General features: G+C 43.5%; 147 protein-coding genes and 3 pseudogenes (1 of these 150 cut by a window edge). 59 read left to right on the top strand and 91 right to left on the bottom strand.

Annotated features, from left to right (window positions below):
• The coding region (locus ACTRWF_RS09265; RefSeq protein WP_272688434.1) for a Tn3 family transposase at nt 1–240 on the top strand (240 nt) is incomplete at its 5' end.
• Nucleotides 241–409: 169 nt separating this feature from the next.
• Here the strand turns inward: ACTRWF_RS09265 and ACTRWF_RS09260 are convergent.
• The 4 genes and pseudogenes from ACTRWF_RS09260 to ACTRWF_RS09245 form a co-directional block, all read right to left on the bottom strand.
• On the bottom strand, nt 410–847 hold the full coding sequence (locus tag ACTRWF_RS09260; RefSeq protein ID WP_008110853.1) for a MerR family transcriptional regulator: 438 nt from the start codon (nt 845–847) through the stop codon (nt 410–412).
• Nucleotides 848–960: 113 nt separating this feature from the next.
• Nucleotides 961–2,400 (bottom strand): mercury(II) reductase, encoded by a 1,440-nt coding sequence (gene merA / locus ACTRWF_RS09255; RefSeq protein WP_008467329.1) that lies wholly within the window; start codon nt 2,398–2,400, stop codon nt 961–963.
• Between the two features lie 20 nt (nt 2,401–2,420).
• A complete protein-coding gene (merC, locus tag ACTRWF_RS09250) occupies nt 2,421–2,840 on the bottom strand; it encodes an organomercurial transporter MerC (RefSeq protein ID WP_012517596.1) in 420 nt (139 codons plus the stop codon).
• Nucleotides 2,840–2,959, bottom strand: a pseudogene (locus ACTRWF_RS09245) (mercury resistance system periplasmic binding protein MerP); the annotation flags it as partial. The gene merC and the pseudogene ACTRWF_RS09245, both read right to left, overlap by 1 nt.
• Nucleotides 2,960–3,051: 92 nt before the next feature.
• On the opposite strand from ACTRWF_RS09245, the gene ACTRWF_RS09240 reads away from it, so the two are divergent.
• The gene (locus ACTRWF_RS09240; protein ID WP_012518755.1) at nt 3,052–4,461 is read left to right on the top strand and encodes an IS66-like element ISAma4 family transposase; all 1,410 of its coding nucleotides are present in this window, start codon (nt 3,052–3,054) and stop codon (nt 4,459–4,461) included.
• A gap of 20 nt (nt 4,462–4,481) precedes the next feature.
• Here ACTRWF_RS09240 and ACTRWF_RS09235 read toward each other — a convergent pair.
• The 4 genes and pseudogenes from ACTRWF_RS09235 to ACTRWF_RS09220 all read right to left on the bottom strand — a co-directional run.
• Nucleotides 4,482–4,661: pseudogene (locus ACTRWF_RS09235) on the bottom strand (cation transporter); the annotation flags it as partial.
• 46 nt (nt 4,662–4,707) lie between these two features.
• A complete protein-coding gene (locus tag ACTRWF_RS09230) occupies nt 4,708–5,055 on the bottom strand; it encodes a mercuric transporter MerT family protein (RefSeq protein WP_012517597.1) in 348 nt (115 codons plus the stop codon).
• Nucleotides 5,056–5,245: 190 nt separating this feature from the next.
• Nucleotides 5,246–5,617, bottom strand: coding sequence for an Hg(II)-responsive transcriptional regulator (gene merR / locus ACTRWF_RS09225; protein ID WP_033011277.1), 372 nt, complete (start codon nt 5,615–5,617; stop codon nt 5,246–5,248).
• 199 nt (nt 5,618–5,816) lie between these two features.
• A protein-coding gene (locus ACTRWF_RS09220) for an IS3 family transposase (RefSeq protein WP_085929716.1) occupies nt 5,817–6,991 on the bottom strand; the annotation gives its coding sequence in 2 pieces (ribosomal slippage) (nt 5,817–6,721 and nt 6,721–6,991; 1,176 coding nt in all).
• A 252-nt stretch (nt 6,992–7,243) separates the two neighbouring features.
• On the opposite strand from ACTRWF_RS09220, the gene ACTRWF_RS09215 reads away from it, so the two are divergent.
• Nucleotides 7,244–7,867 carry a recombinase family protein gene (locus tag ACTRWF_RS09215; protein WP_008467336.1) on the top strand — a complete coding sequence of 208 codons (624 nt, stop codon included), beginning with the start codon at nt 7,244–7,246 and terminating at the stop codon, nt 7,865–7,867.
• 122 nt (nt 7,868–7,989) lie between these two features.
• On the opposite strand, the gene ACTRWF_RS09210 is transcribed toward ACTRWF_RS09215, so the two are convergent.
• The 6 genes from ACTRWF_RS09210 to ACTRWF_RS09185 all read right to left on the bottom strand — a co-directional run bounded on the left by ACTRWF_RS09210 (nt 7,990) and on the right by ACTRWF_RS09185 (nt 17,884).
• Complete coding sequence (locus tag ACTRWF_RS09210; protein WP_061094524.1) at nt 7,990–8,526, bottom strand: hypothetical protein; 537 nt, start codon at nt 8,524–8,526, stop codon at nt 7,990–7,992.
• Nucleotides 8,527–8,529: 3 nt separating this feature from the next.
• A complete protein-coding gene (locus ACTRWF_RS09205; protein WP_061094525.1) occupies nt 8,530–10,719 on the bottom strand; it encodes a hypothetical protein in 2,190 nt (729 codons plus the stop codon).
• An 11-nt stretch (nt 10,720–10,730) separates the two neighbouring features.
• Entirely contained in the window at nt 10,731–13,199 is a 2,469-nt protein-coding gene (locus ACTRWF_RS09200; RefSeq protein ID WP_150140950.1) for a hypothetical protein, read from the bottom strand.
• Between the two features lie 4 nt (nt 13,200–13,203).
• Nucleotides 13,204–14,613 (bottom strand): tyrosine-type recombinase/integrase, encoded by a 1,410-nt coding sequence (locus ACTRWF_RS09195; RefSeq protein WP_061094527.1) that lies wholly within the window; start codon nt 14,611–14,613, stop codon nt 13,204–13,206.
• A 539-nt stretch (nt 14,614–15,152) separates the two neighbouring features.
• Nucleotides 15,153–17,192 carry a RecQ family ATP-dependent DNA helicase gene (locus ACTRWF_RS09190; protein ID WP_462835449.1) on the bottom strand — a complete coding sequence of 680 codons (2,040 nt, stop codon included), beginning with the start codon at nt 17,190–17,192 and terminating at the stop codon, nt 15,153–15,155.
• A gap of 146 nt (nt 17,193–17,338) precedes the next feature.
• A complete protein-coding gene (locus tag ACTRWF_RS09185) occupies nt 17,339–17,884 on the bottom strand; it encodes a hypothetical protein (RefSeq protein WP_012519268.1) in 546 nt (181 codons plus the stop codon).
• A gap of 224 nt (nt 17,885–18,108) precedes the next feature.
• On the opposite strand from ACTRWF_RS09185, the gene ACTRWF_RS09180 reads away from it, so the two are divergent.
• Nucleotides 18,109–19,233, top strand: coding sequence for a zinc-binding dehydrogenase (locus ACTRWF_RS09180; protein WP_012519267.1), 1,125 nt, complete (start codon nt 18,109–18,111; stop codon nt 19,231–19,233).
• 188 nt (nt 19,234–19,421) lie between these two features.
• Here the strand turns inward: ACTRWF_RS09180 and ACTRWF_RS09175 are convergent, their stop codons facing one another.
• The 3 genes from ACTRWF_RS09175 to ACTRWF_RS09165 form a co-directional block, all read right to left on the bottom strand.
• On the bottom strand, nt 19,422–20,591 hold the full coding sequence (locus tag ACTRWF_RS09175) for a sugar efflux transporter (RefSeq protein WP_020746380.1): 1,170 nt from the start codon (nt 20,589–20,591) through the stop codon (nt 19,422–19,424).
• Between the two features lie 177 nt (nt 20,592–20,768).
• On the bottom strand, nt 20,769–21,443 hold the full coding sequence (locus tag ACTRWF_RS09170; protein WP_462835448.1) for a nitroreductase family protein: 675 nt from the start codon (nt 21,441–21,443) through the stop codon (nt 20,769–20,771).
• 171 nt (nt 21,444–21,614) lie between these two features.
• Entirely contained in the window at nt 21,615–21,983 is a 369-nt protein-coding gene (locus ACTRWF_RS09165; RefSeq protein ID WP_015067738.1) for a hypothetical protein, read from the bottom strand.
• Between the two features lie 319 nt (nt 21,984–22,302).
• Between ACTRWF_RS09165 and ACTRWF_RS09160 the strand changes: the two genes are divergently transcribed.
• Entirely contained in the window at nt 22,303–22,773 is a 471-nt protein-coding gene (locus ACTRWF_RS09160) for an aspartyl protease family protein (protein WP_462835447.1), read from the top strand.
• An 82-nt stretch (nt 22,774–22,855) separates the two neighbouring features.
• On the opposite strand, the gene ACTRWF_RS09155 is transcribed toward ACTRWF_RS09160, so the two are convergent.
• From ACTRWF_RS09155 to ACTRWF_RS09135, 5 genes are all read right to left on the bottom strand, one after another.
• Entirely contained in the window at nt 22,856–23,299 is a 444-nt protein-coding gene (locus tag ACTRWF_RS09155) for a hypothetical protein (RefSeq protein ID WP_462835446.1), read from the bottom strand.
• A gap of 198 nt (nt 23,300–23,497) precedes the next feature.
• Nucleotides 23,498–23,806 (bottom strand): hypothetical protein, encoded by a 309-nt coding sequence (locus tag ACTRWF_RS09150; protein WP_020744053.1) that lies wholly within the window; start codon nt 23,804–23,806, stop codon nt 23,498–23,500.
• The gene (locus tag ACTRWF_RS09145; protein ID WP_012519260.1) at nt 23,806–24,354 is read right to left on the bottom strand and encodes a YaeQ family protein; all 549 of its coding nucleotides are present in this window, start codon (nt 24,352–24,354) and stop codon (nt 23,806–23,808) included. The genes ACTRWF_RS09150 and ACTRWF_RS09145 overlap by 1 nt, the downstream gene beginning before the upstream one ends.
• A 291-nt stretch (nt 24,355–24,645) precedes the next feature.
• On the bottom strand, nt 24,646–24,849 hold the full coding sequence (locus tag ACTRWF_RS09140; RefSeq protein WP_071952324.1) for a hypothetical protein: 204 nt from the start codon (nt 24,847–24,849) through the stop codon (nt 24,646–24,648).
• A 150-nt stretch (nt 24,850–24,999) separates the two neighbouring features.
• Nucleotides 25,000–25,953: a YihY/virulence factor BrkB family protein gene (locus tag ACTRWF_RS09135; RefSeq protein ID WP_462835445.1), complete on the bottom strand. Its 954-nt coding sequence runs from the start codon at nt 25,951–25,953 to the stop codon at nt 25,000–25,002.
• Nucleotides 25,954–26,323: 370 nt separating this feature from the next.
• Here ACTRWF_RS09135 and ACTRWF_RS09130 point away from each other — a divergent pair, with 370 nt between their 5' ends.
• The 5 genes from ACTRWF_RS09130 (at nt 26,324) to ACTRWF_RS09110 (ending at nt 34,638) form a co-directional block, all read left to right on the top strand.
• Nucleotides 26,324–26,875: a DJ-1/PfpI/YhbO family deglycase/protease gene (locus ACTRWF_RS09130; RefSeq protein WP_462835444.1), complete on the top strand. Its 552-nt coding sequence runs from the start codon at nt 26,324–26,326 to the stop codon at nt 26,873–26,875.
• Nucleotides 26,876–27,031: 156 nt separating this feature from the next.
• Nucleotides 27,032–27,724 (top strand): SDR family NAD(P)-dependent oxidoreductase, encoded by a 693-nt coding sequence (locus tag ACTRWF_RS09125; RefSeq protein WP_462835443.1) that lies wholly within the window; start codon nt 27,032–27,034, stop codon nt 27,722–27,724.
• A gap of 318 nt (nt 27,725–28,042) precedes the next feature.
• Nucleotides 28,043–28,930 carry an SDR family NAD(P)-dependent oxidoreductase gene (locus ACTRWF_RS09120; RefSeq protein WP_462835442.1) on the top strand — a complete coding sequence of 296 codons (888 nt, stop codon included), beginning with the start codon at nt 28,043–28,045 and terminating at the stop codon, nt 28,928–28,930.
• Nucleotides 28,931–29,191: 261 nt separating this feature from the next.
• Nucleotides 29,192–32,446 (top strand): WD40/YVTN/BNR-like repeat-containing protein, encoded by a 3,255-nt coding sequence (locus tag ACTRWF_RS09115; protein ID WP_278383229.1) that lies wholly within the window; start codon nt 29,192–29,194, stop codon nt 32,444–32,446.
• A 158-nt stretch (nt 32,447–32,604) separates the two neighbouring features.
• The gene (locus ACTRWF_RS09110) at nt 32,605–34,638 is read left to right on the top strand and encodes a TonB-dependent receptor domain-containing protein (protein ID WP_462835450.1); all 2,034 of its coding nucleotides are present in this window, start codon (nt 32,605–32,607) and stop codon (nt 34,636–34,638) included.
• A gap of 3 nt (nt 34,639–34,641) precedes the next feature.
• Here ACTRWF_RS09110 and ACTRWF_RS09105 read toward each other — a convergent pair whose 3' ends face one another.
• The 4 genes from ACTRWF_RS09105 to ACTRWF_RS09090 all read right to left on the bottom strand — a co-directional run bounded on the left by ACTRWF_RS09105 (nt 34,642) and on the right by ACTRWF_RS09090 (nt 39,070).
• Nucleotides 34,642–35,181 (bottom strand): PepSY domain-containing protein, encoded by a 540-nt coding sequence (locus ACTRWF_RS09105; RefSeq protein WP_015067727.1) that lies wholly within the window; start codon nt 35,179–35,181, stop codon nt 34,642–34,644.
• A 154-nt stretch (nt 35,182–35,335) separates the two neighbouring features.
• Entirely contained in the window at nt 35,336–37,561 is a 2,226-nt protein-coding gene (locus ACTRWF_RS09100) for a molybdopterin cofactor-binding domain-containing protein (RefSeq protein WP_462835441.1), read from the bottom strand.
• Nucleotides 37,548–38,573 (bottom strand): FAD binding domain-containing protein, encoded by a 1,026-nt coding sequence (locus tag ACTRWF_RS09095; protein WP_012519250.1) that lies wholly within the window; start codon nt 38,571–38,573, stop codon nt 37,548–37,550. The genes ACTRWF_RS09100 and ACTRWF_RS09095 overlap by 14 nt, the downstream gene beginning before the upstream one ends.
• Nucleotides 38,573–39,070 carry a (2Fe-2S)-binding protein gene (locus tag ACTRWF_RS09090; RefSeq protein ID WP_012519249.1) on the bottom strand — a complete coding sequence of 166 codons (498 nt, stop codon included), beginning with the start codon at nt 39,068–39,070 and terminating at the stop codon, nt 38,573–38,575. The genes ACTRWF_RS09095 and ACTRWF_RS09090 overlap by 1 nt, the downstream gene beginning before the upstream one ends.
• A 233-nt stretch (nt 39,071–39,303) precedes the next feature.
• On the opposite strand from ACTRWF_RS09090, the gene ACTRWF_RS09085 reads away from it, so the two are divergent.
• Both ACTRWF_RS09085 and gloA read left to right on the top strand, forming a co-directional pair.
• Entirely contained in the window at nt 39,304–39,984 is a 681-nt protein-coding gene (locus ACTRWF_RS09085) for a DUF1456 family protein (RefSeq protein ID WP_462835440.1), read from the top strand.
• Between the two features lie 155 nt (nt 39,985–40,139).
• Complete coding sequence (gloA, locus tag ACTRWF_RS09080; protein WP_012519246.1) at nt 40,140–40,688, top strand: lactoylglutathione lyase; 549 nt, start codon at nt 40,140–40,142, stop codon at nt 40,686–40,688.
• 171 nt (nt 40,689–40,859) lie between these two features.
• Here the strand turns inward: gloA and ACTRWF_RS09075 are convergent, their stop codons facing one another.
• From ACTRWF_RS09075 to ACTRWF_RS09045, 7 genes are all read right to left on the bottom strand, one after another.
• Nucleotides 40,860–44,348: a DUF748 domain-containing protein gene (locus ACTRWF_RS09075; RefSeq protein ID WP_462835439.1), complete on the bottom strand. Its 3,489-nt coding sequence runs from the start codon at nt 44,346–44,348 to the stop codon at nt 40,860–40,862.
• 94 nt (nt 44,349–44,442) lie between these two features.
• Nucleotides 44,443–45,036 (bottom strand): DUF2780 domain-containing protein, encoded by a 594-nt coding sequence (locus ACTRWF_RS09070; protein WP_462835438.1) that lies wholly within the window; start codon nt 45,034–45,036, stop codon nt 44,443–44,445.
• A gap of 340 nt (nt 45,037–45,376) precedes the next feature.
• Nucleotides 45,377–46,534: a TonB family protein gene (locus tag ACTRWF_RS09065; RefSeq protein ID WP_462835437.1), complete on the bottom strand. Its 1,158-nt coding sequence runs from the start codon at nt 46,532–46,534 to the stop codon at nt 45,377–45,379.
• Nucleotides 46,527–46,919 (bottom strand): BlaI/MecI/CopY family transcriptional regulator, encoded by a 393-nt coding sequence (locus ACTRWF_RS09060; protein ID WP_012519241.1) that lies wholly within the window; start codon nt 46,917–46,919, stop codon nt 46,527–46,529. The genes ACTRWF_RS09065 and ACTRWF_RS09060 overlap by 8 nt, the downstream gene beginning before the upstream one ends.
• Before the next feature lie 122 nt (nt 46,920–47,041).
• Nucleotides 47,042–49,027 (bottom strand): class I adenylate cyclase, encoded by a 1,986-nt coding sequence (locus ACTRWF_RS09055; RefSeq protein ID WP_012519240.1) that lies wholly within the window; start codon nt 49,025–49,027, stop codon nt 47,042–47,044.
• A gap of 86 nt (nt 49,028–49,113) precedes the next feature.
• Nucleotides 49,114–50,490 (bottom strand): ATP-binding protein, encoded by a 1,377-nt coding sequence (locus ACTRWF_RS09050; RefSeq protein ID WP_462835436.1) that lies wholly within the window; start codon nt 50,488–50,490, stop codon nt 49,114–49,116.
• A gap of 13 nt (nt 50,491–50,503) precedes the next feature.
• Nucleotides 50,504–51,214, bottom strand: coding sequence for a response regulator transcription factor (locus tag ACTRWF_RS09045; protein WP_012519238.1), 711 nt, complete (start codon nt 51,212–51,214; stop codon nt 50,504–50,506).
• Between the two features lie 166 nt (nt 51,215–51,380).
• Between ACTRWF_RS09045 and ACTRWF_RS09040 the strand changes: the two genes are divergently transcribed.
• Nucleotides 51,381–51,830 carry a Spy/CpxP family protein refolding chaperone gene (locus ACTRWF_RS09040; protein WP_012519237.1) on the top strand — a complete coding sequence of 150 codons (450 nt, stop codon included), beginning with the start codon at nt 51,381–51,383 and terminating at the stop codon, nt 51,828–51,830.
• A gap of 156 nt (nt 51,831–51,986) precedes the next feature.
• On the opposite strand, the gene ACTRWF_RS09035 is transcribed toward ACTRWF_RS09040, so the two are convergent.
• Complete coding sequence (locus ACTRWF_RS09035) at nt 51,987–52,589, bottom strand: DUF4136 domain-containing protein (RefSeq protein WP_012519236.1); 603 nt, start codon at nt 52,587–52,589, stop codon at nt 51,987–51,989.
• A gap of 172 nt (nt 52,590–52,761) precedes the next feature.
• Here ACTRWF_RS09035 and ACTRWF_RS09030 point away from each other — a divergent pair, with 172 nt between their 5' ends.
• A complete protein-coding gene (locus ACTRWF_RS09030) occupies nt 52,762–52,920 on the top strand; it encodes a DsrE family protein (protein WP_287149825.1) in 159 nt (52 codons plus the stop codon).
• A gap of 145 nt (nt 52,921–53,065) precedes the next feature.
• On the opposite strand, the gene ACTRWF_RS09025 is transcribed toward ACTRWF_RS09030, so the two are convergent.
• From ACTRWF_RS09025 to ACTRWF_RS09015, 3 genes are all read right to left on the bottom strand, one after another.
• On the bottom strand, nt 53,066–53,749 hold the full coding sequence (locus tag ACTRWF_RS09025) for an RES domain-containing protein (RefSeq protein ID WP_462835435.1): 684 nt from the start codon (nt 53,747–53,749) through the stop codon (nt 53,066–53,068).
• Complete coding sequence (locus ACTRWF_RS09020; RefSeq protein ID WP_023559818.1) at nt 53,749–54,141, bottom strand: MbcA/ParS/Xre antitoxin family protein; 393 nt, start codon at nt 54,139–54,141, stop codon at nt 53,749–53,751. The genes ACTRWF_RS09025 and ACTRWF_RS09020 overlap by 1 nt, the downstream gene beginning before the upstream one ends.
• 231 nt (nt 54,142–54,372) lie before the next feature.
• Complete coding sequence (locus ACTRWF_RS09015) at nt 54,373–56,055, bottom strand: isovaleryl-CoA dehydrogenase (protein WP_024016703.1); 1,683 nt, start codon at nt 56,053–56,055, stop codon at nt 54,373–54,375.
• Between the two features lie 162 nt (nt 56,056–56,217).
• Here ACTRWF_RS09015 and ACTRWF_RS09010 point away from each other — a divergent pair, with 162 nt between their 5' ends.
• From ACTRWF_RS09010 to ACTRWF_RS09000, 3 genes are all read left to right on the top strand, one after another.
• The gene (locus ACTRWF_RS09010; protein WP_015067708.1) at nt 56,218–57,018 is read left to right on the top strand and encodes a PaaX-like protein; all 801 of its coding nucleotides are present in this window, start codon (nt 56,218–56,220) and stop codon (nt 57,016–57,018) included.
• A gap of 49 nt (nt 57,019–57,067) precedes the next feature.
• Nucleotides 57,068–58,180: a hypothetical protein gene (locus ACTRWF_RS09005; RefSeq protein WP_043960117.1), complete on the top strand. Its 1,113-nt coding sequence runs from the start codon at nt 57,068–57,070 to the stop codon at nt 58,178–58,180.
• A gap of 357 nt (nt 58,181–58,537) precedes the next feature.
• Nucleotides 58,538–59,005, top strand: a complete 468-nt coding sequence (locus tag ACTRWF_RS09000) for a hypothetical protein (RefSeq protein WP_020744028.1) — start codon at nt 58,538–58,540, stop codon at nt 59,003–59,005.
• A gap of 180 nt (nt 59,006–59,185) precedes the next feature.
• On the opposite strand, the gene ACTRWF_RS08995 is transcribed toward ACTRWF_RS09000, so the two are convergent.
• Nucleotides 59,186–60,523, bottom strand: coding sequence for a M24 family metallopeptidase (locus tag ACTRWF_RS08995; protein ID WP_411918791.1), 1,338 nt, complete (start codon nt 60,521–60,523; stop codon nt 59,186–59,188).
• Nucleotides 60,524–60,644: 121 nt separating this feature from the next.
• On the opposite strand from ACTRWF_RS08995, the pseudogene ACTRWF_RS08990 reads away from it, so the two are divergent.
• Together ACTRWF_RS08990 and rlmF are read left to right on the top strand one after the other, a co-directional pair.
• A pseudogene (locus tag ACTRWF_RS08990) lies at nt 60,645–60,833 on the top strand (redox-sensitive transcriptional activator SoxR); the annotation flags it as partial.
• Nucleotides 60,834–60,839: 6 nt separating this feature from the next.
• A complete protein-coding gene (gene rlmF, locus ACTRWF_RS08985; RefSeq protein ID WP_043960517.1) occupies nt 60,840–61,814 on the top strand; it encodes a 23S rRNA (adenine(1618)-N(6))-methyltransferase RlmF in 975 nt (324 codons plus the stop codon).
• Between the two features lie 131 nt (nt 61,815–61,945).
• On the opposite strand, the gene ACTRWF_RS08980 is transcribed toward rlmF, so the two are convergent.
• The 5 genes from ACTRWF_RS08980 to ACTRWF_RS08960 form a co-directional block, all read right to left on the bottom strand.
• Complete coding sequence (locus ACTRWF_RS08980) at nt 61,946–62,668, bottom strand: TorF family putative porin (protein WP_462835434.1); 723 nt, start codon at nt 62,666–62,668, stop codon at nt 61,946–61,948.
• Nucleotides 62,669–62,810: 142 nt separating this feature from the next.
• Nucleotides 62,811–64,028 (bottom strand): quaternary ammonium permease, encoded by a 1,218-nt coding sequence (locus ACTRWF_RS08975; protein WP_020744022.1) that lies wholly within the window; start codon nt 64,026–64,028, stop codon nt 62,811–62,813.
• A 165-nt stretch (nt 64,029–64,193) separates the two neighbouring features.
• Complete coding sequence (betA, locus tag ACTRWF_RS08970; RefSeq protein ID WP_024016698.1) at nt 64,194–65,846, bottom strand: choline dehydrogenase; 1,653 nt, start codon at nt 65,844–65,846, stop codon at nt 64,194–64,196.
• A 21-nt stretch (nt 65,847–65,867) separates the two neighbouring features.
• Nucleotides 65,868–67,334, bottom strand: a complete 1,467-nt coding sequence (betB, locus tag ACTRWF_RS08965) for a betaine-aldehyde dehydrogenase (protein ID WP_462835433.1) — start codon at nt 67,332–67,334, stop codon at nt 65,868–65,870.
• A 663-nt stretch (nt 67,335–67,997) separates the two neighbouring features.
• On the bottom strand, nt 67,998–68,822 hold the full coding sequence (locus tag ACTRWF_RS08960) for an META domain-containing protein (RefSeq protein WP_462835432.1): 825 nt from the start codon (nt 68,820–68,822) through the stop codon (nt 67,998–68,000).
• A gap of 151 nt (nt 68,823–68,973) precedes the next feature.
• On the opposite strand from ACTRWF_RS08960, the gene ACTRWF_RS08955 reads away from it, so the two are divergent.
• A complete protein-coding gene (locus ACTRWF_RS08955; protein WP_462835431.1) occupies nt 68,974–69,489 on the top strand; it encodes an Mpo1-like protein in 516 nt (171 codons plus the stop codon).
• A 124-nt stretch (nt 69,490–69,613) separates the two neighbouring features.
• On the opposite strand, the gene ACTRWF_RS08950 is transcribed toward ACTRWF_RS08955, so the two are convergent.
• Nucleotides 69,614–70,270 carry a crotonase/enoyl-CoA hydratase family protein gene (locus ACTRWF_RS08950; protein WP_024016694.1) on the bottom strand — a complete coding sequence of 219 codons (657 nt, stop codon included), beginning with the start codon at nt 70,268–70,270 and terminating at the stop codon, nt 69,614–69,616.
• A gap of 290 nt (nt 70,271–70,560) precedes the next feature.
• Here ACTRWF_RS08950 and ACTRWF_RS08945 point away from each other — a divergent pair, with 290 nt between their 5' ends.
• The 9 genes from ACTRWF_RS08945 to ACTRWF_RS08905 all read left to right on the top strand — a co-directional run bounded on the left by ACTRWF_RS08945 (nt 70,561) and on the right by ACTRWF_RS08905 (nt 78,644).
• Nucleotides 70,561–71,346 (top strand): TrmH family RNA methyltransferase, encoded by a 786-nt coding sequence (locus ACTRWF_RS08945; protein ID WP_462835430.1) that lies wholly within the window; start codon nt 70,561–70,563, stop codon nt 71,344–71,346.
• A gap of 38 nt (nt 71,347–71,384) precedes the next feature.
• The gene (ylqF, locus tag ACTRWF_RS08940) at nt 71,385–72,383 is read left to right on the top strand and encodes a ribosome biogenesis GTPase YlqF (protein WP_020746356.1); all 999 of its coding nucleotides are present in this window, start codon (nt 71,385–71,387) and stop codon (nt 72,381–72,383) included.
• 130 nt (nt 72,384–72,513) lie between these two features.
• Nucleotides 72,514–72,972, top strand: a complete 459-nt coding sequence (locus ACTRWF_RS08935; protein ID WP_462835429.1) for a hypothetical protein — start codon at nt 72,514–72,516, stop codon at nt 72,970–72,972.
• 62 nt (nt 72,973–73,034) lie between these two features.
• Nucleotides 73,035–74,516: a galactose oxidase-like domain-containing protein gene (locus ACTRWF_RS08930; RefSeq protein ID WP_462835428.1), complete on the top strand. Its 1,482-nt coding sequence runs from the start codon at nt 73,035–73,037 to the stop codon at nt 74,514–74,516.
• An 11-nt stretch (nt 74,517–74,527) separates the two neighbouring features.
• Nucleotides 74,528–75,433 (top strand): hypothetical protein, encoded by a 906-nt coding sequence (locus ACTRWF_RS08925; RefSeq protein ID WP_333972382.1) that lies wholly within the window; start codon nt 74,528–74,530, stop codon nt 75,431–75,433.
• A 109-nt stretch (nt 75,434–75,542) separates the two neighbouring features.
• On the top strand, nt 75,543–76,085 hold the full coding sequence (locus ACTRWF_RS08920; protein ID WP_023559811.1) for a WbuC family cupin fold metalloprotein: 543 nt from the start codon (nt 75,543–75,545) through the stop codon (nt 76,083–76,085).
• Between the two features lie 390 nt (nt 76,086–76,475).
• Nucleotides 76,476–76,697 carry a helix-turn-helix domain-containing protein gene (locus tag ACTRWF_RS08915; protein ID WP_014950268.1) on the top strand — a complete coding sequence of 74 codons (222 nt, stop codon included), beginning with the start codon at nt 76,476–76,478 and terminating at the stop codon, nt 76,695–76,697.
• Between the two features lie 111 nt (nt 76,698–76,808).
• A complete protein-coding gene (upp, locus tag ACTRWF_RS08910) occupies nt 76,809–77,438 on the top strand; it encodes a uracil phosphoribosyltransferase (RefSeq protein WP_015067689.1) in 630 nt (209 codons plus the stop codon).
• Nucleotides 77,439–77,618: 180 nt separating this feature from the next.
• A complete protein-coding gene (locus ACTRWF_RS08905; protein WP_462835427.1) occupies nt 77,619–78,644 on the top strand; it encodes a substrate-binding domain-containing protein in 1,026 nt (341 codons plus the stop codon).
• A 233-nt stretch (nt 78,645–78,877) separates the two neighbouring features.
• Here the strand turns inward: ACTRWF_RS08905 and ACTRWF_RS08900 are convergent, their stop codons facing one another.
• The 3 genes from ACTRWF_RS08900 to ACTRWF_RS08890 form a co-directional block, all read right to left on the bottom strand.
• Complete coding sequence (locus ACTRWF_RS08900) at nt 78,878–81,781, bottom strand: TonB-dependent receptor (RefSeq protein ID WP_462835426.1); 2,904 nt, start codon at nt 81,779–81,781, stop codon at nt 78,878–78,880.
• A 302-nt stretch (nt 81,782–82,083) separates the two neighbouring features.
• Nucleotides 82,084–82,665 (bottom strand): thymidine kinase, encoded by a 582-nt coding sequence (locus tag ACTRWF_RS08895; RefSeq protein ID WP_015067686.1) that lies wholly within the window; start codon nt 82,663–82,665, stop codon nt 82,084–82,086.
• A 5-nt stretch (nt 82,666–82,670) separates the two neighbouring features.
• Entirely contained in the window at nt 82,671–84,725 is a 2,055-nt protein-coding gene (locus ACTRWF_RS08890) for a putative bifunctional diguanylate cyclase/phosphodiesterase (protein WP_024016690.1), read from the bottom strand.
• Nucleotides 84,726–85,148: 423 nt separating this feature from the next.
• Between ACTRWF_RS08890 and ACTRWF_RS08885 the strand changes: the two genes are divergently transcribed.
• Nucleotides 85,149–87,659 carry a TonB-dependent receptor gene (locus ACTRWF_RS08885; RefSeq protein WP_015067684.1) on the top strand — a complete coding sequence of 837 codons (2,511 nt, stop codon included), beginning with the start codon at nt 85,149–85,151 and terminating at the stop codon, nt 87,657–87,659.
• An 88-nt stretch (nt 87,660–87,747) separates the two neighbouring features.
• Here ACTRWF_RS08885 and ACTRWF_RS08880 read toward each other — a convergent pair whose 3' ends face one another.
• Both ACTRWF_RS08880 and ACTRWF_RS08875 read right to left on the bottom strand, forming a co-directional pair.
• Nucleotides 87,748–88,479, bottom strand: coding sequence for a hypothetical protein (locus tag ACTRWF_RS08880; protein WP_015067683.1), 732 nt, complete (start codon nt 88,477–88,479; stop codon nt 87,748–87,750).
• 150 nt (nt 88,480–88,629) lie between these two features.
• Nucleotides 88,630–90,879, bottom strand: a complete 2,250-nt coding sequence (locus tag ACTRWF_RS08875) for an acyl-CoA dehydrogenase (protein WP_462835425.1) — start codon at nt 90,877–90,879, stop codon at nt 88,630–88,632.
• A 315-nt stretch (nt 90,880–91,194) separates the two neighbouring features.
• Here ACTRWF_RS08875 and ACTRWF_RS08870 point away from each other — a divergent pair, with 315 nt between their 5' ends.
• From ACTRWF_RS08870 to ACTRWF_RS08855, 4 genes are all read left to right on the top strand, one after another.
• A complete protein-coding gene (locus ACTRWF_RS08870; RefSeq protein WP_462835424.1) occupies nt 91,195–91,755 on the top strand; it encodes an outer membrane beta-barrel protein in 561 nt (186 codons plus the stop codon).
• A 217-nt stretch (nt 91,756–91,972) separates the two neighbouring features.
• Nucleotides 91,973–92,230, top strand: a complete 258-nt coding sequence (locus ACTRWF_RS08865; protein WP_020744006.1) for a DUF3081 family protein — start codon at nt 91,973–91,975, stop codon at nt 92,228–92,230.
• Nucleotides 92,231–92,412: 182 nt separating this feature from the next.
• The gene (gene lpxL / locus ACTRWF_RS08860; RefSeq protein ID WP_020744005.1) at nt 92,413–93,348 is read left to right on the top strand and encodes an LpxL/LpxP family Kdo(2)-lipid IV(A) lauroyl/palmitoleoyl acyltransferase; all 936 of its coding nucleotides are present in this window, start codon (nt 92,413–92,415) and stop codon (nt 93,346–93,348) included.
• Between the two features lie 178 nt (nt 93,349–93,526).
• Nucleotides 93,527–94,144, top strand: coding sequence for a TcpQ domain-containing protein (locus ACTRWF_RS08855; RefSeq protein ID WP_012517963.1), 618 nt, complete (start codon nt 93,527–93,529; stop codon nt 94,142–94,144).
• A gap of 155 nt (nt 94,145–94,299) precedes the next feature.
• Here the strand turns inward: ACTRWF_RS08855 and glnE are convergent, their stop codons facing one another.
• A complete protein-coding gene (glnE, locus tag ACTRWF_RS08850) occupies nt 94,300–97,260 on the bottom strand; it encodes a bifunctional [glutamate--ammonia ligase]-adenylyl-L-tyrosine phosphorylase/[glutamate--ammonia-ligase] adenylyltransferase (RefSeq protein ID WP_462835423.1) in 2,961 nt (986 codons plus the stop codon).
• A gap of 291 nt (nt 97,261–97,551) precedes the next feature.
• Between glnE and ACTRWF_RS08845 the strand changes: the two genes are divergently transcribed.
• The gene (locus ACTRWF_RS08845) at nt 97,552–98,457 is read left to right on the top strand and encodes a DUF350 domain-containing protein (protein ID WP_462835422.1); all 906 of its coding nucleotides are present in this window, start codon (nt 97,552–97,554) and stop codon (nt 98,455–98,457) included.
• A gap of 4 nt (nt 98,458–98,461) precedes the next feature.
• Here the strand turns inward: ACTRWF_RS08845 and ACTRWF_RS08840 are convergent, their stop codons facing one another.
• Complete coding sequence (locus tag ACTRWF_RS08840) at nt 98,462–98,809, bottom strand: GIY-YIG nuclease family protein (RefSeq protein WP_015067677.1); 348 nt, start codon at nt 98,807–98,809, stop codon at nt 98,462–98,464.
• Nucleotides 98,810–98,840: 31 nt separating this feature from the next.
• Between ACTRWF_RS08840 and hldE the strand changes: the two genes are divergently transcribed.
• Both hldE and ACTRWF_RS08830 read left to right on the top strand, forming a co-directional pair.
• On the top strand, nt 98,841–100,271 hold the full coding sequence (gene hldE, locus ACTRWF_RS08835; RefSeq protein WP_287149078.1) for a bifunctional D-glycero-beta-D-manno-heptose-7-phosphate kinase/D-glycero-beta-D-manno-heptose 1-phosphate adenylyltransferase HldE: 1,431 nt from the start codon (nt 98,841–98,843) through the stop codon (nt 100,269–100,271).
• Nucleotides 100,272–100,431: 160 nt separating this feature from the next.
• On the top strand, nt 100,432–101,496 hold the full coding sequence (locus ACTRWF_RS08830; protein WP_462835421.1) for an XrtA/PEP-CTERM system-associated ATPase: 1,065 nt from the start codon (nt 100,432–100,434) through the stop codon (nt 101,494–101,496).
• Between the two features lie 153 nt (nt 101,497–101,649).
• Here the strand turns inward: ACTRWF_RS08830 and ACTRWF_RS08825 are convergent, their stop codons facing one another.
• From ACTRWF_RS08825 to ACTRWF_RS08810, 4 genes are read right to left on the bottom strand one after another with little or no spacing between them, the layout of a single operon-like run.
• Nucleotides 101,650–103,323, bottom strand: a complete 1,674-nt coding sequence (locus ACTRWF_RS08825) for a porin family protein (RefSeq protein ID WP_462835420.1) — start codon at nt 103,321–103,323, stop codon at nt 101,650–101,652.
• Nucleotides 103,292–104,242, bottom strand: a complete 951-nt coding sequence (locus ACTRWF_RS08820; RefSeq protein WP_462835419.1) for an XrtA-associated tyrosine autokinase — start codon at nt 104,240–104,242, stop codon at nt 103,292–103,294. The genes ACTRWF_RS08825 and ACTRWF_RS08820 overlap by 32 nt, the downstream gene beginning before the upstream one ends.
• Nucleotides 104,242–105,810: an XrtA system polysaccharide chain length determinant gene (locus tag ACTRWF_RS08815; protein WP_071952236.1), complete on the bottom strand. Its 1,569-nt coding sequence runs from the start codon at nt 105,808–105,810 to the stop codon at nt 104,242–104,244. The genes ACTRWF_RS08820 and ACTRWF_RS08815 overlap by 1 nt, the downstream gene beginning before the upstream one ends.
• 31 nt (nt 105,811–105,841) lie before the next feature.
• Nucleotides 105,842–106,474: an XrtA/PEP-CTERM system exopolysaccharide export protein gene (locus ACTRWF_RS08810; protein ID WP_462835418.1), complete on the bottom strand. Its 633-nt coding sequence runs from the start codon at nt 106,472–106,474 to the stop codon at nt 105,842–105,844.
• Between the two features lie 149 nt (nt 106,475–106,623).
• On the opposite strand from ACTRWF_RS08810, the gene ACTRWF_RS08805 reads away from it, so the two are divergent.
• The 3 genes from ACTRWF_RS08805 to xrtA are packed head-to-tail and all read left to right on the top strand — an operon-like array spanning nt 106,624 to nt 110,393.
• On the top strand, nt 106,624–108,036 hold the full coding sequence (locus ACTRWF_RS08805; protein WP_071952234.1) for a TIGR03013 family XrtA/PEP-CTERM system glycosyltransferase: 1,413 nt from the start codon (nt 106,624–106,626) through the stop codon (nt 108,034–108,036).
• Between the two features lie 2 nt (nt 108,037–108,038).
• Nucleotides 108,039–108,878, top strand: coding sequence for an XrtA system polysaccharide deacetylase (locus tag ACTRWF_RS08800; protein WP_462835417.1), 840 nt, complete (start codon nt 108,039–108,041; stop codon nt 108,876–108,878).
• A gap of 39 nt (nt 108,879–108,917) precedes the next feature.
• Nucleotides 108,918–110,393 (top strand): exosortase A, encoded by a 1,476-nt coding sequence (gene xrtA, locus ACTRWF_RS08795; protein ID WP_462835416.1) that lies wholly within the window; start codon nt 108,918–108,920, stop codon nt 110,391–110,393.
• An 18-nt stretch (nt 110,394–110,411) separates the two neighbouring features.
• Here the strand turns inward: xrtA and ACTRWF_RS08790 are convergent, their stop codons facing one another.
• Nucleotides 110,412–111,407 carry a right-handed parallel beta-helix repeat-containing protein gene (locus ACTRWF_RS08790; protein WP_462835415.1) on the bottom strand — a complete coding sequence of 332 codons (996 nt, stop codon included), beginning with the start codon at nt 111,405–111,407 and terminating at the stop codon, nt 110,412–110,414.
• A gap of 441 nt (nt 111,408–111,848) precedes the next feature.
• On the opposite strand from ACTRWF_RS08790, the gene ACTRWF_RS08785 reads away from it, so the two are divergent.
• The 5 genes from ACTRWF_RS08785 to ACTRWF_RS08765 all read left to right on the top strand — a co-directional run bounded on the left by ACTRWF_RS08785 (nt 111,849) and on the right by ACTRWF_RS08765 (nt 118,002).
• Nucleotides 111,849–113,114 carry a putative O-glycosylation ligase, exosortase A system-associated gene (locus ACTRWF_RS08785; protein ID WP_462835414.1) on the top strand — a complete coding sequence of 422 codons (1,266 nt, stop codon included), beginning with the start codon at nt 111,849–111,851 and terminating at the stop codon, nt 113,112–113,114.
• A complete protein-coding gene (locus ACTRWF_RS08780; RefSeq protein WP_462835413.1) occupies nt 113,115–114,176 on the top strand; it encodes an acyltransferase family protein in 1,062 nt (353 codons plus the stop codon).
• Nucleotides 114,177–115,367 (top strand): glycosyltransferase, encoded by a 1,191-nt coding sequence (locus tag ACTRWF_RS08775; protein WP_462835412.1) that lies wholly within the window; start codon nt 114,177–114,179, stop codon nt 115,365–115,367.
• Nucleotides 115,364–116,455: a polysaccharide pyruvyl transferase family protein gene (locus ACTRWF_RS08770; protein WP_462835411.1), complete on the top strand. Its 1,092-nt coding sequence runs from the start codon at nt 115,364–115,366 to the stop codon at nt 116,453–116,455. The genes ACTRWF_RS08775 and ACTRWF_RS08770 overlap by 4 nt, the downstream gene beginning before the upstream one ends.
• Nucleotides 116,456–116,553: 98 nt before the next feature.
• On the top strand, nt 116,554–118,002 hold the full coding sequence (locus tag ACTRWF_RS08765) for an oligosaccharide flippase family protein (RefSeq protein ID WP_462835410.1): 1,449 nt from the start codon (nt 116,554–116,556) through the stop codon (nt 118,000–118,002).
• Between the two features lie 106 nt (nt 118,003–118,108).
• Here the strand turns inward: ACTRWF_RS08765 and ACTRWF_RS08760 are convergent, their stop codons facing one another.
• The 12 genes from ACTRWF_RS08760 to ACTRWF_RS08705 are packed head-to-tail and all read right to left on the bottom strand — an operon-like array spanning nt 118,109 to nt 133,380.
• Nucleotides 118,109–119,032, bottom strand: a complete 924-nt coding sequence (locus tag ACTRWF_RS08760) for a polysaccharide pyruvyl transferase family protein (protein WP_462835409.1) — start codon at nt 119,030–119,032, stop codon at nt 118,109–118,111.
• A complete protein-coding gene (locus tag ACTRWF_RS08755; RefSeq protein WP_462835408.1) occupies nt 119,029–120,324 on the bottom strand; it encodes a glycosyltransferase in 1,296 nt (431 codons plus the stop codon). Before ACTRWF_RS08755 ends, ACTRWF_RS08760 begins: the two co-directional genes overlap by 4 nt.
• Before the next feature lie 32 nt (nt 120,325–120,356).
• A complete protein-coding gene (locus ACTRWF_RS08750) occupies nt 120,357–121,253 on the bottom strand; it encodes a glycosyltransferase (RefSeq protein ID WP_462835407.1) in 897 nt (298 codons plus the stop codon).
• The gene (locus tag ACTRWF_RS08745; RefSeq protein WP_462835406.1) at nt 121,240–122,631 is read right to left on the bottom strand and encodes a hypothetical protein; all 1,392 of its coding nucleotides are present in this window, start codon (nt 122,629–122,631) and stop codon (nt 121,240–121,242) included. Before ACTRWF_RS08745 ends, ACTRWF_RS08750 begins: the two co-directional genes overlap by 14 nt.
• 2 nt (nt 122,632–122,633) lie before the next feature.
• Complete coding sequence (locus ACTRWF_RS08740) at nt 122,634–123,743, bottom strand: glycosyltransferase (protein WP_462835405.1); 1,110 nt, start codon at nt 123,741–123,743, stop codon at nt 122,634–122,636.
• On the bottom strand, nt 123,740–124,804 hold the full coding sequence (locus ACTRWF_RS08735) for an acyltransferase family protein (RefSeq protein ID WP_071952210.1): 1,065 nt from the start codon (nt 124,802–124,804) through the stop codon (nt 123,740–123,742). Before ACTRWF_RS08735 ends, ACTRWF_RS08740 begins: the two co-directional genes overlap by 4 nt.
• Nucleotides 124,794–126,674, bottom strand: coding sequence for an asparagine synthase (glutamine-hydrolyzing) (gene asnB / locus ACTRWF_RS08730; RefSeq protein ID WP_462835404.1), 1,881 nt, complete (start codon nt 126,672–126,674; stop codon nt 124,794–124,796). Before asnB ends, ACTRWF_RS08735 begins: the two co-directional genes overlap by 11 nt.
• A 12-nt stretch (nt 126,675–126,686) precedes the next feature.
• Nucleotides 126,687–127,760, bottom strand: coding sequence for a GNAT family N-acetyltransferase (locus tag ACTRWF_RS08725; RefSeq protein WP_462835403.1), 1,074 nt, complete (start codon nt 127,758–127,760; stop codon nt 126,687–126,689).
• Nucleotides 127,760–128,776: a polysaccharide deacetylase family protein gene (locus ACTRWF_RS08720; protein ID WP_071952205.1), complete on the bottom strand. Its 1,017-nt coding sequence runs from the start codon at nt 128,774–128,776 to the stop codon at nt 127,760–127,762. The genes ACTRWF_RS08725 and ACTRWF_RS08720 overlap by 1 nt, the downstream gene beginning before the upstream one ends.
• Nucleotides 128,769–129,878 (bottom strand): glycosyltransferase, encoded by a 1,110-nt coding sequence (locus tag ACTRWF_RS08715; RefSeq protein ID WP_462835402.1) that lies wholly within the window; start codon nt 129,876–129,878, stop codon nt 128,769–128,771. Before ACTRWF_RS08715 ends, ACTRWF_RS08720 begins: the two co-directional genes overlap by 8 nt.
• A 2-nt stretch (nt 129,879–129,880) precedes the next feature.
• Nucleotides 129,881–130,846, bottom strand: a complete 966-nt coding sequence (locus ACTRWF_RS08710; protein WP_462835401.1) for a glycosyltransferase — start codon at nt 130,844–130,846, stop codon at nt 129,881–129,883.
• Nucleotides 130,843–133,380, bottom strand: a complete 2,538-nt coding sequence (locus ACTRWF_RS08705; protein ID WP_462835400.1) for a hypothetical protein — start codon at nt 133,378–133,380, stop codon at nt 130,843–130,845. The genes ACTRWF_RS08710 and ACTRWF_RS08705 overlap by 4 nt, the downstream gene beginning before the upstream one ends.
• 188 nt (nt 133,381–133,568) lie before the next feature.
• Between ACTRWF_RS08705 and ACTRWF_RS08700 the strand changes: the two genes are divergently transcribed.
• Both ACTRWF_RS08700 and ACTRWF_RS08695 read left to right on the top strand, forming a co-directional pair.
• Entirely contained in the window at nt 133,569–134,780 is a 1,212-nt protein-coding gene (locus tag ACTRWF_RS08700; RefSeq protein ID WP_462835399.1) for a TIGR03087 family PEP-CTERM/XrtA system glycosyltransferase, read from the top strand.
• The gene (locus ACTRWF_RS08695; protein WP_462835398.1) at nt 134,777–135,361 is read left to right on the top strand and encodes an acyltransferase; all 585 of its coding nucleotides are present in this window, start codon (nt 134,777–134,779) and stop codon (nt 135,359–135,361) included. The genes ACTRWF_RS08700 and ACTRWF_RS08695 overlap by 4 nt, the downstream gene beginning before the upstream one ends.
• Here ACTRWF_RS08695 and ACTRWF_RS08690 read toward each other — a convergent pair.
• The 6 genes from ACTRWF_RS08690 to ACTRWF_RS08665 all read right to left on the bottom strand — a co-directional run bounded on the left by ACTRWF_RS08690 (nt 135,312) and on the right by ACTRWF_RS08665 (nt 143,796).
• Nucleotides 135,312–136,424 (bottom strand): GNAT family N-acetyltransferase, encoded by a 1,113-nt coding sequence (locus ACTRWF_RS08690; protein WP_462835397.1) that lies wholly within the window; start codon nt 136,422–136,424, stop codon nt 135,312–135,314. The two genes, ACTRWF_RS08695 and ACTRWF_RS08690, sit on opposite strands and share 50 nt — an antisense overlap.
• Before the next feature lie 3 nt (nt 136,425–136,427).
• Nucleotides 136,428–139,118 carry a tetratricopeptide repeat protein gene (locus tag ACTRWF_RS08685; RefSeq protein WP_462835396.1) on the bottom strand — a complete coding sequence of 897 codons (2,691 nt, stop codon included), beginning with the start codon at nt 139,116–139,118 and terminating at the stop codon, nt 136,428–136,430.
• Between the two features lie 131 nt (nt 139,119–139,249).
• A complete protein-coding gene (locus tag ACTRWF_RS08680) occupies nt 139,250–140,212 on the bottom strand; it encodes an EDSAP-1 family PEP-CTERM protein (RefSeq protein ID WP_462835395.1) in 963 nt (320 codons plus the stop codon).
• Nucleotides 140,213–140,311: 99 nt separating this feature from the next.
• Nucleotides 140,312–142,033, bottom strand: a complete 1,722-nt coding sequence (locus ACTRWF_RS08675; protein WP_462835394.1) for an FAD-binding protein — start codon at nt 142,031–142,033, stop codon at nt 140,312–140,314.
• Between the two features lie 107 nt (nt 142,034–142,140).
• On the bottom strand, nt 142,141–142,980 hold the full coding sequence (locus tag ACTRWF_RS08670) for a PEP-CTERM/exosortase system-associated acyltransferase (RefSeq protein WP_462835393.1): 840 nt from the start codon (nt 142,978–142,980) through the stop codon (nt 142,141–142,143).
• A 63-nt stretch (nt 142,981–143,043) separates the two neighbouring features.
• Entirely contained in the window at nt 143,044–143,796 is a 753-nt protein-coding gene (locus ACTRWF_RS08665) for a YdcF family protein (RefSeq protein ID WP_231129126.1), read from the bottom strand.
• A gap of 62 nt (nt 143,797–143,858) precedes the next feature.
• Here ACTRWF_RS08665 and ACTRWF_RS08660 point away from each other — a divergent pair, with 62 nt between their 5' ends.
• Together ACTRWF_RS08660 and ACTRWF_RS08655 are read left to right on the top strand one after the other, a co-directional pair.
• Nucleotides 143,859–144,629, top strand: a complete 771-nt coding sequence (locus ACTRWF_RS08660) for a trypsin-like peptidase domain-containing protein (protein WP_462835392.1) — start codon at nt 143,859–143,861, stop codon at nt 144,627–144,629.
• Nucleotides 144,630–144,880: 251 nt separating this feature from the next.
• Nucleotides 144,881–145,897, top strand: coding sequence for an NAD-dependent epimerase/dehydratase family protein (locus ACTRWF_RS08655; protein ID WP_462835391.1), 1,017 nt, complete (start codon nt 144,881–144,883; stop codon nt 145,895–145,897).
• Nucleotides 145,898–145,919: 22 nt separating this feature from the next.
• On the opposite strand, the gene ACTRWF_RS08650 is transcribed toward ACTRWF_RS08655, so the two are convergent.
• From ACTRWF_RS08650 to ACTRWF_RS08635, 4 genes are all read right to left on the bottom strand, one after another.
• Nucleotides 145,920–146,813 (bottom strand): patatin-like phospholipase family protein, encoded by an 894-nt coding sequence (locus tag ACTRWF_RS08650; protein WP_462835390.1) that lies wholly within the window; start codon nt 146,811–146,813, stop codon nt 145,920–145,922.
• Between the two features lie 311 nt (nt 146,814–147,124).
• Entirely contained in the window at nt 147,125–149,320 is a 2,196-nt protein-coding gene (locus tag ACTRWF_RS08645; RefSeq protein WP_462835389.1) for a malate synthase G, read from the bottom strand.
• Between the two features lie 98 nt (nt 149,321–149,418).
• Nucleotides 149,419–150,363: a LysR family transcriptional regulator gene (locus ACTRWF_RS08640; RefSeq protein WP_012519038.1), complete on the bottom strand. Its 945-nt coding sequence runs from the start codon at nt 150,361–150,363 to the stop codon at nt 149,419–149,421.
• 282 nt (nt 150,364–150,645) lie between these two features.
• A complete protein-coding gene (locus ACTRWF_RS08635; RefSeq protein ID WP_462835388.1) occupies nt 150,646–152,241 on the bottom strand; it encodes an isocitrate lyase in 1,596 nt (531 codons plus the stop codon).
• A 352-nt stretch (nt 152,242–152,593) separates the two neighbouring features.
• Between ACTRWF_RS08635 and ACTRWF_RS08630 the strand changes: the two genes are divergently transcribed.
• The 3 genes from ACTRWF_RS08630 (at nt 152,594) to glsB (ending at nt 156,313) form a co-directional block, all read left to right on the top strand.
• Nucleotides 152,594–153,553, top strand: a complete 960-nt coding sequence (locus tag ACTRWF_RS08630; protein ID WP_462835387.1) for a chemotaxis protein CheW — start codon at nt 152,594–152,596, stop codon at nt 153,551–153,553.
• A gap of 224 nt (nt 153,554–153,777) precedes the next feature.
• Nucleotides 153,778–155,244, top strand: a complete 1,467-nt coding sequence (locus tag ACTRWF_RS08625; protein ID WP_462835386.1) for an alkaline phosphatase — start codon at nt 153,778–153,780, stop codon at nt 155,242–155,244.
• Nucleotides 155,245–155,404: 160 nt separating this feature from the next.
• Entirely contained in the window at nt 155,405–156,313 is a 909-nt protein-coding gene (glsB, locus tag ACTRWF_RS08620; RefSeq protein ID WP_015067632.1) for a glutaminase B, read from the top strand.
• Nucleotides 156,314–156,361: 48 nt separating this feature from the next.
• Here the strand turns inward: glsB and ACTRWF_RS08615 are convergent, their stop codons facing one another.
• From ACTRWF_RS08615 to ACTRWF_RS08560, 12 genes are all read right to left on the bottom strand, one after another.
• Complete coding sequence (locus tag ACTRWF_RS08615) at nt 156,362–157,714, bottom strand: lipocalin-like domain-containing protein (protein WP_462835385.1); 1,353 nt, start codon at nt 157,712–157,714, stop codon at nt 156,362–156,364.
• Nucleotides 157,711–160,500, bottom strand: coding sequence for an FtsX-like permease family protein (locus ACTRWF_RS08610; protein WP_462835384.1), 2,790 nt, complete (start codon nt 160,498–160,500; stop codon nt 157,711–157,713). Before ACTRWF_RS08610 ends, ACTRWF_RS08615 begins: the two co-directional genes overlap by 4 nt.
• Before the next feature lie 55 nt (nt 160,501–160,555).
• Nucleotides 160,556–161,248, bottom strand: coding sequence for an ABC transporter ATP-binding protein (locus ACTRWF_RS08605; protein ID WP_043960661.1), 693 nt, complete (start codon nt 161,246–161,248; stop codon nt 160,556–160,558).
• Between the two features lie 175 nt (nt 161,249–161,423).
• Nucleotides 161,424–162,125: a VC0807 family protein gene (locus ACTRWF_RS08600; RefSeq protein WP_024016632.1), complete on the bottom strand. Its 702-nt coding sequence runs from the start codon at nt 162,123–162,125 to the stop codon at nt 161,424–161,426.
• A 46-nt stretch (nt 162,126–162,171) separates the two neighbouring features.
• Nucleotides 162,172–162,711: a rhomboid family intramembrane serine protease gene (locus ACTRWF_RS08595; RefSeq protein ID WP_012519029.1), complete on the bottom strand. Its 540-nt coding sequence runs from the start codon at nt 162,709–162,711 to the stop codon at nt 162,172–162,174.
• Between the two features lie 20 nt (nt 162,712–162,731).
• Complete coding sequence (locus ACTRWF_RS08590) at nt 162,732–163,898, bottom strand: glutathionylspermidine synthase family protein (protein WP_462835383.1); 1,167 nt, start codon at nt 163,896–163,898, stop codon at nt 162,732–162,734.
• A gap of 2 nt (nt 163,899–163,900) precedes the next feature.
• Nucleotides 163,901–164,569, bottom strand: coding sequence for a DUF1190 family protein (locus tag ACTRWF_RS08585; protein ID WP_012519027.1), 669 nt, complete (start codon nt 164,567–164,569; stop codon nt 163,901–163,903).
• Nucleotides 164,570–164,579: 10 nt separating this feature from the next.
• Entirely contained in the window at nt 164,580–164,996 is a 417-nt protein-coding gene (locus ACTRWF_RS08580) for a DUF350 domain-containing protein (RefSeq protein WP_012519026.1), read from the bottom strand.
• Nucleotides 164,997–165,012: 16 nt separating this feature from the next.
• Complete coding sequence (locus tag ACTRWF_RS08575; protein WP_012519025.1) at nt 165,013–165,657, bottom strand: YjfK family protein; 645 nt, start codon at nt 165,655–165,657, stop codon at nt 165,013–165,015.
• Nucleotides 165,658–165,669: 12 nt separating this feature from the next.
• Nucleotides 165,670–166,725 (bottom strand): potassium channel family protein, encoded by a 1,056-nt coding sequence (locus tag ACTRWF_RS08570; protein ID WP_012519024.1) that lies wholly within the window; start codon nt 166,723–166,725, stop codon nt 165,670–165,672.
• A gap of 147 nt (nt 166,726–166,872) precedes the next feature.
• Nucleotides 166,873–167,553 carry a PspA/IM30 family protein gene (locus ACTRWF_RS08565; RefSeq protein ID WP_278383973.1) on the bottom strand — a complete coding sequence of 227 codons (681 nt, stop codon included), beginning with the start codon at nt 167,551–167,553 and terminating at the stop codon, nt 166,873–166,875.
• A gap of 23 nt (nt 167,554–167,576) precedes the next feature.
• Complete coding sequence (locus ACTRWF_RS08560; protein ID WP_012519022.1) at nt 167,577–167,966, bottom strand: DUF2170 family protein; 390 nt, start codon at nt 167,964–167,966, stop codon at nt 167,577–167,579.
• Between the two features lie 327 nt (nt 167,967–168,293).
• On the opposite strand from ACTRWF_RS08560, the gene ACTRWF_RS08555 reads away from it, so the two are divergent.
• The 6 genes from ACTRWF_RS08555 to secF all read left to right on the top strand — a co-directional run bounded on the left by ACTRWF_RS08555 (nt 168,294) and on the right by secF (nt 174,591).
• A complete protein-coding gene (locus ACTRWF_RS08555) occupies nt 168,294–168,506 on the top strand; it encodes a DUF6471 domain-containing protein (RefSeq protein WP_231125189.1) in 213 nt (70 codons plus the stop codon).
• Between the two features lie 411 nt (nt 168,507–168,917).
• Entirely contained in the window at nt 168,918–169,964 is a 1,047-nt protein-coding gene (gene queA, locus ACTRWF_RS08550) for a tRNA preQ1(34) S-adenosylmethionine ribosyltransferase-isomerase QueA (RefSeq protein ID WP_462835382.1), read from the top strand.
• Between the two features lie 299 nt (nt 169,965–170,263).
• Entirely contained in the window at nt 170,264–171,376 is a 1,113-nt protein-coding gene (gene tgt, locus ACTRWF_RS08545) for a tRNA guanosine(34) transglycosylase Tgt (RefSeq protein ID WP_014950189.1), read from the top strand.
• Nucleotides 171,377–171,400: 24 nt separating this feature from the next.
• Nucleotides 171,401–171,739, top strand: coding sequence for a preprotein translocase subunit YajC (yajC, locus tag ACTRWF_RS08540; RefSeq protein WP_012519018.1), 339 nt, complete (start codon nt 171,401–171,403; stop codon nt 171,737–171,739).
• A 55-nt stretch (nt 171,740–171,794) separates the two neighbouring features.
• The gene (secD, locus tag ACTRWF_RS08535; RefSeq protein WP_462835381.1) at nt 171,795–173,639 is read left to right on the top strand and encodes a protein translocase subunit SecD; all 1,845 of its coding nucleotides are present in this window, start codon (nt 171,795–171,797) and stop codon (nt 173,637–173,639) included.
• A gap of 10 nt (nt 173,640–173,649) precedes the next feature.
• Nucleotides 173,650–174,591: a protein translocase subunit SecF gene (secF, locus tag ACTRWF_RS08530; RefSeq protein ID WP_015067621.1), complete on the top strand. Its 942-nt coding sequence runs from the start codon at nt 173,650–173,652 to the stop codon at nt 174,589–174,591.
• 111 nt (nt 174,592–174,702) lie between these two features.
• Here the strand turns inward: secF and ACTRWF_RS08525 are convergent, their stop codons facing one another.
• Complete coding sequence (locus ACTRWF_RS08525) at nt 174,703–175,587, bottom strand: LytTR family transcriptional regulator DNA-binding domain-containing protein (RefSeq protein WP_462835380.1); 885 nt, start codon at nt 175,585–175,587, stop codon at nt 174,703–174,705.
• Nucleotides 175,588–175,722: 135 nt separating this feature from the next.
• Between ACTRWF_RS08525 and ACTRWF_RS08520 the strand changes: the two genes are divergently transcribed.
• Nucleotides 175,723–176,289 carry the 5' end (the start) of an acyltransferase family protein gene (locus tag ACTRWF_RS08520; RefSeq protein WP_462835379.1) on the top strand. 651 nt of this gene lie beyond the right edge of the window, so the window shows 567 of its 1,218 coding nt (coding positions 1–567); its start codon is at nt 175,723–175,725; its stop codon lies off the right edge, out of view.

Raw genomic sequence — 176,289 nt, 5'->3', positions numbered from 1 at the left:
CAATGGAACGATTGTGCTCGACTCATTTCAAATTGCATTATTTATTATAATTCCGCGTTACTATCGGCATTTTTACAAATCCAAGAGAGGAACGGTAGGCAAGATGTGGTTGATGTTATTTCTCGGCTTTCACCTGTTGCTTGGCAACACATTAATCTAAATGGGGAATATGCCTTTAATAAAGACCGCAAAGAAATCGACTTAGCTGGTTTACTTAGTGATGTAGAATCAATAAGTTAAAGAATGCCATCTGTTTGTATTTCTAATTCAAAAGGTACTGCGCATCAAAGTGCCATTAAAAATTGGAGGTGTTGATATTCTATATGCTTGATATATACAAGCTAACATTGATAGAAAACAGATAAGCTAACAAGTTTTTAGTCGAGCCATGAACTGTTCTATAATTGTTCTAATTGCAAAACTCTTCAATTTGGTTTGTTACTAGATTTAAAAATACTTTTCTATGCTCGATTTTAGTAAGTAGCAGCTTTTGGATGTCTTCAGGAACTTTTCTTTCTCCTGCATCTATTGCCATTAGTAATGGCTTGATATCAACTACAAGAAGACCTGCCGCCCTTGCTGCTCGAATGAACTTTAATCTCTTTAATGCACATAAGCCGTAAAGTGAATGGCCTGACTTAGTTTTTTCTTCGCAGTGTACTAAGTTCTCAAGAACATAATTTCTTACCGTATGGACAGATGTTTGTGCAGCTAGTGCCAGTTGAGAAATACTCAAAGGAAAATCCAACGCATCATCATCACTACTAATGAACTTATTGATGTCAGGTATCTCTGTCAAAAAACTGACTTCACCAACAGGAATGTTTTCAACCTTAGATTTAATCATGATTTAGCATGCTTCCAATTTGTGTTGTTAATGGAATGCCTTAAGATATCTTGATTACATTCAATCAATTGGCACTCCATTAACATTTCTGTAAGTACATTACCGTTAAATGATTACCCTGCGCAGCAAGATAGCTCTTTAACGTCTTTGCTAAAGGTTTGAGCGCATAACTTCAATCCTTCAACCATCGTCAAATACGGAAATAGTTGACCTGCCAATTCTTCGACTGTCATTTTATTATGAATAGCAAGAGCCGCACTTTGAATCAGTTCTCCGCCTTCATGGGCTAAAATTTGTGCGCCTATCAGTTTTCCCGTGGATTCTTCAGCTACCAACTTGATAAAACCATCCGTTTCAAAATTTGCTAAAGCTCTTGGTACGTTTTCCATATCAAGTACACGACTTATCGTATTTATTCCTACCGCTGAAGCTTGTACTTCGGTTAGACCTACCGTAGCAACTTGTGGGTCGGTGAATATAACAGCAGGCATGGTAGATAAGTCGAGTTGCGCATTTCCACCTGTCATATTAATTCCAGCCCTACTTCCGGCAGCAGCAGCAACATAAACAAATTGTGGCATATTGGAGCAATCTCCAGCGGCATAAATGTTAGCTGTTGATGTTTCCATCATACTATTAACAACAATGGCACCACTTTTATCTGTTTCAACACCAACATTTTCTAAACCAAGCTTTCCAGTATTTGCATGGCGACCCGTAGAGATAAGCAATTTTTCAGCGATTAATGTTCCTTCGTTAGTTTCCAATGAAAAACCATTGCTATCATAAGAAACATGACTTGCTTGCGTATTATTAAGTACCCTAATACCTTCTTTTTCAAAGCACTCTGCCAGTTTTTCACCTAATAACGGATCTTCAGCATATAAAAGGGTATGTCTGGCTAGAATTGTCACACGGCTACCTAAACGGGCATAAGCTTGCGCAATTTCCAGAGCAACAACGGAGGAGCCGATGACAACTAGACTACTCGGTAACTCTTCTGCAAATAAGGCTTCTGTTGATGTCCAATAAGGTGTATCAACTAAACCCTTAATTGGCGGAATGCTTGGTGTAGAGCCTGTTGCAATTAAAATGCGATCTGCAACCAGCTCTTCTTCACTACCATCAGACTTGTGAACTAGCAAGGTATTTTGATTTTTAAAACGTGCATAACCTTTAAGTAAAGATAGCGCGGGATTACTCTCTAAAATACGTTGATATTTAGCATCGCGTAGTTCTTCGACGCGAGCGTTTTGCTGATGTGCTAATAAGGAGCGGCTAAGTTGTGGCTGAATATTTTCTAAACCATCAAACGGGTTAGTACGTTGCTGATGCGCTAATTGCGCAGCACGGATCAATATTTTTGAAGGAACACAGCCGACATTTACACAGCAACCTCCGATTACATCGGCTCCTTCAATGATAGTAACTCTTGCTCCGCCTTCTGCTGCTTTAATCGCACTGGCAAAGGCCCCTGAACCACTACCAATAATGGCTACATGTAATTGTTCTGGCTGGATGTCATTTGACGAGCAACAACTATTCGTTGACATATTTTATTCCTCTAAAAAAGTTAAGCGGTACAAGTTTCATCATCACAGCGTTTATTCGCAGGAGAAACCATGTCCCAAATTGATACAGCAACCATTAGTCCTAGCCCCGTATAAGTAACGTATGAACTCCACCCGTACTGGAACCAAGGGTATAAAGAGAGTAAAACCAAAATGGGGCCAATTGAACCGATAAAACTACGGTACCATTGACGATGGCTAAACCAGCCTAAGATATTCATTGCCAGCGCTAATACTGCAAACAGTGGTAACAACGTATTGATAAATACCCCTTCCCACTGACTAAGAAATCCCATCCCAATTGCCGCACCAAGACTAGCTATCGCGGGAAAACACATGGCGCATCCCATTGCCGAAACAAGTGCACCTATAGAGCCTGCTTTATCTCCGATACGCGTAACTAGTTCTAAGGGGCTAAACATTACTTATTTTCACTTTTTAAATTTGAAGGGTAGCCAGCGTTGGTAGTCGCTGCAATTAATGCATTGATGTTGGTTTTAGTGTCATCAAAAGAAACAACAGCTAGCTTAGGCGTAACCGTTCACCAGGGCCCTATTGACAGTTAGTAATATTTATTTTCAATGATCGTGGGGATCCTATTGATTGATCCCGCCAGTCTGTCAGAGTGGTTTCATGCCACGTAAAAAGCAGCCCACAAAGCCACCTGTCGCTACTAATCTCGATGATGCCAATGAGCTCATTAGTACACTCTGGGACAGGCTAAATGACCTCGAAGACCGACTGAATCAAAACAGTCGTAATTCATCGCGCCCGCCATCGTCTAATGGGCCGGGGGCGTCCTCTTCTGCGCCAGCTAAAAAGCCGACAGGCCGTAAGCGCGGTGCGCAATCCGGCCATAAAGGCAGTAAGCGGATGCTGGCCGATACCGTTGATGAGACGCGCACCTATTATCCCGACGATACTTGTGCTTGCGGTGGTACTATTACTATCAGTGATTCACCGTATCGCCGCCATCAGGTTTTTGATATTCCTTCTCAGGCTTTCTCTGTGGTTGAACATCAGTTACATCAGGGTCAGTGTTGTCAGTGCAGCAAAACGGTAAAAGCAACGCTACCTGACAACGTGAATCAGGGACAGATGGGCAATAACCTGCTGGCATATGTGGCAATGCAGTCCGGTCAGTTTCACCAGAGTATCAGTAAAATCCAGCAACAGCTCGAACAGAACTTCGGCTTATCGTTCAGTCGCGGTGCTATCTCTGAAGCGCAGGGCCGGGTTAGTTCAGTACTGACGCCAGCGTATCAGGATATCAAAGAGATGATGCGCACTGAGGCGGTGGTACACTGCGATGAAACCCGTCATCAGCGTGGTAACGAAAACCGCTGGATGTGGCAGGTATGCACAGCAGAATTATCATGCTTTATGACGCACTTCTCACGTGGCGCCTGGGCGGCAAAGAAACTACTCGGCGATAATCCGGAAAACATTGTTGTTACTGACCAGTATGCCGGTTATCACTACATCGATTCAGACCACCGTCAATTGTGCTGGGCGCATATCTTAAGAAACATGAATGCGCTGGCGGAAAGCTGGGGTACGAACAAGACTTATGGAACGACGTTAGTCAGGCTCATTCGCATACTGTTCCGGCTGCAACACCGGTATGAGAGTAACGCACTAAGTGAAAAGCGATACCTGGACCGGATGGAAAAACTACGCATCGCCTGGCGAGAGCAACTTGAACTGGCATCAAGACGCTGTGTGACTCCCCGCTATCAGAACCGGTGTAAGCTACTGCTAAAACACGATGACATGTGCTGGGTATTCCTCAGTCACGATGGCGTCCCTCTCACTAACAATGAAGCCGAGCGTTCATTGCGAAGCTATGTGCTGTGGCGAAAAGGCAGCTATGGTGTGTGGTCTCACCGAGGGGAACTGTTCAGACAACGTATACTCACCATCGTCGAAACCTGCCGGAAACAAAAGCTGAATCCACTGAATTGGCTCCGCGCCATTCTCGAAGCGACGCTGAACAAAACGTCCTATCCTCTGCTCGACGACTTCAAAGCTGCCTGTCAATAGGGCCTTGGTGAACGGTTACGCTTAGGCTTGTAGGTAACTTTCGCATTTTCAACGCCATCAACATTTTCTAATGACTTTTTAACTGTGATTGGACATGTCGCACAGTTCATCGTTGGCACTTCCAGTGTAACTGTTTTTACTTCAGCAAAAGCACCAAAACTAGAAAGTGAAAGCAGTGCGGTTAATAATAATTTTTTCATAATTAGCTCCAAATTTTAAAATGTTATAAATTTCTTGATCTGTATATTAAGCAAACAAAAGTATCCAATAATTACTGGTCACTAAAATTGTCGCAACTATAGCGCTCAGCCAGAAAATGACTTTTCGTTGTTGCTGTTTCTTAGGAATTGCACAGGCCGTTCCCGGCTCACACTCTTCTACAGGACGGTAAATTTTCCAACCTGAGTAGCCAAACAACAACACTACAAATGCGATAAATAATGGCCTATAGGGTTCAAATGCAGTTAAATTACCAATCCATGAGCCACTTACCCCAAGTAATAACAGGAGCAAAGGACCTACACAGCATACGCCTGCGCCTAATGCTGCTATGATGCCTCCTATCATTGGAAGGTTTGATTTTTTTTGATTCATATAGATACCTCATTAAGTGATAATGCAAGTGTATTGCATGTACCTAAGTACGGAGTCAAGGGTGATTTATAAAAAATTTATCTTTGATAATCTGCTACGACAGATACGGGGAATAAGCTAACTTGAATTAAGGCGCAGAAGTAAAATTGGATATGCTGTTTTAGTGGGAAATGGTAGTTAAGTGAATCATTTACTTCGGTTGCAACGAATCAATTATTGGGCAGTGGCTATCGTCATCATTATTTTGGCATTGTCCTAAATGTTCTTCCAAAGCGTGTTCTAACAACAACAAGTCAGCCATCTTTTTTTGTACTGCGATCAGTTTTTTATTAGCTAATTCTTGTACTTTACTACATGGACTATCGTTTAACGCAAGTAACCCTTCAATCTCATTTAGCGTAAAACCTAATTCTTGAGAACGCTTGATAAAATGTATTCTATTTACCGTTTCTTTCGGGTAATGTCTATAGCCCTGCATAGGCTTTGGTGGTTGTTTAATTAAGCCTTTGCGTTCATAAAAGCGAATTGTTTCGACATTTACACTCAGTTCTTTAGCCAACATACTTATGGTTCGTTTAGACACGTTATCAATTACCTTACTGACTTTTTGTTTACTTACTTTATATCTAATTAAAGTGACCATCAATGAATACCAGTTTAAACATCGCTAATTGATTTTGTTTTTTCTTCTATTAAATAAGTAAAGTTACCGTTGTTACAACAATATTAATGACGTGGTCAACCAAAATTGACCAACCCAGTTAAGCTACTTTTTTCAATTTCTTCATGTCCGCCTCATATTGATTTGGACTTCTGTAATCTAGATACGAATGCAACCGTTCAGGATTATAAAATGTTGTGATGTATCGCAGCATATCTTGCTGTGCTTCATAACGAGTTTGGTATTGCTTCCAATGCACCAGTTCTTGCTTCAAGCTACCGAAGAAACTCTCAACAACACTATTATCCCAACAATCACCTTTTCGACTCATACTGCCAACAAATTGGTGTCCTTTAAGCAAGCGCCGATAGTCTGCACTCGCATATTGGCTGCCGCGATCTGAATGGACAACCAATCCGGCTTTTGGATTCCGCTGCCATATCGCCATCGTTAGCGCATCACATACTAATTTAGCTTTCATTCTTGAACCCATACTCCAGCCAACGACTTTCCTTGAGTAAAGATCAATAACAACGGCCAAATATAACCAGCCTTCTTGTGTCCAGATATAAGTAATATCCTGCACATAAGCTAGATTGGGTGCATCAACATCAAATTGTCTGTCGAGCACATTGTCAAATATTGGTAACGTGTGGTTGCTGTTTGTCGTGACCTTATATTTTTTCTTGTAGCGAACTTGCACGCCTGCTTCTTTCATCAGTCGGCGTGTAAGACGCCTACCAATAGGATAGCCCAAACAATTCAGTGCTTTTTGCATCCGTCGACTGCCATAACTATGCTCACTGGCTTTGGCAATCTTGTGCATCCATTCTACTATTTCTTTTCGCTTGTCATCATCCGTTGTAGGTTGATGTTGAGTTTTCATATATCTATAAAACCCATTGCGCTTTACGCCTAGTAACCGGCACAACCGATCAACAGGATAGGTATTCTTTCGCTCGGCGATAAACGCGTATTTCACTTCATTTCTTTGGCGAAGAATACAGATGCTTCCTTTAGGATGCGTTTGTCCATTTCAAGCTGTTTCACCTGTGCTTTCAGCTTTCTGATTTCTGCCTGCTCTGGCGTCAGTTTACCGTTTCCTCTGAACGCATGGCCGTCATCATCTTGTTGAAACTCTTTGACCCAGCGGCCAATGATTTGCTGACTCACATCCAACATTTTTGCGACTTCAGAGCGCGTGTGACCTTGGTCTAGCACCAGGCTCACAGCATCCAGTTTAAATTCTTTCGTATACCGCTTTCTTCCGGCCATTTACTTTCTCCAGCTAAGGTTCAATTATATCCTTAACTGGACTGGTCAACTCAATTAAACCACCTCATAAACCACAACAATGTATGGTTTATCCTTTTTCATTATCAAAGTCCAAATTAGTGTTATTACATGCAGTTCTACATGAGTACACCCTAAAGATACTGTTAATATATCACAGGCAATTACGTAATGACACCACTTAAATAAACCTATATGATATGACACCATCTAAATAGACCTAATTAGGCAAAAATGTTCATAAGAGCATATTTACGAGCATCAACTTCTGAGCAAGATGCAAATAGAGCAAAAAGCTCATTAAAAAAATTCGTTTCTGGCTTCAGCAAACGAATTGCTTCTTTTTATATAGAAAATAAATCTGGTAATTCTTTAGATAGACCAGAGCTAATTCGTTTATTGGATGAATCAGAGTCCGGTGATGTTTTGTTAGTTGAATCAATCGATCGTTTAACAAGGCTAAGCCCTGATGATTGGAAAACTCTTGTAGCCTCAATAAATGAAAAAGGAATTAGTGTTGTTAGTTTAGATCTACCAACCAGTCATTTAACATTTGGCAGTTTTCCAAGTGATGATTTTATGAGATCAATACTTAGTGCTATTAATAATATGCTGTTAGAAATATTAGCGGCCAGTGCATATAAAGAATATCGAGAACGTGAACGTAAGCAAAAAGAAGGTATTGTAAAAGCACAGCAAAAGGGACTTTATCACGGTCGTCAGCCTGATTTAGAGGCTCATGATAGGATTGCCTCGTTTACTGAAGCTGGATTTAGTATTAATAAAACGGCTGAAGCAGTTGGAGTTAGTCGAAGTACGGTAATTAGAGTTAGAAAAAAGCTTAAAAACTTAGACTAAGGTTAATTTCGAGGGGATGGGCGCAAAACCCCTTAGAGCAACCTGTCGGACCTAATTGCATCGTGATTTGAATTTGACAGGTTGAGTCCAGACTAATCCAGCTAAGAACATAAGTCTCGGAGCTAATCTAGCTTCTCTCGCTTTTTGAATTCTAGAACGTTGCCTGTTGCCCCCGTTGTTTCCACATCGATCATTAACTCAATATGCTTGCATTCTTCAGGCATATGTTCCCACATAGCAACGGTCATTTGGTGCATTCTCACGGCTTGAGACTTTAAGCGTTTTTTATAATCTCCAAGCTTTTCTTCTTTCTTCTCAATTTCTCTCTTAAGCTTTTTGATTTCTTTTTTAGCTTTGTCTAAGTCTTCCTTAGCCTTTATGTGGAGAGGGTGGCCGCGAACCACAGTATCGGACACATTGCTTACTCCATGAACACGATTTGCTTCAGCGCTTTCGATCAGCGCTTTTGTTTCTGGATAGCGCCTGGCCGATCCATTCGATAACCCCGCTTCTTTCTCAACATTAGAAACAACAATTTTAAGCTTGTTGGCTTTAAGCTTTTGTTTCAACTCTCTGTTAATCGGCTTTTGATGAACAAGCCGCGCCAATGCGTCTCTTAGCTGTCTTTCTGTTGAGCTTAACTCCGCCTTGTCTGTCATGCCTTACGCCTTCCTTGTCGTTTCGATAACCAAATTCAGCACATCTTCTGCAAATTCATACTTTTCATATTTAAATCCTAGATCATCCATGATCGCTTCCGCAGCTTTTACCTGCATAAAGTATTTGGTTGCAGAACTGGAGTTTAATTCATTGTTTTCTTTTAAAAACTCAACGTTTCTCATTGCGTCCATACGGGAGGATTCGGCATAAACAGCATTTTCAATAAAATCATATTCGCAGTCTACACATTCACTTAAATCAATATTGATACGCATTGAACATTGAGTATTAGTGCAATACATCCCAGGAGCAATAGCATGTAAATGTTCTTTACCGTTGGTCAACCGATCTATCCAGTAGTCAACCGATAGCTTGCGTTTGCTTACTCCATCTTCAAAATAACTTTCACCTTCGCGACTAATCTCAGCCGCTGCTGCTTGACCTTTACCTCCTGCGATACGCTTACCATTCGCCATTTTTTGATATATGCGAGCAAATATCTCAGCCTGTTGTGTGACTCGTTCTTTTTGTATTTCGCTGTAAAGTTTTTCAAATGAATAGGCATTTCGGGCATACCATCGCGTCATTGCCATCGACAAATGCGAAAATTGCTGCTTCAAGGCGGGGAAAGAACACAGCTCATAACCAATTAGGTAGTACGCGAGGGAGCGCCGTGTCTGGTGTGGCGAAAAGTGAAATTTATCACCCTGATTAAAAGATGTTTGGGTTGGGTCGGAGGTCTGTAAATGCCCCATATCTTCTGCTGTAAGTGTAAAATCAAATTTATCGCTGTTAAACCCCGTATTAATTTTAGTGTGTAATGCGCTCTTCCCTATAGGTTGGGGAAAAGCGATGTCCTTCAAGTTTGCAAACATTCGATGATTATTTTTCTTTGCAAATCTGTCGCGATAAGGCGTATTAATAGCATTTAATATATGGAAGGCTTTCCAACCCGTTTCCGTGGTTACAAACGTGTCATTTTTGGTTTGACTACTGATCGTAATTTTTGATTGGCGTGTAGTTAGAAAGTAAATGGTTTCCTTGCCAGTTTCGGACTCACATCCATTTTTATCGAAAGTCGTTCTTTGCGCACCGTAAACAGGACTCATTTTGTACAACTCGTCTACGCGCATTCCTGACAATGCCAAGCAAAGCCATGAGGCTTTTGTGTTCAAGCTTCTCAAATACTGTCTAAAACCAGCCCAGCCATAATAAGTGTTGCCAATGCGTGCTCTGAAGATACTAAGACATTCTCGTCGTATTTGAATGCGGGGTTGAATAGATGTGAATATTTGCATCCACCGTGGATCTTCACCTTTATCCGCTAAGGTTATTCCATTGTTGTCGAGCGCCTGGGTAAATCGTTCCCATGATTCTGCATAACCGCCATGAGGTTTATGGCTATAGCCGCTTCTAACCCTCAGAATTTTTCTTTTTACTTCATCGGAATAAAAGGAAATCATCTGCTCAACTGCTTGTTCGATTTCATCTCTTAATCCGTAGGCTTTTACGATATCTTCACTGTACCCTTTTAATGCCGCAAAATAGATTCGGGGGGGAATCACCACTTTTCCGTTTTGCGCATCAGAACTCATGTTGTACATCTTATGGGATTGATGTGAAAAATTGACCTTGAAAGGTAGCAGCCCTTTCAAGTGGACAAGACTATTCAACCCTATAAAACAATAGCTCCTAGAAATATCATACCATCCCTCAGTAACCAAAATTTCTAGATGCTCTTGATTCAATTCCTCAAATGAATTGATGCCACGTTTGATTAGTTGGGCAATATCCTTTCGAAGAGAGTTTTTTTTATTATTTATTGAAGCCAGTTCTATATGTTTAACAGAAAACCACATATCCGCTAATGCTACGCACTTCATTTGATTAAGCATGTGACGCTCTTTTTGATGAAGTACAATGACATTTTCTTCTTGCTCTGGCTCAATGTTAAAAATCAAGTTCGTGACCCCACTCCCTTTGTAGTCAGAATTTCTAAACGCCCATATATCCTCGCCAAACAAGATGGTCTTTTTTTGATCTTGATAGACCACCATTTTGTCTAACTCTTCCCAATCGCCTCGCAGTAGCGCAGGGAGAAGTTCCTGTTGCAAATAGTCGCCTCTATCACCAATTAAACGCATGGTATCTAAGGTTGAATCCATATCTTGTGAGTTTTCAAAAGACAGCATAGATATAGCCCTTATAAAAATTGGGTAATGGAAGATAACGAGTCGAAAAGTGGATAACGCCCTTTTTCTTCAAGCAAATCCTCAGCTTGTTCAACGGTCTCTAATGGGAGGCCGTCAAGGTTAGCTTGAAAGCGATTTATCTTTAATTGAATTACCGAAGCGCGTTCTGGGTATTGGTCAATGGCTTCACTTAACGCATCGAGAAAGCTCAATAGTTTATAAATAGCGTAGGGGTCATCAACGAGTTTGGCGCTTTTGCAAAAGACGCAAAGATCGTATTGATAGCAGGTAATATCTTGACCCTCTTCAATAATCCCTTTTTTTTCTGCGAACTTGCGTGCTGCATAATGCCAATCTTTCTCTGACAGCAAATCAATTTCCCCGCCGCAGCTAATGCCATTGGGGTTTGTAGGAGCATTACGTTGTTTCCAAACATCGTATTCTAAGACGGGAATTTCCAATTCTTTCTTAACCGATTCTATAGCTTCACTGCGGCTCTTGCCCTGGGCTATGTAGACTAACCCCATCATCCCTTGTGACATTTGCTTGTTGTTTGAGACAGGGTGGCCGTTGGGGTAATGTCTTTCAGTTGTTTCAATATTGTGCTGCAAAATTTTTCGGGCTGTCCACCCTTTTTCTTCAGCTTTATACTCTAAGTTAGAATGAGTAGTGCGAATCCTACTGGCGGTAATATTTATAAAGTAATCACCGCGACCAATGCCACACAATTTTAACAGAACTTCGCGAATCGGAACCTCACCTTCTGACCACTGATAAGTAACATATTTACCACCCAGCGGTAGTAAGAATGGATGCTTGGTTGTTGAACTCCCCCCACCAAAACCATAATTTTTTCTGGGTAAAGGGTTTCTGCTCGCAGCATAACGCTCAACCAATTGAAGAAAAGGTTTGTATTTAGCTGCAACAATAAACTCACCTTTAGAGCCATCAGCATATTTGAAAGAAACTGTCATCGCTCCATCGGAATCTTTCTCTGAATAATTAAGCGGTATAAGCGCGTTCCGCAATGAAACATCAGTCATACATGAAAGAGCAGCGTAAGCAATAGGCATTGCTCTTATTGTTACAACTTGCTTTTTAAGAACGGTGACTTTTGCTTCCATCGTGTATACACCATCATCTCGTTTAATCTTGTTAAACGTGGTCATCTTTTGATCTTTAACAATGTCGGCGTAGGTTTTTACTAGATGGTCGGTCAACTCAGCTCTGCTATCAGAAAGCAAATTTAGGTTCTTTGATAATTGGAATGAAGCTCCAGACACATCAACCTTGCCTTTATCACCTTCGCTATTGAGGAAATATATCAGAGTGTCATAAGGGTCTTCGCTGTAGGTTTTCGAGAGGAGTTCGAGTGCTCGAAGAAAGGTAATTCCGTCAGTTTCTCCAACAGTGTCGCGCTTATTGATGTCAGCGACAATAAACCCAGCTTCCTCATCTTTGGCTTCGGGGTGGGAGCTTTCTTCTAAGCCTGAAAATAACGCTTTTACGTCCTTTGATGCACGACCTTTGTAAGCGCGAACTTGAGCAACTTTTGATGTCCGACCATCTTTATTTGACGTAACCATTTTAATGGGGTGGCGAACCTGTCTAATCACTGTGTCGTTAAATGCAGTGTAATAGGCAAACAAAGTGTAAGCTGCCGACATGCATTGATTAAAAGGACTCGCTAAGCCTTCTGAAGCTGAACCATTTTTTCTCCCAAGTGTAATCGTGATGTCACGATTATCTATTCTTTCAACCACAATGTTTTCTAGGTATTGAGGTGGGGGCGATTCGGGGTTTTCTTCTTTAAACGCAATAAGTTGAGTTACCAAAGAGAAAAAGAGAAGCTGAGTGCGTCTAACTAGTGCATACCATTCGCTTGATGTATAAGGTAGTGTAGCAAAATCTGTTATCTCACCAGTAAAGCTCTTAAGCGTGGCTTGCATGTCTGACACATCAAAATCAAGCACTGGAAGCATCGAGTCGAGATTCATCTTTTTTTGAAGAGCTGAGGATTCCAACAAACCAAACTCTTCACCATTATGATACTGAAATTGGTATTTTTTAGGCTCACTAGCAATGTCAACTAAGCGCCGTAACTCACCTGAGTTACCAGCGTAATAAAGATATCCAGCCTGACTAAAAGGGTCGAACTTCTTAATGTCGCAAAATGCAATGTAAGTCTTTAAGGCGCTTAATTTAACTACTAGAGACCATGCATTGGTTTCATTTTTCTTCTCTTGATCAACCCATCTTTTTAGCTTTTGCATTCTTTCCAGTCGAGAGGGTTTAGCTAATGGTTTTTTGGGATCACACTGTTCATGACACCAATAAATAAAATTGTGTCTTGTGCTGTTTAGCACCCCTTCTGGCCGTATATCAACGATCAAATCTAATGAAGTAACATTTTTCTTAGTAATCGGCGGAGCGGGTGATTTATTTTGATTTCTCGATGCTGCTAATCGACTTTTTGCCATATCATCACCTCAGCGATTGTTGTGCGAATTGATTTTTACGCTGAGCGAATTCCAACCATGTTTTATTGTCATTCATGTAGTTAACGTATTTTTGAGTGGTAGAGGTGCTTTCATGCCCCATCAAATCAGCCAGCTCCTGTAACAAAGCCTCGAAGGGCTTACCTGTTTCCATATGTTTGCTGTACAGCCAGTCGGTTGCGAAAGTGGCTCGTAAGTCATGAGGGGCAAAATAAATATCAAGCCCACAGTGTGTCAAATCATTGCGGATAGTTTCCACATACTTTTGAATGGTGTTTGGAGCGTAGATATTGCCATTCGATTTAACGAATAAGTGGTTATGGCGAAGTAATCCTTTTTCAATAGCCTTCTTCCTCGCCTTACTTAACTTGTACTCGTACAACAGATCCATGACACTGGCTGGGATTTCAATTGTTCTGTTTTTTTTGAACTTGGTTAAGCAACCGTTAATATTCTCACCAATTTGCACCTTAACTACTTTAGCTTTTGGCTTGTCCACGACAGAGGCAGGAAATGTTATTAATTCCTCCAATCTCAATCCCGTTTCAGTTTTTAAGTACACCATTAGGGCTTTAGTGTCAGATGAATTTTCAATATCAAGGTGTTTATAAAGCTCTTGTTTTTCATCTTCACGAAGTGGGTTAAGCTCTCGAATATCAGCATCTTGAGGTTTTTTTATGTTCTTAAATGGTCTAGTGAGACCTGTGGTGTATACAATAATTTCCTTACTGTGACTGCGATTGAGATGTGAGAGCATTTCATGTTGTGCTCTGTTTCCTTTGTTGCTTATGCGAACAGTCTTTGCCTTAAACTCAAATGGTCGAAAGGTTTTGCTGATTGAAATGATCCGCTGGCGATGAAGGAAGATGAAGTAATTGACAACTTTCAAAACATAGTTAGAGGCTGTACTTGGAGAACCACCGACTTTTCCAGTTTCATCCTTGGTATAAAGGTTTTCCAATAAATAGTCTCGATATCTCACGATTGGACTTTCCTCTACCTTCTCGGTGCAGTCATATATTGTTAACGGAGGTTTTTCATCAACCAGAAGGCCAGTCCTTGGGTGTGTATGTTCGGGGATTTCCGTGCTCAACCACCGATAGAAGCTCAATAACGCAACTGCATGGGATTGAATCGTCTTATCGGAGGATATATCTGGATCTGCCAACAAAGAGTGAAGATATAGATTCACTGGCACCACATTGATACCATCGGGGTCTATTAAAATTGGAAGTTTATGAGCAAATGGTTTTGAGTTGTCCCTAACGTCATGGATGATCTCGCCACTGTCAGGGTGTGGCCTACTTATAAATGAGGGATATTTCTCCGTACTAATCCACATAAGACAATAGTCAAAGCCGAAGTCATCTGGAAACGACCTATTTTGTTCAATCACATTAACACCTAAATCATCCGTTATTCACACTGCTAAGCCTTCCCCCAGGGGGTTACGCGTTCATACATCTACTTTTTCAAGATATTTCTTAACCAATAGTAAAAATTGTAACCACCCCTCATCTCGACGTCTAATTTATACAACCTGAAACATTACAACATGTGATGTCTAAAGTATTTCCCAACTGTAAACCATCAATTAGGTGAGATTACGCTTAAAGACAAAGATGGGAAAACACACGTTACCTGGCGCTCGCAAGGGCACATTACCATTTTTCTTTTGGGAAGCCTTTACTTCGATAAGCAGATTCAGAGCGTAGGAAGCCGTGCTTTTGGCAGTATCTTAAAGCAAATTGATAATTTGGCGTGATCAGGCGTTAGGCTTATGAAACAGTTTGCTAAACGGGCGATAAACATAGTTCATACAACCGGCAGACAGTAAGCCAGATAGCTAGCGCAATCTGACCTCTTTTAACAAAAAGGCGCTAGCTCAATTCAATACTGGCTCGTTATCGACGAGTCAACAGTCAGTCCTGCCAGTCATTGGCATAAAACTGCGTTCACTTCTTGTAAAACATCTGCATACCGGCAGTGTTCCAAGCTACCAAACCCTTTAACTTGTCTTATTTTTAAGCGACTAAACAAAGGCATAGTCATGCCAGTTAGGAAGCGACAATAAATAGAAGGGGTGATTGGGCCTTCAAACTTACCGCTTAAATGCGCTTCTAGCGCTGTCATAGCTTCAGATATCTGCTCTCTATCCGGTATTGGGATTGGTGATGAATAGTTAAGCTTGGCCACTTTACCTTGGCACACACTGCAATGCCCACACGCTTTCGGTGCTTGAGTATCATCAAAATACGCTGACAAGTTGTGGCTTAAGCAAGTGTCTTGTTCGAAAAAGCTGACAAGTGCGGCGATGCGCTCGACTTCTTTACGCTCGTTTTCAGAAAAATAGTGCGCTAGCTTGTTTGCCAAATCGCCGTCTTGCAGTAATTCGTTGTTAACACGGTATACATCGGTAATTAAACGTGATGCAAGCTCTATATGATTGTGCTCGTGCAAGTATTCTAAGGCTGCCACTACTCTAGAGCGTTCTGCGCCATAGTGCTGATAAATACTGTCGAAATCGACAACACCCCATACTTTCTTCATGTTTGAATGAGAGAATACCGCATCTAAAAAGCGCGCTCGCTCTTCTGAAAACAAGCCGAGTATGGTGGCTTTGTCTGAAAGAAAGCGGAATTTGTATTCTGCAAAATAGGCAAATAGCGGGCGAATAACATTGGCGAGTTCGAGCTGAACAAGTAAGGTTTTAAGAGGAAGCTGGCGAATATTACTGGCGCTCGATAAGCTATTTATTTGGGTTTCCCATTGGTAAACCTTGTTTTCTGCATTGATGAGCGAGTCATTTTGATTAGTTGTATATTGCTGTGCTCTATCTTGCTTTGGTGTAACTTGCTTGGCTCTATTTTGTTCAGCTGGGGCTTGCAGCTTGATGTCGTCGATAACCCGTTCTATTGCGCTTTTATCGGGTGTGTCGCCGTAAACGAAGTTTTCTATGGTGACTAATCCGTCGAGGTTCGCTAATACGGTGCAATTTGCCGCTTCGCCATCGCGCCCACCTCTGCCGATTTCTTGGCTGTAGTTTTCAATAGATTTAGGTAGATCGTAATGGATAACAAAGCGGATATCAGATTTATCTATACCCATGCCAAAGGCAATAGTAGCTACAACGACTTGAATCTTGTAGCTCATGAAATCTTGTTGGATACCTTGCCTTACCTCACTGTTAAGGCCTGCATGGTAGGCCTTCGCAGCAAACCCTTGCTGCTGCAAAAAGCGCGCTACATCCTCTGCGCTATTTTGTAATGTAACGTAAACAATCCCAGCACCTTGTTGTTTTTGAATTTCGTCTATCAGCGCTTGATTTTTGTTAGGTTCAAGTACGGGGCGAACAAATAAATTCAGGTTGGGGCGATAAAATCCCGTTTGAATAATGCTAGTTGGCGCAATAGCAAAGCGTGCCGCCATATCTTCTTTTACTTTTTTAGTGGCCGTTGCTGTAAGTAGTAATACAAGTGGGATATTCAACTCTTTTTGGTAGGCAGGAAGCTTAAGATAATCAGGGCGGAAATTATGGCCCCACTCAGAGATACAGTGCGCTTCATCGACCACCAACATACTTACCTGAACGGACTCGATGAATTGTCGGAACCGTTCGTTTTTAAAACGCTCCACTGACACCATTAAAATTTTACACTGCCCTGAACGCACGTCGTTCATCACCTGCTTGTTTTGCTCAGGTGTTAAGGTGGAATCGATGCTAGCCGCCGCAATGCCTTTGCTATGCAAAAATTCTAGCTGATCTTTCATCAGCGCCAGTAATGGAGAAACCACCAGAGTTAAATGTGGCAGCTGCGTAGCAACGAACTGGTAACACAAAGATTTGCCCGAACCAGTCGGAAAGATCGCTAACGTTGAATGCCCACTAAGTAGAGAATCCACCGCCTCTTTTTGCCCCTCGCGAAACGCTGAGAAACCAAAAAGCTGTTGTAAAATATTGGGGGCAGAAGACATTCTTTTTATCCAAGTAGGTGATGATTTAAGTCTAACTATTTCTATCTAGTCGTATGTTGGGACAAGATATATTAGGCAATTTAAAACTTGTTATATAGTGTTGTGGTAATAAACGCAACGATACCTGTGTCCAGTTTCAGCCTCAATTAATCTTTGTAGCCCCAGGGCGTACTGGGAACTGGGAATGTGTTATCTAGATCGAAATCAACTTGTACTTCGCGCGCAGGGCGAATCAATCGATAGCTAAAGCGGTTGGGGTAAATCATCATTTGCCACACGTTATCGGTGGATGCTGCAATCCCAGATTCTATAAATAATGCTTTCGAGTAGGCGTCCGCGGGGAATGACTGAACTTGGGCATATCCTTCATCTACAGTATGCCCGCCGTACATGGTAGAGGAGTGAAAACTGCCGTCTTTATTTCTGTGGTCGTGTTTTAACATAAGACCAGCGCCAGTCTTTGTTAATATCCAAGTGCGGGATGCGTCGTCACCCACGTGAAAAGGTATCTGAATTTCTGAGTCTGTGCACTTTCGTATGTGCATAACAAGTTCTGCATCACCGAAGGTATTACCTACATTATCTTTACTCACCTTCCCTTGAAACGCTTTACCGCAGTACGCTTTTATAGAATTAAAAAACGCGTCGTGGGTAGGAATTGAGACCAAAGGTGCAGCTTTACCAAACGCCATATTGCTTATTCCGATGAGTCCTAGAAAGAGGTAGATACCATGTCTTTTCATTTTTTATTCGCTATTACAAGTCGATACACGCTTTGTAGTGTAACTCATCTAAATAATCGGGTGTATAAACCATCGAAACGCATATGTATTCGAAATATAAATACTGCTGATAGTGGGGGCGTGTTAGCTTAACAGTACGTAGAGCGTTTAATTTTTAGGGCACAAGAGTAGATATGAATAAATCTAAACAACTATTTACGCTAATTACATCAGAAGGTGAGCTTCAGGTATCGCTAAAAGAGGTAGATGTTCCAGAGCCGAAGGCCCATGAGGTGATTGTGCGCATGGAAGCCTCTCCAATAAACCCGTCAGATATGTGGCCTATGTTTGGTCCAGCAAGCCTTGATAAAGCCACTTTCGATGCTGATAAAAATGCATTGGTTGCACCGGTACACAAGCCTTTGTTGAGCCGTATTAAGTCTCGTCTTGACCAAACTTTACCTATTGGGAATGAAGGCGCCGGTACCGTGGTTGCCGCAGGCGACAGCCCTGAAGCGCAAGCTTTAATGGGAAAAACCGTGTCTATTCTTACCGGCGCAGCTTATACAGAGTTCGCGTGCGTGCCCGTGCAGGCGTGTTTACCTCATATGGATAGCACTACACCTCAGCAGGCGGCGTCTTCGTTTGTTAACCCGCTAACAGCATTGGGTATGGTTGAAACCATGCGTATGGAAGGGCATAAAGCCTTGGTTCACACTGCAGCTGCGTCTAACCTTGGGCAAATGCTAAATAAAATTTGTTTAGAGCAAGGCGTAGAACTAGTAAATATCGTTCGTAGTCAAGAGCAGGTAGACCTACTTAAAGGTATTGGTGCGAAAATTGTGCTTAATTCCAGTAGCGATAATTTCAAAGCTGAACTTTACCAGGCCATAGACAGCACTGGCGCTACACTTGCGTTCGACGCCATTGGTGGCGGTGAGCTAGTTAGCGATATCCTTACCATGATGGAAGCGTCGGGTAGTAAAGATGCAACAGGCTTCAACACCTATGGTTCTGACAGCAATAAACAAGTGTATATCTATGGTGGTTTAGATTTCTCACCGACTATTTTAAACCGCGCTTACGGCATGACGTGGGGTATTGGCGGTTGGTTGTTAATGCGCTTCTTAGGCAAGCTTGATAAGAAACGCGTGGGCGAGCTTTATCAAAAAGTGGCTACGGAGATTAACACTACCTTTGCGTCATCCTACAGCAAAGAGTTAAGCCTTGAAGAAGCGCTACAGCCTGAAAACGTAGCGCTATACAATGCGAAAAAGACGGGTACTAAATATCTGATTGTGCCCAATAAAGGCGACTAACGACTCAACTTTGAAGCTTCATACTTCAATTAAAAGAATTAAAGAAGAAGGGCTCGTTGATCTTTGATGTACAAACTGCGGTTTAAAGGTACATTAAAGGCCACCGGGCCCTTTTTGTATTAAGCAGTATCGCATTTTGATTGGGTTTTGCGTGTAACCCAATCAATGAGGCGAGGCTACGCTACGCTTCAGCTCGCCCTTCGCTTTAAAAACATAAACACTAACAATACACTCAAACCAAATATGGCAATACATAGCGAGCCTATTGTGGCAGCTCTAAAGCTATAAAATTGCGCCACTGTGCCTGCGCCAATAGTGCCAAGCATCATACCCACGCGGGTGGCGTTCGAATAAAAAGCTGAGGTGAAGCCCGTTAAATTAGGTGCCTGTTGCTGCAGAAGCGTTAAGCCTATGCCAGCGTATAAACCGTAAAAAAGTGCATTTAATATTTGAAGCGATAATAATTCCCAGCTTGATTGAGAGAAATACACGCCAATATAAAAGCAGCAGCCAAATAGAAAGGCAACAGCCATAACACCAGCAGGTGGAAAGCGTCGTGCGAGCTTAGCGGCAATTAGCATAGTAGGAATTTCAAGCGCTGCGACCACGCCCATCATAAGGCCGGGTAAATTTTCAGGCAAACCTAGCTCTTGCATTACGTATAATGGCATTGAGGATAAATACATAACATTACCGGCCATTCCAGCAAGCACTGCCAGCCCTACAAGCCAAAAAGGCAGTGAAAGCGACCCCTTTAGTGTGGTGTTTTGCGAATGTTGGCAGGCTTGTTGAGGCGGTACCACCTTAACCACGAAAAGCGTAGCGGTGACTACGCACGCAATAGCCACAGAGAATGAGGCGGCAAAGCCAAAACTAGCCACTAATGTAAACGCCATTGGCGGGCCTACTACCCAAGCTAAGGATATGGCCGCGCGTACTTTTGAGTTAAATGCTGCTAAATCTATATCTTGGTTTTTGGCCCATAGCCCTGAAACCGTTAGCATTTGCGAAACCGCCCCCGCGCCCACAGACATAAACAACACGCCGGCAAGAAATACGTGCCAAAACTGGTTGCTAAAGATAAACGCTACCATGGCTATGCCAACGCAAATCATGGTGAGTCCGTAGAGGCGATTAGCGTTAAAACCTTTGTCGGCCAAGTGTCCCAAATATTGGCTTATCACCAGCCCTGAAAGCGTAACCGACACCATGTATACACTGATGTAAATGGGTTCAACGTTAATCTCGTCAATTAAAAAGTAGCTCATGAGCGGCGTGACGAACGATGATGTTAAGCCAGTAAGTAAACTCAGCAACAAGAAAGGTAGCTGTGGCGAAAAGGCGTGGCGGGATGACATGAAAATACGAACTCCTAAAAACGAGGGCGCATTATAAGTGCTGCGTATTTCATGTCTATGATGATAGCGAACTAACCTTGCTTATTTAACAAATGTTGTGGTGTTGTATTAATCATGCCCGTAAAGTCTGCGATGCTAGGACGAACAAAAAGCTACGCCTATAAGCGTTTATAAAAATCAAAGAAAACTAGCTATTTCGTTGAGTGACTTCTTTTGTTTCGCATGATTAGGAACGGTGGCATCGTGAGCGGGGTAACCGGCAACAATTAGCATATAGGCTCGCTCATTGTCAGGGCGCTGGCACACTTCGGTTAAAAAGTTCATTGGCTTTGGCGTATGCGTCAGGGTGGCTAGACCTGCGTTGTGCAACGAGGTGATAAGCATGCCCACTGCAATACCGACTGATTCATGGACATAGTAGTTTTGACTTCTATCTCCTGCTTCTGTTTGCCCGAATTTCTGGCTGAAAACAGCAATTAGCCAAGGCGCAGTTTCCAGATAAGGTTTGCTGGCATCGGTGCCCAAAGGTTTGAGATCGTCTAACCACTGCTGCCCAGCGCGCCCATCATAAAACCCCCGTTCATGAGCTTCAGCTTGTTCACGTATTTGTTTTTTTACAGGAGCTGAATGGATGGCAGAAAAATGCCAAGGCTGGTGGTTGGCACCACTAGGCGCAGTGCCCGCCGTTAAAATACAGTTTTCGATAATGGCTTTATCAACCGGTCTGTCACTGAAAAGACGAATGCTATGTCGGCGCTGCATAGCGTTTAAAAACTCAGCGCTTCGAGCAAGCATGCTTTGTTCAGAGTATTCGATAAAGTCGTTAAGCGGTGAGTGGTCGTGAGGCTGCATCTATTTTCTCTTTTTTCTGCCGTTTTAGGTCACTTTATCGTTTGTAGGGCTGTATTCAAAATAAAAGCGCGCAAAACGAAGGAGTTTGGACTATATCGCGTAAACTAAAAAGCGACCCATTCAGGCAAAATGGATCGCTTTGGTGCAGTTTATCGATACAGGTAACGCCTATTAGTTGCGTTTAAATGGGGGGCGAGTACCACGCTTTTGTTTTTCGTTTTGTTCTTCTAGTACTTCAAGTTGAGCAATGTCATAGACAGGCATCATAGTCGTTACTCTGCGATAAGGTGGTTTACCGCGCATAATGACTTCCTTAACCTCAACATACTCAATGGCTTCTTCACCCACCGATTCAAGCTGCGCGACATCGTTAACACTCATGCTGACAACTTTGCGTTTAAAAGGCGGTTTTCCTGAATAATCCACGACTTGCACTTCGATAGTATCGCCGGTCGAAGCTGGCATAGCCTGTGCCGCGTTGGCAGTAAAGCTAAGTGTAACCGCGGTAAATAAAGAACTCACTAAATAGCGTAATTTCATATCGTGTCCTCATATTGATATTACTACTTTTGTCTATTGTATGAACGAAATCGTTTCAAACAATAGAGATTGGCGATAGTTATTTGCTATCAGGTAACGGGTGATATAGGAAATGTGTAATCAGGCGTGTTAAGAGTAAGTGCGTCAAATAGTCTCGCTGCGATCACCTTTGGTGCGAAGTGGGCTTAGGTTTTGCACTATTTAAGTGCTTTTGACTTGTGACGTGTACAGAGCGCTAAATAAATCAAGCAATTAGCGATTGGTCTTCATCTTGCTGTTCTATTTCAATCAGTAAAAGCTAATGCGTGGTGCATGTAAGATGAAAAGAATAGTAAAAAAAGCGGCGAAGGCGTCACTTTTAACATCGCTATCTTGCCTTTTAGGGCTCGCTGCACCGGCATCAGCAATCGAGCAAAACATCCCGCTATCTCAAAGCAAAGGCGGCACTTTGTATTTAGAAGCAACCCTTGAGTCGCAAGTTAACGCTTCCTTTCTACTTGATACCGGTTCGAGTTTATTAACGCTCAATCAAGCCACGTTTGACGCACTTACCCGAAATCATACGCTACTCGCTACCCGAGCTTCGGCGGCAAGAATGGCAAATGGAAAAATCTTAAAGGTATCACAATACCAACTGAACTCTGTTCGTATAGGTAATACTTGTGAAGTCGGCCCAGTGGAAGTCGCCGTGCTTCCTAAAGGCAATAATATTTTAGGTATTAATACGCTATTACGCGTTGCACCGTTGACCATCACCTCTAGTTCGGTGATATTGGCTGGGTGTGAGTAGGTTATAGCAACTTTTTAACCAAGCTACAAAAAAGCGAACCCTAAGGTTCGCTTTGACGCTTTATGAGCAATAACAGACGTTATTAATTTTCACACTCGCTCACATCGCCGCCCATTTGTTCTTTCATTTTTACGCATGCTTCATAGGCTTTTTTCGCTGCGGCGTCTTTAAATTCGCCCGCCTTTTCGGCACTCGCGTCATAGGCGTCAGATGCCATTTCTTTACCATCTTCGTAGGCGTCAGATGCCATTTCTTTGCCATCTTCGTAGGCGTCAGAAGCCATCTCTTTGCCATCTTCGTAGGCGTCAGAAGCCATCTCTTTGCCATCTTCATAAGCGTCAGAGGTTGCGTCTTTGGTTTCATCCCAAGAATCGGCTGCGCTTTCTTTTGTGTCTTCATAAGCGTCAGATGTCGCTTCGCCTGCCTTTTCCATCTCTTTACTTACTTCGCTTTTCGTTTCTTCGCTAGATTCAGTACAGCCCATTAAAGACAGTAGTAGTGCTAACGCCATTGCTTGTGTTTTCATTGTGAAGCTCCTTTTGCTGGGATAGTGGCTTGTTTAAAGCCGATCAACATGGGTAATTCAAATATTCGGCGCAATAGTGCGCACTGCTTGCCGTTGTTATTAATATTAGACTAGCCAAATATTCGACGTTTCCAGTCTAGCCTAATTACTATACAAAATGTAACTAGACTTTGTGTGCAAAAAAAGGGGTGAGGGTGGCTAATCTTTAGGTCCTTCAATTGTAAAGATTAAATGCCTTCGCCTGTCTTTTAACACTACGCCTTTTTTAAGTAACGCTGCGCTTAGCTGTTGCTGCCATTTTTTTAGCTCGGGCTCTGCTAATGCTAACGCTTCTTCGTTTTTAAACTGGAAGCGCAACAATAAAGACCCAGGAAACTGATGGTATTGAACGTCAAACCAGCACTGCTGCATACCTTCAAGCTCATCTCTTGCTTGTGCTTCTAGACGGTTAGCAATATCAAACACCAGTGCTTGCTGTTTAAGTTGTACGGCAGAGAGCTTTTTCATTACATCCTTTTCTCAATGGCAACTTCAACACTTTCAGTAACATCAGCCCCTTCAATGGTAAGCCACATTTGTCCGTCTTGAATGGTAACCTGAATTTGCATCGAGCGCTGTACGGCGTTAGCCAGAGTAATGGATAACGATTCAGGTAAAGTAAACACCGACAAGTTTTTTCTTGTTTGTAATTTGTTTTGCTCTTTACTCCACCAAGCTTCAAAGCTGTTGTCCGCGTATGAATAAATCATCATTTGCTGACTTTGGTTACAGCCTTTTTTAATGCGTTGTTCAGAAGGTTGACCTAGTTCTATCCACAGCTCTATTTCGTCGCTAAAGTTTTTCTGCCAAAGGTCAGGCACATCATCGTCAGATAAACCTTTAGTAAACTGCAAACGCTCATGGGCATTTACAATAAAAGCAATAATGCGCAGCATCATGCGCGCATCGTTTTCAGACGGGTGGCGCGCAATCGTCAGGTTGTGGTCGCTGTAATAGTTGCGGTCCATATCGGTTATCGATATGTCTGCTTTGAAAATGGTTGCTTTGAGAGCCATGGTGTTCCTGCTTCGTTTTGATAAGGCCTGTTATTAGCCTTGAGTTGCTATGGCAACAGTGGCATAGCAATACTTTGCGGTATAGTACCAGTAAAAAACGATTTTCGCTGTAGGTGAGTGCGGTGCTTTTTGGCAGGTATGTTGATTGCGCATACGGCAATCTTCTATTTTATGTGCTTTCCCCTGTGCTTCGGTTTAACTTGTTCGTCGCCTTTACAAGCTTTCACAATGCTAAATAATGGTGATAAAAACTCAAAGCCTTTTTTGCTGGAACAGAAATACAAAGGGCTTTTAACTAGGGAAGACATTAAGCTTTTTCGCACAGCAGGTGCAAATAAATGTCACTAAGAAAACCACCGATGCCGTCAACACAATTTCAGTGTATCTATCTAGTTTGAAAACAGACGAAAGTGTATTTTGAATACATACAATGGCTACGATAATAGTAAGCATATAAGCAAGATACTTCGCTATCTGTATAAATGCATTTTGCATTGTATAATTCCTTTTATTGGGTTACCCGACATTGGGTAATATAAAGGTATACAAATCAAGAATGATGGGTAACTGAATATAGGTATAGTTTTATACTAGTTACAAATGGCACGCTCGTTCTAAGCCTTTAAAACCTATGAGTTGATAGCGTCAATGTTTTACGTCATCGGGGGTATGGTCGGCTACGAAGGCATTTCTTTCACCCATAGGTTTGTCTTCACCTTTAGTACTGTCTGCCGTAGTTTGAAGCTCTATTGCCGAGTTAACCTCGGCACCAATAAGAATAATGTAGGCACTTAGGTAAAGCCACATTAGCAAAATAATAATTCCACCTACAGAACCATAGGTTTTGTTATAGCTTCCAAACTCGTTTAGGTATATCGAAAAACCATAGGATGCGACCACCCATAGTACAGTGGCAAAAATGGAACCGGGCGTTACCCATCGCCATTGCGCTTCGCGGCGATGTGGCGCATATCGATAAAGTGCCGACAAGGCTATGTTAAATAAGCCTAGCATAACAGGCCAAGTAACCCACATAGCCTCTTTCGCGCTAACGGTATTTCCCGACAGCCACTGAATAGACTCGGGTAAAATTGTAATGCAAGCTAGGGCGACGATAACGGTCAAAATCATGAAAACAGTGCAGGTAACGCGAGCCAGTATGTCTTTAAAAAAGCCCCTGCCTTCCGATTCACTATAGGTAATGTTACACGCTTTAATAAGCGCATTGGCCCCTTTACTGCTACTCCATAGAGATAGCACAAGGGTGAATAAAAAGCCCCACCCCAAGGTGGAGTTAGACTTCTCGATCAAGTTGGTCAATTGCTCTTCAATAATATATCGGCTGTCAGTGGGCACTACATTTACAAGGAACGTCATATGACTTTGCAATTCTTGTGGCGATACCATCAGCCCATAAAGGGCTATCGTGGCACCTAACAAGGGAAAGATAGCTAATAGGCAATAAAACGCGACACCAGCAGCAATAAGGGGAATGTTGTCCTTTTGAACGCTACTAAAAATGCGCTTTAAAATACTCCACCAACTTTTCAGCGAAATCTCAAATGCTGATTTTGCGTGGTTAAATCTTTCCTTGCTCATAAATCCTCTAATCGTTCTTTTACGCTTCGCAGCCCTTGTAGTTCTTCATACATAAAATCGTACTAGTCGGCTTACTTCGCCCTGTAAATCATTCATGTTTATCTGCAAATGTGAGTGCTTAATAGGGTTAGGTGATAACGCGGTTTCTTGAAATGGGTAATCTAATCATAGGGTTATGTTGTTTATTGCGCGCTGGTTTGTAATTTGCAACTTAGTTTTGCAACTTAGTTTCGACGCAGGATTAGTAGCTACGTAGGATTAGTTAACACGTAGAAACGACGAGGTACAAAGTGGTATACCACTATAAAGCCTTTGGTTAAATAGCGTGTTTGCCTGTGTAATTTAATGCTTTAAAAAAGGAGTGATATAGATGAGCAATACGCAAAATCTCCAGGGTAAGAAGATAGCCATTTTAGCAACAAACGGTTTTGAGCAAAGTGAGGTTGTTGAACCTAAAACCTTGTTCACTGAGCAAGGCGCTAAGGTAGACATTCTTTCCATTGAGGACCAAACGACGATTAAAGCCTGGGATGAAGACAATTGGGGTAAAGAGGTAGATGTCGATTTACAAGTATCGTCAGCTAACCTTGAAGACTACGATGCCCTTGTACTACCAGGCGGGCAGATTAACCCTGATGTGCTTCGAACTAACGACGATGCGGTAGCCTTTATCAGCAAAGCCAATGACACCGACAGTATTAAAGCTATTGGCGCAATTTGTCATGGCCCATGGCTATTGGTTGAGTCGGGACTAGCCGACGGCGCCACGCTTACATCGTTTCCAAGTATTAAAACCGATTTACAGAATGCAGGGGCGACCTGGGTAGATGAAGAAGTGGTAAATCACGAAAAACTGGTGACAAGCCGTAACCCCAACGATATCCCCGCATTTGTTGCCAAAATTAGCGAGTTAGTTGCCTAACAGGGTAAACGCCAGCCTGTTTCAATTTTAATGGGCAGGTAGAAACGTATCTGTCTTAGGTAGGTATAAACGAATTTATTGCATCTTGTTTTGACGTTACACGTCATCAAGGGGCAATCAACTAAATAGCAACGACTTACGAGTGAAGGAGAAGGTATGACGAGTTCAACGTCAGGTCAGAAAGTTATCGTGATCACAGGGGCATCTAGCGGAATAGGCAAGGCAACGGCAAGACAGCTCGTTGATGAAGGTTTCAAGGTTGCGCTAATGGCTAGAAGTGAAGATAAGTTAGCGACGCTTGTGGACGAGTTAGGCAAAGACAATGCCTATGCCGTTAAAACAGACGTAAGCATTTTTAGTGAATTAGAAGACGCCTTTAAAAAGGTGAACAGTCACTACGGCCAAGTTGACGGTATCTTCGCCAACGCAGGGCGCGGCGCCAAAGCAGCCGGTATTGAAAAAGGCGAAGTAGATGATTGGGATGGAATGTTAGGCGCGAATGTTAATGGCTTGCTCTATACCGCTAAGGCAGGTTTACCCTATCTTCGCAACAGCAAAGGCCATTTCATCATTACCAGTTCAGTGGCTGGCCGTATCGCGCTTAAAGGCTCGGTTTACGGCGCTAGCAAATGGTTCGCTTACGGATTTGGTCAAAACTTGGCAGAAGAAATGCGGGAGTGGGGCGGTAGGTGTACGACAATTTGCCCGGGCATGGTAAATACCCCATTCTTCGACGAGCCTAAAGAAGACAAGCTGCAGCCTGAAGATATTGCCAATACTGTGCTATTTGCTTTAAACGCTAATAGCTCGGCGTGTGTACGAGAAATGTATGTTATGCCAGCGAACTAACATGCCGGTTCGCCCGTTGTTTTAACTTTTACTGTAACCAACAAAGACAGTTTTTACATACGTTAGATCGTTAAAGGGGCTTACACTTGCCCCTTGCCCCTTGCAGCCCCCCTCACTATGCCCGCCATCAATTTCGTGAAGTCATAGAAATTAGCTAAATAAAGTATATTCCCCGTTTGAACCCTCCTAATCTGTTTATTACAAATAGTCCGCTTTTTTCACTGTGCGGGATGCGACGAATAGTCGTGTGTCGCGCAAGGTATGCCTTTAGAACACAGAACGGTGAACACTGCGGCACAACAATAACAGGAGAATAACATGTCGAACGAGTTCAATGATAAAGCGGCAATTATATCGGGCGCGGCTGGCGGCATCGGTTTGGCTTTGGCAGAGGCGTTAGCCGAACAGGGCATGAATATAGTGATGGGGGATATCGACAACGCTGCGCTAACGCAGTCGGGAAGTGCCCTGCGTGAAAAAGGCTATAATATTCTTACCTGCGCGTTGGACGTGACAGACTACTCCCAGTGGGAAGACATTGTTGCTAATGCGAAAGATAAGTTCGGCAAAGTTCACATGGTCATAAATAATGCAGGTGTGGGCGGCACCCCGGGGAAAGTCGAAGACTCAGAGCACGAAACGTGGCGCTGGGTAATGGATGTTAACGTAATGGGTGTGCTTTACGGTGCGCAGGCTAGCGTTCCAGCCATTAAAGAGCATGGTGAAGGCGGTTGGGTGTTAAATGTGGCTTCAATGGCGGGAATGATGGGAATGCCCTACGCAGGGGCGTATTGCGCATCTAAAGCCGCTGTGGTTTCAATGACAGAAAGCTGGATTGCTGAGCTTAAACCTTTCAATATTCACACCTCTGTACTGTGCCCAGCCTTTGTGAAAACGCGAATCCATGAGTCTTATCGAAATCGTCAACAAAAGTACGCCGTCGCTCAAGAAAATCGCATTGATAAAGAAAAGCTTAAAGCGGGGGCGCAAGCGGCTACCATGGCGGTTGAGTCTGGGATCCCGGCAGCTATGCTAGCCGAACGCGTAATCGAAGCCCTTAAATCAAAGCAAACCTATATTTTTACGCACCCAAATTACCGCAAAGTAACAACAGAGCGCTTCAACGCTATTGATAACGGGTTTATCGATGCTGAAAATAGCGCTGTTGTCGGGCACCTTATTGATGACGACATGGTAACGTTTTAAAGCCGCCAGGTTATTTAAAAATAGCCAACTCTTTTAGTGCCCAGAATAAACGGCGCGCTCAAGCACAGTGATTTGATTGCGCCCTTTGGATTTTACGCATCAATAATACGCTAATACCATCTGGAAGATTTTTTAACCTTCATAATCGTAGTTTGGTCGTGGAGTGCATTGAATTATCCAGTGTTTATAAGTAATGCTATAAAGTTGTTAACAACAAACTTGTAAGGGCGTGATGCCCTTTAAACACACTGGATAATAATAATGAAAAAGCTTCTTAAAGCGGCAGTTGCTGTATCAATAGCACTGTCGTGCTCGCCCACCTACGCAGATAAAAACGACAAAGACGAAATATTTAGCAGCTCAACGTTTAAAGCAATGGAGCTCAGAAACATTGGGCCTGCGTATATGTCGGGGCGTATTGCTGATATTGCAATCGATCAGAATAACCCATCCACATGGTATACCGCCGTTGGTTCGGGCGGCGTATGGAAAACGACTAACGCAGGTACAACCTGGACGCCTATTTTTGACGACCAGCCGGTCTATTCCATTGGTGACGTTACTATTGCGCCAAGCAATTCAAATATCATTTGGGTTGGTACCGGCGAAAATAACGGTGGCCGGCATATCAGCTTCGGTGACGGCGTTTACAAGTCAGTAGACGGCGGTCAAACCTGGAAAAATATGGGGCTGTCTAAATCCGAGCACGTTTCAGACATTATTATTCATCCTACCAATCCCGATATCGTTTGGGTATCAGCCCAAGGCCCTCTATGGAGTGGTGGTGGCGAGCGCGGCCTATACAAAACTACCGACGGTGGCGAAACATGGAAGCAGGTCCTTACCCCTGCTGATAAGTGGACAGGCGTAACCTCACTGCTTATCGACCCTCGCAACCCTGATAAGCTTTACGCAGCAACCTGGGCGCGTCAGCGCTCTATTGGTGCTTATGTGGGGACAAACGAAGGGGCAGGTATTCATACGTCAAACGATGGTGGCGAAACCTGGACCGAACTTAAAACCGGCTTGCCAGAAGGCAATATGGGAAAAATCGGAATGGCAATATCGCCTATGAACCCCGATGTTATCTATGCCACTATTGAAACCGACAACCGCGGTGGAGGTTTTTATCGCTCTGCCGACCAAGGTGCCAGCTGGACCAAGATGTCGGATGAAGTAGGTGGGGGAACCGGTCCGCACTACTACCAAGAGATTTTCGCAGACCAACACCAGTTTGATCGGGTGTATATAGCGAGTAACTACAGCAAAGTGTCAGACGACGGCGGTAAAACTTGGACACCCATTAACACCAAGCGCAAGCACGTTGACGATCATGCCATGGCATTTCACCCCACCGACCCAGACTTCGTGTTAATGGGTTCTGATGGGGGAATTTATATGTCGCACGACAGAATGGCGAACTGGCGCTTTATGGCTAACTTACCGTTAACGCAGTTCTATAAAGTGGCGCCCGATGATTCTACGCCTTTTTATAAAATTTATGCCGGTGCGCAAGATAACTCTACCCAAGGTGGCCCTTCGCGAACAATGCGAGAAGAGGGGATTAAGAACAAAGATTGGTTCCTTACGCTTGGTGGTGACGGTCACGGACCGGCAACAGAACCAGGCAACCCGGATATTGTGTACTCGCAGTGGCAACAAGGTAACTTGACCCGTGTAGACATGAAAACCCGCGAAGGGGTTTACATTAAACCGCAGCCGCTACCTGGCGATCCCGCAGAGCGTTATAACTGGGACGCGCCTATTAATGTTTCGGCCCACGACCCTGCGCGTATTTACTTTGCGTCTCAGCGAGTATGGCGAAGCGATGATCGCGGAGACAGCTGGACGGCGGTATCAGGCGATTTAACGAAAAACGGCAATCGCATGCATTCGCCATTAATGGGACGTACGTGGTCAGTGGAAGCTGGCTGGGACCTGTACGCAATGACGGAATTTCATACCATCGCTAACTTCGCAGAAAGCCCGGTAGATGAAAATATATTGTGGGCAGGGACTGACGACGGCATTATTCAAGTGACCACTAACGGCGGTAAATCTTGGAAAAAGATTGAGTTAGACGATATTCGAGGGATTCCTGCGAACTCGTACGTCAATGATATCCGTGCCGATTTATACGACCCTAATACGGTTTACGTCGCATTAGATAATCATAAATATGGTGACTACAAGCCGTACCTGATTAAGTCGACAAACCTTGGTAAAAGCTGGACATCGCTTGCTGAAGACTTGCCTGAAAAGCATTTGGTTTGGCGCATTGTGCAAGACCACGTAAACAAAGATCTGTTATTTATTGGCACCGAATTTGGCGTGTTCTTCTCGGTGAATGGCGGCAAGAAATGGGTTGAGCTTGATGGCGGTATGCCAACAATTTCAACACGAGACGTTAAAATTCAGCGTCGTGAAAATGACCTGGTTGCTGGTACCTTCGGTCGCGGGATCTACATTCTTGATGACTACGCACCGCTTCGTTCATTAACCGAAAAGTCGATGCAGCAAGACGCGATTTTGTTCGGGCCAAGCCGCTCAGTAAAATGGTTCCAGCTAGATGATAATCACACCGACTCTGACGGCGACGATCGCTTTGTAGCGAAGAACCCAGAGCACGGTGCAACCTTCACTTATTACCTTAAAGACAGTTTGCTAACAGCCAAAGAAAAGCGCCAAGAAGCAGATAAAAAAGCAGTAGAAGATAAAAAGTACCCTAAATACCCGAGTTGGGAAGCGGTTGAAGCGGAAAATCAAGAAGCGGAACCTGCGGTTTATATTGAAGTGCGTGATAGCGAAGGCGACATTATTAAACGCGTTGATGGCAAGACCAAAAAAGGGCTACATCGCCTAACGTGGGATATGAAGTATGCATCTACTAACCCGTTAACGGAAAAAGACAGTAAAAATAATGGCCTGATGGCACTGCCAGGCAGCTATACCGCTACCTTGTTTAAACGCGTGGGTACTAAGGTAACGCCGCTTTCTGAGCCGGTTTCATTCGAATTGGCTGCTATTGTTGAAGGTGCACTTGAAGGTGCAACACCACAAGAAATGGAAGCCTATGGAAGTGCGGTAAGTGATGCACAAAAACGTGCGATTTCAGCCACAACAGTGCTAAAACAGCTGAAAGATACAATGGCGTTGCTGCGCACAGCCATTGATCGTACCCCAAGCGATATTGCAAAGCTTGAGGCGCAGTTTGCTGCAATTCAAGAAGAGATACATGCCGTAAACAGACAATTCTACGGCCTTAAGTCTCGCGATAGAATGGGTATAAAGCCCGCTAATATCATGAGCCGTTTACGATATGCTCGTTCGGCACTAGGCTCTTCCTACGGTCCTACAGCGCAGCATAAAGATCAGCTGGGTTACGCAAACGATAGCTTAGACAGTGCGGTAGCGCGTATTGGCACATTGCAAAGCACCGCCGTGCCTGCACTCCAACAAGCCGTAGTTGAAGCTGGCGGTCCGTGGACTTCTGGTCTACCTGTTATTAATAAATAGCGAAACGGTCAAAGCGCATGGGGTTACCTCATGCGCAATGTCATCTTACCTTTTTATAAGCCAGCGAAAGGCGCGGCGGTAATGAAATTGTCGTGCCCTGGCTTTTACATTTTAATTTTAAGTCTTAGTTTTATCCCTAACTTGTCTGTTTAATGAGTGTGCTTTTGTCTTCTTATTCCTCGCCTTTTTTTCTTTTTCTGTGTTTCTACTTTATCTCTACACGAGGTAAAAACGCTAAAAACACCGTGACGTCTTCAGGGCTATGTGCGGGTTTATTCTTTTCTTTTGTTTCGCCTTTAAGCCTCGCGCAACATGCAGATATCAGTCAGTTAGAGCGTTACACCGTAACCGCAACGCGGCCTTATTACGATGAAACCTTATCCCGTATATTTCCTCAGTATCAATTTGATAAAAGTCACCTGGTGACGCCGCTACACACCAACGAACTTTTGTTGCAAGCGCCTTCCGTATCCCTCAACGGGCAGGGCGGTCAGATACAAAGTATTAGTATTAGGGGGTACTCTCGTTGGCGTATTCAAACGCTGCTTGATGGTGTGCCTATTGTCAGCGATAGGCGAGCAGGTTCTAGCATTGGCTTTGTTCCACCTGAATTTATAACGTCGGTTTCTGTATTGCCTGGCGCAGCTTCTACGTATTTGGGGTCAGGTTCACTAGGAGGCGCGGTTAATTTGCAGCTAGATGCCACCGAGAACCCTTATCTTAATGTGGGGTACAGTAGCAACCAGCAAATGAAAACCCTTAGCTACAAAGACAGTGTCGGCAATACAGATTGGAATATAGCCTATCGCAATGCTAATAAGGGAGAAGATGCTAACGGCGCTCTGTTATTTGATCAATTTGAACAGGCCGGGCTTTTCTTGCGACATCGCCCTGAAAGCGGGTTTATAAAAGAAGCGTGGACCCTCTATTCTGACAACAATAATATTGGTAAATCGAGCAGCGATTACCCTTTAAATCGAATTTCTACTTATCCAGATAACACGCACTGGCTAGGCAAGTTGACGGTTGGAGCGGATAACTACACAGGAAGCATTTGGTGGCATCAGTCTTATTTAGAGACGTCGGTGTTGCGCCCGCAAAGCCGTATTAACGATAGCGAAAACAAGGCGCTTGATTATGGCTTTGATATTAAGACCAAGGGCAATTGGCAAGATTGGTGGTTTAACTGGCAGTTACAGGTGTCAGGGCGCGACGGCGTAGAAGCAGACGAAAAAGAATTTAGCTTAACCGCTATCTCGGTTGAACAGGGCCATGGGCCTGATTCTATTGCCCTTTTAGAGGAAAGGGCGCCTGCACTTGCTTATGAAGTAAGTACACTGAATGCAAATGAAATAAATGCTGCCGGTATTGTAGATGCCTCACGTCAATGGAATAGCACCTCATTGGCGCTAGGTGCGCGGGTGGATTGGCAGCGACAATCTGATAATACCGGTACCAATGAAAACGTCACCGCCACAAATTTAAGCGGTTATATCGGAGTAAACTATCAATTAGCAAAGCGTTGGGCAACAAGTTTGTATGTATCTAGCGCATTTAGAAACCCGTCATTAACCGAGCGCTTTTTCGCGGGGGAAACGCCCCGTGGCACAGTAATAGGCAGTACAAAGCTGCAAACCGAGAGCGCCCTAAACTCACAAGCTACTTTTGCTTACAACAGCGAACAGCTGCAGGGCGCTATCGACGTATTTTATCAGCAAATTGATAATTACATAGAAAGGCAAGCGATAGCTGACGACGTTTTACAATATGCGAATTTGGATAGTGCCACCATTAAAGGGCTAAGCTATCAGCTTAGTTGGCAGTCGAAAGTTAACAACATTGATGCGACATTAAGTGGCGCATGGGTAAATGGGCGCGATGAGTTAGGTAATGCTATTGCTGATATACCTGCCGATAATCATCGGTTAAATGTTGGTATGACATTGGGCAGTGCGCGCTTTTTTACCATGGTGGTTTATCGCGCTAGTAAATCAGATGTCGCTGAGGGAGAGCGACCCCTTGATGACGTTATTACGTTGAATGTGGGCGGTAGCTGGCGTATGAACGAGCGTATTGTGTTACAGGCCAGTTGGGAAAATTTAACCGATCAGCTGTACTATACCAGTACCGACGATAAAGCCCCTTTTGCCCAAGGTAAAAGCATACAGCTTGCATTAACCTATTTGCTTTAACGACTAACGTCGTTGGCGATTTTTTTGCTGATATTTTTGCTTTCGGTATTTGCTTTTCAACGTTGTTATCAGCATAACCAACCCGGTTACCCAGAGTACAAACAGTAAAATGGCCGCGGGTAGAAAAACCCAAAGCTTAGCGCCTTCAAAAAACCAGCTGCCGTCGTGAATAGCTTCTATGGTATCTGTCCGGCGATAGGCCACTTGAAGCACTTCCCCCGTTTGCGCGTTTAACTGCACTTCCCAGTGGTTCTTTCCTCTTACCTTGATAATGCCTTTGCCGGGGCGTACGTCTAAACGGTCAATATCCTCCCATGTCTTCAAGTTTGTTTGGGGGACTTGTTTAACTGTTGCTAATACGTCATCGAATGCTAGGGTTGGCGCGCTATTTTGAGCCTTTTGTGTGGGTGGTTGGAGCCAGTCGAACTCTTTTTTTACTTGCAGCAATAGGCCGCTGGCGATAACGATGATCACCGGAATAAAAATAACAAGCGACAGCCATAAATGAATACTTCGACTGTATTTACGAAGGGTAACCGACATTAAACAACACTTAAAACGAATAGGTAAAAACACTCGATACTATACGGTATTCGGCGGGTGCAGTAAAAACACCCTAACGCGCCGTTTACGAGATTGGTCGGTTTGGTAATGATGAGCGAAGAGACGGCCTTTAGAAAGCCGCCTCTATTTATCATTACTGTTGAGGGTCGCTGATGCCCAGCATCACCTTATCCATGGTTATAGGGAAGTCCCTAACTCGCACTTTGCAGGCATCATAGATTGCATTGGCAATGGCGGCGCCTGCACCGGTTATGCCAAGCTCTCCGATACCTTTAGCCCCAACGGGGGACGCGGCATAGTCAGGCTCTTCAAGAAAGTCTAAGTTGACTTCTGCAATGTCGCGGTTCACGGCAATATGGTATTCGCCAAAGTCTGGATTAACGAAACTTGCCGAATCGGTGTGGTGGTGAATACCTTCAGTCAGTGCATAGCCTGCGCCCCACACCATTCCTCCTTTAATTTGAGAAGACGCGGTTTTAAGATTCAAGATTTGTCCCGCGCTGAACATGCCGTACTGTCTAAGCAAGCGCACTTCACCGGTAAGTGTGTCTACTTCTACCTCTGCGAAATGTGCGCCGCATGAGTACTGCTCTTTCTCGCTTGTGTCGTCTTGCGAAACGCTTCCTGTTGCAGAGAGAGGGAAGGCGCTTTTATCAACAACATCCAACAGCAAGGCCGATTTAGCTGAAGAAGCTGTACTATTATCTGGCGCATTAGTAACAATAAATTCGCCTTGTTCCATGCGCAGCCGCGCGTTTTTATATTCGCCCGGTAAAGTCGCCATAATTTTTTGCGTTAGCGCTTCGCAGGCTTTTTTCACCGCAGAGCCTGTGCTGGCCGCGCCAAATGAACCGCCCGAGCCACAAGATGCAGGAAAGCGGCTGTCTCCTAACTTTACAATAACGTTTTCCACCGGTGTAGAGAGCATTTCTGCAGCGATTTGAGCCAAAATGGTGTAGGTGCCGGTGCCAATGTCAGTCATGTCTGAGCGAACGATCACTTGCCCTTCGGCGTTAATTTCAACGTCGGCAGAGCTTTCTACTAGCACGTTCATTCGCATAGCACTTGCTACGCCGTGCCCAATGACTTTGCCTTCAGACGGTGAGGGTTTATGCTGCCAACCAAATTTTTCCGCGCCTTGGCGTAGGCATTCCCCTAAATTATGTGTAGTAAAGGGGCTGCCTTTCATTGGGTGCACAACGGGTAAGTTCTTTATACGAAAAGTAAGGGGGTCAATATTTGCTTTATGGGCTAACTCATCGATAGCGGATTCAAACGCAAGCGAGCCTATGGCATCGCCAGGAGAGCGGGTTGAATCGATAAGCGGCAAGTCAACATCCTTTACTCTATGTGTGCTTTCGATGTATTGCGATTTGTAAGTCACCCGCGCGCCTGCACCTGTTGCTTCAGCGAATTCATACCCTTTCGCTTTCGGCATAGCGCTTTTGTGAGTGATATTGGTAAGCTCGCGGTTTGCGTTTGAAGACAGCGAAATATGCTGGATGCTATGGCCTCGATGAGGGGTATTGTAAAATACCTGGCGTCTACTCAACGCAACTTTAACGGGCTGTTTCACGTGTCGAGAGCCAATACACGCCAGTATGGCATCGTAGTGTAAACCTAGTTTTGAGCCAAAGCCGCCCCCCACATAAGGGCTTTGCACCACGATATCCTCCGGCGCCATTTCTAGAGTAATGGCTAACGCTTCTACGGCTGACGCGATAATTTGCACACTGCAATAAACTTCTAATTTCCCATCTTTAAAATCGGCGACCGTGGCATGAGGCTCCATGGCTGCGGAGATTTGCGAGGGCGTGGTGTAAACACTCTCTATTTCACTGCGAATATCATCATCGTGGGGCTTTTCACCGCTGGTAACATCGGGCTCAAAACCGCCATCAAGAGACGCTGGCTTTTGTTGTGCATCATCAAACGATGTCAGTAAATCGGGGGCGTTCCCTTTAACGGTAAATGTAACTAAGCTTGCTGCATAGCGCGCTTGTTCTAGCGTATTGGCAATAACCAGTGCCACAGGAGCACCAAAATGACGGATGTGTGGCTCGTGTAGCACCGCTCGACTTTGCGTAAACCGGCTTTCGTCGGCGGGCTTACTGAAAGGCTTAAGCGGCCCTGCATTTTTATAGGTAATTACCGCACTCACACCGTCTGCACGTTCGGCTTCAGTGGTATCGATATTCGTTATTTCCCCTACCGCGGTATCACTTGACACAGGCCAGCCTATCAACGGATTACGCTCACTCATGTGTTCAGCCGCATAACGAGCTCTGCCGGTGACCTTCAAAGGCCCATCTACGCGATTAACAGCTTTACCGATAACAGGTTGATTATGCGTGGTCATATAACGCTCCTTCGTGTTTTGGGTGTTTCTCCTGATGAGCTGCTATTGAAGTCAGTACGCGTACCAAGGTATTGCGTAGTAACGTGGTTTTAAAGTTATTGCTGCCGTAAACTTTCGCATGAGACAGCTCTGCTTCTGCGGCTTGCGCAATAACTTCTTGAGAAAGCTCTGCGCCTTCGAGTACACGAATGGCGCTTTGTGGGTACCATGGCTTAGTACCTACGCCGCCAAAGGCAAGAGAAAGTGTGTCAACACGCCCTTCTTTCAAGGTTAAGCCTGCAGCCACTGACACCAGCGCAAATGCATAGGAAGAGCGGTCGCGCACCTTATGATAATACTGGGTGCCGTGGCGAGACTTTGGAATAGAGATATGAGTAATTAACTCATCGTTCGCTAACACGGTTTCTATCTGCGGGGTGTCGCCAGGCTCTCGGTAAAACTCACGTAACGCTATTTGACGGGTATCATTATTTGCATTTTTTACGTTCACTTTGGCATCAAGAGCTATCATCGCAACCGCCATATCTGAAGGGTGTGTTGCGATGCAGTGCTCGCTTGTACCAAAAATAGCGTGAATACGGTTCATACTATTAAGTGCGCTGCACCCAGACCCCGGCTCTCTTTTGTTACACGCTTTAGTGGTGTCGTAGAAGTAATAACAGCGCGTACGTTGCAGCAAGTTGCCTGCGGTGGTGGCACGGTTTCGAAGTTGAACGGTTGCGCCACTTAAAAGCGCTTGGGCTAGCAAAGACAATGAAGGCTCGTCGTGGGAAAATTTTGCCAGTGCAGAATTACTTACCATAGCACCAATATGATAGTGCGCTTCATCTTGCGTAATGGCGTTTGCTTCTTTCCATTTCGCTAGGCTAATTAGCGTGTTGGGTGTCTCAACCTGAAGCTTCATTAAGTCGATGAGATTGGTCCCACCGGCTAAAAAACGCGTCGTGTCAGTAAGTGGAAGCGAGTTCAGTGGCGTAGAGTGGTCATAATGATGTAGGTCAAAAGGCTGCATTATTGACGCTCCAAAGCAATCACATCAGTGATTGCATCTACGATATTTGGGTAGGCGCCACAGCGGCATAAGTTACCGCTCATGCGCTCACTAATGTCTTCTTTGAGTGAGGCGCGGTTGCTGTAGGTGACCGCGCTAGGGTCACCACTTTTTAGCTCATTGAGTAATGATACGCCCGAACAAAGCTGCCCAGATGTACAGTAGCCGCATTGAAAAGCGTCGCGTTCAATAAATGCCTGTTGAAGAGGATGAAGCGCGTCGTCATTTGCAATGCCTTCAATGGTGGTTACCTCGCAATCTTCAAGCTGGAAAGCGAAGACTAAGCAGGCGTTTACCCGCTCGCCGTCAACGATAACTGTGCAGGCTCCACACTGGCCGTGATCGCAGCCTTTCTTGGTGCCAAAAAGTGATAGGTGTTGATGAAGAAAATCAAGAAGCGTAGTTCTGGGGTCTTCGGGAAGAGAAACGTCTTTCCCGTTAAGTCTGAGTGTAGCCATGGATATGTCCTTCTACCATTGAGCTCAATTTCGGTACTCCTTTGAAATGAGCTTAACAAGAGATTTATCATCACTACGGGGGGAAAGTGGTTTCGGTTTAGGCTGTGAAAATTAAGTCTTCTGAAACCCGCTTGCGCGCTAATAGATGCTAGCGTGTAAGTGGTGTAAAATAGTGAAATTGAGTATTTTGCTCTACGCTTTTAAGCGCCACTTCATATTTCAGGCCTACTTACATGATTCACAACGATGTTTTACGTCGCCTTCGTTATGCACTTGCCATCAACGATACCGCCGCTATCAGTATTTTCAAATTAGCTAACTACGACATGGAAATAGACTATTTGCATGCCGTTATGAAGCGAGAAGGTGAAGAAGGCTACTTGCCGTGTCGCGACAAAATTATTGGGCTGTTCTTAGACGGTTTAATTATTAAGAATCGCGGTCGCCAAGAAGGGCAGGAGCCGAAAGTCTTGGGGCCAAAAGAACGGTTAAGCAACAACGAAGTCATGCGTAAAATTCGTATTGCGATGAGCTACAAAGACGAAGATATGATTCACGCACTACAACTCGCTGACTTTAGAATAAGCAAAAGTGAGTTATCTGCATTTTTTAGAAAGCCTGACCATCGTAACTTTAAACCTGCTGGCGATCAGGTTGTAAGAAACCTCCTTCAAGGCATGGTGAAGAAACATCGCCCAGATTCAACCGTCTCGCACCGAAACACTAAGTCTGATGATAGAAAGCCATCTAGCGGTAAACCGAATGAGATAAAACCTGCTAAGAAGAAGGGAACAACCCATTCGCCAAAAACTGAGAAAGGCGAGTTGAATAGCAGTCATACCAACGCAGTACGAGAAAGCAGCAAACAAGCAAATACCTCTGTATGGGGAACGCTGCCCTCTAAAAAGCGGTGAACGAAGCGCTGCGTTAGGCGGTCTTCATTTAGTAAAGGGGAAACGGCATAGTAAACCCATTTTTGACACCGATGAGTACGTGACAAAAGTGGTGGATTTTGTGAAAAACATCAAGCGTAAAAGTGAGTAAATTGAACTTAAGTAAAGGAGAGAATATGAGTCGCCATTTTGAACAAGCAGACGGTTTGTGTGAAGAGATAGACACCGCTACCCAAGGGTTCGTGTTTAATCAAACTATGCTGCGTATAGCTGACCCTAAACGCTCGCTAGACTTTTACACACGAGTTATGGGCATGACGCTTATCAAGCGCCTAGATTTTGAGGAAATGAAGTTCAGCTTGTATTTTCTTGCGGCAGGTGATGACTTTTCTGATATTTCTGATGACGTTGAAAAGCGCACGCAACAAACATTTGGCCGCCCGGCAATGCTGGAATTAACCCATAACTGGGGCGATACGCCAGAAACAGTTAGCTACCACAACGGTAATTCTGAGCCAAAAGGCTTTGGGCACATTGGTTTTCACGTACCTGATGCCGACGCAGCGTGCGCCCGCTTCGAAGCGCTCGACGTGCCTTTTCAAAAAGGGCTCAACGAGGGGTCTATGAAAGGCATTGCCTTTATTAAAGATCCCGACGGCTACTGGATTGAAATATTTGATGCATCAAAAGTGGCACAAACGTGTGCGCCGCATTTGAAGAAATAAAAGCCGGACAGATAAATACAGAAACGTTTAGCGCGCATTCAGGGCTGGCTAAACTTCTGTTAAAAAACTACCAAACACAACGAAAACAGGCAGCATAGTAATATGCTGCCTGTTTTGTTTTATCGATGGTAATGGTTTACACCTTACACGAAGGTGGTAATGACGCGATGGCTACTTTGCCTCTAAGGATAACTCCACACCGCTAAATTCAGTATGTAAGTCGTGCTGAGTATTAAGCAAGAACAAGCGATTCGCTTCAATTTCAGCGTCGTTGGCCAAGTAACTTTTTACCGCTTTACTGCGCGCATCGGCCAGCAGAATGAGTTCACTTTCTGGGATATCGATGCTATTGCGTAGTTTGTTGTAACGCGCGATGCTTAACGCGCGTTTTACGTCATCTCCTTTGATTACACTTTGATTATCTTTAGTGCTTACCTGACTTGGCTCTTGGCTTTCGCTTGCCAATTCTGGGTATAGTTGTACCACCATGTTGGTGTACTCTTGGTTAAGGTCTGGCGTAAAAACGTCGACATAATAAGCTAATAGCGCGTCGGCTAATGGGCCATCCAGCGGAATGCTGCTGCCGGTTATGGGGCTAGCCTGCGAACTATTAACAGCACCGTTCGCGGGCATATCTGCAGTGCTCGAAGTGCTGGATGGATCAACGAGCCCGCTTCTTATCAACAGTGTATTGTTTAACTGGCGTTGTGCCAGCGCGCTTGCATCAGATACGGCATTGACCGTACCTTCAATGTTTACGCGCAGGCCAGGGCGCTTGTTAAGCGCTTTAGCAAGGGTATCAAGTTTTTCTTTCACTGCTGGAGAAAGGGTTGAGGCGCCAAACGCAAACTCCGCACTGTCTAATTCATCATCGCTACCCACAAGGTTAGCAAGTAGTGAGAAGGGGGCGGTTATCGCTTTAGTAATAATATTGCCAATTGCGTTTAGTATGATAGAACCAAAGCTAAAGTCTGGGCTGTCTACATCCCCTGAAACATCCAAACCTAAATCGATAACGCCGTTTCTGTCTTCTAACAGCGCGATAGCAAGGCCTAATGGCAGACTTAATGCTTGATCTGAATTAGACTTTTTCCCCAATGTAAGCTGGTCGATAATCACATGATTTTGGCCATCTAGCTGGTCACCGTTGAGCTTGTATTGCACTGCTAACGATAATAGCCCCTTGTCAATGTAGTAGCCCATGTAGGTACCAGAGTAGGGGTTAACCGATGTGAGTTCAGCCCCTTTTACTGAAAAATTCAGGTCAAGGTCCAAATCCTGCTTCAATGGGTGAATTGTGCCAGCAAGTTTCACTGGCGCATAGTTGTCTATTTTACCGGTAATAACAACGCTGGCGGGTTCGTTCGAGCGAGAATCTATGCCCGATATTTTACCGTTCAGGCTTTCTATTGCCGACGCAAATTTAGGGGTTAATGAGTAATCGGCAAAATACGCCCTACCGTTTTCGATGGAAACACCGCCAACTGCAATAGCCAATTCAGAGGAAGCGGCTTCGCTTGTCGACGATGTGGCACTTTTACTTTCTGCTTCACTATTACCGTTGCCATCACCATTACTATTTGCAGCGTCTTGAGCCGCTAAATTATCGTTTCCTTCCCTATTAGTGCTTTCATTCTTAACAACGTCCTGTTCACTTGCAGCAAAAAGTTTGCTTATGTTGGTCTGCTTCGCTTCATCAATGATTAATCTAGCAAAAGGGGCTGTAAGATGAACTGTCTCTACGCGCAATTGATTGGCGTTACGGTCAAACTTGATGTCTTCTACGCTCAGTGCTTCCCATTGCAATAAGGGCGTTTGAGCGGTGTCGAGTATGCTTAAACCTTCCACCCGTGTGCTCGCATTTACATTAAGGTCGCCAGCGGCAGAGCCTTCAAACGTTACGTCGAGATTAACAGCGCCACTTTCTAGCGTGACTTTGGCGTACGGCGAGACGTATTGCTGAAACTGACTAAGTACTAGCGCGTCAAGGGCTGCGCTGCCCTTTATAGCTTGCTTGGCGATCGTTACACTGCCAGCGCTTGAAAACGCGCCCTGTGGGACTGAGCTGAAACGCTCGGGATCAGCAGAAACCTGAAAATTCGTGCTATAGGAAATGGGCGCCGTAAAGTCTGTCGTAATGCTTCCGGTTTCAATATTGATATTACTGACTCTAAGAAACGTACCGGCACTTACACCGCGTTCTTCAATATCCAGGGTGCCACCGTTAAATACAAACTGCTGTAGTACTACCTGCCACTCATTTCGCTCGCTTGTATTTTGAGCCGTGCTTTCAGCATCTACTTCAGCGCTGGGTGCGCTTTTTGCCGCTTGCGCTAATGGCTCATCGGCTGTTTGAACACCACTGTCTTCCTTTGCCGATAGGCTTGCGGGCTGGCTAGCGGTAAGCGATGAATTATCTGCTGCGGTATTCGTGTTGGCGTTTACACCTGGTACGTTTTCCGGTGTAAATAACCGTTGTAAATCAATGCCTGACTTATCGTATACCGCTGAAATATGCGGTGCATCAAGCGACACGCGTTCAATATTTACCTGTTGCTGCAGCGCATCTACATTGATGTTATGAACGGCAAAAGAAGGTATGGAAAGAATGTCTTTGCCACCTTTGCTGTTACTAATAGGGGAGCGCTTAAACAGCAGGTTATTAATTTCGAATTCGCCATGTTGCAGTAGAAACTGGAAAGCGTCTTTTTCTTCAAAAATTTCAGCATGTAGGCTAACGCTCACCGTGCCATCGGCTAAATTAGCAGCTATTAGGTGTTTACCGAGGGACCAGAGCGGTACAAGGGCAATATCATCGATATCCACTGAGGTGGTCAATTTTAAGGGAGATAACTGAAATTCGCCATCAATGGATATTTTACCTTTTTCGGCCGTTACCAATGTAAATTGATACTGATTAAAAGCAGATGTCGACCCTTTCGAGGCTGCATCATTCGCGCTTTGCAAAGACGTAGATTGAGCTGTGTCTTTAAGTACCGCATGGGTGTCTAAATCTTGCAATGCAACTTCAAGTTCTGGGTAATTAAGTAGGGTGTCCGTTACCCTATCTTCGATAATCACGTGGCCATGAGTCAGTGAAAATTCACCTAATGTGATATGCGGAATTTGGCCATTTTCGCTTTCGGATGGCGCGCCGTCGGTTTCAGGTGTCTGTTGTGCTACGTGCTCGAGGATATCGGAAAAGTTGAATGTTTGGGTATTATTGGTGTTATTGAGGCGAGCAACAGTAACAAATGGCGCATCAATGGAGAGCTTCTCAACTGCTGGCGTTAGCGTAAATACTGAATGCCAAAAACCTACGTCTAATGACATATGCCCCACGCTGAAAAAACGGTTATCGGGCAGTGTATTGGTAGTTTTTTTCTCAATCTGGCTTTCAGAGAGAGCCCCACTGTGAGCTGAGGCGTAAATAGTGAAGTTGCGAACGTCTACTTTTAGTAAAAACGGGTTAATAGCAATATCTGCTACGCTGGCTTTTCTCCCTGTTTGTTCCTCAACTATTTGGGGAAGTTTGGTTTTCAATATAGCAGGGGCTAGAACGCCTAACAGCAGCGCGTAAGTGAAGTAAACAAGCACAAGGTAAGTAGACACTCGAAACCATTTAGGCTTAGCAGCAAACCAAGATATTGCATTTTGCATAGGCGTTTATATTGCTTTATTGGGTTAATAAGAGAGGCAAAGGCTAGTCTCAACAACGGAGAAAAGCCTCATCTGCAAAACAAGAATGGTTAGATTACAGAGCCGTTAGCAAATTATCTAGGCCAGACTTAAATAAGGCTTGGGTTTCACTATCGGCGTTTACATTTAGGTAAGTACTTATTTGTGAAACAAAGCTCGCAATCATATCAGTTGATAAACCAAGGGCTTCAAACTGCTGTTTTAAGTCATTGACCGACTTAACGGTAGAGCTATACTCCGAGGCTTTGTTTAGTAACCCAGATAGCGAAGAGCTTGAGTTTGGCGCCGAACTGTCAGACAGCGCGGGTACGTCATCAAGCAAGCCGTCTAAGCCAGGGATGTTTTTCGCTAGCTGCGAGTATTCACCGTTAGATAAGTTGCTTTGTACGTAGTTCATTACCGACGCAATGCCGCCCTGCGATTGCTCGTTAGATACATTCAGATTACCAGAAACAGCGCTGACTAAGCCGGCTAAGTCGATGTTAGATGCCGCACTTGTTGCCATTTGTGTAAGGCTGCTGGTGGTAACAGTTGTATCAGCTTTTTTATCGCCTAGAAGGCCCTTTAGCTCACTGATATTGGCGTGGGCTGAATGAGTAAAGCAAGTCAATGTAATAAGCAGAGCAGGGGCTAAAATAAAGCGTTTCATATTGAATATCCTTTTTGAGGCTGCGGGAATAGCGAAATGTAAATTAACCTCGAACAAATTTGAATCAAGGCTATTCAGGCATTCCATTAATTAATAGCTAGAGCGTATGTAAATACTTACATTCTAACGCAGTAGTACCGCAAATACTGTAGAGAAAATGTAAAGGTGCTTTACATTTTCGCGAAAAGAAATGATGTGGGCCGAGTGGATAAGTCAATTAGACAAAACACTAAAAGGAGCGATTGCTCCTTTTAGTATTCTACTTTGTAACACGGCATAAAAGTGGCTGTTTTAGCTAACGTTACCTATTGCTACTCACCTCTTTTGTACCTTTTATATCCTAGGGCGTATCGCTAAGTTTGTAGTCTAGCTGAACAAGCAGCCCGGTTTGTCTTACGCCTTTGCCGCCCTGAATGCGGGGTTTGTATACCCATTGGTCAAGGGCGACTTGAGCACTCTTATCAAATACACCTGTGGGGGCTGATTTCACCACTTTGATATTATCTGTGGCGCCCGTCTCGGTAATATCGAAAGATAAAACCACAAAGCCTTCAACGTTATTCTTTGCCGCTTTGGTCGGGTAGGTTGGTGAGACGTGCTTAACCGGAGCAGCTTCGTTAATTTTCGTCTCAGCCTTTGCGGGCGGAGGCGGCACCTTGGCAAGGGCTGTGTTAATTGTGACTAAAGCAGCAATCGACAGTATTCCTGCTGCAAATACTTTACTGTTGCGCGTAGGTTGTTTTATGGCATTTAATCGTTTGATCATGGTCCTTTTTTCTCCAAAGGTTGGATAAAGCGTGATTGCGTTAGAACAATGCTCAGCACACTGCACAAGTGCTTTTGCATAAGTGAGTTTTTCGTTTTCGGTTTTGTTTTTCAGCACCGCGTTATCGCAGGCTAGCTCTTGGTTTATTCTGAACGACTTAAGGGCAAACCAGACAAGCGGGTTAAACCAAAATAAAATTGCGACTGTTAGCGCTATCGTGTTCCATAGGTGGTCGTAGTGTTTGCGATGCACATTTTCGTGCTCTAACACGAGTGCTTGCTGCGCGCTTGAAAATGTACTTTTAAATGAAAAGGGAAGGAGTATTTTGGGCGCGATAAAGCCGAAAAGCATAGGCGTGGTGGCTTTACTAGAATAATACGCGTTAGTGTGTACAGCACGACGCTTGCCAATAGACGCCCATGTCGTTAGGTGGTGCACCAAAATATACGCCGTGATAACGCATACACCTATCCCCCAGGTTATGAACAAAGGCGCGGCGTCGCGAGTGGTCAAAGTAGGGGTGATCCCTACCACATATCGGCTGAAGTCATTCGATGGAATTGCTACTATCGACATAGGGATGTTGTTAAGCAGCAAGCAAACGGGGACCAATATCCATAATTTATACGTAAGTGATGCGCCGAGCTTCTGTGTAAAAAAATGCTCTGTAATTATAAGCAGTGTAAGTGTTACAGAAAGCATGCCCTGTTGAGCAATAATCCAATCAATCATTGTTCTGTTCCCACTTTTTTATTAGGGCCTTGAGCTCGTCCACATCTTGCTGTGAAAGTGAGTTTTGGTTGGCGAAGCCCGCTACCATTGGGGCTATTTTTCCTTTGAAAAGTCGACTAACGAAGCTTGTGGTTTCTTTCTTCGTGTAATCTTCTCGCGCTATTAAGGGGTGGTATAGATATTGGCGGTGTTGCTTTTCAAACCCCAGTACCTCTTTTTTAACCAGCCTTCCTAACAGTGTTTTTACGGTTTTTTCATGCCAGCTTTTTTTATTGTTAAGGCGTGCGATAACTTCATTCGATGTGGCAGGATGGTCTTCCCATAACACGTCGAGTACTTCAAATTCCGCATTAGAAATTTCAGGTTTGTCCGTCGATTTATTCATAATAATAATGTCTAATTAATGGATTACATTTGTAGTCTATGACTTTAGATTACACTTGTAATTCTAAAGTGCAAGTTTTATTGCGTATTTTTTAGACGGGATATACAGAAAGTGGGAGAGGGCTAGTATAAAACGGTGAAGTTAAGTTCATGGGCCTCTAAAAATTCACCTAAAATACGAGCCTGTTGATTACCTCTTGGCACCATAACGTAGCAAGGTGGGGCTGGCGAGACTTCTTGCAAGTCGTACCATAGTGTATCAAGTACTTCACTGCCGCTTTTTAGAAATGTTTCGCCCCAAGACGTGCTGTAGATAACAGATACGTCCTCTACTGTGGCTTTTTGCCGTAGTGTAGGAAAGTTTACAATTGCAAAGCAGGCGGTGATCCGTTCTGGAGCGAGCAGGTTATTTCGCGGAAGTGCTGAAACCTTTACCGGTGGAAAATACTTGCATAAGTGCTTAAGTAAGTCGTTTAAATCAAGTTCGCTGACTTCGCCGTAGTTGTAGTCGAGGTAAACTTTACTGTGTGTATCGATGATTTTGCTTGATACACACCACACCATGAGTGCAATAGCGCTTGATGCTTGCGTAATTTTTTGCGACTCGTCGATGATACCCGACTTACTCAATAAATCTCCTGCATAGGCCGACCATACTTCCTCACCGTTTTTGAGCTGGCGCATGGCAATAGTGACCTTTTCACAATAAAGGCTTTCGTCAAACGCACGGCGAAGGAATTCAATTTTATCGGCTTTTTTCGCATAGTACGTGCTTAAACGTCTGCCCAATACCGTCATGTCTTTTTCATCCATGACTTGCTGGTGGTGACTAAGCTCTTTGGAAATACGACGGTAGCATTTCAATAAGAAACGATGAATGCGACGACTTAATTGCACTCGCTCGCTGAAATTCCATTCTTGCTGATTATCAAAATGACTAAGCTGCTTTCGATTCCATCCCCATTGTCTGGCATAAGACGCCATAATTCTGCGTTTGAAGTTGGGTTTCTCATCTTCCATCAGCGGTTGACTAAGGGCACAGCCGCATTTCAAATACAAACACTCTCTTAGTACGGCAATGTCTTCGGCTTGCCCATGCTCACTGTAGTGGGTAATTAGCTCATCAAACATAAGCGAGTAGGGGTCGATGTCTGCCACATGCCCCGGTGCTTCAGCGCCTCGGTGTACATGCTTTTTAAGCAGGTTGCACAGTGGTTGTCCCTCGGCGATATTAGCAAGGTAAACCTCTAACTTTGCCATTTTTAGCACCGACTTAAACGGCGAGTCCATCGCTTTTCCTAACTGCCAGATAGCTGCCCCAAAAAGCTCGCTGGCATCTAACTTTTCTAAATGGCCTAAATCCATAAACCAATCTAGATCTGGTGAACCACCTTTTTCAAGGCTGTTGTATATGGCTTGATACTGTTTTTCTGATGTTTTTTCTGGGGTTAGCCACCAAAAGGGGGCTTTACCTGCCACCACGATATTGGTGTTATAAAACTCGGCTTTGAGAAATAACGCTTGGGCGGAACCCGCACTTTCTCCTTCGGCAACGCCAAAGTCGTTTTGTTTTACTTTGTCTATTTCAGACAAAAAGAAATGCACTTCTATACCAAAGGTTTGGTCGGCCCACTTTTCTATAGCGGTAAGCTTTTGTTGCAATAGCGAAAGTGCGGTGGAAGTGAATTGTTTTCCGTCTATGCATACCCAGAAATCAAAATCGGAATCATCGGTTTGAGCGATAGTGCCTACACTGCCCATAAGTACCAAAGCATCGACGGCGCGTTGTCGCGGCCATATCTGTTTTATGTCTGCAAACAAATGGCTTTCTGAAGGGAAGCATCGTAAAAGGGCTTTTTCTATATCAGTCCTAAAGGAATAATTACTGATCCCAAAAGGTACACTTTCGCCCGTTGAGAGGGGCGCGACAAAGCCGGGAAGCGACTCGTGATTGACGTGCACCAGAAAAGGAAGCACGTGAAAAAGAGGTCTGTGCTTTTCAGGCATGAGTGTAAGGGCACGCTCAATACGCGCTTTGTTGTATCTCAGTACCCGCAACAAGCGAATAGTGAGGTTTTGCTGAACGGAAAGCGGCTGTTGCGCTGCCATTATTTAAATCTGCACTTCATCATTACGTCAAGCATAGCGTTATTTTACGTCGACTTCCTTACATTTCGTCTTCACAGAGTGAAAGTTTATCGGCTTTTAGCCGTTTTTTTACCATGCCTAGGTAGCGACACCTCTACGCACAAACCGCCTTCACTAGGGCTTTGCATAGTTAGGCTACCGCCATGTTTTTTAATCGCTTTTAACGCAATGCTAAGTCCCAAACCAAAGCCTTCAGTATGCATTTGGTTTCCTGCCCGGTAAAAAGGTTGCATCAACTTCTCGATTTCCTTTTCATCAACGCCGGGGCCTTTATCCGTAACCTTAATGAGCATAGCTGCGCTAGTCGACTCAATAGCCACACTCACAGGCTGCCTTTTATCTGAGTACTTACAGGCGTTGCCAATAATATTATCCAGCGCTTGATGGATAGCTTCGGGGTAACAGCGAATCAATCGTTGTTTTTGCGTGCCTTTCGGCGGTGTCAAAACCGTTGGAATGCCAGGATAGTTTATTGCCATGTCATCCAAAATCCGCTCACACAAGGCTGCTATATCGCAAACTTGTTCCTCGGGTTGGGCGTTTTCCAATGTTGAAAAATTTAATATCTGTTGGATGAGCTGGTCTATACGATGGCAGTCATTATGAATTTGCTTTACATGGCGATTGTCAGGTTGATTTTGTTCTATCAGTGCTGCAGAAGCCTGTAAACGAGCCAGCGGGGCGCGCAATTCGTGAGAGACATCGTGAAGAAGCCTTTGCTGGGCGCTCGCCGCTTCATGGGTTTTACCCACCATAAAGTTTATATCTGTCGCTAAGTCACCAAACTCGTCACCGCGAGCAAGCAAAGGGGTAGGTAACGGCGCGATGGTTTGGTCATTGGCGTAGCGGCGACTAAATGCCCCTAAATACGTTATTGGTTTAACGATAGTCCAACTGAGTAGGGCACTGACAAGGGCACATGCCACAAAAATTAAAACAAATTGTATGGATTGAAAACGGTACAGCACTTGTTTATACATACGAGGTGCCTGCGGTTGGCGAACCAATACCGTATAGCGAGTATTTGAAGGCCCATAAACATGCTGTTCAATACGCTGCTCAAAGGGCACCTTATTCATTCTATAATGATAAATAGATTCACCTTTAGCATTGTAAACTAGCATGGGAATAAGCTGGCCACCGCGGTTTTCTCGCTGCCGTATCCACTCTTTTATCTTTCTTTTGGCCTTGCCGTCAACAAGCACTTCATGCTCGTAACGCCACACAATTCTTTCAGCTTGGGCGGTAACGTCGTTAAAAAAGCGTTGATTGTATTCGGTGGAGGTATATTCGTTTATTAATACGTAGCCTGTAGTGGCCATTACCGCGAGGCTAGCAATCCAGAAGGTAAGGAAAATACGCCAAAATAAGCGCTTGAATCCGAGCCCTTTTTTTATGTTTTTCCACGTAGTGCCTGCAGCCATATCACGTACCTTATTATTTTTGTGACTGAGGTGAGGTCAACATCTGATAGCCTACTTTGCGAATAGACTTAATCACACTATTCACACCCACAGCAGATAGCTTTTGTCGAATTCTACTGATGTGTACATCCATGGCTCTGTCATAGGCTTCCAGCGGACGGCTTAGCACCTCTTGCGTCATTTCCTGTTTCGAAATGGTTTGCCCTGCACGCTCCATCAACAAGCAAAGTGCGTTAAATTCTGCGCCAGTCAAAGTAATAGGCCTTCCCTTTACCGAGGCTGTTCGCGCGCCAATATCTAGTGAGATGCCATGTAGTTCGGTTATCACAGTCGCGGGCGCTTTAAGCTGTTGTGTTCTGCGTATTATTGCGCGAATGCGCGCGCCAAGTTCTCTTGGGTTACACGGCTTAGGTAAGTAATCGTCTGCACCCATTTCTAAGCCGACAATGCGATCAATATCATCACCCCGCCCGGTTAACATAAGAATGGGCGTTTGCTTTTCAGCTCTAACGGCTCTAAGCACATCAAGCCCCGACATACCTGGCATCATAATGTCTAGCACTACGGTGTCGTACTGATTACTGTTTAGCAGCGTGTTGACGGCCTCTTCGCCGCTGTGAATAGCATGCACACTAAAACCATCGCCTTCTAAGAATTCGCTTAGCAGCGCACAAAGGTCGACATCGTCGTCGACAAGTAATACGTTAATTTTTTCATTTTCCATGATTTAAGCTTACCCTTTTACGCTGGGTGTTTTTTTCAACTTTACCGAACTTTACACTAGCTTAACCCTACTTATCGATTGATTCACGCATACTTCATTTCGTTGATGAGACAACATTATTTTTAACGTCATGCATTATCATGACAAAACAAGTAGGAAGATTAAGATGAAAAAATTAATTACCGGTGTTTTATTAAGTGCATGTATCGCAACGACTGCCTATGCAGGCGGTAAGCATTCTGATGAGCGCAGAGGCGGGAGCGTTTTTCCGCTGCATAAAATGGAAAAAGTACTTGCCCTTACCGACGAGCAAATAGCACAATTTCAAACGTTAAAGGAAGAGCTTAAAGCGGAACGCCGAGCTAAAAAATCGGAAATGCGTGAAGAGGGCATGCGTAAAAATAGAAACCTTTTGGCTGGCCTAAATCCAGATGATGCAGACTATCAGGATAAAGTGAATGCCATTGCCGAGGAAAAAGCGCAGCAAGTAAAAGCGCGCTTTCTAAAACGCGCGGAGATTCGTGCAAAAGTTGCTGATATCCTTACCGATGAACAGCTAGAAAAATTTGATGAAATGAAAGGGAAGCGTGGAAAAAAGCAGCGTAAGCACAGCTAATTAGCCGCCGCTTCTCGATAACATTGTAGGTAAAATGCTTAAAATAAATGCCCCCTTCATTGACAAAACTCAACGAAGGGGGTGTTTTAATTCCCACGCATTTTTGATTTTAAAAGTCTTAAAAAAAGCTCAAAATAGCGAAAGGGCCGGCTCAACCTATTGGGTATTTAGCGTTGTATTTGGGTAAGGGTTGAGTAACTCACTAACAAGTTCGTTCAGACTATTTTGTATACTGATACTGTCTTTCCCATCTAGTTCAGTGCTTCCAGCTGCGCTATAAATAAACTTTCCGTCTTTTACCATATCAATTTGCAGCCCTTGCTGAAGCGACGTTTGCTCTCCCACGGGAATGCTGAAAATGCTGCCTAGTGAAATACCGCCAGAGCGGCCATAGCTACCAGTACCTAACCCTAAATTTAGCGTAGTGCCGTCTTCTTTCGTGCTTGTGGAAGGCACGTATCCCACAGCGATATCGGCGTCTTCTTCAGACGCCGGTTTAAGACCCTTTGCGATGAGGTTCTCAGTGATAGCCGTTGATAGATGGTTGGCAAGCGTTGCGTTAATGGGGTTCAACGGAGGCTGAATGTAAAACGTTTTGATGTCAGCAAAGTTTTGGTTTTCATCAACATTTATCTGAGGCTTATTACTACTGCAGGCGCTTACGATAGCGACGCACATTAACGCTAATAGGGTTGTTTTAATTTTGCTCAGTTGATGCGTTATTCTGCTCATCACATTTTTCGAAGTGCTGCTATACATAATATACCCACTGTAAAATACTGCTTTATTGAAGACATGCTTAACAAAGCAAAGTTCGACTCGTTGTATCTTTAACGTGTTTTTCCCAGGTTTTGGATCGCATAGGCCTTACTATCGAAATAAGATTTGGAAATGTTGATAGCATTTCTGCAACGAAATACTGCTAAGTGCTTTGATGGAGCAAGGCGTTGAAGTGATAGTGTGTGGGCAGTCTGCCGCAGCCCATGGCGTTGAAAAAAGTGCATTGATTGATGGGGTGAAAATGGATTTATCTGCCATGACAGCACATGCGCGTTTGGCGCAAAAAGGGTATTCGGTTAACCCGTTTTAAAAGGCCGTTTTCTTTTGTGATAAACATTTGTGCATTGCAGATATCCAATGCACTTCATCAGCGCACTAATCCACGAATGCGGAGCTGCTTATTACTCTCATTGCTTGTTACATTCTTTATAAAGTACGTGGCGTGATTAGTAACATCAAGCGACCTTAATTTCATTCGCGGGCGAGAGCATTTTAGTTTTAGGGTTGAAGTTCATATCGTAGTGACGCGATTGCTTCATGTCTTCAATGAACTTTGGCGAGAATAGTGCAATACACTCTGCATTGGCACTTCGTACCGATCGATATCTTACACCGACCGTATCTTTTTTTGTCAGTCCTTTAATCACCTTGTCGCGTGTAGCCGCCCACATTATTGCGTCATACGCCTGCGGAGCGCTGTAGTCATCAGGCAGGTGATATTCTTGCACACCCGTCACATCCTCTAACGGGGCAGCGTAATTAAACACATATTCCCTTAGCTGAATGTTTTCAAAAGCAAAGCCATTCACTTGAGACAGGTGCTTCACAATATGGTGGCGCACTTCATCTAACCCAGCATGGACAGTACTTGCACCGTAAAGCACACCGAATCCGCCTGTACTAAATCGAGAAGGCGTTACAGGTATATGCACGAACGGCGCAATGGCTGAGTGCACTTGCTGAGCGCCTATGGGTATCTCGCTGGTACTGATCGCACCTTCCCCTGTATTGAGTAGCCGTAAGCGTGGGTTCACCTTCGCTTGCATGGCGTAAATCGCGTCAAAGGCTTCTGGCGAAGCAATATCGTCGAAAATATCAATCGTAGGGTATTTGCTGTTAATCAATCGGTGCCAACGCACTACCACATTCCTCCACGCATGCCATCGAGGGTGTCATGTACACGAACTAAGCCCATAAAATCGCGACAGGCAATTTCAATTGGTTTTTGACCGTTAAAAGGGGGATTGTTATTGACCATCGACAGATATCCATACACGTTGTCAGGGTTGCTAAACAGCGTCCTCAAGGCTTGATGAATATTTAGTAGCAAACCTATCCGCGTTTCCAAATCAGGGCGCACAGATACCTTTTCTGGCTCGTTCTCAAATCTGTGCAGCATGGATGTTGATGTAAAGCCAAGTAGCTGCATACGCTGCTTTTGGTTTAACTGCCACTTTTCGAACAAGTTGTGAATTGCATTAGCAACATGGGCAAACTGCCCTTTGTCTGTTGTTGAAGATTGCGCTTGCATAGAACACCTAACGCGTGACCGACCATATCCTCATTGTAGTTAATTCTATATAGAGCGCAAATTGAAAAATAATTCTATATGAAATGGCTGGGCAGGTGACGTTATCAATGACGGTTAAATATGTCTAAAAGCTTCAGTTCAAACCCGTTAAATTTAGCGCGCTGATAATCGAGCTGAACGAAATAATTCAATCATTACACATATAATCTCAAAGCTATTTCAAGATAGGGTTTAGCTAGAAGAAACCTGCCCCAGCGCGATAATTTTTTCAAACGGTGTCGTATCGGGGAGTGTACCTAAAGCGAAACCGCACGCATTGCCGAGCCGTGATTCACAGAATGTGTGAGCAATGTCGTTATGGACGTTTTCTTTAGCAAGAAAGGTGCATGTAGCAAGTAACGTGCATGCTTGGAGCGCTAGCGCCATTTGCTCTGTTAAATAACGGCTGCGCGTTTCCATATTCTGCGTATTTGATAACTCGTCTAATAGTTTACTAAGGTGAATATCGTAATGTTTATTTTTGCCGGTTTGCGTTTTAAGTTCGTTAAACAACGCTTCTTTTACATTGGGCTCTTTAGCGAGTGCGCGAAGTACGTCTAAGCATTGCACGTTTCCACTGCCTTCCCAAATTGAGTTAAGCGGTGCCTGACGGTAGTATCGGGGCATGGGGTTTTCTTCAACGTAACCAATACCGCCTAAACACTCCTGAGCTTCGTTCACAAACATAGGCGTGCGTTTACAAATCCAGTATTTTCCAATCGCCGTGGCCAGCCTTGCTAATGCTGCTTCATAGCTATTACGTGATGCGTTGTCGACTGCTTTTGCAACGCGCATAGTGAGCGCAGTAGCGGCAGCGCACTCGATGGTAAGGTCTGTTAGAACGTTTTGCATTAAGGGCTGGTTGACTAAGGTTTTGCCGAACGCGTCGCGATGACTTACGTGGTGTAATGCGTGTACCAGTGATTGCCGCATTAGCGCTGATGAACCAATCATGCAGTCTAAACGGGTTAACGACACCATATCGATGATCACCGGTACGCCACGGCCTTCTTCACCAATTAAGTATGCCGTGGCTTCTTGAAACTCTACTTCAGAGGATGCATTGCTCCAGTCGCCTAGCTTGTCTTTCAAACGCTGAATTCGCACGTTATTCAGTTCACCATTTTCGAGTATTCTGGGCAGCAGGAAGCAGCTAAGCCCGCCTTCGGCTTGGGCAAGAATGAGGTGGGCATCACACATGGGGGCAGAGAAGAAGAACTTATGACCTACGATACTATAGCTGCCATCGCGCTGCTTTGTCGCAGTAGTGGTGTTGCGCCTTACGTCTGAACCGCCTTGTTTTTCGGTCATTCCCATACCGATAGTAACCCCGTTTTTTTGACTTGCGGGCAGGGAGCGAGGGTCATAAACACCGTTAATGAGTTTATCTAACCAGTAAGAGGGAAGCGACTTACCATAGCGCATTGCCGGCACAGCAGCATGTGTCATGGTAAGGGGGCAAGACGTACCAGATTCGGCTTGATAGTGCATGTACATTAACACCGCGCGAAGGGTATGTGCGCCATCTTGTTGTTCATTTTGCCATGAATAGTTGTGTACGTTGTGTTTCATCGCACTTTGCATTAGCGCGTGATAGCTTGGATGAAAGTCAACGTGATCAATACGCCTGCCGTAGCGATCAAAGGTACGAAGCTCGGGTTTATTTTTATTAGCGAGCTCGCCATGCTCCATGAGTTCATTGCCTGCAAGCGCGCCAAAGCATCCTAAGAGTTCTGCAATCCAATGCTGCTTCTCGGGTAATTGCTGAGTAACGTATGTCTTTAGTAGTTTGTCATCGCGCCACAAGTTGTATGAATTTAGAATAGACGGCTGGTTGTCTACAGTATGTGTATCAAAGCGGTTAAGTGAGGTCATAATGTGGTGCCAAAAATAACAATATTAAGATCATTACACTGAATGTTTTAATTAGTCAAATTATGTAATGTTTGTGCTCGACAACCCTTTGTATAATGATGGTTTTTAACGTTGACAGAAACACAGACACGTAATTAAGCCACATGAAGAAGTAGTTATACGGTGCAACAAGCAATAGTGAAAAAGCCAGTGGCGAGAAAGCTACTGTTGAAACTTCTCGGTTCACGAGAAAATATACAAATGAATGCTGCTTCTGCAGTGAGGGTAGGCGCGTTATTTGGCATTTCTGAAAATAACATTCGCGTTACGCTAACGCGTTTACAGTCTATGCAGCTGATCACCCTAGTTGAGCGTGGTTATTACGCGCTTGGGGAAAATGGTAAGCAGTTTGCTAAAGAAATTAGTCAATGGCGCAGCGCCGAAGACAGCCTTATGTCGTGGGGTAACGATTGGGTGGTAGCGCAGACCAATACGCTACCAAAAAGTGATAAGAAGCAGCAAAGAACTAACGAACGTGCGCTAAAGCTAGTGGGAATGAGAAAGCTAGTAAGCGACATGTATATTAGACCGAATAACATTCTTGATGGTGCAAAAGGGGTAAGAGGAAAACTTCAGACACTGGGGTTGTCCAAGAAAGTCATGGTTTTTAGTGCCACTGACTTTGAAGACAAAATGCATAACAAGGCAATGGAGTTGTGGCGTCAGGATGATCTTGAAGAGCTTTATCGCAACGGATGCGAGGAAATTGAACAGTCGCTGAAGCATCTGCATCGCTTACCTCTTGAAGAAGCCACCAAAGAGTCATATGTCGTAGGTGATAGCGCGTTATATCGACTGGTATTCGACCCTTTATTACCATCGCCACTGGTGGATGTCGCTTTGCGTAAGCGCTATCGAGATTTGGTAAAACACTATGACGATGTAGGCGCAGAAATATGGCATCGCTTTTTATCAAAGAATTAGGTCAATAGACCCCTGAATTAAAATAGAAGTAGCCGAACTGGAAGTAAATATGACCGCATCAAGACCGTTATTTAAACATATTCGCAATCACACCGCGCTTTTTAGTGAACTATCGCAATATAGAAATGCAGCGGTAAAAACAATGGGGTTTAACGGTTATGAGTTTCACAAAACGCCAAAGTTTATTACTGAAGATGGCAGCAGGTTAACCATAGAGCCAGAGCGCAGTATCGTTCTACCAAAAGTGAATACATTGTCGGGTTTGAAAAGAAAACTGACGCAAGCTATTCCCACTTTACATATGGTTGAGCACAGCGAAATTGGTTATCGGTATCCGACAGCCGCGCTTGCGGGTCTAGATGCCCCATTTATTAAGCGTATGCGCTCTGAATATTTTCACAAAGTAGATGAAGATCGCAGTATCTGTAGACCCGTAAATTTATCTTATGGCATAAAAAGCCGAGGAAAGGCCGATAACCGTCAAGAATACGAAGTATGGATGCCAGATGAAGCACCGGATCAAAACCCGTTGCCTTTACTCATCGATCTTTACGGTGAAGACCTGCCAGATGACGTACGTCACTTTGTAGAGCAGCCCTCTAAAGTTCACGGTTGGATGGGCGTTAAACGGGCTGCGTTTGAAGCCCTGTATACCAACCCTCAATATTGCGGTGATCTTATTGTTTGTGTTGCTATGAGTGTTGATGCATACAATATTGGGGCTAAGCCGGATTTAGCCTATTCGCCCGAAGCAGAAAGCTCTATTGCAGTAAGTAACGCGGAATTTGAGTGGGAAATAGAAGGTTACTACGCACCGCGTGGATGGGCGTTTGATCACGACGATGTGTGGTCTGCAATCAATCATACGTTAGAAGCGGTTAATGCGCCATTAGACGAGCTGTACGGTAACCAGATTATTCCCATCGCAGAGAGTAAGACTGAGCGTATCCTCTCTACCCTGAAGTCTCTTGGTGTAGAACAGCAAGAGGTTGATGATTTAAATTTACAGCCTTGGGAATTTATGCGTACTGAAAGTGCACACAGAATGAAAGCGCACGATCCAAGTCGGTCGGTAAATTTACTGGGTAGGCTAAATAGACTGTTTTACCAACCTGAGCAGCAACTACCTTCAATCAATTGGATGCATGATTTGATTTTATAGTTCTGTGAACAAGACTCTGCGTTATTGCTCAAAGAGTCTTCCAATAGATTTTTAGTTTCAGACGCGCTGAGCCCTGTTGCCAGCGCGTTTTTGTATCTACCGCTTAACCGCATCTGCCAGCATTATACCCAACTTATAAATAGCCAAAAGCTGTAACGAAAAAGACTTATATGTAAATGTTTATACAAAACTTGTTATTTTTTGTAAATAACTTTCAGTTTTGGCGTGATCTGTCTGTTTATTTTGCTTTTTCTGTAATTTAATTACGAATATTGCTTTATTTTTTGAAAGTATTGTTCATAATGTACACATCACTTAGGTGATATCTAATTTAGTTACAAAATAGGATTTCAAAAAATGAAACTGTCTACTTTCGCTATTGCTTTAACGCTATCTGTTGCTGCAACTCAGTCTTTCGCAAAAGACATCGCACTTAAGCCAATTAACGATAATATTGAAACACAAGCGTGTTTGACTGCAGCTAAAGATGGTTTTGGTCCTGCATTGCGCCTTATTCGCTCAAAAGGTTTTAATGCGGAAGAGTTTAGTGCATCAGTTCGCTGTAACGGCGAGTCACTTCGCACGTTCGCTTACATGTACAAAAACAACAAAGCCTCTGACAACGCTAAAACTGTTGCTCTTGTTGCTAAAAACAAAGATGTAGCTTCGCAAGCATGTTTAGAAGCGCTGTCTGTAGGTAAAGAAGCGGCACTAGCAAAGTTTGATTTAGAAGGTGAAAACATTATCTGTAACCACAAAGCAATTTCTGACTTTGTTCGTGAATACAAAACGGAAAACGTGGTTGTTCGCACTGCTGCTGAATAAGCCTGCGAAAAGGGTAGCAACCTACTGCTAATTCTATGTACAGTTTCATGGCCTTTCGCTTAAAAGGCGAAAGGCCTGACACTTTACAAATTTTATCTCTCAGTCTCTTTTCCCTTACTGGCTATTCTTGCCACACGTTAGCGCTTATATTTCAAAATAAACTCAACGCCTCACGTATAGTTATTGCGCTTCTCCCGAATGAATTAAGTGAAACTCAGTCTGCCTATTATCTAAATACGTCACTGACTTACCGTCAAAAAACGCATCTTCTTCCAGCATAATTCTTATCTTTTTGTTCCACTTCTCAATAAAACTCGCTGCATTAAGTTCTATAGAGTACGCCGTTTGTGCAAACATTGGGTAATCACCTTTAATAGGCACTCCTTCTTGTGCATCCCACATTCCTATAGTTGGGCCAGCTGCATGCCCATGAAAACCAAGCGGGTGAGTGTAAATAGCGGGCGTGATACCCTGTTCTATAGCCTGCTGTCGCGACATATTTAAAATAGTGTTACCTGTTCTTCCTACTTTAAAATTACTGGTTAGTATGTCTTGCAACTGGTTACCGGCTTTGAGCGCATTTTTGAGTGACGCTGGTGCGTCTTTTTCTCCGGGCTTTAGCACGTAAGCATGCTGTTGTTGATCAGTGTTAAGCCGAAGGTAAGTAATGCCAAAATCAACGTGAATTAAATCACCAGGTCGAATAATATTTTCGCCAGGGCGCTTACTAAACGCACTGATTTGATCAAAAACTTCGCTGTCTTTACGTTGGATAGAAACAGTAGGGTGGAACCAGTTGGTTAAGCCTAGTGCGCGAGTTTGATCGCGAAGCCACCAAACCACGTCATCGGTTGTAGTGACATTAGGGGTAATGACTTCATTAGAAAATGCCGTGGCGATAAGCGAATGGCCAATTTGCGCAAGAGCAGGGTAGTGCTTCATCTCTAACTCACTACGCGTCTCTAGCCAACCAATAGCAAGCATTTCACCGCTTACCACTCGACGTTTGAATTGATCAGATAGTGTGGCCATAAACCTATTGTATTCGGTTGATGTCATACCGTCTGCAAGGGCAAAAGCATCGGAAGTATTGATGGCAATTTTCGTTGGGTTTCGCGATTCTATAATGTGCTTCAACGCTTGCCATTGATCAGGTTGGGCTTCTTTGTCCCACGCCTTTTCAAATAGTGAACCTACGGCGTATCGCGCTACTGCTAACTTTTCAAGGGGGCGACCATCCCCAGGATTATAAATGACTAACATGGTATGGCGCCTAGCAGCTAGCCATGTAGAGGGCAGCATGGTCTTTAAAACAGGATCTTCATTGTACTCTCGTGACATCAGCACCCACATGTCGATGCCTTCACGCTCCATAATTTCAGGGAGTACATCACTGAAACGTTGCTCAAGAATAGTGTCAATTAATGCGCTACGTTCTTTCATTGAGAGAACTGAGTTAGCTAGTGCACTGAAACTGAAGAGGGTGAGTAGAATAAATATAACTTTGTTCATATGCATTCCGTTGATTTTTTTCATAACTTTTCTATTTTCTGTCTATTATTTATATCGTTAACACGTAAATTATGCTTTGTATATATAAATCAATTGAGTGGCTATCTTGATGAAACTACCTTAACCTCTTGAAGCAAAAATAGCGGCGCTGACTAGTTTGAAAACGTCGTTAGAGGGGTGTATTGGCTGTGGGTGTTTGTCATTAGAACGCTGCAGGCTATACAATAACGACGATAAAGTGGCAGCCCGGGGCAGTGGCGCCCAGTTGCTCGATGATAACGTGCAGTCTCAATTTCTAATTTCCAATAAAAAGTAGCGCTTCATGCACCCAAGAAATCTTCACAAGAACGGCTATCCCATGGATGCGCTGTGCCAGTCGTATCCCGCACTTAAACCTTTCTTAGTGCGCGCAAAAAGTGGCAAAACGAGTATCGATTTTACCAATCCCAACGCGGTAAAAGCGCTCAACGCTGCGCTGCTTTTCCACTACTATAAGCTTGAATATTGGGACATGCCGGAAGGATATTTGTGTCCGCCTGTTCCAGGTAGAGCCGACTATATTCACGGCATTGCCGATTTATTATATCAATCTGATGAAAAGCGAGACGCTGTTCGGGGTCTCGCTGTTCGCGGTCTAGACGTGGGCGTGGGTGCCAATGCAATTTACCCCATTATTGGAGTGGCCTCGTATGACTGGGAATTTGTGGGCAGTGATGTAGACGGCCAAGCGGTTAAAAGTGCTACGCGAATAGCGAGCAAAAATAAAAGGCTAACCAATAAATTTAGCGTGCGAAAACAAGCCGATAGTGCACATATTTTTGAGGGTATTATTAAGGATAACGAGCATTTCACTTTTACTATGTGTAACCCACCTTTTCATAAGTCTGCAGAAGATGCGTTACTCGGCACTCATCGAAAAACATCAAATTTAGCCCGTAATAAGCACAAGCGTGGTGGCAAACTACCGGCAAAATCACCAAAGGGGTTCGCTCATAGCGCGAAATCAAAAGGGCATAACAAGGTTACAGAAAATGTCGCGAAACAGGCCAACCTAAACTTTGCGGGTCAAGCGAACGAACTGTGGTGTGAAGGCGGCGAGCTTGCGTTTATTCAACGCATGATTAAAGAAAGTGTTAACGTAAAAGACAATGTTGAATGGTTTACCTGCTTGGTATCGAAAAGCGCGCATTTAAAGCCACTTAAAACGAGCATTAATTACTACGGCGCACGTGAATGTGAAGTCATTGATATGGGGCAGGGGAGTAAGGTAAGTCGCTTTATCGCGTGGTCGTTTTAACGACTATTTAGCGGCAAAATTCAACAAGAAAAGCCATAAAAAGCGTGCGCATTAATAACGGCATGCGCACGCGTTAACTTTATGCTTAGCCCTTGTTTTCTATATTAGAAAATAGTGCTTAAAAGCAGGCTTTAGAAGCTAAACGTTTTAGATACACCAAATACAATACGCTCATCAGCAGTATCGTAATCTAAGTTAGTATTTTCAGCCGCGATTTCGAAATCAAACCCTTCGTAGCTCGTTTGATAAGCTAAGCGGTAATGATAAAACGAGGTTTCATCGTCTTGCCAAATCCACTTGTCGCTGTCTAGCGAGTTCGACACGTCGAAACTTGCGCGTAAATAGTGGTTCGGGGCGAGTTCGAAGGTATGGGCAACCATTGCGATAGCGTGTTTAGCGCCAGTGCCAAAGTAGTCCCATGTGTACCAAAAGTTAAGCTCTGAACTTCCGTAATCGTTAGCGTAACCAAATTTAGTATAAACTTCCGGGTAGTTACCGTCGCTTGAATTGTCACCACCGTGATACGAGTAGTAGGCAATACCGTAGTCGATGCTAACGGTGTCGGTAACCATTTGATAGCTACCTACGTAAAAGTCCCATTCAAGGTTGGTGTCGCCACCAAAATCTACGTTAGATGCCCACGTGCCAGCGTAGCTTCCGTTTTCGAATGCTTTATCAACGCCGCCCTGTAGCGCTGGATCATTTTGGGTCTGGCTGACTCCGTTAAAGGTATAGTCAGAAACCGCTGAGATGTTCGCGCTCCAATCTGCGAAAGATGCTGATGAATAAAGTGTTGCCGCAATAGCAGCAGTGAATACACTAGAAGATGTTAAAGACGCATACGGTTTTTTCATTGTTAAACACCTGTTTTTATCATTGTTTGTATTCGCTTCTCAATTAACACCCTTTAGATGTCTTGCGATAGGCAAGACTTGCCCCGTTGGCTCATTACTGAGCCAATGGGAACAAAAAGTGGGAAGCGATAAAATGCGTTAATTAGTTAAGATTTTCTATTTTCGTAAAGTCGATTTTGTTTTCTTTCGGCGAGGTTTTAATCGCCGTTACCGATTTAAACTTCTGACTTAGAATGAAAGCAAAGCAGCTAAAGAATATGGCAATAACTAGCGCGCCAACCCACTGGATTTGCAAGAAATCTAATTTGAATAATAACGTTAGCAGCGACAGTGCAACGATATTCAAGGCGATGTAATTGGTCTTGCCTATACGTTCAACCGATATGTTGAGGTTATCTGTGTAAAGCCTTATTAATGAATCAAGAGAGTTGATTACAAACACAACGCCGACAAAAACCATCGCTAAATTAGTGATACCTTCCGTTGGGATCCCTGCGCTGTGATAATGGTAAAGCACAGAGAACCAAGCTGCGATAGGAATAGACGGAATGACCATCATTGCCAGTAACACTTGATAGGTTCTAAGGCCGCCTACAAATCGAGATGTAAATTGGCCGATCATTATGCTCCAACTAAACCACCAGAACAGATAAAATGCATGATATTCATTGATAGGCAATACAAAGTTATCAATGTTAGCAAAGTAGCCACCAATAAGACCTAGATTGGTGAAATACGCCATCATTTTGCTTTCGCCAAATATGAATGCGCCGGCCCACATGCCAACAATTAAGGCAATAAACACCCACGTTGTGGTTAGGCTTAAAATACGTACATACTTAATGCTTGTACTTGAGTAAACCGCAAACGCAATGGCCGCGAAAACAATCAGGTAAAAGGCGGGTACGATAGATTCACCGTCACCGACAGAGGGCAGATACCAAGGTAGGTTCGAGAGCAACAAAAATGCCGTGAAAGCACAGGTGCCAATGATCACAACGTTGTTAACTAGCTTAACAACAGGGTTTTCAAAGAATTTAACCTTGGGTTCGATTACGCAGAAATAAAAGCAAGTAAGAAAGTAGAACCCCCAAATTAAGAAACCCCAAAAGCCGAACTCGATAGCGAGTGGGTTGGTGAATGCATATTCAGGACTTGCGCTTATGTCAGCATAACCTGCAAATTCGGTTAGCGGGAACATGATAAGGCCCACGTCTAAACCTGAGGTGAAAAGAATAGCAATAAAGGTAAAGGTTCTAACTGGCGTTACGCCAACCACTTTCATGTTGCCCCATTTAAACAAAATGTACGCGACAGAAAGTAGGGTAAAAATAATGCCTGCACTAAGCCATACTGTCATTATCACCCTCCCAGTATTGATAAAAATGTAACATGTTTTTTCCTTTTTTAGTTATTAAACAGCCCACCCAGCTATGCATCAGCCATATAAAGGCGACATATAGGCACTGTGGATGATGCGCTTGAAGTAACTACAAGCGCATTGGTGCAAAATAGAATGAAATAATTAGCGCTGTTCGGTTTGCCAATTCGGGTGAATAGACACAGGTACGTCCTGTGATGGCAGCGCCGGCTTACCCAAAATCATATCCGCAGCTTTTTCTGCCACCATAATGGTTGGCGCATTCAAGTTGCCGTTTGGAATAGTTGGGAAAATAGATGAATCGACCACCCGCAGGCCTTTAATGCCGTGAACTTTCGTTTGTGAGTTCACGACCGCCATGTCGTCTTCGCCCATTTTGCAAGAACACGATGGGTGGTAGGCGCTTTCAACAGCTTCACGTACAAAGGCGTCTATTTCTTCATCCGTCTGAATGTGTTCGCCAGGCTGTATTTCGCCGTCTCTGAAGTCGTCGAATGCTGACTGAGCGATAATTTCTCTTGTAAGTCTTACGCATGCTCTAAACCCTTCAATATCATCTTGGTGCTGTAGGTAGTTGAACAAAATCTTAGGCGGCACCGTTGGGTCGGCTGACTGAATAGTGACGCTGCCTCGACTTTTAGGCTTGTTATGCCCTACGTGAACTTGGAAGCCATCGCCGTCAAACGCTGACTTTCCGTCATAGCGAATGGCCGCAGGCAAGAAGTGGTATTGAATGTCAGGCCATTCCACATCGGCCTTAGAGCGGATAAAAGCGCACGATTCGAAATGATTTGTTGCTCCTAAACCAGAGCGGTTTAGCAACCAACGGGCACCAATAAGGCCCTTTGAAATAAGACCTAGTTTGCGGTTTAGCGTAATCGGTTGTTTGCATTTATATTGGAAGTAAAACTCCAAGTGATCTTGCAAATTCTGACCCACGCCCGGCAGGTGATGCTTTACGTCAATTCCCGCTTTGGCTAAGGCTTCGCTATCACCAACACCTGACAATTGAAGGATATGTGGTGAGCCAATTGAGCCCGCGCTTAAAATAACTTCGTTAGACGTACGTGCCGTTTCGGTTTTACCGTTAACCACATACTCAACGCCTTTAGCCACTTTGTCTTCTAGCACAACTTTAGTTACCAGTGCGCCAGTTACGATGGTCAAATTCTTACGGTGTTTAACAGGGTCTAGGTACTCGCGACTCGCAGAACTGCGCACGCCATCTTTAACGGTCATATGCATAGGGCCAAATCCCTCTTGTTGCTTGGCGTTGTAGTCGCTTGTAATGTCATAGCCCGCTTGTTTGCCGGCTTTAATGAAGGCCGTGTAAAGCGGGTTCTTCATTTCATTACCGTTATTGACGCCAAGTTCGCCATTGCCGCCACGGTAAGCATCATTGCCTTTGTACCAGGTTTCAGCTTTTTGAAAATACGGGAGACAGGCTTGGTAATTCCAGCCTTCTGCGCCGTGGGCTTCCCATTCATCAAAGTCTTTTGCATGTCCGCGCACATACACCATGCCATTGATAGAAGAAGAGCCACCTAATACCTTTCCGCGAGGACAGTGCATTTCGCGATTGTTTAGATAAGGTTCTTTCTCGGTATTAAACTGCCACGCGTACTTGTCGGTATTCATAGGAATAGACAGCGCTGTTGGCATTTTGATAAAAATGCTTTTATCAGAGCCACCGGTTTCAAGCAGCAGCACCTTGTGTTTAGGGTTTTCCGACAGGCGGTTCGCTAATACACAGCCGGCAGAACCTGCACCTACAATAATGTAATCAAACGTTTGCATATTCACTCCTTAGGACGCGCCTTAAAACGGGCTCTCTATTTCGCTCATGCCAACGTAAACCGACTTGGTTTGCGTGTAGCTATTAAGCGTTTCGACCCCGTTCTCGCGGCCAATACCTGACTGCTTATAACCGCCTACAGGCATTTCCGCGGGTGAGTTTCCATAAGCATTAATCCAGCAGATACCAGCTTCAAGCTGGTGAATAACGCGGTGCGCGCGCTGAATGTCTTTACTGAATACACCAGCCGCTAGACCTAACTCAGTGTCGTTAGCTCGGGCAATAACTTCATCTTCGTCATCAAAAACTAGCACGCTCATTACCGGGCCAAAGATTTCTTCTTTCACGATAGTCATATCGTCGGTGCAGTCTGTGAAAATAGTGGGTTCAACAAAGAAACCGTTCAGAGCTGACGCAGGAGAGGCTGCGTTGCCACCCGTTAGAAGGGTAGCACCTTCTTCTTTACCTTTAGCAATGTAGCCAAGTACAAGCTCTTGGTGCTTTTTAGAAATAAGAGCGCCTAGGTTTACGTTAGGGTCGAGCGGATCGCCCATTACAATGTTATTTTCCGTGCGGGTTTTTAGCTCGTCGATAAAGGCTTGATAGACAGAACGCTGTACAAAAACGCGTGTACAGTTTGTGCAGATTTCACCTTGGGTATAGAAATTACCAAGCATTGCCGCGCTTACTGCTTGACTAACATCCGCATCTTCAAATACGACGAGCGGTGATTTACCGCCAAGTTCCATAGTGACGTCTTTAAGGTTAGACGCAGCTGCGCTTTGCATTACCTTTTTGCCGGTACCCACTTCACCGGTAAATGACACCTTCTCAATGTCAGCGCTACTTGTAAGCCATTGGCCCACTTCAGCGGCACCTTGAACCACATTAAATACACCAGCAGGTACGCCGGCTTCGATAAAGATCTCGGCAAGTTTAAGTGCGCCCATCGGCGTTTCTTCAGAAGGTTTGAAGATAAACGCATTACCGGCAGCAAGTGCAGGGCCTGATTTCCAGCATGCGATCTGAATAGGGTAATTCCACGCGCCAATACCTGCACAAACGCCAAGCGCCTCTTTACGGGTATAGAAAAAATCACCGCCAACAGGCTGCTGCGTACCCAGTTGAGTAGGGGCAAGACCTGCGTAATATTCAATAACATCAGCACCGGTTTCAATATCTACGCAGTCAGCTTCTTGAATCGGCTTACCCGTATCAAGCACTTCAAATTTTGCTAGTTCGTCATTACGTTCTCGAAGCAGCGCCACCGCTTTATTTAAAATGCGGGTTCTTTCAATTGGCATCATTGCAGACCAAACCGCAAAGCCTTCTTTTGCGCTTTTTATTGCTTCTTGTTGAATGAACTCATCAGCCACTTCTACGTGGTAAATTACTTCACCGGTTGCGGGGTTGGTTACTGCAAAGGCTTCTTTGCTTTTGTTTGCCATCGGCTTGCCGTGAATAAAATTCTGATAAGTCGGTAATGACATGCATAAACTCCTACGTTAAAAAGGTGCTGAAGATTCTCGCCAAATTGTTGAAGCTAAAAATGTGCAAATAAATACATAACTATAGTTTCAATACGATGAATAGTGTTGAAACTATTTTTCTCTTTCTCAAGAGATAACGTTTATATCAAGTGCTTCACGCTTCATTAAAATCACCGTTACTTTCCAAGCCTGCTGTGCCTCGAACCGTCTATTTTAAGCGCTGAAACGCTTCGTTCTTAACAGTGATTTTATTTTAATTGGTCGTTCAATAAAAATAAATTGTATAGTGCTCTAACTATTATTTCAACTTTGTCTTAGTGAAGGAGGGGGGGAATACATTCATTTTAAGTGAGTGTTAATCAACTAAATAACTGCTACATAAGTAAAAAATCGCAAACATTAAAAAGTGTCTAGTGTCGGCATTTTTTATCACTGAGTGGGTATTTAGGCTCATGACCTAAAGGAAAATGTTTAGCTGAAACTAATTATGTTACGCGAGCGCTGTGATAGTTAGGGTATATGCTTGAAGGAACACGGAATAAAACAGCTTCAAGTCATAACGCAAAAAAAGCGTTGTTCAAGTTCGAAGGAAGGGAGAAGGCGAGTAAGAATGGATACGCTCACTCGCCTTAGGGCAAATTGCCGATTACGTAGCGTGTACGTCTACTTAATTAGGCTGCAGTAATAGTTACCTGAATTGACCGAGAGTGTCGCTTCATCGCCTTTATTCCAAAAAACGACGTTTTTGTTATTCGTATATTTCGCGCCAGATGCCGCGCGCGAAAGCTGCACAATATGATGTGTATTGTTAAGTGTTAATGCCAGAGTGTCTGGACCTAAGCTGTTAACTTTCAGTGAGGTAGTATTCGCGCTGGGGGTTTCGCAGTCATAAACCTTTGCACTGGGCTGTGGCGTGTTAACTCGATCCTGTTTTTCACTTACGGGGCGTTGCTGGAGGTTGGTCGCTTGCGGTCCATTAGGTGTCGGCTGCATAGAGGACAGTGACCCCGAGGTGATAATGGCTTTGACCGTTTCTACTTTATTGCTGTTAAATAGGGTAAGTAATGTATTTTTATCGATAGCGTAAAAAGCGGTCTCTGTAAGTGCATCAATAAATTGCTGCTCTTGTTTCATTAATGCTGGGGCGCACATCTTTCTGCTTAGTGCGATATTGTCAGTGGTTAAAGTAAATCGCTCGTCGCTTTCACTTTCTACATTGATGGTACCCGTGTATCGGTTACATCCTGTGCTACCGCTTATACGGTTGTTACTGATGTTCATAGTAATATTGCTGTAATTAATAATACCGCCTTGTTTAATGCTTTCCACTTGCCAGTGACTATCGGTAAAGGTCGTTAGCTCACTCGGGGTTGATTGCGCACCTAAATCTGATGAAGGTGAACCATCAATATCGGGTGACGTGCTGCAGGCTGCTAAAGAGAAAAGTGCGGCGCCAGTTAACGCCCCAAGATACGTCCTGTAGGTCATAAATACTCCCAATCATCTTTTGTTAATAGCACTATGAGTGAAATAGTATGACTAAGTTCACCTTTGCGTTACTACTGTCGTGAAGACGACAGTTCGTTCGTTAACGTACAGAGTAAACTGGTATTTCAAGATAACTTGTCGTAGATACAGTATGAAAAATTTAGAACAACATTTAAGTGAATACGCAAAGTACCACAGAGACCAACGAAATATATATACCCATTATATTGGTATACCGCTTATTGTTTTTTCAGTGTTTTGCTTACTGAGCAAGCCAGCCATTGCGGTACACCTTCCGCTAATTGGTACGATTAACGCGAGCCCGGCACTGTTTGTTTGGCTTATCGGTAATGCGTTTTACATTAAATTAGATGTAAAGCTTGGCGTTACAATGGCGCTTATCACTGGCGCCATGGTCTATTTTGCTCAGCCTATTGCACAGTATGGCGTAGGTACATGGCTGGCTATCTCATTGAGCATATTTGTAGTGGGCTGGATATTACAGTTTATCGGTCATCATTACGAAGGCAAAAAGCCTGCTTTTGTCGATGACATTATGGGGTTAGCCATTGGGCCATTGTTTGTATTAGCGGAGCTGAGCTTTGAACTAGGCTTCAGGAATACACTTAAAGAAGAAATTGAGCGCCGTTCAGGCCCTATTAGATAGCACGAGGTAAGATAGTCAGATGCGCGTTAACATTATCAACGTTAACGCGCATTTCGAATGCTGGGGGCCTATGCTCACCTTGCTATTTAATGGCCTTCTATTTAATCCGTAGTTGCTTCTTACGTTAGCCTTTCATCTTTTCTAAGGTTTCTTTTCGCAGCTGAAGTTTAGATGCTGCGAATGCTTGGGAAGGCAGCATTTTAAGTTGTTCCGCGTATCCCATAGCTGTTGCTAACACTTTCTCTTGTGGTACGGCTGCATCTAAAAAGCCCGCTTTCACCGCTTCGCTACCTTGATAAATACGAGAGAAAAGTAGCGCTTCGGTTTGGCTCGTGTTAGCAAGCCTTGCTTTGGCGAGTTCCATACCAAAAGGCGGTAGTACCATACCGATAGCCGTCTCGTTGAGGCCGTATTTGGTATCCGCATCTTTACCTATGCGCAAGTCTGACGCCATAAGCATAATAGCGCCCATTGCGATACTGTGGCCTTCTGCAGCAACAATAACCGGTAGCGGAAAGCTATAAAGGCGTACAATTAAATCAGCCCCTTTCGATACAAGCTCGTGTTGTTTATCTTTGTCCCCAGACTTCATAACTGATAAGTCGAACCCGCCGCAGAACTTGCCTTCTCCGCCATGCAGTACAACGGCTTTCGCGTTTTTTTCTGCTTCATCAAGGGCATTGTTGAATTGCTCAATAAGGGTAAAGCCAACTGCATTAACTTTTCCGTCATCAAACGTAATGACTGCAATATCGTTATTAATCGCTAAATTAAACGCCATGGTATGTCCTGTTACTTTCTAAGTAGGGGAAGTCAAAACTTCAATGTACGTCACACTACATTCGGTGCAACTTTCTAGCAGTGATTGTAGGTAATTGATATTTATTATGATAGTGCTTTGTTGCTCATTATGGGGATAACTAATTTTAACCAGAGCAAGCGAAGTAATTATTTTTTCCTATATCTAGTCAAAAGCCTGTCCCTTTTTACGTTACTAAAACGACTTGCTGCTTTGCGTTTTTCGCTGCATACCTTACACTTGCGCCGAAAGTTAAGAAAAGGGTTGTGATAATGAAACTAAGTGATGTGAAGAAGCTTCATCAGAAGAAATATAGAAACCAGTTTGGCTTCTATTTGGTGGAGGGGGAGCACTTAGTTTTGGAGTTGCTTAAAGTGAGTGATGACGACCACGGCTTTTTTAACGACATTACGCTTTACGCGACGACTGAATATGAGTCTTGGATAAGCCAAAATAGCGATATTTCCCGTGCTAATATTAAGGTACAGATCGTATCTTCTCAGCAAATGCAGCAACTCAGCGACACAACATCGCCTCAAGGAATCATTGCTCGGGTACCGTTGCCTAAAACCACAACAAGCACTTCAGATTTTAAAACTGCTATCAGCGAACAAGCGAAGTCTTCACAGAGCAAGTATATTTATCTTTATGAAGTGCAAGACCCAGGTAACTTAGGCACTATTTTAAGAACCCTAGCTTGGTTTGATAACTTCACGTTATTGCTTAGTCCCAATAGCGTAGATCCCTTTAATTCTAAAGTGGTGCGGTCCAGCATGGGCGCTATCTTTCATGTAAATATGGAGCTTAACGTTCCGTTAGATACGCTAAGCGAACGCTTTGAGCGCTTTGCTTTTTTAGACATGAACGGGGCTAATATCAAAACAAAAGGTTTTAAAGACTTTCAGTGCTACCTGTTTGGCAATGAAGCGCGAGGTGTACCCAGTGAATCATTAAGGCAATTAAACGCAACAGCCTTTACCATTTCCGGAAGTGGTAACATTGACTCATTAAACTTGGCCAGCGCCGTTAATATTTGCGCTTACGAGCTAAGGCGCTAAGTTCAGCGCCTACTACACGTTTACGATAGGAATTAACCATGGCATTACAATGGTTCCCTGGGCACATGCACAAAGCCCTTAAAGAAATAAAAGAGTCACTTAATCAAGTTGATATTCTTATTGAAGTATTAGATGCGCGAATTCCTTATTCGAGCGAAAACCCCGAGATTGCCAAAATTCGGGGCGACAAGCCGTGTATCAAAATTCTTAATAAATACGACTTGGCAGACCCGGAATTAACCGCCCTATGGCAAGAAAGCCTCGAAAAAGAGCGGGGGGTTAAAACCATAACTACATCGAGTGACAACCCGGGTAATAGCAAGCAACTCATGCAGTTGATTCGCAGTATTTGTTCCTATAAAGAAGGCCAGCCGAAAGCGATAAAAGCAATGATCACGGGTATTCCTAACGTAGGAAAGTCCACGCTGATTAATATCCTTGCAGATCGAATAATTGCGAAAACAGGTAATGAACCCGCCGTAACGAAAAGTCAGCAACGCATCAATTTAGGCAGCGGCATTATTTTATTCGATACCCCTGGGGTACTGTGGCCTAAACTAGAAAACCCGAACTCTATATATCGATTAGCTTCATCTGGCGCGGTAAAAAATACTGCTATGGAATATGACGATGTGGGCTTTTTTGCTGCCGACTATTTAATTAAAGCCTACCCAGAAGTAATGAAAGAGCGTTTCAAGCTAGACGAGCTTCCTTCAACTGAAATTGAGTTTTTAGAAGCAGCGGCAAAAACGCGTGGTGCTATCGCTTCGGGGGGACGGGTTAATTTACATAAAATCTGTGAGATCCTCCTTAAGGAGTTGCAGTCTGGTAAGCTTGGTCGGGTCACCTTAGAAACGCCAGAAATGCTAGTTTATGAAAAAGAAGAAATGGCTAAGGCTGCCGCTAAAAAAGCCGAGGCAAAAGCAAAAAGAAAAGAGAAGTTCAAAACTGGCTCTCTAACGCCTGACAAAAAAGATAGAAAAGAAAAGCGCGAGGAAAAGCGCCAAGAACAAAGCCGCAGAATGCGTAAAAAATAAAAAATAAAAAAACTTTTAATTTTTGCATCTAAGCATCTTTCTTATACGTGTTGTTAACGTGCTGTTAACATTTTGAGGGCGCCACCCTTAAGTTAGCAGTGCGTACACTCAACAAGAATAGGATGCCATCATGCAAAAACGTCCGTTATTTTTACCTACACTCACCTTACTCTCTTTAAGTATCGCCTCACAATTTGCCATTGCCGATCGCAACAAGGGCAAAGTACCCATTGTGACGCCCGAATGCTCAAACATTGAAGTCTGCAAACAAAAAGGGGTTTTTACGGACCCGTTTGAAGAGCCACTCGTATCGGGCGAATTTCCCGACCAAAACAACACCAATATAACCAACCCGATAAACAATTACCCTGATAATGGGAAATGTGAGGAGAACGAGGATGGTGTACTGAAGTGTAAACCTGCCGCAGGGAGTCTTGCGCTTTTAAACGATGGTGCGTTATTTTGCGCAGACCTAGTAGGCTTACCTAACGGTGAACTTATGGCAGTGGGCGGTACAGATTACTACCATGAACTTGGGGTTAATACCAGCTTACTAGGAGAGCCAATTAATTTGGTTTATCTGAATTAGAAGGCCTTAAAAACAGCCGCATTTTTAATCCAGAAGATAACAGCTGGCGCAAAACTGGGGATATGAACTTTGGACGTTGGTATCCCAGCGCCTTGTCTCTGGCTAACGGCAATGTATTGGTAGCCAGTGGTGTAACTAAACTCGTGAAGCCCGTTTATTTAACGCGGCCTGAGACTTCAGGTAGAAACGTAACGGTGACTGAAACCTACGATACCTCGTGCGGAGAATGGACTGACAACGGGCCGCTAGCAGAGCGTTCACTACCGCTATACCCAAGGCTTCATCTATTGCCAAACGGGCACGTGTTTTACAATGGTGGCGGGCAAGCGTTTAATCCTTTTGGCCAAAGTTATGACCAGGCCTTATGGAATATTGTTGCGGCATATGATCCCTCTTCAAAGACGTGGGCAGATTTAGGCTTCGCTGGACTACCTCTCCCCCTTAATGAAGCGGGTATAAGCGACTTGGCAAGTTTCCTAAACGTTACCAATACGCAATCAGACACCTCACTTAATGGCTTACTTACGGGGCTCACTGAAGAGTTTATTGCTAACCCGTTTGATGCATTGGCACCTATTATCGACGACCCCTATCGATTGGCCGATGTACAATCTCTATTGGGCGCTGGCTTTAGAGGTTCTACGTTCTCAATGATGCTGCCGCTAACGCCAGACAGCGAAGGAAAGTACAGTAAAGCCGAGTTTCTTACCGCGGGGGGAGTGTTGACCGGTGTGGCTGCTACTAGCCCAGGGTTATATGTAGGCACTAACTTAGCGCGTATAGACTCGGTCACGATTGACGGCGAAAAAATGCTTTATGATTCACGTTCTACAGGCAGCCTTACGCAAGGACGTTGGTACGGTACGGGCGTATTGTTACCGACTGGAGAGGTGCTTGTTGTATCCGGTGCTGATAGAGATGAGGTTGTGTTACCTGGTTCAGGTAAGCCCATACTAAAAGCTGAGATATTTGACCCAGAAACGGAAACCTTTAAGCAGGTCGCAGAACAAAATAGGCCGCGTACGTATCACAACTCTGCAGCGCTTCTTCCCGACGGAAGCGTGTTAATTGGGGGGCATGCTCCGATTAATACCGCGTATGCGTATAGTGTTACCTTGCCAGGCTTCTCACCGAACGACGGTAGAGATCCTTCCTTTGAAATTTACAAACCTGCTTATATGTTTGGCGATCGCCCCGCAATTGGTAAAAAGAACAAAACGGTTTCGGTAGGCGAACGCTTCCGTATTGGGTTAAAAAACGGTGACGAAGCATCGGCGGCAATGAACGCCAAGATAGAGTCGGCGGTGTTAATAAGAAGAACTAACATTACCCACCTTATCGACGGTGACCAGCGCAGCGTTATATTACCTATCGTGCGCCACAACACCAACAGCATAGTGCTTGAAATGCCTTCACAACAAGCGGTAGTGCCGCCGGGTGATTATATGTTGTTTGTTAATGCCCGTGACAAGGAGGGGAACTTGGTGCCGTCAGCCTCTAAAGCCATCACAGTAACGGGTGAACTTTCGGCAATGTGCCAATAGGGGAGGTTAATATGTATACACGTATTATTGCTTTTATCGCGTTAACAAGCGTTGCTAGCGTTTTATCGGTTAATACTTTTGCCCATGGCGTTTCTGCTGTTGCCGGAGAGTGGCTTCCGGTAATTGATAAGGAAATAACAAACGACACATCCATTTTATCCCAAGTTCAAAGCTCGCCTTTAGGCAACGAAATACTCGTGCAGTTTACGGGTGAAGGAAAGGTAGAAGTGCTCGAGGATAATAATGAACCCTTTATTCGTATCACCAAGGCTGGCGTATATGCGAATTGGGATCACCCCATGTGGTTTAAGGTGCAAACCGCAGGTCCGAGACCTTTGCCTGAATGGGTAACAGACGGAAAGCTAGAGTCTAAGTGGACATTAGTGAGCGATAAAAACTATTACGGCTGGTATGACAAACGCTTAGAAAAGACTGACGAACACTCGGATCATTGGAAGATTGCGTTAGCGGTAAACGGTGAGCGTAGTGATATTGTTGGATACTTCAAATCGTTGGCGCCACCTAATGAACGGGTTTTGGTTACGGTTGACCGCTACTCTGCACCGATAGCAGACCTATCAGCCATGGTTATTCCAGGCGCTGAAAGCGCAATTAGAGTGAGTTACAGTGGCGATCATCATATGGTGGTACTTGATGAGTACGACGTGCCAATGATTCGTTTCAGCCCGAGCGGAGTAGAAGTGAATATACAGAGTAAAGGTTGGCAACAGCTTGGCCGAGCGCCTTTAAATGGCAGTTCTAAGTGGGTGAAACTGTCTTCGCAAGCCGCCTATACGTGGCCAGACAGCCGTCTTAACAAAAGTGAGCAAGCGGGTTGGAAAATTCCTGTCTTTTGCCACCAAGATAAGAAGGTGAAGTTCATTCAAGGAGGATGGGTCGAAATAGCTAGCCTCTAAGCTTGTAACTTTGCTATTGCAACAGTAACTTAAGCGATAGGTTTTTATAGAAGGCTGGGAAGCTAAGCTCGCAGCCCGCCTATCGCTTATTACAAGTTTTCGGGAGGAAGTGTTGGCCAATAATGAAGACGTTACTTCAAAGCAAAGCGCTGTTGAACGAATGGGGATAAAGCGGTTTGATAAAACGCTGTTTGAAAACCTAAAAGCCCAGGCTGACAGAAGTTCCCGTCGTCGCGCTCATTTAAATGTACACAATAACTATCAAGATCCCGTTCAGCGACTCTTTATCGCGATGATGCCCGATTCATATGTAAGGCCACACCGACATACTCAGCCGCATAAATGGGAATTTTTTATGGTACTCGATGGTGAGCTCGACCTTATTTTTTTCGACGAGCAGGGGCGGTGCGAGCAAAGAATTAGCTTATGTGCGAATGGTGAAACCAGCGGCGTGGAAATTCCGCCAAACGTGTGGCATGCAACCACCTGCCATAGCCCTGTTGTCTTTATGGAAGTTAAGCAGGGACCCTATGAGGTTACCGATGATAAGGGCTTCGCCCCATGGTCACCCGAGGAGGGGAGTGCATTAGTCCCAGATTTTCTCGCGCGAGTAAAACAGGTAAGGGAAGACGAGTATCTTGATGATAAGTAAAGGATTTAGCTCTTATGCTAAAGGTTCAATAACACAAGCATATAGGCACTTTCCTTTTTGGAAAGTCATTGCTATTGCTTATGGACATGCTATGGTTAAGGATAAATGTACGCGGTAAATAGGCAAGTTCAGCGCCGATATATCGTATAGACATCCTAAAACGCTTAGTCACGGCATAGGGCCGGACCGACAAGCGCATCGTGAAAAGAGAATTATTATGCAAAACGTTACAACGGTTTATTTTTATAATTTTAATTACTGATTGCACCTGACCATCGGTGTTCAGGGGCAGTATTGGCTTCTGGGCACAGCAGGTAGAACGTTTTGCAAAAGCCCAGAAGGTATCACCATCTGGGCTTTTTTAATGCCCGTAATTCTCGGTAAGAAACAATGAAAGAAATCACATTAGGTGACATTAGAAAGCAGCATAGAGTTAAACAAGAAGTCGTAGCGATGGCGTTGTCGGTAACCGCATCGGGCGTAAGCAAGTTAGAATCAAAGCGTATTCAAGACGTCTCTCTTCAGCGCGCGGCCGCCTATTTGGCTGCTGTGGGCGGTAATATGAAGATTGAGGTAACCATGCCTGATGGCGCTACCCTACAAGTAGGGTAGCGGTAGTGAGCGTGAGGTATTTCATTGAATAAACATATTTTCACGACTAATCGCTTTAACTAAAATATACCTTGGGTAAAATATAGCTAAATCGATTAAAAGGAGTCTCACATGGCCGTTCACGAAATAACTCACCCGCTCATTGCGCATAAACTCGGGCTTATGCGACATGGTAATATTAGTAGTAAGGACTTTCGCGAACTCGCATCTGAAGTAGGAAACCTTCTTACCTATGAAGCAACGCGAACACTACCTACCGAACGGGCAACCATTAAAAGCTGGTCTGGCGACGATGTGGAAGTGCGGCAGATCAAAGGTAAAAAAATTACGGTTGTGCCCATTCTTCGTGCCGGCCTAGGTATGCTTGAAGGTGTACTTGAGCTTATCCCCAATGCAAAAATCAGCGTTGTTGGGCTTTATCGCGATGAAGAAACGCTTCAGCCGGTGGCTTACTTCGACAAGGTGGTTAAAAACATTGATGAACGTACGGCGCTTATTGTTGACCCTATGCTTGCTACAGGTGGCACCTTAATTGCGACCATAGACTTACTTAAGAAAAAAGGGTGTACCAAAATAATGGGGCTTTTTCTTGTAGCTGCTCCCGAAGGAATTAAAGCGGTTGTTGATGCTCACCCTGATGTTGATATTTTCACGGCAGCCGTAGACGAACGCTTGAACGAAAAAGGCTACATTTTGCCGGGGTTAGGTGATGCTGGTGATAAGATTTTTGGAACGCGCTAATGGCGATTTTTTCTAAATATTAAGCTGTACAGTATTTCGTTACACAACCTACTACTAGGACGTTAAAAATTGTAAGTTAAACGTTTAAGATAGTGTTATAGTGAAGGGTAGTCGCAGCGTATGCTTTCTACCCTTTTTTTATAAGTAAGGGTATTAAGTTCGTTAAGAGAGCTAATAATAATGAATAAAACAAAACTGACCCTTAAAGATGTTGCCGAGCAGCTGGGCGTCTCGACAGCAACAATCTCAAATGCTTTTAATCGCCCCGATCAATTATCGAAAGCAAAGCGCGAAGAAATATTAGCGCGGTGTCAAAAAATAGGATACAGCGGGCCGAATAAAGCGGCGCAAATCCTTAGAAAAGGCACGTCAAACATAGTGGCTTTGGTGCTCGCTGACAGTATTTCTTATATGGTAAGTGACCCCGTAGCGAGTACGTTTATCAAAGGCGTATCTTCTGCGCTACAAGAGAGCAATAAACACTTACTCTTATATGCCGGAGACTCAGACAGCATCCTTGATGTTGTAGACTTTGTTGATGGCTTTATCTGCTATGGTCAGCCACGCAATTCCAATTTGGTAAAAGAGTTAGCCGCGTTAACAAAGCCTGTCGTCACAGTGGATTTTGATTTAGAGAAAAAGCCATCAATTAATATCGACAATGAAGAAGCTGCATATCGCGTCGCGCACCACGCGCTAAACGAAGGCGATAGTATTGCCATTCTTGGTCTGCGCCTCATTGATTCACCTTCGACTTGCCGTATTTACGATAGCCCGCTTATTGATGTTGAAAGCTCGATTGCACACCGCCGTCTAGATGGTTACTTAAAGGCCGCAGAAGAAAAAAACGTCAACGTGAGCAATGATCGTATCTGGCATCTGCCGGAAAGTGATCGCCACTTTGCTAGACAAGCAGCCAAAGAGGTGTTGATGAGTTCACCACGTCCTAATGTAGTGCTGTGCATGAGTGACATTATTGCCTTAGAGCTCCTGCATATGGCGCTTGAAATGGGCATAAAAGTGCCACAAGAACTTAAGATTACTGGCTTCGATGGTATAGAGGAAGCTGAGCGCGCTAGACCAAGCCTTACTACTGTGTGCCAATCAAGCTCTGAAAAAGGCGTTCAAGCAACAAAAGCGCTGCTTGAAAACCTCGAGGCTAAAACTACATTGCCGTTTGAATTAAGAACTGGTGAAACAGTATAAGTCTCTAGCGTCATATATGTTGCAGATTGCTTTTAGTTCACAGCGATTAAAGAAGGTAGCGATGTTTTCTCTTCAAAGCGATCGCCTCGTGCTTTTAATGGGGTAGGTTGATTAGGTGCTGGTGGCGTCAGTATAGACGCTTCAAAATAGAAAAATTGAGAATCACTGTCTCAATAGTTGAGGGCCGCTACTATGTCTTGGCATAGTAACGGCACCACGTATTTCTGTAACTCCTAATAAAATGCGTAGTTTAAATTGAGCATATAAGAAGGGCCAAACTCTCGGCGCAACGTAACGATTCCATTACCATCAATGGTTTCTTCTTTTTCGTCGGTAAGATTCACCCCTTGTAGTGAGACTCTTAAGCCTGCTAAGTATGCCATGCCGCTGTCAGCAAAGTCATAGCTGATTTGCGCATCTACCTGCGTTACGGCGTCACGGGTAGCCGCTTCAATTTTATTAGAGCCGCCACGCTGATACGTTAAAAATTCAGAACGATCGGTTGCTGCAACCCTGAATTCAAAACCCTTCATTTCGTAATACGCGGTAATACTGTAAGTATTGTCAGATTGACCTGGAATAGCGGTGCCGTCTTCAAGTTCTGCGTCTAAAATCGTGGCAGATGCTGCAATGCCAAATCCATCTAATGCGTCGGCGAGCATTCGCAAAGGAATATTGGCAGTTAGCTCAATCCCTTTCATTTCACCTTCAAGGCCATCTTCGAAGAAAGAGTAAAAGCCTTGATCAGGAGGCGTAACTAAGTCTCCTACCTCGTATGGCGTATCCTCAGGGCCGTAGTTGCCCGCTACGTCAATAATCCTATCGTGAAAGCCTGGAATGAAATAGTTTGCGCCGTCATTCGTTACATCGTTCGTAAAATCAATAAGTTGGTTGCCGTCGCGGGTCCAATTAACTAAATCTTTATAGAAGAGCGCAACGGACACATAGCCTTCGCCGTCAAAATAGTTTTCAAACGATATATCGAAATTATTTGCCTCTAATGGGCGAAGAGTTGGGTTTCCTGAGAATTTAGACCAAGGCGATCCATACGCTTCTACCGCCGCTTCAGTATTAGGTGTGGCAATAAGTTCAATATTTTGGTCGAATTTCACAAAGCCCGACGCTTTCATCTGATCGATACGGGCGCGGCTAATGGTTTTTGAAGCACCGAATCGCAAGTAGCGATTTTCGTTAAGCTCGACGCTAACGTTAAGGCTTGGTAAAAAGTGAGAGTAGTCGTCTCCGTCAGTAATGATGCAGTCTGCATCAACAACTTGGTTACCATCGTCGTCACACACCGCAAAGTTGTCGCCAACGATACCGATGAAGCCGGTTGAACTTTGGTCTGTTTGAACATATTGGGCGCCCACATTACCTTTGACATTGAAGCCCTGGACCTCTGTTTCGAAATCGAGCTGGGCGTAAAGCGTGGTCACTTCTTCGTCAATGGTGTAGCTATCACCTAATCGGTCTGGCTCTAGAAGGCCCGCATCATTTAAGGTGTATTCGCCGTCGTTATAAGGGGCAAAGCCGTCGTAAGCGACAACGTACCCCATACCTGCCCATGTAAGGTCGGCTAAACCGTTGTATAGATATTGAGATGGAATGGCCTCGGAGAATGGGTAAGACGACGCGGTTGCAAAAAAGCCTTTATTATCTTTTGCTTTGCTTCGGTCGCTGTAGTTAACGCCCGCGGTAAGTGTATTGAAGATACCCCAGTCAACATAGCCTACAGCTTCAAAGCGTGCCGTAGTTAACTCTTCTTCAAAGTCAGCAAAATTTAAGAAGCCATCTTGTGCGTTGAAGTAACTGTAAGGCTGACCGTTTGCCTGTAAAACATCGGTGGCAAACTGGTCGGCAATATTTGCCATTCCGCCACCCCATACTTGTGGCCCCGCTAACTGCAATAGTGCGGGATCTGAAAATGCATCAAGGCCACTGCTATCAGTAAAATAAATGCCATCGGCACTCATTTGAAATTGGCGCGAACCCAGTTCGTCGTTGGTAAGCGCGCCAGAGCGTGCTAAACCCGCATAAGATTCCCCGCGCAAATCTCGTTTGCTTGATTCACTATCGGCTACATCAAGCGAAACTGACCAGTCGTCGTTAACATCATATCTAATATTCAAGCCAAAAGTTTGAAGTTCACCGTCTTTTTGCGCAGGGTCAGTACGCAAAACCGGGTTGGCGTTAATTTGTGTGCCTGTGCTATTAACGCCACTACCACTTACGTTCGCCGCTGCAAAGGGGTCGATAAACCCGCGGATAACACCTGAGTCTGAATAATCGATATCGAGTGCATCAAACACGATATCTAATCTATCTGTCGGTCGCCATTGGAGTATGGCTGAAATGGTATCTCGTTCAAGCACGCGGCTTATGGCCTGGGTGTCGAGCCCAAAGGGAAGTATTTGACCGTCATCGTTTTCACCGTAACCCCATACGCCGTATTTTCTTTCATTTCTGGGTGACTCTGTCGACGCTATGGCGAGGGCTAGGCCAACGGTGTCATCGGCAAACTTTTCAACAAAAGACAGAGCGAAGCGGTTGCCACTGTTATCAAATTCAGGGTTATCTGAATCATTACCACCAAGCTCGTATACGCCGGTAACGGTAAGGGTTTCTTGTGCAGCTAATGGACGCACGGTTTGCAAATCTACAGTACCACCAATACCTTGGACGATAAGCGATGCATCTGACGTTTTATAGATGGTTGCGCCGGTCATGATTTCGGCAGGATAAAGGTCATATTCAACGCCGCGATTATCACCTATACCGATTAGCTCTCGCCCATTAAGAGAGGTACCCGTAAAATCTTCTTTGAATCCGCGAACCGAAATACCTGACGTTCTGCCGCCAACACGTTCACCGGATAAGCCTGGCAAGCGAGCAAGTGATTCTGCAATAGATGAGTCGGGTAATTTACCGATATCTTCGGCTGATATGGCCTCTACTATCGAGTCATTATCCATTTTTACAGCCTGCGCTCGCATCAACGAGCCTCGAATACCGGAAACTTGAATAACTTCCACCTCTGCATCTTCGGATGTCTCTTGTGCGCTTACGGCGCCGCTATGCAAAGCTGCTGTGATGGAAAGCGCAATTAACGCTGGTTTGAATGTGTCAGAGTGCGTCATGTGTGTGTCCTTGCTGAGTGTGTTAACCAAAAGTTTGTTATTTACAGCAGTTTAACAGTAGTCGGTGTTTGTACTTGGCGCAAGTGTTCCTTAATGCTTTAAGTCAGGTCTGTGTCGCGTGCTTTTATAAGAAAACTAAATAGGGTGTTGTGAAAGGTTTGTTAAAGTACCAGCCCTATTACGTCGTTTTTGGGACTATCAACAATTGGTGCTAAGTTGAAAGAAATTTAGATGACGTAGGCTAAAAGGTTATTAGCCTACGAAAGAAGATTTAAAATAAGTATGCTTACTTAAATGTATGTTTACTCATCCCAAACTAGCGCTTTAAAATGTTTTCTGCACATAGACTCGTACGTGTCATTACCGCCAATTTGAACTTGGTCGCCATTTTTAACTGCATTACCATTTTCATCTAACCTGACTACAAAGTTAGCTTTTCGGCCGCAGTGACAAACGGTTTTCAATTCGAACAGTTTGTCAGCCCAAGCAAGCAGGTAATGGCTGCCTTCAAAGGTTTCCCCTAAAAAGTCAGTTCTCAGGCCGTAAGCAAGTACTGGAACGTCCAATTCATCGACTGCTTCTACGAGCTGCCTGACTTGCGCCTTTGTTAAAAACTGTGCTTCATCTATAAACACACAATCCGGTTTACGCTTTTCACAGTCTAGTCGAATTGACGTGAACAGGTCGTCGTCTTTCGAATACAGCTTGGCGTCGGCCTGAAGCCCAATTCGAGAGGTGACTTTTCCCACACCGTAACGGTCGTCTAGCGCTGCAGTGTATATGATAGAGTGCATACCGCGTTCGCGATAGTTGTATGCTGATTGAAGAAGCGATGTCGATTTCCCCGCGTTCATCGCAGAGTAGTAAAAATAAAGTTGCGCCATGGTGGTTAGTAGTTTTCGTTATACCAAGAAATAAAATCGTGAGCATTCATAGGTTTGGCGAAGTAAAAACCTTGCAAATAGTCGGTACCGAGGCGAGCGAGGTGCTGCCTTTGCTCGTCGGTTTCTATGCCCTCTGCTATAGTTTTACAGCCAAACTCTTTTGCCATTAAAAGTGTAGCCCGTATTATGGTATCACTCTCTTCAGAGCTATTCTGTACAAAAGAGCGATCTATTTTTATAAAGTCAAATGGTATCGACTGAAGTCGGCTTAACGAAGAATACCCAGTACCAAAATCGTCAATAGATATCTTTACATTGCGCTTAACAAGGTCGCTTACTCTTCTGCTCACGACATTCTTATCGATGGCAAATACACTTTCAGTTACCTCTAAATGCAGTCGCTCTGGTGATACTTTCGTAGATAAGAGGACATTGTCTAGTGATTTGAAAAAACTGTCGTCGAGCAGCTGTGCGACCGATACATTAACCGATATTGCTAGCTCTTGATTAAGCTGCCAGTGAGATAAGTCGATAAGTGCTCTGTTCAATACCCACGCACCAATCTCTGGCATCAAGCCGCTTCGTTCAGCAAGTGGTATAAAAACGGTGGGAGGAATTTTCTCGTTGTCACATGTCCACCGTAACAGTGCCTCAACCGACGATAGCGCGTTAGTGCTAACGTCAATAATAGGCTGATAATGAACCGCAAGCTCTCCTTTATCTATCGCAGAGCGAAGGCGCTCACATAAACGCTGCTCTATTTTTATCTCTTTGTGCAAGGCTTCACTAAACACGCCTATTGACCCACGGTGCTTTCGCTTTTGGTCATACATAGTGAGATCGGCTTGCTGTATTAATGCTAAGGCGGTATCTCCATGGTCGGGGAACATGGCAATACCAATGGTGGCATCTAGCGTTATTTGATTGTCGTTTGCAACAATAGGAACGGTAACGCCGCTTCGCATGGCATGTGCAACGGCTTTTGCCGTGTCTACGTTGGCGTAGGGAATGACAGCAACAAATTCGTCACCGCCCCAACGTCCTAAGTGATTGTCTTCGGTATAGTTACGCAGCCGTTTGGCAATTTCTGCTAGCACGATATCACCTATTTTGTGACCTAGGCTGTCATTTACCTGTTTAAAACCGTCTAAATCAATAAAAAGAACGGCTAGCGAGTTTTCCAGTGCGCGAGTGGTATCGATAAGTTTATTTAAGTGCTTTAAAAAACCATTTCTGTTAAGTAAGTCAGTGAGGGGATCTCTGTTTGAAAGTCGGTAAAGCTCCGCCGTTCTGCGCTCCACCTCTGCTTCAAGGTTTATATTTGAGGCATCGAGTTTTTGATTAGAGGCAATAAGTAACTGATTAACTTTTTCGGTTTCACTACGTTCAACTTTCATTTGCTCCACTAAACTATTGTTTTTAGCTTTGAGGTGCAACGTGTTAATAAAAAACTTGTGGTAGCGAAATGCGCTGGTAAAGATGCCAAACCAAAAGACCAGCCCAAGAACCCCTAAAATAAAAAACTTCTCGCTTTCATCGAGAAGAGCGCATAAAGACATAGGCACGAGTAGGGCGGTAGAATAAAAGCCGACCAAGTTTTTATTAGGTGAAAGAACGGTCCCGGCGCCACCCGCCATAGTAGCCAGTACCACCATAGTTGCCGCCAGTTCAGTGGTAGACATGGCGTTGTAAAAGCTAACAGAGTAAATCGCCCACAAGCTGCCGGTGACATATAAGCCAGCAGCAAATCGTATTAACGCTGGACGTGGGCGGTAAGCCCTGCCTGCTAGGTTTATTCGCCAATAAATCGAATCTATTAACCGCGCAAGGCAAACGCCTACCATAATTACCCATAGCTGGAACTTTTGGTGAAACGCAGCGGGAGATTCACTTTCAAAGAAAAAGACAAGGCCAGAAAAGGCAAATATAGTCATCAAAAAACCGACGAAACTGTTGCCTATTAACATGTCTGTGGTGTCGCGTTCTATTTCAACCTTAGGGATTGATTCTTGATTAGTGTTCAACCAGTGTAACCTTCGCACATTTTGTTGTTGTTCCATTTTATTTACTTCAGAACTCTCGCTAGCGCAAACACGTGACCTTTGAGTGCCTACCTGTCATTTAGCATAGGCTAAATATAGTACGTTTTCTGTGTTTGAATGTGTATGGGACCATAGTTCAAATTGGTTTATCGAAATTAGCACGCGTTTATTTGCCATCATTAATTCTTCTTAATCGATAATGAAGAAGCCGCTAGCATCGTATTACTCTTTACTAAACAAGCATTTTACTTTTATTTTTGTTACCGCAGAGTAGCGCTAAATCAATTAATACAATAAAAGTTTTTCACAGGATGTTTACAATGTTGTTTTTTTGTTATAGATTCTTAATCGATTAAGTATGTTTGTGTTGCCACCAACCCTAGTAGTTAGGGGAAGCGGCTACTTAGGATTTAACAACTCCAACACATTGCCGGAGAAAATATGAAAAAACATCACACACTCAACGCACTGACACTTGCCGTTTGTACTGCGCTTTCTGGGTCAGTTATCGCTCAAGACGCTGCGACAGCAGATTCTGAAGCCAAATCTAAAGAAAAATTTGAGCAAATCGTGGTAACTGCAGCGCCAGGCGGTGCGACTATGCAGGAAGCTAGTGTATCGGTTAGCGCATTTGACGAAGAAGATATTTTAAAGCTTGCTCCTCGCTCTACTGCTGAAGTATTCCGTGCGCTTCCTGGTATCCGCGCAGAGTCATCTGGTGGTGGCGGTAATGCAAACATCACCATCCGTGGTATTCCGCTAGCGACAGGTGGTTCTAAATTCTTGCAAATTCACGAAGATGGCTTGCCTGTTTTAGAGTACGGTGACATCAACTTCGGTAATGCTGACAACTTTTTACGTTACGACTGGTCGGTAGCTAACGTAGAAGCAGTGCGCGGTGGTTCTGCATCTACGTTTGCGAGTAACTCACCAGGTGGTGTTATCAACTTAATCAGTAATACTGGTGAAGTTGGCGGCGGTGCTATCGGTACTTCATTCGGTGTTGATTACGAAGAGTTTCGCTTAGATTTTCGCTACGGCGGTGAAATCAACGACGATCTTTACTATCACATCGCTGGTTTTGCCCGCGGCGGCGAAGGCCCTCGTGAGACGGGATATAACGGTGATCAAGGTGGCCAGATTAAATTCAACATCACTAAGATGTTAGATAACGGGCATATCCGTTTCTTCTATAAAAACCTTGATGACAAAGTGTCAACATACTTACCTTCACCTGTGCTAGTAAAAGGTGACGGCGAGTACGGCCCTGTGCCAGGGTATGATGCAAGCTCACAAGCACTAAACTCTGCATACAACACAAATATTTCTACTTTTGACAGCTATGGCAACCCTGAGAACCGTGATGTTCGTGACGGCATCGAGTCAAAAGTAAACTCATTTGGCGTAGAGGTTGATTTAGAAGTAGCTGAAAACCTGTTCTTGTTAAACAAGTTCCGTATTTCAGATATCTCGGGTGGCTTTATCGCGCCATTCACCGACGGTTTCCCAGCAGGCCCAGGTGACGTATCAAACTTCGCTTCAGCGCTTTGTAGTGGTGCAACAGATGGCGATGGAAACGCGCTTAACTGTGATAGCACCAGCGTTGTACTTGCTAACGGCCCAGGCGCAGGTGAGACTTACACCGGTCAGGCGTTCACAAACTTACAGTTTGATACGCGCATTAATGACTTAGGTAACATGATTAACGACTTTAGCTTGCGTAAAGAGTTTGATAACGGTATCGACCTAACTGTGGGTTATTACTACTCAAACCAAGATATCGCGACAAGCTGGTCTAGCTGGCAGACATTTATCCAAACCCTTGATGGTGACAATTCACAGCTTCTAACTATCACTGACGCAGATGGCGTTGAGCTTGTGTCAGATGGTTTACTGTCTGCAAGTTTCCTTTCTTGGGAATGGGATTTAAATTACGTAACGAAAGCCCCTTACATGAACGTTGGTTTCGAGCTGTCTGATAACATCTTGATTGATGCGTCGGTACGTCACGATACAACAGAAGCCTCGGGTGAGCTAATTAGTTCATGCTGTGGTGGTAATGCGGACTTTGACTTAAACGGTAACGGGGTTATTGAGCAAATTGAAGATGCATCGGCAACGAACAGTGGCTTTATTAGTGGCGGCGTGATTAACCTTAACCGCGCTGGCGCAGCATCACAAATCGTAGATTACAGTGCTAACAATACGTCTTACTCTATTGGTGGCTCTTACTTGCTAAGCGATAGCCAAACCTTCTTTGCTCGTTACTCAAAAGGTGGCCGTGCTATTGCTGACCGTCTACTGCAAATTGGCGGTACGTTGAATGCTGACGGTAGCCTTACCAGTACAACGTCGGGTTACGATACAACCAAACAGTTTGAAATTGGCTACAAGTACGGTACGTCAGACCTAATGATTAACGCAACGTTATTCGATACGGTTACAGAAGATACCCAGGCAGAAGTAACCAGCGGCCTTACGTTCATGCGCGAGTACGAAGCGACTGGTCTTGAATTTGAAGGTCGTTGGAATGCAACGGATAACTTCGTAATGTCAGGTAACCTTACGTGGACCGATGCTGAAATTAGCGACGATGTGAATAATCCAGCGCTAGTAGGGAACACGCCTCGCCGTCAAGCCGACTGGATTTGGACAATCACACCTGAGTACGTAACTGACACATGGTCTGTTGGTGCATCACTACAAGGCTCTACAGAGTACTATGTACAGGATAACAACGACCTTAAACAAGAAGGCTATACCCTTGTAAACCTGTTTGCTACTTATTGGGTTAATGATCAGTTCTCGGTTTCACTTAACATGAACAATGCAACTGATGAATTTATCATCACTGAGTCAGAAGAAGGTTCAGCGGAAGTAGGTAGTTATGTTCGTGCTCGCCCTCTAAACGGCCGTACAACAGTACTATCACTTAAGTACATGTTCGACTAATATCGAGTGATTCAGCTTAAAGACGCGCTGATACGCAGAGATTAAAAATGCCCACATTCTATGTGGGCATTTTTTTACTTTATTCAGTTTATTCAGTGTCTAATAATGCAAGCTGCTTGGCTATAGATGCCGACAAGTCATCGACTAAATGGGCGTGCTTTTTGTTGATTACGTGTACTAATTCGTGTTTAACAAGCGGAATATACTCAATGCCTGACTGTTCAAAAATCGCTTTTTCAGAGAAGTCACTGGGCATAATGGCATAATCAAAGCGACCATTGAGTAATAAACCAATGACATGATTAAAGTCATCGAACTCAAAGATATTCGCATTCAACTCGCCCGGTTTGGCGCGCATATTAATAAAAAAGCGGGTGGTTGCTGCAATGGCCTTATCTGGGTTTTGAATGATGTCTTTATTACATTCTGCCCCGCGAATACATAAAAGAAACGATGCTCCGTGAGAGAGTGCCGGCGGTACAATCACAATATTGTTATCCGCTTGACTCACAACATCATAGCGAATGACATCCGCATCTGTCATGCCTTCGTTTAGTAGATGGAGGCCTCTTTCACCCCCTACAGTTTCAAACACTATCTCAATACCAATATCACGATAAGCTTTTTCGATAAGCGGCTTATAAAAACTATTAACCCGGGGATGATTGAGATGTCCTACAACGTATTTTTCCTTTTGACTTACCTCATGGCTTTGCTTGTCGGGCTCAGCAACGACTTCTGCATGTGATAGGGGAGAGAGTGGTAAAAGAAAAATTAAGTGTAAAACACCTTTTTTGAGAGTTGTGAGTGTTGTCTCCACTACCTAAACCTTGGAATAAGAATATTTCGATAGCCTAATGGTAGAGCAGAAAATATACAATATAAAGAGGGGGTTACTTCTTGTAAATAAAAAAGCCCCATCGAAGGATAGGGCTTTACAGGTATGTAACGCTTGGTCTTAACTCGGCGTTTATGCCGCGCTTTGACCGCCGTCAATCGCTTTAAGCGTTTGTGATGCTGGAACAAGTTCCATATCAAACGTGTATTCGTCAACGCGAACCGCTAACTTGCGCTTTTCGTTGTAGTCGTGAAGCTTAGCCGCCTCATCAGCGGTAACCACGCCTTTTTCTTGAAGCTTATTAAGCGCATGTTCAAATGAGATGAACGGCACAACAGGCTCTTTGCGCAGTGCTTTTTGCACTTTACCAAGAAGATGCGCAACCGCGTGCTTCGCTTTAAACGCTTGCTCATTAATGTCGTTACCGTCTCCAGGGCATGCGCGAACAAGGTGCGTAAGCTGGTCTTTCACGCTGTTATCTTGCATAGATGCAATTGAAAGCTCACGTACTAGGTCGTCGCTAATACCTGCAACACTGTTGGTGTAAGTGTTGGTAAGTAGGCGCATTAGACCACGTGTTGCTGTGTTCGGGAAATTGTTGATGAAGTTAACAATTGCCTGATCAGCTTGTTGTAAAGACCATTGCATAGCGTACTCGAAGTACGGTAGTGCAAGTTTTCTATCTTCAATACGCTGCTCGTAGAAACGAATCGCGGCCATTGCACCGTATAGGTAGCTCATTACGTCACCTAGACGTGCAGATAAAAGCTCAGCTTTCTTAAGGTCACCGCCTAGTACCGCAAGCGATAGGTCAGCTAGTGGTGCTAGCTTCGCTGAGATGCTGCTTACACGCTTTTCGTACTTGCGTACTTCAGGTAGTGCAGACTCACTCTCGCGTAGGAAAGGAAGATAGCCTTTACCTAGGCTGCGGAACGCATTTTTAACACTAAAGCCAACTGTTTTACGAAGTACCTTGTTGAACTCAGCATCCGCAGAACTCTCGTTGCTGTGGATTAGGTCAACCATATCTTTCAGGTAAGGGTGACAACGCATTGCACCTTGACCGAAGATCATAAGGTTACGGGTTAGAATGTTTGCACCTTCTACCGTAATCGCAATTGGAAGTGCAGAGTAACCGCCGGCCAACGTATTTTGAGGGCCGCGCTGAATCGCTTTACCTGCTTGGATATCCATTGCCGAGTTCATCACGTCACGACCAAGTTCAGTCATGTGGTATTTGGCAATAGCCGTAACAACAGATGGCTTGACGCCTAGGCCTAAGCCTTCAGTTGTTAGTACACGCATTGCTTCGAGTAAGAATGTCTTACCTGCAATGTCAGCCATTTTCTCTTGAATACCTTCGAAGCGACCAATGGGAAGGCCAAACTGCTCACGTACGAATGAATACTCAACCGTGCCTTTAAACGCAGCCTGTGCGGTAGCTACACCCATTGCTGGAAGTGAAATACCACGACCTGCACCTAGGCAGCTAACCAGCATCTGCCAGCCACGACCGATGTTCTTCTGACCACCAATGATAAAGTCCATTGGAATGAACACGTCTTGACCACGAGTAGTACCGTTGTAGAAACGCACACCCATTGGGTCGTGGCGGTTACCTAGCTCAACACCTGGGTGAGACTTAGGTAGAAGGGCACAAGTAATGCCTAGCTCTAGCTTGTCGCCAAGAAGTTGGTCTGGATCGAATACTTTAAATGCAAGGCCAAGTACGGTTGCAATCGGAGCAAGCGTGATATAGCGCTTGTCCCAGCTTACGCGAAGACCAAGTACTTCTTCACCGTTAAACTCGCCTTTAGTCACGATTGCCGCGTCAGGGATAGCACCTGCGTCTGAACCTGCCTCTGGGCTTGTTAGTGCAAAGCACGGAATGTCGCGGCCATCAGCAAGACGTGGTAACCAGTAGTCTTGTTGCTCTGACGTACCGTAATGCATTAGAAGCTCGCCCGGACCTAATGAATTAGGCACCATAACCGTTACAGCGATTGCGCCGCTTTTCGCTGCGATTGTTGCAACGATTGTCGAATTTGCATACGGGCTGAACTCAAGACCACCAAATTTCTTTGGAATGATCATAGAGAAGAAACGGTTCTTACCTAGAAAATCTAACACTTCCTGAGGAATGTGCTTGCCGTTACCTAGTTCGAAGTCATCGATCATGTTCAGTAGCTCAGCTACTGGACCATCCATGAATGCTTGTTCATCTGCGCTCAGTTTTGCCTGAGGGATATCGCGTAACGCCTGCATGTCAGGCTTACCCTGATAAATAGAAGATTCAATCCACACGTCACCCGCGTCTAGGGCTTCTTGTTCTGTGACTGAAATTGGGGGTAATACTTTTTTTAAGCTAGTTCTGATACTCATAATAACTCATCCGCTCATCTGACCAGTTGTGTGGGTTTATGATACGCCTAATTTGAAAAAGATCAAATTTTGTAAAATAGTTAATTATTTCATGGGCTTAATAGTAAGCCAGCTATTTTATACATACGGATTTGATAAACAATTGATTAACATTGCTGATATTTAATAGTTAAAAGCCTTCTAAGATAGGGTTCAGCAGAGACGCTAACTGGTGTTTTTGATGTGTTTTAAACCAAACGATTACGCTTCTTTACATTTAAATTGTTGCTGTTGTCTTTTATAGTTAGCGTTCTTAAACAAGGAGATGTAATAAACATGCGCAGCTTTTCAAAAATATTCGCAAAACTTTTCATCGGCAGTGCAGCAATAGCAGGCGCATTCTGTTCTGGTTTAGTGTCAGCCAACGTTAACGGCTATGCTGTGGCGAATATTGGCTATGGAAATGTTGATACACAAATAGATAGTGAAGCCGATGTGAGCTATTCCGCTGCGCTAGGGTATCGCTTCCACCGTCAGTGGTATGTCGAGGGCGGCTACATTTCGCTTATTGATGCAGATACCGACGAACAATCGTTATCGAGCAAGGGGCCGTATTTAGCCCTATTAGGGAAAGCAAGTAGCCCGAAAGGCGAGCTTTATTACAAGCTGGGTGTTGCAAGTGTAGATATTGAGCAGGTGTCGATAAATAGTTCTGCCTGTGGTGCTGAAGCGTTGGCGTGCGGCTACGATGATACTATTGTGGCGGGTCTAGCTGGGTTAGGTTTCGACTACTATGTAGGAATGAAGTCGATGGTGCGGTTTGAATATACTTACTTCGGTGGTAAAGACGACTTTTCTGCACACATCGTAAATTTAGGCTTTAGATATAACTTTTAATGCGGACGCTATGCCTTGAATAGAGATCAAATGCGGCTAATTTTTCGATAGTAATTCGCAGATGGCGGCGTGTTCTTATCAATGTTCAAGGGGATAGCACAAATGTGATTGCTTACTCTTATTAGCGGGAAACAGGCATAAATACAAAGTACGTCAAACAAATCCAAAACCTACTATTCCATGTAAAAATAGGTAAATTCATAACAACGGATTTACAATGAAAAACGAATTAGACAGCAAGTTCCTACTTCAGGTTTTCGACAAGATTCGCCAGCATGGCGCGAAAGAAAACGAGCAGTATAAACTTAATGGAATTACCGCGTTTACTGACCATGACGGCTATACGCTATTTATTGAAGACGTAAATGTGAAACTGCAGTTTGGCTTTCATAATCAATATCACTTTGATTATGACTCGAAAGATAAATATGAGGCTTTCGAGAAAAAGTTAAAAGAGATAGATAAAGAATATTAAACGCCACAATGACAGTGTTTGACTGACGAGAGTGGGGAGCGTCAATGCCACTTGCGTTAATACACCGCTTTTAGTTTGCGCCTGAGTTTATCGCAAGCGTATTGGCGCTTGTCTGGCGTTATTAGCCCCCGAAAAAAGCTTCTGCTACAATGCCGCCCAATTCAGTTCAAAGGATATAGACATTGGCAGCGGCAATCAAAGCTCCTAAGTTTAAACTGTCATTTCTGGGCCCTAAGTTTTGGCCCGTATGGCTAGGTGTATTCATACTTTATATGATTACATGGTTACCTCTACCTGTGATCCGCGCTATTGGTGGAGGCACAGGAAAGCTTATTGCGCTTATTGTGCCTAAACGAGCAAAAGTCGCGAAGCGAAATCTTGCCCTTTGGAATCCGTCGCTTAACGAAAGCGATATTGACGCTTTGTGTAAAGAAAACATACGCCGTACCGGTATGGCATTATTTGAAACTGCCATGGGCTGGTGGTGGCCTAGCTGGCGAGTAAAGCGTGCCATTGAGATTGAAGGCACCGAGCACGTGGAAGCGGCATTGGCTGGTGGGAAGGGGGTTTTCGGTATGGCGCTGCATAATATGAATTTGGAGTTCGCCTGCAGAGGCATTGGTTTTTATCATCCAAGTATCGCTTTTTACAGGAAGCACAATAACCCGTTGGTTGATTACCTTCAGTATCACGGTCGTAACCGTTCTAACAAATACATGATAGATAAGCGCAACGCCAAGGCGCTGCTTGCTGCGTTAGATGATAAAGAGCTGTGTTTGTATTTACCCGACCAGGATTACGGCCCTAAACAAAGCATATTTGTACCTTTTGGCGGTGTAAAAGACACCGCCACAACAACGGCAACGTTAATGTTCATTAGGCGTAGCCATTCAGAGCCAATGATTATTACCTCACAGTACACAAAACGCGGGTACAAAATAAAAATCTATCCACCGCTCTCTGAGCTAGGTGAAATGGAAGATACTGAAGCATTAACGCTGCTCAATAAGCATGTTGATGCCGCAGTGAAAGAGCAACCTGAGAGCTACTTATGGATGCACAAGCGTTTTAAAACTAGGCCAGCAGATAATCCTGAGTCCCTTTATAAATCGTTATAAATAATGGTTGTACGTACAAAGGCTGAAAGACAGCACTATGCAATTGCCGCAAAATTAGATAAATAGAATAATGGGCTTCTCGGGTATAGGTAGACTAGAATAACAAGAACAACATAAAGACGTGGTTATCACTTTTTTTTACTGCGTTTCTGTTTTTGATGCGGCATTTTGGTAGGTTATGGGACAGACAAGTTATTCAAGTTCGTCATTTTGGGCGAAACAAATTGGTATTGCGGTTGTGCTTGTCATTGCTGCTGGTGTGCTTATTTACATGATACAAAACCAAGAGCAAGCCCCTGCTCCTGAATCGCAAAAAGAGGAAAAGTCGGTATCTAAAGGGCTCAGCGAGTTCTATCGCGACTTTAGAATGTCGGCCACCGATCCTCAAGAAGACGAGCAAGGTGATTTTGTCATTGATGTTGCAGGCGTCGACCCAAATTTAGATAGCAAATTGGCGAACATGTCGAGCCAAACACGGCCTGTTGAAAAAAACTGGACGGGTGAACATAAATACCGCACGTTCAAAGAGGGCAATACACTTCGCGAGGCAATCTCACAGTATGCCCAGGCAGAAGGGATGCAGGTGATATGGAATTTAGAGCAAGACTTTGTTATCAAGCATCAGTTTCAACTAGATAATACGGTGTCAGGGTCGCTAGCGAAAATTGCCAGCGCCATTGATAGCAGCTTTGAAGGCGAAGTAAAAGCTTACTTATGTGCGGGGCAACGCTCACTTGTTGTCACCGCAGAAGAAACCGAGTTCCTCTCTACTAAGTGTCGTTTGGTTACTGGCTAAGGGGAAGGCTCAAGTACGCTAGCCGGTTTGATTTTGGTACTGAATTCACACCGCTATCGCTTAAGGCGATAGCGGCTTGTTTTCCTTCATTATTGTTCCCTTACACTCTTGCTTCCTTCCTCGCCCCAAAACCGGCTTTCATACGACTAATAGCTTTATTCGCTGCATGTGCCAAAGAGAGTGTCCCAATGCTGTCTAACCTGCTCACGTATAGCGTCTAACTCTTCGCTTTGGTCGGCGTATTTAGTGTCTGCAAGGGTTAAATGATGATATTGCTCTCGCAGTTTTAAATACGCGTTTTGCAGCTTACTCGCCGTAGATGGGTCGATAATACGGGCTTTAACCGCAGTATCAAAAATGCGAAGGTTGTCCGGGTAGGTCGTCATGCTATCTGCCGACTGCGCGTTGGCCAACACTAAATACTGCGCCATAAATTCAATGTCGGTAATACCGCCTACACATTGCTTTAAGTCGACTTTGTCATTGTTTTTAGAAAGCAGGTGTTCGCGCATTTTTAAGCGCATTTTGCATACGTCTGTCGCCAGTGATTTTGAGTCTCTTACTTGGCTCAATATTGTATGTCGAACTCGAGTAAAATCTTTTAGCAACCCGACGTCGCCGCATATTGCTCTTGCTCTAACTAGTGCCTGGTGCTCCCACGTCCACGCTTCTTCGGTTTGGTACTTCTCAAAGCCATCTATATGGCAACAAAGCAAACCGGCGTTGCCGGAGGGACGCAGGCGCAAATCGGTTTCATAAAGTTGGCCAAACAGGGTTTTCGTGTTGAGTAAATGCATGATGCGCTGCGCTAATTTGATATAAAACTGCTGCGCTTCAAGTGACTTATTACCGTCGGTGCTAATACCCCGAGGGGCGTTGTGTAAAAAGACCAGATCTAAGTCCGAGCCATACCCCAGTTCATAACCACCTAGCTTGCCATACCCTATGACCGCAAAGCCTTTGTCGTTACCTTCAAGGTGTGACGGCACACCGTAGCGTTGGCGCATTTGCATCCACGCCGCATTTACTACGTGTTCAAGTATCACTTCAGCCAGAACGGTAAGCTTATCGCTAACATTATTTACCGGGAGCGACTCGCTTATATCACTGGCTGCAATGCGCAGTTGCTGGCAGAGCTTGAACTGGCGCAGCCCGTCCATAAGCATTTCAACGTCATCTTGCTCTATGCGCAGCATGGTTTCGCGCAGTTCAAGCTGGTATTCCTTTTTGCTGGTATGAATATCGGTATTTTGTTGACCTAAATACAAAGGCGTCAACAATTCATCAAGCAGCAATGGGAAGCGTTTGATTTCCTGTGCAATCCAGTCACTGCGCTCGCAAAGCTTAACCAGCTGCTTCAGTACATCTGGGTTTTCGAGTAAAAGGTCGAGGTAAGTGGTACGCCCAGTGATGGCTTCAATCACGCCCAGTAAACGCTTTAAGACCTGCGAGATGTGATTGGGATGTTGATTTACCAGCACGTACAAAATCTCGGGAAGCAGTTTGTTTAATGTATCTTCTCCTTTTTGACCGATTCGATAGTTACGCTGTTTGTCTTTAAACGCGACAAGAATTGGATAAACGCCTGTAATGTCCTTGCTAGATAAATGCTCGCTAAAGGTCTCTGCAAATTCTTCCTCTTGCAAAGAAAGCCGCCAAGCGTCTTGGCATGCAATAAAAAGCTGATCTTCGTCGGAATGGCTGTCTTGTGATTCCTCCACAAGTTCATTGAAGTGACCGTGAATGCGCGCCATGGTTGCATCTAGCTGGTTTAAAAAAGTGCTATAGGATTCAAAACCCATTACCTCAATCAAGGCGGCTTGCTGCCATGCGCTATCTGGCAAGGTTTGAGTTTGCCGGTCTTGGCACTGCTGAAGGGTGTGCTCTACTTTTCTAAGGAAAAGGTAGTCGTGTTTCAGCTGTTCTGTTACATCTTTTTCCACAATATCTAGCTCAGTCAGCGCGTCTAACGTGCGCAGTAAAGACTTACTTTGTAGAGCAGGCTCTCTACCGCCATGAATCAGTTGGAAACTTTGGGCAAAAAACTCCACTTCACGAATGCCGCCAGCACCCAGCTTGATATTATTGTTAAGACGGCGTCGGCGAATCTCGGTCGCTATCAACTTTTTCATATTGCGAAGGGCGTCAAGGGTGGTGAAGTCGAGGTAACGCCTGAAGGTGAAGGGGTGTAAAATACTATTTAGCCATTTTACATCTTCAGAGTTGTCGTCGTTGATCACCCGGGCCTTTACCATAGCAAAGCGTTCCCAGTGGCGCCCTTGGTCCTGGTAGTAGTCTTCAAGTGCAGCGAAATGCATTACCAGCGGGCCTGAATCTCCAAACGGGCGAAGGCGCATATCAACCCGGTAAACCTGTCCATCGTTAGTAATCTTGTTCAGCGCTTGAATAAGCTTTTGCGCTAGTTTAGTGAAAAACTGTTGGTGCTCTATGCTCTTTCGACCGCCTTGGGTTTCACCTTTTTCAGGGTAGCTAAAAATTAAGTCGATGTCTGACGAGAAATTCAGTTCCTTTCCGCCTAGTTTGCCCATGCCTAAAATATACATGTGCATATCTTCGCCGTTGTTTTGTGGCGTGCCATAGCGAATGGCCAAATGTTGATAAATCCAGTGGTATGCGCCCGTAAGTAACACATCTGCCAACGCTGAAACCCGTTCTAATGATGTGCTGATATCCTGTTTGTTTAACACATCAAGAAAGGTAACACGGGCCATTTCTTGATTTCTGTATTCACGTAATGCTTTTAAAAGGTCATCTTCAGTTTTTACAGTTTCAAGCGTTGTATTGAGCGCAGAGCGATACATCGCCACCAAGGGAGAGGGCGCTTCGCTGTCGACATTTTTTTGCAACTGAGCATCGCTATCTTGATCGGTTGTTTGCTCAACTGTTTGCTCAACAGTACGGGAAACAAACGAAGGCTTTTGTATAATTGTTTCAGCTAGGAAAGAAGAACGGGCAAACGCGGTTAACAGCACGTCATGATGTTGCTTTGCTATGGCTTTGTCGTCGTCGGTAAGTGCAGGTGCTGTTAAGAACTGCTGCCAGTACTTTTCTGCTTGTTCTACGTTTGTCATGCTATTTTCGTTGTCTGTTGGCATAATACTAGCGTCTTTTGATGATACTCTCGTTTTTAAGATAAACCCGCGTTGAATTGGTTTATATACCCATTTTAAAACGCAAGAGTTCAAGGTTTGATAGCGTTGAGGTTTTTAACCACAAGCGCAATGTTATCAGGCCCTTATTAAAATAAATCTGAACAAGTTCGTTGTCATCTTTGTACAAGTTTGTAATAGATGGAAGCTGTTTATTTGAATGCCGCTGTTTTTGCGGCATTAACGCAATACAAATAATCAGCATGGAGCTTTGTGTGTTCAAGGAGCAAAGATAACGTGGAAGCCTTAGTAAAACTAGTACCGCTAACCCGAGAGCTATTAATTTACCTTGCCATGGACGTGGCAATAGCGTTACTGCTGCTAATGATTATGAAGTGGCTTACTGGTGCATTTAGGCAGTTTTCAGTAACAGAAGAGTTGGGTGTTAAGGACAACTTTGCCTTTGGTATTAGTGTTGCAGGAGGCATGCTTTCACTGTGTATTGTACTAAGTTCCGTAGTGGGGCGGCATATTGGGCAAGGCTATGAAGAAGCCGCTATCGGCATGGTGACATTCGGGGTCGTGGGAATTTTGCTGGTGAAATTTGGCCGTTTCGCCCACGATAAACTTGTATTAAACAAAGTTGATACTCACGCAATGATAGCTGAACGCAGCGTAAGCGTTGCGCTTGTCGATGCTGCCAGTTTAGTCGCCAGTGCCATTGTTTTACGTAACATCATGGTATGGGTAGACGGTAGCGATATGAATGCACTTATTGCGATTGTTACCGGTTTTACCGTTGTGCTTACCATGCTGCTTGTGATGACCCGTATTTTAGAATTCAGATATGCAAGAGATAACCAAAATGACTCTTTCCAAGGGGCGCTTGAAAAAGGGCAGTTAGCGCTTGCTATCGAACATACGGGCAACTTGCTTGGCACCGCAATGATCGTGTCGGCAGCTAAAAATCTACTGGTTTATAACCCATCTGGGTATGTGAGCAATGTAACTGGTTGGCTTATTGTTAGCGTTGGACTCGCAATCGCACTTCATATACTGGTGTTAGCCAGCAAAAAAATTATTTTGTTTGGTATGAACTTCCGCCAAGAAGTTGATCAGCAGCACAATGTAGGGGTGGCAGCTCTAGGGTTTACGCTTAGCATTGGTAATGCCATGATCATAAATGGCGTATTGGGCGGGTAGAGGCTCACACGTCAAATTGCGATTTTATACACGGCAATTCATTGAGCTGGCCTTTATTGATAATGTTGTCTTTTTGAAGGCGGCTCATTTTCTTCACAGCGTATTCAAGTTTTGACGCTTCAGACTTGTTTGCGACCTCAAATACCGCCCTAAACACCAAGGGCGATTTACCTTTAAGCGCTTTCGCACCGCCTTTTAATTCACCTCTGTGCTGCGCTATACGGCGTTTTGGTTCTGTAGTTATTCCTGTATAAAGTTGCCCAAGTTTGTTCTCTATTAAATAGAGGTACCATTGGGTATTTATGCTTCCTTGGTGTGTACTGCCTGCCTTGGCTGTTATACTCTGTGCCAATGTTTTCAATATCTAAAAAGTTATTCTCAGCATGATATTACCAGATTTTACTAAAGCGAAGGTGCTTATTGTTGGCGACCTGATGTTAGACCGTTACTGGAGCGGTGGCGCTGGGCGAATCTCACCAGAAGCGCCAGTACCTGTGGTAAACGTTAGTGGTTCTGAAGATAGGGCTGGAGGAGCGGCGAATGTTGCGGTGAATGCAGCAACATTGGGCGCAAACGTAACCTTGCTGGGGATGTGTGGCGATGACGAGAATGCAAAAATTCTTAAAGAGCGTTTGCAAACTCACGATATTGATTGTCAGTTTTTTACAGTAGATGGCTTCGATACCATCACCAAACTTCGTGTCATGAGTAGGAATCAGCAGCTGCTGCGTTTAGATTTTGAAAAAAGCTTTGCTCACACTGATAAATCAGAACTGGAGCACGCATACGAGTTAGCTTTAGATGATGCGGATGTCGTTATTCTGAGTGACTATGCAAAAGGTTGTTTGAGCAACCCTGAAGTACTCATTGAAAAAGCGCGAAGCAAAAATAAGCGCGTGGTGGTAGACCCTAAAGGCAGCGACTTTGGTAAGTACGCTGGCGCCACATTAGTTACTCCTAATTTGGATGAGCTTCGCGGTATTGTGGGTGAAATAGAAAGCGAGCAGGTATTAGTAGAAAAAGCACTGTCGTTAAAAGAAACGTTAGATTTAAGCGCGCTGTTGGTTACTCGTTCAGAAGATGGCATGACCTTATTTGACGGCGATAACACCGAGTTTCACCTGCCAGCAAAGGCGAAAGAGGTTTACGATGTTACAGGCGCTGGCGATACGGTGGTATCGACGTTGGCAGTGGCGATTGCATGTAACTTGCCCCTTCAGGCGGCTTGCGTGCTTGCTAACTTAGCGGCAAGTGTAGTGGTTGGAAAGCTGGGCACATCTGCCGTCACTAATACTGAACTGGCTTTGGCGTTAGGTGAGCAGTCTGTGCACCTTGATGGCGGTGTAATGACAGAAGACCAGCTAGAAATTGCCCTTAAGGCAGCGAAAGCGCGAGGTGAGCGTGTGGTGATGACCAACGGGTGTTTTGATATTTTGCACTCTGGTCACGTTGCCTATCTAGAAGAAGCGGCGCAACTTGGTGACCGACTAATTGTTGCGGTAAATACCGATGAGTCGGTAACGAAGTTAAAAGGTCCGGGCCGACCGGTAAATAATGTTAACCGCCGCATGGCAGTGCTTGCAGGCTTGAGCGCCGTAGACTGGGTGGTTCCGTTTGAGGAAGATACCCCCCAGCGTGTTATAGCCCGTTTACTGCCAGACGTGTTAGTGAAAGGCGGCGATTATACAATTGAAGAGATAGCGGGTGGCACTGAAGTCATGGAAAACGGTGGCCAAGTCAAAGTACTCACGTTTGAAGACGGCGTGTCTACAACAGGTATTATTGAGCGAATTACTCAAAATAAACTGCGCTAGCGCTTCGTTTAAACATTAGCGGAGATAATACTTCGAGAACGGCGCGTTGTTGGTTACCATGTGTGTAATCAACATAGGTCAAAAACAGCGCGCTGATACAAACCAATATTACGTTTGTTTATTTGAACGCACATTCTTTAATGGAATAACGGTAAATTGCATGTACGAAAGTTATTATGGACTAAACTCGAAACCGTTTCAGTTAACCCCAGATCCTGAATTTTTCTTCGCCAGTAAGTGGCATAAGCGCGCCATGTCCTACTTGCAGTATGGCCTTTCTCAGGCTGAGGGATTTATTGTTATTACTGGTGGAATTGGCACGGGAAAAACCACCGTAGCCAACAGTTTACTTGAAGAAATTGAAGACGATATTGCTGCTGCGCAAATTGTAACGCCGAAGCTCTCGCCCGATGAGCTGGTGAAAATGGTGGCGTCTAAATTTGATATTCCTACGGAAGGGCGTTCTAAAGCCGATATTTTAAAAGCGCTTGAGCTATTTTTATACGACCTCAACAAAGCAGGGCGCCGCGCTTTACTGCTTGTGGATGAGGCACAAAATCTTCCCCTAGAAACAATTGAAGAGCTTAGAATGTTGAGCAACTTTCAGCTTAACGGTAAGCCGCTTATTCAAAGTTTCTTGCTAGGGCAGGAAGAGCTTCAGCCTATATTACGTGCGCCAAATATGGAACAGTTTAGGCAGCGTATCGTGGCGTCTTGTCATTTGGCACCGCTTTCATTAGAAGAGTGTAAAGAATATATCGAGTACCGCTTACATCATGCAGGGTGGAATGGAACTGCCCTATTTAGCGACGAAGCGTTAGAACGCATTCACATGTTCTCTCGTGGCATACCTCGTAAAATTAATACCCTTATGGATAGGGTGATGCTTTATGGTTTTCTTGAAGAGCTTGAGAGCTTCGATGCCGATGCGGTAAACGAAGTTATTGAAGAAGTGAAAGCCGAAATGTTCGAGCCTGATAAAACCGGCGCGGAAGTTACCGAGCATATGGGCTTTGCCGATCATCCTGAAAGCCAAACTATCATGACGCCGAAAGGCAATGTTATTCGCGATACCAAATACTACTTGGATATGCTAGCTGAGTTGGTTGATGCTTTGGATGACGCAATTTCACAGAAAGTGAAAATGACGCAGTACGTGGATAAACTTATGAAGAAGAAGTTTAAGACCTATGTACGGCTTAAGAGCGATGATAATAAGGGCTGATGTATTTGGTTAATATTATCCAAATGATTTGAGGTCAAGTAAAAAACGCCCCTATGGGCGTTTTGAAAGATAAAAGTATAAACTTTTTCTAGAACTAGTCAGCAATTAAAGATTAGCTAACTTAGCTTGTAAATTAAAGAAGTACATAATCATCTAGTCATAGGTATAGGTGATAGAGGCGCTTAAGCGTCTGTCTGTGTAGTTATTTCCGAACTGACCGCCAGCGTTCAAGTCGCCTTCTTGCTCAAGGTATCTAGCGTCAATACTCGCTTTTAAGCGTCGGCCAAACTCTCGTTCTAAACCAATTGAAGCATTCCAGTTATCGCTTTCACCTCTGAATGATTCCTCTGCGCCCTGACCGGTTATATTGGCGTAATTGATACTGCTTGTGATGTTGGTATAACTACCAATCTTATACGCTAAATTCGTACCGAACGAGTAGGTGCGTCTTAGCCTATCTTCATCTAAATAGTCGTCTTCAGAGTAACGCCAGGAAAAGGCAAGGGTTACTCTTGAAAAGTCATACCCTGCTTGAAAGTTAGCGCTTTTTCGCAGGATGATATTGTCGTCGAACTCTAAGTTTTGAGACGTAAGTTGAACCAGCTGCTCGCCGGCATTGGGCGTGTAGCTTAGGCTGTTAGGTTGGAAGCAGTCTGCAATAGATGTTGAAGCGCTAGGGCATACAAATACGCCTAAATTTTCTGGGTCTGCTAGTAGACGAGAGGTGTTTGTAACATCTTCTGAATAGCTGAATGAGGTACGTAAGTATTTAGAATTATAGCCAATGCTTGCTGATGCCGATTCACCATAAAAACGACGTCCGTAGGTGGCGGCAATTTGAGTACGGTTACTCAAGGCCCATTGCATATCTAGCCCAACAAAGGTTTCGCCATCGTCTTCGTCTAAGTCTGAGTCGCTTTTGTTAGCTGTTATAGAGATATAACGGTTTTCAGCTTGACGGTACGTTAGACCCGCACCGTAAGAATTAAACTCTCTGACTAAGCTATTGGTATCGTCTCTGTCAGATATTTGGTTGGCTTCGTGCCGCGCTGTAAGGCGGATGGCCCAATTATTGAAAATTCGTGTATCGATATAGCCATCACCCGTTCTTGACTCGAAATCTCCGGTGCTGGCTTGGCCACGTTCGGTATTCTGATAAGTACCAGTAACCGACCAGATAAAGTATTTAGCTTCGTCACCATTTAATACGGTGCCCGATAGCTGATAGCTATCGTTATCTAAAGCGTTGTTATTCGTGAGGGACTGTTCAGAAGCCGTGTCAGAATAAGATGCTGTACCTTGACCTCTTATCCAGTCACCTTGGTCTAGCGTTAGCGTTGAGGATAGGCGGTTTGAACGTGTTTTTGCTAAACTATCAGAGTTTGCAATAAAGTCACTAATTAGAAAGTTGGCAGAATTAGTATTTTGGTAGTTAAGTGCTCCAGCCGCTTGAAAAGATAATAGGTTTTCAAACGGTACCCACTGCGCAGAGTAACTGTACTCCGCGTAATCTTGGCGCTGACTAGCATCGTCATTATCGCGTTCAAGGTGTGTATAGGTACCAGACCACAGCCCTTGAAATGTTCTGGTTTGATACGTAGCGTTTAATTTTGGCGCGATAGTTAGTGTTGTAAGAGAGCGCTGGCCTTCCTCTTCAATATCTACACTCTGATAAATCGTATCTGCTGTCGCTATTGCGTTTAGATCAAATTTAGCACTAGCAGGAAAGCTAGTGACGACTGCACATGCAACCAAAGATACTCTAATTGGTTTGATATTGAGAGAGCGAATAATATTATTCGCTTCGCTCTGAGTAATAGTATCCATAATATCCGCTTCCATCGGTGTCATTATGTACAGACTTGTTTACCACAAATCCAATGGCCATGTCTGGGTTCAAACGCTCTACAGACATTTTTATATCACCTATTTTCGCTTTACCTTCCTCAACTACAACCACTGCTTGGCCCGCAAAGTTAGCGAGTATCGCACTTTCGTTAATACCAATAAGTGGTGGTGTATCGAAAATAACAATCCGATCTGGATACCTGTTTGCGAATTCATCTACTGTTTCATGCATCTTCTGACTTGCAAGTAACTCTGTAGACAGGTGGTGTGACTTGCCTGCTGGGATAATCTTAAGTTTATCAATGTTTGTTGGGTATAACACGTCGGAGATATCTTCTACATCACCGGTTAAATACTCCATCAAACCTTTACGACGCTCTAACCCTAAAGTGTTTAATACGTTAGGCTTCAGCACATCTGCATCAACAAGAAGCACCGTTTTATCCTGCTCAGAGGCAATACTCATGGCTAAATTTGTTGCAGTAAACGTTTTTCCTTCTGAAGGCCGGCTGCTGGTAACCATAATAATATTAGGATTATGCAGGGTTTTCGCGAGTGAGCCGAAAGCATTAGCTAAAAGTTTACGCTTAATTTCACGGTACTCTTCATTTATCTGCTTTCGATCACCATTCAAAGAGATATGCCCATTTTTATCGAGCCTCTCGAAGTCTATTGTGAACTCATCAAGCGGAGACTTTTTATTAATAAACTCTTTCTCATCGACTACAACTTTGTCTGCTGGAATATTTGAAGACGTTGGTATTTCAATTGAAACCTCAGATTCCTCCGATTGGCTAGAAACCTGCTTGTCCTCTAACGTACCTTCAGCATTATCGTTTTGCTTAGCCGCTTTTGCTTCTTTTTGCTTTTGAAGTGCTTTTTCAATGGTGTTTTTCATTAAAGAAGACCTCCAAATAAATCTATATTCATGATTTCAGCCGCGACTAACGCTCCATACATAGCCAAAATAGTACCACTAGACAATAAAAATACGATAAGTCGAGTTCTATTCGTTTTGTTGATTTGTTCAATGTTTAAATGAGTGACCGTGCCCCAAATTGGATAATCCGAAACATTTAGTAACTGCTTAGGTCGTATTAAAATTGGATTAAGTTGGCTAATTAGAAATGCGATACCAATCCCTGAGCCAAAACCTAAAATTAACACAGCAGTGTAAAAAATAAGCCGGTTAGGACCCGAAGGTCGCTTGGGTAGTAACGGCGGTTCTATTATCCTAAATTGAAGGTCTTCTGCTGATACATCTGCTCTTCGAGATAGGTCGGCTGATTCCTTTCTCGACAGTAGCTCTTCATATTTACGCTTTGTAACGTCGTAATCTCTATTCAGTGCTGAAGACTCTGCTTCAATTTGGGGAATAAGATCTACTTTGCTTTCGAGTTCGGCAATTTTTCTTAGAAGGTCCGTTTCTTTAACACGCAACGAGGCAGTTTGACTTTCTAGCCGGCTTGCTTCAAGTTTAATTTCTCTATTAAGCTCTGATAACGGTTGAGAGTTATCACTGCTATCAGCGTTTATAAAAGCTTCAATCTCTTTATTCCTAGATTTCTCCAAACTCTCAAGTAACGCCTTTGTCTCGATAACATCTGGATGAAGATCTGTAAATCGAAGAGTAAGTTTATCTAACTCTTCTTCTAAAGACTTTATCCTTGCATCATATCTGGTTTGTAAAACAGGCTCATTCTGATTAGTCACCCCAAAACTATCAGTACGCTTTACATTGCCAATCTGATTTTTAAGCGAGTCAACCTGCTGCTGAGTTTGCTTGATTTGCAGTCGAGTAGCTTCTAGCTCGTTGTTCAAGCTCTGGAGGTTTGAATAATACGTGCCAGCAAGTGGTAAAATATCATTGTATTGACGTTTAAAATTAGCCAATCGCTGTTCAGCTTCTGATAGCCTAGATTCATATTCTGCAATTTGTTCATCTAAAAAACGTCCAGCGGTATCTGTATCTTTTCGGTTATTTCCCAAGGCTCCTTCTACAAATAAATCCAAGGTCTCTTGAACGACACGTTGAGCTATATTGGGAGACTGATTTGAATAAGTAATGTTATATATATTGTCCCTCCCAGTCTTTTTTAATTGAATATCGCTCGATAGCCTATTGACTAAATTATCAAATTCATCTTCATTTTCGGTTGTTATATCAAGATCACTTTCCCGTGCAATTTTCTCAACATTACTTCTGCTAAGTAGTGTTTTAGCCATCATCTGTATTTCTTGATCAGGATTAGTTTGGATTGCTAATCCTTTAAGTAAAGGCTGCAACACAGAGCGAGTATCTACAAATACTTGAGCTTTCGATGAATAAACGTCAGGTAGGCTGGCTACATATAAGAAGCCGATAGGGCAAATTAACCACGAAAATATGATGACGTAACGCTTTTTAATCCAAACCCCTTTTACATAGTCAAGGATTTGGATTAGCGTTTGTTGTAAGTCCTGCATTTTTTTATTTGTTCCGTTTACCGCTTTACAACTAGAACCAAGCTTCTGGGATTATTACGATATCGCCAGGCAGCATATCGACGTTTTTCGAGATGTCACCATCTCTTATTAAATCGTCAATGTTAATTTCGTAGGTTTGTTGTTTGCCATTTACCACACGCACTAATTTAGCGTCATTGCCATTAGCGAATTCCGTTAGTCCACCTACTGCAATCATCAGGTCTAATAGCGTCATGTGTTCGGTATAATTGACTGCGCTAGGGTTAGTGGCTTCTCCAATTACACGAACTTGTTCGCTTAAAGGACCCGTGAAGTTATTTACACTTACTGTCACCCTAGGGCTGTTAATATAAGTAGAAAGCTGCTCTTCAATTTCTCTGGCAAGCATAGTTGGCGTGCGGCCTGCCACGTCAATATCTTCGACTAATGAAGTTGTTACTTTTCCATCAGGGCGCACAATAAAGTTGCCTGATACCTCTGGGTTACGCCATACAAAAATAGTAAGCGAATCTCCGGGCCCAATTAAATATTGGTAGTCGTTAACGTCGGTAGTTAGAGAAGGTCGAGTGGTTGCTTCAGGCAAAGCCCCAGTGTTACTACAACCGTTGATACCTATAAATAAAAGTGGTGCACAGCATGTTAGTAGCGTTCTAAAGCGGTACATAAGAGATCATCCTACACTCATTATGGTTAATTGTTGGCTTTTGTCGTTTACCCTACGGGAAATGTCACTATAATGCCAATATCAATTGTAGTCTATTGGAATAAATCCCTTTATGATGGGAAAAACGCCGCAGTTTTAGGGGGCCAGGGGTGGCATTAAACAAGCGCAATCAAAATAAACGCTCGAACATACTTGTAATAACAGAAGCGCTACTCATAGCCTACATGGGCTATATTTCTCATTTTATTCTTACGCAAATTGGAATGTCGCCGAATGTTTCGGTAGAAAAACTAATTATAAACGTGGGAATGCTTACTGTTTCAATATTACTTTGCTCATTATCTGTCGGCCTGTATGAAGCCAAATTGAGAGAAACATTTCGCGGCATTATTCGCCGAATTTTTGTAAGTGTGGGCCTCAGCTACTTTTTAGTTGAAGTAGTAAGTCGTGCGTTTTTTGACGACTTGGTTATGGATTCATATTTCTTACCGGCTGCAGTTAGCTCAACAATTATTACTCTAGTTGTCTTTAGATATTTTACGAATCGCTTAGGGCTATTAGGCTTAGGTAAAGTACGCATTTTGGTTTTGGGCGCAGGGGAAAGAGCATCTATTATTGAAAAGCGTATGCGAAGAGATGTTGACAGAATAGGGTTTGAGTTAGTTGGTTTTATTCCTATTCCAGGTGACAATCGCGAAGACGGTATTAAGAAAGAGAAAATAATTCATCTAAAAGTTGATGAGAGCTTCCAGCAGTTTATTGCAGATAATGACATCGAAGAAATTGTTATTGCTTGCGACCAAAGGCGCGGAACATTACCTGTAGAAGTGCTTTTCGACTGCAGATTGCGCGGTATAGAAGTGACTGAGCTATTGGATTTCATGGAACGGGAAACGGGGCAAATCGTTGTAAATCTCATGTACCCTAGCTGGGTTATCTACTCCAATGGCTTTCAAAGCCAAAATTACCTGAGAGATGCGTTAGATTACACGCTAAATGTTATTTTAGCGTTTGTTATATTATTGTTTGTATGGCCCATTATGCTATTCACGGCCTTTATTATTTATTGTGATGATGGCAGACGTACTGGGGTTTCCGTTTTTTATAAGCAAGAACGCGTAGGTTTAAACGGCAAGCTTTTCAAAATAATCAAATTTAGAAGTATGAGGCCCGATGCGGAAAAAGATGGGGCTAAGTGGGCCAGCAAAAACGACGACCGTGTAACTAGAATCGGGCACTTTATAAGAAAGTATCGCGTCGATGAGTTACCTCAGCTCTTAAATGTGTTTAAGGGCGAAATGGCGTTTATCGGCCCTCGCCCAGAAAGACCACAGTTTGTAGAGCAGCTCGTTCGTGAGGTGCCTTACTATAATCAGCGCCATAACGTGAAGCCGGGTCTTGCCGGTTGGGCGCAGTTAAATTATCCGTATGGAGCAAGCGTTGAGGACTCCATGGAAAAGCTTAAATTCGATCTCTACTACGTAAAACACCAAAGTTTATTGTTGGATATTCTCATTTTAATTCGTACCGTTGAAGTTGTACTGTTTGGTAAAGGGCGATAATCATGAAATTAGATAATCGTCTTAATGCTATGACAGTAGATGTAGAAGATTACTTTCAAGTTTCCGCATTTGAAGGTGTAGTTGAAAAAAAAGATTGGGATAGCATTAGTCTTAGAGTGGGAGACAACACACATAGGCTGTTGGATTTATTTGCAGCGAATAACGTTAAATCTACATTTTTCACACTTGGCTGGGTAGCGCAGCGCTGCCCAGACGTAATTAAACGAATAGTAAATGAGGGCCACGAGTTAGCCAGTCATGGCCTAGCACACCAACGGGCCACCACGATGAACGAGCAAGAGCTTTACGATGATATTAAGCAAAGTAAAGATATCCTTGAAGATATAGGCGGTGTGGCGTTAAAAGGATACAGAGCGCCCAGTTTCTCTATTAATGATTCGAACACGTGGGCTTACGACATACTTAAGGACCTCGGTTTTACGTATTCGTCCAGTACTTACCCAATCAATCATGACCTCTATGGTGTGCCTGAATGGCCTCGCTTTAAGTATGAGCGTGAAAATGGGCTTATTGAAATACCTATCCCTACAGTTCGTAAAAAAGGAAGCAATGTGGGAATTGGCGGTGGAGGTTATTTTCGTTTGTATCCTTACTGGCTCTCGAAACGTCGCATTACAGAGTTTATGCAATCTGAAAGTGCGCCATACAGTTTCTATTTTCATCCTTGGGAGATAGATCCAGAGCAACCGAAGTTTTCATCGGCACCATGGAAATCTAAAGCTCGTCATTATATCAACCTTTCGAGAATGGAAGGAAAGATAGAAAAATTACTTGGTGACTTTAACTGGGTAACGATGCAGCAAGCTTACGAAATAGAATAAGCCTATAATTACTAAAATAAAAAAGGCAGGGAAATGCATATGGATAACAGTGATACACAAAGCGATAAGGATAGAGGTTTTACAAATTTTTCATTTGGTAAGAATAAAACGTTCTTCACTTCGGGCTTTTTATTTCTTTGCTTATGGACTGCTTTTTGTTGGCAGGGACTAACCACTGTTGTTCAAATATGGTACGGAAACGAGATATTTAATCACGGCTTCTTTATCGTTCCAGGTGCCATCTACCTAATTTACCTAAAGCGCGATGTGTTTTTTGCTCAGCCCATTAAAACAACGTCATTGGCTTTTTTGGTTATAATACCCGCATTGCTTTTGTATGTGATTGGTATTGCAGGTGACATTCAATTGTTTATGCATACCGCTGCTTTCACGCTATTACCCGCACTCATTTGGTTAATGGTGGGCACTCAAGCTGCAAAAATAATCCTGTTTCCATTGGTGTTTATGCTTTTTAGCATTCCAGTGGGTGAACAGCTTATTCCTTATCTTCAAAAAATAGCTGCCGATGGTTCGGTTGCCCTATTACACTTAACTGGAGTGCCGCTTTTTCGAAGTGGTCTTTACATTGAAATACCTCAAGGTCGATTCCTAGTCGCCGAGGCGTGTTCCGGCGTCAGCTTTTTTATTGCAAGCTTTGTTATAGGTAGCCTATATGCTTACTTAAACTTGGTATCAGTCAAGCGTAGAGCTATCTTCGTTTTTATATCATTAATATTTCCAGTATTGGCGAATATTGTTCGAGTGTATGGCATTATTCTTATCGCATATCGGACAGACATGGAGCATGCGGCTGGCGCAGATCATCTTATCTACGGCTGGTTTTTCTTTGCTTTCGTAATTATGTGTTTGCTGGGTATCGGTGAATTTATGCGGCAATCACCGTGTGAACCTAGCAAAGTCGGGCCGCAAAATGCGACAGTCTCAGTGAGCATGCCTGTTATTATCAGTTCAATCGCTATTTTTGCAGGTTTCTTTGCATGGATCGTAAATATTTCAAATATCAGCAACTCTCATTTTGAGACGCGTCTCTCTACTCTGACTTATGATTGGGACAATAATTGCCAAAGAACGGATTGGCAACCCATTGTAGTAGACCCGGATGCAGAAGAATTTGGCTTTCTTAAACATCAAGGTTGCAATGTTAAAGTGTATAATGCTTGGTTTAGCGAACAACATAATGAATTAGTAAGCGATCTGCATAGGTTATTCGACCCAGAACGCTTTTCGCTTAGTCACACTACAAGTATAACTACAAACGGTTTAAACCTCTCTGTCTATCATGTCGTATCATCAAGTGGCGATAAGCTCAGTATCGTAAGGTTTTATGAAGTCGACAATGAGTTATTTACCAGCGCGGTTAAGGCCAAAATATATCAGGTCAAAAATGTGTTATTTGGAAGTTCTCGAGGCGGAAGACTATGGATTCTTGCAGCAGATGGACATGATGTTTCAGCTATAAATGACAGTCTTTCTGCTATTTCATCTCATCTATAAACTTAGAAAGTAAGATGGCTAATTATTGATGAAGCGAATTGCTTGATTAAAGTAGAATAATATAGAGTTCCAATAATACTCAAAGATACCCGCAGATTTATTAGCTAATATTATTCCATCTGCACCATCTCTGGCGACAATTGATTTGTTAGTAATATTATCTTTTATAATAACACCTTGCGTATTAGGAAAGCGGTATTCAATAGCATTCGGATAGTTTGAGTTTAGATAAATCTCATTGTTTGTAACGATGGTATGTGGACTGCTCTCTAAGCTAATACCTACATCTGCAAAAGCGTGGTTAGGATTATCATGTGTTATTTTATTAAAAGCTATGATCCCGCCCGTTGACTGGTTTTTATTGTTTCCTAAACCAAAACCTATCCCTCTGTCCGAGTTGATAACAATGTTACTGACAACAGTATTATCAAATGAATGCTTCCAAAAATGAATAGCATGCTCAGCAACCTTTTCAGCAGGGCTTGCGATATTCAAAAATATATTGTTGGACACTACCCAACCTCGTGACCTATGCGCATCTATGCCGCCAACATAATAGTTTGGTGCAACACCAGCGGTGTATTCAAAGCGACTATTTTTGATTACACCAAAGTCTGAATATTCACCGTTGTCCTTTCCGGACACTTTGAGTAGTTGCTGATACGAGTCCTCGAGGATGCAGTTGTCTAATGAAAAAAAATCGACGTCTTTCTCTGCGCGTACTTGAATAAGATGATGAGAAACGTTTCTAAGAGTCATACCTGAAACCGTAACATTGCTTGCACTTATATCAAATATGACCTCAACGGGGCTTTTCTTCTTCATACCTGAACCGCTAAGTACAACGTGCGCTGGATTATTTGAAATAGAGCGAATGGTGATGTTATTTCGTGAAATTATGATGTTTGATGAATTTTTATATTCGCCGTCATCCATTAATATCTCTATTACGTTTCCACTTTTATCATTGTTTGCAATATGAACAGCATTTTTAAGCTCTTTTGTATTAGTCACTATCAACTCTAGCGAAAAGCAAGGTGAGTACGGGGTAAACAATGTGATAAAAGCCATTATCCAAAGCTTTCTAAGAACTTGATTCATAAAGCTGATAGATCTCGAACTGTGCAAATATAGTCATTCATAATAGTAGCTTTATACAACCAGTAAAATTGCTTCTTTAAATATCTTTTATATTGTCACTTCAAAGTGTTATCTTATCGATAAAAGTTGAACGACTTTTTCGATATTTATTGCTTAGCCTTTTCAAAATATAAACACCTGAGGTCACTGAATGGGCGTTGATAGTCTCGCAACCTTAATACATTTCTTCGTTATGATGATGATAATCATCTTCTATATGAAATTAGAAAAGAAAACTAATAAAAATAGTGCCGACAAGAAAGTAGCAACAAACAAAACAGAAACAACAATAAGAAGTAGAAAAGAGACTATTTAATGGTTACAGATATTTTCATGAGCTTAATTTTATTGGCTCTGATGTTCTATTCTTTTACTCGGCCGCATGTAGCTGCTTGTATGGCGGTGTGGATAAACCTTGTTAAACCTCAGAATACTTCTTTTGCTTTCTTGGCCGGGCAGCCACTTTCTTTAATTACTACGGCATTATTCTTTTTAGTTTTAATTTTTAATTTTAATAAGCTGCGTGTTCCCAAAAGTAAACCATATCACTTTATTATGATAGGTTTTATGGTTTGGGTAACGATAGCTTCATTTCTCGGGGAATATCAAAACGTCGTCTGGATTAAATACGACTTTGTGATAAAAACACTTATTTTTGCTTACTTTATTCCTTTTACATTAACTAAAAGAGCTCATGTCGAGATGTTTCTTTGGGTATGTGTTGCTTCTTTTGGGTTATTTCTTTTTATGGCTGGGATAAAAACCTTATTAGGGGGGGGAGGTTACGGAGTTTCACTTATCGGAATCGGTGGGTTTATGTATTCAGAAGGTTCTACACTGGCAACGCTAGCAGTGTGCCTTATACCTTTGTTTGTTGCCTTAAAGTCATCCTCAAAAATTGCACAGTCATGGAGTGCTTTTCGCTGGCTGTCTTTAGCTTATTCTACTCTCTCCTTACTGACAGTAGTTGGAACTCAAGCTAGAACGGGTCTTGTAGCGTTAGCCGCGTATATAGGGTTACTTCTGAAAAAGCACAAGATAAATTTTAAGGTATTTCTGGCTATATGTATGATTCCTTTGCTTATTTATACAGTTGCGCCCAAGTCTTGGTTTAATCGCATGTCGTCAATTGAAGATGCTACAACATCTGAAAAGTCCGCGATAGGTCGAATTGTAGTGTGGAGATGGACATTGGACTATGTTTCTCAAAGGCCTTTTTTTGGAGGAGGCTTTTACAGCTACAACGCGAACGCTGGTATTTTACACCACTATCAGCAAGGTGACGAAGTAGAAATAAAGCAGAAAGGAGGCAAAGCATTCCATAATATATTTTTTGAAGTGCTCGGCGAGACGGGCTACGGAGGGCTTTTTCTGTTTCTGTCAATTTTATTGCATACAATTTTGCTCAGCAGAAGGACTATTAAACGGTTGGGTGGAGAAGTTGGGGTCATTGGAGGAGCATTAAGCCACTCGTTAATTATTTATTGTGTTGGTGGTCTCTTCATTGGCGTAGCATTTTATCCATGGATCTATTATCTATATGGAGTCTCTCTAGCTCTAAGTACAGTAGAAGAGTCATAAATGAATTACCTTACTTCAATAAGAGGAATCGCTGCATTCTTTGTCGTTCTTTATCATATAAAGCATTGGTTGGTAGCTTACAATGTTCCTCAGTTTATTAGTATTTTCTTTGAGAAGGGCTATTTGGCAGTAGATTTCTTTTTTCTACTGAGCGGTTTTATTATTTCTTTCAATTATATGAAACACTTTTCGAATAATGACAGTTGGCAGGCTAAAAAAGTTTTTATAATTAAGCGCATAGCTAGAATTTATCCACTTCACGTTTTTGTTCTTTTGAGCTACCTCAGCATTCCTCTTGCCTTATATTTAACAGATAGAGTAGTACCCGAAGGAGCATTTACCGCAGAAAGCTTCTTCATCAAACTTATGCTTTTAGATCTTTGGTTTATAAACTCAGATTTTTGGTCAATGTGGAATACTCCGTCATGGACTATCAGCGGAGAGTTTTGTGCTTACTTGGCTTTTGCATTTTCTGCTGGTTTTATCGCAAAGTTCCGACGCTATGCTGTTATTGCTCTATTAGTTTCGCTAAGCATCACCGCGATTGCCTACACGGTAATTGGAGCTCGTTCATTAGGCGATAATATAGGCGACCTAGGTCTCCTTCGTTGCGTTTTGGGTTTCTTCAACGGAATGTGCCTTTACATCATCTATTACAGATTGAAAGATAAAGAGATTGCTTTTGGTAAGTGGCTTTTTTGTATGTCCTTCTTGTCTTTCTATGGATTAATTCTAACTACTACTGCCAATCATTTTTACGCGCCTGGGTTATTCTTTTGTATGCTTTTAGGGCTTCTTTTGTCGAAAGGGCCAATTCACAGGTTGCTTGAGCTTAAACCTTTTATATGGCTTGGTGACATATCTTACTCCGTCTATTTAAGCCATACCTTTTTACTCAATTGGTTTGTTATGCTATTGATGGAAGACAGTCAAAATGCCTCCATTTTTAATATTTTCGCTTATATCGTAATAGTCCTAGTTTTTTCTACAGTGTGTTACCAACTTGTTGAAGTCCCCGGACGTCGTTTGATTTCACGTAAATTTGCTAGGAAGGGTACTTGAATGGATGACAAACTACAGCCAGTAATTACTTCTATGCGATACAGAATAGGAGTTGATGCTCGATTTGTTTTACGCCCTCTAAGGGGTATGCCTCAATATGTATATATGCTTTGCCAGCGCTTGCCAAAGGTGATGCCCAATGTCGATTTTTACTTTTTTATTAATCGGCAGTTTGAATACAATGATGAGATTTCACACTACGAGCAACGTTTAACTCGTTTATCCGAATTTCCGAACGTAGCTTTAGTTAATATCGACGCTGAGACAGAGATACTTTGGGAGCAGTGGTTGTTACCCAAGAGATTAAAAAAATACAAAATAGACCTTCTTCACATGCCGGGTAATAGGGTTTGTTTGCTGTCTCGCGTTAGACAAATAACCACAACTCACGATTTAATGGAGTGGCACTCTCTTAATATTTTTCGCTACTATAAAGGCAGAACTTTAAAAGAGAATTTTTATTTTTTAAGGCAGAAGGCGTATTTGTGGGCAGTGTATAGGTTAGGGTTGTTTTTTTCTGACCATATTTTGACCATATCAAATTATTCGAAGGGCGATATCACGAGTACTTTTCCTACATTAAAGGGCAAAGTTTCTTATGTTTACCATGGTATTCCTAAAGGCTTCGAGCCACCTGCGAGTCCAGTCTTGAAGAAAGGCGTTCTCATGCTTGGCGGCGACAGTCATCAGAAGAACCCTGAGAACATGTTAAAAGCATGGGCGCAGTTACCTAATGAGTTGAAGAAAGCACATCCCCTCACTATTTTAGGTTTTGTTGGGGGGAAAGACTCCATTATTTCCAAAACCATTCGGGCATTGGGAATTGAAAATGACATTGTTATAAAAGGCTGGGTTACCGAAGACGAGCTTATTCAATCAATGCAAACCTCAAAGGTGTTTATTTTTGCATCGCGCGAAGAGGGCTTTGGGTTTCCTCTTGTGCAATCAATGGCTTCTGGAACACCAGTAGTAACGTCTGAAGCTGACGTGCTTATAGAAATTGGGCAAGACGCAGTTTGTAGCGCAAAAGCTGAAGACTTTCTAGCGTTGAGTAGTGCAGTTCGCAGCCTCCTCACAGACGAGCAACTCTACAATGAAAAAGTACAAAAAGGCCTAACGATTTCATCCAAGTTTACTTGGGAGCATACCGCCGAACATATTGCGTCTACATATTTGACATTATTGAAATGAAAATAAAAAAAGGAATGTATTTCTTGATTTCCAAGTTGGTGGAACCTTTGCGATGGCGTTTTGAACTGTATTTTGCTGAAAAATTTGATCTTTATGGCTCACTTTCATTCTACTTAAAGCAAAAGTTCACGAGGAAAAAATACTTAAAAACCGCTCCTGTCGTTTACATTTATGCAAACAAAAGAAACGTTGGGGACTATATTTCCCATCTTGGTTTAAAAGAAATAGTGGGTAAAGACGGCCCCGACCTCTTTTGTTCTCCTGTATGGTTAAAGGAGTTTAAAGCGCACATTGATTGCTTAAAACAGCATAACCCAAATGTGCTGCTGGTAATTGGCGGAGGAGGCCTTTTACAGCCAGTCTTTGAACCTTTTTGGCACGTTGTACTACAAAGTGGCTTGGGTTTCACCGCGCATGGTATTGGCATTAATAAGATGTCTGGAAGAGGGGAAATGAAAGGTGATTTATTTCCTAAAATTGCGAAAGGTGCCGACCATTTAGGCGTGAGAGATGAATATACCTTCAACTTTTTAGAGCAATTTGCACCAAATAAACTAGTTCTTACCGCTTGCCCCTCAATAAACTATCTGGTTCCACGTTACTGGCAATCACAAGCACGTTCTTCAAACGTTCTTTTGCATCTAATCCATCCGTCAGATGTAAGGTTGGCAGGCGCTGACCTAGATACAATATCAAAAAATCTGATGGCTGTAGCTGAAGCTTTGGGGTTGGAATATCAAGAGCATACTAATATGGATTCTTCTCATGTTCGAATGTTGAAAAAGGTAAGTAATGCTCGCGTTATTGTGAGTAGTCGTCTGCACGGCTGTATAATGGGTTTCGGTATGGGAATTCCTTTCTTGCCGTTACTGTGCGATGACAAAATGAAGGCATTCTTGACATCACATACGGAAGTTGACGGGGTCAATGTTAAGCAAGCAGAAGACGCCTCTGTTTTGAAGTATAGAATTGAGTCGCTTCTAGCTGAATGTAGCAGCGACCGAAAGAAGGTTGACGTGAAGCTATTTGAAAATGCAGAAGCGGGCAGTTACATAAGTAGCCTAGCGTCAAAAATCGCTAAAGATTAACCAAAAATGCAATAAGGCAGCAAGTCATAGTGTTAATGCAAAAATACTTTGTGGAATTGCGTTCTTTGTTTGAATTCAGAAAATAAGGGTTTAAAAGTTTGAACTTAGCAAGAAAAGTGGCCAGCAGTACGTCGTTGATCCTTATTGTTCGATTATTCCAACGTGGCATAGGTATTATAAGCCTGCTGATTCTTGCGCGTTTATTAACGCCCGAAGATTTTGGCGTAGTCGCTATAGCTACAATGCTTGTTTTTCTTTTTGATACATTGTCCGAGGGAGGCACTCAGCAATATATTATTCAGAAGAAGACACTGGATGATAACGATATTGTAACGGCATGGACGATTTCAATATTGTCTAAATTAGCGCTGTTTGTTGCGCTGCTTGCGCTTACGCCTGTTCTAGCCAACTTTTTAAACGCACCAGAAGCTGAATCTGCGATACGTGTTATGGCACTTGTGTTACCAATTTCAGCTTTTGCAAGCCCCCAGCTCTTTATGCATAGAAGAGATTTGGAATACGGCATTATTTCTAAAATACTCTTAATTGAAAGAGTTGTTAGTTTCTTAGTCACAGTGGTGCTAGCTTTCATTTTAGAGAATTATTGGGCCATGATCGTTGGTGTGCTGGCGGCATACACCAGTAAAACACTGCTCTCTCATTGGTATGCGCCTTACCCTTTAAAGTTTTCATTGAGCCGCATAAAGGAGCAAATGAGTTTTTCATTGTGGATGCTTATGCGTTCTATTTTGGGCTACGTGCGCGCCGAGTTCGACGTGATTTTCATTAGTAAAATGTACGGTGCAGATCAGCTTGGTGGCTTTAGCTTAATGAGAAACCTTTCATTCTTACCAAGTAGAGAAATAATCGCTCCTGTATCTAATGTATTCCTAGCAAGCTTTTCTGAAATAAAAAGAAGGGGCGATCCAATTGGAGAGCACATTGTGGTAGTGCTTACCATATTGCTGTGTGCGATTTTTCCGATTATTGGTTATTTACACGTTTTTAATCAGGAGCTTGTTTCGCTGTTTTTAGGACAGCAGTGGCTGCCCTTTGCGCACTTATTGCCACTATTAGCTATGTTCACGATTACATTTGCTGTATCCACTTTTGTTCAGCAAGGGCTTATTGCAAATGGCGATGTAAAGCTTTTATCGGTTTATGAAATAGTAACACTGAGCTTGTTATTGGGCTTAATTGCGTTTTTCTTCTCAGGCAGTATGGAAGAATTTATTATCACAAGGTTAGTATTCTCTTTCATTGTTCTAAGCATCTTGTTGATATTTTGTTTTATGCGGTTTGGGCTGCCCGTGGTTAGCTTACTGTTTATGTGTGCGCTATTGGCCACGGCGTGTTTTGGCGCTGTCTTATCAGCACAAATGTTGACGGGGCAGGGAATACTTTATCTTGTATTAGGGAGTGCTCTGTACTTTGGAGTTTATCTTGTAGCGTGTTTATTTTTTCTGTTTTTATTTAAAAGGCACAGAATACTTGAAGAAGTTAGTTCGTTAGGCTTGCGCTTTATTCGCTCTAGGCGGGCAAGTTGATTTAATGAAGAGTCATTTAGTTGTTAAGTCGAATGAGTTGCAGCGTTCCTATTGCTGAGCATACTTAAAGTATGGTCAGCAATAGATAGCTTAATAAATATTGCGCTTATTCTTTCCACACTACGTTTGCGTATTTTCCTTTAAGTGAATACTCGTAAATAGCGCGTATTTTAAAGTAGTTATTACCGTATAGATTTACTTTTTTACCTAACTTAGCCGCCGCAATGGCTACGTGCAGCCTGTTGGTGTTCACCGTTTCAAAGGCGTTAATGTGAGATAAAAAACGAAATGTAGACAGCTTGGCAAGCTTAGGTTCGCATGAACTCAACTCATACAGTGCCGATACGTCAACGTTGTCTGAGGGAATGGGAATGTCAGTTTTTTCAACGTCTATTCTAAATGCATTGAGTTCACCGCTTTGAGGTTTGCTCGGGTAGGGATGACCAAACAGTGATTTTAAAGTGTAGGCAAGGTAGTGCTTCAGCGATATACCAAAATCTTCATTTTTAAAGAGTGCGCGGCGCTTCAATTCTGAACCAACACTACCCAACGCCGATTGGCTGGCAGGTTTTGATAGCATCTTTTCCACATCTGCGCTTAACACCATGTCATCGTGAAGGTATACGTTGGCTCTTGTTACCATTTTGCTAGCAAATTCATAAGAAACTCGTTCTCGACAAAAGAGATGAACGGTTTCAGGAAGCGATTGCAATAACTCTTCTGCACCAAAAAGCGTGTGAGGTAACAATATAAAGGCTTTCACGCGAGAAGCGTATTTTTTGATGTAATAACCAACACGGCTATTTTCACCACCAAAATTGCCGCCTCCACCATAAACAAGAATATCATTGTCTGAAATATCTTTTTCTGACTGGCAGCATTTGTACTCTATATTGTTTCTTTCAAAAAATTGATACGTTGCACATGCGATAAGTGAGTCACCTGCATTGCCAGGATTGGGAAGGTAGTTTATCTTTCCACCAAGCTGTTGGATTAACACTACCAACTCATAATCTTTCTCTTTATTCATTTTAGTTTCTTTTCAATCCAGCTATAACAATCGTCAAATGCATCCTGCTCTTCATAAAGATAATGCATGCCATGTAAATCATTCACTTTTACTGCGAGGTTTGAGTGCCATTTTACGTCGCTATTTTGTTCTATCTCGTAGTCTCTTATCACTTCTTGCATCATTTGAGTGGCTACGTCGCAATTCCTGTTGTTTAAAATATACTCTCTTGGAGAGAAGGTTCCCTCATTGTTTAATAAACTCAATACCTTAATTTCAAGATCTTGCTCGTTTGCAAAGTAACCTGTTTGTGCATTTATAAAATCGTATTTTTCACCGTAATTATGGTTTTCTCTCATTATTACCGGTGTATCACACAGCATTCCTTCAATAATCGCCCTGTTGTTACCCTCAAACTTTGACCACAAGACGTTTATTTTTGCCCGCTTATATAATTCAGCGACTTCTTGAGGTGTTATCCATTCGTAAATCTTTACATTGTCAGCAAGCCCCATTTCATCTGCATACGAAAGGATATCAGATTGTGATATGTCACCAGGGTATCCGACTAATACAATCTTGAAGTCGGGCTTTCTTGACACTACGCCCTTCAAAGCTTGGAAAAGTGCTCTGTGACGCTTGTACTTCGCCCATGCAGCCACAACAATTAAATCTATGTCTCTTTCCTCATCTTTAAGGGGGGGCGCGAAATTCTTATAATTTATAAACCAGCTTGGGCCGACCTTAATTGGAATAAGATTTGAATTGAGTGCTTTAACGAAGTTGTAGTCTCTTTCTTCATAGGTTTGAATGAAAATTGGAAACTTTAGCTGCGTGTAAATAAGAATATTCGACTCGCAAAACCCTGCCCAACTAGGCTCTAGAATGAGATGATAATTTTCTAAAATTTCTTCTGCTTTGAAAAAGCGTAGGAACAAAGGGAAGTAGTAACTATAGTTAATAATAATTACGCCTTTCTCAGACCCATTTGGCTTTTTCAGTACGGTGATAATTCCATTTAGCATCTTTTCAGGTGCGGTAAAGAATTCCGCCGTATTTGATAGAGGCTCAACGGCATTAATAAATGCGTCCTGTATTTCGTTTTCATATTGCTGACCGTTAACGAAATACCGTTTAGCGTACTCTACACCTAGTGAGTAACTGCCAGACCACCCCGTTCTGAAAACTGCTGAAACCAGAGCGAACGCCTTACTTCTAGAACCAAGTTTCCATAGTGCAAATGCACATAACCTTACACACGCAACAAGTAGCCCTTTTTTGCTGTTGTGATCGAACTTAATAAATTCTATCAATCGATCCTTACTATGTCCCAACTTCATATTTATCACTTCTTTTGGGTGATTAAGTTAACGAAAGTTCGCAATATGCGCTTAACGCTCATAGCATTCCCTTTGCATAGAAAAAGATTTAACGAACATTGCAAAGAGAAAAGGTGATCGTTTTTCTCTTCAGCGATATAAGAAAAAATAAGATAAGCACGGCATTTAGCTTCTTTTTTTAACGTGCTGTTTCTCAATTCTTCGTCGTTGAAGGTTTCATCAAGGATTTCGAGATGTACAGGTAATAATGAGCGTGCATTGCGAGACGTAGATTGTGGTTGTACCCTATAATCTAAAAGCACTTCGTTACATAGAACGATTGGATGCTCTTTAGCAATTTGAAGCCATAGTTTCCAGTCTTCCAGCGCCACTAAAGACTCATCAAACCCACAAAAGTTTTTAAAAATATCCGACTTAATTAAAAGTGATGAAGTGGTTATAAAATTTTCGACTGCTAAGTGTGCGAATACATTTTCGTCATAAAGGCGGCTGTAGGTAGAGCGGTAAACTATTTTGTCATCGTAACCCAGACCAATATATCGCGAATCACTGTGCGACCATGCCGCGCCTCCAATTGTATCTAATTGGCGTTCAAGCTTGTTTGCATACCATACGTCGTCCGAGTCACAAAATGCGATAAAATCCCCCGTAGACTTCGAAATAGCATTGTTGCGGGCCGCAGAAACACCTTGATTTTCTTGATTCATAGCAATTATGCGGTCGTCACGTTCTGACCATGCATTTATGATAGACCATGTTTCATCTGTAGAGCCATCGTCAATCACGATAAGCTCAATGTTTCGGTGAGTTTGATTCAGCACACTGCTTATTGACTCTTCTACGTAGTGAGAAGAATTATAAGCAGGCATAATGACGCTCACTTTTTGATTATTCTGTTTCATTTTTTAGTGTTGATACTTTACGTTTATAAGTAAGAAACAAAGGTGGTCTAGCATATTTTCCAAGCGTGTCGCCTTTTGTTAAGGAAATAAACAACCTTCCTTGCTCAGCATCATAATCGGCTCCACCTATAGCCAATCCTTCGTACCTTTCTGGTAAAGGAAACTTGCCGTGTTCGTAAGGTTGAAGATTGTAGGGCATTGTTAAATTAAGCTTGGCTTTTAGTAAATCTACCACGTCCCATGCCCAATAAAAGCTATAGTAATCAGATGCATCGTATGGGCATGGACCTCCGCATTTATGTCCATTATTTTGCTCGATTTTATAGCCAATACCACTTTCGTGACCAGCTGATTTACCCAGTGTCAAATAAGTGCGTGTACCAGGGATAATGAAACCAAAAGAGGCCCCCGAAGACAGTGTCCACATTTTGTTTAACCCATCTTCATTAATACTTAAGGGTTTAAATTCCGGTTGATATTCATATACGCTGTGGTCGTAAAGTGGGTTTTTCATTGAAAAGTCGAGCAGGGCCTGTGTTTGAACAAACCCTGACGGACCGTAAATAACATCTTTTCTGGGGTTAAAGGCAAATGCCGTCGGGCCAATAGACAACCTAGAGGATATCGCTGCGTTAGATTGTGAGCCCGTGATGTGCGAAGCGTCAAAAAGGTCGGTTAAATTAGACGGAATTTCGCTTAACCAGCCAGCTGCATGAGCTGCGCCTTGTAATTGGTAAGGGCCGTACATTTTGCTCTCAGCAAGGTTATTTGCATCCCATATCATAATACTCGTATCAGTTTCCGTGGCCGTTGCATCATACCAGTTGATGTAGTTGACCATTAACGCATTATCAATTTGCTTAATGCCAGTAATGCGAAAGTAACCCCCAATACCGGTTGAAACTCTTGGGTTATTTATTAGCGGAATAAAGTTCTGCAGAACAGTTTCGCCTTTCACAAAATCCCTCGAGTCTTCTGACTTTGTTATTGGAGGGATAAGGAATTCACCAATGCCTCCTAATCTTGGGTTGCTAGCCACAAACATCGATTTTTTAGATGTACTAAGACTGAAAATACCCAATGAAAAATCGACAGTTGAATTCTCCGCTTTGCCAGCGCGTTTGGTCGACAGCCGGAAACCGCCTTCGTATTCCCATGCCGAAATGTCAAGTTTAGGAGAATGAATTAATTCGTACGCTTGGTTTACTTGCGAGCATGTTAACAATGCTTTTTTCTGGTTTAGCCCCAGATATTGCGATACTTCTTGTCGTTTATCGTCACATTGCTCACTGGCAGAAGCTTTAGTCACACAGGTTGAACCAAAAACACTAACCACAATTAGCAGGAGGAGTTGAGTAGAATGTTTTGTCAAACACATAGTTATCTTCCTGTTATTTCCCGATAAAGATGAGCGTATTGTGCCACCATATTCGTCGCATTAAACTTTTCGCAAAATACCCTATAGCCATTGGCCCCCATTTCCTTGAGATACATGGGGGATGAGCAAAGTGTATTGATAGCGCTAGTGAATGCCTTCTGATTTGCGTTTTCTGTAACCAGGCCAGTTTGTTGATGCTCAACAATCTCGGAATTTCCACCTGCATCGGTAACAATGCAAGGCTTAGACAATGACATAGCTTCAAGCAGCGTCATTGATGTGCCTTCACTCAACGAAGAAAGTAGAAAAATATCCATAATGGCAAGATGGTGGCTTGGATCTTTTATATAACCAGTAAAGCGCACATGGTCTTCAATTCCTTCTTTTTGCACAAGTGCTTCAAGTGTTGGTCGCATTTCACCGTCTCCAACAAGTACAAGAATTAAATTTTGATTTTCTTTCAAAGCTGCTGAAAATGCTTTTATCATCATTTCTTGATTTTTAATCGGGTCAAAACGCGCTATCGTGCCAAGGACAATACTCTCTTCTGGAATGGCTAGTTCGCTTTTAGTAATTACCTTTATTTTATTATCGACTTGAAGTGATTTAATGCCGTTATAAATAACGTCTATTCGTGCTTTAGGAATAAACTCATATTCTTCGAGCGCGTCTTTGGTGGCGTGCGAGATTGCAGTTGCCTTTTTAGTTGCTCTCATCAAAACTGGGTTTACAAGCCGGCGTTTCCAGCTCGTTGAATCAGGGTAAAATCTGCCGTGTTCTGTGAAAATAACTTTGGCTTTAGTGAACAATGAGGCAAGCGTGCCGTAAACCCAAGGAGTATACTGATGGCAATGCACGACGTCGATGTCATAGTGCTCGATATGGCGTTTTAACGATTTAATAAGCGAAGTGTCAAAGCCAGGTTGACGATGAGCGGTAGAGATATCCGTGCCAGCTTTTCTCAGCTCTTCTCCCCAAGGTCCTAAAGGCTCTTCAATACAGAATATCGACATCGCAATGGAACGATCAGAATTGCCGTCAATAATATTCTTTATTACCATTTCAGTGCCGCCAATACGCATGTCATAGGTAACGTGTAGAACTTTAATCATATACCTTCCATCTTCATCTTTTGAGTTCTATCGTTGTGCGCACGGGACTGCGAAAACGAAAACTTAGAGCGAGACTTCATAAAAGGCAACTCTACGAAGCGATACAGACACTCAGATAACAGCAGAGTAATAAACAACGCCGCTACGTAGTAGATTGGAAAAGCAGTGTTGTTAAGGTCGAGTTTATTTAATACTGCAAGTGCGTCAACGTGCAATAAGTACATGGCATAAGAACGTGTAGATATGTGCATGACAGCGCGCGACGCTATACCTGTTGGATTGAAGTTGGTTTGCTCGCCCCAGACAATCCAAATCCCAAACATTAATGCAAGCCCCAAGCTGCTAGGGTCACCGATTTCCCACTCACGATTGTACCTGGCGATATAGAAAAACGCGTAGGCTGCAATTGAAACAATAAAAAAAACGTTAATTTTTGTCTGCGCTTTTGTCCAAATATGCGGTTTATAATGTTTTAAATAAGCCAGTAAAACACCCATTGCGCAACAGTCTAGCCTGACGTGTGTTTCAGTATGAGACGAATACAGCTCGAAGTAGCGAAAAATAGAAGGGCATATTAACAGCGTTAACAATATGAAAAGTTGATACTTTTTGTTGAGCGCTAATGTAAGTACAAACAATGGTGCAATAAACAGATAAAACTGTTCTTCTACAGATAAAGACCAACTGACATAGAAAACACTTAGATCGCCAAGGTAATTTTGCAAAAAGAAAAGATGAGGCCAGGGAAAAGAGAAATCATCTTTTGTTAAGTAGAGCTGTGAAATAGTGACAAGTAGCACAGCATAATAAGCTGGCATAGTTCGCATCCACCGCCTGACCCAAAAGCGCGGTACATCAATATCACCAAACTTTTTCTTTTCCAGCAATAGTTGATTACCTATGAGCCAACCTGACAACACAAAGAAGAGGTCTACACCAGTGCCTCCGAATTGGAACGGCGCCAACATAGCAGGTGCACCAAAAGCTAAAATGCTGTGTGCGGTAAACACAAACATAATGGCGAGAGCTCTAAAGCAATCCAATGAAAAATTACGCTGCATATTTTTCAAACCACATTTGATACATCAACATGCTCCACAGCACTATGCCGTGATCGGCTTTGCGCGTTTGATGCTCGTGCCAAAGTTTGTTTATAACACGGCTATCAAACACGTCATTTAGTCCACACTGAGCACGAAGAAGTCGAGATTCAGATAGCACTTTTAGCTCTCCTCTAAACCACTCATCCAGCGGCGTACTGAAGCCCATTTTCTTTCTATATAATAGTGAATCGGGGATAAAGGGCTTAAAGACTTCTTTAAGTAAGTATTTTTTCTCACCGTCTCGATATTTCTGAGAAGAGGGCAAGGTAGCAGCGAACTCTGCAACTTGGTAATCCAGAATAGGCGCTCGTACCTCTAACGAGTTTGCCATACTCATGCGATCAACTTTTACAAGGATATCGCCCGTCATGTAGGTCTTAATATCAGTGTAAAGAATTTTGCTTAAATGGTCTGGACCGTCGGCTTTGTTATACATGTCTAAAGTATATTGACTAGGATGATAATCAACTAGCTGTTCGGCAACCTCAGGCTTAACTAAGCTTTGCCACATTTCATCTGTCATCATACTGTTAGTGATGTAAAAGCCCATCGCCGGTTCGTGAGATAAGCTTGTGAGTAATGATTTCGCTTTTTTACCGACTGTGCCTGGCACTTTTCCAGCCATCTTAGCCAAATGCGGAAAAACAGACTTTCGAACCGTTTCGGGAAACTTACTTCTAAGTTTATTTTCAACGTCGTCAACTGAGTACTTTTCGTAGCCAGCGAACATCTCATCGCCGCCGTCTCCCGCGAGAGCAACGGTTACAGCCTTTCTTGCCAGTTCCGAAACGAAAAAGGTCGGCACTAACGAGGGGTCAGCAAAAGGCTCATCAAAAAAGCTCACGATATGTTCTAGTCTGTCGCTAACGTTTTGGTGAACGGTAAATTCATGGTGCTCTGTTTCGTATTTTTCAGCTATTTCACGAGCGAAATCCGCTTCGTTAAATGCTTTATCATCGAATCCGATGGTACAGGTTTTTACGGGAGTTTCGCTGGCTTGTGCCATCATAGCGACAACACCCGAGCTATCTACACCGCCACTTAAGAAAGCGCCAAGCGGCACGTCACTTATCATCCTTTGTTTGGTTACTTTTTCAAGCAAGGCCTTTAACTGTGCTTTATTGGTATCTTCACTGGCACTTGTGGTGTTTTTAAAGCTCAAATCCCAATATTCATGAATGCTGAAACCGTCTTTATTAAGAATTAAATAATGGGCAGGTGGTAACTTGTGAATGTGCTTAAAAATACTCTTTGGGTCGGGAACGTATTGATACGCAAAGAAGTCATATACGGCGTCCAAGCGAATTTCCCTTGGAATGTTCTCTAACGCCAATATAGCTTTAATCTCAGAGCCAAATGCAAATCGACCATTATCATTAAAATAGTAAAGGGGTTTTTTACCCAATCGATCTCGTGCAATGAACAGTTCTTGCTTGTTTTTGTCCCACAGAGCAAAGGCAAACATTCCGTTTAGTTTATCTAAACACTTAGTTCCCTCGCGTGCGTATAGCTCTAAAATAACTTCGGTATCTGTATGGCTTTTAAATGTAACACCGTCGTTTTCAAGCTCGGCTCGCAATTCAAGGAAGTTGTAGATCTCGCCATTAAAAACAATAACCAAGTCACCCTCTTTCGAGTACATGGGCTGATTGCCTGCTTCTGAAAGATCAAGGATGCTCAGCCGCCTATGACAAAGGCCGATATGTTCATCGATATACACGCCGCTGGCATCTGGGCCTCTGTGATGAATAGCCTTGTGCATAGCCTCTAATGAAGTTTCACCGCCTTCGTTGAAATTAAAAAGGCTAAATCCTGCAATGCCACACATGAATGGTTATCCCTACAAACTGATATAAGGTCGAAGAATTGACCCAGTTACAATGGTAAATTTTAAGGGAAGTTCACGCCATATATTTTCGGCCATTTCTCTTACCCTGCTTGAGCCTGACTCAGTGTCGCTTTTGGCGTTTATCAACTCATTATTCTTATCAAAACTCTGCCAGTTAAGCAGTTGAGGCTCTGCGCCCCATTGTTTTTTAAACTTATATGTACCTTCTTCAAAGGTTGAGCGACCAAAGTCGAAGACGCTCACGCCATTGTCGGCGCAATGAGAAAGTAAAGACCAATACAACAACATATTAGGAGCAAGGCGATTGAAGTCTCGAAGTGTCGAGGCCCATGGAATAGAAGCGTTGTCACCTGACTTAATGATAATGCCACCACCAATTGGCTGGCCATCGTGATAAACCACGCTAATTAAACTACTTTGGCCGTAACTTTTTATAACTGCTTTAAACCATTTTTCGGCATGAACAGGAGAGCCGAGATCTCTCATGTTCTGAGCATATACGTTGTAGAAATCACTTACCAGAACGTTCGATGTGCCTAATTCAAAGGTAAGCCCATTTTTTTCCGCCTTCCTTATTTGGCTACGCAATTTAGACTTAAAACTTGATAACAGTATTTCACTAGATTCAGGCAGAGGCAAAAGCATGCGTACTTTTTTGTTCTCAAACTGCGTTTTGTCTAACGGTGTTTGCTCTACTCCTCTAATTTCTAGTTTTTTTCCTGTAACGTTTCGCATCTCCGCAGCAAGAAATGCATGCATGTCATTTAACACATTGTCGTTGTCGGCTAAGCCATAGCCTACATCGCAATAGGGTAAAGAACATATTCGCTTGCCCAGTAACGGTATATTCATTAAAACAGCAGGAAAAACACCAACAACTTGATCCGTATTTGCACATGTAGCTAGTATGCCAAGCATTGAATGGCCGTAAGCGGCCTTTACGGCTTCAAGCCACGCAAACTTATGATAGGCGGAAGCATTTTTGTGCTGTGAAACATAGGCGTCCCACAAAGGCTTGTCGCCGGCTGACGCTATCCGTAACGTTGTATTTTTATGTGCCGTCATTAATTTTGCTCACCCTTGAGAACACCGGTTAAAGCGCTGCGGTTACTTAAATGCACCTTGGCTTCTGAGATAGTGCAAAATTTCACATTGGCGTTTTCCGCTAAGTGTTGAGTTACAACCTCAATGCGCTGGCATATTGTTTCAAATGCATTTGGCCCGTCTAAAAGGCCTGTTGCTCCATCAATCAAACTAGAGCTGTGTAAGTACATATGAATAACAGGCTGTTTTTTCTGAATGCTCTGGTCGACTAACGCAAGCATGTCTTCGATTTCGGTAAGCTCTGGACTCAAATAAATCTTTCTTAAAAGCTTACTGTGCCAAAGTAGACCGACAGATTTAAACCAATTAAAAGGCGGTTTAGATAGACGATTATGAATGCGTTCACCAAGTGAAAAGTTTTGAATGTTAAACCCTGCGGTAACAGGGATCTCAAGCAGTTGACGCTGTTCTCCAGGTGCCAGTGCATTGTCAAAAGAAGGCCAATAGGGTGATTCCGGCGCGCCGAGGCAGCTAAAATAGTCGTTCCTATAAAAGGGATAAACGCTTGAATCTACGACATAGCCTCTTGATGCAAGTAATCTAAGCATTTTGGCACTTACGCCCCATCGCCCGCTTCTAAAGGACTGTGGACGAACACCTATTTCGTCGTATAAAAGGGCGTTTAATGCATCGAGTTTTTGCTCTACTTGTTCTAAAGGAAGGTTTATTACGTGAGATTCCGCTTCGGTTGTCTTACCGAAATAGGGAGGGTTACACCAAGGGTGTAGATGTGCTCCAACCTCCGCACTGTTAGATTCAGTAAAGGTTCGCAGAGTTTGACTACCAACATTATTGCTTGCAACGGCGTAATCAACAAAATACGTAGGACGGATACCAAGACTTTCACAGAAAGTTTGAAATGCAGGAAGCTTTTCAACGTTTTCAACTGAACAGTTATGCTGCGGAAACTCTTCGTCCCACTGCCATTCTTCTTCAGTATCAATAGTTAAAACAAATAACACGTCCTGTTTATGCATTTACACTCTCTTTCAGGATTCCTTCGAATAATTCAAGGTATTCATCAGCCATTCTCTTAGCAGAGAAATTGGCTTCTACAAACAACTTTGAGTTTTGAGCTAGTGAGGTGGCGAGTGCTTTGTCATCTAGCAGTCTCTCCCAATCTTTCTCAAGCTGCTTGCTGTTGTGAAGAGGAGCCAATAAACCAGACTCGTTGTGTGTGATTAACTGATCGATACCCGCAATGTCATAAGCAGACACCGGAATTTCCATGGCGCATGCTTCCATTAAGCAGCGAGGGATGCCTTCAAGCGTCGACGTCATTACGAACAAGTCAAAATCGCGCAGCAGCTGTAGCCTGTCATTTCTAAAGCCTAAAAAATGGATGTCGCTGGCACTAGCGAGTGTTTTTGAATACGCCTCTAAGCTTGGGCGATCCTCGCCGTCACCCAGCAGTACCAATTCAATATCTTGTCGCTTTTTATGTAAAGACTCGAAGCAGTCTAAGATGGCTTTAATATTTTTCCGGCTGATCATTTGGCCCACAAAGCCAATGGTCTTCTTTTCTTTTGGCTTGTCTGTTTTTGTTTGTCTAACGGCTTCAACTTCAGATAAGTCCACGCCATTTTGGATATACTCAAGCTTGTCAGGCGATATATTAAACTTCTCCACATCACTCATTAGTTGCTTAGAAAGTGGAACAACTTTGTCGGCAAAGCGCATCGACTGACACCCTAACCAAATAAAGAGACGTAGTTTCAAGTCGGCAGCATTTTCAAAGCCGTGGGGTGTTACAACACACGGAATACCTGCTTTTCTAGCCGCCATTACGCCCAAAATATCTGACTTATAGCCGTGAGTATGGATAATATCGATATCTTGTTCTTGAATTAAATCCGCTAATTTCGAAACGGCACGCAGGTCAAAACGACCCTGCATAGGAATATAGTGAGTTTTTCCTATCGCTTTGAACTGTTTTACAAGCTCTAGCTCTTCTGTACCCGGCTCTAAGGTAACAACAAGTTCACTCGAAACACTCTCTGGCAAATGCTTTGATAACGCTAACACCCATCTTTCTGCACCGTAAAAACCGGTTGAACATATAAACTGTAAAACTTTCATTGTTATTTATGCGAGCTGGTACTAACAGCGCCGCGTACTCCTATTAATGTTCCAAGTGCTCTAGCCGGAAAATAAAGCAGATAAAAAAGTGAACAATGCCACCAAGTTACTTGCTGCTTAACAAGCTTTTTTAGTCGCCACGTGTACGCTGCAAAAGGCAGTAAAGCGCCTACTAACATAACTATAGCGACAATAGGTTGCGAGAATATTATCGCGAGAAAAGCCAGTAAAAGACCTCCTGTAAATGCAAAAGGAACGACAAAACTTGGCCATTCTCTCAGCGGAATGCGCCTTCCTTTTAAAGATGCAATATTGGACTGGCCGCGCCATATTTCTTTTTTATACATCGGTGCGTAAGCTTTGTCTTCGCCAATGTGAATATACTGGGTTTGTGAGGTATAAAACAACTCACCTAATTTACTAACCTTATCGGTAAAGAAATAATCTTCACAAGTAAGAAGGTGTTCAGGAAACTTACCTGCCGCTTCAAATGTTTCCTTTAAAAGAAATAAGTTGCGGCCAGGCAGAAAACTGACAGGCACATCAAGTTCAGCATTGCTCAACGCCGTTCTTATTCTCTCTAAAGGCGGCGCGTTAGGGCTGTTCACCTGCATGGCGCTAACTAGAGCCGTATTGTCTCGTGTTTTGAGAGTATCAATCATCACGTCTAGCCAATTCGAAGCAAGTGCAACATCTGCGTCTAAAAATGCCAAGTATTCACCTGTCGCCAAGCCGGCACCCAGATTCCTAGAATGTGAAATCGTGTTATTTTCGTCGTTATATAAAACTCGCAAATTTACTGTTTCTTTAAACTCGCTAAGCGCTTCTGAAATTTCTTTGTTTTGGCTAACCAAGATAACTTCGTATTGTTCTTTAGGTGTTTTTAGCTCCGCAACGCTCGTTAACGTTTCAATGAGCATGTCTTCACGCCCCTTATGTGGAATGATAAAAGACGTATTGATACTCATGGCTTACCTAACCACTTCTGAAGCTGTGGAAAACGTTTAACTAGTTGTTTTCTCTCTCTTGACGGAGATAAATCAATAAGGCTGGACAAAAGAAAACGTAATGAACTGGATTTCTCTGTTAAGGCCTGACCTTTTTGAGTAGAAGTCGATGAAAGAGGGCGGGCAGCCTGCTTAAAACCTGAGTAATGAGCGTTTTGCATCATTAAACAAAGTACGCGTGTGGTACTCGTTTCAGTACTCGTACTAAGGCGTTGATAAATTGTATCTGCTAGTTGTTCGGCTTTTTGTTCAGCAAGCGTACGTTGGGCTTCAGTTAAATAGTTAGATGCAAAATGCAGTACGCATAGTTTTCTTAGGTCTTGCCCACTCCATGTCTGATTCGGAAACTCAAGAATGTCAGGCTTATCCAAATAAGCGTATTCGTTCACTGCCATCCAATTGGCATAGTGAGTAAGTGAGTCAACGGCATATCGATAGCTTGAGTCACATTCACAACGCTGTTCTTTAAGTGATATAAATCGGCAAACGGCTTGTAAGAAGACAGTATAAAACCAGGTTGCTTCGACATTATCTAATTGCAACTGGTCGAAGTCATCGGTGGGGGAGACCGTATGCGCTATAATATAGGACGCGGCCTCAATATCACTATCACAACCTTGTAGTTCGTATCTATCTAGCCTTGCTTGCAGGTAGTTACCCGTACCTCTGTCTAGAGGGTACTTTCCTGTTTTTACATTTTTAACACCAGGAATATCGCTATTTTTAAACGCAAGCAGGGTGCCTACAAACGTACCGTCGCCTTCATAGTAATTGGTTACCCATTGCGTTATGGATAGTGCGGCGTCTCGAGACGGTGTGTAGCCAGTAAGCAAATGATGCAAAGTGAGACCATTGGTATAACAATGTTGCCCACCCGGACCGCCGCCTCCAGCATGTTCATCATAAACACCAGTAGGCTGGTGCTTTGAATATGTTCTGTGAGAAGCCGTATATGCCTGAACATAATGGTCCGTATGCCAAAATAGTCCGCCGCTATATTCAGGTTTATCGTCGCTGGTGTGATAAACATCAATATCTGCAACATGCTTGGCAAGGTCATCGGCTAGCTCAAACCAACGAGAATCGCCGCTTAACAACCACTGTATCAGCATTCCAAATATGGGGTCGTATTGATTGTTGTAATGTGACACGAAAAAGGGCTCGTCAGGAGCGAGTGCCTTTTCGTGATCAGCATACAGTTCACCAAAATGTCGCCAGCCAAACTCGTCAATATCAATACGCTTTTGAAAGAAGGAAGACGGACCTTCAATGCCACTTTTTATAAGAGAGTCAAACTCGCATGATTTAGAAGGGAGAAAAGGCAAAACAGATGCGTTTTTTAACCAAGCGCTATCAATGACTACCTTCAGCGATTGTATGTCAAAAGGTGCGATTGAAATGCGTCGTGTTTTTTGTTCACCGGGCTGCATTTCAGTGTTTTCACTATGTCTAGAACCTAACAAGCTAAGGCTTAAACTGTCTGCTGTTAAATGTGCTGAAGAAGGAAAATTTTGCCAAAACTTATCAACGTGAATACTGAAAGTGTTACCGCTGTTTGAGATGTTAAATAGAGGATGCGCTTGGTTACCTGAAAGCAATAACCGGTCTGATTGGTAAAGCTTAAAACCGCGAAACGGAAGCGAATTAACGTTGTCTTGATTTACATGAACTGGACTTTGCCAGTTTTCAAATCCACTGGAAGCCTGATGAAGTGTCAACTCCGCATGTTCAGATGAACTGAAGACTTCAGAATTTAGCGTTAGCGTAGGCTCGAGCGATTGACCTGTGAGCGAGATACAGCATTCTTTTAAATAAATACTGTTTGGGTCTCCCAAGTCCCACTTCCCATTTGGGTGTGACGCAGCGCTTGGGTTTCGCATTGTTAAATGAGCACAAACCGTTCCGGTACTAAGGAAGATTGACGCTTCTGTTTCAACAATCAGCTTTTTATCGCTGCCAAGCTTAATCTCGTATTTTTGTTCAACGGTTAATGCGCTGTATTCGTTGTTATTGCAATGAAGAGCATAAGAGAATGCAATAGGGGTTATCGATTGAGGATTAATATCAACAATATCAAAAGAGCTGGATAAGTGCTTGTTGGTTGCAAACTGAAAAGGCTTGGCTTTGTTAATTGTGAATGTTTTGCCACTGCCCAGAGACAGTGAAAGCGCCTCATCGTTATTGTTTACAGGTGAGACAAGCTTGTTCAATGGTGAGTCGCTCACCACTGCTTCTAGCGTCAGAACTATTTCATCGCTTACCGAATGGCGCTGTAAATCAATCAAACCTTCACATAACAACCACTTTATTGAACCATCTGGCCATAGCTGCGAGGTTTTGATAAAAGCATCAGTTAGTAGTATTCCGTTTGCGGCAAGCCGAAATTGAGTGACGGCGGGCCACATTCCCTTAGGGCAGGGCAACCCTGTTTTAAAATGTCCGCACGTCTCTTTGGCTAAAGAGGCAACCTGGATAGTTCCAACCGTTTGTGTCATTACTGCTTTCTTTATTTCTTCCGTGAGCAATGTTCTTGATGAACATATGCATAATGACTCTAGTATGCCAATGGAATTGCCACTTGTGTAGCCTTCATCACTAATTTGTTACTTTGACCTTATATTTGCTTCGAAGTAGTATGACTACAGGACAAGTAAAAATACTGAAGATAGCTTGGAAGGCGCTGATGTCGAAAGTTTGCGTGTTGTCGCAAAGAGTACCGTATCCCCCAAATAAGGGCGAAAAACTTAGAACATATCATCAAATTGAATTTCTAAATCGCTTAGGGTACGAAGTCGAAGTTTTTTCTCTCATAGAAACTGCAGAAGATAAAAAAAATGCTGAAGCGTTAGCCAAGCATCTTGGAATTTCGGTTAACTCTTACCAGTTAGGTAGTAAATTCACGCGTTATGCTTCGGCCTTACTGCAAGGTCTGCCCATAAGTGTTGGGGCGTTTTACTCAAAAACACTTCAACATGTTATTGACGAAAAACTGAAAGAGGGTAAGGATGCGCTGCTTTTAACCGCGTCGAGTTTAAGCTATTACATCTTCAACTCGCCTTATTACAACACTACCCATTGTCGCTTGTTTATGGACTTCATGGACGTTGACTCAGGTAAGTGGGCGCAATACGCAGATTCTTCTTCTTTCTTAATGCGCTACGTATACCAGCGTGAAAGCAAGGGTATAAAAAAGCTTGAGGCTAAAACAAACCAACGGTTTGATGAGTGCTTTTTGATTGCAAGCGAAGAGGCGCAGCTATTTAATTCTTCAGTAGACGCATCGAAAGAGATAACAGTACTTGGAAACGGATTAGACTTCGATGCGTTTTATCCAGCGAAAGTACAGCCTTGCGCGGCGACAATAAGCTCTGCGCCGCATTTCTTGTTCACGGGGGTGATGGACTACAAGCCAAATGTAGACGCGGTACTTTGGTTTGTTAAAAATTGCTGGCCACTCATTCGTGAAAAAGCGCCGAATGCAAAATTTACCGTGGGTGGTATGAACCCTGTTGAAGAAATAAAAGCGTTGTCAGAGCGCGATGGCATAGATGTCACGGGCTTTGTCGATGATATATTGCCTTATTTTCACCAAGCTCATGCGTTTGTTGCGCCATTTAGGTTGGCAAGGGGCGTACAGAACAAAGTGCTTCAAGCGGCAGCATGTAAACTACCGATAATAACCACGTCTATGGGAGCTGAAGGGATCTCGTTTGCCAACGCCGACAGCATGTGGATAGTAGATGACGTAGACAGCTTTGTAGCTGCATGCGTGGAAAGTATTGAAAACTTTGAGCTATCACAACATAAAGCACAACGTAGCTACCAAGCAATAGTTAGCGAATATAGCTGGGAACAACAACTGAGCCCACTGAAAGTGGCAATGGCACGAATATGAAATCAATAATTAAGAAAAGTTTTTTTGCCCTTTGTGCACTTGTAATGCTTCCTTTCACGCTTTTGTATTTAATGCTGTCTATTGTGGTAAACAAAGACTCGCTGCTTTCCTCATTTAGCCAGCTATTATCGCTTATACCCGGTAAACTAGGGTGTTATTTACGTTCGGGCTTTTATCGGTTTGTCATGACCTCGTGTGCGCCAAACGTTCTCATCGGTTTTGCGACACTGTTTTCGCAACAAGATACTGAGATTGGCGAGAGTGTGTATATAGGCCCGCAATGTAACATTGGTAAATGCGCTATTGGGAAAAATACTTTGTTGGGCAGTGGTGTACATATCATGAGTGGCAAAGGACAGCACAATTTTTCTGACCCAGAAAAGCCGATTAAAGATCAGGGGGGCGTTTTTACCAAAGTCATTATCGGAGAGAATTGCTGGTTAGGTAATGGGGCCTTAATTATGGCGAACGTAGGCAAGGGGAGCGTTGTAGCAGCAGGTTCCGTGGTTGTTGATGATGTGCCTGAGGGGGTTATAGTGGGTGGGAACCCTGCGAAGGTTTTACGCGCTTTGCGAGGATAACTGCTACATTCGCCAAATAATTTTTCAAACGTGAAAGAACACCTTTGAATGTCATTGTTGGAATTTGTAACGAGTGAAATACAACGGTGTCATTGGATAAAGTTTGTTTGTATTGACTTGCGCCCCCCATAAAGTCGTACCAACTTAACCCTCGTCGCGCATAATGTTCCATTAAAGCAAGGTGCAGAACATAACCAGGCTTAATATGCTTAGATGTAAACTCAAGGTTTACTCCTGAACAGTAAAAGAAGACAGTGTCTCTTTGTATTAAGTTGAGTGTATATCCTAGTAAAGTGTCTCCTGCTGAAACTTTTGCTATTTCACAAAGCTTGCCTTCATTTTTTATGAGGCTCTTTAGTGTGCCTTCGAATACGTCGTTTTCAAATCCACTCCCATAAGCAGAGTCTCCCCATCGCTTTATGTGGAGCTTTTTTAATTGCTCTAGAAATGAAAGTTTTTGGTCTAAACCTTCAGCGATGGCCACTTTTACTGGGCCAAACTGAAGGTGCAGCTCTTTTATACTTCGTCTTAATTTGCTTCTACTATTTGCAGAAAGGCAAGAGATCAACTGCTCGACAGAAAGCTCTTGTGACAAACTACGCCGAAAGCCGTGTGAAATATCGGCGTTGTTGCACAAACCATTCAAATACTTTTTGGGGAAAAGAAACTCACATGTCATTGAGACATGCAGAATATCGAAATGTTGGCGCTCCAATTCTTTTAAAAGCAAAAAAAAGAAACGGTTTTGGTGTTCTTGGAACCCAAACGACGTGTTGTACTCTATCCACACTTGGTCGTTACGAGGACAACCGGTTTGGTTAGTATGAGCTAACTTAAAAGTCAGCCCATATTTCTTTTTAAAACTTTCACCAATTAACGCGAAATGGCTAACAGTACCTTGTTTGTAAAGTAAAAACAGATGAACTGGCAATGCCTTTTGGGAAAACCACGCTTGAAGAAATTCCTCATTCAAAAAAGGCGAAAAGTTTTCACAGTTTAGTTCATGTAAAACAGTGGAGAGTTGCTCCCAAGTTACATTTGTTAGCCATCGTGTTTCTTCCATGTACTAATTTTTTACGCCTTTTGAAACATGCTCGTACAAAGATAAATCTTTCTCACTCAAACTCGACTTTTCCACTGTCGCTAAAGCCTTCTGAGCTTGGACTTGTTCGTCAAGATGCATGTGTGCGTTTGCTAATAAAAGCGCATTGGTGTCAGAACTCGCATTATTTGAAAACGCGGTTATCTCATCATAACGCTTTGAAGAAGTTAAAATGCGAAATAACGTATCTAAATAGTCTTGGTTTGACGCATTTAATTCGACCACTCGCTTAGCAATTTCAAAAGCTTTGTCGTTCTTCCCTTCCAGGTGAAGGACCCATGCATAGTTGTTTAATACATCAGTGTTACCACTTGTCTGACTGACGATCTCTTCAAAAATAGCTATTGACTGATCGTTATCTAGTCCTATTAATGACTCAGCTAATAGTGCTTTTATTGATAGGTCGTTAGGGTGCTGCTCAAGGTGTGCTTTAAGAATGCCATAGTCGACATTGCCACGCCTTAGGTTTAATGCATGAAGTAATTTAAGCGTATGGGAATTACTTGACGCGCTATAAGCTTTTGTAAGTAATGATGTCGCTTCATCTAGATTATTTTGCTTAACAGCGTACGTACCATTTAGATAATCTAATAGCCCTGGTGGAAGGTTAAACTTTTTCTCAAGCTGTCCAATTTTATACTTCGCTTTAGATAAGTTACCTTGATGAATGTAAAGTGACACTAGCTTTGAATCTAGCGCAAGGCTTTCTTTTGGTCGGTCAAGAGAGTGCGGGACTTGTTCTAGTACTGAAATCGCTTCTTTTAATTGGCCTGCGTTTTCAAGGTATGTTGCAAATGCAATATTCGGGCGTGTGCTGTCCGGGAACTGTTTATTCCATGCCTTGACTATATCTCTTGCTTGATTTGCGTTATTCGAACGGCTCGCTAGGTAAAATTGTAACTCCCAGTACTGATTGATTAGTTTTGCCTTTTCAGCATCTACAGTGTTTAGAACTCTTTGAGCAAGCTCATTTGCGCCTTGAGTAGCGAAAATACCCGCTTTCATTAATTTAAAAAGAACATTGTCGTCAAATTCTGAAATAGCGTTATCAATATAACTATGTAACTTCGATTCGTATTTTTCACTTTTAGAAAGCTTTTGGAAGGCAAGGTATAACTTTAATACAACGACATCGTTGAGATTATTTTCTAATATTTTATCGAGAGAATTCAGTGCACTTTCATAATCTTTATTCTTTGCTGCAGACTGAGCCATGAACATGTGAGCGGCTCTATTTGTAGGCAAAAGCTCCAAAGAGTCCTGATAAACTGACTTTGCGCTGTCTCGGTCACCTTTAGCAATAAGGATGGCAGCTTTATAGTTCATGACTTTTACTTTGTCATTTGTTCTTTCTAGCCACTTGTTTACATAATTTAGCGCATCGTCAAATTCAGCCTTGTTCATCATCATCGCAACTTGAATGAGATTATAAGTGCTATCTGAAGTGTCGCCTGTTTTACTTAATGTTTCAGAACTGCCTTCACGTGCTAACTCGATAAGCCCGCTAAGCACTCTTGCTCTAGGTGATTCGCTTTGAGCAAGCTTTGATTGAAGGGTAACCCACTCTCTGGCATGGCTTTCCGTGCCAATAAGTTGCCCAATGGTAGACACATCCAGCTCTGAGAAGCTCTCTTGAGTTGCTAGAGTTTCCAGTGCGTCGTCGGTAATGCCCAGTTTGACTTTGGTAGCAACAAGCATGGTATTGGCCAGTTCATTGTCTGGGGCCATATTTGTTGCTTTTTCAAAGCTACTTAACGCCGATTCATAATTTTGAGAATTGAACTCTAAAAGCCCTTTTGTTAACGAAACAGAAGGCATATCTATTCCGTAGGTATCAGCTAAAGATATGGCGTTATATGCTTCATCTTGTTTATTTTCGCTCAACAGAATTAAGCTATTAAGATAATTAGCCATTGGGTTTTTAGCGAATTTTGCAAGGACAGGGTTAACAAGTTCTTTGGCTCTTTTAAAATCATCCTTAATCAGCTTGGCTTGAGCCAACGGCAAATTGATATTCAGTACGTTAGGATTATTTTTCTTATACGCATCATAAACAGTAATCATTCCGTTGAGATTATTCGACCGTCTCAATAAATCGCCCATAACAAGCAGTTCAATATTGGACGTAGAACTGTCAATTAATGATGAAATATCTAAACTTGAGAGAGTTTTGTTATCAAATGCCTCAAAAACTTTATATGCGACCGTGTCACTTTCTATTTTTTGTAAATCTACGGAATTTGACGACGCGATGCCAGACCACGCTTCCGCCAACCGACATGCTCGGCAGTTGGTTTCGCTATCTAAAAGTCTTTGGTAGTTGCTATCAAAGCTAAGAATAGCTAATTGCGCATTTAAGCTCTCAGCTTTGCTTTGTTCAGGTGGGGTGAGCGTTTCAATATCTACTTTTTCGATCTGCTGTGTGGCGCCAATGATGTTGCCGTTTAACAAGTAAACCTCTGTAAGCAATAATCTTAGGCCAGATGTTGGCTTCTCACTCATGGCTTGTTTAATTAATACTTCAGCTTCTCTTGTTTGCCCGTTTTTAAGCGCTGTTTTGGTTTCTTGAATATAATCCTGTTGAGCTTTTGGAGAGCATCCAGCACAAGTTAATAAAGCTAAAGCAGCAGCAACTCGAATATTATTTTTTAGCATGTTAACACTTCTAACGTCCGTGAATTTACCTTAATAAAGGTATCGCGCTTTTTAATGAGTCACAAGAAGTATTAACATAGTATAAATAAAAAAGCCGGATTAAAATCCGGCTTTTCAAATTGAAACAATGATTACTTTTGTTTTCTTCGGCGAGCAGTTAAGCCTAGGCCAAGCAAACCGAAAGCAGCCATCGCTAAAGTAGTAGGTGCAGGAACAAGAGTGGATTGAACAGTCGATGTTTGAGAAATTGTCAACTGATAAGTTCCCTCACTAACGTTAGCCCAGCCCGACGTAAAGTCTACGTCGTTGCCCGAACGAACAATTAAGTCACCCAGTCCAGGTTGATCTATAGCGATATCATTAAATGTTACACCTGAAGGGCCATCATTAAGAGATACTGTAGTTCCGGTGTCAAAGCTCACTAACTCAATTCCAAATGTCGCCTTAGCTGTAGATGTAGCTGCTCTTAAACTATCGTTAGCAATATCCGGCGAGATAAATGCGTCGACCAGATAATCCATCAAGGCGCTAAATCGCACATTAATATCCGTCAACATGTCAAGAGTAAAAGTAGTAAGTATATCATTCGCGATATTACTATTAGCACCCGCACTTTCATCGTTACCAGCTGCAATGCCCGCATCAGCGTATGTAAAGCCAGTAGCTCCAGTACCAATTGCGCTGCCTGTAACTTGTGCGTCAGCTACTGAGTAATAAAAAGCGTCACTCGCAACTAGATTGCCACCATCCACAGTCTGGCCATTATCACTGAGGCCTAACACTCCGCAAGATGCACCGAGGCAAAGTAAGCCAGCATCAGAGTCTGCTGTGGCAGAAGATTTTGAATCTAAGTCTGAGTCTGAAATACCATTATTGTCAGCGAACGTACTAGTTGACCGTGAACCACCAGGTAGAATAGTGATAAAATCAAGAGGGTTAACTGGATCTGGAACCAAGTCGCCATCGGTATCGATTTGAACAACTAGATCATTTAATTCTAAATAAGCTGTTGCGGATACCCCAGCCGTCGCGTTTGAAGCTGTAACGAGAGCTCCCGCAATCGCTGCATATTTGATAGTTGTTGCAAATTTCATTTTCCACGCTCCGTTGTTTTGAACATTAGGTTTGCTATACATTATTAACTAAGCATGCAGCATGCCACTTCTTAAGTTGTTGAAGTTTAAGGTAAAAAATTATTTATGAAAATGGGTTGTAAAATTTTTAGACACTAACTCGTATTTTGAAGGTGAGATTACGTTGCACGGATCGAAAAAGCTTTTAAGTGTTGGTAGCGGATGAAGCAGTGGCAAATGATTTTGGTTTAAAAACTGATTTGATAACGTTGACATTCGGTATTGAAGAAAGCCCTTTGAAGCGCACTCCAGCATTATTTCTTTGTAACAAGCTAATGCAAGTTCATCTCCTTTTGCTTCTTCTCTATCCCACGAAAGAGACAGTACGCACTCCATTGTTCTTTCATTGATCAAAGTTACTGAAATTGGACTTTCTAAGTTATACTTCTTACATGTTTCACTCATAATAGAAGTGATTAATTTAAAGTCTTTGCTCGATATTTCAGTACATGGCGCTCCCCATAGCAAACCAACTTTGTCTTTACCTGGTTTAGGTACCGAATCTGTCAACTTGTGTAGATTTCTCCAATAAATGGTTCGAAGAAATTCATTGCTAGGGGTCCCTTGCTTTATTTTACACAACTCTAGGACGCTCTTTCTTAAAGCAAGTTTAGCGCCTATTTTTCTAGCGGAACCGTTTTTACTGGAAATTAGCTTTTTAACCAAAGCCTTGTTAAATCTAGGTGAAAGAGACAACGTTTTCTTTATAAAGCCGAGCTTTCCTTTGTCAATGAATAAAGGTTTTATTCCAATCCTCTTCATTACGGCCTTTAAATCTTTGATATGTGCCTTGACTTGGTTTGGTGTCCCGTACATTCCCCCCGATAGCGTCCAATCATCTAAGCTGAATTTGCGTATTAACTTATCTAACTCATTGAAATCGTATGATGTAATTAACTCTGGAAATTCCACTGCAAGCAACTGGAGCGTTTTCATATTGTTTCCAATATGCGCTGCGCTGTGAATTGTATTTTGCTTCCGCAATTCTGCACAGGCTTCAATCATATGTACAGTGTCTTCATTTTTGAATGGAATAAAGTACGCTACGAAACATTCAGGTTTTTTTAACAGCTTAACTGTGAGGTTTGTGACAATTGAAACGTTGTTTTGAATTATCAGTCCGGTTAGATCTGGTCCAATATTGTAGGTCCTATGCAATATCTCTCCGTCAATTTCACACAATGTCCCATCTGTTGATGTTACGAAATGTGAAGGTGGTTCGTCTTTACTGTTGGGAGTGATAATTTCTGCGTGAAGAATATTTTTAGCGTGTTCAGCGAGTGGAGTATGACCAAAACCGCGCTCAAGGTAGTTTCCAATTATGCTTGCAAATTTTGGCGCTCCAGTAGTGTCATGTATATGAATATCTCCATTCTTTATCAAAAATTCACAAATTGCTTCTTGAGATACCCCGGGCTCTACTGTTACGTGTCCACTTGTTTTCTTGTAGTGACTTATTCTTTTGAATGCACTTAAATCTAAAGCAATGCAATTTGGGCCGTAGGGTTCTTTACCGCCATAGCCTAAGTTAGCACCTTTGCTGTAGGGGTGAATAGCGAAACCATTACATTTTGCAAGCTCTATTATCTTTATTATTTCGATATATCGTGAACCTTTACCTGATTCGGAAGGGTATGGTTTGACAATTAATACAGCAGAATTTTTCTCGGGGTACGTGAGGTACGCATCGTTAGTATCGACAGATGATATCTGTGATGCTTGAAAGCCAGAAGCTAGTAGAAGGTTTTTAAGTTTATCAAACCCAAAGTCTATTGTTCCCATAAAGATTTCCTAACGCGTCTGAAAAAAGTATCGCAAGACTGAAATATAATTTATTTATTAAAGAGCGCTAGGCTCGACAAAAGCAATCAGTGTTTTTAAACGATTTCCTAGTATCGAGGATACTTCTCAACTTCATGTTGTATGTTTTTCAACATTATCTTAAAGCTAGGCCTTAAATTGGCGTAGAGCAGTGATGGATTGATATAGTACGGAGCACGCCTACCATGATAGTCAATAACAGGACCTACTTGCTCAAACTGAATGCCCACAAACCTCATACTTCGGGCAAGGCGAGGCTCCATCATAACATATGTATGTTTTATGTTGTTGTGCATGACTAAGGCTGCAGCAGAGAAATAAAGCCCAATTGCGATAAACGGGAAACACCTTAATTCATTCTCTGAATACGTATGTTCATTAATAACACCGGTCGCAGCCCCAGAAAACCTGTCCATTTGACGCTTTCGAAACTCAAGTGGAACAGCGAGTCGAGAAATTTCGCAGATGTCTTTTCGTTCAAAGTTTCGCGGGTTAAGAGTTTCATGAGTAATTGAGTTAAGGCAATACTTCTCGATTGGGAGAAGTTGGTCCTCAAGCTGAGGCCTTACTAAACGGACTGTCCCAGCATAATGACCTGATCCCTTGTGTTTGATCAAACAGGGGCTCGAGAAGTCATCGAATTCGTCAGTTTCAAGGCAATTGTCTCTGAGTGGTTCAAATTCGAGTTCTTCACAGTAGACTTTATGTCTAATATTGTAACTTTCAGCACGTGTATTGTCAGATTGTGCAACCACTGGGTCCAAGAATTCAGAAAAATGTTTTGAGATAAATCTGGCTTCTTGAAGCTTTTCTAAGCCTCCCAGCGCCTTTCCCAATTTACTCTCTCGGCCGACGATTGACTTTACGCGCCCTATTATTGTTTTATTAGCCACTAAACTTTGGTCCACACAAAATTCATCCTTCAAGTCAGTCTAGCAAATCTTTTCAATAATTTGCCTAATCCTTTTATACTATTTTTCTAAAACATAGTATTTCGCGATTGCTAAATATTCATATATTGCCCTTCTGGTGCGTTCTAGTGCGAGAATTGAAGGAACTGTAAGGAATGGTTTTAATTCCCCAGAACTCTGAAAATCTACTTGAATAAATTCCGAATTAATATTAGCGTTTTCCAAGAGCTGAGCTAATCGGTATTGGTGAGTGGCACTTGTTACAGTAATTAAGCTTGAGTACTTTAAGCTATGGGTTAATGCGTCGACTTCTGATTGTGAGTCAGTGCCTTCTGGAATTGAAATTACCTTACTTGGTATTACGCCCAACATTTCCAGAAATTGCTTTGCTTTCTCTGAATATATAACGTCTTTATCAGCAAGGAAATTTCCCCCTGTCACTATAATCGGAATTTTCAATTCATCAGAAAGAATCTTCGCTTGAATTAACCGTTGGATCGAACATTCGTGCCAACGTGAAACTTCTGGTAAGTCATATTGCGTTTGGTAGTAGCAAGCAGGAACAAATATAGCGTCACTTTTAGTTAAATCGGATGAATTATAGAGTTTGCTATTGTATTCTAATGGGTAGAGTAGAATGTTTGCCACCCATGGTTGAGAGCAAACCATCAACACAAAAGTACCCATAAGTAACATTTGCTTCCCGATGTTTAAGTGATTCGCCCTTTTGAAAGCATAAGACAATAGTATTAGCAATACACTGATCGTGAGGGGTGATATTAACAGCAGAGTTATTTGTTTTAAATAATCCATTTGTATCTTACGGTATACATTGATTAAAGTTCTTAAACTAACGCTCAACGTGGGAAAAATACATGAAAACTTTAATTATTGGGATTTTAGTGTTGTTAGGGTCACTGGCCCGCACTGAAGCAATAGAAAATGAAACCGTTACTTTTACATCTATTGTAAAATCAGTTTCCCAAGGAACTGTTGCTGTTGCTGTTGATGCTCCAATAAAACACAGTGCCCCAAGGGTCTTAGGAACTGGTTTTATTGTATCAAACGGCTTTTTCGCCATTACAAATTATCATGTAGTATCAGAAAATCTAGATCCCACAATTGTTGAAAATTATGTAGTCTTGAGTGGTGAAGGAACAGTCGCAAAAAAAATTAAAGCAGAAGTTGTAAAGATTGATCTCAAGCACGATTTAGCGCTTCTGAAGTTAGATTCTCCTTTGTCAGCACTGAAACTTGGAAATGATGAATTACTACTTCCAGGGTCTGAAATTGCATTGACAGGCTTCCCTATTGGTGCTGTTTTAGGCCTATATCCAGCCACACATAGAGGATATATATCAGCCATAACACCGGACGCAATCCCTGCGTCAAATAGTAATCAATTAACTAATACAATGAGGGCGCGACTGAAAAGTGTGAGCCTCATTTATCAATTGGATGCAATTGCTTATCCAGGCAACAGTGGTAGTCCTTTGTATAATCCTTTCACAGGCGAAGTGATAGGTGTCATAAACAAAATTTTAGTAAAAGACACAAAAGAAAGTGCGCTCGCGTCGCCTACCGGTATTTCATATGCAATTCCTGTTAGGTTCGTGAGGGAATTGTTGAAAGGAGCCACAAGTTAACTCTAGAGCGGCATTAGAATATTTCTATGGTGCATTATTTGCTTAGAGTTTCTTTTTATATCTATTGCAGTTTTATAGGAGCTTTGTTGAGCCGAGTGCTGAGTGTTCGGCTCCAGATAGCTTAGTTAACAGAGTAGGCTCAATTTGTTGAGAAAGAGAACGAAAGACTTTTTAGGTGTGCTTAAACTAAACTAAAGTGCGGGCTTATCAATGAATTTTAATTCAATACACAAAACCCAAGGGATTAATAAATGAAAATCTTAGTCACCGGAGCAGCCGGCTTTATTGGTGCAGCTGTATCGCAATACCTTATCAATCGTGGTGACCAAGTTGTCGGGATTGACAACATAAACGATTATTACGATGTGAATTTAAAGCACGCTCGTTTAGACGAGATCAAATCATCATCTGCAGCTGACCTGTTCTCATTTACAGAAATGGGCGTTGAAGAGCGCGAGAAAATGGCTGCACTCTTTGAAGAACATAAGTTCGACAGAGTAGTACATTTAGCCGCGCAAGCTGGCGTGCGTTATTCTCTTGAAAACCCGAACGCTTATGTCGATTCCAATATCGTCGGTTTCGTAAATATTTTAGAAGGGTGTCGCCATAATAAAGTCGAGCACTTGGTGTATGCGTCATCTAGCTCAGTGTATGGCGCGAATGAAACCATGCCGTTTTCAGAGCAGCATAATGTCGATCATCAGGTAAGCTTGTACGCCGCCTCTAAAAAAGCCAACGAATTAATGGCGCACACTTACAGCCATCTGTATAACCTGCCTACAACTGGGTTGCGATTTTTCACCGTGTACGGCCCTTGGGGGCGCCCAGATATGGCGCTGTTCAAGTTCACGAAGGCCATCCTAGAAGGTAAAACCATTGAGGTTTATAACTACGGTAATCACCGTCGTGATTTCACCTATATTGATGATATCGTTCAAGGCGTCATTCGCTCGCTTGATAATGTGGCTAAACCTAATGAAAACTGGGATGGCAGCAATCCTGACCCAAGTACTAGTAAGGCGCCATATAAGGTGTATAACATTGGTGCACAAACGCCAGTACATTTGTTGAAGTTCATTGAAACGCTGGAGAGCGCTTTAGGGATTGAAGCCAAAAAAGAGCTGCTTCCAATGCAGCCAGGCGATGTGCCAGATACCTATGCTGATGTATCTTCTTTAGTTGCTGATACCGGCTATCAGCCTTCTACTGACGTTGAAACCGGCGTAAAAGCGTTTGTCGATTGGTACCGCAACTTCTACAAAGTGTAAATGAAAGGGCGTCTCGAAGAAATTAAGACACGTCGAATGCACTGCTTCTCATAAATCCCGCACACTTTTTGGGCAGGAATTCCTTGGTAGTGGAATATCCCAGTTCAAAAAGTGTGTTTTTAATTTCTGGCGTTAGCGAAAAGTCTACCGCAGAAACTTCTCCCGTATTGACCACTACCGTATTGTGCCAATACTTTGCATTCACATACTCTCGCGATATCGCCGTCATAAACGTACGAATAAGCATGCCCACATATTGTGGAAGTTGCAGTAAGTTTTTCTTAATGGCTTTTCGCTTTTGCTCCGTGCTTTGAAGTCTAAAGCAAACCGACGGCGTGCCGTCTCCTCGCCAGTCTTCAAACAGCGCATCTTCAGACAATATCGCACCGTCCACCAGCAAATACTCTTTAAAGGGTTTGAATGAAAATATTAGCGGGATAGACATGGAGTAGCGCACGGCCTCTGATACCTTCATGTCAGGCGTAGCGTGCTTGTTGAATAAAACCGGGCCGCCGCCGTTTACATCTGTGGCGAGTATGTTTAAATCGAGCGGCATGTCGGCAAATACCGCGCCTTCAAGCTGTTCATCTATCCAGTTTTGAAATACATCACCCGAGGAGAGCCCGCCTTCACGTAATAATCTTACAAGTGAGAATTCAGTAAATTGCCTAAAGTCGGTGACAAGCGCCAGCTCTCGCATTTGTTCCACGCTATAACCTTTAGCATAGAGCGAGGCAATAATGGAACCGCCTGATACGCCTACAAGCGTATCAAAGCCAATTTTCATATCATGCAGGGCTTTTATAATGCCTATGTGAGCGCTTAAACGTGTGCCGCCCCCTGAGAAAATAGGAACGATTTGCGTTAAGTCTGAGGTTGATAGGTTATTGGGTATCGCTGCCGAGGCTACCTGCATATGCATACTCCGTTTTATTAAGGCTAAAGCGTATGCAGTTTAATTTTTCATTGAGCACAACCGCGTCGCCTTTTAATAGAAGCTTAGTTGACAGGCTTTATAACGGCAAAATAGCGAAGGGCTTTTCGTTCATCTCTTTAGTCTAAGGTGTTGCTGTTTCGCTACATTGTGTGAATAACGCTATTTGGAATGTGTTAATTGTCACAGCGCGAGTTCTAAAAAATTTGATTAATAAAAAAGCCCACTCCTATTTAAATAGCGAGTGAGCTTGATTTGTGTGGTATCAGGAATTTAAGTTTAAAAGGCTAAGCCTAATTACCTGCCAGCTTCGCCTTCATCTCGCGGCGACGGGCGTGCAATAAAGGTTCGGTGTAACCGCTAGGTTGTTCTTTACCTTTGAAGATGAGGTCGCTTGCAGCTAAGAAGCCGATTGAGCTATCTAAATCAGGCGTCATAGGAATATATTCAGGGTCACCTGCGTTTTGCTCATCTACCAGTACTGCCATGCGTGCTAAAGATTCTTTTACCTGATCTACACTTACAATGCCGTGCTCTAACCAGTTTGCGATATGCTGCGATGAAATACGTAAGGTCGCGCGATCTTCCATAAGGCCAACATTGTTGATGTCTGGAACTTTAGAGCAGCCTACACCTTGGTGAACCCAGCGTACAACGTAGCCTAAAATGCCCTGAACGTTATTGTCGATTTCACGCTTTATACTTTCACGTGTAAGCGTTGAGGCATCTTCTAACAAAGGAATAGTGAGTATATCGCTTAACCCATCAAAGTTCTCATCTAGCGACTTCTGGACGTCAAACACATTCACGTCGTGATAATGAATCGCGTGCAGTGTCGCTGCAGTAGGAGAGGGCACCCATGCAGTATTTGCTCCAGCCTTAGGGTGACCAGTTTTAGCATCCATCATATTTTGCATTTCATCAGGTATCGGCCACATACCTTTACCAATTTGCGCTTTACCAGAAAGGCCACAGCGAAGACCTACGGCAACGTTTGCGGTTTCGTAAGCTTTAATCCATGGCATAGCTTTAAGGGCGGCTTTTTCTGCAAACGGCGCGGCAAGCATTGAAGTGTGTATCTCATCACCCGTTCTGTCCAAAAAGCCTGTATTGATGAACACAACCCGCGAGGTTGCTTCAGCGATACACGCTTGTAGATTAACACTCGTACGACGCTCTTCATCCATAATACCCATTTTAAGGGTGTTGGTGGGAACGTCGATGATAGGCTCGATAGCACCAAATAGCGCATTAGAGAACGCCACTTCTTCAGGCCCATGCATTTTAGGTTTAACAATATAAATACTGCCTTCGCGGCTGTTTTTAAATTTACTATTACCTAAAAGGTCATGCTTTGCGATAAGGGAAGTGATTAAACCATCCATGATCCCTTCTGGTACTTCTTCACCGTCAAAAAGCATGGCGTCGTTAGTCATAAGGTGACCGACGTTTCGAACGAACATTAGGCTTCGGCCAGAAAGAACAAGCTCTCCGTCTTTTAACTGATTCTTTGCAGCGTGTTTAGAGGGCTGATACCTTCTATCGTCATGCATGGCGCGAACAAGTTGCTTACCGCCTTTTGTCATTTCAATGCTGAGCGTGCCTTTCATCAAACCTAACCAGTTGCTGTACACCAAGGTTTTGTCTTCAGCATCAACAGCGGCAACGGAATCTTCGCAGTCCATAATGGTAGTCAGAGCGGCTTCAACCAACACGTCTTTTACGTTCGCTGGATCACTCTCGCCAATCGGGTGAGTAGGGTCAATTTGAATTTCAAAGTGCAGGCCATTGTGCGCAAAAAGCAGGCTTGATGGGGCACTGATATCGCCTTGGTATCCTTGCCATTGTTCAGTATTCGCTAGGGTGGTTTCATCGCCATCGGTAAGCGTGATAGCCAGTTTACCCGTATCAATTTTATACTGTGTAACGTCTGCGTGGCTGCCTTTCGCTAGCGGTATCATGTTATCTAGGTAGGTTTTCGCTTTCGCTACTACTTTAGCGCCACGAACAGGGTTATAACTTTTCCCCGCTTCTGCGCCGCCTTCATCGCTTATAACGTCAGTGCCGTACAATGCATCATACAGGCTTCCCCAGCGAGCATTTACCGCGTTAAGTGCATAGCGAGCATTGTTAATAGGTACTACAAGCTGTGGCCCTGCCATAGTAGCAATTTCTGCATCTACGTTTTGTGTGTCGGCGGTAACGTTCGCAGGCTGCTCAACGAGATACCCAATGTTTTTAAGGAAGTCCGTGTATTCGCTACCACCTACCGGGTTCCCAGCTTTGTGGTAGTCATCAATAGCGCGCTGAAGTTGCTCTCGCTTTTCTAGTAGCGCGCGATTTTGAGGTATGAATTTTTCGAAGAGAGCTTCAGCGCCTTGCCAAAAAGCCTCTTGGTCGACGCCAGTGCCAGGAAGTGCCTGTTCGTTGATAAAGTTATCGAGTTGTTCGGCAACCTGTAGTCGGCCCTTTGTAATATATCCTTGCATAACTACCTCTATACATTTGTCTGTTAACCCAGTGTAGTGTGTATAGAGATAGTTTTTTAATTTATGGTTTGTATTTTTGCCATATATTTAGTGAATGTTCAGCCCGCGTTCATTTCGCTGGCCACATCGCTTATCAATCGGCGTAACCAAATGTGGCCTGCGTCGTGGTGAAGTAGAGCACTCCACGCCATTTTTAGGGCTATAGGCGGTATATCAAAAGGTGGCTCTTTAATTACCACATCAGGGTCGTGTTTAAATAAACGGGCAGCTTTACTTGGCAAGGTTGCAATAAGTTTTTGCTTTTTCGCAATTTGAAGGGCTGCGTGATAGTGGCGTGTAAACACACGAATAGCCCGTTGCTTTCCAATTTTAGTTAACTCGGCATCAACCCACCCCAGTTTTTGTACTTCATTGGGGTCAATACCCACGCCCACACCAAACCCTGTTTTACTTACCCAAATGTGTTGAGCGCTTAAGTAGCCTTCAAGGTTACATTTTTCAACAAGTGGGTGGTCGGCACTCATTACACAACTGAATGTGTCGTACCAAATCACTTTTTGGTGAAATGACAAGGGAAGTTCCTCGAAGCGGTTAATCGCCATATCCACTTTCCCTTGTTCTACATCGTGGAACGTTACGTCGCTGGGAGTAATAAGATCTAGCGTGATGTTTGGGGCCAAGTCAGCAAGTCTTCCCACTAACTCAAGCAGCAGCGTACTTTCTGCATAATCACTGGTCATAATGCGGAAGGTTCTGTCGCTGGTCAGCGGGTCGAAGTCAGTTTCCGGCTGAATAGAGCTTTCTAGCCGGCTAAGCACGTCGCGAATAATTGGCTGCAGTTCGAGGGCGCGCTTAGTGGGCGTCATCCCGTCGCTAGTGCGAACGAGTAAAGGGTCTTTGAAGAGGTCGCGAAGGCGTTTTAGACCGTTGCTCATTGCAGGCTGTGTAATACTTAGCTGATTTGCCGCTTTTGTCACACTGCCTTCGCGCAACAGCACATCTAAGTACACTAATAAATTCAGGTCGACCTTCGCTATATTCATTATTCTAATGCTCTTTTGAAACCTAATTAAACAGGTCTATTATAAAGGGTTTCTATTTGAATGTCAGATAAGCGTTTAGTCTTAATATAGGTTTTTATATAGCTATAAGCTATTGAATTTTGGCTGTTATGTCAGCCGTTTATGCGTTTCTTAAAAAGATGCATTTGTTTACCTTTTCAAGTTGATATAAATAGGCTGAATAAAAGGCGTAAAAAAGGGCACCCGAAGGTGCCCTGTAGGAAAGGTTGGGATGCTTTCCGTTTAACTCATTGCTGGTTCGCGTTATGCGTCAAACTGATTCATGGTGTTATCTTCACCAGACGCTTTAAGTGCACCTTCACCAGAGAAGTACTCTTTGTGCGTATCACCTAGGTCAGAACCTGCCATCGCTTGGTGTTTAACACACGCAAGGCCTTGGCGAATTTCTTGACGCTGAACACCGCGTACATAAGCAAGCATACCTTCTTCACCGAAGTAGCCTTTCGCAAGGTTGTCAGTAGACAGTGCTGCAGTGTGGTAAGTAGGTAGCGTGATAAGGTGGTGGAAGATACCGGCTTCACGTGCCGCGTCAGCTTGGAAGCTCTTAATCTTCTCATCAGCTTCTGCTGCAAGTTCGCTATCATCGTAATCTGCTGACATAAGCTTCGCACGGTCGTAACCCGACACATCTTTACCTTCTTCTGTCCAAGCATCAAATACTTGCTGACGGAAGTTAAGTGTCCAGTTAAACGATGGAGAGTTGTTGTATACCAGCTTAGCGTTTGGTACTTGCTCGCGAATAGCGTTAACCATTTCAGCAATTTGACCAACGTGAGGCTTTTCAGTCTCAATCCAAAGTAGGTCAGCACCGTGCTTAAGCGAAGTAACACAGTCAAGTACTACGCGGTCAAAACCTGTGTTGTCTTTAAAGCGGAACAAACCGTTTGGCAAACGCTCTGGCTTAACTAGCTTGCCACCTTGTTTAAGAACTAGGTCACCTTCAGTTAGGTCGTCTGCGCCAGCAACCTCTGTGGTTTTAAGGAATGCGTTGTATTGTGCAGCCAGGTCGCCTTCAGAGGTGGACACTGGGATCTTCTGGGTAAGACCAGCACCTAGTGAGTCAGTACGTGCAACAATAACGCCGTCGTCAACACCGAGTTCAAGGAATGCATAGCGTACAGCGTTGATTTTTGCTAGGAAGTCTTCGTGTGGCACGGTTACTTTACCGTCTTGGTGACCACATTGCTTCGCATCTGACACTTGGTTTTCGATTTGGATACAGCATGCACCTGCTTCAATCATTTGTTTTGCAAGTAGATAAGTTGCTTCTTCGTTACCAAAACCTGCGTCGATATCCGCAATAATTGGTACTACGTGAGTTTCGTAGTTGTCGATTTCAGCTTGGATAGCCGCTACATCGCCGCCGTTTTTCTTCGCGTCGTCTAGTTTGTGGAAAAGGTCGCCTAATTCACGGGCATCTGCCTGGCGAAGGAAGGTGTAAAGCTCTTCGATAAGGGCAGAAACTGACGTTTTTTCGTGCATTGATTGGTCAGGTAGCGGACCAAACTCAGAGCGAAGCGCCGCTACCATCCAACCAGATAGGTAAAGGTAGCTTTTGCTGGTTGTACCTTGGTGCTTTTTAACTGAAAGCATTTTTTGCTGGCCTACAAAGCCATGCCAGCAGCCTAGTGACTGTGTGTACTGAGACGAATCTGCGTCGTATTCAGCCATGTCTTTACGCATGATGCCTGCAGTATAACGGGCAATGTCTAAGCCAGTTTTGAAACGATTTTGAACTTTCATGCGAGCAGCGAACTCTGGGTTTATACCTTCCCACGTTCCTTTCTGTGCTGCCTTTAAGGTGGCGAAGTTATCAATGTCTTGTTGATATTGCGACATGAGCGTCTCTCCCGACTATAATTAAAATACTTAACGTTGTTTGTGTTTACGCTGTAGGGCGTTCCCGTTGATTCCATTTCATCCTAGTGCGTGGTTTGGAATAATAGAAATATATATTTTGCATTGCGGTCATTTATTTCGTGAATGCTTGGTGGTGTGAGTGGGAAGTAGTGCAAGTCAGTTGTAAGTGCGAGCGTGCCACACATCGTTGCTTATTTAGTCTGTCTATTAGCTAAAAGAGTAATAGCTTTGCCAAATTGGGCGAGGTAGGGTTAAGCGCAAAAAATCTTGCTGGGTAGCTGAAGGCCTATGTGTATCTAGCTTTTTGATTATAAAGTGAAAAGTGAATTTTATGAGTAGCAGTGTATTGTCGTCGGTTGACCAAAGAACCAAGCTTGTTGGAGAAAACCGGCTTGAACTTTTGATGTTTCAACTTGGAACGCGGCACATATTTGCAATGAACGTCTTTAAAATTAAAGAGGTTATCAATGTGCCTAAGCTCAATATCATGCCTGGATCTCACCAGAACCTTAAAGGCGTGATGAACTATCGCGGCAGCTCAATACCCATTATTGATTTACGTCAGGCTATAAAAATTCGAGGGGGAGCCACCGAAGACACCGCTAAGAATGTGATTACTACTGAATATAATAGAAGCGTTCAGGGGTTTATAATTGGCAACGTCAAAAACATTGTGAACACGTCCTGGGGAACAATTCAGCCTCCTCCCTCCGGCATAGGTAAAACAAACTATTTAACCGCCATAACTCAGGTGAATGTTGAGGGTAAACAAGAGCTGGTGGAGATCATCGATGTAGAGAAAGTGCTCGCTGAAATCATAGATTACGACACTTCTATCTCTGAAGAAGTCCTTGATAAGGACATCGTCAATCACTTTTTAGGGAAAAAGGTACTTATTGTCGACGACTCAAGTACGGCGAGAAAACAAATTAGAGACACATTAGAACAGCTTGGCGTCACCATCATTGAACGCAAAAATGGTGCAGAAGCTCTATCACTGTTGAAAAAGTGGGCTGATGAAGGGATAAACCCAACAGACGAAATACTTTTAATGTTCACTGACGCCGAGATGCCTGAAATGGACGGGTATCGATTGACCTCTGAAGTGCGTAACGACCCAAGAATGGCCGATTTGTTTATAACCCTAAATACCTCCCTAAGCGGAAGCTTCAACGATGCAATGGTTGAAAAAGTCGGTTGTAATAGATTTATCTCGAAATTTCAGCCAGATATGCTTGTTGACGTGGCTCAGCAACGCATGCGCGAGTACCTATCTTCATCTACGAAATAAATATTATAACGTCCACGTCATAGTACACGTTACCAAGGGGGCCGGCTGGTCGCCCTGTCCCGTGTTTATTTTACCCAAAAGCTTTGAGCATAGCGCTTGCCTGATTTACACTAATACGCCTTATCGCTAAACAAACATCACAAAATTATTCGCGATAGTGTCGTTTTTTGCATCTAGACTTCATCAACACATCTAGATGCCTTTACTTACTCAGGGAAGTTTAAATGATTAAACAATTTGTTCGCACATCCATTCTAAGCTGTGCGTCTATCGCCGTTCTAGCGGGTTGTGGTATCACTGAATCCGCACACCAGCCAGCCAATCACAATCGCGCCCAGCTACAGGGCGTGCCAAAGAATATCATTATGGTTGTGGCAGATGGTATGGGCCCGGCCTACACAACGGCATATCGAAACTATGTTGACGACCCAACTACACCAAACATAGAGCCCGTAGTGTTTGATGACATTTTAGTCGGAAATGCATCCACGTATCCGGCTCAAGTGTCTGGTTATGTTACCGATTCGGCTGCAGCAGCAACAGCACTGGCTTCGGGTGTGAAATCATATAATGGCGCTATAGGCGTAGATGTAAACAAACAACCTGTTAATTCGGTTATGTACTATGCGAAAAGCAAGAGCATGCGAACGGGTCTTGCAGTAACGTCTCAAATTGTTCATGCCACGCCGGCTTCGTATATTGCTCATAATGAAAGCCGCAAAAACTATAATGAGATTGCTGACGACTTTTTTGATGTGCGCGTAAACGGTGAGTTTGTCGCAGATGTAATGTTAGGTGGTGGTACGTCTTATTTTGAGAGAGAAGATCGCGATATTTTGGCTCAGTTTATCGACGCAGGCTATGAATATGCTGATTCATATAATCGCCTAGCTTCTGTGCCTGCCGGTAGTAATGTTTTGGGCTTATTTGCCCCAGTGGCGTTGCCCGCTGTTCTCGACGATAAGCGTAAGAACCGTCTTAAGTATCTAACAAAAAATGCCATTAAACATTTAGAAAATGATAACGGCTTCTTCCTATTAGTTGAAGCAAGCCAAGTAGACTGGGCAGGACACGCTAACGATATTGCTTCTGCTATGGCTGAAATGCATGATCTTGCTATTACCATGGAGTATTTGCGTGACTATGTAGAAGCGAACCCAGACACCTTGGTGGTATTGACGGCAGATCATAGTACCGGCGGTTTGACCATTGGCGCGAATGGCGACTATCGCTGGAGCCCGGAGCACCTTAAATCGCTTTCTGCATCGGTGATGACGATTGCACTTGAAATGGCAAACGAAGAAAACCCTGGCGAATTCGTCGCCGCTAAATTAGGCCTGTCACTAAACGAACAAGAGTTAGCTACGTTAAATAGCATATCGAACCAGGACGACAAAACGCGCTTTAGTGCGGTTAAAACGTTTCTCGACACCAAGACAAACACAGGCTGGACCACAGGCGGTCACACAGGCGTAGATGTTGAAGTGTTTGCCTTTGGCGCGGGTTATCAGTCGTTTATGGGGCAAATTGACAACACAGATATTGCGAAGAAAATTTTTAGCTTTATTGATAAAAAACAACCCGCAAAAATCGCTTTTCCGTCAAAGAAAGTATCAACTAACATTGAGCTTACTTCAGATGAAGATGACGACGAGCTTTGTGACTTTAAAGAAGACTGGCGCTGTAATTAACGGTCAGTTTAGCGTTTTGCTGAAGTGCTAATAGGGCATCGCGCTTAAAACAAAGTGCACTAAGCTGTAATCGATCGAATAAAGCGCCAATGTTTTTAAAAGCTGGCGCTTTATTTTTATCTGTTGGGAAATAAGGTAAAAGGAAAACATGAAAAGCGAAATGCTGTCGTTACTTCAAGATATATACGATGAAGTTGAACCTATGTTGGGTATGGGCAAGGTTGCAGATTACATACCCGCCCTGGCTACGGTAAACCCGAGGCAGTTTGGCATTTCAATTTGTGATACCCAAGGTCATATAACCTCTATTGGCGATGCCAGCGTGCCTTTCTCAATTCAGAGTATTTCAAAGGTGTTTAATTTGGTGTTATCCATTAACCACTATGGGGAAACTATGTGGGATAGGGTAGGGTGCGAGCCATCCGGTTTACCTTTTAACTCATTAGTGCAGTTAGAGTACGAACATGGTCTTCCTCGTAACCCCTTTATCAACGCCGGCGCGTTGGTAGTAAGTGATATGGTACAGTCTCGTTTTGCCTCGCCGCATATTGCCATGAGAGACTTCGTTAGGCGCTTAAGCTGTAACGGCGAAATTGTGGTGAACAAAGAAGTAGCAGAATCGGAATTTGAGCACCGTTCTCGTAACGCAGCCATGGCGTATTTGATGAAAGCTTACGGTAACTTTGAGAACGAGGTTGAAGACGTACTTCGTAACTATTTCCATAATTGTGCGTTAGAAATGAGCTGTGAAGATTTAGCCCGCTCCACTAGTTTCCTAGCCAACGGCGGCTTCTCAACCTGTGCTAATGAGCAGGTATTAACGCCTTACCAAACGAAACAAGTTAACGCGCTTTTAGCAACCAGCGGCATGTACGACGAAGCAGGTAGCTTCGCCTTTAAGGTAGGCCTGCCGGGTAAAAGTGGTGTGGGCGGCGGTATTGTTGCCGTTGTGCCGGGCCGTTTTTCAATTTGCGTTTTCTCACCGGCACTTAATAGTGTGGGCAATTCACAACTTGGTGTAGCGGCATTAACCTCGCTCAGTGAGCGAATAAACTGGTCTATTTATTAGTGGGGGCGAAACGGAGCGGGGCGTTAAATGGTGGAGTAACGTGCAGTATTAGTAGCCCGTTAGCTCCATAAAGCCGCTGCCTAAGTGTGAACCACTTATTTTAACGCGCCCTTCATAGTAGGGGAAAAGGCTGTCATTCCACTGGTTTTTCTTAAATGCGGCAACAGTTGCGTTGATGTTCTTTTTGGGTATGCGTATTTGCCAAGCGGTTGGGACTGTTCGGTTAGTTTCACCAGATTTAATCGTTTCGTATTTCACCGGTGTTATAGATATGCTCGCTTGGTCGATGGTTTCTTTTATACCCTCTGTAGTAATATAGCTGGCGGTCGTGTAAACCTCGTTTTTTTCGTTTTTGCTGCGCCCAGTGCTTGCATGCATGCGAAAAGCCATGAGTTTACTGCCATCGTCTAGGTGCAGTGAAAACCAATCCCACCCCATTGCTTGGCTATTGGCTAAATGGCTCGTCCACTCGTGATCAAACCAGCCTTTACCGCTTACCTTTAGCGTTTTACCTTCGATATTAACGGTGCCATTCGCCTGCATAAAAGGCTGGCTGTAATAATACGAGCGCAAGCGCCCGTCTTCTGTTTTCTTGCTATAGCCGTTATCGCCATGTTTTATAAACGGGCCTGTAGCACTTAAGTTTAGTGACACGCTAACCGCGTTATTATCTATGGTGTATTGGGATGAAGGTGATGTTGCCGTTGGTAGCGCTGTATTCATTGCCACTACTTTGCTCTTTGCGTTTTTCTTTTTATTGCCAAACGTAAATAATAACGAAGAGGGGAACATTCCATTACTTTCACTCGCGGCTTCTTTACTGTTATTAATCGCAGTGCTTTTCCATTGCCAATCGTCAATGACAGCTGTAAAGGGCTGTCTTTTTACGTAAGCATTACCCACGTTGCCGGCAGCAAAACGCTCTTCGAAATAATGTCTGTTTTTTGTATGCAGCGATGCATGTCCCATCCACTGTTGGGTATTCGCCCAATGGCTTTTGGCGTGTTGCTGGTCGCCCCTACTATCGGTATTAAAGCGGAAAAGCGTATATTGAAGGCCTAACTCTTCACCTGTATCGCTTGTTAGCACAAAGGTTAGGTACCACCATTCTAACTGAAAATCGGGATGGCTTTCGTGATCAAAAGGTAAGGATAGATAATTATCGCGTTCAACGGTAGCGAATACCTCGCTTGACTTTATATCGCCAAAAAAACGGTTTGGCGCGCTGCTTTCTTCACCTCTGATGTCTCTCAATGCCGCATTGCCTTCAACAGGTGCGCTATCGCAGGCGTTAAGCAAACAGCACGCGGCAAATAACACTAACAGCGAGAATGAAAAGCGTGTAAGCGGTTTTAAACAAAGCGCGCTAAGCATTTTATTAGCAGGTCCACCTTGTGTCATAGCTGCGCCTCCTGTCTAAGATCAATTTTGGGCCTTAGTTTTCCTAAGGGAAGCAAAAGCACGAGCGATACAATAAGTAGTGATACTCCTACGCTTGCGAACAGTACCTGAGTGTTTATAGCAAGCGGGTACACCCAATTAAATGCATACCTATTTACCAAGTTAATAAACACATACGCCAGATAAATACCGAAAGGAATGGCGAGTAGTGCCGAAAGCAAACACAGCAACATGTATTGCATAAAAAGCGCTAACTTTACTTTGAACTGGCTTACGCCAAGCGCCCTTAATACAGATAGCTCGGCAGCACTTCCTAAGGTAAGTACGGTAAGGGAAACAGCAAACGCAATGCCAGCAACGAGTAAAGTAGTAATATTAAGGCCATCAGTTAATACAAAGGTACGGTCGAAAGTTTGCATGGAAATATCCAGCAGCTCTTGCTTTGTATAAAGTGTGTATTCCCCTTCCTTTGCCGTCAGCGCGCTTAACGCATCGTCAATTTTTGTGTTAGGTGTAGTATTTTGCTTGGCCATGCCATTAAATAAAGCGCTATTACCGGTGTCTTGGTTGGCGGGGTACAGGGCCATTACTCCAGAAAATAGCGCGTTTTTGATAGGGTTGTTGTCTTGGGAAAAGTAGGGGAGGGGTACTAATATTTGGCCGTTGAAATTGCCGTAATCAGGATAGATACCCAAGACCTTCCACGTTGGTGTAGTAGAAAAAATGTCCGAAACCTCCTCCAAAGCGCCCGGTTTGGAGGAGGTTTGCGCAAAGCTCGCAGAGGAAGGAGAATTGCGCAGCCTAATGTTTTCAATACGTAGCGTATTGCCTAATTCAATACCGTGGGAAAAAGCCAGTTGCTGGTTGATAAATACCCCTTTCCCTGTCACAAATTTACTCCACGCAGCATTTAGGCTCGGCTCGGCGAGTGCATCAAGTACTAGGGCGTTTTTACCCGTTTGATGCACCGGGTAACTGCTTATTGATACCGCCGAAGGAGGCGTATTGGCAGCTATTGTTTTCGAGCTATTAGGGTAAACGCCTAACACTTCACCTTGCGCTTTAAGTAGCGGTGTTGAAGAAAGGGATGGCGGGAGTGTGACCTTCGACAGCGGTAAATCGGTGTACAGGTAGTAAGGAGAATAAAGTCTTTGGGTTAACCACTGCTCAGTTGCGTTTCTGAAACTGTCGGTCATGGTGTTCATGCCAATGTTGGCCGTTAACGCAATGAAAAAAGCACACACGGCTAACCGGGTTTTGCCTGAAAGCAAGTGCATGTTTGCAATAACATAATAAAATACCGGCCACTTTTTGGGAGCCATGCTCGCCAAGCCTTTAGATAGTATTGGCAGCCAAAGTAATACCAGTGCGCAGCTGAATAACAGCAGTAACGCAACGAACAGCAGCGCTGTTGCGGTCGAAGCAATAAGCTTTTCAATAAGGATTAGAAACACGACAGCCGTTACAGACGCCACAAGTACTACAACCAAAGGTAGGCTTTTCCCTTCTTTTGCCCGTTTTAAGGTTAATGCATTAGAAAGTGTTTTAATGGGAACTAACGCAAACAGGACTAACGATGAAAAGGTTACGGTAAGGGCGAGGGTAAACAAAGCAAGTAAGTTTACATCTGGGTTCACGAACACCGCACTGAACAGCGACGCAAAGGTGCCACTTATAACGGGCGACAAGAAAGAGGCGGCTTGAAAGCCGACGAAAATGCCTAACGGGGTGCTCACTATGCAATATAAAAACAGTTCTACATATAGGGCGCTGATCAGTGTCGCGGTAGAGACGCCAAGCTGACGCAGCCGAATGATATTGGGCAGGCGAGTGCGGTACATTAAATTGAGCGCATTAAGTACAATAAACAGGGCTACCACGCCCATAAGTGCGCTCATTGCCCACAGGTTTAGCCTAAAGCTCTCTGGCAGCCAGCCCGTTTCGTTGATTGCATCGCCGCCGGCCACAGACACTCTTGTGCCAAGGAGCGCTTCTAAATGACGGATATCTTCTTCGGTAAGGGAAACGAACGAGATGAACCCCGCAAGCGGCACCTGCATTGACGTTGGTTCCTCACGAGAAGCGTGATTCGCTGCATCGTTGGCTATGCGTACTTCCCCTTTGTAAAAATCAGCAATAGCAATTAAAAGGGTATTGTGGGGCACAGTGCTTGTCGTTACCGCGGTAACCGATGCAGGCCATAGCGGGGGCTTATCCACTTCGCTTAACACCTTGTGACAAGAAAGCTTCGCGCTGGTCGCAGGGTGAATAAGCCCATTGACGGGAAACGAAGGTGAGCGTGCTGGTCTAAATACTCGGGTGTTACTGTTTACCTGGGGTGACGTTGAAGCCGCTTGTGAAGCCATACTTTGAAGGCGATTTACTTCACGTTGGGGTAAACCTTTAAAAGTGCTGCCTAAGAAGGGCTGCGTGTCTACGCCGATGAGTTTGAGCATTACCGGGCTTTTTTCATTGTCTTTGCAGGTTAAAACGACGTTTCTTTCGGCAAATGCAATAAGTTGAGTAAAGCCACTTTGTCGAATTAGCGCGTATTGTTCTTTGCTGAAGTGGGTAGCCTTATCAGCAGGTACAATGATGTTGTTAGAAAGTAGCCCTTGCTCGCGCTGTAACAGTTCTCCCTGGGTAGCGCCTTCGTTTATAAGTAATACGGTGATAAGCCCAGCGTTTGCTAACAGTATTGCAAACATAATAAGCAGTGGCTCCCAAGGCCGCTTTCTCGCCATGGCAAACAGGGCCGATGTGGTTAGAAGCAACGTACGCAACATTTTCTCCTTTGGCGTCTTACTATCTCGGTAAGCTTACGTGTAGCAAGAGTAGACACTAACGAGCTGTGGTTAGTGTGGCATTGTCAATGTTAGCGCGTTCAAGCACGCCTTGATGTAACTGCAGTGCACGATCGGCTTTTACCGCTACTTCATTACTGTGTGTAACCACTACAAGCGTGGTGTTAGTGTGTCTACAGGTTTCAAAGAGCAAGTCAGATACTGTATCGCTGGTGGCTTCATCAAGATTACCGGTGGGCTCGTCGGCAAGGACAAGGGCTGGGCGGTGAACCAGCGCTCGTGCAATAGCGCACCGTTGCTGTTCGCCCCCAGATAAGTTACTTATGGGGTGTTGAGCAAGAGATAAAATACCGAGCTGCTTCATAAGCGCAAGCTGGTAGTCTTTATCAACGTTTCCTTTAAGCCTTGAGGTAAAGGCAATGTTGTCCCACGCGTTGAAACAATCGAACAGGTTAAAGCTCTGAAAGACAATACCAAGGTTTTCTTTGCGAAAATTATCAATTTTTTTGGGGTTGCTGCCGTTATTCACAATCGACAAGTTATTAACCAAAATGTCGCCGCTATCTGGCTTCTCGAAACCTGCTATTAATGAAAGCAATGTGGATTTTCCGCAGCCTGATGCCCCCTGAATGCTAATCGACTCGCCCTTTCGTGTGTTAAGAGAAAGGTTATTAAGCAATGGTGTTCCGGCGTCTGAAAATGATTTTTTGAGCTCTTTTATAATTAGCATACGTAGGCTTTGTCGTTGTAGTTTTGGGTCGTAGTCGTGTCGTAGTCTTTATTTAGCGCGTTTAGTATTTTAAGTATCAGTATACGTAGGGTAAAAGTATTTCGGTTAAAACGGCGAGGTGGTTTTTTTATTGGCAATAAAAAAGGGGCTTACCGCCCCTTATCATTATTTGAATTTACTGGTTTATGAAGTTATCGAGTTCTTCGCCCGTAATTTTTTTGATTTGGGCAAATAAATACCAAAGCGCTGCAATAAGCAAAATCATGCTGGGAATAACAATGACGGGGTAGCTTAACGCGGTCATGCGTCCAAGTTCTTCGGTGTAGGCCGTGGTACCCGGCTCACTGACCAGGATCATTTTTGCCAAAATATAGTTAAGTGCTGATGAAAGGAAAAATGAGCTCGCTACGATATACGAGCTTACTGCAATTTTCTTTTTGAATTCGGGTTGTTTCCCTTTAGCGTCAAGTACCTGATTCAAGTGCGGCCAGTTTATTATCTGGTCGTTCAAGATAAGCATTTTCACTAACGGCTTATTAGAGTACTGCGTAGCGAGGACGGCAATACCGATAAGGCCCGGAATAGCGGCCTCTTTGATGGCGATATATTCAGCCGGAAGCTTGAGTAAACTAAACCCGCCGGTTAGTAGTACGCTGATAATACCCAAAACGGAAAAGCCGTTAACTTTGCCGGACTCTTTTAAATCCCACAAACCATAGCCTATTGGGAAGCTAAGGGCTGCGACTATACTCCAGGCTGGGCCTAAGTAATCTTCTGAACTTGCATAGCTCATTAGCACGACAGGAATAACAATGTTAAACGCTAAGTTGCCGAAAAAGCCTTGGTTCTTCTGTGTAGGTTGTTGTACTGCTGACATAACTTTTTTTAACGTCTTATCTTAAGGCCAATTATACGTAAACTAATTAGCGTGCCCAGTGCCATGCGGCAAATAAGCCGCCTAGAAAGCCAAACAGATGATATTCAAAGGAAATAAATTTTGAAGTTGGCAGCACACCCACCAGCATCCCACCATAAAGCGCGGCCACCACTAAGGAGATAAGCAAATAGCGTATTTTATTGCTGCGAAATCCGGCTAAAACCAGAAAGCCAAAGTAGCCGTAAACCATGCCGCTAGCGCCTATATGCGTAGCGCTTCGTCCGAAAAGCCACACGCCTACGCCACCTACAAGCAACGCGCTTAACGTGGCAATTAAAAACGTGCGTCGCCCCCATTGCATAGTAAGCCACATAAACAACAGCAACGGGACTAAGTTAGCCATTAAATGCGTTGGCGTACCGTGTAAAAAAGGCGCCGTAAAGATATAGGGCAGGTGGGATAGCGTGCGAGGTACAACACCGAATTGGTTGAGGCTATTACCGGTAAGCAGGTTGGCCACTTCAATCACAATAAGCAGTGCGCCTAAGGTCAGTAAAACTCGAATTTGAAATGAAAGCGACTTCATTTAATAACCCTTCACGTCAATTAAAGAATGATATGGGGAAGGTAGCGGGATAAATCTTGTGTGATGGCAGACGCGTCTTCTCTTACAGAGATGCCTGCTGGCATATCGTCCACTAACCAACTACCAATAAGTGTATGGTTACCCTCGAAAACCGGCAAAGGTTCAAATGATTGGACAATAAACCCTTCCTCACCGTAAGGGCCGTCACTAAGTAGGTTTTCGACACCATCTTCAATAATAGACACGTTTGCTCCTTCCCTGGAAAACAGCGGTTTTTTAATCCACTTCCCCGACAAGCCATTATTGCTTACTTCATCTGAAAAAAAGGCCGGCAGAAGGTTAGGGTGTCCTTCAAATTTTTTCCAAAGCAGGGGCAGCAATGCTTTGTTTGAAATTATCGACTTCCACGGTGGCTCAATCCAATTGACTTGTGCGCCTTCCAATACGTCACCAAACTCTTCCCGCAGCATAAATTCCCATGGGTAAAGCTTAAAACAGTCCGTTATTGGGGCGTCTTTTAGGTCGGTGAACACGCCCGTATCGGCAAGCCCGATGTCTTCAATAAACACAAAGTCTGCCTGAAGCCCCGCTTCTTTCGCGCAATCTTGAAGGTATTGCACCGTGCCTCGGTCTTCCACTGTGTCCTCACAGCACGCCATGTGCATCTGGTTAATGCCATAGTGAAGCGCAATTTCACGAAAGCGATGAACCAACTTTTCTTGCAAACTATTGAATTGGTCGGCGTGCAAAGGGAGCTTACCGGCATCTACATTTTGCGAAAGCCATAGCCACTGCCAGAACCCCGATTCATACAAGCTGGTGGGCGTATCTGCATTATTTTCCAGTAGTTTGGCTGGGCCCTTTCCGTTATAAACGAGATCTAAGCGTGAATACAGACTTGTGTCGCGGTCAAGCCAGCTATGTCTAACCAAATCCCAATGCTTCTCGGGAATGCGAAATCGACGAAGTAATGCTTCACTGTTAACCACATCTTCGGTTACTGCCAAGCACATCTGGTGTAACTCGGCGGTGGGGTCTTCAATGTCGTTTTCAATTTGTGCTAGCGTGAATTGATAATAAGCCGTTTCATCCCAGTAGGGCTCGCCATACATGGTGTGAAAGTGAAAACCGAATTCATTGGCCAGCTGCTGCCAGCCTTTGCGTGGCTGACAAGGCATTCTAAACATATTTAGCCGCCCCAGCCGCCTTTACGGCTGCTGCTTCCCCATGAAGATTTTGCTCGTACGCTGCTGCCAAAGCCGCCTCGTTTCATCGTTCTATTAACCGTGGGTTTAGGCTTGTAAACATCTTTGTTTACACGGTAGTTGCGCTTGCGAATGTCACCGTCAAATACATACCCATCGGCCGTTATCCAACGTGAACGAAACGGTGAATTGTACGAATAAGAGGTATACAAAGGCTGTGAGTAGTAGCGATTTGGCGAAAGCAATGAGCTCACCATATATCCTGCCATAAACGGCATGAAGAAGCTGCCACTGTTATTGTTCACTTGTTGGCACTGGTTGGGACCAAATTCGTGCTCACAGTCGTATTCGGAGTTAAAGCGAGGACTTGTGCGCATCGCCTCATCCACGGCAGTTTGATACGCGGCTTCACAGCGCTCAACAGCATCGGGATAATCTTGTTTACAGTCTTCTAGCGACGTGTAAATGGTGGCGTCTTCTTTTTCAGCGCCACAGCCACTTAATATCACGCTGGCTACACCTAAGGCCAATGGTTTTACGCTAAACCCTTTGCGCATGGTATTAAGGTTGATGTGTTTGGTGCGCTTCATCGTTGGCTTCGCCGCGCGCTCGCGGTCGGTTACCTGAATTTCAATTTTGCTTTTATCGGTCATCGCTGCCCCCTTAGTAGGTCATGCAAGCGGCATTTAATAAGCCTACGGCAATCGACATACTGGCAAGCATTACGCCAGCAGAAACTTCATTATTGTTAATGCGTTCGGCGATTTTTGGCATAAAGCTAAAACGCAACAGCGCAAACGCTAACGACTGGGCAATAACAGCAACCAGGGCCCAAATGGCAAAATCAATAATGGCAACAGAGTTTGACGCTGCACTGCCTAGCGCAATAGCAAAGCCAATAATCGCGCCGCCGAAACCGATAGCCGCCGCAACGTTTTTCTCTTCTTTCACCAGCTTCCACTCATCATGAGGGGTAACAAGTGCGTACACCAACTTAAAAATGAAAAGAAAGACAATCGATAAGCCAAAATAAAGTGCAAAGTTATCTAGGCCAGCCAAAGATTGCATGATGGTATCCATAGTTATTCCTTTTTAATTAACCGTTTATCGTGATATCTGCAGGTTCAACATCAAACCCTGTAGAAATCACTAAGCATCTGTCTAAATTATTGCCCACTTGCTTTTCTTCACCAACAACGAGCAGAGTCTCAACCCTATTGTTTCCTATAGGACGTTCGTACAACATCATAAACTGGTCTGTTTTACTTACATCACCATCTTCTTCATAGGTAGTTTCGGTTACCGCAACTGGCGGAGATTCGTCACCTACTGAATCCCACACCCGGGTAAACACCTTACCGTCAAGCTCGTAGGTAGGCTGACTAATCACGTTTTTTAAACACGCATTCCATTGTGCGGTATTGCCAATGGTTTGGGTCTCGTAAAAATGCCACAGCTTCACATCAGTAATGTGGTTTTCTGACAGGCCGCCGTCAGTCACTACTTGTAAAAAGCCATCATCGTCGGTGTAAAAGCGCAACAGGGTGCCGCCCGTATCTAAAGGTGCTTCACCAACCGCCTGAATAAGCTGAGAACGGGCTGCTCCTTCAATGGTAAGTTCTGGTTCTAATAACGAGAGCTTTAAATGGTCCAATTCAAATGACCCCCCTAAATAGAGGCCCATAATTTCTGGCGTTTTAGGTTTCTTGGGTTCTGACTTTTTAAATAGCTTACTAAACATTGTTTGTGCCTTTTAGTCCGCGTCTAAAGACGACCAGTTAATGGCATTTATACGCCGCTCTGCAATATAGAAAAGGGTATCGCCTGGGTTTAACGTAGCATCTAGCGACGGATTAACTACCATCTCTTTTACCATGCCGTTAGGGGCGTAACCAATAAATATGGCGTCATGTTTGCGTTTCAAGTTAACAAATAGCTTGGCGACGGAAATTGTTGGGCTAGTCTGTGGAATCTTTACAGAAAATTGTGCTTGCCCCTCATCAATGCTCAATAAATCGTGATGAAGCATGCTTGAGCCTGGGTCAAATGCGGCCTTAACCAGCATCTCTATGGCAACGCTTGGCGTGCATTCGACTTTTGGACAATGATCCTGAAGTAGGCTAACTAAGCTGTCGTCATCAAAATAAGCCACTTGGTGCGCGTCTGGATTACGCTTCGTGCAGTACAGCGCTGTAGTCATGGTGACGTCGTCTTGGGGGTTATCAATAAGAATGGTTCTCGCTGTTGCTACACAAGCGCGATCCATGTCTTCGTCTTTGTTAAACGAGTCGACTTTTACAAACTCTATTACACCGGGTAGTGGGTTGGTGATATCCGCTTTTACGCACAGTACAATATCGGGGCGTTCAGGCATGGCGTCACGCTCTTGCAGAATTAAATCAAGCAGCAGCATGGTGCGCTGCTCGTTCCATCCTATTACTAAGATGTGACCGTCAAGCATTAAGCTATTCATACCCATAAACCCTTTTTTCCATTGAAGTGAAACCCAAGCTGCAATTCGACCAATCACCATGGCGAAAATACTTAACCCTAGCGGAATAACGTAAAGCGCTACGACAAGCTTTCCGGCAGGGGTAACGGGCGATAGATCGCCATAACCCACTGTTGAAGCAGTAACGGCAAGCCAGTAAACAAAGTCAGTATGTGCAATGAGGTCGTGTTCATTGGCAGCGTAAAGCAGCCAATAGCTTGTTACTGCGTAAAAAGCGGTGGCACCGACAATGGTATACCAGCGTGACTCTGCAAAATATTGCAGCATGATTTTTCGCAGTTTTATCCATGGAGACATAAAAGAAACAGCCCTTGTTATGCGTGCCCTTACTCTGCCTTGAAGTGCTTGATTTGTCTAGGTAAGCTTGCTGCTATACCGCTATATTTGAAGATAATTTTGTAACAAGCATTAAAAATGGGAGCACTGGGCTCCCATGTGTTTTACTTACTTGCCAAGAATTCGCGCTAGTTCGTCGTCGGCAGAGGTTTTACCCCCTTTGATCCCCGCTTCTGCTAGGCGCTTTTCAAGGTCGCTACTCGATTCTTCGCTAGCAAGCTCTTCTGCCGCCTGTAGCTCTGCGTTGCGCATCTTTTGCTTATCTTGAATACGAGACAGCGACTCTGTTGCTGTTTTCATCTTACTATTTGCGCCCATGTGGCGTGAAGATACGGCAACTTGTGCTTTTTGCACGCTTTCGGTTGCTTTAACCATATCAACCTGCTGTTCAAGGCGACGCAAGTTTGCTTTAGCCTGTTGGATATTGCTGGCAAGCTGCTTTTCTGATTGCTTGAACTGGTCAAGATAGGTTTGCTCTTGTTCACGTTCTTCTTTTAGCTCAGAAACTTTTTGCGCACAATCTAGGGCCAGCTGTCGATCGTTATCAATCGCTTTACGGGCGTGTTCTTCGTACTCAGCAATCGACGAATCAAAGCTGTCTACTTTCTGTTGAGAAAGTTTACATTTCGCCAAAATTTGTGTGCGTGCATGATCTGATTTGCGCAATTCTTCTTTGGCTTCTCTGATTTCTTGTTCCAGAATTCGAATAGCCTGACTGTCTGCAACAGACTGCGCAGCTTCGGTAGCACCACCTTTTACTGCAGTAATTAATTTTTTCCACACTGACATTCGCTTCTCCTTAGAAGTAAATTTTAAATTAGGTGTGTTTCGTAGGCATCTAGGAATGATGCTACATTCTGAAACAGAGTTTCCACTTCAATAACAATACTTTCGGCTTTCGATTGGGCGCTTAATGCACCAAAAGCCGTGTAATACTCTTCGCCACTAATCGTCGAGATGCCTACTGTGGTAAGAGGGAAGACCATATGAGTTGAGAGTATTTCATGGTCTAACGCCGGCTTATCTTTTACTTCAGACGCTGAAAATAAAAGACTTTCAACTAAAATCTGTTCTCCGCTTATGGCAAGCCACGCATCGATACCGTCTTGATTGGCAATCTGCAAGCAGCCCTCCTCACGTGTTACCACAAAGTCATCGTGCTCTTTAAACAGGGCTTCGATGCTTTCTAGTTCCCAGCTCATACCTATCTCCTTTAATTATTGAAGCGATAATTTCGAAAGTGAATGTCGTGTCAGTCGTGTTTACCTTTATGCGCCTCTCAACAATGAGACAAGGCGCTGTAAGGTGAATAACACTGGCTGTACTGTAACGACTATTTTCACTTTCGCCAATATCTTGACTTGCAGTGTAGACCTAGTATGCCATAATCGTCAATATCAAATGCGTTCTTTAAGTGTAAAAAAATGTGTTTTTGTAAAATATATATCACATTTGTATGGTTTTGGGGGGGTTGTGTGAACACTAAAAATGGGTGGCGACAAACGGTTGCACGGGTGGTCAAATCAGAAATGTCTGTGCGCGGTGTGAAATATCAAGCCTTAAGCCAAAGGTTGCAAGAAATTGGTGTAGAGCAGAGCGCTGACAACCTGCGCAATAAGGTGAACAAAGGTATTATGGGAGCGGATTTATTGCTTCAAATACTGTACGTATTAAAAGCACGCCCAATAGATGCCGCGCTTTTAGAAGAAATCTTAACTGATCTTGAGCGCCAAAACGCGTAAAATACCGTTTCTTTGAAATTTGGCTGTGGTTAAAAAGTACGAAAGGGAAACCGTACTATAAAAATAGCGCGCAGCAAGGTTTAAAACGTGCAGATAAAAAAATACCCAGCAAGTGCTGGGTACGAATGATAAGGAATGTTTATGGGAGAACATCATCACTATCTGGGCGTATCTTAAGCGATTAAGTAATTAAGTGCTATCGAATAAATGAATTTGTCCGTATGTTGTTCGATAAGTAGTTATCTAAAAATATACATTTCAACTCAAGTATTTGAAATTATTAAATTAAATTTTTTATTTAATGCAGGGTATCTTGAGTTTGTGTAGGGTTTCTTAACCTTTAGTAGTAACTTAAAAGAAACTTAATCTAGTACTTTTGTCTAACAGTAAGACCTCAACATTGTCGTATTTATGAAATTATCTGATTTTAGCTTTGTTCTACCCGAAAACCTTATTGCCAAATATCCAACGCAACAGCGCACAGCCAGTCGTTTGCTACATTTAGACGGTAAAAACGGCAAGGTTGAACATACCATGTTTGCAGACATGCTTAAATTTGTAGAGCCGGGTGATTTACTTGTTTTTAATAACACCCGTGTTATACCTGCGCGCCTTTTAGGTAAAAAAGAAACCGGCGGTCAAGTGGAGGTGCTCATTGAGCGCATTACATCTGACACCACCGCACTTGCCCATGTGCGCGCAAGCAAAGCGCCGAAACCGGGTACTAAGCTCATTCTAGAAGAAAAAGTGAATGTAACTGTTACCGGTCGAGACGACGCACTGTTTATACTGCAGTTTGACCACGATGAAACCGTATTAACGCTGTTGGAAGCCCACGGTCATATGCCGTTACCGCCTTATATCGACCGTCCGGATGAAAACTCGGATAAAGAGCGTTACCAAACGGTGTACAACGAAAAGCCTGGTGCTGTAGCGGCACCTACCGCAGGGTTACATTTTGACGACAGTATTTTAAACGCGTTAAAAGAAAAGGGGGTTAACCTAGCCTTCGTTACCTTGCATGTAGGCGCGGGCACGTTTCAGCCCGTTCGTGTTGATAATATTCAAGAGCATAAAATGCACGCTGAATTCGCCGAAGTGCCTCAAGATGTGGTTGATGCCGTGTTAAATACAAAAGCAAATGGCAAAAGGGTAATTGCTGTAGGGACCACTTCGGTACGCTCACTAGAGTCGGCGGCGAAAGCGAGTGCAGAGCGGGGCGATGAACAGATTATCGCGCCCTTTAATGAAGATACCGAAATCTTTATTTACCCTGGTTTTGAATTTAAAGTTGTGGACGCTATGTTTACTAACTTCCATTTACCGGAATCTACGTTAATGATGTTGATTAGCGCATTTGCAGGTAAAGAAAACGTGATGAATGCCTATCAAGAAGCGATAGCGAAAGAATACCGATTCTTTAGCTATGGCGATTCTATGTTTATTGAGCGCGCTTAAAACGGTAGTGGTTTGCTAAAAACACCTCGTCATGTGTTTTACGCTACGACGTTAAAAAACCGTTGCGATTTCGGTTAACTCGTTTCGAAATCGCAACAAACCCATTGAGGTTTGGCCGTTTAATATAGCCTTATTTTACGCAAAAAGCAGGCAAAAACAGGCTATAGCAGGCGCGGTTCTAGCCCAGTTACAGATAAACATAGATACGGGGCATGATCTCAGCCAAATTACTGGTATAATCGCCGCCAATTTATTTTTATACCCAGCGCAAAAGCGCACCAAAGTGGGAATGCTTTCACATGCAATTTGAGTTGTTAAAAACCGAAGGCCGAGCACGACGCGGTCGTTTGGTGTTTGAACGCGGTGTTGTTGAGACCCCAGCGTTCATGCCGGTAGGTACGTACGGTACCGTTAAGGGAATGACCCCTGAAGAGTTAAAAGACAGTGGTGCTCACATCTGTCTTGGTAACACCTTTCACCTAATGCTGCGCCCAGGTACGGGGATTATTCGCCAGCATGGCGACCTGCACGATTTCATGAATTGGGATAAGCCTATTCTTACTGATTCGGGCGGTTTCCAGGTATTTAGCCTTGGCGATTTGCGTAAAATTACCGAAGAAGGTGTAACTTTCCGTTCGCCAATCAACGGCGAGAAGATCCTTCTTACGCCAGAAAAGTCGATGGAAGTTCAGCGCGACTTGGGTTCTGACATCGTGATGATTTTTGACGAGTGCACGCCGTATCCTGCCACTGAGCAAGAAGCGCGCGTTTCTATGGAAATGTCGTTGCGTTGGGCCAAACGCAGTAAAGAAGCCCACGGCGATAACCCCGCGGCTCTGTTTGGTATTATTCAAGGCGGTATGTACGAAGGGTTGCGCGATGTGTCGCTTGCTGGCCTTGAAGCCATTGGTTTTGACGGCTATGCCATTGGTGGCCTGTCAGTGGGCGAGCCAAAAGAAGACATGATCCGCATTATCGATCATACGGCGCCAAAAATCCCTGAAGACAAGCCGCGCTACTTAATGGGCGTGGGCAAGCCGGAAGACTTGGTTGAGTCTGTGCGTCGCGGTATCGATATGTTTGACTGTGTGATGCCTACGCGTAATGCGCGAAATGGTCACCTTTTTGTGACTGAAGGCGTGGTGAAAATTCGCAATGCGAAACACAGGAACGACACCTCACCATTAGACGAGAATTGTGATTGTTACACTTGTAAAAATTATTCTCGCTCTTATCTACATCATTTGGACAAATGTAACGAGATTTTGGGTGCGCGTTTAAACACCATCCATAACCTTCGTTACTATCAGCGTGTTATGCAGGGTCTTCGCGATGCGATTGACGCAGGTACGCTTGACGAATTTGTACAAGAATTTTATGAACAAAAAGGGTTGCCGGTTCCGGCACTATAACAACGATAATATTTGGGGAATTTTATGAGCCTATTTATCTCGAACGCTTACGCGCAATCTGCTGGCGGTGCTCAGCAAGGTGGTGGCATGGAAATGATTATCATGCTTGCTGTATTTGGTCTAATTTTTTACTTCTTGCTTTATCGCCCGCAGGCTAAGCGCGTAAAAGAGCATAAAAACCTCGTGTCTTCACTTGGCAAAGGTGATGAAGTGCTAACACAAGGTGGTTTAGTAGGTAAAATTACTAAAGTGTCGGAAGAAAAAGATTTCATCGAAGTTGCACTTAACGATTCAAACAACATTGTTGTTCAGAAGTCTTCAGTAACTGCTGTGCTGCCTAAAGGCACAATGAAGTCACTGTAAGTAACAACCGCCGGGGCCGGGATGCTACCCGGTACTGGCACGAAAGGATTATCCAGTGCTAAACAAAAACTCTATCTGGAAGGTACTGAGTGCACTCATTGTGGTTGCAATGTGTGCACTTTACGCACTTCCTAACATTTACGGCGAAGATCATGCCGTACAAATCTCAGCAGGTCGTGATGCTGTGGTAACTAACGCCACGGTAAAACAAGTAAAGGCCGCGCTAAACGAAAAAAACATCTCGCCGAAGCGTGTTGAGTTTGAGAACGACCAAATTTTGGTTCGCGTTTCTGATTCAGATACACAGCTAGTAACCCGCGAAACTTTAGAAAAGGCGCTTGGTGACGACTACTACGTGGCAATGAACCTTGCCCCAGACACGCCGGAATGGCTAGAAGGGTTAGGTGGCGCACCGATGAAACTTGGTCTTGACCTTCGCGGTGGTGTGCACTTCTTGATGGAAGTGGACATGACGGAAGTTATCACTAAGTCACTGGAAGATGCTGAAAGCGGCTTTCGCACCTCGCTGCGTGAAGAGGGTATTCGTTACCGTGGTGTTAAACAAGTAGACGACCATATCGACATTACCTTCCGCGATGAAGATACGTTAGATAAAGCAGAGTTCTTCCTGCGCAACCAAAGTCGTGACCTAACGTTTAACCCAATTGATGACTTAACCCTTCGCGCTATTTTCGCGGAGAGTAAGCTTCAAGAAATTCGCGACAACGCGGTTAAGCAAAACATCACTATCATTCGTAACCGTGTTAACCAGCTTGGTGTTGCTGAGCCTCTTGTTCAAAAACAAGGCGCTGACCGTATTGTTGTTCAGCTCCCCGGCATTCAAGACACCGCTCGTGCAAAAGAAATTCTAAACGCGACGGCGACCCTAGAATTCCGCATGGTTGATCAGAAAAACGATATTCGCGATGCATTGAACGGCCGTGTGCCTCCTGGTTCTCAGGTGATTGAAGATCAGCAAGGTATTCCACAGTTACTGGAAAAGCGTATTATGCTTACTGGTAGCCACATTATTGATGCTAATAGCGGTGTTGATGAATATGGTCTTCCAAATGTAAATATCTCGCTAGACTCTGAAGGCGGTAACAAAATGTCTCGCTCAACCCGCGGCAACATTGGTAAGCCAATGGCAACGGTGTTTATCGAGTACAAATCTACCGGAGAGCGAAATGACGACGGTAAACTTGTGTTCGAAAAGCATGAGCAAGTTATCTCAGTTGCCACCATTCGTGCGCAGCTTGGTAGTAAGTTCCAAATTACCGGTCTTGATTCTCCAAAAGAAGCGCGTGATTTAGCGTTACTACTCCGCGCGGGTGCACTGATTGCGCCAATTCAAATTGTTGAAGAGCGCACCGTAGGCCCAAGCTTGGGTAAAGAAAACATCGAGCTAGGTATGCAGGCTATTATCTATGGCCTTGCGGCTGTGCTTGTTTTCATGTTGATTTACTACAAAGCGTTTGGTGTGGTAGCGAACATCGCGCTTATCACTAACCTGGTAATGATTGTAGGCATCATGTCGATGATCCCGGGCGCAACCTTAACGCTTCCAGGTATGGCGGGTATTGTACTTACCGTTGGTATGGCGGTAGATGCTAACGTGCTAATCTTTGAGCGTATTCGTGAAGAGCTTCGCGAAGGGCGCAGTCCGCAGCAAGCTATTCACCACGGGTACGACAGTGCATTCTCAACCATTTTGGATGCGAATATCACTACTTTCATTGCTGGTCTAATTCTGTTCGCAGTAGGTACCGGCCCAATTAAAGGCTTCTCTATTACGCTAATGATTGGTATCGCAACTTCAATGTTTACCGCTATTTTGGTTACTCGCGTTATTGTTAACGCAGTATGGGGCGGCAAGCGTGTAGAGAAATTAGCGATTTAAGGAGCGTAAAATGCAGTTATTAAAATTATCCGAAACCGTTAATTTCATGCGCCTTCGCATTCCAGCGATGGTGTTGTCTACAGTCTTAATCCTTGGCTCGTTTGTGTCATTAGGGGTAAACAGTCTTAACTGGGGGCTGGATTTCACTGGCGGTACGCTTATTGAAGTGGGCTACGAAGACTCGGCTGACCTAGAAGCTATTCGCGTGCAGCTTAACGAATCGAACTTTGAAGATGCAGTAGTGCAAAACTTCGGTAGCAGTCAAGACGTGCTTATTCGCATTGCACCGCGTGATGGCGTAAAAGCCGTAACCATTGGTGAGCAGGTACTTGCGGCACTGCGTGCAGATGGCACCTCGGTGGATATGCGCCGTATTGAGTTTGTTGGACCTAATGTCGGTGAAGAACTGACAGAGCAGGGCGGGCTAGCAATGCTGGTGGCACTGTTATGTATCTTGGTTTACGTAGCGATGCGTTTTGAATGGCGCTTTGCGCTGGGTTCCGTTTCGGCACTTGCCCATGACGTGATCCTTACGCTAGGTCTATTTTCGGTGCTTCAAATTGAATTTGACCTTACGGTGCTTGCAGCTGTACTCGCGGTTATTGGTTATTCACTTAACGATACCATTGTTGTATCAGACCGTATCCGTGAAAACTTCCGCAAAATTCGTAAAGGCGAGCCGGTCGAGATTATCAATATCTCTCTAACGCAAACGCTTAATCGTACTATCATCACCTCACTAACCACGGTGTTAGTATTGGTTGCCTTGTTCTATAAAGGTGGTGCGCTTATTCACGGTTTCGCCACTGCGTTGTTATTCGGTGTAGTAGTAGGTACTTACTCATCGGTGTATATCGCAAGTTCGGTTGCCCTAGCATTAGGTATAAGTAAAGAAGACCTAATGCCACCGCAGGTAGAGAAAGAAGGCGCTGACTTAGATCCAATGCCTTAAGCAGGCTATAGCGAGCAGCGCTAATTACGCTAAATGAATAAAAAGCCGCACAGTGTTGCGGCTTTTTTGTAGATGTGAATCACACTGTTTTTCAATAGTCGCAAACAGTGTTTATTTATCAATAGCCAGCTTATACCTTCGTGACATCTTAACAGTATGGCCATTTTTTAATGTAATTACGCCATCGCCGCTGTCCCCGACCTTTACACTTTCAACATCATTAAGGTTTACAGCAAAAGAGCGATGGACCCGTGCAAAAGGCAAGTAAGCATTTTCATCTAGAAATGAGGTTAGGGTATTACGCATGGGGTAAACCTTATCGTCAATGTGTAAGTTGACATAATTACCCGAAGAGGCCATCCAGTGAATATCTTGCTTTTTGATTAGAAACTCATGGCCATTTTTTTTAATCAATAATAGTTCATGCTTGAAGGCTTTTTCATCCAGGGCATTTTGTGTATTGCGCTGGTCTAATTTAGCTGACTCAAGCCCGATATTGCTGGCGTTACCTAACCATTGTGCTACCACATAGCGATAACACCAAATCATTACTACAAAAAAGATGAAAGACCATAAATCTTTTCGCATTTCATAAATGAGTTCAAAGAACCATTGCTCTGCAGAAGTGGCGAATTGGTAATTGCCACCCACTAATGCGTAAATAATTTCTCTACTAACAATCATAAATATAATATGTGTAGCTGCAAAGCACAGACCCACAGCACTGTATAAAGCAATACTAAAAGTAAACCGTTCCCATCGCCAAGGAAAATGGTTGAGTATCTTTGCCAGTGCTATCACCACGCAGAAGCTGCCAACGGCACTGGTATACTCCCAAGCAAAAGGTTCCCATTGGGCAAAAGGTAGCGGCGGCGTGCGCATCGCTTCCATGAGTACAGTGGTGCTATTGATAAATCCATTGACTAAAAAATACAAGCCCAGAAGGGAAAGGGATATTGAGCTTTGATGCGCTTGAAACCACGCTTTATTAATCATGCGAACACTTGTCCTTCCGTCACTTAATTCCACCGCTTGTCACTTTTTCGAACCCTTTCAATAGCTTGGTTGGTAGTTTGTTTATACTCACGTTGCTAAAAATTGAAGGCGCTTTTCGCCTCAATAAGGGACAAGATGAACACAAAGTACCACACACGTTTAACGTCAGAAAATTCACGAATAGTAGTACTTGATTATCTTAGAGTATTAGCCGTCATTGTTTTGTTCTTTTTTCATCTTGGTATGGTTTGGGTGCCCGAGTGGAACTTTCATTTTAAGCAAGAAACACAGTGGTTTTGGCTGCAACATATTTTATTGATAAGTTCACCGTGGAGAATGGGGCTGCTGTGGTTTATCGCGGGCACGTCGCTGTATTTTATGCAGCAAAAGTACGGACTGGCTTTTTTGTTAACCCGAAGAAGCAATGCAATATTACTTCCCCTATTAACAGGTATTTATTGCATAGTTCCTATTCAGTTATTTGTTGAAATGACGCAAAAAGGCGCAATCGATACCTCTGTAGGCTATTTTTTCATTCAATTTTATTTTGGTGCGAATGACTATTTTAATGGTTTTAGTGCTGGCATATGGCATCACGTCGACGTAAACCATTTGTGGTTTCTTCGTTCTCTTTGGCGGTTCACATTACTGTTGATTATTTTTCATCTGCCTCTTAAGTGGGTACGCAACAGTTTAGGCAAT

The sequence above is a fragment of the Alteromonas sp. G5_S2_22_S1 genome, from assembly GCF_054968525.1.
The sequence above is the reverse complement of the archived record's forward strand: the minus strand, read 5'-3'. Positions and strand labels throughout refer to the sequence as shown.

Excerpts from the sequence above, each read along its gene's own strand:
- ACTRWF_RS09260 (WP_008110853.1), bottom strand. The coding sequence starts at position 847 with ATGATTAAATCTAAGGTTGAAAACATTCCTGTTGGTGAAGTCAGTTTT.
- merA (WP_008467329.1), bottom strand. The coding sequence starts at position 2,400 with ATGTCAACGAATAGTTGTTGCTCGTCAAATGACATCCAGCCAGAACAA.
- merC (WP_012517596.1), bottom strand. The coding sequence starts at position 2,840 with ATGTTTAGCCCCTTAGAACTAGTTACGCGTATCGGAGATAAAGCAGGC.
- ACTRWF_RS09240 (WP_012518755.1), top strand. The coding sequence starts at position 3,052 with ATGCCACGTAAAAAGCAGCCCACAAAGCCACCTGTCGCTACTAATCTC.
- ACTRWF_RS09230 (WP_012517597.1), bottom strand. The coding sequence starts at position 5,055 with ATGAATCAAAAAAAATCAAACCTTCCAATGATAGGAGGCATCATAGCA.
- merR (WP_033011277.1), bottom strand. The coding sequence starts at position 5,617 with ATGTTGGCTAAAGAACTGAGTGTAAATGTCGAAACAATTCGCTTTTAT.
- ACTRWF_RS09215 (WP_008467336.1), top strand. The coding sequence starts at position 7,244 with ATGTTCATAAGAGCATATTTACGAGCATCAACTTCTGAGCAAGATGCA.
- ACTRWF_RS09210 (WP_061094524.1), bottom strand. The coding sequence starts at position 8,526 with ATGACAGACAAGGCGGAGTTAAGCTCAACAGAAAGACAGCTAAGAGAC.
- ACTRWF_RS09205 (WP_061094525.1), bottom strand. The coding sequence starts at position 10,719 with ATGCTGTCTTTTGAAAACTCACAAGATATGGATTCAACCTTAGATACC.
- ACTRWF_RS09200 (WP_150140950.1), bottom strand. The coding sequence starts at position 13,199 with ATGGCAAAAAGTCGATTAGCAGCATCGAGAAATCAAAATAAATCACCC.
- ACTRWF_RS09190 (WP_462835449.1), bottom strand. The coding sequence starts at position 17,192 with ATGTCTTCTGCCCCCAATATTTTACAACAGCTTTTTGGTTTCTCAGCG.
- ACTRWF_RS09185 (WP_012519268.1), bottom strand. The coding sequence starts at position 17,884 with ATGGCGTTTGGTAAAGCTGCACCTTTGGTCTCAATTCCTACCCACGAC.
- ACTRWF_RS09180 (WP_012519267.1), top strand. The coding sequence starts at position 18,109 with ATGAATAAATCTAAACAACTATTTACGCTAATTACATCAGAAGGTGAG.
- ACTRWF_RS09175 (WP_020746380.1), bottom strand. The coding sequence starts at position 20,591 with ATGTCATCCCGCCACGCCTTTTCGCCACAGCTACCTTTCTTGTTGCTG.
- ACTRWF_RS09170 (WP_462835448.1), bottom strand. The coding sequence starts at position 21,443 with ATGCAGCCTCACGACCACTCACCGCTTAACGACTTTATCGAATACTCT.
- ACTRWF_RS09165 (WP_015067738.1), bottom strand. The coding sequence starts at position 21,983 with ATGAAATTACGCTATTTAGTGAGTTCTTTATTTACCGCGGTTACACTT.
- ACTRWF_RS09160 (WP_462835447.1), top strand. The coding sequence starts at position 22,303 with ATGAAAAGAATAGTAAAAAAAGCGGCGAAGGCGTCACTTTTAACATCG.
- ACTRWF_RS09155 (WP_462835446.1), bottom strand. The coding sequence starts at position 23,299 with ATGAAAACACAAGCAATGGCGTTAGCACTACTACTGTCTTTAATGGGC.
- ACTRWF_RS09150 (WP_020744053.1), bottom strand. The coding sequence starts at position 23,806 with ATGAAAAAGCTCTCTGCCGTACAACTTAAACAGCAAGCACTGGTGTTT.
- ACTRWF_RS09145 (WP_012519260.1), bottom strand. The coding sequence starts at position 24,354 with ATGGCTCTCAAAGCAACCATTTTCAAAGCAGACATATCGATAACCGAT.
- ACTRWF_RS09140 (WP_071952324.1), bottom strand. The coding sequence starts at position 24,849 with ATGCAAAATGCATTTATACAGATAGCGAAGTATCTTGCTTATATGCTT.
- ACTRWF_RS09135 (WP_462835445.1), bottom strand. The coding sequence starts at position 25,953 with ATGAGCAAGGAAAGATTTAACCACGCAAAATCAGCATTTGAGATTTCG.
- ACTRWF_RS09130 (WP_462835444.1), top strand. The coding sequence starts at position 26,324 with ATGAGCAATACGCAAAATCTCCAGGGTAAGAAGATAGCCATTTTAGCA.
- ACTRWF_RS09125 (WP_462835443.1), top strand. The coding sequence starts at position 27,032 with ATGACGAGTTCAACGTCAGGTCAGAAAGTTATCGTGATCACAGGGGCA.
- ACTRWF_RS09120 (WP_462835442.1), top strand. The coding sequence starts at position 28,043 with ATGTCGAACGAGTTCAATGATAAAGCGGCAATTATATCGGGCGCGGCT.
- ACTRWF_RS09115 (WP_278383229.1), top strand. The coding sequence starts at position 29,192 with ATGAAAAAGCTTCTTAAAGCGGCAGTTGCTGTATCAATAGCACTGTCG.
- ACTRWF_RS09105 (WP_015067727.1), bottom strand. The coding sequence starts at position 35,181 with ATGTCGGTTACCCTTCGTAAATACAGTCGAAGTATTCATTTATGGCTG.
- ACTRWF_RS09100 (WP_462835441.1), bottom strand. The coding sequence starts at position 37,561 with ATGACCACGCATAATCAACCTGTTATCGGTAAAGCTGTTAATCGCGTA.
- ACTRWF_RS09095 (WP_012519250.1), bottom strand. The coding sequence starts at position 38,573 with ATGCAGCCTTTTGACCTACATCATTATGACCACTCTACGCCACTGAAC.
- ACTRWF_RS09090 (WP_012519249.1), bottom strand. The coding sequence starts at position 39,070 with ATGGCTACACTCAGACTTAACGGGAAAGACGTTTCTCTTCCCGAAGAC.
- ACTRWF_RS09085 (WP_462835440.1), top strand. The coding sequence starts at position 39,304 with ATGATTCACAACGATGTTTTACGTCGCCTTCGTTATGCACTTGCCATC.
- gloA (WP_012519246.1), top strand. The coding sequence starts at position 40,140 with ATGAGTCGCCATTTTGAACAAGCAGACGGTTTGTGTGAAGAGATAGAC.
- ACTRWF_RS09075 (WP_462835439.1), bottom strand. The coding sequence starts at position 44,348 with ATGCAAAATGCAATATCTTGGTTTGCTGCTAAGCCTAAATGGTTTCGA.
- ACTRWF_RS09070 (WP_462835438.1), bottom strand. The coding sequence starts at position 45,036 with ATGAAACGCTTTATTTTAGCCCCTGCTCTGCTTATTACATTGACTTGC.
- ACTRWF_RS09065 (WP_462835437.1), bottom strand. The coding sequence starts at position 46,534 with ATGATTGATTGGATTATTGCTCAACAGGGCATGCTTTCTGTAACACTT.
- ACTRWF_RS09060 (WP_012519241.1), bottom strand. The coding sequence starts at position 46,919 with ATGAATAAATCGACGGACAAACCTGAAATTTCTAATGCGGAATTTGAA.
- ACTRWF_RS09055 (WP_012519240.1), bottom strand. The coding sequence starts at position 49,027 with ATGGCAGCGCAACAGCCGCTTTCCGTTCAGCAAAACCTCACTATTCGC.
- ACTRWF_RS09050 (WP_462835436.1), bottom strand. The coding sequence starts at position 50,490 with ATGGCTGCAGGCACTACGTGGAAAAACATAAAAAAAGGGCTCGGATTC.
- ACTRWF_RS09045 (WP_012519238.1), bottom strand. The coding sequence starts at position 51,214 with ATGGAAAATGAAAAAATTAACGTATTACTTGTCGACGACGATGTCGAC.
- ACTRWF_RS09040 (WP_012519237.1), top strand. The coding sequence starts at position 51,381 with ATGAAAAAATTAATTACCGGTGTTTTATTAAGTGCATGTATCGCAACG.
- ACTRWF_RS09035 (WP_012519236.1), bottom strand. The coding sequence starts at position 52,589 with ATGTATAGCAGCACTTCGAAAAATGTGATGAGCAGAATAACGCATCAA.
- ACTRWF_RS09020 (WP_023559818.1), bottom strand. The coding sequence starts at position 54,141 with ATGCAAGCGCAATCTTCAACAACAGACAAAGGGCAGTTTGCCCATGTT.
- ACTRWF_RS09015 (WP_024016703.1), bottom strand. The coding sequence starts at position 56,055 with ATGACCTCACTTAACCGCTTTGATACACATACTGTAGACAACCAGCCG.
- ACTRWF_RS09005 (WP_043960117.1), top strand. The coding sequence starts at position 57,068 with ATGACCGCATCAAGACCGTTATTTAAACATATTCGCAATCACACCGCG.
- ACTRWF_RS09000 (WP_020744028.1), top strand. The coding sequence starts at position 58,538 with ATGAAACTGTCTACTTTCGCTATTGCTTTAACGCTATCTGTTGCTGCA.
- ACTRWF_RS08995 (WP_411918791.1), bottom strand. The coding sequence starts at position 60,523 with ATGCATATGAACAAAGTTATATTTATTCTACTCACCCTCTTCAGTTTC.
- rlmF (WP_043960517.1), top strand. The coding sequence starts at position 60,840 with ATGCACCCAAGAAATCTTCACAAGAACGGCTATCCCATGGATGCGCTG.
- ACTRWF_RS08980 (WP_462835434.1), bottom strand. The coding sequence starts at position 62,668 with ATGAAAAAACCGTATGCGTCTTTAACATCTTCTAGTGTATTCACTGCT.
- ACTRWF_RS08975 (WP_020744022.1), bottom strand. The coding sequence starts at position 64,028 with ATGACAGTATGGCTTAGTGCAGGCATTATTTTTACCCTACTTTCTGTC.
- betA (WP_024016698.1), bottom strand. The coding sequence starts at position 65,846 with ATGCAAACGTTTGATTACATTATTGTAGGTGCAGGTTCTGCCGGCTGT.
- betB (WP_462835433.1), bottom strand. The coding sequence starts at position 67,334 with ATGTCATTACCGACTTATCAGAATTTTATTCACGGCAAGCCGATGGCA.
- ACTRWF_RS08960 (WP_462835432.1), bottom strand. The coding sequence starts at position 68,822 with ATGACCTACAGGACGTATCTTGGGGCGTTAACTGGCGCCGCACTTTTC.
- ACTRWF_RS08955 (WP_462835431.1), top strand. The coding sequence starts at position 68,974 with ATGAAAAATTTAGAACAACATTTAAGTGAATACGCAAAGTACCACAGA.
- ACTRWF_RS08950 (WP_024016694.1), bottom strand. The coding sequence starts at position 70,270 with ATGGCGTTTAATTTAGCGATTAATAACGATATTGCAGTCATTACGTTT.
- ACTRWF_RS08945 (WP_462835430.1), top strand. The coding sequence starts at position 70,561 with ATGAAACTAAGTGATGTGAAGAAGCTTCATCAGAAGAAATATAGAAAC.
- ylqF (WP_020746356.1), top strand. The coding sequence starts at position 71,385 with ATGGCATTACAATGGTTCCCTGGGCACATGCACAAAGCCCTTAAAGAA.
- ACTRWF_RS08935 (WP_462835429.1), top strand. The coding sequence starts at position 72,514 with ATGCAAAAACGTCCGTTATTTTTACCTACACTCACCTTACTCTCTTTA.
- ACTRWF_RS08930 (WP_462835428.1), top strand. The coding sequence starts at position 73,035 with ATGAACTTTGGACGTTGGTATCCCAGCGCCTTGTCTCTGGCTAACGGC.
- ACTRWF_RS08925 (WP_333972382.1), top strand. The coding sequence starts at position 74,528 with ATGTATACACGTATTATTGCTTTTATCGCGTTAACAAGCGTTGCTAGC.
- ACTRWF_RS08915 (WP_014950268.1), top strand. The coding sequence starts at position 76,476 with ATGAAAGAAATCACATTAGGTGACATTAGAAAGCAGCATAGAGTTAAA.
- upp (WP_015067689.1), top strand. The coding sequence starts at position 76,809 with ATGGCCGTTCACGAAATAACTCACCCGCTCATTGCGCATAAACTCGGG.
- ACTRWF_RS08905 (WP_462835427.1), top strand. The coding sequence starts at position 77,619 with ATGAATAAAACAAAACTGACCCTTAAAGATGTTGCCGAGCAGCTGGGC.
- ACTRWF_RS08900 (WP_462835426.1), bottom strand. The coding sequence starts at position 81,781 with ATGACGCACTCTGACACATTCAAACCAGCGTTAATTGCGCTTTCCATC.
- ACTRWF_RS08895 (WP_015067686.1), bottom strand. The coding sequence starts at position 82,665 with ATGGCGCAACTTTATTTTTACTACTCTGCGATGAACGCGGGGAAATCG.
- ACTRWF_RS08890 (WP_024016690.1), bottom strand. The coding sequence starts at position 84,725 with ATGGAACAACAACAAAATGTGCGAAGGTTACACTGGTTGAACACTAAT.
- ACTRWF_RS08885 (WP_015067684.1), top strand. The coding sequence starts at position 85,149 with ATGAAAAAACATCACACACTCAACGCACTGACACTTGCCGTTTGTACT.
- ACTRWF_RS08875 (WP_462835425.1), bottom strand. The coding sequence starts at position 90,879 with ATGAGTATCAGAACTAGCTTAAAAAAAGTATTACCCCCAATTTCAGTC.
- ACTRWF_RS08870 (WP_462835424.1), top strand. The coding sequence starts at position 91,195 with ATGCGCAGCTTTTCAAAAATATTCGCAAAACTTTTCATCGGCAGTGCA.
- ACTRWF_RS08865 (WP_020744006.1), top strand. The coding sequence starts at position 91,973 with ATGAAAAACGAATTAGACAGCAAGTTCCTACTTCAGGTTTTCGACAAG.
- ACTRWF_RS08855 (WP_012517963.1), top strand. The coding sequence starts at position 93,527 with ATGGGACAGACAAGTTATTCAAGTTCGTCATTTTGGGCGAAACAAATT.
- glnE (WP_462835423.1), bottom strand. The coding sequence starts at position 97,260 with ATGCCAACAGACAACGAAAATAGCATGACAAACGTAGAACAAGCAGAA.
- hldE (WP_287149078.1), top strand. The coding sequence starts at position 98,841 with ATGATATTACCAGATTTTACTAAAGCGAAGGTGCTTATTGTTGGCGAC.
- ACTRWF_RS08830 (WP_462835421.1), top strand. The coding sequence starts at position 100,432 with ATGTACGAAAGTTATTATGGACTAAACTCGAAACCGTTTCAGTTAACC.
- ACTRWF_RS08825 (WP_462835420.1), bottom strand. The coding sequence starts at position 103,323 with ATGGATACTATTACTCAGAGCGAAGCGAATAATATTATTCGCTCTCTC.
- ACTRWF_RS08820 (WP_462835419.1), bottom strand. The coding sequence starts at position 104,242 with ATGAAAAACACCATTGAAAAAGCACTTCAAAAGCAAAAAGAAGCAAAA.
- ACTRWF_RS08815 (WP_071952236.1), bottom strand. The coding sequence starts at position 105,810 with ATGCAGGACTTACAACAAACGCTAATCCAAATCCTTGACTATGTAAAA.
- ACTRWF_RS08810 (WP_462835418.1), bottom strand. The coding sequence starts at position 106,474 with ATGTACCGCTTTAGAACGCTACTAACATGCTGTGCACCACTTTTATTT.
- ACTRWF_RS08800 (WP_462835417.1), top strand. The coding sequence starts at position 108,039 with ATGAAATTAGATAATCGTCTTAATGCTATGACAGTAGATGTAGAAGAT.
- xrtA (WP_462835416.1), top strand. The coding sequence starts at position 108,918 with ATGGATAACAGTGATACACAAAGCGATAAGGATAGAGGTTTTACAAAT.
- ACTRWF_RS08785 (WP_462835414.1), top strand. The coding sequence starts at position 111,849 with ATGGTTACAGATATTTTCATGAGCTTAATTTTATTGGCTCTGATGTTC.
- ACTRWF_RS08780 (WP_462835413.1), top strand. The coding sequence starts at position 113,115 with ATGAATTACCTTACTTCAATAAGAGGAATCGCTGCATTCTTTGTCGTT.
- ACTRWF_RS08775 (WP_462835412.1), top strand. The coding sequence starts at position 114,177 with ATGGATGACAAACTACAGCCAGTAATTACTTCTATGCGATACAGAATA.
- ACTRWF_RS08770 (WP_462835411.1), top strand. The coding sequence starts at position 115,364 with ATGAAAATAAAAAAAGGAATGTATTTCTTGATTTCCAAGTTGGTGGAA.
- ACTRWF_RS08760 (WP_462835409.1), bottom strand. The coding sequence starts at position 119,032 with ATGAATAAAGAGAAAGATTATGAGTTGGTAGTGTTAATCCAACAGCTT.
- ACTRWF_RS08750 (WP_462835407.1), bottom strand. The coding sequence starts at position 121,253 with ATGAAACAGAATAATCAAAAAGTGAGCGTCATTATGCCTGCTTATAAT.
- ACTRWF_RS08745 (WP_462835406.1), bottom strand. The coding sequence starts at position 122,631 with ATGTGTTTGACAAAACATTCTACTCAACTCCTCCTGCTAATTGTGGTT.
- ACTRWF_RS08740 (WP_462835405.1), bottom strand. The coding sequence starts at position 123,743 with ATGATTAAAGTTCTACACGTTACCTATGACATGCGTATTGGCGGCACT.
- ACTRWF_RS08735 (WP_071952210.1), bottom strand. The coding sequence starts at position 124,804 with ATGCAGCGTAATTTTTCATTGGATTGCTTTAGAGCTCTCGCCATTATG.
- asnB (WP_462835404.1), bottom strand. The coding sequence starts at position 126,674 with ATGTGTGGCATTGCAGGATTTAGCCTTTTTAATTTCAACGAAGGCGGT.
- ACTRWF_RS08725 (WP_462835403.1), bottom strand. The coding sequence starts at position 127,760 with ATGACGGCACATAAAAATACAACGTTACGGATAGCGTCAGCCGGCGAC.
- ACTRWF_RS08720 (WP_071952205.1), bottom strand. The coding sequence starts at position 128,776 with ATGCATAAACAGGACGTGTTATTTGTTTTAACTATTGATACTGAAGAA.
- ACTRWF_RS08715 (WP_462835402.1), bottom strand. The coding sequence starts at position 129,878 with ATGAAAGTTTTACAGTTTATATGTTCAACCGGTTTTTACGGTGCAGAA.
- ACTRWF_RS08710 (WP_462835401.1), bottom strand. The coding sequence starts at position 130,846 with ATGAGTATCAATACGTCTTTTATCATTCCACATAAGGGGCGTGAAGAC.
- ACTRWF_RS08705 (WP_462835400.1), bottom strand. The coding sequence starts at position 133,380 with ATGACACAAACGGTTGGAACTATCCAGGTTGCCTCTTTAGCCAAAGAG.
- ACTRWF_RS08700 (WP_462835399.1), top strand. The coding sequence starts at position 133,569 with ATGTCGAAAGTTTGCGTGTTGTCGCAAAGAGTACCGTATCCCCCAAAT.
- ACTRWF_RS08695 (WP_462835398.1), top strand. The coding sequence starts at position 134,777 with ATGAAATCAATAATTAAGAAAAGTTTTTTTGCCCTTTGTGCACTTGTA.
- ACTRWF_RS08690 (WP_462835397.1), bottom strand. The coding sequence starts at position 136,424 with ATGGAAGAAACACGATGGCTAACAAATGTAACTTGGGAGCAACTCTCC.
- ACTRWF_RS08685 (WP_462835396.1), bottom strand. The coding sequence starts at position 139,118 with ATGCTAAAAAATAATATTCGAGTTGCTGCTGCTTTAGCTTTATTAACT.
- ACTRWF_RS08680 (WP_462835395.1), bottom strand. The coding sequence starts at position 140,212 with ATGAAATTTGCAACAACTATCAAATATGCAGCGATTGCGGGAGCTCTC.
- ACTRWF_RS08675 (WP_462835394.1), bottom strand. The coding sequence starts at position 142,033 with ATGGGAACAATAGACTTTGGGTTTGATAAACTTAAAAACCTTCTACTA.
- ACTRWF_RS08665 (WP_231129126.1), bottom strand. The coding sequence starts at position 143,796 with ATGGATTATTTAAAACAAATAACTCTGCTGTTAATATCACCCCTCACG.
- ACTRWF_RS08660 (WP_462835392.1), top strand. The coding sequence starts at position 143,859 with ATGAAAACTTTAATTATTGGGATTTTAGTGTTGTTAGGGTCACTGGCC.
- ACTRWF_RS08655 (WP_462835391.1), top strand. The coding sequence starts at position 144,881 with ATGAAAATCTTAGTCACCGGAGCAGCCGGCTTTATTGGTGCAGCTGTA.
- ACTRWF_RS08650 (WP_462835390.1), bottom strand. The coding sequence starts at position 146,813 with ATGCAGGTAGCCTCGGCAGCGATACCCAATAACCTATCAACCTCAGAC.
- ACTRWF_RS08645 (WP_462835389.1), bottom strand. The coding sequence starts at position 149,320 with ATGCAAGGATATATTACAAAGGGCCGACTACAGGTTGCCGAACAACTC.
- ACTRWF_RS08640 (WP_012519038.1), bottom strand. The coding sequence starts at position 150,363 with ATGAATATAGCGAAGGTCGACCTGAATTTATTAGTGTACTTAGATGTG.
- ACTRWF_RS08635 (WP_462835388.1), bottom strand. The coding sequence starts at position 152,241 with ATGTCGCAATATCAACAAGACATTGATAACTTCGCCACCTTAAAGGCA.
- ACTRWF_RS08630 (WP_462835387.1), top strand. The coding sequence starts at position 152,594 with ATGAGTAGCAGTGTATTGTCGTCGGTTGACCAAAGAACCAAGCTTGTT.
- ACTRWF_RS08625 (WP_462835386.1), top strand. The coding sequence starts at position 153,778 with ATGATTAAACAATTTGTTCGCACATCCATTCTAAGCTGTGCGTCTATC.
- glsB (WP_015067632.1), top strand. The coding sequence starts at position 155,405 with ATGCTGTCGTTACTTCAAGATATATACGATGAAGTTGAACCTATGTTG.
- ACTRWF_RS08615 (WP_462835385.1), bottom strand. The coding sequence starts at position 157,714 with ATGACACAAGGTGGACCTGCTAATAAAATGCTTAGCGCGCTTTGTTTA.
- ACTRWF_RS08610 (WP_462835384.1), bottom strand. The coding sequence starts at position 160,500 with ATGTTGCGTACGTTGCTTCTAACCACATCGGCCCTGTTTGCCATGGCG.
- ACTRWF_RS08605 (WP_043960661.1), bottom strand. The coding sequence starts at position 161,248 with ATGCTAATTATAAAAGAGCTCAAAAAATCATTTTCAGACGCCGGAACA.
- ACTRWF_RS08600 (WP_024016632.1), bottom strand. The coding sequence starts at position 162,125 with ATGTCAGCAGTACAACAACCTACACAGAAGAACCAAGGCTTTTTCGGC.
- ACTRWF_RS08595 (WP_012519029.1), bottom strand. The coding sequence starts at position 162,711 with ATGAAGTCGCTTTCATTTCAAATTCGAGTTTTACTGACCTTAGGCGCA.
- ACTRWF_RS08590 (WP_462835383.1), bottom strand. The coding sequence starts at position 163,898 with ATGTTTAGAATGCCTTGTCAGCCACGCAAAGGCTGGCAGCAGCTGGCC.
- ACTRWF_RS08585 (WP_012519027.1), bottom strand. The coding sequence starts at position 164,569 with ATGACCGATAAAAGCAAAATTGAAATTCAGGTAACCGACCGCGAGCGC.
- ACTRWF_RS08580 (WP_012519026.1), bottom strand. The coding sequence starts at position 164,996 with ATGGATACCATCATGCAATCTTTGGCTGGCCTAGATAACTTTGCACTT.
- ACTRWF_RS08575 (WP_012519025.1), bottom strand. The coding sequence starts at position 165,657 with ATGTTTAGTAAGCTATTTAAAAAGTCAGAACCCAAGAAACCTAAAACG.
- ACTRWF_RS08570 (WP_012519024.1), bottom strand. The coding sequence starts at position 166,725 with ATGTCTCCATGGATAAAACTGCGAAAAATCATGCTGCAATATTTTGCA.
- ACTRWF_RS08565 (WP_278383973.1), bottom strand. The coding sequence starts at position 167,553 with ATGTCAGTGTGGAAAAAATTAATTACTGCAGTAAAAGGTGGTGCTACC.
- ACTRWF_RS08560 (WP_012519022.1), bottom strand. The coding sequence starts at position 167,966 with ATGAGCTGGGAACTAGAAAGCATCGAAGCCCTGTTTAAAGAGCACGAT.
- ACTRWF_RS08555 (WP_231125189.1), top strand. The coding sequence starts at position 168,294 with ATGTCTGTGCGCGGTGTGAAATATCAAGCCTTAAGCCAAAGGTTGCAA.
- queA (WP_462835382.1), top strand. The coding sequence starts at position 168,918 with ATGAAATTATCTGATTTTAGCTTTGTTCTACCCGAAAACCTTATTGCC.
- tgt (WP_014950189.1), top strand. The coding sequence starts at position 170,264 with ATGCAATTTGAGTTGTTAAAAACCGAAGGCCGAGCACGACGCGGTCGT.
- yajC (WP_012519018.1), top strand. The coding sequence starts at position 171,401 with ATGAGCCTATTTATCTCGAACGCTTACGCGCAATCTGCTGGCGGTGCT.
- secF (WP_015067621.1), top strand. The coding sequence starts at position 173,650 with ATGCAGTTATTAAAATTATCCGAAACCGTTAATTTCATGCGCCTTCGC.
- ACTRWF_RS08525 (WP_462835380.1), bottom strand. The coding sequence starts at position 175,587 with ATGATTAATAAAGCGTGGTTTCAAGCGCATCAAAGCTCAATATCCCTT.